The sequence below is a fragment of the Cryobacterium sp. Sr3 genome (genome assembly GCF_004402835.1).
GTDB classification, from domain to species: domain Bacteria; phylum Actinomycetota; class Actinomycetes; order Actinomycetales; family Microbacteriaceae; genus Cryobacterium; species Cryobacterium sandaracinum.
This window is the reverse complement of record NZ_SOFA01000036.1, coordinates 1-177,305: the sequence shown is the minus strand read 5'-3', so window position 1 is coordinate 177,305 and position 177,305 is coordinate 1. Positions and strand designations below refer to the sequence as shown.

Here is a 177,305-nt window from a genome sequence, read left to right as displayed (position 1 = left end):
AGCTGGATCAAGGATGTGCGCGAGTCGATGAAGCAGCTCCGCATGGACAAGTCCTTCGCCGAACGCAACGTGAACGAGGGCTTCTCCGGCGGTGAGAAGAAGCGCAACGAGATCCTGCAGCTCGAACTGCTGAAGCCCCGCTTCGCGGTGCTCGACGAGACCGACTCCGGCCTCGACGTCGACGCGCTCAAGATCGTGTCGGAGGGTGTGAACNCGTCGACGCGCTCAAGATCGTGTCGGAGGGTGTGAACCGGGCCAAGGAGCACACCGGCCTGGGTCTGCTGCTGATCACGCACTACACCCGCATCCTGCGCTACATCAAGCCGGACTTCGTGCACGTCTTCGTCGACGGCCGGATCGCCGAACAGGGCGGCCCCGAACTCGCCGACCGCCTCGAAGACGAGGGCTACGATCGCTTCCAGAGCGCCGACGTCGCCCGATGAGCCTCGGGACAACCGCACTGCAGTCGGCGGAATCGACCCTGGGCGCGGCGCGGTTCGATGCCGTCCAGGAGGCCCTCAAGGATGTGATCGACCCGGAACTCGGCATCAACATCGTCGACCTCGGCCTGATCTACGATCTGGGCTGGGACGATGAAAACGATGCCCTGATCATTCACATGACCCTGACCTCGGCCGGCTGCCCGTTGACCGAGGTGCTCGAGCAGGAGATCGGCGTCAACCTGGACGGCATCGTCGACCAGTTCCGCATCAACTGGGTCTGGATGCCGCCGTGGGGCATCGACAAGATCACCGACGACGGCCGGGAGATGATGAGCGCTCTTGGATTCAACATCTAGCCAGCCCGTTGCGCCGATTCGACTGAGTCTGACCGGGGCGTGCCGATGACCTATGTGATCGCCCTGCCCTGCGTCGACGTGAAGGACCGTGCCTGCGTCGACGAGTGCCCGGTCGACTGCATCTACGAGGGTGAGCGCTCGCTCTACATCCACCCCGACGAATGTATCGACTGCGGCGCCTGCGAGCCGGTCTGCCCGGTCGAGGCCATCTACTACGAGGACGACGTGCCCGAGAAGTGGGCCGAGTACTACAAGGCCAATGTCGAGTTCTTCGACGACATCGGCTCGCCCGGCGGGGCGGCGAAATCCGGCGTGTTCCAGAAGGACCACCCGATCATCGCCGCCCTGCCCCCGCAGATGCGGCCCTGATCCTGCCGCGATCCTGAGCGCACCGCCGTGCCGGCTACGAGCGGATGCGGCGGTGCACCGACTGCGGCTTGAGGTAGACGTGCAGACCCTCCAGGCCGAATTCGACGCCGAGCCCTGAGCCATGCCGCCCCGCGAACGGGGCGGCATGGCTTGCGGCGAAGAATTTTATCCCGATCGAGCCCGTGTCCACCCGCGAAGCCACCGCGAGGGCGGCATCCTCGTCTGCGGAGAAGACCGTTCCTCCGAGGCCGAAATCAGTGTTGTTGGCGATCCCGATGGCCTCCTCGAGGCGGTCGAGGCGCAAAATCGACAGCACCGGCCCGAAGACTTCCTCCCGGGCGATCCGCATGCCGGGCGTCACGTCGGCGAACACGGTCGGCGTGACGGAGAAGCCCCGGTCGAACCCGCTGGGCACGTCGCCGCCGGTCGTGGCGCGGGCACCCTCCGCCAGGCCCGACCGGATGTAACCAAGCACCGTGTCCCCCTGCGCGGCGGTCGCGCTCGGCCCGAACACGGTTGCCGGATCCATCGGGTCTCAGATCGCGACGGGGTCGATCACCGGGGTGGTTTGCGGGCGCGGGCGGCGGGCTGCAGCGCCGAGGGGGGAGTTGCGCGATTCCGGCCTGGCTGCGCTCGGCCGTGCCGAGCAGGATCGGCAGGTTGCGTTCGAGCTGGTGGGCGCGGCTGGTCGGCAGCACGATGCCGAGCCCGCCGACGACGCGGCCGTCAGCCTGGAAGTCCGGAACCGCCAGGGAGCCGGAGCCGAGGCGAACCTCCTCCGAGGCGAGCGCGAACCCCTGCACGCGGATCTTCTCGATCTCCCGGCGGAGCTGCTCGTGGTCGGTCTTCGTGAAGGCGGTGCGGGCGATCAGCGTGCCGCCGAGCACGGCGTCCTGCACCCAGTCCTCCTCGACTGCCAGGATGGCGCGCCCCATGGCGGTGGCGTGCATGGGCAGCCGGCAGCCGACCCGGGGGGCCTGCTGCACGCGCCGGGTGCCGTAGACGCGGTCGATGTAGAGCACGTCGGCCCCGTCGCGGATGGCCAGATGCGCGGTCTCCTGGGTGAGGCCGGAGAGGTCCTGCAGGTAGGGGGCGGGCCACGTCGCGCAGCTGCCGCCCCGCGTGCTGGCCGAGTTCCCAGAGGCGCAGGCCGATCTGGTTGCGGCCGCGGGCATCCCGCTGCACGGCGCCCCACTCTTCGAGCTCGCCGAGCAGGCGGCGCACAGTGCTCTGTGGCAGCCCGCCCTCGGCGCAGATCTCGGAGAGCGACCGCGGTGCGGCGGGGTGCGGCACCCCCGTTCTGTTACCCCCTGAAGTCCCCCCACGTGCGACAGATTGCGTTTCGGATAACGTGGAGGGTGTGACCCACACCGCCCGCGACCTCGGAATCTCCGCCACCCCAGCCGCCCGGCCCGGGCTGCACGCCTGGCGGAACGCCGTGTTCGCACTCTTCTTCATTGCCGGACTCGCACTGGCCACCTGGATGTCCCGCATCCCGGCCGTGCGAGACGGCCTCGAGCTCTCGACCGCGCAGGTGGGCATTGTCATCTTCGGCCTCTCGGCCGGGTCGGTGATCGGCCTGGTGGCGGCGGTCGGGCTGCTCGCCCGCCTCGGCGCCCGGCGCGCCGTGGTGCTCGGCGTCGCGATCTCCTCGGTCGGGCTCATCACGGCCGGGGTCGGCACGAGCCTGCTGGGGTCCACCGAGCTGGTCTTCGCCGGGCTGGCCCTGGTCGGTTTCGGGATGGGCTCGGTCGACGTCATGATGAACGTCGAGGGGGCGGCGGTTGAGCGGGCGATCGGCAAGACGCTGATGCCGCTGATGCACGCCTGCTTCAGCCTCGGCACCGTGGTCGGCGCACTGGCGGGCGCGGGGGCATCCTTCGTTTCGTTGCCGGTGTTCTGGCACCTGGCCGGGGTTGCGCTTCTCGTGCTCGCCACGGCCGTCGCCGGGGTGCGGTATATCCCGGTGCGAGCNCCGGGCCAAGGAGCACACCGGCCTGGGTCTGCTGCTGATCACGCACTACACCCGCATCCTGCGCTACATCAAGCCGGACTTCGTGCACGTCTTCGTCGACGGCCGGATCGCCGAACAGGGTGGCCCCGAACTCGCCGACCGCCTCGAAGACGAGGGCTACGATCGCTTTCTCACCGAATCGAACGTAGGTTAGGCGCATGGTTTCCACGCTGCCCCCGGCGCGCTTCGATGAAATCGAAGAGGCGCTCAAAGACGTCATGGACCCGGAACTCGGTATCAACGTGGTCGACCTCGGGCTCATCTACGACCTGGGCTGGGACGATGAGAACGAAGCCCTGATCATCCACATGACCCTGACCTCGGCCGGCTGCCCGCTGACCGATGTCCTCGAGGAGCAGACCGCCGAGGCGTTGGACGGCGTCGTCGACCAGTTCCGCATCAACTGGGTCTGGATGCCGCCGTGGGGTCCCGAGAAGATTACAGACGACGGCCGCGACATGATGCGGGCCCTCGGCTTTTCTATCTGAACTTCCCCTAACGCACGCGAAAACCCCGATCTCTTCCGGAAATCGGGGTTTTCGCGTGCGTTAGATGGACTGCCGATAGCCGAAGAACTCATGGTCGTTGTGGTACCCACCAAACCCCGCACCGATCTCAGAGAAGTCCTCAACGAACTCGATTCCCTTGATCCACTTCACCATCTTGAAACCCAGCTGCGTTTCGTTGCGCAACCGAAGCGGTGCTCCATGCCCGAAAGATAGGGTCTGCCCGTTGAGGTCATAGGCGAGCATGGTCAGTTTGTAGCTCATCTGCTCGATGGGTTGGGCGTCGTAGTACGTGCCACCGTCCGGACCCGCCGCGAAGGAATAGAAAATGACCCATTTCGCCTCGGGTTTCGGCTGCACCAAATCCAGGATCGTCTGCATTGAGATTCCGCCCCACTTCGCGACCCCTGACCACCCCTGAATACAGAAGTGCTGGGTGATCTGATCGTGATGGGGGAGAACCTGCAACTGTGCGAGGTTCAAATCGACGGGGTTCTCGACGAGCCCGTTGACCCGCAGTGTGTAGTCCGCGAAGTTGCCCGCTCGAAGCGCCTGGTATTCCTCGGAGTCCGGGTATTTGCCGTTATGCCAGAAGTACGGTGAAATGTCCTTCTCCGTGTACTGGCCGGGGTTCGCGTCGATGTGTTCAAATAGGCGCTGCGCGCGACCGATCAGCGCGAAACCGACCTTCTGCACCACACGAGGATGCCGATAGGTGAAAGGCGTGGCTGCGAGCCATCCTCCGATGACGACGACCATCGAAGCCGCGAAGATCCCGATGCCGACCCACGATTCACTGTCCTGAGACGCATACATGTGGTTGAGGTTGCGCAGGGCCCCTGTGGTCATCACCAGGGTGACGTGCACAACGATGAACATGACGAACCAGCAGAGCACGAAGAAGTGCAGCGAACGGGCCACCTGGATGCTGAACACCGAGCTGATTTTGCGGAAGCGGGTCGACAGTGCGGGGGACATGCCGAGGCCGGTGACCAGGGCGAGAGGTGCCGCAATGAAAATGGTGATGAAGTAGGCGATCAGCTGCAGACTGTTGTAGTTGGTCCACCCGCTCTCGGCCGGCCAGTTCAAAGACAGGTACTGAAGGGCGGCCGACGCGGCGTTGGGGACGACGTCCCAGCTCAGCGGGACCACGCGCATCCACTGCCCCGTCGCAAAGATAAGAACGCAGAAGATGATTCCGTTGAGCAGCCAGACCGTATCGACGCCGAGGTGCCACCACCGTGCGAGACCGATGGAGTGACGGCGCCCCGGCAGCCCGACACCATCGGGCAAGGTGATTGAGTCCTCCTTCGCCGTGTAGAGCGGATCGCTCGGCACCGGCTTCTGCATGCGAAACCAGTCCTTACCCGGTGTCGAGTGCCGGGTCCAGTACAGCCGCGGATGGTCCGCCATGATGCTGACACCGGACCGGATGATGAAGATCATCATGAAGAGGTTCAGGAAGTGTTGCCAACCGACCCACGCCGGGAACCCGACCGGGGCGTTGTCGGGCAGTGCAGTCGCTCCCGGATACTGGCTCATGAAGTCCTGCACCGCGGGCATCTCCCGCAGCCCCTTGGCAATGGCGATCCCCACGATCAGCAGGACCAGTCCAATGGGTATCAACCACAGCAGATTGAACCACTTGTCCGTGCCGATCCGCACCCGCGGGGCAACGCCGTACTGGGCAGGGACCCGGCCGGCCCAGTGGTCATCCACCACGTGGTACCGCTTCGTGTCCAGTTCCTCCCGAAAACTTTTCCGCGTCCCCCCTGCTCCAATGTCTGTTGCAGGAATATTTCGATCAATCGAGTTTGTATCCATACCGTCCCCATTTGAGAAGCAGGACGCCTCCCCAACCGTGTCGGGAGTGCGATCTACAGCACCGTTATGCCCATCTCCTGCTTGCTGCCTGCAAGTATCCTCTTATTAAACGGAATATATTCCGCATTAATCCGGTTAAGCCCCCGAAGGAGTCGATCCGTGCCCTCGGCTTCTTCATTTGATCCACTCCTGATCCACTCCTGATCCACTCCTGATCCACTCCTGATCCAGTCACGTCGAAGGGGCACCGGCCATCTGGCCGGCGCCCCTTCGACGTGTCCTGGGCGGTGATCCGATCCTGGTCACTCGTCCGATGTGTTCTCCTCCGTGCCCATTTCCCGAGCGCCCGTCTCAGCGGACGACGCCAACTCAGACGGCTCCCAATTCTCCAAATCGATTAGGGACGGGTGCGGCCAGACGTCGGTCTCACCCTCCTCGAACATGTCGCCCGCAGGGCTGATGGTTTCCTGTTCCTCATCTGAGCCGGACGGGGGAGGCCCGTCCGGGTTCGGTTGGGGGTGATGCGGCTGATTCGTGGTCCATCGTCGACCTCCTCACATTCGTGCAGCGACCGCTGCGGCTGCAGCTGCAGCCGACGGTAGGCCTCCGCCCTGTTCGCCGCGAGACGAGTGGGTGACTGCTTCACGGCGCACGTCGTGGAAGCCGGCGGATGGCCTATCGTGCGTCAGCTTCCACACGGTGCGCCGCGGGACGCGACAGGCCTGACCACCGGTCGGCATCGGATGCGGCTACGCCTTCGTGACGATGACGGACGCGGGAGAGGGGTTCGCGAACAGGTCGAGAACCGGGCAGTGCGCGTCGACGGTTGCCCGCAGCTCCTGGTAGCGCTCATCGGATTCGGGACCGGTGATGGTGATGTGGAGGCGGATCGCTGAGAAGCCGGCCCGCACGTCCTCGCTTATGCCGAACAGTCTCCGCACGTCGAGGTCGCCCTCCGCGGCAATCTCGATCTCGTCGACCTGGATGCCCAGCCCCTGGGCATTGAGGCGGTAGACGACCACCTGGCATGAGAGCAGGGCGCCGAGCGCAATCTCGACGGGGCTGGCCGCCACAGCGTCTCCGGCCAGTGTTCCGGGCTCGTCGGCGGGGAAGACATGCTTGCCGGCCGTGATGCGGGTGGCGACCGAGCCCTCGCCGGCGGCCGTGACCCGGTAGGTCAGTTTCTATTTCGACGCGTCAGCGCTGATGCGCTCACTCCAAGCGGTTCCGGCGGCGCTGAGGCGGCCAGCACGATCTTCGGCACGGGGGGAGAGTGCGGCGGGCGTCTGCACGAGTGTCATGCCTAACCATAGGAGGCCAGTCTGGCCAAAGCACCCCGCCCGGTCACACAACGTTATGGCCGAGCGCTTCCGCATGGTTCCCGGGCCGAAATGCACCCCTTTAGAATTTCATTCCAGTGTTTAGAATGATCTTCTAAGAAGAAGGGTGAAGTCCTGATGAGCATCAAATCGCGCCGGGAGGCTCAGTCGCGCGAGACCCGCACCTTGATCGTGCGGGCCGCGCTCAAGCTGATGCTTGAGCGAGGGTACATTTCCACCACTCTCGGCTCGATCGCCGCCGAGGCAGGCGTCGCGGTGCAGACCATCTACAACTCGGTCGGTGGCAAAGCCGCCGTTCTCTCCGCCGTGCTCGACCGCGTGGCCGCACGTGCACACGAACAGGAAGCCGGCCCCCCACCGCTGCGCAGTCAGATCGCCGAAGCGCGCACGGCCGCCGAGATCGTCCGAATCCTGACCGGCTGGATCGCCGACCTGAACGCCCAGACGTCCGGGGTGCACCGCGTGATCGCCCAGGCGGCCGGAGTCGATGCAGACATCGCGGAGCTGGAGATGCGGCGTTCCGCCCAGCGACTTCTCCAGTACGGCGAGGTCGCGACCGCGCTGCGCTCACGGCACAGCCTGCGCGGGGGAGTGAGCGACCACGAGGCGGCGGCGACGGTGTGGGCGCTCGGGCATCCACAGGCCTACCGGTCTCTGGTCCTCGACCTCGGCTGGTCGGATGCCGCTTACCGGGACTGGCTGGCGAAGGCGCTCCAGGGGGCACTTTCGCTTCCGGGCGCACACCGAGGCGCAACCGATCAAATATAGTGGAGAGTTGGCCCGCTTCGGCCAGAAAATTCTACGACTCCCCTGAACGGACTGTTGCTGTGCTGAGTGTGCAAAATCTCGAAATCCGAGTTGGGGCGCGCGTGCTCATGGAAGACGTCAGTTTCCGCGTTTCCGCCGGTGACAAGATCGGCCTGGTCGGCCGCAACGGGGCTGGTAAGACGACACTGACGAAGACTCTGGCGGGTGAGACAGTTCCGACCAACGGCTCGATCGACCGCACCGGTGAAATCGGCTATCTGCCCCAGGACCCCCGCTCGGGCGACCCGGACATGCTCGCTCGGACCCGAATCCTGGATGCCCGCGGCCTCGGCACGATCTCCCTGGGTCTTGCCCAGGCCGGTATCGACATGGGCAGCGACGACCCCAAGACCAGCGCCAAGGCCATGCGCACCTACGGCAACCTCACGGATGAGTTCAACGCGCTCGGCGGCTACGCGGCCGAGGCGGAAGCCGCGTCGATCGCCAGCAACCTGAACCTTCCCGACCGCATCCTCGACCAGCAGTTGCGAACCCTGTCCGGCGGACAGCGCCGCCGCATCGAACTCGCCCGTATCCTGTTCTCGGCCGCGGAAACGATGATCCTCGACGAGCCCACCAACCACCTCGACGCCGACTCCGTGGTCTGGCTGCGGGAGTTCGTCAAGAACTATCGCGGCGGATGCATCATCATCAGCCACGACATCGAGCTGGTCGGCGACACGGTGAACCGGGTGTTCTACCTCGACGCCAACCGCATGGTCATCGACATCTACAACATGAACTGGAGGAACTACCAGCGGCAGCGCGTGGCCGACGCGGACCGTCGTAAGAAAGAACGCGCCAACGCCGAGAAGAAGGCGTCGACCCTCCAGCTGCAGGCCGCGAAGTTCGGCGCCAAGGCGAGCAAGGCTGCCGCCGCCCACCAGATGGTGGCGCGCGCCGAGAAGCTCCTGTCCGGACTGGACGCCGTGCGGGCAGTCGACCGCGTCGCCAAACTGCGCTTCCCCGAGCCCGCCCCGTGTGGGCGCACCCCGCTGATGGCCACCGACCTTTCCAAGAGCTACGGCTCGCTGGAGATCTTCGCGGCCGTGGATCTGGCCATCGACCGCGGCTCGAAAGTGGTCATCCTCGGCCTCAATGGTGCGGGCAAGACCACACTGCTGCGCATGCTCGCGGGCGTGGATAAGCCGGACACCGGAGAGATCGTGCCCGGCCACGGCCTTCGGATCGGCTACTACGCGCAAGAGCACGAGACGATCGACGTCAAGCGCAGCGTGCTGGAGAATATGGTGTCCTCCTCGCCCAACATCACTGAGATGGAGGCGCGCCGGGTTCTGGGCTCGTTCCTCTTCACCGGCGACGACTCGCACAAGCCCGCCGGGGTTCTGTCCGGTGGCGAGAAGACCCGGCTGGCCCTGGCCATGATCGTGGTGTCGGGCGCCAACGTTTTGCTGCTCGATGAACCGACTAACAACCTCGACCCGGCAAGCCGCGAGGAAATCCTCGACGCCCTGGCGCACTATGCCGGGGCTGTCGTCCTCGTGAGCCACGACGAGGGCGCTGTCGAGGCGCTGAACCCCGAGCGCGTGTTGATCATGCCCGATGGCACTGAGGATCACTGGAACAAGGACTACCTTGATCTGATCATGCTCGCCTGATCACCCTTCCTGAGCAAAGCACTGCCCGGGCCGACTGGCCCGGACGTTCGTGTCTCCGTGTCCTTCTGACCTGCCGATCATCTGCCGTCGATGAGCTCGTCCTCGATCTCCGAGTCGCTGCGCGGTTTGGCAGCCTGACGGCGGGCACGCTCGGCGGCGCGAACGCGCTCGTCCGGGTCGTCGAAGTTCACGGCTCGGTACTCCTGCCGGATAGCCCAGCCCAGACCGACGAAGCCCATCAGGGCGAACACGAACCATTGGAATGCGTAGGACAGGTGAGGCCCCTCGTCTTTGACCGGGCGGGTGACCGCCACGGGACGTTCGTCCGGCGTTGGTTGCTCGGAAGCCATCAGCCCGTACGCGCCGGTGTACGTCGGAAGGTCCAGCCGGGTGGACACCTCGTCGAGGTTGATCGTCGCGATCTGGTCGCCCGTGGCCGATCTCCCGGCCAACGAAGGCTCACCGGCCTTGAGCCGGGCGGTGACGGTGACAACCCCCGAGGGGGCGGTTGGCACGGATGCCGGGGCGTCGGGGGTCTGCCCGGTCGGCAACCAGCCCCGGTTCACGATGAAGACCGAGCCGTCGGCGAGTAGCAGGGGAGTGAGAACCTCGAAACCCGGGTTGATATTGAGCGGGCGGTTACGCACGATCAGCTCGTCGTCCGTCAAATATGTGCCGGTCATGACAACGGGCAGCCACTTCTGAGACGCGGAGAACGCGTCCAGACCAGGCAGAGCCTCGGCCAAGGGAACCGGGTCCGCCGCATAGTTGGTCTCCACTTTGCTCATTTCGGAGAGTGCGTCGGAGCGGCGCGCGAGCTGCCAGAGACCGAGCCCGGAGCAGACGGCCGCAAAGAGGATGGTCAGCGCAAGGTATCCGGCCCAGCGCCGGGTGAACGCAAATTTCCAGCCGATCACGCCGGCCCGGCTTCCGGCTCTACAGCCTCAAGGGAGACCGGAAGAGGCGAGACGGCTAATGGGAAGTCTCGGCTGGCCAGGAAATCGCGGAGGTAATCGACGTGAAGGTCGCAGGCCAGCCAGGTCTTCACGCGGTCTTGAGCGTGAATACGGGGATTGCGCCAGTCCAACCGCCAGTCGGCGTTCTCACGACAGCCGGCGCGCGAGCAGTTCGTCGTTTCGAGATCGGCGCCGAGGCCGATCACGTTCCGCTCTCGTCATTGTCCGGTCCACGAGGCGGCGCCCGGAACACCTGTACGGCTCCCGGTCGGACGACCGTGGACGCCACGGCGCCGCCCTGAACGTTCGCAAAGACGACCGCGAAGTAGGGAAGGGCGATCGCGCCGATGGCGCAGACGAGCAGCCACCAGCCCTGGACGAAGAGCATCAGCACGATGCAGACCATCCGGATGCCCATGGCGATCGAGTATTTGATCATCCGGGCACGACGCAGCTCCTCGGGTGATGGGGGGAGCGAGGTGATCGACTGCTGCTTCATGGATGCCATCGATTCGGTCAGTCGGGGGAGTTTTCCCTGTAAATTCTACGTCTCGTCGGTCTTAAACGTAGACGCCCTAAACTGGAAAATACGTGCGTACGGCTGTTCGTTCGCTGAGAAAAAGAGATTGGACCCAGCATGACGACTGGCAGAACTGTCCTTGTCACCGGTGGAAACCGCGGCATCGGATTCTCTATCGCGGAGGAGTTCATCAGGCAGGGACACCGCGTCGCGGTCACCGCCCGTTCCGGGGACGGCCCCAGCGGCAGCCTGACGGTGCGCGCGGATGTGACGGACGCCGCATCCATCGACGCCGCGTTCACCGAGATCGAGGCGGCGCTCGGCCCCGTTGAGGTGGTTGTCGCCAACGCGGGCATCACCAGGGACATGCTGCTGATGCGCATGAGCGAAGACGACTTTACCTCGGTCATCGACACCAACCTCAGCGGCGCCTTCCGAGTCGTGAAGCGTGCGTCCAAGGGGATGCTCAAGGCCCGGTTCGGCCGCATCGTGCTGATTTCCAGCGTGGTCGGCCTGTACGGCTCCGCGGGACAGGTCAACTACTCCGCCTCGAAGAGCGGTCTGATCGGCCTCGCCCGTTCGGTGACCCGTGAGCTGGGCGGGAGGGGCATCACGGCCAACGTCGTCGCACCGGGTTTCATCGAAACCGATATGACCGCAAAACTCTCCGAGTCGCAGCAGGCCGACTACAAGCGCAGCATCCCGGCGGGACGATTCGCAACTCCGGTCGAGGTGGCTCGGGTTGTCACCTGGCTTGCCGGGGACGACGCCGGGTACATCTCCGGCGCGGTCATCCCCGTCGACGGCGGACTGGGGATGGGGCACTAACCGCGCAGACCGAGTATCGGCAGGACCTGGCTCAGGTCGCGGGTATCCAGGGCCAGGTCCGCCTGCGCCCTCACGATCGGTTGCGCGTTGAAAGCGATGCCCAGACCGGCTGCCCGCATCATCGTGAGGTCGTTTGCTCCGTCGCCGACGGCGACGGTCTGGGGCAGGGCTACGCCCTCGAGGGCGGCCCACTCCCGCAGGGCCGCGGCCTTGGCGGCGGCGTCGATGACGGGTCCGACCAGGCCGCCGGTGAGGCGACCGTCGGCCACCTCCAGCCGGTTCGCCCGCCAGTGATCGAGGCCGAAGGCGGCAGCGAGCGGGTCGAGCACCTCGTGGAATCCGCCCGATACCACCCCGATTCTGCTGCCTCGGGCGTGCAGGCCGTCGATGAGTGCCTGCACCCCGGGAGTCGGGCGGACGAGCCGCCCGACCTCCGCGAAAACATCCGTGGACAGTCCGGCCAGAGTCTTGACCCGGAGCCGTAGACTCTGCGCGAAATCGATCTCGCCGCGCATGGCCTGCTCGGTCACCTCGGCGACGAGGGCCAGCGAGCCGGCCGCATCCGCGAGCAGCTCAATGACCTCGTCTTCGATCAGGGTGGAATCGGCGTCCAGGACGACGAGGAAACGAACGAACTCGGTCACGGGTGGACGTGGACTCCCTTGCCGACGACGGTGATGCCGGACTCGGTGACGCTGAAGCCCCGTGCGCGGTCCCGCTCACGATCAATGCCGACTTCCGCTCCGGCGGCGACCACCACGTCCTTGTCCAGAATCGCCCGACGCACGGTCGCACCCGGTTTGATCTGCACCCGGTCGAAAACGATCGAGTCCACCACCTGGGCGCCGGAATCGATGGCGGCCCAGGGGCCGAGAACGCTGCGTTCGATGTGCGCTCCCGAAATGACGCAGCCGAGGGAAACGATCGAGTCGATCATGGTGCCGAGGAAGCCGCGTCCGTCCCGGACGAACTTCGCCGGCGGAGAGTTGAGCTGCTGGCTGAAGATGGGCCACTTCTGGTTGTAGAGGTTGAAAACGGGCAGTGCGCTGATCAGGTCCTGGTGTGCCTCGAAGAAGGAGTCGATGGTACCCACGTCGCGCCAGTAGTCGCAGTCGCGGTCGGTGGATCCGGGGACGTCATTGAGCTTGAGGTCGTAGACGCCGGCCTCACCGCGGGACACGAAGTCGGGAATGATGTCGCCACCCATGTCGTGGCTCGAGTCGGCGCGTTCGCCGTCGCGCAGGACGGCCTCGATCAGCGCCTCCGTGTTGAAAACGTAGTTGCCCATGGACGCGAAGACCTCGTGCGGGGCATCGGCGAGGCCGACGGCATCCTTCGGCTTCTCGCGGAAATCACGGATGCGGTCCGGCGTCGCCGCGTCGACCTCGATGACGCCGAACTGGTCGGCCAGACCGATCGGCTGACGGATGGCCGCGACGGTTGCGGCGGCTCCGGAGGCGATGTGAGCCTCGATCATCTGGCTGAAGTCCATCCGGTAGACGTGGTCGGCTCCGACGACGACGACGATGTCGGGCTTCTCGTCATGGATCAGGTTGAGGCTCTGCAGGATCGCGTCCGCGGATCCGCTGAACCAGCGCTTGCCGAGGCGCTGCTGCGCCGGCACCGATGCGATATAAGAGTTGAACAGGCCACCAGAAACGTGCCAGGTCTGGGAGACGTGACGGTCAAGGCTGTGGGACTTGTACTGGGTGAGAACCACGATCTGGGTGAGGCCCGAATTGATCAAATTCGACAGCGCGAAGTCGATCAGCCGGTAATGACCCCCGAAAGGAACGGCCGGTTTCGCACGGTCCTCCGTCAACGGCATGAGCCGTTTTCCTTCTCCGCCGGCGAGCACGATTCCAAAGATCTTCTTTGACTGCATGTCTTTACAGTAGGGCCATTCGTCACGTCGATCCAGCACGAGTGGGTGTGCCTCCGGCCAGCCTGCGCTAGCTTTGCCTCATGCGAGTGGATCTGTTGACCAAGGAATACCCCCCGGAGATTTATGGCGGAGCAGGCGTGCATGTGGCGGAGCTTGTGAAGGCCCTTCGCACCGACATCGACGTCTCCGTGCGATGTTTCGGCGCGCTCCGCGACGCCGTCGACACCCACGCGTATGAGGTGCCGGCGGAACTGGCCGGCGCGAATGCGACGCTGGCCACGCTCGGCGTCGACCTCCAGATGGCGCAGGACGTGCAGGGCGCCGACATCGTGCACTCCCACACCTGGTACGCCAACGGCGCCGGTCACCTCGCGAAGCTCCTGCAGGGGATCCCGCACGTTGTGACCGCGCACAGCCTCGAGCCGCTCCGCCCGTGGAAGGCCGAGCAGCTCGGCGGAGGCTACCGGGTCTCCAGCTGGATCGAACGCACCGCCTTCGAAGCCGCGGATGCCGTCATCGCCGTCAGCGGTGGGATGCGCCGCGACATCCTGCGCAGCTATCCAGCACTTGACGCTGCTCGGGTGCACGTCGTCTACAACGGCATCGACCTCGAACGGTGGAAGCCCACGGACGACCGGGACACCGTGCGGGCACTGGGCATCGACCCGGACCGACCGGCCGTGGTCTTCGTGGGCCGCATCACCCGGCAGAAGGGGCTTCCCTACCTGCTCCGCGCGGCAGCCCCGCTGCCACCGGAGGTGCAGCTGGTGCTCTGCGCCGGCGCCCCCGACACCCCGGGCATCCTGGCCGAGGTCACGGCCGGGGTCGAGGCCCTCCAGCGCGAACGCTCCGGCGTGGTCTGGATCGATCGCCTCCTGTCGCAGCACGACCTGGCCGCCGTGCTCACTGCCGGCACCGTCTTCGTTTGTCCGTCGGTCTACGAACCGCTCGGCATCGTCAATCTGGAGGCTATGGCCTGCGGGCTGCCGGTCGTCGGGACGGCCACCGGGGGCATCCCCGAGGTGGTCGCCGACGGCGTGACCGGCCGGCTCGTGCCCATCGATCAGGCCACCGACGGAACCGGAACTCCCATCGATGCCGACCTTTTCGTCTCAGACCTGTCGCGCACCCTGATCGAGGTCCTCGCCGACCCGGCCAACGCCGCCGCGATGGGCCGAGCCGGCCGGGTCAGGGCCGAGCAGATGTTCAGCTGGACCCAAATCGCCACCCGCACCCGGGAGATCTACGCCTCACTACTCTGAGTCGGGCTCCGACTAACCGCCCAAACGGGTGCTGCAGGAATGCCCGGCACCCGTCTCGCGTGTCTGGGCATCGGCGGCGGCAGATAACATGGCTTTATGGTCAACGTTCTCCACTTCACCGACGTCTCCGTCGTCCGGGATGGCACACCCATCCTCGACTCAGTGAACTGGAGTGTTGATGACGACCAGCGCTGGGTGATCCTGGGCCCGAACGGCGCCGGCAAGACCACGCTGCTGCAGATCGCCGCCGCCCTCATCCACCCGTCGAGCGGAAGTGCCGTGGTTCTTGACGAACCGATCGGACGCACCGACCTCTTCGAGCTGCGGCCGCGGATCGGGTTCGCCTCGACGGCGATGGCCCGCCGGGTCCCCGCGAACGAGAAGGTCCTCGATGTGGTGATGACGGCCGCGTACTCCGTCACCGGGCGCTGGACCGAAGAGTACGAAGCCATCGATGAGCGCCGCGCCCAGCGGGTGCTGGGCGAGTGGAAGCTCGATACTCTGTCCGACCGTAAGTTCGGCACGCTGAGCGACGGCGAGCAGAAGCGGGTGCAGATCGCGCGGTCCATCATGACCGACCCCGAGGTTCTGCTTCTGGATGAGCCGGCCGCCAGCCTCGACCTCGGCGCGCGCGAGGAACTGCTGCAGCTCCTCGGCGGCTACGCGAGCGAGTCGGGGTCGCCGGCGATCATCATGGTCACCCACCACGTCGAGGAAATCCCCCTCGGCTTCACGCACGTCCTGCTCCTGTCCAACGGCCGCATCGTCAGCGCCGGGCCCATCGCCGACGCGCTGACCGCTGAGTCACTGACCGAGGCGTTCGGTCTGTCCATCGAGTTGCACGAGACCGACGGACGTTTCAGCGCCCGCGCGATCTGACTGCCACCGGATGGCGGTCACAGCCAGTGGATTCTGCTAAACTCGACAGTCGGTCCTCGGGCCGCACGGTTTTTTCTGCCGCACCTGGCGAGTCTGTACTCGCTAATCGAAGCGCAACTCACCAATCGAACAGCAATAAGGAAGTCTTCATGAAGTCTGACATTCACCCCACGTACGCTCCCGTGGTTTTCCGCGACCTCGCGTCGGGTGCGACGTTCCTTACCCGTTCGACGGTCTCCAGCTCCAAGACCATCGAGTGGACCGACGGAACCACGTACCCGGTCATCGACGTTGAGATCTCGTCGGAGTCGCACCCGTTCTACACCGGCAAGCAGCGGATCATGGACTCCGCCGGCCGCGTCGAGAAGTTCAACTCGCGTTACAAGGGCTTCGGCAAGTAGAACCGCGCCATACCGCGGCATCCTGCACATCGAAAGGGCGACCAGCTTCGGCTGGCCGCCCTTTCGATGTTGCTGCTCTGGGTCTGGTGTCGCTGTCGCTCGGGTGCTGCCGGGTCAGCGTTCGGGCCAGCCGCCCGCCGCGACGAACGCGGGGTCGCGTTCGCGGCGCATGTAGGCCTGGAAGCTTTCCGCCTGCTGCACGGACCACTGTGCCTGGAGCAGGTGCAGCTCGCCGACTGTGACCGGCAGGGTCTTCAGATGCGCCCGGGCGATGGCCTGGGCTACTCGGCCGGCCGCGATCGCATCCGCCCCGGAGTCGTGCGCGTCATCGAGGGGCACACCGTAGAACGCACTGGTCACTGCAAGGGTGCGCTTGCCCTTGCGGTACCGGTCGAGGGCCTTGTCGATGACGAGCGGGTCGACCACCGGCGACGGTGAGACCAGCGGGGCAACCCCGTAGCGAATCGACTCGCGGTTGAGCAGGGTGAGGTCGTAGGGCGCGTTGTACGCCACCAGAGGAAGACCCCGGGCGAGGTGCTCCCGGATCGTCGCGACGATCTCGGCCACCCCGTCGGCGGCGACCCGGCCGTTCGCGGCGGCATGCTCGGTCGTGATGCCGTGCACGGTGGTGGCCTGGGCCGGGATCTCGATTCCGGGATCCAGGAGCCAGTCCACGCGTTCGAGCACCTCCCCGGTCACATCGATGATCGCGACGGTGGCCGACACAATGCGGCTCGTCTCCACGTCGATGCCGGTCGTCTCAAGGTCGAAAACGGCGAGGGTGTCACTCCAGTTGCTCATGGGGAAAGCCTAGGGCCGACCACCGTCATCCCCGGGCGCCTCGGGCGTCGGCCCGCTGGCAGGCCGGCCAGCACCGAGTCTTCGATCCGAAAGGCGATCGGGTTGTGGGAAAAGCAGTTGAGGTCCGGCTGGTTCAAGAAGAAGCGGTGGTCGTGGAACCGGCGCCGCACGGAGTCGAGGGCCCAGTTCGAGTTCTCCGTGTCTCTGTGGAGATGCGTCCGGCGTAGTCACCGGTCCCGTCGCCGTTGCGGTCTCCGAAGGAGCGCACCATCAGCTCGGAGGACACGGCGCGGCGGTACCAGCGCGGGTCCCGGGTGACGCTTGATCGGGGCGGTGAAGCTCATTGCGTTCCCTCCCGCCCGAGGGCGTCCGGCGACAGCCGTCGGCCGCCCTAAACTTGGGATGATGAATGTTCCTTCGCCCTACGATTCGCAGCTCGTCCGGATCCCTGTCAGGGTCCGGGACGTCCCGGTGCTGGGCAGCGAAACGCGGTATTGGGAGTACGGCGATCCAACCGCGCACACCACCATCGTGATGGTGCACGGCTTCCGCGGCGACCACCACGGCTTGGAGCCCGTGGTCGCCCAGCTTCCTGGATTCCGCATGATCTCACCGGACCTTCCCGGTTTCGGCGAGTCCGGCGTGCTCCAGGGGTGCCGACACGACATCGCGGGCTACGGCCGGTGGCTGGCCGAGTTCGTGGCAGCTCTGGGTCTGACCGGGCGCAGGGTGGTGCTCGGGCACTCGTTCGGGTCGATCATCGTCGCGGCATCCGTCGCAGGGGGACTGCACGCCGACGACGTGGTTCTGGTGAACCCCATCGCCGCACCTGCCCTGGCCGGGCCGCGCGGCATCCTCACCCGCTTGGCGGTGTTCTACTACCGGGTGGCCGCGCGTCTGCCCGAACGGCTCGGCTTTGCCCTGCTGCGCAACCGCGTCATCGTCCGCGTGATGAGCGTGACCATGGCGAAGACGGGGGACCCCGAGCTGCGCCGTTGGATCCACAACCAGCACGACCGCTACTTCTCCGCCTTCGCGGATCGCCGGGTTGTGCTGGAAGCCTTCACCGCATCGGTCGGCTCCGACGTCAGCGAGTTCGCCGGTCGCATCCCGCAGCGCACGCTGCTGATCGCGGCGGAGAAAGACGACATCACGCCGGTCGCAGCGCAATACCGGCTGCAGAAGCTGTTTCCCGATGCCACCCTGCAGGTGATCCCCGACGTCGGCCACCTGATCCACTACGAGGTGCCGGCGCAGGCGGCGGACGCCCTGCGCCGCTTCCTCGGCGCAAGGGAGACGAAGTGAGAATCGTCTTCGATTGCCGTTACACCCGATTCGACCGGCACGACGGCATCAGCCGGTACACGGCCGGGCTGGTCACGGAATTGGGCAAGCTCCACCCGGTCACCATGCTGATCAATGACCACCGGCAGCTCGACCTGCTTCCGGATCTGCCCTGGCAGCTCGTGAGTGCCCCGACCAGCATCCGGGAGCCGTTCATCGCCCTCCAGATCAACCAGCTGAAGCCCGACGTCGTGTTCTCTCCGATGCAGACGATGGGATCCTGGGGCCGGAAGTACCGGCTGCTCCTCACCGTGCACGACCTGATCTACTACCGCAATCGCACCCCGCCGCGGGACCTGCCCGGTTTGCTGCGCCTGATTTGGCGGCTGTATCACCTATCGTGGTGGCCGCAGCGGATGCTCCTGAACCGGGCCGACGGCGTCGTCACCGTCTCCGAGACTACCCGGGACCTGATCCGGGACAACCGTCTGACGCGGCGGCCGGTCACGGTCATCCACAACGCCGCCGACACGCGGTCGACGCCGCCCGCCGGACGTGCCGCTGCGGAAACGGGTCGCCTGGTCTACATGGGCTCGTTCATGCCGTACAAGAACGTGGACACTCTGGTGCGCGCAGCCGCGGAACTACCGGGCCATGAGCTCCACCTGATGAGCCAGGTGAGCGACCAGGAACGGGAACGCCTGACCGCCCTGGCGCCGCAGGCGACGCTGGTGTTCCACAACGGCGTCACCGACGAGGAGTACCTGCGGGTGCTGGGCTCCGCGACCGCGCTGGTCACGGCGTCTCTGGACGAGGGCTTCGGCATCCCGCTCGTCGAGGCGATGAGCCTCGGCATCCCCGTCGTGGTGAGCGACATCCCGATCTTTCGCGAGATCGGCGGCGACGCTGCGCTCTACTTCGACCCGGCCAGCACCGACGCGCTCGCCCTGGCCGTGCGGCGGCTGGGCGCGGGGGAGTGGGCGGCCCGCTCCACAGCCTCCGTCATCGAGGCGGAACGCTTCACCTGGCGCGATTCGGCCCGGCGGCTCCTGGAACTGCTCACCGGCACCGATACCGCGGATGACTCCGGTACGCGGACCGAGACGGCTACGGGCCCCGGCATCGACGCGGAGCAGCCGGTTCAGCCTGTGTAGTGCGTGTTCTCGGCTCGGCCGCGCAGGGTGGCGTCGAAATGCGTCAGCCCCAGCCGACCGTCCCGCCAGACGAAGTCGTGCACCGAGCCGTTGGCGATGATCTCGTTCTGGCGCGGCCGTTCCCCGGCCGTGCTATGGCGCAGCAGGGTTCCGATCACCCCGCCGTGACAGACGACCAGCACAGACTGTCCGGGGCGCGCGGCGGCCAGCAGCCCGAAGGCCGGCAGCACCCGGTCGAGCACCTCCTGGCGCGTCTCGAGGCCGGGAACGGGCACGTCGTCGGGAAAGCGACGCTGTCGTTCGGCGAACGTGAGTCCCTCGATCTGGCCGTGATGGCGCTCGGTGAGCTCCGGGATGACCTCCGGGCTCGGCAAGCCGAGCTCGCCGGCGATGATCCGGGCCGTCTCGTGGGCACGGTCCAGAGGGCTCGTCACGATGGTGTCCCAGCGCCGGGATCTCAACCTCAGGCCTGCCTCGGCGGCCTGCGCCCGGCCGGTCGAGTTGAGGGGGATGTCTGTGCTGCCCTGGATCCGCGTGTGCAGGTTCCACTCGGTCTGTCCGTGCCGCACGATCGAAAGTCTGGTCATCCTGCCGTTTCCGTTGTCGCGGGGGTGGGGGTGGTGGTGGACCGGGCCTGTTTCACGCCGGTGCGCCGGCGAGGCGGTCGGCCAGCCCCGCCAGCGACTCCGACGTGCCTGCCTCCAGCTTGAGCAGTGCCCGGCCGTCGCCCTTGGTCTCGCCGCGGTTGATCACGACGATCGGCAGCTTGCGGCGCCGGGCCTGTTCCAGCAGACGGATGCCCGAGTTCACAAACAGGGACGAGCCGGCGATGACCAGGGCCTCCGCACCGGTGACGAGCGCCGTTGCCTCGGTGAACTTCACCGTCGGCACCAGCTCGCCGAAGAAGACGACGTTGGGCTTGAGCATACCGCCGCAGACCGTGCAGTCGGGAATGGTGAAACCGTCGATGTCGGACACCTCCGCATCGCCGTCGGGGGCTGTGCGCACGTCGCCCGGTGTCATCAGTGTCGGGTTGGCCGCTTCGAGGCGCGCGGCCACACTGTCGCGGCCGAATGCCTGACCGCAGTCCAGGCAGACGACGAGGTCCAACGACCCGTGCAGGTCCACGACGTGCCGCGACCCGGCGCGGGTGTGCAGGCCGTCCACGTTCTGCGTGATGACCCCGCTGATCAGTCCGCTCTGCTCCAGCCGGGCGAGGGACCGGTGCCCGAGGTTGGGCTCCGCAGAGCGGAACCGGTGCCAGCCGAGGTGGCTGCCGGCCCAATAACGCTTGCGCGCCCGCTCGTCGCCGACGAAGGTCTGAAAGTTCATCGGGGTGCGCACGGGGGCACCCTTCCCACGGTAATCGGGAATGCCGGAATCGGTGCTCAGACCGGCTCCGGTCAGCACCGCGATGTGGCGACCGCGGAGCACCTCGGCCACGGCATCCAGAGCGGCGGCAGCGGCGCCGATGGCGACCGGAAGCGTTTCGGTGGTCATGGAGCTCCATCCTGTGTACACCGAGTCTAAACTCGCCGGTTTTCGACTGGGGGAGGGAACTGGCAGGCTGGACGGATCATCCCCGTGAAAGGCGTCCCGCTGTGCAGATCGTCCCCATCGAAAACCTTGACCTGCCCGGTCTCGCCGACTACTCGCGCTTGACAGATGTCGCGCTCCGCCGTGTCTCCGAACCGGCCGGCGGGCTGTACATCGCCGAGTCCAGCAAAGTCATCACCCGAGCCCTCGCGGCCGGCCACCGCCCGCGGTCCGTGCTACTGCAGCAGCAGTGGCTGCCCGACGTGCTGCCGCTGCTCGCGGACTGGCCGGACGTGCCCGTGTACGTCGGCGCGGCATCCGTTCTCGAACGGCTCACCGGCTACAACCTGCACCGCGGTGCGCTGGCGGCGATGCACCGCCCGGATCTGGCGCCGGTGCACGAGGTGATCCGGGACGCGCGGCGCATTGTGATCCTCGAGGACATCGTGGACCATACCAACGTGGGCGCCATTTTCCGCTCGGTCGCCGGTCTCGGCGCGGACGCCGTCCTGATCACGCCGCGCTGCGCAGACCCGCTCTACCGGCGCAGTGTGCGGGTGAGCATGGGCACGGTGCTTCAGGTGCCGTGGACCCGACTGCCGGAATGGAGCGAGGCCGCCCCGATGCTGCACGGGGCCGGTTTTCACCTCGCGGCCCTGGCACTGTCCGACGACGCTGTCAGCCTCCCGCAGTTCGCCGGGAACGCGCCGGAACGGCTGGCCCTGATTCTCGGCGCCGAGGGCGATGGGCTCAGCACCCAGGCTCTCTCGGCCGCCGACACCGTCGTGACGATCCCCATGCTCCACGGCGTCGACTCGCTCAATGTGGCCTCGGCCAGCGCCGTCGCGCTGTACGCTCTGCGCGTCTGAACGCGGGCGCTTGGTAGAGTCGTCGGATGCCACTGACCCGACGCCAAACGTTCCTTCGCCGTCGGGTTGCCTTCGCGGCGGCACTGGTTCTCACCCTGGGCGGGGTCGGCTACCTGGCCGGCACGGGGCTGGCCCAGGTGCCGGCCGCGGCCGTCGAACTGATCGAACCGGCCGCGCTCACCCAGCCGGCCGCCGAGCTGATCTGGCCGGATGCCGGTGCGGGCGCCATCGGTGCGGTCGGCTACCCGGGGCTGCTCGGTTCCACCGGCGACCAGGAATCGATGCCGATCGCGAGCATCACGAAGATGGTCACCGCACTCGTGCTGCTCGAGGAGAAACCCCTGAGCCTGAACGAGCCCGGCCCGGACATCCGGTTCACCGACGACGACGTCGACATCTACTACGACGTGCTGGCCGAGGACGGCTCGGTCGCGCCCGTGTCCGCCGGCATGGTGCTCAGCCAGCGTGAGGCCTTCGAGGCCATGCTCCTGCCCTCCGCGAACAACTACAGCATTTCACTGGCGATCTGGGCATTCGGTTCCGTGGATGCCTACCTGGCGGAGGCCGAAACCTGGCTGGCCGCGAACGGTCTGACCGACACCGCGGTGGCCGACACCAGTGGGCTGTCGCCGGCCAGCGTGAGCAGTCCGGGCGACCTGGTCAAGATTGGCAAGCTTGTTTTGGCCGACTCCGTCCTGGCCGAGATCGTGTCCATGGAGACGTCCGACCTGCCGACCGTCGGCACGGTAACCAACACCAACAAGCTCCTCGGCTCCAACGGTGTCACCGGGATGAAGACCGGAACCACGGACGAGGCAGGCGCCTGCCTCCTGTATTCGGCCGACTTCACGGTCGGCGGCGAGACCATCACCCTGGTCGGCGTCATGCTCGGCGGCGACACTCATCCCGAGCTGAATGCGTCGATCGTGGACCTGCTCGACAGCCTCGAACCCGGTTTCCGCGCGGTAAGCCTGGCCGACAAGGGTGCCGCCTACGCGACTTACGCCACCCAGTGGGGGCAGAAGAGTCGGGCGGTCGCCGCGGAGGCGGCCTTCGCCGTGGTCTGGTCGGACACGCCCATCACGGCCGTCCCTGCGGCGCGCCCGGTCACCCTCGGGGAGGTCGGCGACTCGGCCGGTGCGATCGACTTCCAGGTGGGGGAGACCACGGTGAGCGTGCCGCTGGTGCTCGAGCGCGAGCTGACCGACCCGGGTGCCGCCTGGCGCTTCACCCACCCGGCCGAGCTGGCCGCGGGCTAGTCGCACGTGAGGCCGGGCCGAGCCCGCGGGTGTGGCCAACTCAGGACATCCGTCGCCCGCACTCACCGGCCACTGCGGACCAGTGCCGAACCGGTGACGATGCCCGCCCCAGCCGGTCGGATCTCCTGAGTTAGCCACATTCCGGCCGGATCCGAAGCAGCGCCTGTCGGGTTCGGGCCCACCTCTCGCGCTCCGCCCCGTAGCCCCGTTGCCCGAACGAATTCGACGGAGTTTTTTCTCAAACTCGGCCGTAATCAATCGGAAACCCGGATTTTCCCCAGAATCTCCGTCGAATTGGTTCGACACCGGACGCTGGTGACCGGACACCGTCGGCCGGACGCCGGGCGGCGCGGGCTCGCCGCCGCTGAGCCGGTCTAGTGCCTGGGCTGGCTGAACGGCCGGGCATCTGGGCGCTTGGGCAGCACGTGGTCGCCGGAGGACTGGTGCCGGATACGGCGCAGAACCCACGGCAACAGGTACTCCCGCGCCCACTGCATGTCCTCCGTGCGGGCCTCCCGGAAGGTGCGCCCTGGCATTGGCTCGGGCTTCCGGGGTTCGAGGGCATTGGGCACGTTGAGATCGGAAAGAACCATCCGGGCGACGGTATGGTGGCCGAGGGCGTTCAGGTGCAGCCGGTCCGCAGACCACATGCCGGCATCTTGAATCTCGGTCAGCGACCAGAGGTCGGCGACGACACAGTCATACTTCGTCGCGACCGCGCGCAGGTTCTCGTTATAGATCGCGATCTTGCCCCGAATACCACGGAAAACGGGGGAGAAGCCCACATCGGCGCCCGTGAACAGCACGATGGTGGCGTTATCGCGACTCAGCCGGAGCACCTGCTCCTCGACCCGGGCGGCGATGAGGTCGGGGTCGGATCCCGGCCGGAGTACGTCGTTGCCGCCCCCGGAGAAGGTGATCAGATCCGGATGCAGCGCAAGCGCCGTCTCCACCTGTTCCACGCTGATCTGGCGGATCAGCTTGCCCCGCACGGCGAGGTTCGCGTAGGCGAAGTCCGGTGTGCCCTGGCTGAGCACCTCGGCGACCCGGTCCGACCAGCCCCGGTTCCCACCCGGACTCGTCGGCTCGGGATCACCCACCCCCTCGGTGAAGGAGTCCCCGAGGGCGACATAGCGGGACCACGGATGCATCGGCGTCGTCATTGCTCCATTCTCCCCCCGCATCACGGCAGTCCGTTCACCGGGTAAGTTCGTATGACGTGAATACTCCACCCCCTTTCGGTCCTGCCCAGGGGACGAGTGCAGCCGAGCATCTCTCGCCTTCGTTCCCGGAGCGTGCCGCGTGGGGCACGGCCGGCAAATTGCGGGCCTGGCAGGCGGAAGCGCTGGAAGCGTATTTCGTGCACCAGCCGCGTGATTTCCTCGCCGCGGCGACGCCGGGCGCCGGCAAGACCACCTTCGCCCTGCGGCTCGCCGCCGAGCTGAAGGCCCGCCGACTGATCGACAGCATCACGGTGGTCGCGCCCACCGAGCACCTCAAGCGCCAGTGGGCGGATGCCGCGGCGCGGGCGGGCATCCGGCTCGACCCCAACTTCAAGAACGCCAACGGTCGCTACGGCAACCACTACCACGGCGTTGCCGTCACCTACGCCCAGGTGGCCAGCCGAGCGGCGCTGCACCGGCAGCTGACCCAGTCCAACCGCACCCTTGTAATCCTGGACGAGGTGCACCACGGCGGGGACGCGTTGAGCTGGGGTGACGCAATCCGGGAGGCGTTCGAGCCGGCCACCCGCCGCCTCTCGCTCACCGGCACCCCGTTCCGATCGGACACCTCGCCGATCCCGTTCGTGAGTTACCTGCCCGACGAGCACGGCATCCGTCTGTCCCAGAGTGACTACAACTACGGGTATGGCCGTGCCCTCGAAGATGGCGTCGTGCGCCCGGTCATGTTCATGGTCTACGCCGGGCATATGAAGTGGCGCACCCGCGCCGGCGACGAGATGGAAGCCAAACTCGGCGAGGGTAACACCAAGGACATCACCTCCCAGGCCTGGCGCACCGCCCTGGAACCCACCGGGCAGTGGATCCCCGCAGTGCTGCGCGCCGCCGATTTGCGCCTCACCCAGGTGCGCCACGGCATCCCGGATGCTGGTGGCCTCGTCATCGCCACCGACCAGACCATGGCGCGCGCGTACGCGGCCATCCTGCAGGAGATCTCGGGGGAGTCGGTGACCGTCGTACTCTCCGATGAGAAGGAGTCGAGCGACCGGATCGACGAGTTCGCGCACAACACCTCGCGCTGGATGGTGGCCGTGCGGATGGTGTCGGAGGGGGTCGACGTGCCGCGCCTAGCCGTGGGCGTCTACGCGACCAGCGCCTCCACACCGCTTTTCTTCGCGCAGGCCATCGGCCGGTTCGTGCGGGCCCGGCGCCGCGGTGAGACGGCGTCCATCTTCCTGCCCAATGTGCCCAGCCTGCTCAGCCTGGCCAACGCGCTCGAGCTGGAGCGCGACCACGCCCTCGACCGCAGCAACCGCGACGACGGCGACGACGGCATGTACAACCCCGAAGACGCCATGGTCGCCGACGCCAACAAGTCGGAGAAGGCCTCCGACGACCTCGGCGAGGAATTCACCTGGCAGGCCATCGATTCCCAGGCCACCTTCGACATGGTGATGTTCAACGGCGACGAGTTCGGCGAGCTGGCGGAACCGGGCACCGACGAGGAGTTCGACTTCATTGGCATCCCCGGTCTGCTCGAGCCTGAGCAGGTCTCCGAGCTGCTGCGTCAGCGCCAGCACCGGCAAGCCAAGCGCTCCACCGACCGACGCAAGGATCCCGTCACCGGCGAGGTCGCCCCGGTGGACCCGCCACCGCTCTATCGCACGCTCAAGGAGCAGCGCACGCTGCTGGCGAGTCTGGTGGGCATGTGGTCGAAGCTCGCCGGCGAACCCCACGGCATGGTGCACGCCGAACTCCGGCGCGAGTGCGGCGGGCCCGCCGTCGCACAGGCCAGCGTCACCCAGTTGCAAAAACGGATCGACCTGCTCCGCCGCCGCCTCGGCCGCAGCTGACCCGCGGCGGAACCGCATTTGAGCGTCGCGGGTGCCCGTTCCGGGCGGGAGTGACCCGCTGAACGGCTACTCTCGACCGAATCGGCCTCTCAGGCGACGGCGTCCTGGGGTTCGGCGGCCGCGGTGTTCGGCACCACGACCTTCGCCCCGTCGGGAGTGACGTCCATCACTACGTCCAAGGCGGCGAGGATGTCGGCGAGCAGGTCGTCGACGTGCTCGAGGCCGATCGAAAGGCGCACGATCCCGGCACCGGGCCGGGCGCCGGCCTCGACCGGGCGGTGGGTCAGGGAGGCCGGATGCTGCACGAGCGAGTCCACGCCGCCGAGGGAGACCGCGTGCGTGATCAGCGTGCAAGCCTCGGTGAAGCGCACGGCCGCATCGAAACCGCCCGCGAGGTCGAGGGCGATGATAGACCCGGCCCCGTTCGCCTGACGGCCCAAAAGCCCCAGCGGGTCCTGCCCGGGCAGCCCTGGGTACAGTACCCGGGCCAGTGCGGGGTGACCCGCGAGGCGCTCCGCGACGGCGCCGGCGGTTGCTTGTTGGGCGCGCACACGCACCGGCAGCGTGCGCAGCCCCCGGTGCAGCAGATACGCGGCGAACGGATGCAGCACACCGCCGGTCAGGGCCCGCACCTGGCGCAGGCGCACCATCCAGTGCTCGGGGCCGGAGACCGTGCCGCCCATCACGTCTCCGTGGCCGCCCAGGAATTTGGTCGCACTGTGCAGCACCAGCGTGGCGCCCGAATCGACCGGGCGCTGAAGCACCGGGGTGGCGAACGTGTTGTCGACCAGCACCGGCACGCTGCCGGCCGCCGCGACCACGGCACGGATGTCGGTCAGCGCCAGCGTCGGGTTCGCTGGGGACTCCAGAATGACCAGCCCGGTGTCCGGCCGGATTGCCTGGGCAACCCCGTCGGGATCGACCCACGACACAGTCGTACCGAGCAGCCCGGTGGCGAGCACATGGTCGGTACCGCCGTAGATCGGCCGGAGGGCCACCACGTGGGGCGTGCCGCCGGCCACGGATGCGATCAGCACGGCCGCCAGCGCGGCCATTCCGCTCGCGAAGGCGACGGTGCCCTCGCTGCCCTCCAGGGCCGACAGCGCCGTTTCGAACCGGGCGACTCCGGGCTGCCAGAGTCGCTGGTACACCGCGGAATCGCCCTCGCGGATCGTACCTCCGGTGGCGAGGTTCTCGTAGGAGTCCCCGCCGCACTCGACTCCCGCCAGCGGATTGGTCGTGGAGAGGTCGATCACGGGCACATGCGAACCGGCCGCTGTCAGCCCGGCCATCCCGCCGTGCACGGCAACCGTGTCTGGGTGCGGGGCCGATGGCCGCAGGGCAGGTCCGCGGGAAGGCAGGGGCGGCAGCGGAAGCGTTGGCGTCATGCACAGACACAAACAGATTCTGCCGCACGGCGCAATCATCCTTGCAGACCCTTGCGAATCAGCGAAAGCTTTCGCATAAACTGCTCACGGAAGAAAGAGTAGGCCGATGGAACCGAAGAAAGCCGAAATCGACCGGGTCGACCGGGCGCTCCTGCGTGCGCTGTCCGTCAACGCCCGTGCCTCCGGTGCGGCGCTGGCCGCGGAGATCGGCGTCGCCGAGTCGACCGTGTCGCTACGCCTGCGCCGGCTGCAGCAGCTGGGGCACATCCGAGGCTATCGCGCGAATATCGACCTGGCCGCGCTGGGCGCGTCCCTGCAGGCGTTGATCTCGGTTCGTCTGGTCAAGCACGCCCGCGTGCAGATCGACGCGTTCCGGGCGGCGGCGCCGCACTGGCCCGGGGTGATCGGCCTGTTCCACACCGCCGGCGCCGACGACTATCTGCTGCACGTGGCCGCGGCGGACGCGTCGGACCTGCGTGACTTCGTCCTGCAGCATCTGGCGGAGCATCCGGCGGTTGCGCACACCGAGACTAACCTTATCTTCGAGTACGTCGACGGTGACGGCTGGCAGGACCTCGTCAAATAGTTCGCTTAACGCAGACAACGCCCCTGCCGAAGCAGGGGCGTTGTCGAAGCTCGTGAGCTATGCGACTCGGAAAGCCGCCTCGCTAGTTGAGCAGTTGCGAACTTTAGAGGGCGCGGATGTTCTCGGCCTGAGGACCCTTCGGGCCCTGGGTTACCTCGAACTCGACCTTCTGGTTCTCGTCGAGCGACTTGTAGCCGTTCGATGCGATCGCGGAGTAGTGCGCGAACACGTCGGCGCTTCCGTCGTCGGGAGCGATGAAGCCGAAGCCCTTTTCAGCGTTGAACCATTTCACGGTACCTGTTGCCATTATGAAACTCCTCCAGGAGTGTTAGAAAGGCCCCGACTTTCGAGGCCGTTCGTCGCGGTATTCGTCGTCCGCTTCCGAAAGGAATACGCCGCGGCGACCGAGGTCACCGCGTTATAAGACGTGCAAGCACTACAACTACTGAGACAACCCTAGCCCACATCGCCGCGGTGCATCCAGATTCCGTGCCAATTCGGTTCCAAAGCGTTACGTTGATTGCAGGTTATGACCCGATCAGGGCGCACCCTGCACTACTCGGTGGTGACGAAGTCGATCAGCTGCTCCACCCGGCCCAGCAGTTGCGGCTCCAGATCGGCGAATGTGCGCACCCGACCCAGGATCCGCTGCCAGGCCCGGGCGATATCGGCCTGGTCCTCGTGGGGCCAGCCGAGGGCCTCGCAGATCCCGTGCTTCCATTCGATGCTGCGCGGAATCGCGGGCCACGTCGTGATTCCCAGGCGGTTCGGCTTCACGGACTGCCATACGTCGATATATGGATGCCCGACCACGAGCACATTCCGGCCGTGCGGTCCGCGCGCCACGGCGTCGGCGATCCGGCTTTCCTTCGATCCGGGCACCAGGTGGTCGACCAGCACCCCGACCCGCCGGGTGGGTCCCGGGCGGAACTCCTGCAGGAGCTCCTCGAGGTTGTCGACGCCCTCAATGTACTCGACGACGACCCCCTCGATCCGTAGATCGGCTCCCCAGACCTTCTCCACAAGCTCGGCGTCGTGCCGGCCCTCGACGAAGATGCGGCTGGCTCGGGCCACCCGCGCCGGGGCATCCCGCACGGCCATCGATCCCGAGGCGGTGCGGGCGCGGCCCTGCGGCGCCGCCTTGACCGGGACGACGAGCACCACCGGCTCGCCGTCAATCAAGAATCCGCCGCCGAGCGGAAACAGGCGCAGTTGACCGTGGCGGTCCTCCAGGGTGACGATCTTCTTCTCGATCCGCACCACAGCACCGCAAAAACCGGTCGCGACCTCTTCGACGACCAGGTCGGGCATGGCTTCCTGCGTCGGAATGACCTTCCGGCCAGCGTCCCGCCAGCCGGGGGAAAGTACATCCGCACTGTACCGATCCTGCATGTTCCGCTCGTCCATTGACGGTCTTCCTCGCTCCTGCGCCTCGCCGACACCGGAATCGACGCTAGCGGATGGTCGGCACGGTCTGCGCTCTCAGGCCGGGGTGTCGGCGTCCGGTAGTAACCTGTCTCCATGTGCGGTCGATTCATCATCACGGACACGGCGTCCGATCTCGCCGCGATGTTCGACGTCGAGCACGAGGGCGAGAACCTGCCGGAACCGTCGTGGAACATCAAACCCACCGAAAAGATCCCGATCGTGCTCGAGTCAGCCAAGGCCGGGCCGGTTGTGCGCCGGCTCGAGGGCGCGCGCTGGTCCCTGGTCCCCTCATTCGCGACCGAGCTGCAGTCGTCCTTCGCCACCTTCAACGCCCGTGCCGAAACGGCGGCGGAGAAGCCCACCTTCAAGAGTTCGGTCGCCTCCCGGCGCGCGCTGGTCCCGGCCACGGGCTACTACGAGTGGCACACGGACGGCACCGTGAAGACTCCGTACTTCATCCACTCAGACGACGGTCTTCCACTGGCCTTCGCCGGCCTCTATTCCTGGTGGCGCAATCCGGCCCTGGCCGACGACGACCCGGCCCGGTGGGTACTGTCCGCGACGATTCTCACCCAGGACGCCGAGGGTCCCCTGGCCGCCCTCCACGACCGGATGCCCGTGATCCTGGCGGAAGAATGGTGGGACCAGTGGCTCGACCCCCATACTCCGGGTGACCAGGCCCTGGTCGACGCCGCGGTGGCCGCCGCCCGGGAGACCGTCGGGAGCCTGAGCTATCACGAGGTCGCCCCGGTGCGCGGTGACGGTCCGGAACTCATCGAGCCTGTCGGGGCGCCGTCGACGGTCTGACGCTCGACCGGGTACGCTCGTTTCATCGGCCCGGCGTGCAGTGCGGGCATCGCTCGAAAGGATCGCACCATGAACGCCGTCGCCTTCACCGTCGCAATGGCCATCTTCGTCTTCGGTCTCTGGCTGTTCGGGTTCGCGTTCGAGGTGACGGCCTGGCAGTTGCCGATCTTCCTCAGCGGCATCCTCTGCGTTTCCCTGGCCGTGGCCATCCCGGTGCAGATCCTCCGCGACTAGGTCGCAGCCCCCGGTACCATGTCGGCTTGATCGCGGCGGCCCTCCGGCCCCGAAGTGTCGGCGGAGCCGTTCTCGCGCTCGAACGAGGGTTCGCGCTCGAAGACGCCGCGGGAACGGTCACCAAGCTGGACGTGCTCTCGAATGTTCCCGGCCTGGGGATGAACGAGGGCGGTTGCGACTCGGATGGCCGGTTCCCTGGCCTATTTCCCTGTGCCGGCTTTCCGGCCGCGGCCGGCTACCCCGACGGGCTGACCGTGGACGGCGACGCTGGCGTGTGGGTGGTCGTCTTCGGCGGGAGCGCTGTGCGCTCGGTCCGGGAGTTTGCCGACTGACGGGCCTCGTCAGCGCAACAGGCCGGCCACCAGGTTGATCAGGGTAGCCAAGATGAACGAGCCGAACAGATACGAGAGCAGACTGTGGCGCAACGCCGTCATCCGAATTGCGTGCGTTTGCAGACTGGTGTCTGACACTTGGAAAGTCATCCCGATTGTGAAGGCCAGGTAGGCGAAATCCCCGTAACTCGGTGGCACCGCCTGGTTGAAATCCACCCCGCCGTCGGGCCCGGAGTAGTAGAGCGAGGCATAGCGGAGCGTGAACAGGGTGTGCACCAGAATCCAGGAGAGTCCGACGCTGAGCACCGCCGCCGCCGCCAGGATTCCCCGTGCGGTGACCGAGCTGGTGTCGGTCCCCACCAGCAGGAACACCAGAGCGCCGAGGCTGCCGAGGCTGCTGAGAAGAATCAGGATGTCGGCGGCACCTCGGGACGAATCCTCCCGGGAGGCATGGCTGGCCGTGTTCTGGTTGTCCATGGGGCCGATGGTGATCCACACCCAGGTGACATACGTCACGCAAGCGGCCGCCCAGCCCGCGATCGGAGCCAGGGTCCAGCTCCCGCACACCCCGGCCAGAACAGCGACGACGACACCCACCGCGAACATGCCGATAAGTCGGGTACTCGAGCGGTGGAGGCGTTGGCCGTGCGTCGTCATATGCTGATCGTGCCATGAAATCGGGTCTCTGCGGGCCGAGGCCCGGGGCGCATCCGGTGTTATGCCAGCCAGGGTCGGTAGTGTGAGGGAACGATTGGCTGGCTGTTCCATTGCCGGCCGCACTAACGCTGAAAGAGAACGCTGGATGTCAGATAGCCCGACCGCGGCGTCGCCCTACGAGGTACTCGGCGTCAGCCCGTCGGCAAGTGACGACGAACTTCGTCGTGCCTACCGTCGCCTGCTGCGCCACACGCATCCGGACGTCGGCGGAGACGCCGCCGCCTTCCACCTCGTTCAGATCGCGTGGGAGCGGGTGGGAACCCCGGAGGGGCGCGCCGACTATGACCGCCGCCGGTACCCGGACGCGCTCTCCGAGCCGGAGCGCCCCGCCTACGCCTCCGGAGCCGGCCGCGGGCAGGCCACGCAGGCTGGGCCGCGCGCGCGCATGTACGGCCATCCGGGTGGGGAGGCGCGCCAGCGTTACCTCGAACTGCTTCGGGAATGGGCCGGGCGCGGAACCTCTATCGATGACCCGTATGCCCCGACGCTGATCCGTTCGGCGCCGCGGGAGATCCGGCATTGGCTGGCGAAGGCTCTGGCCGAGGAATCAACGGCGCAACTCGTCTCCGCCCTCGGGATCGGCTTCACGGCCTGGCATGATGTGGCTGCCGGCATGCAGGGCGGCAAGGTCGATCACGTCGTGCTCGGCCCGGCGGGACTGTTCGCGGTCCTGTCCGAGGACTGGGGCGGGCCGGTGCAGCTTCGGCGCGGGGAGCTCGTCGGTGACGCCCTCGGCCCCGATGTTCGTCCGATCGAAGACGTCGAGGGTGTCGTGCGGGCTCTGGCGAAGTCGCTGCGGGTGAGGTTCACCGCTGTGCTGGTCGTGCTGCCCGACGAGGCCCTGACTGACCCTTTGACGGTCCCCGGACGTGGCCGGCGCCCGACCGTGATCACGCTGCCGAGGTCACGGCTGATCGGGGTGCTGCGCAGCGGGCTGCCCGGAATGGACCGCGGCAGCTTCGAGAAGGTGTTCGAGTTGCGGAGCCGCCTGCAGGACGGCATCCGCTTCAGTTCGGAGTAGCCGCTTCGCGCAGGCCCAGCTTGTCGGCCCAGTACCGGAGGAATTCTGCGCCGGCCGCGTCGTGGATCAGGGACCCCTCTACGATCACGGGGTAGGGGCGCTCGAGGATACCGTCGGACGGCCGCACATCCACATGCGAGACGTCATAGCCGGCGGCATGCAGGTGGTCGGCCATCAGGTAGTCGCTGCGCGAGTCGCCGACCGAGCGCCAGACCCGGGGGAGTGTTCCCGATTCGGAGAAAAAGGCCAGCGCCCGCTCCGCGCCGCGGTCCTTGTCCAGGGTGACCGACTCGATGTCGGTCGAGATGATCGTCGGGTCGATCCGGAATCCCACGGTGCCGGCCTGGTCCGGAACGACTCGATCACCGAAACGGATGCCCAGCCCGAGTTCAACCATCACCCCGAATGCGGCCTCGTTGAACTCCACCGCGGCGGCCTGGTACCGGCCGTGGTCGGCATCCGTGCGCTGCTCGACCGAGACCATGGCCTGCTTGGTCTCGTCGAAGAACATCGTGTCGCTGAACCCGTCGACGACGAGGTTGCGCAGCATATCCACGGCGGCGGTCGGCAGGGCCACGCTGTCATCGACGACGATCTCGCCCATCCCCGCGGCAGTGATCGGGAACCAGACGGCTCCCTTCTCGCAGACCCCGTACATGCGCATCGACTCGGGCAGTCCGGCTGCGCGGAGGGGCGCGACAACCTTCTCGCGGATGAATGTCGACGACCGCCCGGTGATGAATGCGATCGGAACGTTGGCTCCGGCCAGGCTGATCAGATCCGTGATGATGCTCGGTATGGCGATGGTCCGGGACACCGGACTGGCGATCGGCCCGTCCACGTCGAGCAGCAGGCCGAGGGGGGAGACGGTTTCGCGCATACCCCAGTGTTTCATGGGCGGCCCCTTCGACCGGTCAGCGGGCTTCGGCCGTCACCTTCCCGTTGGCGGTCGCCGCAGTGATGGAGCGGCGGGAAGAGGAGTCGCTCGGGACCGACCCGCTGTCACTCTCGCCGTTGGTCGCGCGGGCGTCCACCCGGTAGGTCACCCCGTCCGCCGGCAGCCCCACCGTGATCGCACCGTTGGTGCTCCGGGCCTCGGCCGACGTCGACGGGTCGAGAAAGTCGAGTTTGACGCAGGGAGTGCCGTAGCCGACGAGGCTACCCGGCCCGGGAACGCCTATCCTTGGTCAAGATGATTACCCGACGAATCGCCGCCCTGCGCCTGGATATCCCGATCGAAATGGCGCAGCGCCACGAACTGCCCTCCCGGATGTCGGAGGCTGAACTGGCCGAGATCGAGCGCAACCCGCCGGCGTGGCTCGTGCAGTCTCGGGCCAACCGCACCGGCAAGAAGCCGGTCTGGGTGGAACTACGTTGTGATGTCTGCGGGTTCTCCGAAGCCGCGCGTCCCAAGAAGTGGTGGCCCGCCTTCACCTATCTGACCTGTGACTACCACGGATCCGAGGAACTCCCAGATGCCGCCGCCGGCCTCAGTCGCACCGAGGTCGACGGCATCGGCAACGCATTCATCGGCATCGTCGACGAGGCACCCTAGGTGAGTGTGAGTCCTGGTCGTCTCCGGTCTCGAACCAATTCGACGGAGATTTTAGGTCAAACTCCCGTTTTTTAGCCCACGGGCGCTGTTTAGAGCAGAATCTCCGTCGAATTCGTTCGGGATGAAGTTGTCGCAGAGCCCCGGACTCGACCGACAAGGATCTTGCGGCGCACGTTCGTCCCAAGTGGCAGCGATCAGGCCAACCCGGACTATACCCCCATGGGTATACGGGGCATAACTCCGAGCGTACACCTCCCGCGGTGTGTCCCGGCACCCGACAGGTGTCGGTCCGTCGGCGCCGGGTGGAGTAATTTGGCGGTAGCCGCCTGAGACCGGAGGACTTCTGCCATGCTGCGCACACTGGGCATTTTGATCGCCCGTCACCGGTTCACCTCTCTGCTGCTCTGGGCGCTCACGATCGCCGCGTGCGTGGCGACGGCACTGATCGGGGTGACGGGGGAGAACCTTTTCCAGCGGCTCTCCAGCGCCGGACCCACCGTTGAAGGCGAGGCCAGCCACGCAGCCAATCTGCTGCAGGGCACCGAGGGCGCAGACACGGAATCTCTCTCTCTGCTGATCCACGACGTCGACCTGTCCGCCCCGGACCTGGGCCTGATCCTCACCGCGGCCACGACCGACCTGTTGGAAGTCGACGGGGTATCAGAGGTCATCAACCCGCTCGCCATCCCACCGCTCCCTGACGGCTCGCCGAACCCGGCTGCGGTGCCTCTCCTGGTGCCCGACGGCACCGGACTGTTGCTGAACGCCCAGATGGTGGCACCAGACGGTGACCTCAGTGATGACCTGCTGGGCGAGGTGGAAGAACGGCTCGGCGTGGCGGCCGACGAGGTCCGGCAGCTTGAGCCGGACGCCACCGTGGAAGTCGGCGGAACCCCGCTCCTGGTGGAATCCCTGGTGGCGGTCGCCGAGGCCGACCTGCAGAAGGGCGAGCTGATCGCGTTGCCGATCGCCCTCCTTGTGATGCTGGTCATCTTCGGCGGATTCCTGGCGGCCGGCATCCCGCTGATCGGGGCGTTGGCGTCGATCGCCGGCGCTCTCGGGGCCCTCTTCGGCTTCAGCTACCTGATGGAAATCGACACCACGGTGCTCAACGTCATCACCGTGATCGGGCTGGGGCTCTCCATCGACTACGGGCTCCTGATCGTCAGCCGGTTCCGCGAGGAGTTCCGGGCACTCGTGGAGCGGGCCGGCGACAGCGAAACGCGTACGGAACGTCACGAGCTGATGCTGCAGGCGGTGGGCATCACGGCGGACACGGCCGGCCGCACGGTGCTCTACTCCGGTCTGACCTTCGCCATCGCCACGGTGGGCCTGCTGGTCTTCGAACCGACGATCATCCGTGCCATCGCCATCGGCGCGGTCTCCGTGGTGCTGATCGCCATCCTGACGGCGCTCGTTCTTGTGCCGGCTCTGCTCGGGTACTTCGGCGAACGGCTGCTGAAGCCGGGCCTGCTGACCCGCATCCCCGGCCTCGGTCCCCTCCTGACCCGTTTCGGCGACGTCGCCCCCCGGGAGGGCGTCTTCTCCCGGCTGACTCGCCGCGTGCAACGGGCGCCCGTGCTCGTGGCGCTCGGGGGCATCGCCGTGCTCCTCCTGCTCGGCAGCCCCGCGCTAAACATCAACGTGTCCAGCGGCGGCGCCGACGCCATCCCGAAGGCCTCGACCCAGTACGGGTTCGTCACGGCGCTGAACGACCACTTCCCCCTCGCCACGGCCCCGCTGGTGCAGCTCGTCTCGGACACCGATGAGGCGTCCGCCGCGGCCTGGGCCGAGGAGGTGGCGACGCTGCCGAAGGTCACCGGCACGACACCACCGGCCCTGGTGAACGGGCATTGGGTGTCGCGCGTCGGCGTCGACCAGAACGCGGGCCCGGCCGTTGTGCGGGAGATCCGGGACTACCGGCCCGACTTCGACCACTGGGTCGGCGGCACGGATGCCGCGTCGGTCGACTATGTCGACTCATTGGTCGCCGGCGCGCCCTGGGCTGCCCTGATCATCGCCGGGGCCACGTTCCTGCTGCTCTTCCTGATGACCGGTTCCGTGGTCATCCCGCTCACCGCCCTCGTGATCAGCGTCATCTCGCTCGGCGCCTCCGTGGGCATCCTGGTCTGGGGTTTCCAGGAGGGAAATCTCGCAGGCCTGCTCGATTTCGATGCCGATACGATCGCCGGGGTGGACCCTCTGGTTCTGACCCTCGTGCTCACCTTCGGCTTCGGCCTGGCCATGGACTACGAGATGTTCCTGCTCGCCCGGATCAAGGAGCACTACGAGGCGGGTGAGGCCACGCGGCTCGCTATCGAGACGGGTCTGCAGAGCTCGGGCCGGATCATCTCCTCCGCGGCCCTGATCATCGTGATCGTGTTCGCCGGGTTCGCGACCGGCAATCTGCTGCAGATGAAACAGATCGGCGTCGCCCTCGCCGTGGCCGTGCTGCTGGACGCGACCCTCGTGCGCACCATCGTGGTTCCCGCTGTGATGACCTCGCTCGAGAAGGGCCTCTGGTGGGCGCCGAGGTGGTTGCATCCGATCTACGCCCGCTTCGGGATGCGGGAGTAGGGCGGCGGCTACACCGAGGTCGGCTCGTCCAGGTCGTCGTGGTGGATCCGGTCGGCCAGGCTGCCCAACGGCTCTCCGGTGCCGCCCCACTGCTCGGCGATGATCTCCGCGGCGATGGACACGGCCGTCTCTTCCGGGGTTCGGGAGCCGAGATCCAGCCCGATGGGGCTGTGCAACCTTGCCAGCTCCGCCTCGACCACACCTGCCTCGCGGAGCCGGGTCAGTCGGTCCTCGTGAGTGCGCCGAGACCCCATCGCACCGATGTAGGCGAACGGGCCGCGGGTCAGGGCCACCTTGAGGAGCGGCACGTCGAATTTCGGGTCGTGGGTGAGCACGCAGACCACGGTGCGCTCATCCACGAGCCCGGCCGCGACCTGCTCGGCCAGGTAGCGGTGCGGCCAGCCGACGATGACCTCGTCGGCCTCCGGGAACCGGGCCGGCGTGGCGAAGACCTCGCGGGCATCGCAGACGGTGACACGGTAGCCGAGGAAGGAAGCCAGCCGGGCCAGGGCGGCCGCGAAATCGATGGCGCCGAACACCAGCATCCGTGGGCGCGGGGTGTAGCTGTTGACGAAGACCCGCATGCCCTCACCGCGTCGTTCACCGTCGGGACCGTAGGTGAGGGTGCGGTTGCGTCCGGCGGCCAGCAGCCCGCGAGCATCGTCGCCGATGGCCCGGTTCGCCCGTTCGGAGCCCAGATCGCCGTCGAAGCCGTGCGGCCGGATGATCAGGTGTCGGCCTAGACGGCTGGGATCGGGGTGCGCGATCACGGTCGCGACCCCTACCGGGGCCGATCCGGTGATGTCCTGCTCCACAGCGGCCAGCTCCGGGAAGCTCACCTGGCTGACTGGCTCGACGAAGACGTCGAGGATGCCGCCGCAAGTCAGACCAACGGAGAAGGCGTCGTCGTCGCTGATGCCGTAGCGCACCAGCACCGGCCGCCCATCCTCGATCACCTGGGTCGCGAGGTCGTAGACGGCACTTTCGACACAGCCGCCGGAGACCGAGCCGACCACCTCCCCGTCGGCGGTGACCAGCATCGACGCGCCGGCCGGCCGGGGGGCGGACTGGAAGGTGCGCACGACGGTGGCCAGGCCGGCAATGCCGCCGGCCTGCCATCCCGTCAGCAGCGGGTTCAGAACCTCACGCACAGGTGGTGACCCTTCCGGTTTCGCTCATCCGGGTCTACCGACCGCCGGCGCGGCGGCCGATCCAATAGGCGACAAACGCCACCGCTGCGATCACGCCGAGTAGCCTGGGCAGGCTGCTGAGCTGATCCATCACGATGCCCTTGGCCAGATCGAGGGCGTTCAGGCTGGTCTCGGCGGGCGGCTGCGGCGCCCGGGAGGTAGGCGCCGTCGTGAGGGGCCGGGCCGGCGGTGCGGCGGGCGGAGCCGTCGCGGTTCCCGTCCCACTGACCGTCTCGGCGGTCTTCCCGGTCGTGGCCCCGGCAGCAGGCACCGCCGGTTCCGGAGCCGGACCCGTGACCATGGCCTGCAGGTTCTCCGCGAAGAGGGCCATCATCTGGTCCGTGACGCTGCCGATGATGCTGCGCCCCACCGCGGCCACCTTGCCGGAAAGCGCCACCTCGGCACTGACCGTGCCCTGGGTCTCGCCCTCCGCCTCGACGAGGGTGAGGGTGGCCGTAGCCTGCGCCGTGCCCTGACCGCGGGTCTCCTGAGCGCGCCCCTCGAACACGGCGCGGTGCGCGGTCGCATCGCGTTCGAGAACGGTCATCTGACCTCTGTACTGAATGGTCACCGGACCCAGTTTCACTTTCATTCCGACCTGATAGGCGTCATCCGAAAGCTTGTTCAGCACCTGTGCCCCCGGAACGTAGCCGGCGACACGTTCGAAGTCCATCAGAGTCTTCCACACCTCGTCGATCGGTGCGACGACGGAGAACGTGCTGTTGATGTCCATCAACGGGTCCTCGTATTCTCGTGTGGGTACGAACGGTCGGTGCGAATCGCCGCCGCCACTTCTGCCAGGGCCGCATAGCTGTGCCCGCTGACGAACGCGTCGACAAAGGGCAACGCGGCCGCCATGCCGCCCACCACCGGCTGGTAGTGCAAAGCGATCTTCCTGGGGTTGACCCAGATGATGCGGTAGGCCAGGCGCCGCAGGCGGGCCATCTGGGTGTGCACCGATTCCGGGTCGTCCAGCGCCCACCCATCCGAGGTGATCACGACGACGGCCCCGCGGGCGAGGCCACGTCGACCCCAGGCATCCGTGAAATGGCGGATGCTTTCTGCCAGCCTGGTGCCGCCTGCCCAGTCCTGGGTGCTGGCGGCAGCCCGTGCCAGAGCCTGGTCCGGGTCGCGCGCCGCGAGCTGACAGGTCAGCCGGGTTAATCCGGTCGAGAAGATGAAGGCCTCGGCCCCCGCGACCGCGCCCTGCAGGAGCGACAGGAAAACCCGCGTGTACGGCTCCATCGACCCGGACACATCGCACAGCAGGATCAAACGGCGCAGTCGCGTGCGCCGGCGCCGGTGGACCAGGCGCACCGGTTCCCCGCCGCTGTGCTGCGCCGCCCTGACCGTGCGGCGCAGGTCCAGCCTCGGGGCGCTCCGGGAGCTCTTCCGGGTGCGGCTGCTGACGCATTCCGGCGTGGCGAGGGCGATCCGGCGCACCAGGCGACGCATCTGGGCGACCTCGTCCGGAGCCAGGACCGACGGCTGGGGCAGCGGCGCCTGGTCCGCCGCGATCGCGCAGCACAAAGTCCAGTTCGAAGAGCTTGTTGATGACGATCAGCCACTCGGGTCTGGCCAGACGGAGCTCCATCATCGGCTGACGACTGTGCCCGCCCGCGATGACCCGGGACTCCGGACCATGGCGCTCGAGTCAGGTGATCGCATCGTCGACCGTGCTGGCGCGCACATAGTCGAAGGAAGCTGGAATCTGCACAGTGGCCTCCACTTCGAAAAGGTGCCCGGCGGCAGCGATAGGCACGGAACTGTGTCACATAGCGCTCCGGGGCCGCCGGGTTGTCAACGCGAATCGGGACGGCTCCGGGCCGCCGGGGAGTCGGCCGCCGGGAGCGACCGTCCCGCAGCGGAGAACGTCGAGGGTTCAGTGGCGGTCCCGCAACGGGAAAGGCCCCGGCGACGAATCGCCGGGGCCTCATGCACTGTCTCAACCAGCGCTCGTCCGTTCACAGCAGAACCATGACCGGAAGTATGCGCCTAGCATACAGGCACGGTGATCGGTGCCGGGGGATGGTCAGGTTCGGGTCGGCGGCCGGAGTCGTCCCCGGGCCCGAGGGCCCCGGAGCGCAGCCCCAGCTCGTGTTCGGCGACGGTGCGCACGAGACCGCGCAGCCGCCGTGCATGGCCGTAGCGCACGATGGCGTGCGCGTTCAGCCCGTCGATGATCGCCAAAAGCTGCCAGGCGACGGCGTCCGGGTCGATCGCCCGGAATTCGCCGCGCGCGCAGCCGGTGTTCAACAGGACGGCCAGGAACGCCTGCCAGGCGTCCATCTGAACGCCCACCTCCACGGCGAGCGCGGGGTGGCGTCGGCCGAGGCTCCAAGCGTCGAGCCAGACCGCGGTCACGGTGCTGCGTTCGGGTCCGAGCAGAGTGTCGATCAGCGTCCGCAGGGCCGCCACGGCTGTCTCGCAGGGCGCCAGCTCCTCCGCCACCTCGCCGATCTCGGCGGCCACGATCGCCCCGAAAGTGGAAGCCACCAGGGAGTCCATGCTCGGCTGGTAGTGACTGACCAGGGCCGGGGTCACCCCGATCCGGGAGGCGACCGCACGCAGTGTGAGGGCCGACAAGCCCTCGTCAAGGGCGATCTCCCGGGCGGCGCGGGCGATTTCCGCCGCCCGCTCGATCGGTGCTTTGCGCCGCGATGCGCTCGGATCGGTTGACATGAAACCTGAGTCTATATATCTTTAGCCAACGGTTATTGATCAAGTGATCAATTATTCCGCAGGGAGGTCTCGTCATGCTCGTGATCAACGCGCCCGGCATCGCCGAACCGCTGACCCGCACGTCGAGCGAGGCCCGGCCGCCGCTCCGGGTCGGGCTCGTGCAGCACCGCTGGCACGTCGACGAAAACACGCTGCGCGCGGAGCTGGCCGAGGGCATCCGTCTGGCCTCCGATCAGGGTGCCCGCGTCGCCTTCCTGCCCGAGCTGACGCTGCGCAAATACCCCGGCAACTCACGGGCACAGGGTGTGCCGAAGCTGACGGCCGAGGACCTGCTGACCGGACCGACCTTCGCCTTCGCGGCTGAGCAGGCCAAATTGCACGGCGTCGTCGTGCACGCCTCCCTCTACGAGAGACCGGACGCAGAGGATGCACCGGAGGACCCGCGTGGTTACAACACGGCCATCCTGGTCTCGCCGACCGGTCGGCTGCTCGGTCGCACGCGCAAACTGCACATCCCGGTCACCGAGGGCTACTACGAGGACACCTGGTTCCGACCGGGCCCAGCCGAGGACGCGTATCCCGTCTATGCGCCGGAGGAACTGGGCGGTGCCCGGATCGGGCTGCCCACCTGCTGGGACGAATGGTTCCCCGAGGTGTCGCGGCTGTACGGCCTCGGTGGCGCCCAGCTGCTGGTCTACCCCACAGCGATCGGCTCGGAGCCCGGCTTCCCCGCGTTCGACACCCAACCGCTCTGGCGGCAGGTGATCGTGGCCAACGGGATCACCAGCGGCCTCTTCATGGTGGTGCCCAATCGTCACGGCGACGAGGGCGACCTGACCTTTTACGGCTCCTCTTTCATCTCTGACCCCTACGGTCGTGTGCTCGTGCAGGCTCCCCGTGACGAGTCCGCGGTGCTGGTTGCCGACCTCGACCTGGCACAACGGGAGGAGTGGCTCACGCTGTTTCCCTTCCTGGCCACCCGACGGCCGGACAGCTATGCGGGGCTGACCACGCCGGTCGACCCGGCTCATCCGTTCGGTGCGATGGTGACGTCGGGGGAGTCGTGACCTGGCTGATGCCGGCGGAGACCGCGCCGCAGGACCGGGTCTGGATGGCATTCCCGGTGGACGGCTACACGCTCGGCACGGATGCGTATTCCGCCGACGAGGCGCGCGGCACCTGGACCGCGGTTGCCCACGCGGTCCTCGAATTCGAACCCGTCACCATGGTCGTCGACCCGGCCGAGGTGGCGACCGCTCGGCGGTACCTCTCCGCGGAAATCGAAATCATCGAGGCACCACTTGACGACGCCTGGATGCGCGACATCGGCCCGTCCTTCGTGCTGGGTGATGACGGGCAGCTGGGGGCGGTGGACTGGGCATTCAACGGTTGGGGTGCCCAGGATTGGGCGCGCTGGGGCAAAGACATGGAGGTAGGCAGGCTCGTCACCGCCGCCTCTGGCGCGAGTGCGATCTCCTCGGTGCTCGTGAACGAGGGCGGCGGCATTCACGTCGACGGCGCGGGAACGGTGCTGGCCACGCAGACCGTTCAACTGGATCCGGGCCGGAACCCCTACGTCGACCGGGCGAGGATCGAGGCCGAGTTCGCCCGTACCCTCGGCGCCACCCGCCTGGTCTGGCTGCCGCGCGGCCTGAGCCGGGACCAGCAGCGCTACGGAACCCGCGGCCACGTCGATATGGTGGCCGCCCTCCCGTCGCCCGGAACGGTGTTGATACACGCGCAGAACGACCCGGCCCACCCGGACTATGCCGTGACCAGGCAGCTCCGCGCCGTTCTCGCCGAGGAGACGGATGCGGCGGGCCGGCCGTTCACCATCGTCGACCTGCCGGCACCGGCCGCACTCACGGACGAGGACGGCTTCGTGGACTACAACTACGTCAACCACCTCGTCGTCAACGGCGGCGTGATCGCCTGCGGCTTCGGCGAGGAACGGGCCGACCAGGTCGCCCGGGAGATCCTGGCCGCGGCGTATCCGGGCCGAACGGTCGTGTCGGTCGAGGCGCGGCCGTTGTTCGCGCGCGGCGGCGGCATCCACTGCATCACCCAGCAGCAGCCATCGGCCGGGTAGTACGCCGCGCCACGCTTGCTGCCGCAAGGTGAACGTTCAGGGGACTGTGGCACGATTGACAGGTTGGCCGCCGGGAATTCGGCTAGTCGGCGCCACCGGGACGCCGCATGCAGCACGATCTGAATCGAGTCAGTTTGAAGTTCATCGTTGGGGAAACCCTCGTCTATCCGCACCACGGTGCGGTCACCCTTACCGAGCTCTCCACCATAACGCTGAAGGGCGTCGCCCAGCCGGCGATGACGCTGCGCGTGCATTCGTCGCAGCTCACAATCCAACTTCCCATCGCGAATGCGGGGCTTGTTGGAGTGCGTGACGTCATCGATGCCGCTGGGCTGGAAGAGGTCTACAAGGTCCTACGCGAGCCGTTCACGGAGGAAGCAACGAACTGGAGCCGCCGGTTCAAAGCGAATCAAGAGAAGATGGCGAGTGACAGCGTGACGCGCGTCGCCGAAGTCGTCCGGGACCTGTGGCGCCGCGAACAGGACGGCGGCGTGTCCGCCGGTGAGAAGCGGATGCTCGCCAAATCCCGTCAACTCCTCGAGTCTGAGCTGGCGCTGGCGCTCGGCACATCACCGGAAGACACCGTCCTGGCTTTGGACGAGGTTCTCTCCGGAGCCCTCACCGAAGCGGTCTAGCCCCGCGCGGCGGTTCGACGCCCAAGCGATCCACCGACACGACGACGTGTCGGATGCCTTCCACGAGTGGGTGCTCGGGCCGTCGATGATCTACCTCCGCCCGTGCTTTCCGCGACCCGGTACATCCCTGACGAGGTGCAGGAGAACTAATACCGGCTCCTGGCCGAGAAATTGCGGCCGAAGCCCGTCGACCGTCTCCTCGAAGTCGGATGCGGCTGCGGCTCTTGGCCTGCCTGAGGGGAACAAGCGGTTCGCGCGGTCATGGATGGCTCTCCGAATGTGTCTTACGCCCGTTGCCCAGATAGCCACCGAGGAGTATCTTCCGCAAAGGTGGGGCGGGACGCTGGCTCACCCGATGCCAGGCGGGTCGTCCCTTGTTGAGAGGATTACTCATGAAACGCATGGTACTGGGGTGCGTTGTCGCACTCGGACTTGTTTTCGTCGGCGCCACTTCGGCTCAGGCTGGCGAGACCAGTGGCAATGGCAGTCCGGTCCCGGGCGCAACGAACGCGAATTCGGCGTGCGCCTATTCGGGCCGGGACCTCCCCGATGCTGAGGAAAACCAGCCGCCCCAATTCAACGACGACTTCGTCACGGACGGGCGCGTGCAGAGCTACGGGCGGTTCGTCAGCCACGGCTTCAAGGATCTGGTGCCCAGCCCGGGCGAAGCCTGCCGCGGCAACGTGACATTTGAGGAATAGGCTGCCAAGCCGCGACCTCGGGCAACTGCGAGCACAGCCCCTACGATCTTCCCTTGGTCGCTGACCTCTGGCCGCGACGCGGCCGGTCAGAGGGCCATCATGATCGTGAGGGCTTCGCGGTTGCCCCGTCACGGTTGGCGACGGGGATGCGTCGGAGTTCACCGTGCGGTCGAAGACCCTCCGGGATCGACGGTCCCGTCGAGGATCGCCGGCATGAGGTGTGCGATCCAGGCGCGCACGGGAGAGGAGCCGATGATCGGTTGACAGTAGGTGGCACCAACCAGTTCTTCAGTGGCGATCGCCTGCGGGGAAAGCGGGCGGCGCCGAGCATGTCGGCGGTGAGGCTGCCGCCGGCGGACCTCCGATACGGGGTGATGGCGAGGAGACTGCGTTCCGGCCGGAAACACGTTCGACCATAAAAAAATAGGCCGCGCAACCGGTATCGATTGTCGCGACCTATTTCCACATGACGAGTCGGAATGATCCGAATCTAATTTATGTGCCCGAGGGGGGACTTGAACCCCCACGCCCATAAGGGCACTAGCACCTCAAGCTAGCGCGTCTGCCATTCCGCCACCCGGGCCGAGTGTTCCAGCGGCCGTTCCCGGCCGCCGAATATGTAATCTAGCACGGATTTCGAGGCCCTCCAGCCGCGCCCACCGTCGCCCGCCGGCGGCGGGGCCCGGTAGCGTGACACGCATGCTTTCCTTTGCTGACAACACGCCGGCCGACGCTGCACTGGACCTCACGGCCACGATCGCTCGCGACCTCATCCGTTTCGACACGACCAACTATGGCGAGGGCCGTTCGAACGGCGAAACGGATGCCGCCGAGTACGTCGAGGCGAACCTGCGGTCCCTCGGCCTCGCCCCGCAGCTGTTCGATTCAGAACCGGGCCGCACGAGTGTCGTCGTGCGCGTTCCGGGTCGTGACAGCAGCCGCGGGGCGCTGGTAGTCCACGGCCACCTCGACGTCGTTCCCGCTGACCCGGAGGCCTGGTCGGTGGACCCGTTCGCCGGCGTGATCAAGGACGGCCTCCTGTGGGGCCGCGGAGCCGTTGACATGAAGAACATGGACGCCATGATGCTCGCGTCGCTCCAAAACATCCTCGGCTCCGGCCAGGAACCGGCCCGTGAACTGATCGTGGCGTTCTTCGCCGACGAGGAGGCCGGGGGAGTGCTCGGCTCGCACTACCTCGTCGACACCCGTCCGGAGCTCTTCCACGGCGCCACCGAGGCCATCAGCGAGGTCGGGGGCTACTCGATCACGCTCGGCGGTCAGCGTGCCTACCTGCTCCAGACGGGCGAGAAGGCGCTGATCTGGATCAAGCTTGTGGCGCGGGGCGAGGCGGCCCACGGGTCCCGGCTGATCCGTAGGAACGCCGTGACCCGGCTCGCCGAGGCTGTCGCCAAGGTCGGCCGACGCGAGTGGCCGATCCGTCTGACCGAGACCACCACCCAGCTGTTGGCGGAGCTGGCACGGGTGCTCGACGTCGACCCCCAACGTGTTGGTCCCGACGAGCTGGCCCTCGCCACTGGCACGGCATCGGGCTTCATCCAAGCGAGCCTGCGCACCACGACCAATCCCACCGTTCTGCACGCCGGTTACAAGCACAACGTCATCCCGGACCGGGGCGAGGCGCTCATCGACATCCGCACCCTGCCCGGCGACGAGGATTCCGTACTCGCCGAAGTGGCCGCGCTGGTCGGCCCCGACATCGAGATCGTGATCATGCACCGCGACATCGGTCTCGAAACAGAATTCGGCGGGCCCCTCGTCGACGCGGTCGTCGAGACCCTTGGCCGACACGATCCGGGCGCTCCGGTGCTGCCCTACCTGCTCTCCGCCGGCACGGACAACAAGGCCCTCAGCACCCTCGGGATCAAGGGTTACGGTTTTGCCCCGCTCAAGCTCCCCGCCGACCTCGATTTCCCGGCGATGTTCCACGGGGTCGACGAACGGGTGCCTCTCGACGCGTTAGTGTTTGGCAGGCAGGTCCTGACCGACCTGCTCTCGAACTACTGAACAGCAAAAGGGCATTTCGTGAACTTCATCGACGCACTCATCCTGGGACTCGTGCAGGGACTTACCGAATTCCTCCCGGTCTCCTCCAGCGCCCACATCCGTATCGTCGGGGAATTCCTAGGAACCGGAGGTGACCCGGGAGCCCGCTTCACCGCGATCATCCAGATCGGTACCGAGGCTGCCGTGGTGATCTACTTCTGGCGCGATATCGTGCGCATCATCGGGCAGTGGTCCAAGTCCCTCGTCGGCAAGGTTCCGCGCGCCGACCCGGACGCGCGGATGGGCTGGCTGATCATCCTCGGATCGCTGCCCATCGTGGCGCTCGGCCTGCTCTTCCAGGACCAGATCGAGTCCTCGCTCCGCAACCTGTGGATTACCGCCAGCGTGCTGATCGGCTTCGGCCTCCTGCTCGGCATCGCCGACTACGTCGGGGCCAAGCGCCGCCGGCTGGGCGACCTCACCGTGCCCCATGGCATCGTCTATGGCTTCGCCCAAGCCCTCGCGTTGATCCCCGGCGTATCCCGCTCGGGAGGCACGATCACCGCCGGCCTGTTCATGGGGTACGAGCGCGCCGCCGCCGCCCGCTACGCTTTCCTGCTCGCCATCCCGGCCGTTCTCGGCAGCGGGCTGTTCCAGGTGTACAAATCGATCGTCAAGCCGTGCCTGGAGGGTGCGACAAACTGCACCCCGGAGATTTTCGGCCCGTGGGACACCCTGGCGGCCACGGTCATCGGCTTCGTCGTCGCCCTGTTCGTGATCAAGTTCTTCATGAGCTACATCTCCAGACGTAGCTTCCTGCCGTTCGTGTTCTACCGCATCGTGCTCGGCCTCGTGCTGATCGGCCTGCTGGTGACGAACACCATCTCCGCCTAGTTAGGCTGAGAAGATGCGTGCCTGGCGACGACCCGAAATTCCGCAACTCCCCGGTCAGTCCGGCGCACCCTGGCTGCACGATACCGCCACCGCGGCCCTGATCGAGGCCAAACCCACTGACGTCGCCCGGCTGTACGTGTGTGGGATCACCCCCTACGACGCCACGCACCTCGGCCATGCGGCCACCTACCTGGCCTTCGACACTCTGCAGCGGGTCTGGCTGGACGGCGGCTATCGGGTGCACTACGCCCAGAACGTGACGGATGTCGACGACCCGCTCCTCGAGCGAGCCGCCGCCACCGGCGTCGACTGGGAGGTTCTCGCCGAGTCGCAGGTGAACCTCTTCCGCACCGACATGGAGGCACTGGGGATCATCCCGCCGAACGACTATGTCGCCGTCACCGAGGTCATCGACGAGATTGCGGATGCCGTGGCCCAGCTCTGGGATGCCGGCCTCGCGTACCCGGTCCCCGTGGACGCGGCCGCCGTAGGCGCGCCCGAGCCGACGGCGGCCGCCGGTTCCGACATCTACTTCGACATTGAGGCCGCGCAGCGCGCGACCTCGTGGACGCTCGGCGACGAGAGCAATCTCGACGCCGAGGCCATGCTCACCCTGTTCTCCGAACGCGGGGGAGACCCGGCCCGTCCCGGCAAGCGGGACGTCCTCGACCCGCTGCTCTGGCGCTCGGCCCGCCCCGGGGAACCGTCCTGGGCGTCGCGCGTCGGCGCCGGCCGTCCGGGCTGGCACATTGAGTGTTCGGTCATCGCACTGAAGGAACTCGGCACGGACTTCACGGTGCAGGGCGGCGGCAGCGATCTGATCTTCCCGCACCACGACATGAGTGCGGGGCACGCGGCAGCCCTATCCGGGCATCCGCTGGCCGGCGTCTACAGCCACACCGGCATGGTGGCCTATCAGGGCGAGAAGATGAGCAAGTCGCTCGGAAATCTGGTGCTCGTGTCCAAACTGCGCACCGCGGGAACCGACCCGCGAGCAATCCGCCTGGCCCTGCTCGACCAGCACTACCGCGCCGATTGGGAGTGGACGAACGCGCACCTTCGGGCGGCGGTGGCCCGCCTCGCGACCTGGACCGCCGCCTTCGGGACAGCGGGCACGGCCGGAACCCTCGACACGCACGCGGTCATCGAACGGCTGCGGGCCGCCCTCGCCGCCGACCTCGACACCCCGAGCGCGCTGGCGGTCGTGGATGCCGCCGCAGCCGACTCCGACAGAGTCGACGATCCGGCACTGCTGGCCCGCGCGGTCGACGCGCTGCTCGGCGTGGCTCTTTAGGGCTGGCGGGGCGAGTCGGTCGGCGGGCGCCCCTCGCCGGGGCCGTCCCGGCCATCGCCGCGCTTGCGCAGGTATTTCTCGAATTCTTGGGCGATCGCTTCGCCGCTGGCCTCCGGGGAATCGACCGTGTCGCGAGCCTGTTCGAGCTGCCCGATATAGGCCGCCATCTCGTCGTCCTCGGCCGCCAGCGTGTCGATGCCGCTTTGCCATTCATCGGCCTCGCTCACCAGGTCGCCGCGCGGGATGACGACATCGATGACTTCCTCAAGCTTGTCGATCAGTGCCAGCATCGCCTTCGGCGACGGCGCATTGTGCACGTAGTGGGGGACGGACGCCCAGATCGACAGGGTCGGAATGCCGACCTCCTCCGCGGCGATCGCGAGCACGCTCAGGATGCCGACGGGGCCTTCGTAGGTGCTGCGCTCAACCTGAAGTTCGGCTCGTACCTGCGGGTTGTCGCTGGAGACGAAGATGGAGATAGGCCGGGTGTGAGGAACGTCGGCCAGCATCGCCCCGAGGAAGACGATGCCGCCGACATCCGCGGCGAGGGCGGCGTCGAGAATCTCTGCGGCGAATCCCTTCCAGCTGCGGGACGGTTCCGTTCCAAGGAGCAGATAGATGTTTCCGGCGTTCGTGCCGCTGACGCGCAGCTGGGCGTCGTCGGCCAGGGAAGCCCCGGCCTTGGCGGGGGTCGTCGGTCCGTAGAGTACCGCACCCGGCCACTCCAGTTTGCGCCGGCCGTCTTCGCCGCCGGCCGAAATGGTGGGCCGGTTGAACTGATAGTCGAAGTAGATCTCTGGGTCGATCTCCGCGACCGGGGATACATCCAGCAGATCCTTCAGGGTGCCCACGGCGCCGGTCGCCGCCTCGCCGGCGTCGTTCCAACCCTCGAACGCCACCACCAGGAGGCGACCGTTGAGGAACCCATTAGCCTCTGTCACTGTCCGAAACCTCTTTCGACGGGGTGCCCCGCACGGCGCACCATCCATCAAGGATAGGCGGTGCCCCCTACACTTGAACTCCGTGAACGCGATCCGAATCAATTCCCCCCTGCCTGCGGCCGTGCTCTGGGACATGGACGGCACCATCGTGGACTCCGAGCCGTACTGGATGCGGGCCGAGACGGAACTGGTCGAGTCCTTCGGCGGCGTCTGGTCCCACAGCGACGCCATGCTGCTGGTCGGCTCCGGCCTCGAGGGTTCCGCGGTCATCCTGCAGGATCGGGGCGTCGATCTGGCCGGCGACGCCATCGTGCACCGGCTCACCAGCCGTGTCCAGGAACTCCTGAGAACCTGCGGTGCCCCATGGCGGCCCGGCGCGCTCGAGCTGCTCGCCGAGCTCAAGACCGCCGGCGTCCCCATGGCGCTGGTCACCATGTCACAGCAGCGGATGGCACGACAGATCGCCGAACTTGTCGGATTCACCGCCTTCGACACCATTATCGCCGGCGATATGGTCACGAACAGCAAGCCGCATCCAGAGGCGTACCTGACGGCTGCCGGGCTGCTCGGCGTCGACCCCGAGCACTGCATCGCGGTCGAGGACTCCATTCCGGGCATCGCGGCCGCCGTGGCATCCGGGGCCGTCGTCGTCGGCGTCCCGCACATGGTCTCCCTGCCCGAGAGTGCGCACTACGAGCTCTGGCCGACCCTCGCCGGTCGCACTCTGCACGGTTTCACCTCGCTGTACACCGCCCGTCGCGGATCCCTCGGCCGCAAGCCGGCCCCGACCGACCCACACTGACCCGAGAGCAAGGACGTAACGCACGCATGAGCGACAATCAGGTCATCCAAAACAGTGGACCCTTCCGGATCGGCGACCGGGTACAGCTGACCGGACCCAAGAACAAACTGAACACGATCACCCTGGAACCAGGCAAGGTCTTACACACCCACCGGGGAATCCTGGCGCACGATGACGTCATCGGTGTCCCGGACGGCTCGGTCGTCACGAACAACGTCGGCGTGGAGCACCTCGCCTTGCGGCCGTTGCTGAACGACTTCGTGATGTCGATGCCGCGAGGCGCTGCCATCATCTATCCCAAGGACGCCGCCCAGATCATCGCGCAGGCCGATATCTTCCCGGGGGCGACTGTGGTGGAGGCCGGCGTCGGTTCCGGCGCCCTGTCGCTCTGGCTGCTGCGCGCCATCGGCCCCGCCGGGAGGCTGGCCTCATTCGAACGCCGCAGCGAGTTCGCGGATGTCGCCCGTGACAATATCGCGACCTTTCTCGGGTCTGATCCCGCCAACTGGAGCATCACGCTCGGCGACCTCGCCGATACCCTCCCCGACACGATGCCGGCCCAGAGCGTGGACCGGGTCGTGCTCGACATGCTCGCGCCCTGGGAGTGCCTGCGCTCTGTTTCGGACGCGCTCAAGCCAGGCGGAGTGCTGCTCTGCTACGTGGCCACGGTGACCCAACTCTCGCGGGTGGCCGAGGCCATTCGTGCGACCGCTTTCTACACGAACCCGGACTCGAACGAGACCATGGTTCGCGGGTGGCACGTCGAGGGTCTCGCCGTGCGGCCCGATCACCGGATGATCGGGCACACGGGTTTCCTGATCACGGCCCGCCGTCTCGCCCCGGACACGATTCTTCCCGAATTGAAGCGCCGTCCGTCGAAGACCGACTTCTCCGATGCCGATGTGGAGGCCTGGACGCCGGGCGCCCTCGGCGAACGCAGTGTCAGCTCGAAGGTCATGCGCAAGCGCGTGCGGATGGCCGAAACAGGCGCGGCCATCTCGAAGGCTCGCGGGCTCGACGCGGGCGAACCCGACGACCTCGCACCCAACGCCCGTTAGGATTGTTTCGGCCTGTCATCCGGCCCCGAATTTGCCCCTGTCCCGCATAATCACCTGCCCCACACTGAAATGAGATCCCGTGCGTAGAGCTCCTGCACTCATCGCTTCCGCTGGCCTGCTGGTCGCGGTCCTCACCGGCTGCAGCACCCCCGTGGACGCCGCAGACTGCCAGGCGCCGGTCACGAAGGGGGCAGCGTCGAAGCTCGTGTCGGTGTCGGGCGAATTCGGCTCCGCGCCGACGGTGGACTTCCCGACCCCGTTGAAGACGGACTCCACCCAGGCCAGTGAGATCATCGCCGGCACGGGTGCCGGTCTCGTCCCGGATCAGCTGGTCAAGCTCGACCTCAGCCTCTACAACGGTACGACGGGTGCGTTGATCAGCGCGGGCGAGTACGACGGGGTTAACCAGGCCAGCATCGTCCTGGACGACGAACAGTCGCTCCCGGGCCTGGCGATGGGCCTGGAGTGCGCCCAGGTCGGATCCCGGCTGGCTCTCATCGTCTCCCCGGACGACGGGCTCGGTCCGGCCGGCGGAGACCCCAACAGTGGCATCGGCGCCGACGACTCGCTGGTCTTCGTGATCGACGTCGTGCGAGCCAACCTGCTCCGGGCCAACGGCGCCAACCAGTCGGTCGCGAGCGGGCTTCCGTCCGTTGTCCTTGCGACTGATGGAACCCCCGGCCTCACCATTCCGTCGAGTGAGCCGCCGACCGAGCTGCAGATCGGCGTCCTCAAGAAGGGCGATGGCGAGCAGGTCGCGGAAGGCGATACTGCGACCCTGCACTACACGGGCGTGCTCTGGAACGAGAACACGGTCTTCGATTCCAGCTGGCAGACCGGGAAACCGGCCGAGTTCCTGATCGTGGACGGTTCGAAGACCGAGGGCGGGCTGATCCCCGGGTTCGCCCAGGCCATCATCGGGCAGACTGTCGGTTCGCAGGTCATCGCCGTCATCCCGGCCGATCAGGCTTATGGTGATGAGGCCTCGCAGAAGATCCCCGCAGGCTCAACGCTCGTGTTCGTCGTCGATATCCTCGGCGTGAACTAAGTCTCGGCCTGCAAGCGGCGGATAGACTCGCAGCGTGCCGTCCACCATTGAAAAGAACAGCCGTGTTTCGGTAGAAGAACGCCTGTTCAGCCTGGTACTTGCGCTTATCGCAACGGAAGTCGGGTTGACCAAGGCCGATATTCTGTCCACCGTGCAGGGGTACCGCCAGCGCTATCTCCCCGGCGGAGACAACGCGAGCCTGGAGCGGCAGTTCGAACGAGACAAAGACGACATCCGCGAACTGGGCATTCCGCTCGAGGTGGTTGAGCCGCCGGACGATCCCGGGAGCAACCACCATTTGCGCTACCGCATCCCCAAGGGACTCTACGAGCTTCCGGTGGACGTGACTTTCAGTCCGGACGAGCTCATGTTGCTGAAGCTTGCCGCGACGGTCTGGCGGGAGGGCTCCCTGTCTGCGGAGTCCAGGCGTGCGATGACTAAACTGCATGCGCTGGGCATCGACTCGAGCGATCCCGTGCTCGGTTACTCGCCGTCCCTGCGCGTGCGGGAGGCGTCCTTCGAACCGCTCAGCAAGGCAATGGATCGCGGTCAGGTTGTGGCATTCCTCTATCTGAAGCCCGGCGAGGCGGCGGCGCACCGCCGTCAGGTCGAGCCCCGCGCCATGGTGTTGCACGACGGACGATGGCACCTGTTCGGCACCGACCAGGATGCTGCGGCAACCCGCACGTACCTGCTCTCCCGGATCGTGGGCCCGGTGGTGACGGTCCCCGGAGCCTCGTTCGTGGCGCACGGTGACGGTCAGGGGCAGGAAGCGCTCAGCGAGCTCGAGGCGCTGTGGACCGCCAACATCGCCGTGATCGCCGCCCGGCCGGGCAGCGATGCCGCGGTGAGACTGTCGAAACGAGTCGCCCCGGGAGAGATTCGAACGAACGCGGACGCATCCGCTCTCCACCTGAACTTCACCGATCTCAACGTGTTCGCCGACGAGCTCGCCGGCTACGGCCCGGAGGTTCTGGTGCACTCGCCCGCGGCCCTGCGCACGGCGGTCCGGTCCCGCCTGATCACCGTGCGGGATGCCCACACCGATTTCGATCTGAATGCGCACCCGGATACCACGACGGCGGCCGACGAATGAACGGCGGTCCGGCACTCGGAGCATCCGACAAGCTGACCTTCCTCCTGGCGCTGGTTCCCTTCCTGATGGACCATGACCGCATCAGCGTGACCGACGTCGCCGCGCACTTCGGGGTGTCGCCTGACCGGGTGCGCGACGCGGTCAATCTCATCGCGGTTTCCGGCATCCCCGGGGAAACCCGCCAGTACCTGCACGGCGACCTGTTCGATATCCATTGGGACGAGTTCGAAACGAACGACCTCATCGTGCTCACCCACCTCGTGGCCATCGACGACTCGCCGCGCTTCTCCGCCCGAGAAGCCGCCGCGCTGATCGCCGGCCTTCAATACCTGTCGTCGCTACCGGAGAATGCCGACGTCGACGCGATCGCGTCGCTGATGGCGAAACTCACCCGCAGCGCCTCAGCGGCTCCCAGCCAAGTTACCGTCTCCGGCACGGATGCCCGCAGCAGCATTGCGGTCGTGCAAGCCGCGGTCCGCGGCGGAGTACAGATCGAGTTCGACTACCTGAATGCCCGCGGCGAGAATGAACTGCGCCGGGTTGACCCGTGGCGCATCCAGTCTGTGGACCGGGACTGGTACCTGCGCGGCTGGTGCCACCTCCGCGAAGCGGCCCGCACCTTTCGCCTCGACCGAATGAGCGATCTGCACGTGACCGACGTGCCGACCAACCCCCGGTCCGCCGATGCTGTGCCGACCGAGACCCTCTTCGAGGGCTCCGCGTCCGACCAGGATGTGACGGTTGAACTCCCGACGTCTGCCGTTCCGCTGCTCGCAGACTACGCACCATACGGCGCCCCCGGCGCACACGGGGACCGCGTGCGGAGGACACTCAAAGTGGCTCACTATCACGGCCTCAAACGCCTCGTCACCGGCCTCGCCGGAGTCGTGGAAGTGGTTGACCCGGCCGAGGCGCGCGCGGTCGTGCGCGAGTGGGCGGCCGCCGGCGTGGCCCGCTACGACGAGTCCGAACCGACAGACGCGGGGGAGTAGATGATGCCGTGGTGGTCGTGGGCACTGATCTGGATCGGCCTGGTGCTCGGCCTGCTCGCGATGCTGGCCTGGTTCGGATTCGCCCTGTTCAAGAAGGTCATGGCCACACTGGAGGCCCTTCAAGAACTCGGCGATCTTGTCGCTGACGTCACCCGGGGGCAGGAGATGCCGCCGTCGGACCGGTTCCAACCGGCCGTCTTCACAAAGCCCGCCGACCTCTACCGCGCTCTCGAACTGGTTCAGCGTGACCGGGCGCAACGTCGACAGCGGCGGCGGGATTCCTCGATCGCCAGAGGTAAACTGTTTATAACTCGCCCATTGACCCAGAGGACAGATACTGATGCTTAACAACCTGACCGGATGGCACTTCCTGATCATCCTCGTCATCGTTCTGCTTCTGTTCGGTGCGCCCAAGCTTCCCGGCCTCGCCCGCAGCCTCGGGCAGTCCATGAAGATTTTCAAGAACGAGATCAAGAGCGATAAAGAAGACGCCGAAACCACCGGCAGCGCTGACGACTCTTCGAAGGCCGCCGGCACAGCCGACCCGACGACGAAATCGTAAGTCCCGTGGCGGGGCGAATCCCTCGGCGCACGGCCACTGATGGAAAAATGTCGCTGGGCCAACATCTGCTAGAGCTGCGCAAGCGTCTCTTCCTCGCTGCGGCAGGAATACTGGTTGGTGCGATCGTCGGCTGGTTCCTGTCCGATTTCGTGTGGGACGCCCTGCGCGAGCCGATCTACGCCATCATCGAGGCGCAGGACCGCACGGCTCAGCTGAACTACCCAGACATCACTAGTGCCTTTGACCTGAAGTTGAAGATCGCCTTCTACGTGGGGCTCGTCGTGTCCAGCCCGGTCTGGCTCTTCCAGATCTTCGCGTTCCTGGTTCCCGGCCTCACCCGCATCGAAAAGCAGTACACCTTCGGCTTCCTCTTCACCGCCATTCCGCTGTTCCTGGCGGGCTGCGCCGCGGGATGGTTCGTTCTGCCGAACATCGTCGGACTGATGACGAGTTTCGCACCCAAGGAAGACGCCGCTCTCATCGTCGCGCAAAGTTACCTCGATTTCGTGTTGAAGCTCATGATCGCGATCGGTGTGGCATTCGTGCTCCCCGTCTTCATCGTTCTGCTCAACCTGGCCGGAGTGATCAGTGCTCAGTCGATCATCAAATCCTGGCGGATCGCCGTGCTGTTGATCACGCTGTTTACCGCGATCGCCACCCCCGCTGCCGACGTGATCTCGATGTTCCTTCTTGCCATCCCTATGGTCCTGCTTTACTTCGCCGCCTATGGAATCGCGTTCCTCCACGATCGACGTGCCGCCCGCCGCGCCCGTTCCCTCGAACAGGAGTTGGCGCTCTGAGCGCATCCGATGACCAACCTTGAATCGCCCGCGGAACGCTATGCCGCCTCCCGAGCCCGCGCCGGCCGGCCCCGCCTGGAGTCATTCCGCACCGGGCTCCGCTTCGGACTGGATCCCTTCCAGCTGGCCGCTTGCGCGTCTCTCGAGGACGGTAACAGCGTGCTCGTGGCCGCGCCCACGGGTGCCGGCAAAACCCTGATCGCCGAGTTCGCGATCTATCTGGCAATGCAGAGCTCACGGAAGAAGGTCTTCTACACCGCCCCGATGAAGGCGCTGAGCAATCAAAAGTTTCAGGAACTCGTCGCAGAATACGGGGCGGATGCCGTGGGCCTGCTCACCGGCGACACGAACGTGAACCCGCAGGCCCGCATCGTGGTCATGACGACCGAAGTGCTGCGCAACATGCTCTACGCCGATTCGGACCTCCTCACAAACCTTGCCTTCGTCGTGTTGGACGAGGTCCACTTCCTGGCCGACCGGTTCCGCGGTGCCGTCTGGGAAGAGGTCATCATCCATCTGCCCCAGGACGTACGTCTGGTCTCGCTCAGCGCCACGGTCTCAAACGCCGAAGAATTCGGCGACTGGCTGCAGGCCGTCCGCGGCGAAACGGATGTCATCGTCTCCGAAGAGAGGCCGGTTCCGCTCGAACAACATGTGCTGGTCAAGAGCAAAATGATCGACCTCTTTGACGCAGCCGGCCTGGCCGGGACCCACCGGGTGAACCCGGAGCTGGTGCGGCTGGCCCAGTCGGGCGGGCGCGCACCCGGCGTCCGCTCGGCGAACGGACGCCGGGGCGGCGACCGCGACCGCGGCCGGGGGACCCAGCCGCGTGGCGGTTTCGAACCGGGGCGGATGGACCGCTCCGACATCGTGCGGCTGCTCGAGGGCAAACACCTGCTCCCGGCGATCTTCTTCATCTTCAGCCGAGTCGGCTGCGACCAGGCGGTCCGCCAGGTACTGCGGGCCGGCGTGCGCTTGACCGACGCTCAGGAGCGCGAGGAGATCCGGCAGATCGTCGACGAGCGCTGCCGTACGCTGCTCGACGAAGACCTCGGCGTGCTCGGCTACTTCGAGTGGCTCGACGGCCTCGAGCGGGGTGTCGCCGCCCACCACGCCGGGCTGCTTCCGGCGTTCAAGGAGGTCGTCGAGGAGCTGTTCCAGAAGAAGCTCCTTAAGGCCGTCTTCGCCACGGAAACCCTGGCGCTCGGCATCAACATGCCGGCCCGTACGGTGGTGCTCGACAAGCTCGAGAAGTTCAACGGCGAGGCGAGAGTGCCGGTCACCCCGGGGGAGTACACCCAGCTGACCGGTCGGGCCGGGCGGCGCGGCATTGACATTGAGGGCCACTCGGTGATCCAGTGGGCTTCCGGACTCGACCCTCAGACGGTGGCGTCACTCGCGTCTCGACGCACCTACCCGCTCAATTCCAGCTTTAAGCCGACCTACAACATGGCCGTCAACCTGATCGACCAGTTCGGTCGGGAACGCACGCGTGAGGTCCTCGAGTCCTCGTTTGCCCAGTTCCAGGCCGATCGGGCGGTCGTCGACCTGGCACGCAGAGTGCGCCAACAGGAAGAGTCACTGACCGGGTTCGCGCAGTCCATGGTCTGCCACCTGGGCGACTTCACCGAATACTCCGCCATCCGTCGCAATCTCACCGACGTCGAGCGCCAAAATGCGGCGGGGGAGACCGGCGCCCGTGCGGCGCGCGAGCGCCGCCAGCGCGAACTCGGCAACCTGCGTAAGCGCATGCGCGAGCATCCGTGCCATAGCTGCCCTGAGCGCGAGCAGCACGCACGGTGGGCACAGCGCTGGTGGACGCTGAGGCGAGACACGGATACCCTCACCCAGCAGATTACGACACGCACCGGCGCCGTCGCACGCGTCTTCGACCGGGTGACCGAAGTTCTCGTGGGCTACGGCTATCTCCTCGAGAACCCCGACGGCACGGTCACGCTCAGCCCGAGCGGCCTGATCCTGCGGCGCATCTACGCGGACCGTGACCTCCTGGTAGCGGAATCGCTGCGCCGGGGCCTGTGGAACGACCTCGACCCAGCGGGTCTCGCTGCCATGGCCTGCGCTCTCGTTTTCGAACCCCGCCGCGAAGAGGGTTTGATCGACGAACGCTACCTGCCCAAGGGCGCCTTCCGCGAGGCCCTGCACGAGACCCAGGAGTTGTGGAGCCGCCTCGATGATCTCGAACGCGATCACAAGCTTCCCGGCAGCAACCCCCTCGCGGTGGGACTCAGCCTGGCGATATGGAAGTGGGCGCGAGCCGGTTCGCTCATCGACGTCCTGGATGAGGCCGAGATGGCGGCGGGCGACTTCGTGCGCTGGACGAAGCAGACCATCGACCTTCTGGATCAGCTCTCGGTCGTGGCCGACGACCCCGTCGGCCGCACCGCTCGCAAGGCCATGGATGCGATCCGCCGTGGGATCGTGGCCTACTCGTCAGTCGCCTAGGCTGATGACGTGATCTCGGGGACCCTTCGGCCATTGGCCCTCCCGTTGCCGGCCGCTATGCTGCTCGCCGCGGCGGCCGGCGCGATCTTGGACGCCGGGTTTCCCGATCGGTCGTGGTGGATTCTGGCCCTGGTCGGAGTCTTCCTGATGCTCTTCGCCTTACTGGGGCGTGGTTTCTGGTCCGGCCTGCTCATCGGGTTGGTGGCCGGATCAGCGTTCTGGTTGATTCACATCAGCTGGCTGACGCTCTATCTCGGACCTGTGCCCTGGCTGGCACTGGCCGGCTTGCAAACCATATTCTTCTGTATCAGCCTGGCGCTGATCGGTGTCGTGCTCGAAACGGGGCCGCGGGTGTGGCCGACCAGCCTGGGCCGCCTCGGCGTGGTGCCGGTGGTCGTGGCTGGGCTGTGGACGGCGCGGGAAGCACTCGCCTCGGTATGGCCGTATGGCGGATTCGCTTGGGGCAGGGTGGCCATCTCCCAGTCCGAGAGCCCGTTCAATTCACTGGTGGCCTGGGTCGGCATGTCGGGGCTCAGCTTCGTCCTGGTCTGGCTTTGCGCCCTGGCTCTGCAGTTGCTCCGCGAAACCCCGGTGCGACTCACCGTGCGCTCAGGCATTGCCGCAGGGGCGATCGCGGTCGTATTGGTCGTACCGGCCTGGCCGACGGTACAGACGGGGGAGGTGCGTCTGGCTGCCATCCAGGGTGCATCGGATGCCGGTCTGTTCGCGCGCTACTCACCGGGGCAGATCCTGGCGGACCACACTTCGGCGACCTTGGCCGTCATCGACGAGGAGGTCGACTTCGTCGTGTGGCCGGAGAACGCCAGCGACATCGACCCCCTTCGTTCAGCGGATGCCGCCAAGAACCTGGACTTCCTCAGCCACCGGATGGGCGTCCCGATCATCGCGGGAGCGATAACGCAGCGGAACAACAAGATCTACAACAGTTCTCTGCTGTGGCAGGAGGGAGAGGGCGCCGTCGACATCTACGACAAGGTGCATCCGGTGCCCTTCGCGGAGTACATGCCGGACCGTGCGTTCTGGCGGCCATTTGCTCCCGAGCTGATCGACCTGGTCGCGCGCGACTACTCCATCGGCACCCGGGACAACGTTTTCGACATCAACGGGATCGTGGCGGGACTCGCCATCTGCTTCGATATCGCCGACGACCAGCTCGTTCAGGAAATGGTCGACGACAAAGCCGAGATCATCCTTGCCCAGACGAACAACGCCGACTTCGGCCGCACCGACGAGAGCGTGCAGCAGTTGGCCATCGCACGACTCCGAGCCATCGAAGCCGGGCGCACGGTCGTGAATATCTCCACCGTGGGCACCAGCGCCATCATCACGCCGGATGGTGCCACGCTCGACAGTCTGCCGACCTGGCTGCCCGGAGCGATGGTGCAGTCAGTTCCCCTGAGCGACACGGTCACCCCGGCGATGGCTGCGGGACGGGTAATCGAGTGGCTGGTGTGCGGCCTCGGCCTTGCCGGGTTTGTACTGTGCTCTCGTAACACGCTACGCGCCCGTTGGAATCGGGCGCGTAGCGTGCGATCCTGATCAGTTCAGGCAGCGCGAAAAAGGGCCGATCAGGCGTCGATCTTCTGCTGGCCGCGACGCTCCCGCAGGAACGTCAGCCGTTCCTCAAGGAGTTCCTCGAGCTCGGCGCGGGTGCGTCGCTCCAGGAGCATGTCCCAATGCGTACGCGGTACTTTCTCGTCGGAATGGTCCACTATCACCGGTTTGGAGTCAACCAACCGGGTTGCTGTCTGTGAACAGAAGCGACATTCCCATTCGTCAGGAGCTTCCGCCTCTGCCGAGAAGATCATGACCGTCTCCCGTGCGCACGTCGCACACAGATACGTGTGACTAACTCGTGGTGAAAAGGTTACGCCCTCTTCGCTCTGAAGGCTTTGTGCGCCTAACCTCATGCCACGCAAACTGCGATCCGCCATCGTATGGTCTCCTCTCGCGATACAACTTCTAGGTATAAACCATCAAGCTGGACGTTATCTTTCCGTTATGTGACTTCTCGGAGCGAACTCTCAGGCTCGCGCCGCGATGATCGCCACGGCCAGGTCGCACCGGTCGGTGACGATCCCGTCGACACCGAGGTCCAGGAGCCGGATCATGGACTCCGCATCGTTGATGGTCCAGACATGCACCTCCACCTCGGCCGCGTGTATGCCGCGAATGAAGCGGGGAGTGAGGATGCGAAGGAAACGAACCGACTCCGGCACCTGCACGGCGGCAAAGTTCCTCAGGGAGTGCCGAACCGGAGCGGCAAGGCCCAGTTCGGCGGCCAAAACGGCGCGCATCAAGACCGACGCGGATGCCGATGTGGCCACCCCGGGGAGCAGCGCAGCCGTGCGGCGACGGCGGTTCTCGGAGAAAGAGGTGATCAGCACCCGGTCGATGGCGCCGGCGTCCCGGACCGCCGCGGCCGTGGCCTCGACGGCGGCCAATGATTTGACGTCGATGTTGAACCGGGCCTCCGGGAAGACGTCAAGTCCCTCGCGAAGGGACGCGAAGGATTGCCCCTGACCGAGTCCGACCCGGCGCAGCTCGCCCATGGTGAGCTGATCGAGGCGGATGCGGGTTCCGGCCACATCGTGTTCAGCGTCGTGGCTGAGCACGGCGATTCCGTCGTCCGTGGCGTGGACATCCGTCTCGATGTGGGTCGCGCCGACCGCGAGCGCGTGCCGGAACGCCAGCAGGGTGTTCTCCGGTGCATCAAGGGAGAGGCCGCGATGGGCGAAAACGCGCGGCCCGACCCCCTCGAGGTACATCGCCGCCTACGCCTCCGGGACGGCGGGGGACCGGCCGGCCGGCCCGGCCTGCCCGGTCTGCGCGGTCTGCGCGGGGGCGGCCGAGCCGCCGACGGCATGGCCGAACGCCGCCCCGATGCCGTTCATCGCGGCGGTGAGTTCGCTGGGCACGATCCACAACTTGTTCGCACTGCCCTCCGCGAGCTTGGGGAGGGTCAGAAGGTACTGATAGGCCAGGAGCTTCGGATCCGGGTCACCGTCGTGGATCGCCCTGAATACCGTGGTGATGGCCTCCGCCTCACCCTGGGCGCGCAGAACGGCTGCCTTCGCGTCACCCTCCGCCGACAGGATGGCGGCCTGCCGAGCTCCCTCGGCCGTCAGAATCGCCGACTGCTTCGTGCCCTCGGCGGTCAGGATGACCGCGCGGCGGTCACGCTCGGCGCGCATCTGCTTCTCCATCGAATCCTGGATGGACAGGGGCGGGTCGATCGCCTTCAGCTCCACCCGTCCGACTCGGATACCCCACTTGCCGGTCGCCTCGTCCAGCACGATCCGTAGTTGCCCGTTGATATTGTCGCGGCTGGTCAGCGCCTCTTCAAGGTTGAGGCCACCGACCACATTGCGCAGGGTCGTCGTCGTGAGCTGCTCGACCGCGCCCAGGTAATTCGCGATTTCGTAGGTGGCGGCACGTGCATCCGTGACCTGAAAATAGACCACGGTGTCAATGGACACCACGAGATTGTCCTCCGTGATCACCGGCTGCGGGGGGAAGGAAACGACCTGTTCGCGCATGTCCAACAAGGGTCGCACCCGGTCGATGAAGGGAACCAGGATGTTCAGGCCCGGCTCGAGCGTCTTGTGATACTTGCCCAGACGCTCGACGACGCCGGCGTTGGCCTGCGGGATGATCTTGATGGCCCGGACTAGAACGACGACGACGAACACCCCGAGTACCAAGAGGAGGGCGGCAATGAAGATTTGCCCAATGAATTCACCGGTGGAGAGCACTATGTGATGTTCCTTTCCGAGGGATGAACGACGGCGGTGGAGCCTTCGATCGCGGTCACGCGAACAATCTCACCGGGTTCGGCGGATTGCGTGTCGGTGTCGGGGGAGAGGCGGGCTGTCCAGGTTTCGCCGTTGGCCAGTTTGACCATTCCACCCGAGGGGCGAACGGTGGACAGTACTTGTGCGGTCATGCCGAGCAGTGCGGCGACATTGCTCGGTGTGTGATCGGCACCCTTCCTCATCAGCCGCAGGAGAACCGGGCGTATGAGCAGGATGAGGAGCACGGATACCACGGCGGCCGTGACGATCTGGAGCCACCACACGGCTCCCAGCAGGTTCGCCCCCAGGCCGGCCAGGCTTCCGACAGCAATCATCAGAAAGGTGAACTCGAGCGACAGCAGCTCGATGATCACGCAGACGAGGATGAAGACGAGCCACACGATCCACAAGTAGTCGGTCAGGTCAGCCATCAATTTTGGAGCCTCTCACGTGACGTTTCCCTATCGAAGCTATCACCTGCTCGTTGGCCGGAGTCGAGACTGGCCGAGGCTGAGTCCCGCCGCTCATGTTGGTAGGGTTGGGCGTTGTGACTACTGCACCCAAAAATCCCCTCGACGCCGGCTCTCTCATCGGCAAACGCGCCCTGGTCACGGGGTCGTCCCGTGGTGTCGGAGCGGCCACCGTCGGCCTCCTCGCCGAGGCGGGCGCCAGCGTCGCGATCAACTTCCGTAACAAGGAGGCACGGGCGATCAAGGTCGCCGATGCGATCCGCGCCGCAGGTGGCACGGCAATCACGGTCGGCGCAGATCTGACGGATGCTGCATCCGTCGAGTCCATGTTCGAAACCATCCGTGCGGAGTTCGGCGGCCTCGACATCCTCGTCATGAACGCCTCCGGTGGCATGGAAAGCGGCATGGCCGAGGATTACGCCATGCAGCTGAACCGGGACGCCCAGGTCAACCTGCTGCACGCGGCACGGCCCTTGCTCGCTCCGGGTGCCCGCGTGGTGTTCGTCACCAGCCACCAGGCCCACTTTGTCGAGACCACGACCACCATGGCCGAATACGAGCCGGTCGCCCGGAGCAAGCGCGCCGGCGAGGACGCACTGCGCGCCCTCATCCCCGAGTTTGCCGAGGCCGGCATCGGTTTCGTCGTTGTCTCCGGCGACATCATTGAGGGCACGGTCACCGCCGTCCTGCTCGAGCGAGCCAGCCCGGGCACCATGACCGCGCGTAAGGATGCCGCCGGCCGGCTGTACAACGTCAGCGAATTCGGCGCCGAGGTTGCGTTGGCGGCCGTCGAGGCCGTGCCGGAGAACAACACCAGGTACGTCGGGGACATCGCGGACTACGTCGGCGAAGCCGCCAGTCTAAACTGACGTCGCGGGCAGCACGTGCAGTGCGGCCTGGCGAATGCCGTGCGGCCGCGCCGAGCGGCTACGCCGTATCGAGTGTCGCCGACCGACCTTGGCCGAACATAAAGGCCTGCGCCAGTTGGATGATCCCGGACAGAACGAGGAACACTCCGCCGATCGTGACCAGAATGGTGACCGACTCGACGGGGGAGAAGAGCACCACGACGCCGGTCACGACGGCGATGGCGCCGAAGACCGCACCGAACCACCTGCTGGAGTCCGGGGCCGTCTCGACCAATCCGGCCACACCTTCCACGATCCAACAGCTCCCGATAAGCATCCCGAGCACTGTCAGGGTGTCCAAAGGGATTCTGATTGCCACGATACCGCCCACGATCAGCAGCACGCCGAGCAGGATGTTCACAACCCGGCTACCGCCGGACGCACCCTGTGTGAATAATCCTCGGCCTACGTGAACGATGCCGCTGATCAAAAAGTACAGGCCGAACAGGATCTTGAGGGAGGCGACGGTGGCGTCCGTCCAGGACAGGATCAGGACGCCGACGACCAGGGCCAACAGGCCGGTGCCAGCAATGGCCAGGCGCACACCGTTGATTTCTGACGTGCTGAGCGCTCTCTAATCCAACGACAGATCGAAGGCCGTAACGGTAGTGGGCATTTCAGCTGCCTCTTGGATTCTGGGAACGTGCCGTGCCGCACAAAGTAGTCGAGTCCGGCCAACACGTCCAGACCTCTTCACTGGTTGACCGATAATGCACATTATGTCAGCGCGTAATGGACCTATTGCAGGAATTGCAGAATAGGACTCCCCTGGTATTTGTCCGCCGGAGCGCTGGTCGCGTCAGGGACTTCTGCTGTTTCTCTGAGATGTGGGGCGCTATATCTGCACTGGTCAAGGTCTGAGCGCTCTGATTCAACGTGGGGAATTTCGCGGCACATATCCTCTCGGGATCCCCGTATTTCCGCGGTTTAACGTCGCGTGCTTTGCATGTTTTGCTTTTAAAGAGCATAATTTGCAGACAGGTTGAGTGGGCTTATGAGCGTTGCATTGGGCCGAGTAACCCATCTGCCTCTGCGCCCCGAGGCGACCAGCCCGGATGCAGTTTTCACCGAGATGGTCGACAGCTGGCGCCGCCAACAGCTCTCCCGCAATTTCCGGCACGAGACCATTTCTGGCCGCGAACGAACGATCCGTCGGTTCGCGGACTTCACCGGGCACTTCCCGTGGGAATGGACGTTCGCGGACGTCGAGGACTACTTCGCTTACACGCGCTCGGTATCAAACCTGTCCCAGGCCACCGTCCGGGCGTATCGAACCAACCTCAAACTGTTTTGCGACTTCCTCACCGATCCGGCCTACGACTGGAGCGAAGTCCGCGGACGTACCTTTGGCCGGCCCGTCACTCAGATCATCACCGACTTCAACCGGGCCACCCACACGCAACAGAATGAACAGCGGGCAACGAAACGCCCGTTTTCGCGTCGTGAGCTGCAGGACTTCTTCGATCTCGCCGACATCGAGGTCGAGCGTGTCATCAACTCGGGACGCAAGAGCGCCATCGCCGCCTACCGCGATGCCATCGCGTTCAAGACCGCCTACGCTGGGGGACTTCGCGCCAACGAGGTGACCCACCTGCAGCTGGTCGATTTCTCCCGCAACCCGCACTCGCCCCAGTTCGGCGACTTCGGTGTCCTCCACGTCCGTTACGGGAAGGCCCAGAAAGGGTATGCGCCCGAGCGCCGCTCCGTTCTCACCGTGTTCGAGTGGTCGCCTGAGGCCGTTCACCGGTGGATCCGCACCGGACTGCCTCACCTTGCCGCTCAACCGACCGACCTGTTCCCCACCAGCCAGGGCCTCGTCGTGCCGAAGTCGAATCTACGGCGACGCTTCCGCGCCTACGTCAACGAGCTGGGCTTCCCGGCCGGCCTGGACATGCATTCCCTTCGCCGGTCCTACGTCACCCACCTGTTCGAGTTCTATGGCTTCGAGCACACGTTCGTCCAACAACAAGTTGGCCACCTCCATGCGTCGACCACATCCATTTACACGGCAGTCTCCAGCGACTACCAAACCCGGGCGTTGAACCGCGTCCTCGAGCGCACGATCAACGCGACCACCAACAGCACCCCGTGGGAGGAAAAATCATGAAACGAGAAATCGAGTACCGCTGGCGCGCACGCGAGCTCATGGCGCGCCACGGCATGAAGAACAGCCGAGAACTCGTCGCCCCGCTCCGAGAACGCGGCATCACGCTCTCGGAGTCGCAGATCTATCGACTCGTCGCCCAGGATCCCGAGCGGATCTCCTTCAAAGTCCTGACCGCTCTCTGCGACATCTTCAACGTTGAGGCGAACGAGCTCGTCACCTTCACCGCAGCGAACGCCAAGAGCCAACGCCAAGAACGAACAATCGCCTCCGGCGAGAACATCGTCAACTTCGCCGACGCATACAAACCCGTCCGCGCCCGCATCCTCGACGATGACGACTGAGCACCGCACCCGCGGACGCCCCTGAACCCCAGGCACCCTGCACTGCGACCGCTGCGGTGGTCTGGTCGCGAAGATTCGAGTGCACTGGCCCGACGGCGCCATTTGCGGGATCTGCTTCACCACAGCCACACACACCCGCGGCCCTTGCGCTACCTGCGGCGACACACGCCTGCTCCCTGGCAAAGACGCGGACGGCGCGAACACCTGCCGTGACTGCGCCGGCATCGCCACACTCCTGCACTGCGACACCTGCGGCGATGAAGCCGAACGATTTCGTAACGGCAACTGCATCCGCTGCGTCCTCCGCGCCGACCTCACCGCAACCCTCCAACCCAACACTCCCCCGGACCTCCGGCTCAAACGCCTCGTCGCTGTCTTCGCCAATGCCGAGCGACCCGAGAGCATCTATACCTGGAAACGCGGCATCGGTGCCAGTGCCCTCCTCACCCGACTGGGCACCAGGGAACTGGCCATCAGCCACGAGGCCTTCGACGCCCTACCCGCATCCAACGCCGTCGAACACCTTCGCGAAACACTCACCCATCACGGCATGCTGCCGCCCCGGGACCGCCAACTGGCGGCGTTCGAACGCTGGCTCGAGAAGAGAATCGTGTCTCTTGCTGACCATCGCGAGATCCAAGGACCGATCGAACGCTTCGGCCGGTGGCATCACTTGAAACGACTCCGGGCGAAGTCGTTGCCCGGCACGAACATGAACTTCGCCGTCCGGTCAGCGAAGCAGGAAATCACCGAGTCAGGACGATTCCTCGCCTGGCTCCTATCCGAGCACGACACCACCTACACCGATATCCGTCAATCGCACCTCGACGACTACCTCGCCTCCGGACCATCCACTCGCCATGCCATCAACACCTTCATCGCCTCGCTCGTCACATCACACGAGATCGCGAAAGTCCGGGTCCCCCGTCGTGAAGCACAATCGACCCCGATCCTGACGCAGGCAGCCAGAATCGACCACATCCGCGCCTGCCTCACCACCGGAGAAATGCCCGCTGCAGACCGCGTCGCCGCACTTATCCTGCTGCTTTACGCACACCCGGTCGGAAAGATCGCAGCCCTGAAAACCAGCGCCCTCGAAGCGCGACCCGATGGCCTATACCTGCGTCTGGGATCGGTGCCAGCCCTACTGCCCGCACAAGTCGCGGCAACCTTCTGGGACTACGTCCACAACCGCCCCAACCAGCAAACTGTCAACACCGACAGCCCTTGGCTCTTTCCCGGCTACCTGCCTGGCCAACACACCCATCCAGAAAACATGCTGAACCGACTTCGCAGCTGGGGAATCGACCTCAACGGCGTCAGAAACACCGCCCTGCGCGACCTCGCCAGAGAGCTCAATCCCACCGCCTTGGCCATTTCCCTGGGATATAGCAGCGAGATAATCCACCAGCACGCCGCCGCCGCCGGAGCACCACACGCCGACTACATCAACCTCAAATCATCACAGCTCCGGCCCTCGCCCAGGCTCAGTTCCGTGAAGGATTAGGACCCTTTCGGATAAGTCCAGTTCCCGCTTTGGCCGAAACCCGCCATGCGCAACACGTTCGTTCTGCTCGTGGGCACCATCCGCGAGCGCCTACTGCAGTGCAGTTATCCACCCGATGAAACGGGCTGGGCTCGCGTAGTGGATGACGCCGTCGCGGTAGCGGTACGCGGAGTCGAACTCCGGTATCGGCCGGCTAACCGACCGCGGGCCGGTCTCGATATACCCATCAGCCAGAAGCTGAGCTCTCAGAACATCCCAAGCCGGCATATCCCGGGTCCAGTTCGCGTACCGAACGGTCAGGTCCGTCTGCGGTTTCGTCCACTTACATCGCAGACCGTCAGCTCCGACCAATGAGTCCAGTTCTTCGCGGGGGCCGTCAGCACGGAAAGTGAGTCCGTCCGTCGCCATTTTCGAATTCAGGTCAGCGGTGAAAGCGTTGTCGCATGTATCGGTTTCAGGGATCGGCGTCGGGGTTGGAGTTATGGTTACGGTCATCGTCGGCGCAGAAATTGGTCCACCAGCTTCCGGTACCGACCCAGAACAGCCGATCATCGCCACCGCCAAACAACCCGCCGCCAGAACCGCACTCGCCCCTCGAAACCCCCTGATACGCATAGCTACAACCTACTGGTTCTGGCCCGCCGCGATTTCCATAAGCCGTCGTTCCGTAACTGGCGCCACGACTCCCCTGTCAGTCAGCACGCCGCCGCCGCCGCTGGAGCACACCACGCCGACTACATCAACCTCAAATCACCACAGCGCAGACCCCCCCCAGGCTCAGCAACGGGAACCATTAGGACCCTTTCAGATAAGTCCAGTTCCCACTTAGACGATGCTTTCGCCTGATCAGGTGAGGCATAGGATCACTTCCGAAGCGTCCCGCATCGTGCCGGAATGTGTCCAGCGGTGGATTAGGACCCTTGTGCAGACATTTGGCGACGGTTAGCCGAACCGCCGCCGCCGGACTCATTCTGGGCGGTCGATTTCCTTGTCGGTGTTCTCCGGTTCGTGCGGGCGCAGGACCATCCCGAATTCGTTCACGGGCAGGAACGCGTCCCGGTCCCACGCGCCCGGATGCGGCACGGGGCACGTAAGGATAGTGTCATGGGCGCCGCGCTCGATCAAATGTGCACGCATGGTCTGCCCACAGACCGGGCATTCCTTCAGATCGGTCGGCACGTCCGTATCCGCGAATCGCGGATCCACTCGGTCGGAGTGGCGAGTAGGACTGCTCACCGGCAGTTCCCTGTCTTTGTCCATGTGCTCAGACTACGCCGAGTTTCAAAATCGACCAGATGCGTGTGCTTTGCGTCTATTCTTCTCCGAAGCCCGATTCCAGAAGGTCTCCCAGAGCGGCTACGGCTGCCGCTCCGGCCTCATCCGAGGAGGAGATCTTCGCGGTCATGCCGCGGATGAGTCCGAGTGACATCACGGCGAGCAGACTGGATGCATCCCTGCCGTTCACGGTGACTCGTGCCTCGAACGTATTGGCGAGCTTCACGAAGTCAGCAGCCGGTCGGGCATGCAGACCATCCTTGTTCACCAGGGTAACGGTTCGCGTGACCACCGGCGGCAGCGCTGGTTCCGCCCCAGCTGCGGAGACGGCCCCGGCTGCGGATTGCGCGGCCCGCACGACAGACTCGATGTCTCCCCCAATCTCGGCGGCGACGGCCGCAGCCACACCCCCCTCGACCAGAGGCGCATCCACGATTCGTACTCGGGCACGCGCCGCGTCTCCGAGGAAATCCAACGCGGTTTCGGCCGTCAGGATCGCGGAGCCCAGGTCGCAGAGGAGCACGACGCCGGCGCCGGCGTCAGCCTGTGCAATGCCGCTGACCACCTTCGTGAAGCTCGTGCCGATACCCCCGTCGTCTGTCCCACCGGCCGGGACCATCCTCGTTTGGGGTGCCATCTGGGTTGCCAGATCGAGGAGACCGTCGGCGATCTTCGAGCTGTGGGAGATGAAAACGAGGCCGACAAGCCCCTCTGTGGCGGTCATTTCAGGCGGTCGCTGCGGTGTCGGCAGCTGCTCGCAACAGCAGGGCCGAAGACTGCGCTCCCGGGTCGCGGTGACCGATGGCCCGTTCGCCGAGGTAGCTAGCCCGTCCCTTGCGCGCAACCCAGGGTTCCGTCGCCTCTGCCCCTGCCTCGGCGGCAGCTGCCGCCGCCATCAAAATCGCCAGGTCGTTCGCACCGTCGGCACGGGCTGCTTCGGCGGCGTCGACCGCCGGAGTCCAGGCATCGACCATGGTCTTGTCTCCGGGTTCCGCCTTGCCGCGCAGGACGATGCCGTCTCGCGCGGCCGCCAGGAATGCGACTAGAGCGGCCCCGTCAAGATCAGCCGAGCCGGTGATGGCCACGGCCGCCTTAAGGAACGCTGTTCCATACAGTGGACCCGCCGCACCGCCCACGGTTGAGATCAACGTGGTTGCGACGAGTTTGAAGACGTCCCCGGGGTTCGCCTCGGACGAAAGGTCATCGAGTTTCAACAGCACCGCCTGGAAACCGCGGTCCATGTTTTCGCCATGATCACCATCGCCGATTTCACGGTCCAGATCAATCAATTCCACACGGTGCTCATTCATTACCGCCGCGCTGGTCCTGATCCAGGCTTTCGCCCACGTGCCGTCTAGCTTCATTGGATCTCCTTCTACCGGCCTATCGTCCCCACCGTAGCGCTGCCGTCTGGACCGGCGCATCCCACAGGGCAGTCAGTTCGTCATCGAGTTTCAGCACGGTGATGGATGTTCCCTGCATCTCGAGAGACGTCGTAAAGTTCCCGACGAGTGTTCTGGATACTTCGATCCCCTGTTCGGCCAACACCTCGGCGGCCCGTCGAAACACGATGTACAGCTCGATTTGCGGTGTGCCGCCCATTCCGTTGACGAAGAGCAGCACCTCGTCCCCGGCTACGAACGGGATGTCCTCAAGGATAGGGCCGAGGAGCCGGTCGACGATGGCGTCGGCCGGCTCCAGCTTGATCCGCGCGCGCCCCGGCTCGCCGTGGATGCCGATCCCGATCTCGATCTCATCGTCGGCGAGCGTGAAGCTGCCTTCCCCGGCGTGGGGAACAACGCACGGCGTCAGCGCCACACCCATCGAACGCACACCGGAGATGACCCTCTCTGCGATCGCGGCGACGGTCTCCAGGGCGTCTCCGCGCTCAGCCGACGCTCCAGCGATCTTCTCGACCAAGACCGTTCCGGCCACGCCACGTCGCCCGGCCGTGTACAGCGAGTCCTTCACGGCGACGTCGTCGTTGACGATTACCGAGCGGACCTCGATTCCGTCCGCGGCGGCGAGGTCGGCGGCGGTCTCGAAATTCAAGACGTCCCCGGTGTAGTTCTTGACGATGTGGAGCACCCCCGCTCCCCCATCGACCGCCTTCGTCGCGGCGAGGATCGGGTCGGGTGTCGGTGAGGTGAAAACGGCCCCGGGTACGGCTGCGTCCAGCATCCCGAACCCGACGAACCCACCGTGAAGTGGCTCGTGTCCGCTTCCTCCTCCGCTGACCAGACCCACTTTCCCGGCAACGGGAGCTTCCGTGCGCACGATGTAGGTCGGTTCCGTCGAAATCCGGACGATATCGGCGTGGGCCGCGCCGAACCCGGCCACGGCCTCAGCGACGACGTTCTTGGGATCATTGACGAGTTTCTTCATGTCTCTTCCTTCGATCGAGGTGGTTGGACGGCCCGTCGACGGGCTGTTGTGGAGCGCTATGCACTTTAGGCTCAACCTACGCGCTGCCCTCGCTGCCGGTAAGGGGCGGTGAATTACGCGTCCACCGGCCCATTCCGCTGCGTTAATCGCCGCGCTATGGTAACGCCGATCGCTCACCGCTCTGGGTCGCTCCGGCATCTTCAGCCTCACCAAGAAAGGTCAACGTGGACAATATTGGAGTCGTATTCTTATCGGAAGTGCTGGGCACGGGGATACTCGTCCTCCTCGGAACCGGTGTGGTCGCCAACGTCGCGCTGGCCAAGAACAAGGGCCTCGGCGGCGGATTCCTCATGGTCACCATCGGGTGGGGTTTCGCGGTCTTCGCCGGTGTCATCGTCGCCTACAACTCTGGTGCACACCTTAACCCGGCAGTCACCCTCGGCCTGGTGACATCGGGTGCGACGGAGTTCGGTTCGGGCGTTCCCGTGAACTTCCTGTCTGTCCTCACCTACATCGCGGGTCAGCTCCTCGGCGCCTTCATCGGAGCCGTCTTTTGCTGGCTGGCCTACAAACAGCACTTCGACGCTGAGCCCAACTCCGCCAACAAACTCGGCGTCTTCTCGACCGGTCCGGCCATCCGCTCCTACGGATGGAACCTGACAACCGAGATCATCGGCACATTCGTGCTTGTCTTCGTCGTTCTGGCGTTCGGTGGCGGGCGCCAGGGCGAGAGTGGCGGACTGGCCGCGCTCGGCGCACTGCCCGTCGCGCTGCTAGTTATCGTCATCGGCACCTCGCTCGGTGGGCCGACCGGATACGCCATCAACCCGGCTCGTGACCTGGGGCCCCGCATCGCGCACTTCGTCCTGCCGATCAAGGGCAAGGGAACATCTGATTGGGCCTATTCCTGGGTTCCTGTCGTGGGTCCGGTCATTGGCGGCATGCTCGCCGGATGGGCTTCCCTGTTCCTATTGCCCGTCCTCACGTAATCCTTCCCGCGGGCCGGTTCAGTCATTGAATCGGCCCGCGCTGTGTGGCTTCACGCAGCGGCGTGCGCCGCGTCGAGCACTGATTCTCGCAATCCAAGGAGGTATTCCAAGGCTGAGTACGTAATCGCAATCGACCAGGGAACCACGAGTTCCCGAGCGATCATCTTCGACAACGCAGGCTCGGTGATCGCGATCGGTCAGCTCGAGCACGAGCACGAGCACGAGCAGATCTTCCCTCGGGCCGGCTGGGTCGAGCACGACCCGATGGAAATTTGGGACAACACCCGTGAAGTGATCGGCCAGGCTTTGTCCAAGTTGAACCTGACTCGGCATGACATCGAGGCCGTGGGAATCACCAACCAGCATGAGACCGCAGTGGTCTCGGACCGCCGCACCGGGCTGCCCGTCCACAACGCGATTGTCTGGTGAGATACCCGCACCCAGCCCATCGTGGACCGTCTCGTCGCCGACGGCGGAGTCGAACGGTTCAAGGCCCAGGTGGGGCTCCCCCTGGCGACGTACTTCTCCGGAACGAAGATCGTCTGGATTCTCGAGGACGTGAATGACGCGCGCGCAAGGCCGAAGCCGGCGATCTGATGTTCGGCACGACGGACTCCTGGGTGCTGTGGAACCTGACCGGCGGTCTCGAAGGCGGCGTGCACGCGACGGACGTGACCAACGCCAGCCGCACCATGTTCATGGATCTCGAGATTCTGCAATGGGACGACGACATCCTCGCCGCCTTCGGGGAACCCAAGTCGATGCTGCCCGAGATTCGTTCGTCGTCCGAGGTCTACGGCATCGCGAGCGGCCACTGCCGGCCTTCGACCAAGGTGAGGCGAAGAATACCAACGGCACCGGTGCCTTCCTGATCTTCAACACAGGCACCGATATCATCCACTCCAAGAACGGTTTGCTCACCACGCTCGGCTACAAGCTCGGCGACGCCGAACCCCACTATGCGCTGGAGGGCTCCATCGCGGTCACCGGCTCCCTCGTGCAGTGGCTGCGAGACAATCTGGGAATGATCAGTACCCCCGAGGAAATCGAGACGCTTGCCAAAACGGTCGATGACAGTGGCGGCGCCTACTTCGTGCCCGCCTTCTCCGGACTCTTCGCGCCGAACTGGCGCTCGGACGCCCGTGGTGCCCTTGTCGGCCTGGCCCGATTCGTGGACAAGGGCCACATCGACCGCGCCGCCCTCGAGGCGACCGCGTTTCAGACCCGGAAGGTCCTGGACGCGGTTAACGCCGACTCGGGTGTTCCATTGACCGAGCTGAAGGTTGACGGGGGCATGATCGGCAACAACACGCTGATGCAGTTCCAGGCCGACATCATCGGCGTGCCAGCGGTGCGACCGGTCGTGGCCGAAACCACGGCTCTCGGCGCCGCGTACGCCGCCAGACTGGCGGTCGGGTTCTGGGGTGACCTTGACGAACTGCGGGCCAACTGGCGGGAGGATAGCCGGTGGACCTCGCAAAAGGGCGAAGAAGAGCCGAACCGACAGATGCGCAACTGGAAAAAGGCCGTTACCAAGACGTTCGGCTGGGCTGACAAAGACGTCGTCTAGCTCGTCTCGTTTTGTCTGGGCCAGCCGGGTCACACCCGACTGGCCGCGACCCACTCAGCGAGCTTGGCCGTGGCCGCACCGGAGTCGACTGCCTCCGCGGCCACAGCCATTTTAGTGCGAAAGCGCTCGATAATATTGACTTGAGACTGCGCGGGATCGTTTGCAAGGTCAAACGCGACCAGGCCGGCGGCCGCGTTCAGCAGGACGATGTCACGCACCGCACCGACCTCACCGGCCAGCACTGAATGAACGACGGCCGCATTGTGCTCAGCGTCCCCGCCAACGAGCTCATTGATCGAGGCCCGTCGGATTCCTAGGTCACGCGGATCGATGTCGTGCTCCGTCACCAGGCCCCGCGACACCTCCCAGACATGGCTGTGGCCCGTCGTGGTCAGCTCATCGAGACCGTCGTCACCGCGGAAGACCAGGGCCGTCGCCCCGCGTGTCTGGAATACACCCACGATGAGCGGAACTCGGTCCAGGTTTGCGACTCCCACTGCTGACGCCTCGGGACGGGCCGGATTGCACAACGGGCCGAGGTAGTTGAACACCGTGGGGATGCCGAGCTCCTTGCGCGCAAGCGCTGCGTGGCGGAACCCCGGGTGAAAAGCGGCAGCGAAGGCGAAGGTGATCCCGGCCGTGTCCAGAATGGCAGCAACCTTGTCGGCAGACAGTGACAGGTCAATGCCGAGGGCAGCAAGCACGTCCGACGAACCGGACGCCGAGCTTGAGGCCCGGTTGCCGTGTTTGATCACGGGAACGCCGACCCCGGCGCAGACGATGGAGGCCATCGTCGAGATGTTGACGGTGCCGAACCGATCCCCACCAGTGCCGACGATGTCCAGGGCCATCGGGTTCACCGCCAGCGGTACGGCATGGTCGAGGATCGCATCCCGAAACCCGACGATTTCGTCCACGGTTTCGCCCTTGGCGCGCAGGGCTACGAGGAAGCCGGCCAGCTGCGCCGGAGTTGCCTCCCCCAGCATGACCTGCTCCATGCTCCACGCGGCATCGGAGACGCTGAGGTCCTTCCCCGAAAGCAGAGCACTGAGGACGTTTGGCCAGGACTGAATTTCAAGCATGGATCGATTTTAGCGAGATCGACGATCCGTCCCGAATTCGCTTCCCGGGGCGCGTTTGTTCCAATCAGGTAGTCATTCCGGTAATTGAGCGACAGGTCCGCCCCGATGACAATAACCGATACGCAAATCGGCCATAATAGAAGAGTGACGAGTCCATCAATTACTTACGCGGTCAATGCGCCCGTTGTTAACCGGCCCAACAGCGTGGCTGTTGGCACTATCGTCTGGTTGGGCAGCGAAGTCATGTTCTTCGCCGGGCTCTTCGCCATCTACTTCACGCTGCGGTCGACCTCGCCTGAATTGTGGTTATTCGAGACGGAGAAGCACGGCTTCGGATTCGCCCTTGTGAACACACTGATCCTCGTGTCCTCTTCGGTGACCTGCCAGTTCGGAGTGTTTGCGGCAGAACGCCTGCAATCACGTTCGACCGGATGGAAACCGAGCCAGTGGGGCATGGTCGAGTGGTTCTTCCTCACCTACGCCCTCGGCGCCATATTCGTGTCCGGTCAGGTCTTCGAGTACGCGACTCTCGTTTCCGAGGGCGTCTCGCTTACCAGCAACGCGTACGGATCCGCGTTCTACCTCACCACCGGTTTCCACGGTATTCACGTGACTGCCGGCCTGATCGCGTTCCTGCTCGTCATCGGGCGCGCCTTCGCGGTCAAGAACTTCGGTCACAAGGAAGCAACGAGCGCCATCGTCGTGTCGTACTACTGGCACTTCGTCGACGTTGTCTGGATCGGGCTGTTCCTCGTCATTTACGTTCTTAAATAGAAAGTCGGAGTGGACACCACGTATGACCACGTTTAGCACACCGAAGCAGTCCGACGGTCGCAAAGCCGGCCGTCGCAGCCCGCTTGCCAGCGTCGCCCTCATCGCGATCGGACTCCTCTTCACCGGAGGCGCATACGCGGCTTTCAGCACGAGCACGGCCAGTGCGGAGACGAACGCTGCGTCGCAGCAAACCGTCGGCGAAGGGCAGAAACTCTTTGCGGCCAACTGCGCCACCTGTCACGGATTGGAAGCAGCGGGCACCAATGCTGGCCCCAGCCTGATCGGCGTCGGCGCTGCATCGGTCGACTTCCAGGTGGGCACCGGACGCATGCCGATGCAGTTGAACGGACCGCAGGCTGAGAAGAAGGCGGTCCAGTTCACAGACGAGCAGATCGTGTCGCTCGCCGCTTACGTGGCGTCCCTTGCGCCGGGTCCGGCACTCCCGGATCCGTCTCTCCTCGACGCCGAGGGCGATGCCGCCAAGGGCGCCGAGTTGTTCCGCATCAACTGCGCAATGTGCCACAACGTCGCCGGCGCCGGTGGTGCCCTCACTCAGGGCAAGTATGCGCCTGCCCTGGCCGGGGTTACGGAGAAGCACATCTACGAGGCCATGGTCACCGGCCCGCAGAACATGCCCGTGTTCAACGACATGAACATTTCCCCGGAGAGCAAGCGGGACATCATTACGTACCTCAAGTACCTGGACAACAACCCGTCCCCCGGTGGATTCGCTCTGGGCGCCCTCGGACCGGTCTCGGAAGGTCTTTTCCTCTGGATCTTCGGTCTTGGATCGATCGTTGCCCTGACGGTGTGGATCACCGCCAAGTCGAACTGATCACCGACCAGGTCTGACACAAACTGTTTTATGAGAATTCCGATGAAGGAGAACAATGGCCAAGGACGATAACAGCGGGAAGGACTTGACCGCTGCTGACTCGTCGAGCGTCGGGCATGAGGGGGCTCCCGCAGGCACCGCCGTCGTCGTACGGGATGCCGTGGCCAATCCGGGTCTCCCCCCACACCGACCGCGCGTCACCGACCTCAACCCCAGCGCGGAGCGTCGCGCCGAGCGAACCGTCTACACGCTCTTTTACCTGTCGATCGTGGGCAGTGTGTTCGCGATCGTGGCGTATATGGTCTTCCCGATCATCCCTGAGGAACCGGATTCGGTTCGTCTGAACAACCTCTTCATTGGTCTCGGCCTCACTCTCGCCCTGCTGGCAATCGGCATCGGCGCCGTGCACTGGGGCAAGGCGCTCATGTTCGACCACGAAGGCGTCGACGAGCGCCACCCGGTGCGGGGGTCGGACGAGACCCGCGAACGCGCGGTCGAGATCTTTCACGAGGCCAATGTTGAATCGGGCATCGGTCGCCGTACGCTCATCCGAAACAGCCTCATCGGTGCCTTGATCGCCTTTCCGCTGCCGGCCGTCGTGCTGTTCCGCGGCTTGGGCCCGCAGGACACCAATCCGGCTGCAGCTCTCGAACACACCATGTGGAAGAAGGGCACCAGGCTCGCGATCGACCCCACGGGCACACCTATCAAGGCCTCCGACGTCACCCTCGGCTCGGCCTTCCACGTTATTCCCGAAGGACTGCAGGACCTCGGCCACGGCAAACTCGAAGAGAAGGCCAAGGCCGCAGTTCTTCTGATGAGGCTGAAGCCGGAAGACATCAATGAGCCCGCCGACAAGAAGGACTGGTCGTACGACGGCATTGTCGCCTACTCAAAGATCTGCACGCACGTCGGATGCCCGGTCGCGCTCTATGAACAGCAGACCCACACGCTCCTGTGCCCCTGTCACCAGTCGCAGTTCGATGTGACGAACCAGTGCGAAGTCATCTTCGGACCGGCCAAGCGCCCGTTGCCGCAGCTGCCCATCACGGTAGACTCCGAGGGATATCTCATTGCACAAAGCGATTTCACTGAACCCGTCGGACCGAGCTTCTGGGAGCGGAATTGAGCACTACAACTACGACTACTGACTTGGTCGAAACAAAGAAGTCCGGTGGCCTCACCGGGGCCGCCGCGAACTACATCGACGAGCGCACCAGCATTTCGACCGCGGTTAAGGAACTGGGTCGCAAGATCTTCCCCGACCACTGGTCTTTCCTGCTCGGTGAGGTTGCCCTCTACAGCTTCGTCATCATCCTGTTGTCCGGTTCGTTCCTCACGTTCTTCTTCAGCGCTTCGATGACGCCGGTGGAGTACGACGGTTCGTACATGCCACTCAAGGGTGTGGAGATGTCTGCCGCGATGGCATCCTCCCTGGACATCTCTTTTGATATTCGTGGCGGGCTCCTCATGCGCCAGGTCCACCACTGGGCAGCACTGCTCTTCGTGGCTGCAATCGGCTTGCACATGCTCCGCATCTACTTCACTGGTGCGTTCCGCAAGCCGCGCGAGCTCAACTGGGTCATCGGGTTTGTTCTGTTCATCCTGGCCATGGCCGAAGGATTCACCGGGTACTCCCTCCCCGACGACCTGCTCTCCGGAAACGGCTTGCGTATCATTGACGGAATGGTCAAGGGCATCCCGCTGGTCGGAACCTGGATTTCGTTCCTCCTCTTTGGCGGAGAGTTCCCGGGCGAGGCGATCGTTGGACGCTTGTACTCCCTCCACATTCTGCTGCTGCCGGCCATTATCGTGGCTTTGATCGCGATGCACCTGCTCTTCGTCGTCGTACACAAGCACACGCAGTACCCCGGTGCCGGACGCACCAACCAGAATGTAGTCGGCTACCCGGTTCTTCCCGTGTACGCGGCCAAGGCCGGTGGCTTCTTCTTCATCGTCTTCGGCATCGTGATGCTGATGGCGTCGCTGTTTACGATCAACCCCATCTGGAACTACGGTCCCTACGATCCCTCCCCCGTTTCGGCCGGAACTCAGCCGGACTGGTACATCGGTTTCGCTGACGGCGCCCTGCGCCTGATCCCGCCGGGACTCGAGATGGTCTGGCTGGATCGCACCTGGTCCTTCAACATCCTGATCCCGTTGGTTTCGCTGGGCCTGTTCATCCTGGTCGTGCTTATCTACCCGTTCATCGAGGGGTGGGTCACCGGAGACAAGCGTGAGCACCACATCCTCGACCGTCCCCGGAACGCCCCGACACGCACCGCGATCGGTGCCGCCGGGGTCACGTTCTACGCGGCGCTGTGGGCCACGGCCTCCTCGGACATCATCGCAACGCACTTCAAGGTGACGATGGAAGGCGTAATTCACACCATGCAGTTCCTGGTGATTGTGGGGCCCTTCATCGCCTTCTTCGTGACGAAACGTATCTGCCTGGCTTTGCAGAAAAAGGACCGTGAGATCGTTCTGCACGGTTACGAGTCCGGGCGTATCGTGCGTCTACCCGGTGGCGAGTACATCGAGGTTCACCAGCCCGTTGATGAATACGAGCGCTGGAAGCTGGTCAGCTACAACGACTACAAGCCGCTCATGATCCGCCCGAACGCCAAGGGCAAAATCACGGTGGGCCAAAAGGCTCGTGCCGGACTGTCCCGCTGGTTCTTCGAGGACCGGATCGAACCGGTATCGACCACTGAACTCGTACGGACGCACGACCACCACCACTAGGCTCCGGCCGCGAACACAGAACGGGCATCGATGTCCCTCCAGACCCTGTCGGAGTGGCTTCGGTGCCCGAACTGTTTTCTTCCGCTGTCCCCCGCCGAGCCGCTGACGCTGCGCTGCGGGGCCGGTCACTCCTTCGACGTGAACAAGCGCGGATACGTGTCACTGGCAGGCGGTTCGCGCCGGCTGATCGGCGATAGCGTCGCGATGGTCGACGCGAGAGCACTTTTCCTCGAGACCGGCTGGTACGAGCCGCTGCGCAGCCGCCTTGCTGAGCGGGTGGCGGCTGAGAACCCCTCCCGGGTCATGGACATCGGCTGTGGAACCGGATACTACTTGCAGGGGGTTTTCGCGCTCTGTCCAGATGCGCGCGCCCTGGGAATAGACCTTTCCCCCGTGGCGGTCGGGCGCACAGTGAGCGGCCGGGACAACATCGACGGGCTCGTGGCGGATGTCTGGTCCCCGCTGCCAGTGCGGGACGCATCAGCAGATGTACTCCTTAACGTATTCGCTCCCCGGAACCCGTCTGAATTTCACCGGGTCCTGCGCGAAGACGGTCTGCTCGTCGTCGTCGTGCCGCACGCGTCCCACCTGCAGGAGTTCAGGGCGTCCGGTCTGGCGTTGGACGTGCCCGCGAACAAAGGCGAGCACCTGTCCGAGGCGCTGTCCCCCGCCTTCGAACTGGAAACACGGGACGAGTTGTCGTCTTCGCTGCGCCTCAACCCGGCCCAGGCATCCGCTCTGATCGGGATGGGTCCGTCAGCTCACCACACGGATTTCGACGCGCTAACGGTCCATCTCAGCGGCGTGCAGACCGTCACGGCGTCCTTCGAGTTACTCGGCTACCGTCGCATCACGATCTGAAGCCCGGCAGCCACGCGTAGCGTCCCACGACCTGAGCGAATTCGACGGAGATTCTGGCAGAATCGCACCCCGACGGGCCGGAAAGACGCGTATACCGGAGAATCTCCGTGGCATTCGTTCGAGGCCGTGCGGGCGGGAACTGTGGATCAGGCTGCGTGGACCTGGGAAATTGCCCGAACGTGTCACTCCGAAGCGATGTGCCGGGCATGAACACAGGCGGCGCCCAGAACCTGGGTTCTGGACGCCGCCGCTTGTGCCTGAAGCACGTATTCGGTTCGGATCAGCGAGCGAAATTGCCCCGATAGTACTCGTATACCCAGCCGACGAGGCAGATGACCCCGATGCCCAACGCGATGATCGAGATCCACACGCCGACAGCCAGCCCCATGAAGAGCAGAGCAGCACTGGCAGCCAAGAGGATGGGCCACCAGCTCCACGGGCTGTAAAAACCAACCTCAGGGTCGCCGTCGTCGATATTCGCGTCAAGACGATCTTCAGGAAGCTCGCCACCCTGAGCACTGTGCACCCGGCTCAGGTAGAACGCGACGAAGCTGAAGAAGATCGCGCACAGGCCGAGTGTGAACGTCCCCGCCCACTCGATCTTGTTCTGGTTAGGGTCAAGAAGACCCCAGACCACATAGGCCGTCGTGACCACCACGAAGAACCCGCTCAGAACCCAAAGGAGATTGACGTTGGCTCTCATTTACTTCGTCCTTTTCGACGCTACGTCGTACGTGGGGGCATCCGGGGCGTCCTTCGCCGGCCCGATTCCGACTGTCATGGGCGCCTCCGGGTGGTTCAGGTCAAACGCGGGGCGCTCGGACCGGATGCGCGGGATGGAGGTGAAGTTGTGGCGCGGCGGCGGGCATGAGGTAGCCCACTCGAGCGAGCCGCCGTGGCCCCACGGGTCGTTCACGGTGACCTGCGGTGCCTTACGGGCGGTGATATAGACGTTCAGGAAGAACGGGATCATCGAGATCGCGAGAATGACCGAACCGACCGTGGACAACTGGTTCATCCAGGTGAAGCCGTCTTCGGGCAGGTACGACGCGTACCGACGCGGCATGCCGACGACGCCCAGCCAGTGCTGCACCAGGAAGGTGGTGTGGAAACCGATGAAGAGGAACCAGAAGTGCCACTTGCCGAGGCTCTCATTGAGCATCTTGCCGGTCCACTTCGGCCACCAGAAGTAGAACCCGCTGAACATCGCGAATACCACGGTTCCAAAGATGACGTAGTGGAAGTGCGCGACGACGAAATAGGTGTCCGAGACGTGGAAGTCGAGCGGCGGTGAGGCAAGGATGACGCCGGTGAGGCCACCGAAGGTGAAGGTGACCAGGAAGCCGAGGGCCCACAACATGGGCGTTTCGAAGGTCAGCGAGCCACGCCACATGGTGCCGATCCAGTTGAAGATCTTCACCCCGGTCGGAACGGCGATCAGCATGGTCATCAGGGAGAAGAACGGCAGCAGGACAGAGCCGGTGACGTACATGTGGTGCGCCCAGACCGCCACGGACAGCGCCGCGATGGAGATGGTCGCGTAGATGAGGGTCTTGTATCCAAAGATCGGCTTGCGGCTGAAGACCGGGAAGACTTCCGAAACGATGCCGAAGAACGGCAGCGCGATGATGTACACCTCAGGGTGACCGAAGAACCAGAACAGGTGCTGCCACAGGATGGCTCCACCGTTGGCCGGATCGTAGATGTGCGAGAGGAAAATGCGGTCGGACGCGGCGGCCAGAAGGGCTGCGGCGAGAACGGGGAAGGCCATCAGGATGAGGATCGACGTGACCATGGTGTTCCACGTGAAGATCGGCATCCGGAACATGGTCATTCCGGGGGCGCGCATCGTGATTACCGTGGTGATGAAGTTCACGGCGCCGAGAATGGTGCCGAAGCCGCTCAGCCCAAGCCCGACCATCCACAGGTTGCCACCGACGCCTGGGGAGAACGTCGTACTGGCCAGAGGCTGATAGGCGAACCAGCCGAAGGATGCGGCACCCTGCGGAGTGAGGAATCCACCGACGGCGACGAGACTGCCGAAGAAGAAGGCCCAGAAGGAAAAGGCGTTCAACCGGGGGAAGGCCACGTCGGGGGCGCCGATCTGCAGCGGCATGAGGGAGTTGGCGAACCCGAAGAACAGAGGCGTAGCGAACATCAGCAGCATGATCGTGCCGTGCATTGTGAAGAGCTGGTTGTACTGCTCCTTCGTCTGGACGACCTCGAGGCCGGGGGCGAAAAGCTGTGCGCGGATCACCAGTGCCATGACACCGGCAAGACAGAAGTAGACGAACGACGTGATCAGGTACATGTACCCGATGACTTTGTGGTCAGTGGAGGTGATCCACCGGACGATGACGTTGCCCTTGCGCTCGACACCGGTGGGCCGACGCGGGGCAGTGGGGGCTGCCGGCGCGGAAGGTGCCGTAGTGGTAGTAGTAGTCATGGACTAGTTGCCCTCCTGCTCGGTTGGTGCTGTCGTTCCTGGCAGATTTTGGTTGCGTGCGTAATCGAGGCCGAGCTGGCCGTCGTTGCCTGCAGCACGCAGGGAGTCGATGTACGACTCGTAGTCTGCCTCGGACACGACCTCGACCGTGAAGAGCATCAGCGAGTGATTCTCGCCGCACAGTTCGGCACACTTTCCGTCATAGGTGCCGATGCGCTCCGGGATGATCGACATGTAGTTGGTCTTGCCGGGGATCATGTCTTTTTTGTACAGGAAGTCAACGACCCAGAATGAGTGGATGACGTCGCGGGCGTCGAGCGCCAGTTCAACCTTCTGGCCGACCGGTAGGACGAGCGTGGGGATCTCGGACTGAACCAGCGAACCGGCGGGGCCGTCGACGTCGGGCTGGCCTTGAATGCCGGCACTGTAGACGTCTTCGTTGACGTAGTTGAAGTCCCAAGCCCACTGCTTGCCGATGACCTGGATTTTGACCTCCGGCTCATCGAAACGAGCCTCGATCTCTGCCTGGTCCCGCGCGGTGAAGGCGAAGAAGCCGACCACGAGAATAAGGGGAACGACCGTGTAGAAAATCTCGATCGGCATGTTGTAACGAAGCTGCACCGGAAGGCCGGTCTGACCCTTGCGGCGGCGGTAGACAACGACGGCCCAGATGATGAGCCCCCAGGTGATGAGCCCCACAATCATCAGAACGATCCACGACGTGGTCCACAGCCCGGAGATGCGCTCCGTCTGGTTGGTTACCGCCGGCTCACCCTCGATGAAGCCGGGGAGGTAGCCATGAAGCTGGGCTTGCGAGCAACCTGCGAGAACGAGGGCCAACGACGCTGCGATCGGAATTGCAGCCCATCGGAGACGATGGTTTTTGCGCACCAGTAACCTTTCGGTGAGACTCGACGACACTTAACTGGAAGTGCTTCTATAGACTTCCAGCCTACTGCGGGTGGCACGTTCCGTTGTGCAAGAACCGGCCTCCGAGATAACGAATTCGCCGCCAGTCATAGTATTTGCGGAGATACGAGCCCGTCGCGCTTTGTCTGGCGCCGGTGGGTCAGCTGAAGGAATCTCCACATGCGCAGCTTCCGCCGGCGTTCGGATTGTCGATCGTGAACCCCTGCTTTTGGATGGTGTCCTCGAAGTCGATGGATGCCCCGTCCAGGTAGGGGACACTCATTTTGTCAACGACGATCTCTACCCCATCGAAGTCGACGAGAGCGTCACCGTCGAGTAGCCTCTCGTCGAAGTAGAGCTGGTAGATGAGGCCGGAGCAGCCGCCGGGTTGAACGGCAACGCGCAGGCGAAGGTCCTCGCGGCCTTCCTGGGCGAGCAGGGTGCGTACCTTGTCAGCGGCGGTGGCGCTCAGGCCAACGCCATGGGCGGCTGTGCTGGCGACGACTGTGTCGGTCATGGTGCTCCTCAGTGTTCGAGTCGTTTTCACACGGTTTTTCACGGCGGCTGGATGTCCGGTGGTGGCCACGAAGATTGTACCGACCACAACCGGGAATACACCCTCTGCATTCCCGGATTTCTGCACTCTCGGTCGGGTCAGCTCCCGGTGCGCTGATTCAGACGGCCGAGTAGGAAGGCCTCACTGAGGATGGCCCGCTTGAACACTCCGAGATGCAGAGATTCGTTGGGGCTGTGCGCCCTGGAATCCGGGTCCTCGACCCCGGTGACCAAGATCTGAGCATCCGGAAACACCCGCACCAGGTCGGCGATGAAGGGGATGGACCCGCCGACGCCGATGTCCACCGGGCTTTCGCCCCAGGCTTCGGCCATGGCGCTCCGCGTCTCAGCGACGGCCCAGCCGCCCGTGTCGACCAGGAAGGCCTCCCCCGTGTCGACGTCATCGATGTCGATTCGGGCGCCGAATGGAGCCTTGGCGTGCAGATGCGCCTCGAGCGCACGGAACGCTTCGTCCGCCGACTGACCGGGAGCGATCCGGGTGCTTAGGCGAACGGTGACGGCCGGGGTGAGCGTGTTCGACGCGTTGGCCACGGACGGCGCGTCGATCCCGGTGATTGTGATGGCCGGCTGGGACCAGATCCGGCTGAGCACCGAGCCGTGACCGATCGGGCCGACGCCGTCGGTGAGCCCGGTTTCCAGGCGGAGCTGCTCCACCGAGTAGTCCGGAGTCGGAACATCGATGCTCGTCAGCCCGCGGACCGCGACGGCGCCGTCGTCGGCGTACAGGCTGTCGAGCAGACGAACGACGGCCATCATTGCGTCGGGAACCGCTCCCCCGAACATGCCCGAGTGCGACGCGTGGTCAAGGGTGCGTACCGTCAGTCGGAACGTGACATTGCCGCGCAGCGCCGTGGTCAGTGCGGGGGTGTTGATGTCCCAGTTGTTCGAATCTGCGACGACGATGGCATCCGCGCGCAGGGACTCCCGGTTCTCCTCCAGGAAGGTGGTGAAGGACCGGCTGCCGAACTCTTCCTCGCCTTCGATGAAGAGCGCCAGGCCGAGGTCGAAATCGGGTCCTTCTGCTTCCACGAGAGCTCGGATCGACGCGATGTGGGCCATGACTCCCGCCTTGTCGTCCGCCGCACCGCGTCCGTAGAGGCGGTCGCCACGCACGGTCGGTTCGAACGGGTTGGAGTCCCAGTCCGCATCCTGGCCGGGGGGTTGCACATCGTGGTGCGCATAGAGCAGAACCGTCGGGCGCCCGTTGCGTGCCGCGCGCGTGGCCAAAACGGCCGGATGGCCGAGTTCGGCACCGCCCGGGATCCCGGCTCGCTTGATCTCGACCGATTCGAACACCCCGAGGTCGCGGACCAGGACCGCGACGGCATCCGCGCTGGTGGCCACCTGAAGTGCGTCGAAGGCATCCCAGGAGACGGAGGGAATCCGCACCAGGGAGCACAGGTCGGCAATGGTCGTGGGAAGGCCGCGTTCGACTGCCGCACGAAGAGCCGGGGCGGCCGGTGAGATTGCCGGGGGCGCTGTTTCTTGAATATCGGTCATCAGGTAATCTTAAGGCAACCAATTGCAAGGAACTGATGTGGCTAAGCCTGTGAACCCAGACGCACAACCATCCATGGAGACCCCGGACGAGACCAGGTCTCGCCTCGCGGCCACCCACCCTGTCGGCAAAGGGCAGGCGACGCCCAGCCGCAAGCAGCAAGAGGCTCTGAATCGGCGCCCGCTTGTTCCAGATGACCGCAAGCTCGCGGCCAAGCAGGCCAGAGGCAAGGCCGCCGAGGCTCGCGAGCGCGCCCGGGTGGGTATGGCTGCCGGAGATGAGAAGTTCCTCCCCGTGCGCGACCGCGGTGTGCAGAAGCGCTTCGTGCGCGACTTTGTCGACGCCCGCTTCAACGTGGGCGAATTCATGATTCCGGTGATGTTTCTGGTCATCCTGCTCAGCGTATTCCCCGACGCGGCCGTGCAGACGTACGGAATCCTGGGCCTGTGGGCCTTCGTCATCGTCGCCGTTGTCGACTCCGTCATCCTGGGCTTTATCGTCACGCGCAAGCTCAATGCCAAGTTCGGCGCTGAGAAAGCCGAGCGTGTGCGCTGGTACGCAGCGATGCGTGCACTGCAACTGCGTGTGCTTCGCCTGCCGAAACCACAGGTCAAGCGCGGCCGCTACCCCGCCTGACGCCGGAACTTCTCACGCGCTCAGGCGGAGAAGGTCCCCGACCTGATCAAGGGCACGCGGAGTTCCTCGTCCGTCAGCGATCCGTGCTGACCGACCATCGAACGTGCGGACTGATTCGGCTCGCGGGAGTCGTAGTAGGCGATGAGCTTGCGCGCGGCCACGATCACGTCGCCGATGCGAGGCAAAACCTCGGGTGCAACATCGCCGAACAGCCCGGACTCGACTGCTTCCGCGCGGCTGAAGACCCAGGCGCGGTGGCCTTCAATACCGCGCCACGTATCGGCGAGGGCCGCGCCTGAGTCGGAACCGAGTTCGGGTTCGAGGTAGAGGTGCAGGCACCGGGGATCCCCGCCGATGTGGCGGACGCCGCCGATGAGTTCGGGGACCGTGTCGAAGAGCACGTGTCTGGTCATCGGGACGTCGATGATTCCGTGGTCGGCCGTGACCAGGAGACCCTCATCGGCTTTCAGTGCGGCTGCGAAGCGGGCGGCCGCGCCGTCGAGGTTCTCCAGCGCGGCCAACCACCGTTCGGACTCCCAGCCGTGCGCGTGGGCGGCCACATCCAGCTCGGGGACGTAGACGTAGACGAGGGCACGCGGCTCGGTGTCCAGAAGGTGTCGCGCGGCGGCAAACCTGTCGGACACGCTCTCCGCGGGTACGTAGTGCGCGCCGCGAAGCGCCGCCTGGGTGAAGCCGGATGTGGTGTACCGGCGGGGTCCGATGGCGAAACCGCGGATGCCGGCATCCGCGGCCCGTTCGAAGACGGTGCGCGCACGCTGCCAGGTCTCCGGTCGCATGTCGTCGTCCCAGCCGGTCAGCTGGTTCACCACACGGTCCCGGTCGGCGTCTCGGACCCGGTAGCCGACGAGTCCGTGCTGCCCGGGTGCGACACCCGTGGTAAGGGTCGTGATGCCTGCAGCCGTGGTGGATGGGAAGACGCCGTCGACCACGCTGGACTTGGTCAGTAGCGAGTTCAGGAATCGGGCGTGCCCAGGACGGGCTCGGAGGGAACTGACGCCGAGGCCGTCCGCCAGAAGGACGACCGCCTTGTTCGTCTGGCCGAGGTCCAGAATGTTGGAAAGGCCCTCGATCGATGACAGGGAACTTGTGAGAACGTCGGCAAGGCGCAGGGTGCCGAATTGGCGGGCCGGTAGCATGGGGGGCATCGTGCCAAGTCTGACATAGACAGGGCCGGATCGATCCAGCGCCTACCCGACAGCGCGCGTCCCTCAACGCACGCCTCACCAGAATTCACGAATGAGCCGTTCAGACAGCACCACGCCCGCCACGTTCACCGAGCGCATCGAAGACGTCGATGTCTCCACCGAGATGCAGGGCTCGTTCCTCGAATACGCCTACTCGGTCATCTACTCCCGGGCGCTCCCGGACGCCCGGGACGGGCTCAAGCCAGTGCAACGGCGCATCCTGTATCAGATGAGCGAGATGGGGCTCCGCCCCGATCGCGGCCACGTCAAGTCGGCGCGGGTCGTCGGCGAGGTCATGGGAAAGCTGCATCCGCATGGCGACACCGCGATCTATGACGCTCTCGTGCGCATGGCGCAGGCGTTCACGCTCCGGGTCCCTTTGATCGACGGCCACGGCAACTTTGGCTCGCTCGATGACGGGCCGGCCGCCCCGCGGTACACCGAGGCCAGGCTGGCCGCGCCGGCCCTGGCCATGACGGAAAACCTCGACGAAGACGTCGTCGACTTCGTACCCAACTACGACAACCAGCTCACCCAGCCGGACGTTCTCCCGGCCGCCTACCCCAACCTGCTCGTCAACGGCGCGAGCGGTATCGCCGTCGGCATGGCCACCAACATGGCTCCGCACAACCTGATCGAGGTCGTCGGCGCGGCGCGGCATCTGCTCGCCCACCCAGACGCGACCCTCGAGGACCTGATGGAGTTCGTCCCGGGGCCTGACCTGCCCACCGGCGGCACGATCGTCGGGCTGACGGGAATCATGGATGCCTACGCCACCGGGCGCGGCAGTTTCAAGACCCGGGCGCGGGTATCCGTCGAAGCCATCACCGCCCGCAAGGCCGGTCTCGTGGTCACCGAACTTCCCTATCTGGTCGGGCCCGAGCGGGTCATCGAGAAGATCAAGGACGGGGTCAATTCCAAGAAGCTCAGTGGCATCTCCGATGTCACCGATCTGACGGACCGCACCAAGGGACTCCGTCTCGTCATCGGGATCAAGACCGGTTTCAGCCCGGAGGCCGTGCTCGAGCAGTTGTACCGGGTGACCCCGCTCGAGGACTCCTTCAACATCAACGCGGTGGCCCTCGTCGACGGCGGCCCGCAGACACTGGGTCTGCGGGAACTCCTGCTCGTCTACATCGGACACCGAATCGAGGTCGTGACCCGGCGCTCGGCCTACCGACTGGCCCGACGAACGGAGCGTCTGCATCTCGTCGAAGGCCTACTGGTGGCAATCCTGGACATCGACGAGGTGATCCAGGTCATCCGCGCCAGCGACGACAGCGAGCAGGCGCGCGCCAAGCTGATCGACGTTTTCGACCTGAGCCAGATTCAAGCCGAGTACATTCTCGAGCTCCGCCTGCGGCGCCTGACCCGCTTCTCACGCATCGAACTCGAAACCGAGCGGGATCAGCTGCTGGCGGAGATCGCGGCGCTGAAGAAGCTTCTCGGCAGCAGGGCCTCCATCCGCACCCTGGTGTCCGACGAACTGGCCTCGGTGGCCGAGCGTTTCGGCACGCCGCGGCGAACCCTGTTGACCGAGGCCAAGGCGAATGTCGCCGGCGCCAACAGCGCCGCCGCCAAGCGGAAGGCCGCCATCCTCGAGGTGACGGACACCCCGACCCGGGTCTACCTCAGCGTGACGGGCAAGATCGCCCGGGTGGAGATTCCGGCCGGCACCACTGTCCAGCCGGAGCGGATCACGCCGGCTCAGAGGCGCAGCAAGCATGATGCCGTCCTGTCCGTTCTGGACACGACCAGTCGCACGGAGATCGGAGCGGTCACCAACCTGGGACGGCTCATCCGCTTCTCCCCCGTCGACCTCCCCTTGCTGCCGCCGACCTCGGTCCAGCTCGGGGCCGGCGTACGCGTGCGCGACTACCTGGCCCTGCCCAACACGGCGGAGAAGATCGTCGCGCTCGTCGCGCTCGATTCCAAGCATTCGATCGTTCTCGGGACCAGACAGGGCATCGTGAAGCGCGTCACCCCCGGCGACTGGGCAAACAAACCCGATTTCGAGATCATCGCGCTGAAGCTCAATGACATGGTGGTCGGCGCGGCGCAGGGTGCGGAAGACGACGAACTCGTCTTCATCGCCTCCGACTCACAGCTGTTGCGTTTTCCTGCCGGGTCGGTGCGCCCGCAGGGGCGCACCGCCGGCGGTATGGCGGGCATCAAACTGGCCGCGGACGCGCACGTGGTGTATTTCACCAGCGTGGAAACGCACGGCGCTGCGGCGCTCGTGGTTGCGACCGTCGCGACCGGCAGCCACACCCTGCCCGGAACAGACCCGGGCAGCGCCAAAGTGTCCGACTTCTCCGAGTACCCGGCGAAAGGCCGGGGAACGGGTGGGGTGCGCTCCCAGCGGTTCCTGAAAGGCGAGGACACCGTCTCCGTCGCGTGGGTGGGGCCTCTGCCGGCCCGGGCGGTCGCGTCGGACGGCACACCCCGCATGCTTCCTGAATCAGGGTCGCGACGTGATGCGTCCGGGGCCATGCTCGACTCCGTGATCGGCGCCATCGGCGCCCGGATCGGCTGACGCCCGAGCGCGATCTCCAGCCATGTGCGGAGGGTGGTGCGTTATGGTGGCCAGATGACACACCTCGACGATTCCGCCATTCTCGTCCTCGGCGCCCCGGGGGGTCTGGGAAGTGAAATTGCCCGACTTCTGGCTGCCGGCGGCGCCCGACTCGTCCTGAGCGGGCGCAACCAGGCGAAACTTGAGGCGCTCTCGATTCCCGGAACCCCGCTCGCCGCCGACCTCACCGATCCGGACGCAATCACGACTCTCGTCGCCGACGCGATCAGCGTGAACGGACGGCTCGACGGCATCGTCAACGCGTCGGGGGTCGTTGCCTTCGGACCGGCGATCGAGGTGAGCGATGAGACGCTCGCCGAGCTGTTCGCCGTGAACACGCTGGCACCGATCCGCCTGCTCCGTGCGGCTCGGGCCGCGCTGAGCGAATCCGCAGAGCAGGGGCGAGAGCCCTTTATCGTCACCCTCAGCGGCGTCGTCAGCGAGAGCCCCACTGCCAACCTCGCCGCATACTCGGCGTCCAAGGCCGCCCTCGCTGCCTTCGGCCAGGCCGCCGGCCGGGAACTGAGGCGTAGCGGCATCCGCATTCTGGACGCGCGGCCCGGTCACACCGAGACCGAACTCTCCACTCACCCGATCTCCGGAATCGCCCCCCGCCTGCCGGCCGGCTACCCTCCGGTCGTCGTCGCCCAACGCGTCGTCGACGCCATCATCAACGGCGAACGCGACTTGGCGAGCACATCGTTCCACTCGTAGCCCCCCCCGGTCGGGGCGTCACACGTCGATACGGTCGCGACTCAGTTTGTCCGAGCTCTCGATGATGAATTCCTTGCGCGGCGCGACGTCGTTGCCCATCAGAAGCTCGAAGACGTTTCCGGCCATCTCCGCGTCGGCGACCCGCACGCGGCGCAGCGTGCGATGCGCCCGCTCCATCGTCGTCGTCGCGAGCTGGTCGGCATCCATTTCGCCGAGGCCCTTGTAGCGCTGGATCGGATCCTGGTAGCGCTTGCCGCTTTTCTTGAGTCCGGCGAGCACGGCCTGAAGCTCCACCTCCGAATATGTGTAGATGGTCTCGTTCGGCTTCGTGCCCGGGTTCATCACCACGACCCGGTGGAGCGGCGGTACGGCCGCGAAAACGCGTCCCTCCGTGATCATCGGGCGCATGTAGCGGAAGAACAGAGTGAGCAGCAGCGTGCGGATGTGCGCGCCGTCGACATCCGCGTCGCTCATGATGATGACCTTGCCGTAGCGCGCGGCTGACAGGTCGAAACTTCGTCCGGACCCGGCGCCGATCACCTGGATGATCGACGCGCACTCGACGTTCGACAGCATGTCGGCAACGGATGCCTTTTGCACGTTCAGGATCTTGCCGCGAATGGGGAGGAGTGCCTGGTGCTCGCTGTCCCGGGCGAGCTTGGCCGTGCCCAGGGCGGAATCTCCTTCGACGATGAAGAGCTCGCTCGTCGAGACATCATTGCTGCGGCAGTCGACCAGTTTCGCGGGCAGGGACGAGCTCTCCAGCGCGTTCTTCCGGCGCTGGGTTTCCTTGTGGGCGCGAGCCGAGATTCGCGATTTCATCTCGGCCACGATCTTGTCCAGCACCACCGCGGCCTGCGTTTTGTCGTCGCGCTTCGTGGACACGAAACGCTCGTTCATGGCTTGGGCGACTACGTTGGCCACGATGGCGCGAACCGCGGGGGTGCCGAGCACCTCCTTGGTCTGCCCCTCGAATTGAGGCTCGGGAAGCCGCACGGTGAGCACTGCTGTGAGGCCGGCCATCACGTCGTCCTTCTCCAGCTTGTCCGACCCCATTTTGAGCCGTCGAGCGTTCAGCTCGACCTGCGCACGCAAGAACTTGAGCAGGCCCGCGTCGAACCCGGCCTGGTGCGTTCCGCCCTTCGGGGTGGCGATGATGTTCACGAAGCTGCGGACGACCGTATCGTAACCTGTCCCCCAACGGAGGGCGATATCCACGGCACAGTCCCGGACCAGCTCGGTAGGCACCATGGCACCCGTCGGGGTCAGCACCGGGACAGTCTCCCGGAAGGTCCCGTTTCCGGTCAGTCGCCAAGTGTCGGTGATCGGGCTGTCGGTGGCGAGGTGATCGACGAACTCCGAGATCCCGCCCTCGAACATGAAGGACTCGAGCACGTGCACGTCTGTGCGCTCGTCTACGATCTCGATCCCCAGGCCCGGGACGAGAAAGGCCGTCTGACGCGCTCGCTCGAGCAATTCCTCGGTCTGAAACGACGCACCCTTCGTGAAGATCTGACGGTCGGCCCAGTAGCGCACCCGCGTCCCGGTCACACCGCGCTTGACCTTGCCGATGACGCGTAGTTCGCTCTGCTTCTCAAAGGGCGTGAACGGCGCGTCGGGGCTCTTCTTCCCCGAGTCCGCGAAAATCCCGGGTTCGCCGCGGTGGAACGACATGGCCCAGGTCTTGCCGTCACGGTCGACCTCGACATCGAGGCGCTCGGACAGGGCATTGACGACGGATGCGCCCACGCCGTGGAGGCCACCGGACGCGGCATACGATCCGCTGCCGAATTTGCCGCCGGCATGCAGTTTGGTGAAGACGACCTCGACGCCGGTCAGTCCCGTCTTCGGCTCGATGTCAACCGGAACGCCCCGAGCCGTGTCGCGCACCTCCACGCTCTCGTCAGCATGGAGCACGATGTCGATGCTGGTGCCGAAGCCGCCCAGTGCCTCGTCGACCGAATTGTCGATGATCTCCCAGAGACAGTGCATGAGGCCGCGCGAGTCGGTGGACCCGATGTACATGCCCGGGCGTTTGCGAACCGCTTCCAGTCCTTCGAGGACTGACAGGTGGCGGGCAGAATAATCAGAAGAACTCACAACGATCTAGAATACCGAACCAACGCCCTCCCCCCGGTCATCAACACCCGATTGAAGTGCGCTACGCGGTGAGCGAAATAACGGGCAACCGACTCGATAACCTTGCCAGACCGTGTTTCCATTAGGTACAGGTTAAATTGGTATCAGTTGGTATCAGTCTGGAGGAGGAAACCATGTCCCAGATCGCAGCCGCAAATGGTGCCGTCAACAACGAGAAGGCTCCCCACCAGCTCACCGCGGCAGACCGCTGTGATGCATGTGGAGCCCAGGCCTACATTCGTGTGGTGGTGAACAACAGCGAACTGCTGTTCTGCGCGCACCACGGCCGTAAGCACCAGGAGAAGCTCGCCGCCATCGCGGAGAGCTGGCACGACGAGTCGAGCCGCCTCCTCGAGGACCAGCGCTCCTAGCGGTATCGGTCGGCCTCAGGCAGCTCTAGCGGTCCTGCGACCGGCCGATGGGCTTCTATTCCATGGGGAGTCCGAGCCGCACCGCAATCTGATTGCGTGCGGCTCGTGCCATGTCGTCGGCAGCCAGTGAATCGTCACCGGGCAAATACTCGTGACCGATACGAGCGAAGGCCGCACGCAGCAGGTGGTCGGCCAGTCCGGGGTTTTTGGCGAGAACGGGACCGTGAAGATGGGTCCCGACGACGCTACCCATGACCAGTCCCTCCGCACCCGCGCCATTGCCCGATCCGGAGAGCACCTGGCCGAGCGGCGCCGCCTCGCCACCGTCATAGCTGCGCCGATGATTTTCGAAACCGATCAGACGTCCGAACCGGGAGGCGACCACGATGTCATCCGTGGCCCGTGCCGACATCGGGACGGCGCGACCGGCCACGATGCCCAGCCCCTCGACAACGGATCCGTCGGCGAGTTCGATTCCCCAGCTCAGAAGTTCCCAGCCGGTTCCGACCAGGAGGATGGGGACACCCGCGGTGGCCCAGGTGCGTAGCTCCGTGGTCATCGTCCCGAGGATGTCCCTGGCGCGCACCATGTCGGAGTCGGAGCCCGATCCGACGACGACGGCATCGACTTGGTCCGGCAGATCGGCCGCGGAGCGCACCTCCACGACCGTGGCGTCGGCACCGGCCCATCGGGCCCGCTGGGCGAGAACGCGGGCGTTGGCGGCATCGCCGTTGGTGCCCAGGAGTTCGGGAAGCAGCGACACGATCGAGAGCGGACGGGTCATTCCTGCTCCTCCTTGTTGGTGACGAGCCCCAGATGCGTCCTGGTGCGTCGCATGGAGTCTGCGGAGAAGATGATCGTCTTCAAACCCGCCAGCGGTTCGGGCAGGGCCAGGAAATCGTCCAGGGCCAGGCCCAGGTTCGGCTCGATGCGGTCGACGATGACGTCGTCGTATACCAGCTGAAGGGCAATATCGTGCGCCTTCGAACCGGATGCAATACGGACCCGGCCCAGACCCGAGGTGTTGACGGGCCAAAAGTAGGACGGGTCGCGCACGTCTGACCCGATTGCGATGAGGATCTGCTCGGTCTTCGGCTCGAGGCTGTCGACGTTCAGCTGAAAACTGGCCGGGTTCTGCACCAGTACGAATTCCACCTGCTGGCCTCGAACCGTGACGATCTCACCACGGCCGAAGACCGGTGGGATGGCCGAGATGGCGTTGATGGCCAGCACCGGATCGAAGCGGTCGCCGAGCGCGGCCTGCGCCGTGCACAGCGCGGTCAGGGCGTCGACGGCATAGTGCGTTCCGCGGGCGGGCAACCCGAGCGGGTAATCCACACCCGCAATGCTTACGGTGGCGCGGCGGCCCTGCACCGAGGTGAGGAGCATCCCCTCCCCCGCGTCCAGCCTGGTGGCGGTGGTCGCACTGTAGCCTAAGCCCCGCGGATTGTCGGCGAGAACGTCGGCGGACACGCCGTAGCGCGCGACTGCCGAGGAAACGGGCAGGCGTGCGGCGAGGTCGGTCAAATACTGGTCGTCCGCGTTGACCACGACGGTTCCGGTGGCTCTGGCGGCGATCTTGGCGAGCATGGCCGCGACCATGTTCGAGTCATGAAATCGGTCGATCTGGTCGACCATGACGTTCGTCAGCGCAACGACGCGCGGCGTCAACGTACCAGAGATCAGGGCTCCGTGGCCCTCATCCATCTCCAACACGGCGATGTCGCCCGCGATATGACCGCTCAGGCTGGCCTGCTCGAGCAGCGCGGAGGTAAGACCCTGGCTGATGTTGGCCGTGGACTGGTTGGTGAAGACAACGGTACCGTGAGCGCGGAGCGCTGCGACCAGCATCTTGGTCGTCGTTGATTTGCCGCTGGACCCGGTGACGATGACCAGGCCGCCCGGAAAGCTGTTCAGGCTGCGCGGAAGGAATCCGGGTGCGATCCTGTTGACCACGAGACCCGGGATCGCGGATCCGCCGCCCGGCTTCCGCCACCGGGCCAATTTCCGTACGATGCGTCCCAGAAGAATCGCCGGTGCATAGCGCAAAACGAGCTCTACTCGAGGTAATCGCGTAGGGACTGCGACCGTGAGGGGTGACGCAGTTTGGCCATGGTCTTCGACTCGATCTGACGGATGCGCTCACGCGTCACGCCGAACGTGTCGCCGATCTGGTCGAGGGTCTTCGGCATGCCGTCCCCGAGGCCGAAGCGCATGCGGATGACGCCGGCTTCTCGTTCGGAGAGCGAGTCGAGCAGGCTTTCCAGCTGCTTCTGCAACATCGTGAACCCGACGGCGTCCGCAGGCACAACGGCTTCCGTGTCCTCGATCAGGTCGCCGAACTCGCTGTCGCCGTCCTCACCGAGCGGAGTGTGCAGGGAGATGGGTTCGCGGCCGTACTTCTGGACTTCGACGACCTTCTCCGGGGTCATATCCAGTTCGCGGCTCAGCTCTTCCGGGGTGGGCTCCCGGCCGAGGTCCTGAAGCATCTGGCGCTGGACGCGGGCGAGTTTGTTGATGACCTCGACCATGTGCACTGGAATACGGATCGTGCGGGCCTGGTCGGCCATCGCACGCGTGATCGCCTGACGGATCCACCAGGTCGCGTAGGTGGAGAACTTGAAGCCCTTGGTGTAGTCGAATTTTTCGACGGCACGGATGAGGCCCAGGTTGCCCTCCTGGATCAGGTCGAGGAATTGCATGCCGCGGCCCGTGTAGCGCTTGGCGAGCGAGACGACCAGGCGAAGGTTTGCCCCCAGGAGGTGGCTTTTGGCGCGGGCGCCGTCTTTGGCGACCCACATGAGCTCGCGTCCGAGGGCGCTCTTCTTCTCGGCGTCGCTCATCTGGGACATCTTGTCTTCGGCGAAGAGCCCGGCTTCGATTCGCATCGCGAGCTCGACCTCTTCGGCGGCGTTCAGCAGGGCGACCTTGCCGATCTGCTTCAGGTAGTCCTTGACAGGGTCGGCCGTCGCGCCCGTGATTGCACTGGAGTAAACCGGCACCTCGTCGTCGTCGTCGACCAGTGACAGTACCAGGGCGCCGCTCGGGAGCGCCTCGGTGGATGCTGCGCGCTTCTTTTTGGCCTCGTCGGAGTCGTCGTCGGCATCCGCGTCATCTCCGCGGGCGGCCTCATCGTGTTCGTCAGATGCCGGCTTGGCCTTCGCCTTCGTGCTGGCGGCGCGCTTGCGCGGCGCGGGCTTCTCTTCACCGCTTACTGCGGCCGCTGCCGCAGTAGCGGCCTTGGCCAGAGCGGCCTTGGTCGGCTTCTTCGCGGCGGCCTTGGCTGCCGGCGCAACTGCGTCTGAAACCTCAGTGGTGCTCACGGTGAGTTCTTCGGTCTGCTCGATTTTTTTGCGGGTTGCCATTCGAACACCTCTCATGCCGTGGCGCGGGGGCCTGCGGCGCTGCCAAGCGGGTCCCGACCGGGTGGGTCTAGCGGGAGAGGAGCCTGGGCAGTTTGGATTTTGGGCAGTACTAGGACCCATGTCAAGTCCCGGGCTATTCACACCGACACTGCTGTCGTTGCTCCCAGGACCAGAACGGGCCCTATTGACAATTATTGCATGCTTTGTGTAGGAGACAAGCCAGGCGCGCAGCTATTCAGGCTGCTGCCTCCGGCGCCATGCCCGCGCCACGGCGACCCAGAGCGGCGCGACTTCCACTCCCTCGTCGCGGGACAGCTGGCTGCGGGTGCGGGCCCGGGCGTGCAGCAGGAAAATCACGCCGAGTCCCACAACCAGGAACTGCACAGAAAACGCAACCCGAAAGGAGTCGAGCGAATACAGATCGCTCACCTCCCCCCTGGCGGTGCGCCAGCCGTCCTGCAGGTCAAGCAGTAGCCCGATGAGGTAGACCATCACGAAACTGGCGGTGAAGCCGCCCACGTTCACGACGCCGTTCGCCGAGCCGTGGCTGCGCTGGGGGTTGAAGGTGCGCGCGAAATCGAAGCCGATCAGTGAGCCGGGTCCCCCGATGCCAAGTGCGACGAGCAGCACCAGCATCAACCAGAACGGCGGCTGCTCCGGCCACAGCAGCACCGCGGCCCAGGCCGCGCCCATCAGCGCGACGACGCCGAGCACGATGGTGCTGCGGCGCAGCGGAAAGCGCGCCGTCAGGATCCCCAGGATCGGCCCGCACACCATGCCGGCACCCACCAGGACCATCAGCATCGCCGCGGCGAGGGACGGGTCGTAGCCAAGTCCGTACACCATGAAAGGGAATCCCCAGAGCAGGGTGAAGACGGTTCCGGAGGACTGTGTGACGTAGTGCGACCAGAAGCCGAGCTGGGTTCCAGGCCGCTTGAAACTGTGTGTGAGCTGCAGTAGCGCGCCACGCCAGCTGGTGGTCCGGTTCTGCATGGATGCGCGCTCCGGCTGGTCCGTCACCACGACGATGACCACGATCAGGGCCAACACGGCAACCGAGGCGGCGGAGAGGAACGTCGGCGTCCACCCCCAGGTGTGCAGCACCCACGCCAGCGGTAGGGCGGACAGCACCTGGCCGAGCTGACCGATGTTGCCCAGCCACTGCGAGAGCTGAGGAACGATGCGTCCGGAGAACCACGAGGCGATGAGACGAATCATCGAGATGAAGATGGCGGCGTCGCCGGCACCGACGAGGATGCGCCCGAGCACGGCAATCGGGATGTCGGGGGCGAAGGCGAGCGTGGTCTGGCCGACCACCATCAGCCCTGTCCCGGAGGCCACCAGCACGCGAGGCCCGTACCGATCGATCAGGACGCCCACCGGAATCTGTGCCGCCGCATAGACGGCGAGTTGCACGACGGCGAGGCTCGACAGCAGCGCGGCAGACCCGCCGAACCGTTCGGTGGCGGCGACACCGGCGATCCCGAGGGAAGAGCGCTGCAGGACGGCGGAGAGGTACGCGAACGATCCGACGTAAAAGATCAACCAGGATCGGCGCGAGTTCATTGCCCCAAACTTACCCGCGCCGAAGCATCCGGATTCACGGCGACGCGCGGCGGATCAGGCCGGCGAACCGTCGTCTCTGCTGCGCCGGGTGGCGAGGAAGTTCTCCAGTTCGGCGGCGATCTCATCGGCGCTGGGCAATTCGCCGGCCTCGTCGGTCAGTGGGGAGCGCAGCGTGCTGCCCTCCATATAGGCGTCGTAGCGCTCTTCGAGCGTGCCGACGAGCTTGCCCAGCTCGGGGTTGTCCCGCACTTGCTCGTCGATGCGGGCGACGAACTCGCGGTTCTTCTCTCGCACCCGATCGGTGGGGAAGATCAGCCCGGTGGAGGCACTCGTGCTGTCCAGGGCTGCGAGGGCGGCGAGGGGGAATTCCGTGTCGGCCAGATAGTGCGGGATCAGCAGTACGAACCCGACGACGGAGGCGCCAGCCTCCTGCAGCCGGTATTCCACCAGGTGCAGCGCGTTCGCCGGAACCTGGGTGTTCGGACGCCAGACCGACATGCTCTCGACCAGATCGGACCGGTTTCCGCTGACGGTCACGCCGATCGGACGGGTGTGCGGGACCGGCATCGGAATCGCGTGCACCCAGGTTGTGGAGGCCACCTTGAAGCGGCGCTCAAGCTGCAGCACCGCGGCGGTGAACTGTTCCCAGCGGAAATCCGGCTCGAAGCCGGTCAGAAGCAGGAACGGCTGGCCGATCTCGTCCCGGGCCTGGTACACCCCCAGGGCGGGAGGCTGATAGTCGGTGAGGTGGTCCTGGTCGAACTGGATGATCGGCCGCCGCGCCCGGTAGTCGAGCAGCACGTCGGCGTCGAAGGTCGCGACGACGGTGTGGTCAAGGGTTTCCAGAAGGTATTCCGTGAATTGCGAGACGGCGCCACCGGCATCCGCGAAGCCCGTCAGACCCGCCACAAGGTGGAGCCCCTCCGGGACGTTTTGCGCGTCCGCAGTCAGCTCGTAAATGTCGCCAGAATCCCGCATGACATTAACTGTAAGCGCCAAATTCCGGGCGGTGCGGGAATCGACGACCCCGCCGTGATGCCGAGAGCGAACACACCCGGAGCGTACGATCGGGGGATGAACGCACCCCGTCTGACCATATCCGCAGCACCCGCCCTCGAATCGGAGGTGGACGTTCTCATTGTCGGGGCGCTCCAGTCCGGCGACTCCGCCGCCCTGTTCGCTGACGCCGCCTTCGCCGGCCTCGCGGACCAACTCGCCCCCCTGGGTATCACGGGTGGTCGCGATCAGGTGGTGCGACTGCCTGCGTCGATCGGCAACGCCCGCAGCATCGCCGTTGTCGGAATCGGCAAGGAGGTCACGGTCGATGCGCTGCGCCATGCTGCCGGGTCGGCCGTTCGCCAGCTGACCGGCGTGACCTCGGTTGCCTTCGCCTTCCCCATGACCACGGATGCCCAAGCGGAGGCCGTCCTTGAGGGTGCCGCGCTCGGTGCGTACTATTACACCGCGTACCGGCAGAACTCGCTCGCCGCGACCAAGATCCCGGCGCAGGAGATCACGGTGCACACCGCCGCGGAGGCGGCCGGAGCCTCCACCCGCGTCGGAGTCATCGCCGAGGCCGTCAACCTGGTCAAGGACCTGGTCAACATGCCGCCCTCCGACCTCTACCCGGAGGCACTCGCGCGCCTGTCCATGGACGCCGCCGCGGGCCTTCCCGTCGCCGTGCGCGTCTGGGACGAGGCGGAGCTGGCCGCGGATGGTTTCGGCGGGATCGCGGGCGTCGGCCAAGGTTCCAGTCGGCCGCCGCGCCTGGTCAAGGTCAGCTACACGCCGGAGGGCGCGACGCAGCACATTGCCCTGGTCGGCAAGGGCATCACCTTCGACACCGGCGGACTCTCACTGAAGCCGCCGGCATCCATGGTCGGTATGAAATACGACATGACCGGCGCGGCGACCGTGCTGGCCGTGACCCTGGCGGCCGCCCGCCTGGGGCTCAACGTGCGTATCACCGCCTGGCTCTGCATCGCGGAGAACATGCCGTCCGGCTCGGCCATCCGACCCAACGACGTGTTGCGGATCCGCGGAGGCCGCACGGTCGAGGTGCTGAACACGGATGCGGAGGGTCGCCTGGTTCTTGCGGACGGTCTCGTCGCGGCCGGCGAGGAGTGCCCGGATGCGATCGTGGACGTGGCGACGCTGACCGGCGCCGCCCTCGTCGCACTCGGCACCCGCTACTACGCCGCCATGGGTGAGGATGCCCTGGTCGCCCGGGTGCTCACCGCCGGCAAATCGGTGGGTGAGCTGGTGTGGCCGATGCCGCTTCCCGAGGAACTGCGCCCTCTACTCAACTCGGATGTCGCCGACATCGCCAACGCGAAGATCGGCAGCACCCACGGCGGCATGCTGCTCGCCGGAGTATTCCTGCAGGAGTTCATCGGAACCCGCGGCAACGGGGACGGCACCGAGACGATCCCGTGGGCCCACCTGGACATCGCCGGGCCGGCCCACAACACCGGCAGCGGGTGGGGATTCACGAATGCCGGGCCGACCGGAATCTCGGTTCGGACTCTGCTCCGACTGGCCGAGGACTTTTCGCGCCCGTAGTACAGTCGAGTGGGCGAGAAATCTCGCCCACTCTCGCCTGCCCGGATGCGTATCCTCGCTGCGGGCAGACCGGGTTGTGATGTATGAGGGAGTATCTGGGTGTCGGAACAGAATTTTGACCTTGTCGTTCTCGGCGGCGGAAGCGGTGGCTACGCGGCCGCATTGCGTGCCGTTCAGCTGGGGCTCACCGTTGGCCTGATCGAAAAAGGCAAACTCGGCGGAACCTGTCTGCACCTCGGTTGCATCCCGACCAAGGCACTTCTGCACTCGGCCGAGGTGGCCGATTTCAGCCGCGACGCCGCGAAGTATGGTGTCAAAACGCAGTTCGAGGGCATCGACATGCCCGCCGTGAACGCGTTCCGCAAGAGTATTGTGGCGTCGAAGTTCAAGGGGCTGCAGGGTCTGATCAAGTCGCGCGGCATCACAGTGATCGAAGGTGAAGGTCGACTGATTTCGCCGAACACCGTGCAGGTCGGTGCCGACACCATCGTGGGTAAGAACATCGTCCTCGCGACAGGCTCCTACTCCCGCTCCCTGCCGGGGCTCGCCATCGGCGGTCGAGTCATGACCAGCGAGCACGCCCTCGAGCTCGAGTTCGTCCCGAAGAAGGTCGCCGTGCTCGGCGGCGGCGTCATCGGCGCCGAATTCGCGAGCGTCTGGAAGTCCTTCGGTGCCGACGTCACCATCATCGAGGCACTTCCCCACCTGGTTCCCAACGAGGAAGAGTCCATCTCCAAGCAGCTGGAGCGCGCCTTCCGAAAGCGTGGCATCGAATACTCGCTCGGCATCCGGTTCCAGAGCGTCACTCAGCACGAGAACGGCGTCGTCATCACCCTGGAGGACGGCACCGTCATCGAGGCGGAGATTCTGCTCGTCGCCGTCGGGCGTGGCCCGTCGACCGCCGGACTCGGCTTCGAGGAGGTCGGCGTCACCATGGACCGCGGCTTCGTCCTGACCGACGAGCGCCTCGCGACCAACATCCCCGGCGTCTTCGCCGTGGGCGACATCGTCCCCGGCCTGCAGCTCGCGCACCGCGGATTCCAGCAAGGCATCTTCGTCGCCGAGGAGATCGCCGGTCTCAACCCGATCGTCGTCGACGACCTCAACATCCCCAAGGTCACCTATAGCGACCCGGAGATCGCCTCCGTTGGCTACTCGGAGGCCAAGGCTGCCGAAAAGTTCGGCGCCGACCAGATCTCCACCGTCGAGTACAACCTGGGTGGAAACGGCAAGAGCTCCATCCTCGGCACGAGTGGCTCCATCAAGCTCGTCCGGGTCAAAGACGGCCCCATCCTCGGTGTCCACATGATCGGCGCCCGCGTCGGCGAGCTGATCGGTGAGGGACAGTTGGTGGTGAACTGGGAGGCCTACCCGGAAGACATCGCCCCGTTCCTGCACGCGCACCCCACCCAGAACGAGGCACTCGGCGAGGCCTTCCTGGCGCTGGCCGGCAAGCCGCTTCACGCGTAGCCGTCGAACCTCTGCATTCAGACACTCAGTACTCTAATTACAGACAATTCGTTTTGAAGGAGACAATCGCATGAGCGAATCCGTTAACCTCCCGGCACTCGGTGAGAGTGTCACAGAGGGTACGGTCACCCGCTGGCTGAAGAACGTGGGAGACCGCGTCGAAGTCGACGAGCCGCTGCTGGAAGTATCGACCGACAAGGTGGACACGGAAATCCCGTCCCCCATTGCCGGCGTGATCGAGGCCATCCTGGTTCAGGAAGATGAGACCGTCGAGGTCGGAACTCCGCTGGTCACGATCGGTGACGGTTCCGGTGCCTCCGCTCCCGTCGCGGAAGCGCCTGCGCCGGTGGACGCTCCCGAGCCCGTCGCGGAAGCGCCGGCACCGGTGGCCGCCCCCGCACCCGTGGCGGCACCCGCACCCGTTGCAGCACCCGAACCGGTCGCGGCACCCGCACCGGTCGCCGCTCCCGAACCGGTCGCGGCACCCGAACCGGTCGCGGCACCCGCACCGGTCGCGGCACCCGCACCGGTCGCTGCACCCGCACCGGTGTTCGCGCCCACACCGGTCGCGGCACCCGTTGCTGCTGCGGCTCCTGTCGCTGCCCCCGTCGCCGCCCCAGCACCTGCCGCTGCCCCCGTGGTCGCGCCGGAGCCGGCCGTCTCCCGCGGATCGCACGCGGGAACATCCGGCTACGTCACCCCCATCGTCCGCAAACTCGCGAACGAGGCCGGTGTCGATCTGTCTCGCGTGGTCGGAACCGGTGTCGGTGGACGCATCCGCAAGGAAGACATCGCGCTCGCCCAGGTCAGCGCTCCCGTCGGGACGACTGCAGCAACAGCTCCGGCCGTGGAGGTTTCCGCCCTGCGCGGGACCACCCAGCCCATGTCGCGTCTGCGCAAGGTCGTCGCCGAACGCGCCGTCATCTCGATGCAGTCATCGGCTCAGCTGACCACGGTGGTCGAGGTCGACGTGACCCGGGTCGCGATTCTTCGCGACCAGGTGAAGGCCGATTTTCACGCCAAGACGGGTAACAAGCTGTCCTTTCTGCCGTTCTTCGCTCTCGCTGCAGCCGAGGCACTTCAGGCCAACCCAATCATCAACGCCACCATTAACGGCGACACGATCGTGTACCCGAGCCAGGAGAACATCAGCATTGCGGTCGATACCGAACGCGGCCTGCTGACCCCGGTCGTGCGCAACGCGGGCGAACTCGATCTGGCCGGATTCGCCGCTCAGATCGCCGATCTCGCTCAGCGCACCCGCGACAACAAGCTCAAGCCCGACGAACTGTCTGGTGGAACGTTCACGCTGACCAACACCGGTTCGCGCGGTGCGCTCTTCGACACCCCGGTCGTCTTCCTGCCGCAGAGCGCCATCCTCGGCACCGGGGTTGTCTACAAGAAGCCCATCGTCGTCAGCCAGGGTGGCCTCGACGCGATCGCGATCCGCTCGACCGTGTTCCTGGCTCTGTCCTATGATCACCGCATCATTGACGGCGCGGATGCTTCACGCTTCCTCGTCACCATGAAGCAGCGTCTCGAGGCAGGTGCCTTCGAAGCAAACCTCGGCATCTAGTCGATGTCGTCCGTGAGACCGGACCTTGACTAGTAGTCGAAAATATCCCTGATTCGCCAGCCGGCCTCGCCCTTGATCACAAGGACCGAGGCCGGCTGTCGTTCTGCATCCGGGGCCTGAAGCGACACGAGCGCGACATCCCCCATTCGCTCCACCAGAACCGCCGCCCACGACGACCAATCCTCGAATTCGGCGACCTCGCCGCCCTGTTGCATCATGCGCAGGGTGTAGCTGTCGGCCGCCAGAGCCGCCGATTGCGCCTGGTGCACGGCATCGAGGCAGACCACCGAAACCTCCGCAAGGCACCGGCTGCGGACCCGCAGCAGGGCCGGAAGCGCGACCACCGGGTCGTCACCGGTCACCACGGCTTCCTCTCGGGGAGACCCGTCGCCGCCTACTTCGTCGCCGTCAGCGGTGGTCGACCCGGCCAGCTTTGAGGAGCCCTCCGGCCGCGCTCCGTCGGTGTGTGCGGATCCACCCGCGGCCAGCGCCATCACCGCCAGTCCCGTACTCAACAGGGCCACGAGGGCCACGAGGAGCAGCGGCCCACGGCGGAGGCGGAACCGCCGGCCCAGCAGCGACTTCAGCCCACCGGCCGGGTGACCTTCCCACAGCCGGCCAACCGCCGTGCGAGCACGCGAGACCCGGCTGCCGAGCATCCGTTTGGCCCGGGGATCCTCTGCGGCAAAGCGGACCTTCTCCGTGGGAGCACATCCGACGAAATCGTCACTCAGAGGTCTCCGGAGCCAGTCGACGGCCGGTTGCGGCCCGCTGACGGCCTCGGGGCTCCGACCCAGCCTCACCGGCCTGGCCTCGGCCCAGGCGAACAGGAGATGCTCGACCTCGCCCCAGGTGCGGGCCGCCGAGCCAGCGGCCGGCACCGCACACCACCGTTCCAGGTCGCGGAGGACCGTCGGGACCGGCACGACGGGATCGACGTGGTCGAGCACCGTCCGGATGACCTGCGCGAGCCGGCCGTGCACCAGGGCGAGCGCCTCGGACCGCCCGCGACCGGCCTCGGGCAGCGCCCGGAGCTCTCCCAGCCCGGTCAGGACCGGGCGCCCGCTGGAGTCGAAGAGAATGCTCGCGAGGCTGACGGCCGGATGGATCAGGCCGATGGCCTGCAGCTCCGCCAATGCGGCCGCGATCGGCGCCAGGATCGTGACCGCCTCCCCGGGAAGCAAGTGGCTGCGGCCCTCCAGAAAGCCGCTCAGCGACCCGCCCGTGAGCTGTTCCAGTACGAGGCAGGTGCGGCCATCGGCCAGGGTGCCGACATCGACGAGCGTGGTCAGCCGTCCGACCGTCAGGGTGGTCAGGGCTTGGACCTCCCGTTCGATCGAGAGGTCATCCGTTCCCGGATGGAAGACCTTGAGCACGACGGACGTCGTGGAGCCACCCTGCTCCCACCCCCGCGCCTCATCCCCGGTCGAGGTCGACGGGGACGGCGCCACGCCCACATACAGGTCGGCCCGGTCGGTTGACGCCAAGCGCCGCAGAGCGCGGTAGCCTGCGACCAATGTGGGGCCGCCGCCGGGTACCGAGCCGGTCGAGTGCGGCGGGGACGCGGGCCCCGGATTGCGGACGCGTCGACCACGAGTTCTCATACCGGACATGCTGGCCTCGCCGCTCCCCTCCCGGCCGACCCGGACTCGGTTCGGGGACAACCGGGCCGCCAACCCCGTGGGGAGGAGCGCCGGGGTTTAGGATGAGGGCATGCTCGACTTTGTCGTCGCGGGGCTAAGCGCCAACTCCGTGCCGTATGTTGAGGGCCTTGAGCTCCAACGCGCAGTCCATCGTTCCGTCGTCTCCGGGGAGAGGTCGGACACCGTCATCTTTCTCGAACATCCGAGTGTGTATACCGCCGGGAAGCGCACAGCTCCTGAGGAGCGTCCCCGAAACGGAACCCCCGTCATCGACGCGGACCGCGGTGGGAAGATCACCTGGCACGGCCCCGGGCAGCTGGTCGGGTATCCGGTTATTCGCCTCCGGGAGCCCGTCGACGTCGTCGGCTACGTGCGCCTCCTCGAGGGGATCCTCATCGACGCCCTCCTGGGCTTCGACATCGTCGGCTGCCGAATCTCGGGCCGTTCAGGAGTCTGGGTCGGCCCGGAGGGCCGGGAAGACAAAATCGCCGCCATCGGAATCCGCGTCGCGGAAGGAGTGACCATGCACGGCTTCGCCCTCAACTGCAACAACTCGCTCGAACCCTACGACCACATCATCGCCTGCGGGATCAAGGACGCCGGCGTCACCACCATCTCGAGAATGGTCGGCCACGACGTGAAACCGGCCGACCTCATCGCCCCCATCACGGCCCAGTTCGAGACCGTCTGGGCGGTGTCCGCATGAGCGCGGCGCCCGAGGGACGCAAGATGCTCCGCCTTGAGATCCGCAATATGGAAACGCCGATCGAACGTAAGCCCGCCTGGATCAAGACGGTGGCGAAGATGGGACCGGAGTACCGCAAGCTCCAAAACCTGGTGAAGGGCGAAAACCTGCACACCGTGTGCCAGGAGGCCGGCTGCCCTAACATCTTCGAATGCTGGGAAGACCGCGAGGCGACCTTCCTGATCGGCGGGTCACAGTGCACGAGGCGGTGCGACTTCTGCCAGATCGATACCGGCAAACCTGCCGAGTACGACACTGATGAGCCGCGCCGTGTCGCGGAATCCGTCGTCAAGATGAATCTGCGCTACGCCACGGTGACGGGCGTCGCCCGCGACGACCTGCCAGACGAGGGCTCCTGGCTCTACGCGGAGACCATCCGGCAGATCCATCAGCAGAGTCCCGGAACCGGCGTCGAGATTCTGGTCCCGGACTTCTCCGGCAACCCGGACCACCTCGGCGAGGTTTTCTCCGCCCAGCCCGAGGTCTTCGGCCACAATGTGGAGACCGTCCCGAGAATCTTCAAGCGAATCCGGCCGGCATTCCGCTACGAACGGTCCCTGGACGTCCTCACCCAGGGCCGCGATGCGGGACTTATCACGAAATCGAATCTGATCCTGGGCATGGGCGAGGAGCGCGCGGAGGTCAGCCAGGCCCTCCAGGACCTGCACGACGCCGGGACCGACATCATCACGATCACCCAGTATCTGCGGCCGAGCGCGCGTCATCTGCCCGTGGCCCGCTGGGTGAAGCCGGAGGAGTTCGTCGAACTCAAGGAGGAAGCCGAGGCCATCGGTTTCCTTGGTGTGCTCTCCGGCCCGCTTGTGCGCTCGTCCTATCGGGCCGGCCGGCTCTGGGCCCAGTCCATGCTGGCGACCGGTCGCGAAGTTCCGCCGCAACTGCGCCACCTGGCGGACGCATCCCTCGGGTTCGCGCAGGCGGTCTCCTGATCAAAAATCGGTCACGAGACATTCGGGTGACTGGGTAGTCTTGGAACCATGGCACGCAGCAAGGACAAGACTCCCCGCCCCCCCAAGAAGCCCGGCCGCATGAAGCAAATGTGGCAGGTGTTCCAGATGACACGCCGCTACGACAAGAAGATCGTGTTGTTCATGGTTCTCGGCTTCGTGGTGCCCGTCGCGGTCGCGCTGGGACTTGCCCTTATTCTGTCCCCCGGAAGCATCCTCAACATCGTCTTGTGGACGATTTCGGGTGTGCTCACCGGAATCCTCGCCATGCTCATCATCCTGGGCCAGCGGGCCGAGAAAGCCGCATACACGCAGATCGAGGGCCAGCCCGGCGCCGTCGGCGCGGTGCTGCGCGGTTCGCTGAAGCGCGGTTGGGTGGGAAGTGAGATGCCCGTCGCCGTCAACGGCAAGACTCAGGATGCCGTGTACCGGGCTGTCGGCCGCGGCGGCGTGGTGCTGATCAGTGAAGGGCCGCGCACCCGAACGGCCCGCATGCTCGAGGAAGAGCGCCGGATGGTGACCAGGCTCGGCGGCAGCATCGCTGTCACCATCATCAGCGTCGGCCCCGACGCCGATGCCGTGCCGCTGCACAAACTGGCCCGGCGCCTCACCCGGATCAAGCCCACCCTGACCAAGGCCGAGGTGCTCGCCGTGAACAACCGGTTGAATTCCATGACCAAGAAACTGCCGATCCCCAAGGGCGTCGACCCGATGAAGGCGCGTCCGCAGCGCGGAAACTAGGCTCTTCCCCTCGCGGCTCAGGCTAGGAGCGGATGAGCACCGTTCCCGCGACCTTGTCGTGGAAACCGCGCTGGTCCGAGTCCCAGACCAGAGCGGGGACCGCCAGCCCGAGCAGCAGGGACCGCACGACGGGGCGCCACAACCCCACCCAACCCGGCTGGAGCGGAACGACCCGGAGCCCGACCAGACGGTGGCCGATGCTGCCGCCAATGGTCGGGATGAACACGATCTGGAGCCCCACGAAAATGGCGGTCACAGCGAAGCCGTTGACCACGCCGCTCGTGCTGAAGAACAGTGCCGCCGCCCCGTAGGCCAGGGCCCAGTCCAACGCGAGGGCGCCGATCCTGCGGCCGACGCGCCCCACGGAACGGGTTCCCTCGTTCGGCAGGCCGAGGCGCTCCCCCGGCCAACGGCTCGGTGGAAGTTGTCCAAAAGTGGTCGAATTCGAGGCTGCGGCAGACACGGGCTGAGTCTACCGATCGGGCCCCGCTGTAACATGTGTGAAACATAAGCGTCACTGCCGGGTAATGGCATCCCAGTAGCCTCGAAGAAGCCGCAGCGCGCGACTTACACGTTCTATGCCCACGTCATTTGGAGAAAAAACCGCATGTTCCGCGATTCGTCAGAAGTGCTCAAGTTCATCAAAGACACGGACGTCAAGTTCCTTGACATCCGTTTCACCGATTTGCCGGGTGTTCAGCAGCACTTCAACATCCCCGCGTCGACCGTCGATGAGGAGTTCTTCACGGTCGGGCAGATGTTCGACGGTTCGTCGATCCGCGGTTTCGCGTCGATCCACGAATCCGACATGCAGCTGATCCCGGACGTGACCACGGCCTACATCGACGCGTTCCGCACCGAGCGCACCCTCATCATGCTTTTCGACATCTACAACCCGCGCAACGGCGAGATCTATTCGAAGGACCCGCGTCAGGTTGCCAAGAAGGCCGAGAAGTACCTGGCTTCGACCGGGATCGCGGACACCGCATTCTTCGCTCCGGAGGCCGAGTTCTACATCTTCGACGATGTTCGCTACGAAGTGAACCAGCACTCCAGCTTCTACTCCGTGGACTCCAGCGAGGGTGCCTGGAACTCGGGCAAGGAAGAGGTCGGCGGGAACCTCGCCAACAAGACGCCTTTTAAAGGCGGCTACTTCCCCGTCAGCCCGGTCGACCAGCACGCCGACCTGCGCGACGACATCTGCCTCAAGCTGATTGACGCCGGACTCATCCTGGAACGCAGCCACCACGAGGTCGGCACCGGCGGCCAGGGCGAGATCAACTACCGCTTCGACACCATGGTGCACGCAGCCGACGATCTGCTCAAGTTCAAGTACATCGTCAAGAACACCTCGGCCGAGTGGGGAAAGACGGCCACCTTCATGCCGAAGCCTCTGTTCGGCGACAACGGCTCCGGCATGCACACGCACCAGTCACTGTGGGCCGACGGCAAGCCCCTTTTCTACGACGAGTCCGGCTACGGCGGACTGTCCGACGTCGCCCGCTGGTACATCGGCGGTCTGCTCAAGCACGCACCGGCCGTACTCGCCTTCACAAACCCGAGCGTCAACTCCTACCACCGTCTGGTGCCGGGGTTCGAAGCTCCCGTCAACCTCGTCTACTCGGCGGGTAACCGCTCGGCGTCCATCCGGATCCCGATCACGGGCACCAACCCGAAGGCGAAGCGCATCGAGTTCCGCGCTCCCGATGCCTCGGGCAACCCGTACCTCGCCTTCGCCGCCCAGCTGATGGCCGGACTGGACGGCATCAAGAACCGGATCGAACCGCACGAGCCGGTCGACAAGGACCTCTACGAGCTGCCGCCCGAAGAGGCCAAGAACATCCCGCAGGTTCCCGCATCGCTCGGCGAGGCCCTCGTAGCCCTCGAGAACGACCACGACTTCCTGCTTGCCGGTAACGTCTTCACGCCCGAACTGATCGAAACCTGGATCGACTACAAGCGTGAGATGGAAATCAAGCCGCTCGCGCAGCGTCCGCACCCGTTCGAGTTCGAGCTCTACTACGGCGTCTAGACCGCAGCCCCGGCAACCGGCTGGGTATAGGCAGGAGGACCTCATCCCCTCGGGGATGCGGTCCTCCTGCCTGTACCGGACCTACCCGCCGAAGGGGCCGGCGCGCTCCACCGGCCCGTAGAACAGGCGCTCGAACACCGCGCGGGCGCGGCGGGTCACCGAGAGGTATTCCTCCTCGAGCTGGTTGGCAGAGCCCGGCGGGTATTCCATCACCCGGGCGACGCCGTCGAGCTGCACGCGGTCGGTCGGGAGGACATCCGCGGTCTTGTTGGTCCAGAGGGTGATCGCGGACCGGCAGCGGGACGCGAAGAGCCACGCGGTGGTGAGAGTTTCGGCATCCGTCTCGTTGACCAGGCCCGCGGCGACGGCCGCGCGGAGGGCGCCGAGCGTCGACGAGGTACGCAGCTCGGCGATGTCGGCCGCATGCTGCAGCTGAAGCAGCTGCACGAACCACTCCACGTCGCTCAACGACCCTCGGCCGAGCTTGAGGTGCCGGTTGGGATCGGCGCCCTGCGGCAGCCGTTCGTTTTCGACTCTGGCCTTGATCCGCTTGACCTCACGGATCGCCTGTTCGCTGATCGATGACGGATACCGCACCTCGTCGGCGACGGCCTCGAAGTCGGCCAGGAGCCGGGCGTCGCCGGCGACTCCTCTCCCCCGCAACAGCGCCTGTGCCTCCCAGGTGAGCGACCAACGCCGATAGTAGGCCTCGTAGGACTCGAGGGACCTGGCAACGGAACCGTTCTTCCCCTCAGGGCGCAGCCCGATGTCCAGGTCCAGAGGCAGGCGGTTGTCATCGGTGAGCCGCGACAATTCCTTGACGATGAACTTCGCCCGGTCGTGGGCTGCCTCGCCGGTGAGGGTGCCCGGGCGAAAGACGTACATCACGTCGGCATCCGAGCCGAACCCCAGTTCCGAGCCGCCGAACCGGCCCATTCCGATCACGGCGAATTCGATCCCGTCGGCGTCCTGACCGTCTTCGGCCCCGTCGAGCGTGGTGCCACGGATGGCGGCGAGCACCCCCTCGATGATGGTGGCGGTGACGTCGGTGAGCCCCGTCGCCAGCTCGTCGATGCTGACCTGGCCCAGGATCGCCGAGAACGCCAGCCGCAGCATTTCGCGGCGCCGGGCCGTGCGCAGGATCGAGGCGGCCGCATCCGGGCTCTCGTGCCGTGCCAGCACGGCGCGGGCCTCCTCACGGAGGGTGGCCGCGCTGCGGGGCCGCAGGTCGTCCTCGTCTTCCAGCCAGGCCACGGATTCGGGAATCGTCTCCAGGAGCTCGCCGACGAAACGGGATGAGGACAGCACCCGGGTGAGTCGCTCGGCGGCCCCGGATGAGTCGCGGAGCATGCGCAGGAACCAGTAGGTCGTACCGAGACTGTCGCTCAGGCGCCGGAACGCGAGCAGCCCGTAGTCGGGGTCGGCTCCCTCGGAGAACCATTGCAGCAGCACAGGCAGTAGATTGCGCTGAATCGTCGCCCGTCGGGACACCCCGCCGGTGAGGGCCGCGATGTGACCGAGGGCGCCCTTGGTATTGCGGAATCCGATGGCGGCCAGCCGGGCCTCGGCCTGGGCGCTGGTGAGGCCCAGCCCGTCCGCGGGAAGCGCGGCCACCGCCGACAGGAGAGGGCGGTAGAACAGGCGCTCATGCAGGCCGCGCACCCGGTGCTTGGTGTTCAGCCACCGGACGCTCAGCTGGGCGGCGTTCGGGGCGAGCCCGGTCGCCCGGGCGAGGACGCGCAGGCTCGACTCGTCGCGCGGGACAAGGTGGGTGCGCCGGAGCTTCTCCAGCTGCAGGCGGTGCTCCATCAGCCTCAGGATGCGGTACTCCTGAGCGAACTCGGCCGCTTCAGCGCGCCCGACATATCCGCTCTCGGCCAGCGCGGTCAGCGCTGGCAGGGTGCCGGCCTGCCGAACCGCCGGATCCGCCTGACCGTGCACGAGCTGCAGAAGCTGCACAGTGAACTCGATGTCGCGGAGGCCGCCGGGGCCGAGCTTCAGCTGCACGGCGACTTCGTCCTCCGGAATGTTCTTGGTGACGCGCTCGCGCATCCGCTGCACGGACTCGACGAAATTCTCCCGGCTGGCACTGGTCCACACCTTCGGGGACACCGCCGCCACATACCGGCCCCCGAGCTCGAGGTCGCCCGCCAGCGGTCTGGCCTTCAGCAGCGCCTGGAACTCCCAGCTCTTCGCCCAACGGTCGTAGTAGGCCAGGTGAGACTCGAGGGATCGCACCAGGGCGCCGGACTTGCCCTCGGGACGGAGGTTCGGGTCCACTTCCCAGAGCTCGGGTTCGACGGCGGGCTGATTCAGGCCCCGCATCAGCAGGATCGCGAGCCGGGTGGCGATATCGACCGCGCGCGGCGCTTCCAGGCCGGCGGCCGGGTCACCCTCGGCGACGAAGATCACGTCGACATCACTGACGTAGTTCAGTTCGCCGGCGCCGGCCTTGCCCATGCCGATCACCGCGAGCCGGGTGGCGCGCACCTCTTCCTCCGGGAATACGCCTCGCCCCGCGACCAAACCGGTGGACATGCTACGCGCGACGGCCAAGGAGGCCTCCAGCGCGGCGGCCGCCAGGTCGGCGAGCGTGCGGGCGACGGCGTCCAGGCCCGCGACCGGGTCGGCCTGCTCGAGGTCGTAGGCGGCCAGCTGCGCCAGGCGGCGCCGGTAGCGCACCCGCAGGGCGACCCAGCCCTCATCGTCGACGAGGCTGGCGAACCCGTCCCGGGTACCGACCGCATCCAGCAGGTCCTCGATCAGTTCCGGCAGGTCGGGAAGGGTCGTGAGCGGCTGGGCGAGAACCGTCAATTCCTCCGGATGACGCAGGAAGAACTCGGTCAGTCCGCTCGACGCGCCGACGACCCGCAGCAGCCGCTGGGTCTGCTCCGGGTGCAGCAACAACGCCCGCACCTCGTGCGGTGCCTGGCGCAGCAGCGAAACGAGGGCCGCGAGGGCGGCATCCGGGTTGGCAGTCTTGCCGAGCAGCGGCAGCAGTGCGGCCGATTCGGGTCCGCCCAGGTCACCGACCTCGTCCAGCCGAAAACGCACCTCTCGTAGCTCGACGAAGCCTACCCGGGCGAGCTCGGTCAGGGTCAGCTGTTCCCGTGCCATCGGGTCTCGTCTCCCGCTGTTAGAGCATCTCGAGGTTCTTGTCGAGCTCGAAGGGAGTGACCTGCGAGCGGTACTCCTTCCACTCCTGGCGCTTGTTGAGCAGCACATAGTTGAACACGTGCTCGCCCAGCGTCTCGGCGACCAACTCGGACTCCTCCATGTACTGGATCGCGTGGTCCAGGCTCGCTGGAAGCTGCCGGTAGCCCAGGGCGCGCCGCTCGGTGTCGCTCAGGCCCCACACATTGTCCTCGGCCTCGGGGGGAAGCTCGTAGCCCTCTTCGATTCCCTTGAGCCCGGCGGCCAGCATGAGGGAGTACGCGAGGTACGGATTCGCTGCCGAGTCGATGGCCCGGTACTCGACGCGGGCGCTCTGCCCCTTATTAGGCTTGTAGAGTGGCACCCGGATCAGGGCGGACCGGTTGTTGTGACCCCAGCACACAAAGCTGGGGGCTTCGTCTCCACCCCACAGGCGCTTGTAGGAGTTCACGAACTGGTTCGTGACGGCGGTGATCTCCGGGGCATGCTTGAGCAGCCCGGCGATGAACTGGCGGCCGGTCTTGGAGAGCTGGTATTGCGCGCCCGCCTCGAAGAACGCGTTGGTGTCGCCCTCGAACAAGGACAGGTGCGTGTGCATTCCTGACCCGGGGTGCTCCGACATCGGCTTCGGCATGAACGTCGCGTAGACGCCCTGCTCGATGGCCACCTCCTTGATGACCGTGCGGAAGGTCATGATGTTATCCGCCGTGGTCAGCGCATCCGCGTAGCGCAGGTCGATCTCGTTCTGACCGGGACCTGCCTCGTGGTGGCTGAATTCCACAGAAATGCCAAGGTCTTCGAGCATCCGCACCGACCGGCGGCGGAAGTCGTGGGCTGTGCCGCCGGGAACGTTGTCGAAGTAGCCGGCGTGGTCCACCGGCACGGGGCCGTTCTTGCCATACTTGGACGACTTGAGCAGGTAGAACTCAATTTCGGGGTGGGTGTAGAACGTGAAACCGCGGTCGGCTGCCTTGGCCAGCGTGCGCTTAAGCACATTTCGCGGATCGGCGACGGCCGGCTGACCGTCCGGCGTCATGATGTCGCAGAACATGCGGGCGGTCGGGTCGATCTCACCGCGCCAGGGCAGGATCTGGAACGTGGTCGGGTCCGGGTGCGCGAGCACATCCGCCTCGAACGACCGGGTGAGACCCTCGATCGCCGAACCGTCGAAACCGAGACCCTCGGCGAATGCGCCCTCAACCTCTGCGGGTGCGATGGCCACCGATTTGAGGGTGCCGACGACATCCGTGAACCAGAGTCGGATGAACTTGATTCCCCGCTCCTCGATGGTCCGAAGAACGAAGTCGCGCTGCTTGTCCATTCACGCCCTTTCTTGTCGCTCCCTAGGCTACTGTCTGGCGCCGGCTCTCGGGCGAAACCGGCCGCCGATCGGCCTGAACGCGCCCTGACTACACTTGAGGCATGCCAGAGTCGACCGTTCCGGATGAACCCCAGCCCGTCAGCGAGCTGAATCCCTTCGTTTCCGTGCAGTCCGGACCCAAACGGGTGCGCACGCGCCATTTTCACAACGCCAAGCAGCAGGGCATCCCGATAACGGGGCTCACCAGCTACGACATGCTCACGGCCCAGATCTTCGACCAGGCCGGCATCGACTTCCTGCTCGTGGGCGATTCGGCCGGTAACAACGTGTTCGGCTACGAGACCACCCTTCCGGTGACGGTCGACGAACTCATCCCGCTCACCCGGGCCGTCGCGCGCGCCGTGACCCGCGCACTCGTCGTCGCGGACATGCCCTTCGGTTCGTACGAGACCGGCCAGAGCGAGGCCCTGCACACCGCCGTGCGTTTCATGAAGGAAGCGCAGGCCCACGCGGTCAAGCTTGAGGGCGGGGTTCGCAGCCACAAGCAGATCAAGCGCATCGTGTCATCGGGGATCCCCGTGATGGGGCATGTCGGCTTCACCCCTCAGAGCGAGCACGGGCTGGGCGGACACATGATCCAGGGCCGCGGCGAGGCCGCGGATGAGCTGATCGAAGACGCCCTCGCGGTGCAGGACGCCGGCGCCTTCGCGGTCGTGCTCGAGATGGTCCCGGCGACGGTCGCGGCACTGGTCACCGCACGGCTCGACATCCCCACGATCGGGGTGGGTGCTGGGCCCGACGTAGACGGCCAGCTGTTGGTATGGACGGATTTCGCCGGCATGACCGAGGGGCGGGTGCCCCGATTCGTTCGGCAGTACGCCAACCTGCGCGGCGTGCTGACGGATGCTGTGCACCGGTTCAAGGACGACGTCGACTCCGGCGCGTACCCCGGGCCGGAACACAGCTACGAGTAAAACTCGCCGCTCGCGGGACTAGCGGTCGTTCTCGGCCTCTTCCGCGGCCCATTTGGCGCTGTTCGCGCGCAGCTTCTCCAGCGCGTGGACGGCCTCCTCCCGGGTGGCGAATGGCCCGACGCGGTCCGCGGAGGGGGACTGCATCCCCTGTTCGACCGCGCCCGTGCGCATGTTGTACCAGAACTGATGATCGGTGCCTTCGGACATAAGCTTGATCCTATGCCTAAGGATTCTGTTGGTCACCTCCTCCCGGGCGCGGTTTCTCCGCTCCGCTCCGTTCCCCGCCACATCGTGCGCCCGGAGTACGTCGGCAAGGGGATGCCCTCGCCCTACACAGGATCGGATCTGTACTCCTCCGAGCGCATCGAGCTGATCCGGGAATCAGGCCGGATTGCGGCCGGGGCCATCGAAGCGGTCGCACAGGCCATCCGCCCCGGCGTGACGACAGAGGAACTCGACCGGATCGGCCACGAGTTCATGATCGAGCGTGACGCCTACCCGTCGACGCTCGGCTATCGGGGGTTCCCCAAATCACTGTGTAGTTCCGTGAACGAGGTCATCTGCCACGGCATCCCGGACGACACCGTTCTTGAGAACGGCGACATCGTCAACATAGACGTCACCGCCTACAAAAACGGTGTGCACGGCGACACGAACGCCACCTTCATCGTCGGCGAGGCACGGGACGAGGTCAGGCTTCTCGTCGAACGCACCCGGGAGGCTCTCGCCCGCGGTATCAGGGCCGTCGCTCCCGGACGCCAGGTGAACGTGATCGGCCGCACCATCGAGTCCTTCGCCAAGAGGTTCGGCTACGGGGTCGTTCGGGACTTCACCGGACACGGCGTCGGCGAGGCCTTCCACTCCGGCCTGATCATCCCGCACTACGACTCCGCTCCCGTCTACGACACCGTGATGGAGGTCGGCATGGTCTTCACGATCGAACCGATGCTCACCCTGGGCGGGACCGACTGGGACATGTGGGCGGATGACTGGACCGTGACGACCCGGGACAAGAGCATCACCGCCCAGTTTGAGCACACCCTCGTGGTGACCGACCGCGGCGCCGAGATCCTCACCCTCTCCTGACAACCGGTAGGTTTTGACTATGAGTTCAACCATGGCCATCGGCATTGACATTGGCGGCACCGGGATCAAGGGAGCAGTGGTCGATCTGTCCACCGGCAAGCTCCTGTCCGATCGCATGAAGCTTCCCACGCCTAAAGGCGGCCGACCAGCCGACATCATCGAAACGACCAGGACCCTCCTGACAACCGTTTCCGCCGAGGAGGGTGCCGGCGCGCTGCCGGTGGGCATCTGCTTCCCCGCCGTCGTAAAGAACGGCCACACCATGTCGGCCGCCAACGTCTCGGACAAGTGGATCGGCCTCTCCGCCGAGAATCTCTTCCAGAAGGGTCTCGGCCAGCCCATTCATTTCGTGAACGACGCGGATGCCGCCGGCTACGCGGAGGCGCAGTTCGGCGCGGCGAAGGGGGTGAAGGGAGTGGTCATCATGACGACCCTCGGCACCGGAATCGGAACCGCACTGCTCAACGACGGTTTGCTGGTGCCGAACACCGAACTCGGCCATCTGCAGATCGAGGGCGTCGACTACGAAACCAAGGCCGCGTACTCCGCCAAGGAGCGGGAGAACATGAGCTGGGAAAAATGGGCCGGTCGGCTGCAGAAGTACTACTCGACCTTGGAAGCACTGTTCTCGCCGGACCTCTTCATCGTCGGCGGCGGCGTGTCCAAGCACCACCAGGACTTCCTGCCCCTTCTGCGACTGAAGACAGCCATCATCCCGGCCGTGCATCGCAACAACGCGGGAATCCTCGGGGCCGCCGCACTCGCCGTCAAGCATCAGGACTGACCTGCCCGGGGCGGCAGAGCACCCCGGCGCAGAACCTGGCGGCCGGAAGGTGGAATGGGCCGGCTGTTACGCCGGGTTCTGTCCCGATGCCGAAGCACCCTGGACGGCCATCTATCTCGGGACTACGTTGCCGCAGCCCTCTAGCGGTCTACCCGGAAACTCGGCGAGCCGCCTTGGCGTTTCCTGTCTGACCTTGCTCCGGACGAGGTTTACCTAGCCGACCAGGTCACCCTGGCCTCTGGTGGTCTCTTACACCACCGTTTCACCCTTACCACCGGCCGAAACCGGAGGCGGTCTACTTTCTGTGGCACTGTCTCGCGGGTTACCCCGGGTGGGCGTTACCCACCATCCTGCTCTGCGGAGCCCGGACGTTCCTCGGCATCCGCTGACCCGAAGGTAGCGGATGACGCGACCGTCTTGCCGACCCATTCCACAGTCCAGAATACAGGCCGCCGGCGGGGCCCGGCTCCACCTAGATCCCGGACTCCTCCGTGCGAACCAGGATCGCCCCGCAGTCCGGGCAGAACAGGACCTCGTCGGCCGGCGAGGAACGCACGGCATCGAGGTCGCTGCCGGTGAGCGTCATCGTGCAGCCGCTGCAGGTGCGCGCCCGCAACAGGGCGGCAGCGTTGCCCCGCCCCGTCACGAAGCGCTTCTCGTACAGCGTGGCGAGGTCCTCGGCGACGCTGCCGGCGACGGCGGCCCGGTCCCGGCGGAGTTCGCCGAGCTGCCGGTTCAGATCGGCGAGGCTTTCGTTGCGCGCCTGCTCGGCGTCGTGGATCCGGAGCGCGATCGCGTCCCGCTCCGCCTCCACCGCGGAGACGGTCGCATCGCTCTCCTCGAGCCGTTCCATCACCGCGATCTCGATCTCCTCGAGCGCCAGGAGGCGCTTGCGCAGCGCCGCAAGCTCCGTCTCCAAAGCCTGCACGTCTTTCACCGAGGAAGTGTGCTGAACCCGGTCGGTGTCCCGCGCGATGCGCTTCTCGACCACTTCGACGTCGGATTCGATCCGCGCCAGCTCGGTGCGCACGTCATCACGTTCGCCGACGCGGGTGCCGAAGGCCATCCGAGTGGTGTCGAACAACGTGGTGAGTTCCCGGATCTCGGCGTGCTGGGGCAGGGCCTTCGTCTGATGCTCGACCTGCTGCAGCCGGATGTCGAGGGCCTGAAGCCGGAGAAGCTCTTTCTGTTCTACTGGGGATGCCTTCACGATGTCCTGACCTTTGCGAATAGAAATATGAACGAGCGTTGGGGGTGGATCCGAACTTCATCGGCAGGCTACTGCACGATCGCGAAGTCCCAGGGATCCGTGCGCAGGGAACTGCTGGTGATGCGCACACCGGGCAGAAGAGCCCGCAGCTGTTCGGCGGCCGGCTCGATCCAGAGCCATTCACTGGCCCAGTGCGACACGTCGATCAGGGCAGGGGTGCCCCCCGACAGCCCGGACTGCTCACGGGCCTCCGACGCCGGGTGGTGACGGAGGTCGGAGGTGATATAGACGTCGGACGCCTGCACGGCGGGATGAGGGAGAAGGGAATCGCCTGCACCACCGCAGAGCGAGACGGTTTTGACGACACTGCCGTACTCCCCCGAGACCCGGACGCCGGTGGCGGTCGCCGGCAGGAGCTGGGCGAGCCGGTGGGCCAGTTGGCCCAGGGTGGTCGGGTGCGCGAGCCGGCCGACCCGGCCGATTCCCGTTCCCGCCGCGGCGCCCGCCGTGATGGGGGTTGCGTCAATGAGGCCGAGTCGGGTGGCGAGGATGTCCGAGACGCCGTCTACGACGACATCCGCGTTGGTGTGGGCCGCAAGGAGAGCGCAATTCGCTCGGATCAGACGACCGATCAGGGCGCCCTTGTAACGGTCTTCGGCGACCGACGTGACGCCGCGCAGCAGGAGCGGATGGTGCACCAGGAGCAGGTCTGCGTCATGTCCGACCGCCTCGTCCACGGTCGCGGAGACGGCGTCCACGGCCAGGTGGATCGATTCGACGGGCTGGCCGGGGTTGCCGCAGACCAGACCCGGGGCGTCCCAGACTTCGGCACCGGACAACGGCCACAGTTCATAGATGATCCGACTGACATCGGCGAGTGAGACGGGCACCTCGTCAGCCTACCGGTGACGAGGCGGTGCGCCCTCCTGACGACGGTTGACCGGAATTCCGAGGAACTGCAAGCGCGGTCACCGCCACCAGAACCAGCCCGAGCCCGGCCCAGCCGGACGGTGGCAACCGCTCGCCGACGATCAGGACCGCCAGCAGCGTAGCCACGAGAGGTTCGACCAGGGTGAGGCTGGTCGCCGTGCTGCCGCAGACCGTGCGCGGGCCGCGGCCGAAGAGCAGATAGGCGGCGAACATGGGCCCGATCGCGCGAGCAGCCCGAGCAGAACGCCCAGAGGAGCGGACCCGGCGGCCTGGTCCGACTGCCGGCCGGTGATCAGCAGAATCGTGCCGAGCAGAGCCACCAGTGTGCACAGTGTCCAGAGCCGTGTGACTGCCCTTGGTCGCCAGCGGGCTGGCGCTGACGGGCAGGAAGTGCGCGGCCGTGCCCGTCGTTCCCCAGAGCAGCGCAGCCAGAAGGATGGGGGCCACGCTGAGCCGGCTCGTGACGGTTCGCGGCGGCGTCACCATCCGAGAGTGCCGGGAGCCCCCTTGAACGGTCCGACGACCCGGGAGGTGATCCAGCCGCCGTAGAAGTCGCCCGGCTGAGGCAGCACCGCTTCCCCGTTCACGGTAACGAGGTCCATCCGTCCGGGGTACAGCGCGACGCGGTTCGCCAGATCCTCGAAGCCCCGCGTCGGCGACGGGTAGTACCACCCGGCCGCCTCCTCCACACGCCCCGGGGTGACCACGCTCAGGTACGACGCCTCGCCCTTGTACTCGCAGTACGATCGGCCGGTCACCGGTTCGAGGCTCCCCGCCCGGAACGCGGAGCGCGGCAGGTAGTAGACCGGCGGATGGCTGGTCTCGAGCACCCGGACGGCATCGTCGGTGTCGACCAGGACCAGGCCACCGAGGGTGACGACGACCCGGTCGGCACTCGTCTCCACGCGAGGCGGTCGCGGGTAATCCCAGACCGATTCCTGGCCGGGTCCGGGCACAACCCGGTTAGTGCGAAACGGCTTCATCCGGCCAGCGTACCGGGAGCGGCCGGGTGAATTCGAACATTGGACGAACCCTCCTGGCGCTGCAACTCCACCCCGAAGACGGCGGCCTGGGTGCGGCGCTCCATGCCGAGTTTGCTGAGCACCCCCGACACATAGTTCTTCACCGTCTTCTCCGCCAGGTCAAGGTGCTCGCCGATCTGGCGGTTGGTGAGGCCCCGGGAGATCAGATCGAGGACTTGCCGTTCCCGCGTCGTCAGCGCGCGGGCGGCAGGGTCGCCTCGGTCCAGCCCCAACGAGGTTGCCACCCGTCCGGCCAGCAGCGGGGTGAGCAGCGACTCCCCCCCTGCCACACGCCGGATTCCCTGCACCAGGCGATCACCGCGGATGTCCTTCAAGACATAGCCGGACGCCCCAGCCAGGACGGCGGCGCGGCTGGCCATGTCGTCGTCGAACGCCGTGAGCATCAGGCACCGGATGCCGGGATCCCTCCGCCGGATGTCCCGGCAGGCGTCGATGCCGCTTCCGTCGGGCAGCCTCACGTCAAGGACCACGACGTCCGGCCGGGTGGCGGCGACCCTCGCCACGGCCTGCCGCCTCGTTGCCGCCTCCCCCACCACTTCCAGGTCAGCTTCGGCGTTGATCAGGGCAGCCAGGCCGATACGGACGACGTCGTGGTCGTCGACCACGAACACGCGCGTCATCGGGAAGTCTCTGCGGAAGCGTCGCTCACGCGCGCCGTCCAACGCAGTTCGGCACCGCGCGGCGCCCGGTCGCGCAGCGACACCATCCCCTGCCAGCGTTCGGCTCTGACCGCCAGATTAGCGACGCCGCTGCGCCGACTTGCGCCGGTCAGACCGACGCCGGTGTCGCCGATCTCGACCGTGAGGATGTGCGCTGCGACCGAGACGCGCACTTCAGCCTCCCGGGTTCCGGAGTGCCGGACCACGTTGGTCAGCCCCTCGCGCACGACCGCCACGACATCATCAGCCAGCGAGGTGGAAACGAGCAGATCGATCGCCCCGGAGAACACCACCCGCGGCGGGTGCGCAAAGAGAGGTCCGACCTCGTCGAGCAGGTCGACGATGCTGCGGCGAAGCCCGTGCCGGTCGGGGTCCGCCTGCGTCGACAGCCCGAAGATCGCGGTGCGGAGGTCGGCGATGACCGCGTCGAGCGCTCCCACCTGGTCGGCCAGCCGCCGCCCGAACACCGGGTCGGCGGTCATCCCGCCGAGGGCGCGCACGGCGAGCCCGACAGCGAAGACCCGCTGAATGACCCGGTCGTGCAGCTCACGTGCGATCCGGTCGCGATCGGTGAGCACCGCCAGACGCGCCCGGTCCGTGCTGCTCCGCTCGAGGTGGCGGCCCGCATATGCCAGTCGGGCGAAATCGACGGCCGAATCGAGGTCCACGGCAGTGAACGGGGGCGCCCCGCTGGGCCGGGAGGCCGTGAGCACCACTGCGGGCGGGCCGGTTTCCCCGGCTTTGCCCAGCGGGACCACCAGGGTCGACCCGAGTATCAGGAGCGACTCGGGGCCCGCAGCCTCGCGCTCTTCCCGGCCGACGAGGACCGGCCGGCCGGTGGCCATCGCCCGGCCGCACAGGCTCCCCGCTACGGGGAAGGCCAGGCCGTCCAACGGTCGAATGGCGCTGCCATGAGCCGCGTGGACGACAAAACCGTCCCCCACGCCCGAATCAACACCAGGCGGCCCGATGACGCAGACTAGGTCCGCATCCGCAGCCGACGCGAAGATGTCTGCCAGCAACATCAGTGGGTCACCCGTTCGCTCGCCCCGCAAACCCTCGATGAAATCGGCGGATGCGGCCACCCACCGCGACCGGCGCGGGAGGGGCAGGTGCGCCGGCAGGTCGATCACTGTCTCCGAGCGAGCCTCGGGACGTTCGTTCAGGGTGACCGGGATAGTTTCGTGGGGCATGACCGAGGACCGCCTCTCGTCTGGTAGCGGGGATACTACCCGCACGGGACCTTCGGCCCTGTCCCGGTCCGGCAGGCACTGCGATCATAACGTGGGGCGGACTGTCCGGTGCGATTCCACCCCAGAGCAGGAGTCACACCCATGGTTGAAAAAGTGATCGTCGCCATTGACGGTGGGGCCGCGAGCAAGGCGGCCCTGGAGTGGGCCCTCGACCGGGTCGTGACGCTCGAACGGATGCAGGGCACGCCCGTGCAACTCGAACTCACCACAGTGGTGGAGCTGGGCTGGTACCCCGCTGAGGGATCGGACTATTCCAGTCAGCCTGCCTACGAGCGCCCGCTCGCGGAAGCCCTTCGACGGGTCGAACAGGTGGCACCCTCCTGCCGGAAGACGAGCTACATCCGCCATGGCGTCCCGGTCGATGAGCTGGCGCGGGCATCGGCGACCGCCGACCTTCTGGTCATCGGCACGAACAAGACCGGTGTTCTCGCCGGGACGGTCTTCGGCACCCTTCCCCTTCGCCTCGCGGCCCACGCCCGTTGCCCTGTCGTCGTCGTCCCCGTCAACTGGCAGGCACGTGGCGGCCACATCGTCGTGGGCATGGAGAACGACGTCACGGCCCTGGTCGCCGTTGACTTCGCGGCCCGCGAAGCCGAGCGTTACAAACTCCCTCTCGATATCGTCCACGCCTGGACCATTCCCGCGACCGTGGCCGTCGAATACGGTGCCGTCCTGCCCTACGAGGAGATACGGGACGCCCACGCGCGCATCCAGTCGGGGGCAACGAGGAGGGTTCGCGACGCGCATCCGGCGCTGCATATCGCCGAGGTTCTGAAACAGGGCACCGCGGCATCCGTGCTCGTGAATGCCTCCCAAACGGCGTCCCTCGTCGTCGTCGGCACACACGGCCGGGGTGCCGTCGGCAGCCTCTTTCTCGGTTCGGTCAGCCACGACGTGCTGATGAACCTGCCGTGCCCGGTCGCTGTGGTCCCCCGCCCGGCCGGTGAACGCGCCGAGTCCCGACCGGACTCCACGGAAGGTGTGAAGAAGCGGTGAACACCTCCTACATCGGATTCGACGGGTCGCCCGTGGTCCTGGTGCACGTCGTCGACGATGAGTGGGGGCTGCTGGGTCCCGACTACGCGCGGGAGGCCGAGCGCCGGGCGAGCAGTCTGCTCACGCAGGAGATCACCGCGGCGAAGACGCATCCCGGGCTGGACATCGGCGCGCTCGTCCTGCACGGGTCTCCCGCCTGGACGCTCGCCGCGGTGCCGACATCCGACGATGTTTTGGTCGTCGGAACCCACAAGACCGGTTCCCTGAGCGGACGCGTGCTCGGCTCGCGCAGCGTTCAGATCGCCGCGGCGGCCGGCTGCACCGTCGCCGCGGTGCCGGAATCGACCACAGACAGCCGAAGCGGAGTCGTCGTGGATGTCGACCGTTTCGAGGGATCCACCTCGGCCGTCATTCTCGGCGCCCAGGAGGCGCGCCGCCTTGGCCACGAACTCATCCTCGTGCATGCGCCCTCGACTTTGCGTGCGGAGCCCGGAGCTCGCGACTGCCGCGACCCCCGGCGCGTTCGTGAATCCCCGGCTGGTGCACCGGCCGCCGGCCGAGGCTCTGCTCGATGTCGGCAGCGAGGCTGCCATACCGTGCTCAGAGTTTCACATCCGAGGCCCGTGACCCAGTCGGTGATCGATTCAGTCACCCACGACGTCCTGATGAACATCAACGTGCCTGTGCTGATCGCCCGGTCCGACTGACACCCTCCGATTCGCACGCTCCGATGCGAGCGCTGTGGATAACTTAGACGGGTTCGCTAACCGGTCCGGTCTCGGTGCCGGCGACCCTGATCACGGCGACTGGGCAGGGCATGGTCAAAACGATCACATGACTGACCGAACCCAGCCAGAAGCGAGCGAACCCGTGGCGACCGTGGCTGCCCACAACGAGAAGCCGCGCACCGGTCGCCGCCGACACAAGTGCGTCCACCGGCAACCCGAGGTCGAGCCGCAGGTCGAGCACCAGGTCCGGATAGCGTTCGGCCAGTCCCACCACCGCTTCGGAGAGGACCAGGCGGTCCGCCTCATCGGGCACCATCGGCCAGTCGATCATGGCGCGCTCTTCGGTCCAAGGGGCCGGCGCACTCCAGCAGTACAGCGCCGTCAACCGCTCGCCCGGGCGGTCCGCCTGATCCGCGGCGAATGTCACAGCGGCGAGGGATGCCTCGGAACCGTCCACCCCGACGACGACGCCGGTGCCGCGCTGTTCCTCCCGCTCGGGCACGACGACGACGGAACCGGCGGCGTAAGCCGCGATCTGCGCGGCTTGGGTGCTGAAGACATAGTCCCGAAACCGGCCCAGGGCGTGCGAGCCCACGACGAGGAGTTGCGCGCCGACGGCCCAGTCGGTGAGGGCCCCGGTGGGCGAGCCCTCGAGGACCGTCGTGCGAAAAGTCAGGTCAGGAGCGACACTGCGGGCCTCCTCACCCTCACGGGCGAGCAGCAGTTCGGCCTGCTCGCGGGCCGAGTGCAGAAACCCGGCTGGGGTCGTGCCGAAGGTCGCGTCGACGACGTGCACCAACTCGATCTCCAGGCTCCGGGGACGCGCATAGTCGAGCGCCCACTGGAGCGCAGCCCGAGCCGGCGGCCGACCGCTGACGCCCACTACAACACGGTTGTCCACGACGACCTCCTCCGCTCCCCGTCACAGCGGGCAGAACGGGGTCTACGATGTCGCGCGCCGATCCGACAGAACAGGGCCGAAAGTCCCGGCGTCGGTCAGGACGTCAGTAGTCGAACTCGTCGAACTGTGGCGAATCCAGCCCGTCGCCCGTCCACGAGGCTCGGCCCGAGGCCGTGCCGACCAGGGCCTTATGGCGGAGAGTGTCCACCGTCTCCGGCTCCAACAGCTCTGACCGTGCGGAACCGGCAGTAACGCAGACCAATCGGCCGGATCCGCCGATCAGGATCTGGATGCGACCCAGCAGGCCAGTCTCTTTGACGATCGGGATGTCGACGACATCGACCTGGGGACGGAGACTCAACGCCTCGGCATAGTGCATGACGGCATCCGCAAGGTCATCGCCCGTGATGACCGATCCGCCGGGGTGAAATAGACGCTTCATGGTAGACCCCTGATTGTTCACGAAATGGACATGTGCAGCCAAGGTCTGGGGCATATTCCGATTCTAGACCGTGCGGGGTTTACAGGTCGAGAGTTCGGTTCACAACCTGTTCGGCAACCTCGACCAGCCACTGGCCGTTGTCGCGGGCATATTGACGCAGGGTCGCGAAGGCCTCTTCCATGTCGACGGTGTGGGTGAAAGCGACGACGCCCTTGGCCTGCTCGATCAGAACGCGGCTACTGAGCGCGCGTTGCAGCTACGCCCGAGCCACGCCGCTCTCCCTGATGGCGCGTTCCTGAAGAATGCCGATGGTGGCGGTGTCGGCCAGCGCCTGGACCGTGCGCAGGTCCCCCGCTCCCAGACCGCCGAGGCGATCCCAGAAGACATTGAGCGATCCGATGGTCGTCGCTCGCAGCCGCAGGGGGACCGAATGCATCGACTTGAAGCCAAGTTCGAGCGCTCCCGCCCGGAACCGTGGCCACGCCGGGGCGAGGACATCGAGGTCGGGAATGGCCACGGGTAGCCGGTCGTGTAGCACTCGACGCACGGCCCATTGCCGGCCCGCAGCTGCGATATTTCAATCAGGCGACTTCGTTCGTCGGTTGAGGCCACGACCTCGAGATCGTTGTCGTTGTAGGCGGAGAGGATGATCCCGACCGCGGACGCCCCGAAGAGTGTGGCGCAGGTCTCTACGAGTGTGTGCAGCAGGTCGACGACGTCGTACCCGACGACAAGCGGGTCGGCCAGCGTGACGAAGGTCTCAACCAACTGACCTTCACGTGTTCTGGTCACCATAATTCCATCTCAATACCCGTCTAATTCTGAAGTAAACATCAACCCTTCGCGCCACAACATCGTCCGCTACCTCGCGGACCGTGCGCGCGTGGGAGTGCGGGGGCGGCGGGAGTACAGGTCAACCGCTCCGATGTCCAACGTTCCGACGTTCCGACGTTCCGACGTTCCGACGACCATCGGGAACGCGAACACGCCTTCGACGTCGCTCGCGCCGAACGGTGCGCCGAGGGTGGAGATCGCCACGCCGGTGACGGGCAGCACCCGCAGGAACGGCGAACACAGGTGCGTGCTGTTCAGGTGTGCGTTGCGCAACTCCTCGACGGCGAGGCCGAACGATTGACGGTCAGACCGGGACATGACGACGTTCACCCCCCAGGGCATCCGTTACTCGGATCGAAATTACTCGCATCGAAGTCGCTCGCGCGTGAGTGTGAACGGTGCCTTCACGACCACTCGGCTCCGCGGGAAAGCAACGATTATTCCGCGGCGGGCAGCGACTTTCTCAGTCACGCCGTTTCCAGCGTATCGCGCGGAACCCGGCTCCGTAGAGCTATTGAAGAACCTGCGTCCGACCTTTGCACGCACCGAGGATCGGTCACGGCCGGATGGGGCGTAGGCCGAGTCAGTCGGCGAACCTGCGCAGCATCTCCAGCACGACCGCGGCCGAGCGGTCGGCCGCGTCGTCGATGTGGGTGAGGTGATCGTCAACCGGTCCGCACAGGTCGGAGATGCCGCGGACCGCCACGAACGGTACGCCATGAGCGAAGCAGGTTTGAGCAGCGCCCACGGATTCCATGTCGGTGGCGAGAACCCCGGGGAACAGCACGCGGAGGCTCTCTGCGCGCTCCACGCTCACGAAGGCGTCGTTGGAGACCAGCAGCCCGCGGCGCACGACCAGCGCCGATCCGTCGGGCATCCGGGCAGCCGACTCGGCGCCCCGCAGCGCCTCAGTCGCGCCCTCGTAGCGAGCCGGCATGCCGGGCACCTGGCCGAGCGCGTACCCGAAGACGCGTGCGTCAGCGTCGCTGTTGAGGTATTCGCTCCCGATGACCACCTCGCCCACCCGCACCTGGGCGCCCACCCCGCCGGCCGAACCCGCGCTGATCACCAGCGGCGACGCCTCGGGGTCCTCGGCGCGCACAAAGAGGAGTGCGGATGTCGTCCCACCGGCCGCGTTGACCAGCCCGATGCCGCTCTGCACGAGCAGCACTTCACGCCCGGCCAAGGTGAGGCGGTGCCGGCGGGCCCTGCCGATGGCGACCGGCGGCGCGGAAGCGGTGGCCGCCGCCAGGAACGGAGCGGCCTCCTCCTCCATCGCGACCAGAATGATCGCGTCGACGGTCGTCATGCGGTGACGGTGGCCCAGGCGCCGCGGGCGGCCAGGAAGACCTTCACGGCGTCCTGGGCGGCTGCCAACGAGTGGTTGGCTCCCCAACCGCACTGAACCTCGTTGGCGGCGGGCACCTCGGTGGCGCCGAGGATGTCGGTCATGGTGGCCTCGATCAACTCGAGGACCTCGGCGTACTCCGGCTGCCCCTGCAGAATGAGGTAGAAACCGGTTTGACAGCCCATCGGCGAGAAGTCGATGACTCGGGTGGAATGGTTGCGGGAGTGCTCGGCGAAGAGGTGCTCGATCGAGTGCACTGCCGGCATCTCCAGGTGAATGACGTTGGGCTGGGTGAAGCGCACGTCGTACTTCACGATGGTGTCCCCCTGCGGCAGCATCTTGGTATCGGCCAGGCGCACGTAGGGTGCGACAACCGTGCGGTGATCGAGGTTGAACGATTCGACGTTCATTCGTGGCTGATTCACGTGTTCTCCCTGGAAGCTGTCGTGGCACTCGGCTGGGGCTCGTTCGCAACGGACGTGATCAGGGGTTTATGTGTGGGCCCTACCGGGCTCGAACCGATGACATCCACGGTGTAAACGTGGCGCTCTACCAACTGAGCTAAAGGCCCCTGACGCAACGGCCGGTGAAGGCCGTGGTCCATCATACAGATTCTGCGCGCCGGGTGGACCGCGGCCGGGTTCAAGCCGGCTGGAGTTCGCCGATCGCAGCCCGGTAGGCCTCCAGCGACCGGGGCTCGCCCGGCGCGGTGATGAAGCTGGCCCGGATGATCCCCTCAGGGTCGATCAAGAACGTGGCCCGGTTCGCAAAGCCCTTTTGCTCGAGGAACACCCCGTATTCCTTAGCGACCGCACCGTGCGGCCAGAAGTCGGCCAGGAGGTCGAAGGTGTACCGTTCCTGTTCCCCCCAGGCACGCAGGGCGTGACGGGAATCGACCGAGATGCCGAGCAGTTCCACCTCGTTGGCGACGAACAACGACAGATTGTCCCGCAGCTCGCACAACTCGCCACTGCAGATTCCGGAGAACGCGAGGGGGAAGAAGACCAGGGCGACCGACTTCTTCCCGCGGAACTCGCTGAGCTGCACCCGCTCGCCGAACTGGTTGAAGAGCTCGAAATCAGGAGCCTGGGTGTCATTTTCCAACGCCATGGAGCGCTTCCTTTCGCGCGCCCACGGGAACGATGCAAGGCGACGCCACAGCCTAGCCCCGCCTTCTGCCGGAACCAAGAGGAGCGTCCCGAGGGACCCTCGATTCCCGGCCCGAACGGCGCTCACCGACCGCGCACAAACCGAAGGCAAAATCTGTAGGCTTGCGTGGTGCCATCGGTCGTGATCCAACCGTCATCCGGCACCGCTAACTTGGCAGGTTCGCTTCGATGGTCTGCCCAACAGAGAGAGGTCGAGTGTGACTGTCAACGACCAGGACCCGTATTCGGTTAACAGCACGGATGCGGACCCGGAGGAAACCGCCGAATGGTCGGAATCGCTGGACGCGCTCGTATCGGCCCACGGTCACCAGCGTGGTCGGGAGATCATGCTGACGCTCCTGAAACGCTCCAAGGAACTGCACCTCGGCGTGCCCATGGTGCCGACCACGGACTACATCAATACCATCGCGGCCGGCAATGAACCCGACTTCCCCGGCGACGAAGACATCGAGCGCCGCTACCGCGCCTGGATACGCTGGAACGCCGCCGTTCTCGTGCACCGTGCTCAGCGCCCCGGAATCTCCGTCGGCGGCCACATCTCGACCTATGCATCCTCCGCTGCCCTCTACGAGGTCGGCTTCAACCACTTCTTCCGCGGCCAGGACCACCCGGGCGGCGGAGACCAGATTTTCATCCAGGGCCATGCCTCCCCCGGAACCTACGCGCGGGCCTTCCTCGAGGGCCGCCTGAGCACCGACCAACTCGACGGATTCCGCCAGGAGAAGTCCCACGGCCCCAACGGGCTGTCCTCCTACCCGCACCCGCGACTGATGCCGGAATTTTGGCAGTTCCCGACGGTCTCCATGGGACTCGGCCCGATCAACGCCATCTACCAGGCGCAAACCAACCGGTACCTCACCAACCGCGGGATCAAGGACGCCAGCGACCAGCAGGTCTGGGCGTTTCTCGGCGACGGCGAGATGGACGAGGTCGAGAGCCGCGGGCAGCTGCAGGTTGCCGCCAACGAGGGTCTCGACAACCTCAATTTCATCGTCAACTGCAACCTCCAGCGCCTCGACGGCCCGGTACGCGGCAACGGCAAGATCATCCAGGAACTGGAAAGCTTCTTCCGCGGCGCCGGCTGGAACGTCATCAAGGTCGTCTGGGGTCGCGAGTGGGACGAGCTGCTCTCCCGCGACACCGATGGCGCCCTGCGCGACCTGATGAACGCCACCCCCGACGGCGACTACCAGACGTACAAGGCCGAGAGCGGTGCGTACGTGCGTGAGCACTTCTTCGGCCGCGACCCCCGCGCGCTCAAGCTCGTCGAGGGTTACACCGACGACGACATCTGGAACCTCAAGCGCGGTGGCCACGACTACCGCAAGGTCTACGCGGCATTCAAGGCCGCATCCGAGCACAAGGGCCAGCCGACCGTTATCCTGGCCAAGACGGTCAAGGGTTACGCCCTCGGCCCGAGCTTCGAGGGCCGCAACGCGACCCACCAGATGAAGAAGTTCACCCTCGACAACCTCAAGACGTTCCGCGACAGCACCCACATGCCGATCACGGATGCCCAGCTCGAGGAGAACCCCTACCTCCCGCCGTACTTCAAGCCGGACGAGGACGATGAGGCGATCCAGTACCTGCATGAGCGCCGCCGCGCGCTCGGCGGGTACGTGCCGGAGCGTCGCAGCAAGTACACGCAGATCACCCTGCCGGGCGACGCGACCTACGCCCCCACCAAGAAGGGTTCCGGCACGCAGGAGATCGCGACCACGATGGCCTTCGTACGGCTGCTCAAGGAACTGCTGCGCGCCAAGGACTTCGGACACCGCATCGTGCCGATCATCCCGGACGAGGCTCGCACCTTCGGCATCGACGCGTTCTTCCCGAACGCCAAGATCTACAACCCCAGCGGCCAGCAGTACACCTCGGTCGACCACGCGCAGCTTTTGGCGTATAAGGAGAGCCCGCAGGGCCAGATCCTGCACGTGGGGATCAACGAAGCCGGCGCGATGGCTGCTTTCACCAACGTGGGCACGTCGTACGCAACGCAGGGTGAGCCGCTCATCCCGATCTACGTCTTCTACTCGATGTTCGGCTTCCAGCGCACGGGCGACGCCATGTGGGCCGCGGGCGATCAGATGACCCGCGGGTTCATGATCGGCGCAACCGCCGGACGCACCACCCTCACCGGTGAAGGCCTGCAGCACGCCGACGGCCACTCGCCGTTGCTGGCCTCGACGAACCCCGCCGTGGTCTCGTACGACCCGGCCTACGGCTACGAGATCGGGCACATCGTGCGGTCGGGACTCGAGCGGATGTACGGAGGAACGCACGCCGACCCCAACGTCATGTACTACATCACGGTCTACAACGAGCCGCAGGTGCAGCCGCGCGAGCCCGACGACGTGGACGTGGACGGCATCGTGCGCGGCATCCACCGCGTCAGCGTGTCCGATGTGTCCGGTCCGAAGGCGCAGCTGTTGGCCTCCGGCGTCTCCGTGCCCTGGGCGCTCGAGGCCCAGGCCCTTTTGGCCGAGGACTGGGGAGTGTCCGCCGACGTCTGGTCGGTCACCTCCTGGGCCGAACTGCGTCGCGATGGCATCGCGGTCGAGGAACACAACTTCCTCTACCCGGACGACGCGCCGCAGATCCCCTATGTGACGGAGAAGCTGGCCGGCACCGCCGGACCGTTCATCGCCGTCACCGACTTCATGCATGCGGTGCCCGATCAGATCCGGCAGTTCGTGCCCGGCGACTTCGCGACCCTCGGCGCCGACGGGTTCGGTTTCTCCGACACCCGCCCGGCGGCCCGCCGCTACTTCAAGATCGACGGACCGTCGATGGTGGTGCGCGCACTCGAACTTCTCGCTCGCCGAGGCGAGGTCGACCGCAGCGTCGTCGGCCAGGCGATCGCGAAGTACCGGTTGCACGACGTAACGGCGGGAACTACCGGTTCCGCCGGGGGCGAGAGCTAACAGCCCCCGTGGCACCCACACCGAAGACGAAGGAACAGACGCTCAGCTGGCTGCGAACGATATCCGGGGAGCTTTCCACGGCGACGCTGAAGCGTCTCGAGGACACGCTGCCCTGGTACGGCGATATGCCGCCCGGGCGGCGTTCCGCCGTGGGCCTGGTCGCCCAGGCCGGGATCACGTCGTTCATCTCGTGGTTTGACGACCCGCGGTCCACTCCCTGGATCGCGGCCGACGTTTTCGGTGCCGCTCCGCGAGAACTGCTGCGCTCAATCAGCCTGCAGCAGACCCTGCAGCTCATCCGCGTCACCGTCGAGGTGGTGGAGGAGCGGGTCAAAGACGGCGGGGAAATCCTGCGGGAGGCCATCCTGCTGTACTCCCGCGAGATCGCCTTCGGCGCGGCGGATGTCTATGCCCGGGCAGCCGAGGCACGCGGCCTCTGGGATGTCCGCCTCGAGGCCCTGGTCGTCGACTCGATCCTGAGCGGCGAGTACGACGACGAACTGCCCAGCCGGATCGCGGCCCTCGGCTGGCACGGGCACGGCGAGGTCTGCGTGCTCGTGGGCACGACACCCAAGATGCTCGACGTCGACCAGCTGCGTCGCTCGGCCCGCCACATGGCCGCCGACGTTCTGATCGGGGTGCAGGGCAACCGGCTCGTCCTGGTCATCGGCCGGGCACACCCGTCGCCGACCGAGACGGATGACGCGATCGGCACGGCCTCCGCCCTCAGCTTCATGGAGATCGCGGTGCAGCTCGAGCCGAGCTTCGGCGCCGGCCACCTGGTGCTCGGCCACGAGGTGCCGAATCTGGTCGACGCGTCCAAGAGCGCTAAGGCCGCCTTGGCCGGCTTCGCCGTGGCGCGCTCCTGGCGCAACGCCCCACGCCCTGTACAGGCGGACGATCTGCTCCCCGAGCGGGCGCTGGCCGGCGATCCGCTTGCCCGCGCCACGCTGATCCACCGGATCTACCGCCCGCTGCAGGCGCATTCGACCGAGCTGCTCACCACACTCTGGTGCTACCTGGACAACGGTCGCTCCCTGGAAGCCACCGCCCGGGAACTGTTCGTACACCCGAACACCGTGCGCTACCGCCTGAAGCGGGTGTCAGAGGTCATCGGCTACGACGCCACGGGCGCCCGTGAGGCCCTCATCCTGCAGGCCGCCCTGATCATCGGGTCGATCAGCGACCACGACGGCTCAACACGCCGGCGTTAATCGCGGCGTCAGAGGTGCCGAACTAACGAGATTCGACAAACACTCCGCGAATAGTTGGTGGATCTCCGACATGCCCGCAACAAACGAGGTTGGGAGACTGGATTAATGATTGTTGTCGTCTGCCCCGGTCAGGGCTCACAAACCCCCGGCTTCCTCGAGCCCTGGCTTCGGAACCCCACTTTCGCCGCCGGCCTGGACGAGATCTCCGCGGCCTGCGGAATTGATCTGATGCGCCACGGCACCGTGAGCGACGCCGACACCATTCGGGACACCCGAATCGCCCAGCCACTGATCGTGGCCGCCGGACTCCTCACGTTGAACGCACTCCTCGCCGACGGCCGGCGGGAGCGCATCACCGGTATCGCCGGTCACTCGGTGGGCGAGATCACCGCCGCAGCCGGCGCCGGCATCCTCAGCGCGGTGGACGCCGTGCGTTTCGTGCGCGAGCGCGGCACCGCCATGGCCGAGGCCGCGGCGCTGGAGCCCTCCGGCATGAGCGCCGTGCTGGGCGGCGATGAGACCGAACTCCTGGCCCGCCTCGACGAACTCGACCTCGCCCCGGCCAACTTCAACGGTGGCGGACAGATCGTCGTCGCCGGCTCACTCGCGGCTCTGGCCGCTCTCGGCAAGAACCCCAATCCGCGCACCCGGGTGATTCCGCTGCAGGTGGCTGGTGCATTCCACACGCGGTATATGCACCCGGCGGTGAAGCACCTCACCCGTGTCTCCGCGCTGCTCGCGCCCGCCGATCCCACGCTTTCGATCTGGACGAACCGGGACGGCAGCGCGGTGTCCAACGGTGTCCGGTTCGTGGAGTTGCTGGTTGATCAGGTGTCCTCGCCGGTACGGTGGGATATGTGCATGCGTTCGTTCGCGGATGCCGGCGTGACCGGAATCATTGAGGTCGCACCGGCCGGGGCTCTTGTCGGCCTCGCCAAACGTGCCCTCAAGGGCGTGCCCAGCGTAGCGATCAGGACGCCGGACGACCTGCCCGCTGCGTTCGACCTGATCGACCAGCAGAACCTAGTCTGACCGAAAGAGAATATGTCCAAGCCAACACTCCAGCAATCGCACGGTCCCCGGTACACCCGGATTCTCTCGATCGGCGCCGCCCGCGGGGACCTGGTCGTGCCCAACGACGACCTGGTCGGTCCGATCGATTCGTCTGATGAATGGATCCAACAGCGCACCGGCATCATCACCCGCACAAGAGCGAGCCAGGACATCCAGGCCGTCGACCTCGCGACGGATGCCGCCCGCGAAGCCATAGAGAGGTCCGGCATCCAGCCACACCTGATCGACGCCGTCATCGTGGCCACGATCAGCAACGGCCGGCAGACACCGTCCATTGCCGCCGTGGTCGCCGATCGGGTCGGCGCCAACCCCGCCGCCGCCTACGACGTCAACGCCGCCTGCGCCGGATACACCTACGCCGTGGCGCAAGCCGATTCCCTGATCCGCACGGGCACCGCCCACTACGCGCTCGTCATCGGCGCCGAGAAGCTATCCGACCTCGTCGACCCCACGGACCGCAGCATCTCGTTCCTCCTCGGCGACGGCGCCGGCGCCGTCGTCATCGGCCCGAGCGACTTCCCGGGGATCGCACCCACCGTGTGGGGATCCGACGGGTCCAAGGCCGATGCCATCACCATGAATCACACCCTGCAGGAATACCGACGCGGAGAATCCGAATGGCCCACCCTGCGCCAGGAAGGCCAAACGGTTTTCCGCTGGGCCGTCTGGAACATGGCGAAGGTGGCTAAGGAGGCTCTCCAGGTCGCGGGAATCGAGAGCGACCAGCTCGCCGCTTTCATCCCGCACCAGGCCAATATGCGCATCATCGACGAGTTCGCCAAGCAACTGAAGCTTCCCAACTCGGTCGTCATCGCCCGCGATGTCGCCACCACCGGGAACACCTCGTCGGCGTCGATCCCGCTGGCCACCCACCGTCTCCTGGAAGAGCACCCCGAGCTCAGCGGTGGCCTCGCCCTCCAGATCGGCTTTGGAGCAGGACTGGTGTTCGGCGCGCAGGTCGTCGTGCTTCCCTAGATTTCACTCAACTCCCCTCTAAACTGAATCTCGGTCATACGAGACACCCCCAAGGAGAAATAACATGGCATTGTCCACCGAAGAAGTTCTTGCCGGCCTGGCCGAACTCATCAACGACGAGACTGGCATCGCGACCGACACAGTTGAGATGGGGAAGTCATTCACCGATGATCTGGACATCGATTCCATCTCGATGATGACCATCGTCGTCAACGCGGAAGAAAAGTTCGACGTCAAGATCCCCGACGAAGAGGTCAAGAACCTCAAGACCGTCGGCAACGCTGTCGACTTCATCGTCAAGGCTCAGGTCTAGTCCACAAATGAACAGGCCGGTCGGCATCTGCCGACCGGCCTGATCTGTGGGTGATGCCCACGTTTGCACGCCTCACGGAGAGTTAACGTTATGACCAAAAAAATCGTTATCACCGGCATCGGTGCGACTTCCCCTCTCGGCGGCACGGCCGCCGACAGCTGGTCGGCCCTGCTCGCCGGTGAATCGGGGACGAGCACGCTAGACCACGAATGGGTGGCCCGGACTCAGCTCCCCGTGACCTTCGCCGCCCAGGCCAGGGTTCCATCCGTCGACGTTCTGGCCCGCCACGAGACGAAGCGCCTCGACCCCTCCAGCCAGTTCGCGTTGATTGCCGGGCGTGAAGCCTGGGCGGATGCCGGCTCCCCCGAAGCAGACCCCGAACGGCTGGCCGTCGACTGGGCGACCGGAATCGGTGGAGTCTGGACCCTCCTCGACGCGTGGGACACCCTCCGCGAACGCGGTCCGCGCCGCGTGCTGCCGATGACCGTGCCCATGCTCATGCCGAACGGCCCGGGAGCGGCCATCGGAATGGACCTTCACGCCCGGGCCGGAATCACCACAGTTGTGTCCGCGTGCGCCTCGAGCACCGAGTCTCTCGTGAACGCCTACAACCGCCTACAGGCCGGGCTCGCCGACATCGTCATCGCCGGTGGCTCCGAGGCCGCAATTCACCCGCTTCCGATCGCATCCTTCGCTGCCATGCAGGCCTTGTCCAAGCGCAACGACGACCCGGCCACGGCGTCGCGCCCCTACGACATCACCCGGGACGGCTTCGTTCTCGGTGAGGGGGCCGCGGCGCTCGTCGTCGAGACGGAAGAACACGCCAAGGCCCGCGGCGCGCGCATCTACGCCGAGCTCCTTGGTGGTGCCGTGACCAGTGACGCGTACCACATCACCGCTCCAGACCCCGATGGCACGGCTGCGGCCCGCGCGATGATCACCGCGATCAGGAATGCCGACGCGAGCCTGGCGGATGTCTCGCACATCAACGCACACGCGACCAGCACTCCGGTCGGGGACATCGCCGAGTACAACGCACTGCGCCGCGTGTTCGGCGACCTGCTCGACGGAATCCCGGTGTCGGCGACCAAGGCTTCCACCGGTCACCTCCTCGGTGGTGCCGGGGCGATTGAGGCCCTGTTCACGGTTCTCGCTCTGGCCAAGCGCATGGCCCCGCCGACCATCAACCTGCTGAATCAGGATCCAAGCATCCCGCTCGACGTGGTGACCATGCCGCGCACGTTGCCTTCCGGCGATCTGCTGGCCATCAGCAACTCGTTCGGTTTCGGCGGTCACAACGCCGTCGTGGCGTTCCGGTCGGTCTAGCTCCACCCGGCGGAAAACCTGCCTGCACCGAGATGGCCCCGACCGGCACCGGTCGGGGCCATCCCGTGTTCGGGAGCGACCTTGCGCTGCACGTCAGCCCACCTGGTGCAACCACACGACCGAGTTGAAATCGCCGGCGTGCCGGAACGGTTCGAGCTCGTCGTCCCAGGCCTGCCCGAGCGTAATGCGGAGCTGCCGGTGGAGCTCCAGCGCGTTTGCCCCGGCCTGGTCCATGGCGTGGCGCAGCCGGTCCTCCGGGATAACGACGTTACCGGCCGTGTCGGTCTGGGCGAAGAAGATGCCCAGGTCGGGGGTGTGAAGCCAGCGCGCCCCATCGGCGCCGAAACCGGCGTCCTCGGTGACCTCAAAGCGAAGGTGGTCCCACCCGCGGAGCGCCGAGGCGAGCCGCGCCCCCGTACCGCAGGCGCCCTCCCACTGGTACTCGGCCCGCTGCGCTCCGCGGAGCACGGGCTGCTCAGACCAGTCGAAACTGACGGGCACGCCCAGAGCGCGACCCACCGCCCACTCCACATGGGGACTCAGAGCGCGAGGCGAAGAATGCACGTAAATGTAGCCGCGCGCAGTCGCTTCCTGCCGAGCGTGTGTAGCCACCATCGTTTCTCCCGTTCTGTGAGATGCGTCTTCCCCAACGACCTCTGAACGAAACAATGCGGCGTGCTGTGAACTTATCGAAAACTTGAACCTATGACCAACGGTCGACGCACCGCGCAGGCGCTGCATCCATGAATTATGCCTCAGCGACCCCCGCGATCACAAGACTCGAGCCGGGACCGGATCTCCGTTCGCTATACTCAGTATGGTCGTACCTTGGCCACCGGAGGTCCCATGTCTGTTCGCAGCTGCCTGCTGGCGATCCTCACGATCGGTCCGGCCTATGGCTTCCAGCTTCATGGCGAGCTGGAGTCTCGAACGGCCGGTCGGCGGGCGGTCAACGTCGGGCAGATCTACGGCACTCTTGAGCGGCTGGTTAAACAGGCGGCCGTTGAATCGGCCGGCAGCACCGCAGACGGCCTACCGCTGTACCGAATCACCGCGCTCGGCCAGGCCGAGGCGCTCCACTGGCTGGCCGATACCGAGAGCGCTCCCGGCAACGAGTGGAGCGACCTGGTCGACCGGGTCCTGATCGCCATCTCCCTCCCTGATCCTCAGGTGCTGGGCATCGATGCGCGCGGCATCGTTGCCCGGTACCGCCGGCGGTGGCAGTCAACTACCGAGACTGCGACCATGGACGCCGCGGCCACGGGCGCGGAGCGCTTGGCGGGCGCCGCCCGGGCCGCGCTGTCCTCCGCTGCGCTGGACTGGCTTCGGGACGTCGACGCGCTGCTCGAGGACGGCCACGCCGCGAGTTTTCGGCACGGTCTGAACGACGTGCGGCCGAAGCGCGGACGACGACCGGCATCCGTCGCCTGACCTGGGCGACACGCACCGTCGGAGCTGCCGTCGCCTCTGCGGTGGTTGCACCTACTTCGCCTGCGCGTAGCTGTCGACCGTCGCAACAGTGAGCAGGAAATCGACCGGGAAATCGCCGAACAAGTGCCGGCCGGCGGTATCCGCCGCGCGCCGGATGATCTCCTCGACGGTATCTGCCAGCGCGGCGGGCGTGTGCACCATGACCTCGTCGTGCAGGAAGAAAACCAGGTGCGGGGCCCGGTCGAATTCCGACCCGGAGGCACCCTGGGCCCACTGGGAACCCTGGGCACCCTGGGCACCCTGGGCACCCTGGGGCAGCATTCGCAGTTCCCGGCGCACCTCCGCCATCCAGCACAGCGCCCATTCCGCGGCGCTGCCCTGAACGATGAAATTGCGGGTGAAGCGGCCCCAGTCTCGCGCCTGACTACGGGCCCGGCGCTCGTCGGCATCCGTCGCCCCGGGGTCGTAGGCCTTGGCCTGGGTGGCCAGCCAGCGTTCCCCGGGCCGCGGGGAGGAACGCCCAAGCCGTGTCGTCACGCTCTCGCCGCGTTCCCCGGCGCGTGCGGCCGTTTCGGTGAGGGCCAGTGCCCTCGGAAAGGCCTTCGCGAGCCGGGGCAGGAGGCGCCCGCTCTCCCCGCTGGTGGCGCCGTACATGGCCCCGAGCATGGCCACCTTGGCGTGGTCGCGGGTCTCCACGACGCCCCCGGCGACGATCCCGGCGTACAGGTCCGTTCCTCGGCCGGCCTGGGCCATGGCCGTGTCGGCCGATAGGGCGGCGAGGATACGCGGCTCGAGCTGCGCGGCGTCCGCGACCACGAGCTTCCAGCCCGCATCGGCGACGACTGCGCCGCGCACCTGTTTGGGCAGCTGCAGGGCTCCCCCGCCCCGAGTGGCCCAGCGGCCCGTCACCACCCCGCCGGGGATGTACTCGGGATGGAACCGGCCGTCGACGATCCAGGTGTCCATCCAATACCAGCCGTTCGCGCTGAGCAGCCGGGCCAGCTTCTTGTATTCGAGCAGCGGATCGATCACAGGGTGGGTGAGCTCCTTGAGCTCCCAGGCGCGGGTGGACGTCACCTTCAGGCCGACCTTCTGCAGTGCCCGCATCAGATCGGGCTGGGAGTCGGGGTTGAGACCGGGTTCGCCAACAGCGTCACGGATGCGCCGAGCGAGGTTTTCGAGGCGTTCGGGCCGGATGCCCGGGGCGACGCGGGGGCCGAGTTCGCGGGTCAGCAGAGCGTCGTGCACGTCGGTGCGCCACGGCAGGCCGGCGAACTGCATCTCGGCGGCGATCAGCGCCCCGGCCGATTCCGCGGCGAGCAGCAGGCGGAGGCGGCCGGGCTCCGCAGAGGCGCGGACCGCGTCGAGCTGGCGCCGGTATTCCGCCTGCGTACCGAACCCGGCGGCCGCGCTGCCGGCGTCGCGGCCGGTCACGCCGTCGGCGGCGGTCTCGGTGTCGCTGCCGGCGGCGCTGTCACCGTCGCTGTCGAACAGGTCGAAGAGTGTCACCCCGGATGCGGACGCGGCCGGTTCGAAGGCCACCGCCCGATCCCAGCGGCTCGGCTCCGCCCGGGCCAGCGCGCTTGCCTGGGTCAGCGACGACTGGCGCAGGATCGCGTGGCACAGGCGCAAGTCGTGGGCGCGGTGCACCCTGATTCCGGCCGCCAGGAGCAGCGGGTAGATGCGGGCCGTGTCCTCCCACACCCAACGGGGCCGGTCTCGCTCCTGACCGAGCACATAGCCGGGGAATTCGTGTGAAGGCAAACGGAGTGCTGGCCCCGCGACGTTGCCCTCGGCGTCGAGCGACAGCACGAGGATCTCCCCGTTTCCCGTTCGACTCGCCAGAAGGTGCACCTGCCCATTCTGCCGGTTCGGGACCGTGCCGGCGGGAAAAGCATCCGTCATATGACCGTCAGTTCGTCCGGCCGTCTGTCGGTGGAGTGGCGTCGGCCTCAGCCCACGCCTCCTGCAGCAGGGCGACGGTCTCGTTGTCTGAGAGTTGGTGGAAGTCGGTGTAGAAGGGCCCGATTGCCCACAACTCCTGCGGGGCGTGCAGCACGACGATGACATCCGCATACTGCCGCATCTCCCCGAGCAGCTCGGCGGGTGCGACCGGGACCGCGAGCACCGTGAGTGCGGCGCCCTGCCCTTTCAGGGCCGCGAGGGCTGCCTTGGCCGTGGCTCCCGTCGCGAGGCCGTCGTCCACGACGACGGCGACACGGCCCCGCGGACTGATCTGCGGGCGGTCATTGAGGTAGAGGGTGCGACGTCGTGCGATTTCGGCCAGCTCGCGACGGCGGGCCCGGGCCAAACCCATCGAGTCGCCCCCGGTGGCGGCGAACACGTCCTCATTGACGATCGCCTGCGGACTAGCACCGTCGACGACCGCCCCCATCGCGACCTCCGGATAGCCCGGGGCCCCGATCTTGCGCACCAGGATGAGGTCCAGCGGGGCATGCAGGCGCCGAGCGACCTCGATCGCCACAGGCACACCGCCCCGCGGGAGGGCGTAGACCACCGGGTCGTGCGCCTCAAGCTCAGTCAGTCGTTCGATCAGTGGTTCGGCCAGCAGTCGGCCGGCCTCGCTCCGATTCGTGAACATGAGGCTCCCACCCGGCGAATACCTCCTGCGGGTCCGCCTCGTCCGATTCTGCCGCCGACCCTCGGCTTTGTCGAGGGCCGCCCGGGGCTCAGGCGCGGCGACCCGATTCGAGCTGACGGGCACACATGCCACTTCGGTGGTCCCGGGCACTGGACGCGTCCGGGGACCGAGGGCAGACTCGGTTCAACCAGAACAATCACGGCACCATCGAACGGAACCTGGATCAGCTGTGTATCGACGACTCACCACCCTGATTGCCGCGACCGGGCTCACGGCCGGGATCGCTCTCCTGCTGACGCTCGGCACCGTGATGCCGAGTGCGACGCGCGTCTCCGCCGACGAGTGCCCGGGCGAAACCGTGCCGATCGTCGATGTCGACGGGGAGTCACAGTGTGTGGCCCTGACCGAGGGTGAAACCACCCCCGGACCGACACCGACACCGCCGCCCCCTCCCACTCTCACTCCGACCAAGTTCCCCTCGCCAGCACCTGAGGAACCCGCCACCACTCCCCCGGCAGAGCCGGCCCCCTCGGCCGGGCCACAGTCCACGCCGGCTGTCGTTCCACCGTCGGCGACGGCGGCGGCACCGTCGGAAGCCCCACCTGCCAAGAACGTGGATCCAGCCCCGACCTCTGCTCCCGTTCCAGGCGAGCGCGCAGGAACGACCAACGAGCCGGAGAACACCAGCACGCCGACTCCGGCGATGATGCCCACGGAGCCGCCCGCGAACGCCGACATCACCGGCGTGATCGTGCCCGGCAACGGGCCCCGGCTGCTCTGGGGCGTCGCCGTCGGGGCATCCGCATCGGGGTTGCTGGCCGCGCTCGTCGCCTTCTACCTGGTGTCGGTGCGACCGTTCTTCATCGCACGCAGACGGCCGGGAGCAGTCGGCTGACTCGCACAGGTTTCTTTGGCGCCGACCGGGTCAGCCTGATGTCGATGACGAACGCCTACCGCGGCCGGGGCACCGTGCGGTACGCCGGCCTGGCCCTGAGCCTGTTGGGCGAGATGATCGACGCGATCGCCAAACAGCCATGGCGCATCGTCGCGCGCGCCTTCCGCCGCGCCGTCGACGGGAGGCCGAGCTGGCCGCCGACGTGCGGCGGTCGGATCAGTGTGACCTGCTGGTCGACCTGACCGCCAAACTCGACCGGCTCCCCCGGTATTTCTCCGTGCACCCCGGCAGGGTCATCCTCGCCGATGCGTCACTGCTGGATGGCACCCCGGTGCAGGGGTCCGGCATGGGGAGGTGATGCCCGACTGTCTCCGTCACCCGGGAGAATCTGTGGGACCTGCGTGAGGTCGCTCGCCAGAGTCAGCGGAGTGCGGGGGCCCCGGCTCGCGCACCGCGCACGACGATCGATGCAGGGGCCCGCCTCAACGCACACTGAGCCTTCCACTCGTTCGACTGTGGAGCAGCCAGGAGCATGACCCTCCACCTCGACCTGCGGCTCACCCCCAAATCCGTTGCCCCGGTCGGGTCAGGTCAGGTCAGGTGCGGTCAATACCAGTTGTTGGTCACGGAATGCGCCCAGGCTCCGCACGGGGTGCCGTACCCGGCCTTGATGTAGCCGAGACCCCAGGAGATCTGCGTCGTCGCGTTCGTGGCCCAGTCGGATCCCGCCGTGGCCATCTTGCTCCCGGGCAGGGCCTGAGGGATTCCGGTGGCGCCGCTGGGGTTGTTGGCCGTGTACGACCAGCCGGATTCCTTGTTCCAGAGCTGTACGAGGCAGGAGAACTCGGACTCGCCCCAGCCGTACTTGGAGGCTGCCATCGCCCGGGCCGTCGCCTTCGCCTCGGCGGGCGTGTTGCCGCCGGCGTCGGGCTGGGACTCAGCAGCTGGAGCGGAATCGCGCGACGCATCCGCGGCCGCGGCCCGGGCGTCCGCCTGAGCCTGAGCCTGAACGGCAGCCTCGGCCTGGGCGCGAGCGGCCTCGGCGGCGGCCGCTGCTGCGGCCTCGGCGGCGGCTCGGTCTACCTCGGCCACAGCCGAACGGGCCGTGTCGGCCGCCTCCTGAGTCTGTTCGGTGAGCTCGATGACGGTGTCCGTCTCCAACGACTTGTAGTCCCCGAGCGCGGCGACGGATGACGCCAGTGGGGTCGGATCCACCTTGTTCGCCATGGCCGTGATCACCGTTCCGGCGTCACTGAGGGTGCTCTCCGCCCGGTCATGGGCGGTTTTTGTGGCTATGGCGGAGTAGACACTGAGCTGCTCGTGATGCAAACCGGTGCTTTCGGAGAGCTCCGTCGTCGCGGCGATGCCGGCAGAACTTACCGCGGATGCCTGTGACACCGCACCGATTCCCATGATCAGGCCGAGGAGACCGAGAGCTGCTCCGGTGCCGACAGCGACGGATCTGGTGCGCGAACGTTTACGTTTGGCGTTCATTTCTCGCCGGGCGGTCAGAGGTGAACGGGGTGAAGCAGAGCGCATGACTTCCAAATGCGATGCGGCCGGGCTACACGATCCTCGGCGCACCTTGATCGGTGGACTCACGGCCAGATGAAGCCGCATGGACGAAACCTCCAGCTCGCACTCACTTTCTGGACAGATGCTCAGTTATAGCTGGCAAAGTCATCCGTACTTGGCCGCCACCGATGCCGGTGCACGTCGACAGGCTCGAGTCAGGACAACTCGTTGTCCGCGTAACGGGGTGATACAGGTGAACTTCGGCAGATTTGTTTTGAGGGAACTTTAGGTGTGGAGTTCGCAGCCCTAAGCTCTCAGCCTGCCGTCAGGCGCCCCTCGGCTTCGCGACTTCACAGCCTCGCTCAGGTTTTGGGTGCCTCTCGCCGTGGTCGTCGGTACTTCGCTGACCCGTCGTGATGCGCTGCCAGACCTGTCGCGGCATGTCCAGGCCAGAGATTGTGACGGATGCCACGCTCGAGGCGAAATACGGGGTGCACCCGATGCAATAAGTTGCCCGGCTTCGACGCCCATATGCGGGTGGGCACTCGCGGACAGCCGGTGCGTTGATCACGACTTACTGTTGGCCACCGTTGGTGATCAGGTCTCTGACAGCGAGCATGTCCGGTCGGGACCGGTCGGGCCGCCGCGGACGGGCCGAGCGCGGCATCCGCTTCGAGGCACTCCAAAAGGGCGACAGGGGGCAAGCTCGGTGGAGATCAGCAGCGATCGAGAACTCTTGTCGGAGGGGTTCAACAGGGAGGGACATCCAGATCGATCCTCACGAGGACCTTGTCGCTCTCCACGATCGAGCGTTGTGGGCCGCTCATTGCCCGAGTTCGTATCCGATGAGCCAGTGCAGTCCATGACGGTCGATGACTTGGCCATCCGAAGCACCCCAAGGCTTTGGGGCAAGGTAGTCAACGATCTGGCCGCCCATCGCGAGTTTGTCAAACCACTCGTGGAGAATTTCCGGTTCGGCGGCGCCCAGCAATGAGAGCTTGACGCCATCAAGCCGAACACTTTTTTCACATGCGGCTGCATCGGATCCCATCAATACAACTACGCCCTCGAGCACTCCGTGAGCTATGTTGTGGGGCGGGCCGTCGCTGCGACCGAAATCCTCGTAGGTATGCAGGGTGAGCTCTCCACTGAAAACATCCGCGTAGAAGCGGAGCGCTTCGCGCGCTGTACCGGGGAAAGTGACATAGATCTGCGGCGCCATCATATGCAAAGCATACAGATCGACCTACCACCGATCGCTAGAACGCTGTGAGGGTTCGTTGTCTGATCGAGCTGGTGATCGTCGATTCGCTGAAGTAGGACATCCCTTGGCCGCGGTCGCGCCCTGGCATTGGTGCACGTCATCAAGATCGGCGACGGTGTACCGTCCTCTACGATTATGGTATCGGCTATTCACTGGCAACGGTCGCGCCATGATGCGATGGTACTGTCAGCTCGCCCGAGCGACACAGCCGCAACGATGGTGACAGTCGGAAAACGAGAGAGGCACACCACTCACGGCGCATGTACGCCGGCGGGCGCCCGAACCGGTGGGCGCGTTTCCTGAACCGAATAAGCGCGATGGTGTTCTCGCTCGGTATCGTTGGCCACGGCGCGGTAAGCCTCGAGGCCGTCAATCCGAAGTCGCACACCCTGCTCACCCTGCCGCTCGTGGTGGCCCGCTACGAAGGTTGTGAGTACGTGGTTTCGATGCTGGGCCAGGGCTCGCGGTGGGTGCGCAATGTGCGGGCCGCGAATGGGAGCGCCGTCATCCACGCGGGGCGCAGGCGACCGGTGCTACTTGAAGAGATTCGCGCGGATGCCCGCGCACCGATTACCAAGTCATACCTGGCGCAAGCACCCGGCGCCCGACCGCACATTCCGGTCGATCAGTCGGAGCCAGTCTAGGCATTCGAAACCATAGGAGCCGACTTCCCGGTGTTCATGATCCGGGATGTCCAGTAAGGCGCAACGGGCACCACTGGTGGTCGCGCACTATCCCGCTGAACCGTGGCTCACTGTTTGCGTAAGCGTTCCTTGACCCCGTGTTCGACGAGAACGGGAACAAAGTCACGTATCGGGCGGCCGGAGAAGTTCTGATGCTCCTCGCGGACAGCTCTTTCAACGCTCGACCGTGGCACATTTGGGAATCGTTTCGTGAGTCGATCCACCACTTTTTCGACGGCCTGCAATTCATCGTTGAGGTTCACAGTCTCCAGTGTGGCACCGTCGGGAGCTGCCTATCAAGGCGTTGCTGTCACCGAAAGTTGCGCACTCTGCCCATCGCTTTCGTCAGCGACCAGCACGAAACGGGAATTACGCATCTCCCGGTCGAGGGTGCACGATGAAATCATGGGATCTTCACAAGATGCGCCTTGAGTTCGGGCCTTGCGTCCATCGCGATCAAGCCGGGACGAGCGAATACCGGGCCGAGACTTGATGGGGTCCGACGGTTGCCGCTGCCGCGCCGGCCTTCATTGGCAGCGTGGTTGGGCGCGCAATTGACGGGATAGACGACAGCCTGATCTCGCCAACCCGATCGCCACGGCCTTCCTAGTTTTTCTTCTCCTGACGTGCCCGCCGATTCTGATCACACTCTTCATGCAAGATCATCGCCGTGCTCGCACTCCTCGGCATCATCCCAGCAATGGTCAACATCTCGGGTACTCGGCGTCGTTCGAGTTATTCCCGGGCAGGAGCTATGACGAGACGGACCTGAAGACGTCGATGCGCCACAAGCCGATCGCGCGGGTCACCCTGGCGAAGCACGCATCCGTGGCCACCGAGGACTACTCATCCCTGTTCCGGTCCGACACGAACCGCGCTCCCTACACCCAGGCACCCCTCAGCACGTCGCAAACGAACGCTCTGATAACCCTCGACCGACAGCTCCGCGTGGGTCCTGGCCGCATCCTTGCTCAAGCGGTTGTCGATCTCCTCGTGCCGATGCCACTCTCGTGGGGGCTCCTTGCGACCCTCGATACGCACCGCCTCATCAAGCGGGCGGTCTTCGAGCCATTCCCAGACCCTCAGCAGTCAATGATCCTCGACGGTTCCCGATCCCTGTCACCGCTGCGAAACAAGGTGAGAGGTTGCGATCGGCTCCCTGGCTGTCCCCGTGGCCTCGACCCCGGATGACAGCACGGGTCCGCCGCACACCGCGGTATGCGGCGGACCCCCGACTTGCCGGTGCTGTCCCGCAGGTGGTTCTACTGTACGTCCGTCGGTTCTGGTTGCCCCGGTACTTCATCCGAAGTCGAGTGCCGTCCGGGTTGCGACGGATCGCTCGTGGTCGCGCCGCGCGCATCCGGTCTTCGTCCCATTCGGCGTCGGACGGGTCCACGGTCAGATTCTCGTGCGCGACGCCTCCGGAGCCGGGTTCGTCATTCCGGTCAGGTTCAGGCGGCGGCAGCACAGGAGCTCTCGATCACCGATCCCCAGTACGGCACGAACATGGTGTTCGCGACGTTGTTGTAGCCGAGACTGTTGACCGAGTTCTGATAGCCGGCCGAACCACTGCCGATGAACCGCGGGCCGCCGGATGTTCCACCGGTCATGTCGCAGGGGATGCCCTGCGATTCGGACTGGGCGTATGGGGAGTCCGTGGCGGTGCCGGAGCAGGACTGCAGGGTGTTGCCGGTGAACGGTGCCGCTGCCGGGTAGCCGAAGGCCGAGTAGGTGAACCCTCTGCCGTCATTGAAGGCCACGCCCGATGCGCCGCGACAAAATCGACACCAGGCAGGTGGGCACCGGCACCGTCCACAACGACGCATCGATACGCTCTGGCTCGACGGGGAGACGAACGGCCCTGCGTGAGTCACGATTTCCCGACCGTGCAGATTTCTCTGAACCGTCGCTGTACGGGGCGCCGTCAGCCGCCGCCGACGTGGATTCCGGGTCGGCGGGCCGGATCAGCTTCGCTCTGGCGAAGGATTTCGCGCACGACGGGTGCGGTATCTCCTTGGCCGAGGAGGAGGTAGCGCAGGAGGTGCCCTAGGGGGTTGCCCTCTGACCATTCAAAGTAAGCGTGAGGTCGCACTCCGGATGCGTCCTGCAATGCCAAGAGGATGGCGGCGATGGCGTTCGGAGCCGCGGGGCTCTGGGCTCGAAGCACCCGAAGCCCGTTGACTTCTTCACCGCGAACATGGAGCGTCTCGCTGAAACTAGACGGATCCACCACCTCGATCTCCAGGAACAGCACGTCAGCGCGACCCGGCACGGGATTCATCCCCCGCTGCGCCGTCTCCTTTCCGGCATAATCGGTCTGTTTGCCCGGCTTCGGCTTGTTCGCAATCAGGTTCAACGCGCCATCGAAGGCGAGCGAGTCGGTGATGAAGCGCCGCGCCTGTTCGTCCAGTTCGACCGTTTCCACCCGCAGTTCGGTGGTGCGTGAAACTCGGGATACGAGTGAAACGACGATGATTCCCAGAATGAAGAACGCAGAAATGGCTATGCCGTCTGGCTTCTCCAAGATGTTCTCGCCCAGGGCGTACAGGAGGATCAAGGTCAGAATGGTGAATGCGACACTGGCTCGGCGCTGGTGGCGTCGGATCGCCGAGATCGTGACGGCGACGGCTCCGGACACCATCATCGCCAGAATGCCGGTGGCGTAGGCGCCCGCCTGCGCGTTGACGTCGGCGTTGAAGCCAATCGTGATCAGGATACTGATGCCGGTGTAGACGAGAACCACGGGGCGCACGGCGCGGCTCCACTCGGGGGCCATGCCGTATGACGGCAGGTAGCGCGGGACAATGTTGATCAGGCCGGCCATCGCGGACGCCCCCGCAAACCACAGGATGAGGATGCTGCTCACGTCGTAGACGGTGCCGAAGGTGTTTCCGACGAGTTCGTGGGCCAGGTAGGCCAGTGCGCGGCCGCTGGCTTCGCCACCGTCTTCGAAAGCTTCCTCGGGGATGAGGAGGGTGGTGACGAAGGTGCTCGAGAGGAGGTAGGCGCTCATGATGAGGGCCGCCGCGGTCAGGAGCTTGCGGGTGTTGCGGATGCGTGAAGCCAGGCGCTCCTCGGTGGTTTTCCCTGCCGAGGCAACCAGGGGCATCATGCTCACCCCGGTCTCGAATCCGGACAGACCCAACACGAGCAGCGGGAAAGCGATGATGGCGGGACCGAGAAGATCACCGAACCCCCCGCCGCGGGAGGTGAGGGCGTCTGTCCATCCGGCGAGAGCGGCTGGTTCCGTGAGGACGTCGTAGAGGCCGACGCCGATGACGACGGCGTTTAGGGTGAGATACACCGCCACCAGCGGGATGGCAACCGCCACGGCTTCGCTGAAACCGAGAAGGAAGACGCCGCCGAGGGTGAGGAGCAGGACGATCGTGATCGTCACGGCATGCCCCTCGAGGAAGCTGGGCGCATATGGGTTCTCAAGAAGGTGGACCGTGGCATCCGCCGACGACAGGGTGATCGTGATGATCCAGGACGTTGCGACGAAGCCCAGAAGTACCAGCACGAAGAACTTGCCCTTCCAGAACGGGAGGAGCCGCTCGAGCATCGCCACCGAACCCTGGCCGTGCGGGCTCTCCTTCGCCACCCGCCGGTACATCGGCAACATCCCCAGCAGGGTCAGTGCAACGATCAGCAGGGTCGCCAACGGCGCCAGTGCTCCGGCAGCCAGCACGGCGATGCTCGGCAGGTACGACAACGTCGAGAAGTAGTCGACGCCCGTCAGACACATGACCATCCACCAGGGACGCTTCGTCACCGTGTCTTCGTGGCTCTCCGGTCCGACGGGCTGCACACGGTTCCGAAGCAGCCACCGCACAAGGCTGCCCGCTGGCGCTCCCGAACGGACGGGGCTGGCAACGCTCGCCGGGATGACCGGAACGTCCAATGAATCCACTGTGATCTTCCATCCCGCCCGCGCCGGTCACTAGAGGGTGCGAGCAGATCTATCGAATGCGAACAACACCTCTATTGTGAGCCACACACGAGCGAGCGCCGCACGCTCAGGGCAAAGATCTGAGCTCGAAGTGCTGTCGGCCTCGAGCGCGGGTCACAGCCACTTTTTTTCTCGAAGACCACGTACCGGGCAACGCCAAGGAAGACCATCTCTCCGAGTGCGATCGGGTATCCGAAAGTCCAGTGCAGTTCGGGCATGAAGTCGAAGTTCATGCCGTCGGCCGTGCCGACGAGGGCTGGGGCGAAGAGGATGGCCGCCCAGGAGGAAATCTTCTTGACCTGTTCGTTCTGAGCGAGGCTCGTCTCAGACATGTGGCGCATTTCGTCATTCTGCCGTTGATTCACCAGGGTGGAGTGCACGGTCAGTGCGTTTTGTAGGATGGCGCGGAATGAGTCCGCTCGATCGACGACGCGGATGGCGTGGTCCAAGACGTCGCGGAAGGAACGTTGGAGCTCCAGTTCGACCTGGTATTTTTCCGAGCCGCGGAGGAGCGCTTGGAGCATCCCGATCAGGAGGGGTGCACCGCGCGCTGGAACTCGATAACTTCCCGGGAGAGGTCATAGATGCGTCGGGAGACGCTGGGGTCGCCGTCAAAGAGTTGGTTTCCGATTTCGTCGATATCGTTCTCGAGTCCGGCGATGACGGGTGCATACTCATCGACTACCTCGTCAAGGATGGAGTACAGCACGGCTTGTGGACCCTTCGCGATAAGCGGGAGATTCGCCTCGAGGCTGTGCCTGACCCGGCTGAGGGTCGTCGATTCGGCGTGGCGAACGGTGACAACAAAGTCCTCGCCGATGAAGAGGTGAAGCTCACCGAATTCCACCTCTTCCTTCTCGTCGATGTATCGTGCGGGGCGCAAGACGAGGAACAACGTGGATCCGTACCGCTCGAGCATGGCTCGTTGATGGCCGGTCAGGGCATCTTCGACGGCCAGCGGGTGGAGATCGAATTCGCTGGCAACCGACCGTATCTCGGTGGCGTCCGGTCTGTAGAGTCCGATCCACGCCATGCCAGCGTTCTCGCGGAGGGCCTGGTACGTTTCCTCACGGCTGCGGAGGCTCTCCGCGCGGTGTCCGGCTAAGTAGATGCCGTTGTCAATCAATGCCATGGTCGTGACCCACCGTTCAGTCGTGCGAGAAAGTGTGTGAGCAGAGCCCAAAGACGGCGTGCAATCAGGGCGTCGATCAGGATGGGGCGGGAGAGCACCGCACGTGAGTGCGGGTCAGGATCCTAGATTCAGTCGTTGCGTTTGAGAAAACACCAGCGTGGAGAACCTCACGATAAACGCTACCGAACTGAAGAAGCCTCCGATCTCGCTAAACCCGAGGTAGGGCACGTTTTGGCCGTAGAAGCCGGTGACGGCCGTCGATATGGCGATGATGGCAGTCCCGTCACCTTCTTGGTGATCACGTTGAGCCGGTTTCCCTGGAGGGCCAGATTCGCTTCGAGGATACTCGTGGCGAAGTCGCGCAGGCTCTCCGTCCATTTCATAGCGCGCAGTACATGGTCGTAGACATCCTGACAGTAAGGACCCATCTCGTCGGCCACAAGGTGAAGGTCGCGACGGAGGAGCGTGTTCACCACTTCGCGCATCGGTAGGATCACCCGCCGAAGCGTTACCAGGCTCTTCCGGAGCGCGAAAGAACTCCGTTGCAGGGCTTCCTGGTCGGCCGAGGGCACGAATAGCTGGTTCTGGAGCTCTTCGATCTCCTCGTCGAGGGCGTCTACCGCATCGAAGTACCCGTCGACAAGTTAGTCCAACAGTCCGTGCAACAGGAAGGCGACACCATGCTTCGCCAAGTCCGGGAAAGAGTCCTATCTGGCAACCACATTGTCCAAATCGATGCTCTCCTCCTTGTGCACGGTAACCAGTGCACGGGCCGTGATGAAGGCGGCAATCTCGTCGGTGGTAACCGCTTTTGAGGCCGGATCGAAGCCGACAGCGCAAGCAGACAAGAACGAGTGATCGGGATAGTGATCGAGCTTCGGCCGCTGACGCAGTTTCGTGGCGTCTTCGACGGCCAACTCGTGCAAACCCAGCTCCTCGGTGAGTAATGCGAGGTCGGCACCATCCGGGGTACAGAAGTCCACCAAACCATGGAGTTGGGAAACTCAAGATGTTCGGACACATCGGCCAGCGCAAAGTTCTCGTCGATGAGGACATCATCACGGTAACAGCGGGTACGAGGAGTGGGAACAGCATAGTCAACCATGTACACCCGTGATCTTCTGGGACCCCGTTTCGCGATTCACGAAGGTGCATTGGGCGACTATCCCTCTCCAAACGGCATGGTCTTCGCACTGTTACGCCTCTGGCATGCGCAAGAACCCAGTCCCTGATGGCCAGACAGATCCCCACCAACCCCCGGCTGGATTTTAGGACGCGAGTCCCGCTATAGGCGGCCCGGGCTTGGCTAATTCGACGCGCGGCCGGACTAGTGTTCGGTCCAGCAGCCCAGGATGGCAGTAGCTACTTGATAGGAAAACGCGGTGCGGGTGACGCCATGCGGCCCGATCCTATCCGTCAACTTTCTGGCGTCAACTTGTAACGTCATGTTGTCTTTGAGGAAGACGACCACGCCGCCTGTGGTTTCGTAAGCAGGCAATCCGAGATTCGCGAGTCCTTCAATGGGTTGGACTGGGGCAAGGTTTCCTTGCATTGTGTCGAAGTAGCTGCGGGCAGACGCTGCGTCCGAGGATTCCTGCACCGAGATCACGAATTCTCCATCAGTCAGATGGTATGTGCAGGTGTATTGGCGATTGATCCAGCTGTCGACGGAGTGTGGCGGGGCGGCGAGAGTTAGCGCACGTGTGATGTTGTCGCGTGTTTCGGTGCCACAAATCATCTGTGATGCTGCGGACGGTCCTGCCTCCGCGCTGCCTGCCGAGCTCGACTGCGGAGTCGGGGAGGCCGACGTGCCTGGCATGGACATTCCGGGGGCCATTGTGTTCACGGCGCCGGAGGAGGTGGTGGCGCATCCAACCAGCAAAGCCGTGGAAGCCACCGCGATCGCAAGCAGCCAGTCGGGCCTGTTGATACGCGTCTTTGTCCTGCTACGCCGCATGGCTGGACACCAGGCTGGCGTAGACAACAACATTATCTGGGTACGTACGAGTGGTTTCGTTGAACTCTCCACCGCAGGTGATCAGCCGTAATCCCGCATGATCGGTGTTGCCGTAGACGGCGAACTGCGGAAAATCATCTTTCGGGTATTCCTCCACTCCGTCGACCACGAATACCGCCACTGTCGCATCGGCTCGGGTAACCAAAATCTCGTCGCCGGGACGCATCTCGCCAAGTCGGTAAAACACCGCGCGCCCCTGCACCCTGGAGTCGACGTGACCCAGGATGACGGAAGGTCCGATCGCGCCAGGGGTGGGCGAACCGGTGTACCAGCCGGCCGGAGAGGCCTCGTCCAACGACGGCGTCTGCACCGTGCCATCAGGATTCTGTCCCAATTGCATCAGGACAGAGTCCACTTCAATCGCGGGGACATTGATCTGAGTGGGCTCGGAGTCGGTCAAGGTCGGGCCGACAACCTGGTCAACCCGCGGAGTCGGCGGATCTGAGATGGGCTCCGGTGAGGGTGTAACGGAGACGGACTCCTGCGATGGGGCTGATACGGCAGCCGAGGCAGGCGGCCGTGGAGGAGGAGGGTTGCCCCACAGGGCGAAGCCGATCGCCGCACAGCCGACGGTGAAGAGCAGAACCGCCGCCGCGGTAGCCAGACGGCTACCGCGACGACGCTTTTCAGCCGGGATAATCACCGGGGATCAAACCGATCTCAGCCTCGTGCGGCAAGACGCCGACGAATCATCACCGCGCCACCTGCAGCGGTCAGGGCCCCGGCACCGAGGGCGAGAAGGCCCATGTCAGCACCGCTCGAAGTGCTGCCACCACCGGTTTCCACGCCACCGTCAGGCATGTTCGCCTGCGACGCGCTCAGGGCGCCACACAGAGCCGGCGACGTTGCTGCCAAGGGCAGACTCGGAACCAAGTCACTCTTTGCGTCCTGTGCTGCTTTCGTCAACGTGGCCGGGTCTAGCCCGTGGACCACCACAACCGCCGTGCCTGCCTCCAGCGAGGCCGCGGTGGCGGCATCCAGAGTGAAGGTTCGGTTGTAGTCGTAGTTTGCACCCATCCCGGCAAGCGTTAGATCAGTTCCGGCCGCCGGACTCGTGTCGCCGCTCGTGGACAACGTTGTGCCAATCTCTCCGTAGGACGGCTGACCTTCGGTCGTGCTGATCACACCATCTCCATCGGTGTCAGCTGCCGTGGTGGGACATTCCCCCTTCGCACCGATGTGGATGTGCTGTACGTGCGGGTACGGCTTACCGTCGAAGGTCTCGGCCAGACCCTTGACGGTCTGGGTGACTGTGGCCTGATCACCGGAAACCTCAACGGAGATGGTGCCGCTGCCGTTGCTGCCGTTGATCGCATCCAGCGTCCCCTGGTAGGACGCGTCACCAGTGGCTGCAAAGGCTGGACCACTCGTCAATACGGCGACGCCTAAAGCAAACGCGGGCACAAAAAACACTGCTGTTTTCTTATTCATCAAAGTCCCTTACTAGGAGGTAGTTTCGAAAACATATCGGAGCGAAAACATAAAAGAGTATTCTTCAGTTGAGTTTGTGCGTACAGGCCTTATATGTCAAGAGTGGCCCTGGCCCTGGTGGCCGACAACTCACAGGACACACTGTTTACTCTGGAAAGAACACGTCGAGAGTTCACTTTTGAGTAAGCAGACGAGGCCGTGAAGCTGATCATCACCACCGGCAAAACGGTCGCGACCGTCACCCGAGAGCGGAGTCGACGAGGCAACCCTGGGCCGCATGGTGACCGCGTTCAAGGCGCTCAACGAAACCCGACGGGCCGAAGTGATGGAGTCTGAAGGGGCCGAGCTGCAGCGGCTACGGCAAAAAGACGCGGATCTGAAGATGGACAGGGCGTGCTTGAAAAAAGCGTCGACCTTCTTCCACCAGGAAGCATCGAATACGAGGTCCAGGCGTATGAATCGATTGGCGTAATAGAGATCAATTTCACCATCACCCGCATGGTCCGCCTCGTCGACATCGGCCGTCCGCCATCGCCGGCGTCGATTGGGGGTGGAAATCATTTCCTGAAGAACTGTCGCCACGACCAGGAAACGCCTAACGATGGCGAGATCTGTCCGAAGAAATAGAAGACCTCCACCACCGCCACCACCCTTGGCCGAGACTTCTGTCGCGGCACCGCCGCCGGCGCCACTCCTCGATCGGGCCTGTCACACCAGTGGACTTCGAGTTGCCAGAGCTAATCGGACCTTCAAAGGTCGACCCGGGCGCTCGCTGGCAGAGCGTCATGAAGCCAGTCTCTAAGCGCCAATTACGTCGCTGCATCACAACATCGCTCGCGGACCGGATGCCCTACTTAGCTCATATCCTTCGTCATCGGTGAGGCACACCTGCTCGCCAACACCCACCTCAAAATGCTCCGCATGCTCACAAACGTCGACATGGACACCGGATCGCACATCGCGATACGCCTTATCGGGCAGCACACACTTCGGCGTCGGTGAGCTCAAACTCGCGGTGCTCCCAGCGCCAGACCGAAACATCTCCACCCGGGACAATGATCGGGATGAACGCAGCCGATACGACCGATTACATCCGCAGCACCTTGAAGCTGCCGGCCAGTCCAACCCACACTTCGCCAACGACACCATCCACGCCGTCACGCCATCTACCTCGCACCGGAAACTTCCGACAAGGCTTTAACAAACCCGGTCGACGTCACCGACGGTGACCCCGCCACCGTCAAACAACGCGACGGGCGACACCAACGAGCGGGCGTAGGTCTTTGGAAATGTCACTGAGTCGTGGTGGCAGACGGTCGGTTTTTCACAAAAAGGATCGTGAAAATCAGAGCGGCCAGAGCGGTACCAGCGAGGAGAATTAGTCCGATCGCATAGCTGTTTTCCGCAGCGTTGTAGGTGGCCCCCATCACCAGTGGCGGGAAGTATCCGCCTAACCCACCGGCAGCGCTGACGATGCCACTCACCGCCCCCACTCTGGCGGGCGGTGCGCTCCTCCCGATCCAGGCGAACACTCCCCCAGCACCGAGACCGAGTGCAGACGCCATCGCGACAAAGGTGAGGCCGGCGGGGATCTCGCCATCGGGACGGAGGTTCACCACCCAAGCGAGAACGGCCACCGCCGCCAGCGACCCGATTACCACTGGCTTCGGACCGATGCGGTCGGCAAGAATTCCGCCGATGGGGCGGAGAATAACGGCGGCAACCGCAAACCCAGCCGTTCGTGTCCCCGCGGCAGTGAGGTCGAAATCGTATATCTGGCGGAGATACGTGGGCAGGTAGGTGGAAAAAGCGACGAATCCGCCGAAGACCAGCGCATAGAGAAAACTCATCTGCCACGTCACGCTGAGCCGCGCCGCCGCGGTGAGCTTGGGAAGGAATGGATCAGTGCTGGCCGTGAATCCGGGGGCCTCTGCCATAAGTGTCCATACGCATATTGCGGTGACGAGGAGGAGCGTCGCGATGATGAGGTGAGTTGGAACGTATCCGAGCCATTCCACCAAACGTGGAGTGAAGAAGGCCGACACTGCGGTGCCGCCCATCCCTGCCCCGAAGACGCCGGTTGCAAAGCCTCGGCGGGATGGTTGGTACCACTGGCTCACGAATGGAATTCCCACGGCGAACACGGTTCCGGCTACGCCGAGCAACAGCGCTGCCACGACCAGGAAGGCAAATGCGTTGAGGGTTCCGGCAAGCGCGACGAGCAAGAGGGCGGGGACGGATGCAAGCAGTACCAGTGTGAATAGGAGGCGTCCGCCGAATCGGTCGGTGAGCACGCCCACTGGAATGCGGCCGATCGATCCGACGAGTATGGGCATCGCCACGAGTACAGACGTCTGGGCCGACGAGAGATTCATCGACTCGGTATAGCGGATGCCGAGCGGCGAGACACTCGTCCACGCCCAGAAGCACACGACGGAGGTGAGAGTCGCGAGGGTGAGGTTCACACCCTTGCTGTGGTGTGCCTTCTGCCGTGCAGTCATTTTCGAGCCCATCGGTGTGCCCATTACCCGCACCTCCGATCAGCGTTTGTCCCGGGTGCGATCCTGGGTTCCGATGGGCGCCCACCCGCGGCGCACCGGCCGAATCTGCCCGGGCTCTTGATCTCTGGACCGGTAGACGATGTAGGGCCGGAACAGGTAGTGCAGAGGTGCGGTGAAGGCGTGCACCAGCCGGGTGAAGGGCCACACGGCGAACAAAATCATGCCCACGAGGGTGTGAATGTGGAAGGAGAACGGAGCTGCGGCCATGGCCGCGATATCTGGTTGCAGAATGAAAAGCGAACGAAACCAGGGCGACACGGTTTCACGGTAGTTGTGGCCATGCTCGCCGCTGAAAACGCTAGCGAGGGTGGTCCAGAGCCCCAGGACGATCGCGGCGGTCAACACGATGTACATCATCTTGTCGTTGGTGGTCGTGGCCATGAAGACCGGCCCGGTTTTGCGGCGCCGATAGATCAGGATCACAATGCCACCGAGAGTGCAGACCCCCGCAACGCCGCCGACCAGCAGAGCGTTGAGGTGATAGAAGTCCTGGCTCATCCCGAAAAAGAGTGTCCAGGACATCGGGATCACCAGGCCGAAGAAATGCCCGGCGATGACGGCGAGGAACCCGAAATGAAATATTGGCGATCCAATGCGCAGGAGCCGGGATTCGTAGAGCTGGGACGAGCGGGTGGTCCAACCGAATTGGTCGTAACGGTAGCGCCAGATAGTTCCACTGATCAGGATCGCCACCATCACATAGGGGAGAATTCCCCAGAGCAGCACGTCCCACATCACGAGCTCGCGTTCAAAGGAAGCAGGCGCGGGTCGTACGGTTCAAGTCCGACACTTTCGGCGGGGGGGCCGACGCCGGCCATGGCTTGCACGGCCTGCCGGTCGGCGGGCGAGGGGCCTGGAAGTGTGGCGCAAATGCCGTCCATCACGGTGGCGTACGGCGACCCGTGCTCCGTGAGTGAAAGCCGGAGCATTTCGACGCTGGGCCGGTACTGGATGAGCAGGTCCCGGCCTGCTACTGGGCTGGCCACAGCCGCGAACTCGAGCACCAGCGGCAAGAAGTCGGGCAACTCACCGTGCGTATTGGTCAGATAGTCGCTCCCCCGGTACACCTGCTTGAACGCAGCCAGCACGTCGCCCCTGCGCCGGGTGTCGCCATCCGTCCAATAGGACAGGTAGAGCGGATGATGCTTACTGAGGTCGAACGTCTCAACGTAGGAGCGCTGGAGGGTGCCGATCGCGGTGTTCTCAAGGTACGCGATGACCGCGGTGAGATCAGGTGCTGCCGGGCCCTGTTCGGCCAGTGCGGACCGCATCAACTCGCACCTTCCCACGAGTTGAGCGTCCGGATACGACAGGCACCACGAGGCAGCCTGGTAGAAGACCCGCTGCGCCAGGCTATGAGCTGCAGCCCGGTCACGCCTCACAGCGCACCGCCATCCGTCGGTGGGCGCAAATCAGCCGGTGACGGCGGTGCAGCGCGCGGCTGGTCGCGTTTCTCGGAGAAAGAACCCACGGGGCTTCCGTTGCCGTCCCAGTTGAGGAGGTTTACGCGGCCCCGGAGCGACTGCTCGCCGGCGGGAGTGTCGGAAGTCTGCCGATCTTTGAGCGCGTAGAAGTTCTCCACGGCGACGGGCGTCGGTCGACCACTCGCCTCCCCGAACGGCGAGTCTTCGTACATGCCCGGCCCGCCCTCGAAATCGACCGAGCAGCCCATCTCCTCCAGGTCATGCGCCTGCTCGACGTGCGCCTTGGGGATAACGTAGCGCTCGTCGTACTTTGCGATCGCCATCAGCCTGTACATTTCATACATGTTGCCTGGCGTCATCCCCACAGCCGCGGGGATCGACGGGTCAGGTTTTTGTCCCATCGTGATGCCGCGCATGTAGGCGCGCATCGCCGCGAGTTTGCGCAAAACCTCGGTGATCTTGTCGGTGTCGCCAGCGGTAAAAAGTTCGGCGAGGTACTCGACGGGAATGCGCAGCGCGTCGATGGCGCCAAAGAGGTTGCCGTTGTCTTCGGCATCGTGGCCCTGTTCGCTCAGGAGATCGACAATGGGAGACAGCGGGGGCACGTACCAGACCATGGGCATCGTGCGATACTCCGGGTGCAGCGGTAACGCCACCTTGTACACCTTCGCGAGAGCGTACACGGGCGATTTCCGTGCGGCGTCCAGCCAATCGCTGGGAATGCCTTGGTCGAGGGCGGCAGCGGCCACTTCGGGGTCGTTCGGGTCGAGGAGCACGTCCATCTGCGATTCGTACAGGTCGGTGACATCCGTCACCGCTGCGGCGTCGGTGACGCGGTCGGCGTCATAGAGGAACAAGCCGAGATAGCGGAGGCGCCCGACACACGTTTCGGAGCAGACTGTGGGGAGGCCAATTTCCACCCGCGGATAACAGAAGGTGCACTTCTCGGCTTTGCCGGTTTTGTGGTTGAAGTAGATCTTCTTGTACGGGCAGCCGGTGATGCACTGGCGCCAGCCGCGGCACTTGTCCTGATCGACGAGCACAATGCCGTCTTCCACGCGCTTGTAGATGGCACCGGATGGACACGATGCCATGCAGGAAGGGTTGAGGCAGTGCTCACAGATCCGCGGAAGGTAGAACATAAAAGTTTGTTCAAAGGCGAACTTAATCTTGTCTTCCGACTCCCTCCGCACCTTCTCCACGATGGGGTCAAGGTGACCCATCTCAGGGGCGCCGCCGAGGTCGTCGTCCCAGTTCGCCGACCAACTGATTTTGGTGTCCTCGCCCGTGATCAAGGATTTCGGGCGGGCCACTGGGAAGTCGTCTCCCAGCGGTGCGTCGATCAGTGTTTTATAGTCATAGGTCCAGGGCTCGTAATAATCCTTCAACTCGGGCTGCACGGGGCTTGCGAAGATTCCGAAAAGCTTCTTCAGGCGTCCGCCCCCCTTCAGCACAAGTCGGCCCTTCTTGTTTAGCTGCCAACCGCCCTTCCACTGTTCCTGGTCCTCGTAGCGACGCGGGTACCCCTGCCCCGGCCGGGTTTCCACGTTGTTGAACCAGACATATTCGGTTCCGGCGCGATTCGTCCACGCCTGTTTGCAGGTCACCGAGCAGGTGTGGCACCCGATGCATTTGTCGAGGTTCATCACCATGCCCATTTGAGCCATCACGCGCATCAGTACCGCACCTCCTGGGAACGCTTTCGGATTGTGGTGACCATGTCACGCTGGTTGCCGGTAGGGCCCAGATAGTTGAAGGCGTACGACAGCTGCGCATACCCGCCAATGAGGTGGGTGGGTTTGACGAGCAGGCGGGTGGGCGAGTTGTGAATTCCGCCCCGGCGGCCCGTCGCCTCCGACTTGGGTACATCGATTGTGCGCTCTTGCGCGTGGTAGACGTAAACGACTCCCGCGGGCATCCGATGGCTGACCACGGCGCGGCACACGTACACGCCGTTGAAGTTGACACACTCGATCCAGTCATTGTCAGAGACCGAGATGGCCGCCGCATCCATGGGGCTAATCCAAGCCGTCGGTCCTCCCCTCGATAGAGACAGCATAAAAAGGTTGTCCTGATATTCTGAGTGGATCGACCACTTCGAGTGCGGAGTCAGATAGCGCACTGTGATCTCGGTGGTTCCGTTCGGGCCAAACCGAGGTTCGCCAAACAGGCGCTGCATATCCAGCGGTGGTCGGTAAATCGGGAGGGCCTCCCCGAGGTCGCGCATCCAGTCGTGGTCGAGGAAGAAGTGCATCCGGCCGGTGAGGGTGTGCCAGGGTTTCAGCCGCTCGACGTTGATCGTGAACGGGGAATACCGACGCCCACCAGTCTCCGACCCGGACCACTCAGGCGAAGTGATGACAGGGACGGGCCCCGCTTGTGTCTGCGCAAAGGTCACCCGCTTCTCTTCGGATCCCTCGGCAAGGTCGACGAGCTTCATGCCGGTCTGCTCTTCCAGTTCGCGAAACCCCTGCACGGCCAGTTCGCCATTGGTGGTGCCGGAAAAGCTCAGGATGGCCTGGGCGAACTTTGCATCGGTATCGATGGCCGGGCGGCCGTTCCCCGCGCCACCGAGCATCACCCCGTTGCTTCGGGCGAGCCGCTCGATCTCGTGCCCCATCCGATAGGTGATGTTCTTCACGGTGAAACCGCGTTCCTCCGCGAGGGGTCCAACCGTGGCTAGCTTCTCCGCGATAGCGGTGTAGTCCCGTTCGACGATCGAGAAGACAGGCATATTCTGACCGGGGACCGCCGGTATATCGGTGTTCCGCCAGTCGCGCACCACTCCACCCGGCTGCGCTATCTCCCCCGGCGTATCGTGTTGCAGCGGCACACTGACCAGGTCCCGTCGTGTGCCGAGGTGCGTCACCGCCTGCCGGGAAAACTCCTCGGCGAGCAGTCGAAACGTGTCAAAGTCGGTTTTCGCCTCCCACGGTGGGTCGATTGCGGGGCTGAAGGCGTGCACGAAGGGGTGCATGTCGGTAGAGGAAAGGTCGTGTTTTTCGTACCAAGTTGCAGCCGGAAAGACGATGTCCGACAACAGTGTGGTTGACGTCATCCGGAAATCAGCTGAGACGAGCAGGTCCAGTTTTCCTTCCGGAGCCTCGTCGTGCCATTTCACATCACGCGGTCGGGCAGCGTTCATGTGGTCGGCACCCATCACGTTGTTGTGAGTGCCGAGAAGGTTGCGCAAAAAGTACTCATTGCCCTTGGCAGATGAGCCGAAAAGGTTGGAGCGCCAGAGCACCAGGGTGCGCGGCCAATTTTCGGGAGCGTCGATATCGTCGATGGCGGGGGTCAGCCGCCTGCTTTTGAGGGCATCGGCGATCCAGGTGGGGGCGTCGGGCGCCTCCCCCGCATCCACCGCCGCTTGCGCCTCATCGGCGAGGTCAAGCGGGTTGCGGTCGAACTGAGGGTAGAACGGCATCCAACCGAGCCTGTTCGACTGCGCGATCGTGTCCGCGGTGTGCATACCGTCGAAGTGCCCATCAGCGAGAGGGGACTTGAGCGAGTCGGCCGAGTACCCATCTGAGCGCCATTGGTCGGTGTGCATGTACCAATACCCGGTACCGATCATGGTGCGCGGCGGTCGACTCCAGTCCAGAGCGTTAGCGAGAGAAATCCATCCCGTGATCGGACGGGTTTTCTCTTGGCCGACGTAATGCGCCCATCCGCCGCCGTTTCGCCCCATGCATCCGGTGAGCATCACGAGCGAGAGAACCGCACGGTAGGTGGCGTCACCGTGGAACCACTGGCAGATACCGGCCCCCATAATGATCATGGACCGCCCCTTCGATTCCTCAGCGTTGCGGGCAAATTCTCGCGCCACCCGGATGCACGCGGCGGCCGGCACGCTCGTGATCTCCTCCTGCCAGGCCGGCGTGTACGGCGTCGACGCGTCGTCGTAGTCGGTCGCCCAGTCGCCCGGCAGTCCTGGACGCCCAACCCCGTATTGAGCGAGCATCAGGTCGAACACCGTGGTTACCAGGTGCCCGGCCACTCGCCGGACGGGAACGCCGCGAGTCACGATCGACCCCTCCCCGGAGGGTGCCTCGAAGCAGGGCATCCGGATCTCAGCGGTCTCCGGGGGCTGGCCTGAGACGGACTCGTCGAGAAGGCTCAACGCCGGGTCGACACCCTCGAGGTCGAGGTTCCACTTGCCCTTACCCGCTTCACCGTACCGGTAGCCGATGGAACCATTGGGCACCACGGGAGCGCCAGTGGCTGAGTCAAGCAAGACCGTTTTAAACGCAGCATCCGGAATATGCGCCTTGTCGGGCAAGTCAGCCGCCATCAAAAATTTCGTGGGCACCAGCCCACCGCCAGCGTGCTCCTCGAGCCGGACAAGGAAGGGCAGATCTGTGTAGCGGCGCACATAGCCGCTGAAATAGGGCACCTGCCGGTCGACGAAGAATTCCTTGAGCATCACGTGCCCCATCGCCATCGCAAGCGCCGCGTCAGTGCCGGCCTGGGCGGGCAGCCACTCGTCGGCGAACTTCGTATTGTCGGCATAGTCGGGGCTGATCGCGACCACCTTTGTGCCGCGATACCGCACCTCCGCCATAAAGTGCGCGTCAGGCGTGCGCGTCACGGGAACGTTTGATCCCCACATCATCAGATAGGTGGAATCCCACCAGTCACCTGATTCAGGCACGTCTGTCTGGTCGCCGAACACCTGCGGAGAGGCCACGGGAAGGTCGGCATACCAGTCGTAAAAAGACGTCATCACCCCGCCGATGAGCTGGATGAACCGGTTACCCGCCGCGTGCGACACCATAGACATGGCCGGGATCGGGGAGAACCCGGAACACCGATCCGGACCGTACTTCTTGATCGTGTGGACGTGGGCGGCGGCGGCGATTTCGATCGCCTCCTGCCACGGAATCCGGACGAGCCCGCCCTTCCCTCGCGCTTGCTGGTAGCAACGACGTCGTTCAGGGTCGTCCACAACGTCGGCCCAAGCGAGCACGGGGTCCTGGAGACGAACCTTCGCCTCACGGTACATTTCGACGAGAACTCCACGGGCGTACGGATACCGCACCCGCGTGGGTGAGTAGGTGTACCAACTGAACGCCGCACCACGGGGGCACCCCCGCGGCTCGTACTCCGGACTGTCGGGGCCCACCGACGGGTAATCCGTCTGCTGCGACTCCCAAGTGATAATGCCGTCCCGAACGTAAACCTTCCACGAACACGACCCCGTGCAGTTCACCCCGTGGGTGGAACGCACCACCTTGTCATGGCTCCACCGGTCGCGGTAGAACACATCGCCCTTGCGCCCGCCTTCACGGAACACTGCGCGCCCATCATCTGTTTGGTCCCACCGAGTGAAAAAACGGCCTAGCGCCAACATGGTGTCCGACGCTTTTCCGTCCAAACCGGCAGGCACTGGAGCAGCTGCCATGGGGAGATCCTATATATCGCCCTTGCAGTCCGCTAGTGGTGCCCGTGAACGCGGATGGTCAACACCTAACACGAGACTGTCATCCTGGGAAACAGGGTTGAACCGGGTTTCCCAAAAACACCTCACTTCTTAATCCAGGACGCCATGGATAGTAGAGCTAAGTGTTCGCACTGACGTCGGTTGAGAAGACGTACTTCAGCAGCGTCCGCAAGGAAGTGCGCCGTGCGTGGAGGGCTGCGGCTCGCCAGGCAATTCGTTTCGGCGTCCGACGGTTTTAAGCTGCCCCTTCCGCGGAGCGGTGATGGTGACACGGTTTGCCTCTGTGCTCATCAGCTCAGCGTTCTCCCAGCGAACCCCTATTGTCTCTATTGCACATTTCGATTGCCTCCAACGAACCGCCCCGAGTAAGAGGAGAGACCATGCCCTTCATCACCGCCCCGGATCACAACGGTCCCGACGTCGAACTGCACTACGAAGACGTCGGAGCCGGTAAGCCCGTCGTACTGATCCACGGTTGGCCCCTGAGTAGTAGGTCCTGGGAGGGGCAGGTACCCGCAATGGTCGAGGCCGGCTACCGGGTCATCACTTTTGACCGTCGCGGGTTCGGCCAGTCGTCACAGCCTTGGGATGGGTACGACTACAACACGTTCGCCGCCGACCTGAAGGCCGTGATCGATACCCTCGATCTGCGGGAGGTCACCCTCGTCGGATTCTCGATGGGCGGTGGAGAGCTCGCTCGATACGTCAGTACCTATGGCACCGCCCGCATCGCCAAGCTCGTCTTCGCCAGCGCCGTGCCGCCTTACCTCTGGAAATCGGATGACAACCCTGACGGGGGCGTCGACGCCGATTTGGCTCAATGGTTCCACGACGGCTTGACCGGAGACCGGCCGGCGTTCCTGCACGAATTTTTGCAGATGTTCTTCACCGCCGGCAAGCCGTCCCCGGTCAACACTCCAAAGGTTAGCTCCGAGCAGATTGCCTATAATCTCGACATCGCTCAACTGGCATCGCCGAAGGGGACGCTCGACTGCGTAACCGCATTCTCCACTACCGACTTCCGCGACGACCTTACGAAAATCACGGTGCCGACTCTGGTCATCCACGGTGACTCCGACACCATCGTGCCATTCGAGGTGAGTGGCAAACGTACTCACGGGGCCATTGCCGGCAGCAAACTCGTCGTTATCGCAGACGCCCCGCACGGGGTCACCGTTTCGCACAAGGACGAATGGAACCAGCACGTACTCGCATTCCTCGCGAAATAGCCAACCGCGTAAGGACTCGCCGACGGGGTTACGTACCCTCTAAGCAGGATTATTTCGCCTTGTGATAGGTCGTAGCCATGCATGAATAGCCCGACACTAAAGTCTTGTCCCGGGCTTTCTTATCCGCGTCCTTCCGAGCCAGAGCGGCCGCGTCGGCCTCCAATGCAGCGCGCGCCTCGGCAAGTTTCACCAGGCGGGACTCCCGCCGCGCGAGCTCCGGCGGCAACTCATCGCCGCGTTTGTCTTTCCCGAACCGCGCATTCTCGGCATCGCCGATCGCGTCCGCGTCAGCCAGCAGCGCGGAGACTTCAGCGGCGAGGACCTTCTGCTTCTCTGTCAACCGACCGTGACTCATCGCCTTGCGCAGGGACGCGTTCGCGCACACCTTCGTGCCGTCCAACGCGACCTGCCCGAGCGACACCATCCCGGCAGTGCGGCCGAGTTCCAACGCCTGCAAAAACACGTTCCCCAAGCTGGAGAGGTGGCGTTTCCGGAACTGGGCAATGGAACGAAAATCTGGGGCCTGCTGCGCGGCCAACCAGCGAAACGCGACCATATCCACGCGGACCCGTGCCAGCTCCCGCGATGACCGGATCCCGACGCAATACCCGTAGAGCAGGACACGCACCATCAGCCGGGGGTAATACGGCGGCTGTCCCTTCGACTTTGCATACGACGCGTAAACCTTCGTCAGGTCGAGCTGGGTTTCGACGATATCCGCGATGAAGGGAGAGAGGTGATTCTGCGGCAACCACTCAACCAGCGATGTGGCACCAACATCACCGCCGCCGGCTCGAACACTCAAAACCGTATATTTACATTAGCGCCAGCCTCAACACCGTCATCCACGACCAGGTCAACATGCTCAAGCTTCGTCGCGGGAAACAGACCATCCGAATCGCTCACAAGTAGTTTTCCAGACCCCATACCAAAGCCCGGGAACGCGACCGGCGTTTTAAACACTGCTACGACTGGCCCACGCTCCTAAGGCTTGTCGCTGACCCCGTTGCCGAGTCCGGGGACTCCCCCGCGTCACCCCGACTGCTCGCCGAACTGAAGGTTTCCGTGTTGCCTTCCAAGGATGCCCAGACCGGGTCCGCGCGGACAAGGCGTACCCGTGCCGGGTCATCTGCACCCAACTATGCAACCGCAGCATCCCTCGCGGTCACCAAGCCCGCCGACCAGATTGGACACGCGTTGTGCCGAGGATCCCGCGGCAGGCGCCCGCCACGATTGGACAGCGATTATTGCGCCACCCCTGTGGCGCTGCGCGCGCTTCCCGTATAGGTCACCGCGGTGGCGTTGGTCGTCTCTACGCTTCGGTCAGACGGTGTCGGCGCAGAACCGCCCATGTTCCGCGTCGCTGGCCGCGCTGAGCCCGCAGTCAGAGCCATTGCCGTTATACCCGCGCAGAGGTTGTGCGGCCAGCACCCAGCTGGCCGCACAACTCCTCGGTTCAGTGGATGGTGATGTTGCCGCCCCTGAGGGCCACCGGCGTCGAACCCGTGGTGAAGACCACGGTACCGGAGGGGTTCTTGATCACGACCTTGATCGTGTCGCCCTTCTTCCCCCCTGAGGCCCCGTTGTCCACGACCGACACCTGGAAGGTGTAGCCCGCGGTGCCGTTCCACTTCCCGCCGCCGGTCCACGTCGCCGTGTTCCCTGAGACGACCATGCTGATCGCGGTGTTGCCGTGGAACTTGGCCTTGTCGGCCTTGGCGCGCAACTGGAACTGTCCCTTGAAGCCGGTGGCTTCGGGGATCACGTTGAACCCGAATGACGTACGGCCCATCGAGATGGATGTCCAACCGCCACCGGTCACCTTGGCCCCGGTGGTCTGGACGGTGACCAGCGTGTCGGCAGCAGTCGCAGATCCCAGGTAGTAGTCGTTGCCAGCGAACTCGGCCTTGACCGCGTACACGCCCGAGGCGACCGGCACGGTGATGCTGGCCACTCCACTGGCGTTGGTCGTCGCGGAGAACGTCTGCGTCACCATGTTCGAATCGGGCACGGTAAAGACGACCGTCTTGTTCGACAGGTCACCGAGATGCGAATCGTCATGACACCGAGGCTGCTCCGCCTACGACGCCTAGTGATCGGAGAGGTCAGCCGCTTCCCCGAACTAGCCCGGGCCCTATTCGAAAACGGTCCCCAACGATCGATCCAATCGATGGCCATCGTCATCTCCAAGCTCGTACAGCGCGGACTCCTGAGCGCACCGAGCCCAGCAGTAGCAGCCACGACCTTGAATTGGCTGGTACTCGCCGCGCTGGTCAACAAAGCCATGCTTTTGGGCGACGAGGCCCTCCCGACGACCACCGCAATGAGGGCCCATGCAGCGGAGGCCACGCGCGTATTTCTCACCGCCTACGCCAGCGATTCCGGTCTCGACGATCTGCGCTGAGACTGACGAGGAAGACTGGGAACACGCACGACCGGCCACAATGCGCCAACGCGATACCGCCGCTTAGCTTTGCGACTCACACACTTGTTCGGGGGTCTGTCGGACTGGTCTCCCGGCTGCTAGACAAAACCCGTATGGATGGGCGCCTGGGCGAATTGACGTGGGGCAACATGGGGCATGGTCTAGAGACTGGAACCCGCCGGGATATTGGGACGCACCGAGGGCCGCCACATCGTCGATGAGCAGCTCGTCGAGGATGTCAGCGCGGGTGTGGGTGGCGCCCTTCCGTGGGTTCGCGCCGACGCTCCCGATCATGGCTTGGATGACGTCGCCGCCCTCTTCATTGACCTTCGCGATCCGCCCAGCGTCCGGCGGTATAGGCCGCGCCGACACCTGCAAATACCTCTCCCGCGGGCGGAAGGGCGAACGAACCGATGCTCGTGATCGTTCCCGCGACACCATCGGCGAGAGCCCACCTGTCGTCTGAGCTGACGTCGCCGTCCAACATCCCGTTGACGCCGGTAGCCATGTTGAGAACGCCCACACCGACCCCGAGAACCGAGAACACCGAAGCCCTTGCCGATCCGCGCTATCCCGGCGAGATGCTGAACAGATACTGCAGCTCGTGCACCCAGAAACCGATGTCATCCACATTCGGGGACGCCGGCGTCGCGGGTAACGAAGACGTGGGGGTCATCGTTTCTGTATCGGTCATGTTCATCCTCTCCCGTGGAAAGTCGTACGGTCACGCATTCATTGCGATGTGGACATATGGCGGACGCCGCGAAGTATCGACGAGATGACGTCCCTCGTCGCTGGCGGGTACCAGTCCCCGGCGATGATCGACAGCAGACCCGTCTCTCCACGGTACGTGCCGTTGTTACGCAGCAGGTCGATGACCGCCCCGATTCGGGGATCCGACACCGTTGCTGGCAGGGTCCGCGCCCGCGCCAGAACGGACTTGCGCTCGAGGAACACAGACTCGTCAGCGATCTCGAGTCGATCACGTCCGGTCGGATAGCCGCCGGTTTCGCGTACGACCCCGCGCTCGACGAGTGCCACATAGAGGTGGGGCACCACGGCGACAGTCACCGGCTGAAGCACCTTGTAGGCGAATGGGGGTCATCGCCGAGCAGATACCGCTGCAAGGGCGTCATCCAACATGGCGGACCCGGTCGGCGAGTCGTCGACGACCACGAGGCGGGCGTTGTCAGCGGGCTCGGTTAGAAATCCGGCCTTCGGGTCTGTCAGGATGCGTCCTTCGAGCGCGAGTTCGATCAAAGCGCCGGCGCCCGGCATGATCTGGTCGGGTTCGAGCTGTCCCGGCCTCTGCTGGAGCATCAGCTGGACGTCTTCGGCGATGCTCGGCATCGACGTGGTGGCGTCTGTCATGGTCCTATTCTTTCAGGCCGACGGGGCAAGGTCACCATGGCCACGCATCCTCGACGAAGTCGCCTACTGCTTCGGCGCCATCAGAGACGGCATTTCCGACGTCCGATGCGACATCGGATACGACCCCCGCCGTCGCCTGTCCGAAGTCGCCGATCTTGTCGATCTCCCGATTTGCCGAATCGGGGAGGAGTCCCCAGCGGGAATGTCGCTGCTCAAGGTCGATGAGCTGCTGACTCTTTCTCCGACGGACGGCCGAGGCTCATGGTTTGGCCCGGCGCCGGTAGATCGTGGGGCCCGTGTCTCCGAACTCCTGGAGGGAGTTCGATAGATCGAGGAGGTTCTCCAGCGACAGGCTGAGCCGGTCGAGTTTTTGTCACGACGAGCGGATCGCCGGTCCGGTTCGCTGAGCGAGCGCCTTGTGGCCTTGCCCACGGTTAGTGGATACGGGGTTACGCAGCTTTAGCGAAGACCGCGTTCTGGTTTGAGTATTGCAGTTCGAAGTCGACGGGGCTGATCTGGCCGAGGGATGTGTGCCGGCGGCGCCGGTTGTAGCGGTCTTCGATCCAGGCGCCGACTTCCCGGGATACCTTGTTGTTGCTGGGCTAGACGCGTCGGTGGTAGAACTCGGTCTGGAGCGTGGCGAAGAAACTTTCCGCCATCGCGTTATCCCAGCAGACCCCGGTGTAGCCCATCGACCGGGTGATGCGGTGCGCTTTAGCGAACGCGGTGATCTGCGCTGACGCGTATTTGGTGCCGCAATCGGAAAGAAAGATCACCTGCTCGGGCCGCTCACCGCAGAGCGCCATGGCCATGACCAGGGCGTCCTGGATGAGGTCGGTTCGCATGTGGTCGGCGATGGCCCAGCCGATCACGCGGCGCGAGTGCGCGTCGATCACGGTGGCTAAATACAGCCACCCTTCCCAGGTCCTCAGGTGGGTGATATCGCCCACCAGACCTGGTTCAGAGCCCCGGTATCCCACTGCCGTTTGACGGCGTCGACCGGATAGGCGTCCTCGGTTTGGCTGACCGTGGTGGTGCGCCAGCGTTTGGGGCTGATGCTCACCAACCCAGGCGGCGCATGGTGCTGGCCACGGTCGCGCGCTGAGTTGCCCCTAACGTGGCGACAGCTTGCGAAGGGCACCGGCCTTATGCGCGGCTTCGGCATCCGTTTTCTCAGATTTCACGATAAATGCAGGGTCATCTTTCGAGGCGTGGAACGTTTTGCCCGCGAAGTCAAAATCGCTCGTCTTCTTCTCGATTACCTCCCCCTGAGTTCGCCCCTGAGACGTCGCCCAACTGACCCGGTCGCCTGTGCTGAAGTCTGTCATCCTTGAAGCATACGGACGGAGACGGACCTGGGCTAGAGGGGTGGGCTGAGTGTCATGTTCCTGTCTGTTCTAAGGAATGATCGTGCCCGCGTAATTCGTTTTCCACGCTTGATTTGCCACGCGCTCGTGACGGCCCTGGGTTACGTCCCCGTGAGTGGTGTGGTTTCCCGCTCTTGAGTGTTGCTTCGTCAACGTGAAGAGCCACCGTGGGATGGTCAGTGAGTACCGATCAAAGAACTCACAAAGGACACCACACGATGGCTCTAGACCAGTCTGCCCTGCTCGACCTGCTGGGAGAACTCAAACTCACCGATGTCACCGACCGAATCCGCGTCGCGACCGAAACTCTCTACCAAGAACTGATCGATGCGGAGGCGACCGCGTTCATCCGTGCCGCCCCGTTCGAGCGCTCGGGCGACCGCATCACCTACCGCAACGGCACCCGGCCGCGGACGTTGACGACGACGGCCGGGGGCCTCGATCTGAAGATCCCGAAGCTGCGCGCCGGCTCCTTCTTCCCCGCGCTGCTGGAGCGCCGCCGTCGGGTCGACCAGGCGTTGTTCGCTGTCGTGATGGAGGCTTATGTCCACGGTGTATCGACCCGGAAGGTCGACGACCTGGTCAAGGCCCTCGGAGCTGACACCGGGATCTCGAAGTCGGAAGTGTCCCGGATCTGCGCGGGCCTGGACGCTGAGGTGGCCGAGTTTCGCGACCGCACCCTCTCCGCGCAGGACTTCCCGTACGTGTTCCTCGACGCGACCTACTGCAAGGCCCGCGTCGGGCACCGGATCGTGTCCCAGGCCATTGTCGTCGCGGTCGGCGTGGCTGCCGACGGGCGCCGGGAAGTCCTCGGCTTCGACGTTGGTGACAGCGAGAACGAGGGCTTTTGGACCAGCTTCCTTCGGTCGTTGAAGACCCGCGGCCTCGACGGGGTCAAGCTGGTTATGTCTGACGCTCACACCGGCCTGAAGAAGGCCATCGGGACCGTGTTCCAGGGCGCCGGCTGGCAGCGCTGCCGGGTTCACTTTATGCGCAACGTCCTCGCCGTGATCCCGAAAGGATCCCAGGACATGGTCGCCTCGATCATCCGCACCATCTTCGCCCAGCCCGACCGTGAGCACATCGAGAAACAGTTGCGCGAGGTGACCACGATGCTCTCCCGCTCGCACCCGAAGGTCGCCGCGATGCTCGTCGACGCGCAACCCGACCTCCTCGCCTTCGCCGGCTTCCCGAGGCGGCACTGGCGCCAGATCTGGTCCACGAACCCGCTCGAACGGGTCAACAAGGAGATCAAACGCCGCACCGACGTCGTCGGCGTGTTCCCCAACGCGGCAGCCCTGCTGCGCCTGGCCGGGTCGGTGTTGATCGAGCAGCACGACGAGTGGGAAGCCGGCGAACGCCGCTACTTCTCCGAGGCCTCGATGCTCGAGCTGGCCGTCATGAACAACCCCATTGAGGTCCTCGACGAGGCGGTGATCCTCCCCGAACTCGCCGCCGCCTAAACTAGAACCACTGACCTGCATGGTGTTGAGAAATTCCACCACTCAGCGGGACGTGACCGAGCAGGATGCCTTGGCGCCCCTGCCAACGATCCAAGACGATGCCGACCCCCGAGAGCTGTGGGTTGAGTTGACTGGACTATCAGTGGGCCGCCTGTTACCGGAACAGATCCACTGCCGCACCTCTCGTCACCGTTTTGACACGAAGCGTGCTGGAGCAGGCACTCCAAATAGAGGACTGAAGCTTGCGTCTGAAACACGCACAGCGCAGAACGCACAGCTGTGCAGGCGTTCGTCGTTCCGATGTCTGCGCCTCTCTCTACGCTTGAGATTGCCGAACCTCGCGGCGAAACGAAGGCAAAGGAGCCTGATATGCGCGTACTTTGATACCACTCCACGAATGCAACCGATCCCGACGTGCACCACACTCACGACAACTGCCCCAGCGGACAGCAGATCCCCGCCTATAACAAGCGGCCCGGCACCAACAACTGGCCACTATGTGAGCACTGCGCCGGCATGTGATCGAAAGGGGAGGTATCTCAACTACCTCCCCCCGAGATCCCTGCAGGGATCTCGGCGCCGAGCCGCCAGCACTTCGCCTCCCGCCTGTCCGCTCGCTGGGCCCGACCTTGCGCGACGCTCCGCAGTACCGAGGCCAGACGTGTGCCACGGGAAGTCTCAGAAAAGTACAGTTTTCCAAGACACCAAGCGAGCCTGGATCTTGCTCGTCACTTCCCGTTAAATCTCGGGGTGCCTGAACGTCTCAGAAAGTCATCTCATCACAATTCATATCTCACCGTTCTGGTTGGGGTTTTTCGAGGCAGAGTGGGGCGTATGAGATTGCTCCGCTACACCCGCATCAACACTTCGAGCCAGGACGCTCAACTCCAGCTGGATGCGCTTATCGCCGCCGGGGTGCAGAAGCGAGATGTGTTCGCCGATGTCACGTCTGGGAGTAAGACCGCGATTGAGCGGCCGGGGATGAAGAAGCTGCTCGAGCCCAACACCCTCACATAACTACACGATCAAGGGATACGAAGAAAGTAACGGGGCGAACGGAGGAACCTGCACTCCTACCGGGGGTTGGTCAGGGGCGCGGCGAAGAATTCTCGCTCGTGCGCGGCCGAGGCGCGGAACGCCTGAGCCATGCGGCGCCGGGCCGGTTCAGCCGCTGCTGCGGCGGCGGCGGTAACAAACTTGATCGCACGTGCGGTGGAAGCGGCGAACTCCTCATCCGCGTAGGTGTCCAGCCAGCTGCGGTACGGATGCGCGTCGTGCGAGAGCGGATACAGCCGCGTGCCGACATCCTGGTACATCCAGAAGCACGGCAGCAGCGCCGCGGCGAGGACGCCGTAGTCGCCGCTCGCGCCAGCGGTCGACAGGTGGTTGAGGTAGGCCGTTGTCGTATCGCTGGGCTGCACGCCGGTCAGGGTCTCCTCGGCGATCCAGCTGGAGTGCAGGTCGAGTTCGGCGGCAATCGCGCCGTGCGCGCTGGCCGCCCAGAACGCCTGCTCGGTGGCGGTCGGGGCGAGCCGGCTCGCGACGGCCAGCATCCGGGCGTAGTCGCGCAGGTACAGGGCATCCTGGGCGAGGTACCAGATGAAGGCGTCCCGGTTCAGGGATCCGTCCCCGAGCGCTCGGATAAACGGCAGCTCGTCGGTGTCGGTGCGGATGTCACGGATGTCGTGCCACCATTCCTCGGCGACCTGGGCCGGGCTGGGGCTGGTGTGCAGGCCGCCGCGCTGCCACAGGCCGGCAAAATGCTGGATCGGTCCGTGGCCAGAGCCAACCTGCAGGTCGCCAGAGTGGGCGATGCTCTCGCTCAACCATAGTTTCGCCTCGGCTACCGCGTCCCCCCAATCTGCCAGGCTCGGCCCTACCGTGCCGGCCCGAGCCGCTACCCGGGTCGCGACAGCGGAGGAGAAAGAACACCCGGTTCCGTGGGTGTTCGGGGTGTCGATCCGCAGCCCGGGAAACTCCCGCACGGTGTGGGCGCCGACGAGGGCGTCTGGTACGAGGTCACCGGCGAGGTGTCCGCCCTTGGCCAGCACGAGGACCCCGTACGTCTCGGCGACGTGCTGCGCCTGGCGCAGCACCGCCGACCAGCTCGTCGCCACGGGAGAACCGACAAGGATGGCCAGCTCCGGGATGTTGGGCGTCACCAGGTGCACGACGCTCAGCAGGTCGCGCAGAGCCTCCTCAGCATCCTCGGTTAGCAGGCGGTCGCCGCTAGTGGCGATCATCACCGGGTCGAGCACTACGAGCCCAGGCTTCACTTGGCCGAGCCACCCGCTCACGGTGCGGGTGACGTTCACGTCGGCCAGCATCCCGATCTTGACGGCATCGATGTCGACGTCGTCGCTCACGGCGTGCAGCTGCTCGCGCAGGAAGGAGACCGGCGGCACGTGCACCGAGCGCACACCGTGGGTGTTCTGCGCGACCAGTGCGGTCACCACGGCCATACCGTAGCCCCCGTTCGCCGCAATGCTTTTGAGGTCGGCCTGAATGCCCGCTCCGCCGGTCGGGTCGGTACCAGCAATGCTCAGCACGCGGGCAATGCGGGGGGATGCGCCGGTCATGCCGTCACGCCCCACGCGGCTCGCAACTCGCGGGCCGCCTGCTCCGGATGCGGTGCCGCACAAATCGCCGACACCACGGCGACGCCCGCCGCTCCGCACTCACGGAGGGCGGCCAGGTCGCGCAGGCCGACCCCGCCGATGGCCACGCTCGGCAGCGTGCTGACCCCGACCAGGCGTGCGAACTCGGCCAGCCCCAGGGCAGGGGGCGCGTCACTCTTGGTGCGTGTGGCGTGCAGTGCGCCAATGCCGACGTAGTCGATCAGGGCAGGATCCTCGGCCGCGCGGCGCAGCTGGGCATCCGTCGATGCGCTGAGCCCGATCACCGCGTCACCCCCGATGAGGTCGCGCACCGCGCCGACGGGCAGGTCGGATTGCCCGACGTGCACCCCGATCAGCCGGCGCCCGGCGGCACGGGCGGCCAGGAACACGTCGACCCTGTCGTTCACGATCAGCGCCACGGTGTCGGGCAGCACATCCGCGATGCGCAGCACGGTGTCGAGGAACTCCCGCCCGGCGGTCTCCTTCTCACGCACCTGCACGGCGCTCACGCCTCCGGCAACGGCGTGCCGCACCACGTCCACGATGCTGCGCCCGGCCGCCGCGGCCTGCCCCGAGTCTGTCACCAGGTACAGCGACAGGTCGAGGATCATCGGAGCACCGCCCGGCGTGCGATGTCCTGCGCGTTGACGGTGGCTAGGGCGTCCACAAAGGCGACAGCGAAGCTGCCCGGACCGGCGGCGGACTCTGCCGCGAGCTCGGCCGCGACGGTGTACACCGTGGCCGCGGCCACCGTGGTGAAGAACCTGTCGGCGTCGACCGTGGCGAACGCGGCCATGACCGCGCCGAGGGCGCAGCCCCCGCCGGTGACGCGGGTGAGCAACGGATGCCCGTTGTCGATGTGCACCAACTCACGGCCATCCGTGATGATGTCGACCGGCCCGGAGACGGCGATCACCCCACCGGTCATCCCGGCCAGCGCGTGCGCCGCGGCCAGGGCGGCATCCACCTCGTCGGATGAATCCACCCCGCGGCCGCCAGATCCGGCGCCCGCCAACGCGATTATCTCCGACGCGTTTCCGCGCACCACCGTGGGTCGCAGGTCGCGAAGGGCGAAGGCCAGCGGCGTGCGCACCGGCAGGAAACCGACGGCAACGGGGTCGAGCACCCACGGTGTTCCAGCATCGTTCGCGGCTGTGACGGCCTCGACCATCGCGTCGCGTTGTTCGGCGGTGGGCGTGCCGAGATTGACGAGCAGCCCAGATGCGATCCGCGCGAACGCGCCCGCCTCGCCCGGAATGTCGACCATCGCGGGCGCCGCACCGAGCGACAGCAGCACGTTAGCGGTGAAGTTCACCACGACGCTATTGGTGAGGCACTGCACGAGGGGCGGGCGGGACCGCACCTCGTCAAGCGCTGAACAGGTGAATGAAATAAGTTCTTCTGGCGTGCGCATTTGCGCGACATCCCTTCGCTAGTACTAACTAGATCAGGTTCAACGGGTGTTATCTCAGCTCCAGATGGAGCACCCCGTGTCACTTGGCTTATGGCCCAGCGTATCGCAGCGTCTTCGTTCTAATTCATGGTTGGACGCGGCCAGTATCTTGGCGACTGGCCGACGGAACGAGGTCATTGCGCGAGCGCTCCAAGAGCTGGCCGAGCGTCTCGTATTCCATGGGCGGCGGATTCATCGTTAGTTGCGAGACACCGAGAATTAGATGGCTGATGCTGACCGGGGACGCGCCAGGACGGCGCACCTTGGTCTCAGAAGCTTCCCTACGGTCGGCCAGCCAGGATCGTGGCTACCTCGCTGTTGGCCTTGAAGTGAGCAAGCGCATCAGCAGAGAGCAACCGGATGATGTGGATAATTCGGCGGCGTTCGCTTTCAGAACCGTTGAGGATGTTCTCGTGGTGAGCCACTCTGTTTCGGAAATCTCGCAGCGCGGCCAATGCGTCATTGAGCGGGTTTCTGTCGGTACTTGGTGGGAAGGCTTTGTGGAGATGAGGAACCCAGATGGTTTTCTCGTGAGCGTCCACGAAGAGGTAGGTCCAGAAGCCAAACATGAGTTCGGCGACGACCTTGCCGGGTATTGGCGGCGTGTGTGGTGACGTCGCTGCGTTGATCCGCGCCCGCTCGACGTTGCCTCGGGCGATCTTGTTTGTGACTTTAGCGCGCTGTGGCGGCGTTCTGTGATCGCTATTTGGCGCATTTAGCTATATGCCCGCGTCGCTTCGGAGCAGGTGTCAGTGTCTTGTATCCCATAGGTTTCGACGCGCGGAGATCGCAAGAGAGAAACAGCTAAGTGCATCCGCTGTGGTGACGTTCACGTTGAACATGTGGGACAGTCACTCGGCTGCCAGGGCAATCTGGCAGCATCCGATGAAGGTGACGGGTTCGGTGCTTCTTCCCGTCAGTGGGCAGAGCCTCAGCCAGGAAGAAATATTCACCGAGATCGCGAAAGCAGAGGAGGCACAAGGTTTCGTCCGAAGCGATCGAGCATTAGGCACCGACATTTACACCGGCGATAGTCTGCAACTACACATCCGCGGCACCAGCGAGGGCGTCTCCATCAGCGCAACGTCGGCCTGCAGCGGGCTACCCCAGCTGCCAGACATACAGCCACGACGCGGTTTCAGGTGCGTCGAGGAATAGGCTCCACGTTATGGCGTCGCAAATTGGAGTCACCCTCATGGTTCTTCGCGACCTAGGCGCGTCGTCGTATGGGCACCGCACGCGACCACGATTGCCCGGCTTGAGGCCATCCTTTCTCATGACGGCAACTCCCCGCCTCGTTGGCCTCATGGCGGTCAGCGCGCTAACCCTAACCGGATGCTCACAGCCGACATCGTTGACGACCGGGTCAGCCTCCACGGACGACGCCACCCCGGAGGTCGTCGCGCAAGTGCGGGCGGCCGACCTCGCGCGCGATATCGGCGGGGAGAGACCCGACGACATCGACGGCTGGGCGCGCGCTGCAGTCGCTCAAGCCATTAGCGACAGCGCGGACATCGAGCTGGTCGGCGTCGACACCCGGCAGTCGACCGACCTAAGCGAACCGTTCGGCAGCCTCGACTTCCGGGTTTTCGTGCCAGGGCTCAAGAACGCGTCCACGGGCGCACCTGGCCCCTTTTGCTTCCGAATCGAGTTCGACTACTACGGCAAGGTCGGCACATGGGAATCGTCTGACGGCATCGACCCGATCGGTTGCCCACCGGATGCCGCCATCGTGACGCCTCGCGTCGACGACAGCATCGTCCCTGTCGTGTCGGACACCGCGCGCGAGGTGGCATCGGCGGTGCTTCTCGCGCGAGTGCAGACTGGTTCGCCGGCGACGGTAGACGCGATCATCGGCGCGATTTCCGCGCAACTCACCACTCCGACCGGCGAGTTCGAGGTCGTCGCTCCGCCGCGGGTCGTCGTCCAGGTGAGCAGCGCCGGAGATCGGGTCGGCGTCGCGTTCGGTTCCGCCGAAGATTGCGTCCTGATCAAGAGCGAGAACGGGACGGTCGACGACGTCTACCCACCCCCGGTGACGCTGCAGCCAGGTGAATTAGGCTGCACGCCCGAGACGGCACTCACTGACCCTGACCAATTGGGATCGCCGCACTGACGTGAGAGTCAGCCACGCCGAGACCATAAGCTCTTCCCCGTAAGACGGTCCTCTTGCGGAACTCCGCACGGATCCGTGGATTGCCCGGCCGCATGCACCGATCGCAGGTGACTCCGCACTAGGTGCTGGTCAGCGGTTTCTGATGATGCGTGCAAGCTCTTTCTCGAGGATGACGGTTGCCCAGGTGCTGTCGTTTCCGGGTGGTTCCATGAGTAGGTGAATGGCAAGGCCATCGAGAACGGCGTGCAAATGGCGCGCTCGTTCTACCAGTTCAGGGCCGCTGGGCCTGCAGGCCAACTTTTCGGCCAGTCGGAGGCAGCCGTTCCCCAGTTCTTCGTAAGCGCGATTTCTGATGGAAACAAGTTGCGGCAACGCAGGGCTTTCCGCAATCAGCGCGATATTAACCTCGAGTTCCGCGCGACTATCAGCGGTAAGAGGCAAGAAGTTTTTCAGGACCTCCAGCGCGTACTCCGCTGGGTTCGAGCCTTCACGAATAGCGAGAACGCGGTCGGTGGCGCGCTGCACCATGAGCTCGGCGGAGAACTGCAGGAGTTCAGCGCGGGTGGGGAAAACATGACGCAGGGAGCCGACCACCACGCCAGCCTGCTCGGCAACTGTGCGCACCGATACCGCGCTGATTCCTTGGTCGAGGATGATCTGCCACACCGCTTGAGCGAGCTGTACCTTGCGTGCGTCCCGGTCGATCGTTCTCGCCATAAATTGATATTAGCACGGGCGTGCTAGTTTGTTTTCAGGGCCTAGACGCATCGACTGGGGGATTTATGATCATTGCCATCATCGTCGCCTCCGAAATTGGCTTCTGGGTTTTGATCGCATTGGGTCTCGTCGCCCGATATATGCTGCGTCTGAAAAGGACCGGACTGACCTTGCTGGCGATGACTGTTAACGCCAACTGAAAACAGGGCCAGAAACGCCGGGCGAGTTCTAGGTCTCGTCGCAACACTCCACCAAGATTTGGAGTGTGAAGATGGCCAGACGTGGGCGCAAGAGAAACCTCA

At 65.4% G+C, this 177,305-nt stretch carries 172 protein-coding genes, 2 tRNA genes, 1 other RNA gene, 8 pseudogenes and 1 riboswitch; of the genes and pseudogenes, 85 read left to right on the top strand and 98 right to left on the bottom strand.

All coding sequences use genetic code 11. The annotated features are described in order from the left end of the window. The 3 genes and pseudogenes from sufC (E3N94_RS11280) to fdxA all read left to right on the top strand — a co-directional run. Positions 1 to 443, top strand: a pseudogene (sufC, locus tag E3N94_RS11280) (Fe-S cluster assembly ATPase SufC); the annotation flags it as partial. Then, positions 440 to 799: a metal-sulfur cluster assembly factor gene (locus E3N94_RS11275; RefSeq protein ID WP_104193717.1), complete on the top strand. Its 360-nt coding sequence runs from the start codon at positions 440 to 442 to the stop codon at positions 797 to 799. The pseudogene sufC (E3N94_RS11280) and the gene E3N94_RS11275, both read left to right, overlap by 4 nt. A gap of 45 nt (positions 800 to 844) precedes the next feature. Continuing rightward, on the top strand, positions 845 to 1,168 hold the full coding sequence (gene fdxA, locus E3N94_RS11270; protein ID WP_134400783.1) for a ferredoxin: 324 nt from the start codon (positions 845 to 847) through the stop codon (positions 1,166 to 1,168). A 34-nt stretch (positions 1,169 to 1,202) separates the two neighbouring features. Here the strand turns inward: fdxA and E3N94_RS11265 are convergent, their stop codons facing one another. After that, entirely contained in the window at positions 1,203 to 1,697 is a 495-nt protein-coding gene (locus tag E3N94_RS11265; RefSeq protein WP_134400782.1) for an aldehyde dehydrogenase family protein, read from the bottom strand. A 1,447-nt stretch (positions 1,698 to 3,144) separates the two neighbouring features. Here E3N94_RS11265 and sufC (E3N94_RS11250) point away from each other — a divergent pair. Further along, positions 3,145 to 3,336 (top strand): annotated as a pseudogene (sufC, locus tag E3N94_RS11250) (Fe-S cluster assembly ATPase SufC); the annotation flags it as partial. Between the two features lie 4 nt (positions 3,337 to 3,340). Continuing rightward, positions 3,341 to 3,670, top strand: a complete 330-nt coding sequence (locus tag E3N94_RS11245) for a metal-sulfur cluster assembly factor (RefSeq protein WP_134570246.1) — start codon at positions 3,341 to 3,343, stop codon at positions 3,668 to 3,670. 60 nt (positions 3,671 to 3,730) lie between these two features. Here E3N94_RS11245 and E3N94_RS11240 read toward each other — a convergent pair whose 3' ends face one another. Both E3N94_RS11240 and E3N94_RS17250 read right to left on the bottom strand, forming a co-directional pair. Then, positions 3,731 to 5,410 (bottom strand): molybdopterin-dependent oxidoreductase, encoded by a 1,680-nt coding sequence (locus tag E3N94_RS11240; RefSeq protein WP_241987115.1) that lies wholly within the window; start codon positions 5,408 to 5,410, stop codon positions 3,731 to 3,733. An 851-nt stretch (positions 5,411 to 6,261) separates the two neighbouring features. Next, complete coding sequence (locus E3N94_RS17250) at positions 6,262 to 6,585, bottom strand: OsmC family protein (protein WP_241972940.1); 324 nt, start codon at positions 6,583 to 6,585, stop codon at positions 6,262 to 6,264. 384 nt (positions 6,586 to 6,969) lie between these two features. Between E3N94_RS17250 and E3N94_RS11230 the strand changes: the two genes are divergently transcribed. Both E3N94_RS11230 and E3N94_RS11225 read left to right on the top strand, forming a co-directional pair. Beyond that, positions 6,970 to 7,620: a TetR/AcrR family transcriptional regulator gene (locus E3N94_RS11230; RefSeq protein ID WP_134401623.1), complete on the top strand. Its 651-nt coding sequence runs from the start codon at positions 6,970 to 6,972 to the stop codon at positions 7,618 to 7,620. A 59-nt stretch (positions 7,621 to 7,679) separates the two neighbouring features. Then, positions 7,680 to 9,278: an ABC-F family ATP-binding cassette domain-containing protein gene (locus E3N94_RS11225; RefSeq protein ID WP_104102190.1), complete on the top strand. Its 1,599-nt coding sequence runs from the start codon at positions 7,680 to 7,682 to the stop codon at positions 9,276 to 9,278. A 77-nt stretch (positions 9,279 to 9,355) separates the two neighbouring features. Here the strand turns inward: E3N94_RS11225 and E3N94_RS11220 are convergent, their stop codons facing one another. Genes E3N94_RS11220 through E3N94_RS11210 form a run of 3 tightly spaced genes read right to left on the bottom strand, consistent with a single transcriptional unit; the run spans position 9,356 to position 10,733 of the window. Beyond that, positions 9,356 to 10,195, bottom strand: coding sequence for an SURF1 family protein (locus tag E3N94_RS11220; protein WP_134414981.1), 840 nt, complete (start codon positions 10,193 to 10,195; stop codon positions 9,356 to 9,358). Then, the gene (locus E3N94_RS11215; protein ID WP_104102184.1) at positions 10,192 to 10,440 is read right to left on the bottom strand and encodes a hypothetical protein; all 249 of its coding nucleotides are present in this window, start codon (positions 10,438 to 10,440) and stop codon (positions 10,192 to 10,194) included. The genes E3N94_RS11220 and E3N94_RS11215 overlap by 4 nt, the downstream gene beginning before the upstream one ends. Continuing rightward, positions 10,437 to 10,733, bottom strand: a complete 297-nt coding sequence (locus E3N94_RS11210; RefSeq protein ID WP_104102234.1) for a DUF3099 domain-containing protein — start codon at positions 10,731 to 10,733, stop codon at positions 10,437 to 10,439. The genes E3N94_RS11215 and E3N94_RS11210 overlap by 4 nt, the downstream gene beginning before the upstream one ends. A gap of 138 nt (positions 10,734 to 10,871) precedes the next feature. Between E3N94_RS11210 and fabG the strand changes: the two genes are divergently transcribed. After that, on the top strand, positions 10,872 to 11,582 hold the full coding sequence (gene fabG, locus E3N94_RS11205; protein ID WP_104102181.1) for a 3-oxoacyl-ACP reductase FabG: 711 nt from the start codon (positions 10,872 to 10,874) through the stop codon (positions 11,580 to 11,582). On the opposite strand, the gene serB is transcribed toward fabG, so the two are convergent. After that, positions 11,579 to 12,226 (bottom strand): phosphoserine phosphatase SerB, encoded by a 648-nt coding sequence (gene serB, locus E3N94_RS11200; RefSeq protein ID WP_134342863.1) that lies wholly within the window; start codon positions 12,224 to 12,226, stop codon positions 11,579 to 11,581. The genes fabG and serB overlap by 4 nt on opposite strands. Next, positions 12,223 to 13,467, bottom strand: coding sequence for a glucose-1-phosphate adenylyltransferase (gene glgC / locus E3N94_RS11195; protein ID WP_104102176.1), 1,245 nt, complete (start codon positions 13,465 to 13,467; stop codon positions 12,223 to 12,225). Before glgC ends, serB begins: the two co-directional genes overlap by 4 nt. 80 nt (positions 13,468 to 13,547) lie before the next feature. Between glgC and glgA the strand changes: the two genes are divergently transcribed. The 3 genes from glgA (at position 13,548) to E3N94_RS11180 (ending at position 16,009) form a co-directional block, all read left to right on the top strand. Next, positions 13,548 to 14,729: a glycogen synthase gene (gene glgA, locus E3N94_RS11190; RefSeq protein ID WP_134570244.1), complete on the top strand. Its 1,182-nt coding sequence runs from the start codon at positions 13,548 to 13,550 to the stop codon at positions 14,727 to 14,729. 96 nt (positions 14,730 to 14,825) lie between these two features. Beyond that, positions 14,826 to 15,608 carry an ABC transporter ATP-binding protein gene (locus tag E3N94_RS11185; RefSeq protein ID WP_104102172.1) on the top strand — a complete coding sequence of 261 codons (783 nt, stop codon included), beginning with the start codon at positions 14,826 to 14,828 and terminating at the stop codon, positions 15,606 to 15,608. 149 nt (positions 15,609 to 15,757) lie between these two features. Then, positions 15,758 to 16,009, top strand: coding sequence for a type B 50S ribosomal protein L31 (locus tag E3N94_RS11180; protein ID WP_104102169.1), 252 nt, complete (start codon positions 15,758 to 15,760; stop codon positions 16,007 to 16,009). A gap of 114 nt (positions 16,010 to 16,123) precedes the next feature. On the opposite strand, the gene E3N94_RS11175 is transcribed toward E3N94_RS11180, so the two are convergent. Beyond that, positions 16,124 to 16,810, bottom strand: a complete 687-nt coding sequence (locus tag E3N94_RS11175; protein ID WP_104102165.1) for a 3'-5' exonuclease — start codon at positions 16,808 to 16,810, stop codon at positions 16,124 to 16,126. Between the two features lie 116 nt (positions 16,811 to 16,926). After that, positions 16,927 to 17,154, bottom strand: a pseudogene (locus E3N94_RS17600) (hypothetical protein); the annotation flags it as partial. A gap of 61 nt (positions 17,155 to 17,215) precedes the next feature. Here E3N94_RS17600 and E3N94_RS11170 point away from each other — a divergent pair. Next, the gene (locus tag E3N94_RS11170) at positions 17,216 to 18,115 is read left to right on the top strand and encodes an alpha/beta hydrolase (protein ID WP_134414983.1); all 900 of its coding nucleotides are present in this window, start codon (positions 17,216 to 17,218) and stop codon (positions 18,113 to 18,115) included. Further along, positions 18,112 to 19,248, top strand: a complete 1,137-nt coding sequence (locus tag E3N94_RS11165) for a glycosyltransferase family 1 protein (protein ID WP_104102160.1) — start codon at positions 18,112 to 18,114, stop codon at positions 19,246 to 19,248. Before E3N94_RS11170 ends, E3N94_RS11165 begins: the two co-directional genes overlap by 4 nt. Here the strand turns inward: E3N94_RS11165 and E3N94_RS11160 are convergent. Next, positions 19,236 to 19,835, bottom strand: a complete 600-nt coding sequence (locus E3N94_RS11160) for a histidine phosphatase family protein (RefSeq protein WP_134342867.1) — start codon at positions 19,833 to 19,835, stop codon at positions 19,236 to 19,238. The two genes, E3N94_RS11165 and E3N94_RS11160, sit on opposite strands and share 13 nt — an antisense overlap. A gap of 52 nt (positions 19,836 to 19,887) precedes the next feature. Beyond that, positions 19,888 to 20,748: a Sir2 family NAD-dependent protein deacetylase gene (locus E3N94_RS11155; RefSeq protein WP_104102155.1), complete on the bottom strand. Its 861-nt coding sequence runs from the start codon at positions 20,746 to 20,748 to the stop codon at positions 19,888 to 19,890. 101 nt (positions 20,749 to 20,849) lie between these two features. On the opposite strand from E3N94_RS11155, the gene E3N94_RS11150 reads away from it, so the two are divergent. Next, positions 20,850 to 21,653 carry an RNA methyltransferase gene (locus E3N94_RS11150; RefSeq protein ID WP_104102152.1) on the top strand — a complete coding sequence of 268 codons (804 nt, stop codon included), beginning with the start codon at positions 20,850 to 20,852 and terminating at the stop codon, positions 21,651 to 21,653. A 26-nt stretch (positions 21,654 to 21,679) separates the two neighbouring features. Next, positions 21,680 to 22,912, top strand: coding sequence for a D-alanyl-D-alanine carboxypeptidase (locus tag E3N94_RS11145; RefSeq protein ID WP_134570243.1), 1,233 nt, complete (start codon positions 21,680 to 21,682; stop codon positions 22,910 to 22,912). A gap of 374 nt (positions 22,913 to 23,286) precedes the next feature. Here E3N94_RS11145 and E3N94_RS11140 read toward each other — a convergent pair whose 3' ends face one another. Next, positions 23,287 to 24,075, bottom strand: a complete 789-nt coding sequence (locus tag E3N94_RS11140) for an SGNH/GDSL hydrolase family protein (RefSeq protein WP_104102147.1) — start codon at positions 24,073 to 24,075, stop codon at positions 23,287 to 23,289. A 56-nt stretch (positions 24,076 to 24,131) separates the two neighbouring features. Between E3N94_RS11140 and E3N94_RS11135 the strand changes: the two genes are divergently transcribed. Next, on the top strand, positions 24,132 to 25,946 hold the full coding sequence (locus E3N94_RS11135; RefSeq protein WP_104102145.1) for a DEAD/DEAH box helicase: 1,815 nt from the start codon (positions 24,132 to 24,134) through the stop codon (positions 25,944 to 25,946). An 89-nt stretch (positions 25,947 to 26,035) separates the two neighbouring features. Here E3N94_RS11135 and E3N94_RS11130 read toward each other — a convergent pair whose 3' ends face one another. Next, on the bottom strand, positions 26,036 to 27,334 hold the full coding sequence (locus E3N94_RS11130) for an aminotransferase class I/II-fold pyridoxal phosphate-dependent enzyme (RefSeq protein ID WP_134414985.1): 1,299 nt from the start codon (positions 27,332 to 27,334) through the stop codon (positions 26,036 to 26,038). Between the two features lie 106 nt (positions 27,335 to 27,440). Here E3N94_RS11130 and E3N94_RS11125 point away from each other — a divergent pair, with 106 nt between their 5' ends. After that, positions 27,441 to 27,920 carry an Lrp/AsnC family transcriptional regulator gene (locus E3N94_RS11125; protein WP_104102139.1) on the top strand — a complete coding sequence of 160 codons (480 nt, stop codon included), beginning with the start codon at positions 27,441 to 27,443 and terminating at the stop codon, positions 27,918 to 27,920. A gap of 103 nt (positions 27,921 to 28,023) precedes the next feature. On the opposite strand, the gene E3N94_RS11120 is transcribed toward E3N94_RS11125, so the two are convergent. Continuing rightward, entirely contained in the window at positions 28,024 to 28,227 is a 204-nt protein-coding gene (locus E3N94_RS11120; RefSeq protein ID WP_035840308.1) for a cold-shock protein, read from the bottom strand. A gap of 248 nt (positions 28,228 to 28,475) precedes the next feature. After that, positions 28,476 to 29,312, bottom strand: coding sequence for a DUF3097 domain-containing protein (locus E3N94_RS11115; protein WP_134570252.1), 837 nt, complete (start codon positions 29,310 to 29,312; stop codon positions 28,476 to 28,478). Positions 29,313 to 29,441: 129 nt separating this feature from the next. On the opposite strand from E3N94_RS11115, the gene E3N94_RS11110 reads away from it, so the two are divergent. The 3 genes from E3N94_RS11110 (at position 29,442) to E3N94_RS11105 (ending at position 30,721) form a co-directional block, all read left to right on the top strand. Next, positions 29,442 to 30,155, top strand: a complete 714-nt coding sequence (locus E3N94_RS11110) for an SOS response-associated peptidase (RefSeq protein ID WP_104102136.1) — start codon at positions 29,442 to 29,444, stop codon at positions 30,153 to 30,155. A gap of 69 nt (positions 30,156 to 30,224) precedes the next feature. Then, the gene (locus E3N94_RS16590) at positions 30,225 to 30,389 is read left to right on the top strand and encodes a hypothetical protein (RefSeq protein WP_158250294.1); all 165 of its coding nucleotides are present in this window, start codon (positions 30,225 to 30,227) and stop codon (positions 30,387 to 30,389) included. Between the two features lie 26 nt (positions 30,390 to 30,415). Beyond that, the gene (locus E3N94_RS11105) at positions 30,416 to 30,721 is read left to right on the top strand and encodes a hypothetical protein (protein WP_134570242.1); all 306 of its coding nucleotides are present in this window, start codon (positions 30,416 to 30,418) and stop codon (positions 30,719 to 30,721) included. A 9-nt stretch (positions 30,722 to 30,730) separates the two neighbouring features. On the opposite strand, the gene E3N94_RS11100 is transcribed toward E3N94_RS11105, so the two are convergent. Continuing rightward, positions 30,731 to 31,378 carry a DUF1345 domain-containing protein gene (locus E3N94_RS11100; protein ID WP_241987114.1) on the bottom strand — a complete coding sequence of 216 codons (648 nt, stop codon included), beginning with the start codon at positions 31,376 to 31,378 and terminating at the stop codon, positions 30,731 to 30,733. Positions 31,379 to 31,523: 145 nt separating this feature from the next. On the opposite strand from E3N94_RS11100, the gene E3N94_RS11095 reads away from it, so the two are divergent. After that, positions 31,524 to 32,459 (top strand): DnaJ domain-containing protein, encoded by a 936-nt coding sequence (locus tag E3N94_RS11095; protein WP_134570241.1) that lies wholly within the window; start codon positions 31,524 to 31,526, stop codon positions 32,457 to 32,459. On the opposite strand, the gene E3N94_RS11090 is transcribed toward E3N94_RS11095, so the two are convergent. Beyond that, a complete protein-coding gene (locus tag E3N94_RS11090) occupies positions 32,446 to 33,354 on the bottom strand; it encodes a hypothetical protein (RefSeq protein ID WP_241987113.1) in 909 nt (302 codons plus the stop codon). The genes E3N94_RS11095 and E3N94_RS11090 overlap by 14 nt on opposite strands. 19 nt (positions 33,355 to 33,373) lie before the next feature. Further along, positions 33,374 to 33,526 (bottom strand): hypothetical protein, encoded by a 153-nt coding sequence (locus E3N94_RS16585; RefSeq protein ID WP_166790097.1) that lies wholly within the window; start codon positions 33,524 to 33,526, stop codon positions 33,374 to 33,376. A 125-nt stretch (positions 33,527 to 33,651) separates the two neighbouring features. On the opposite strand from E3N94_RS16585, the gene E3N94_RS11085 reads away from it, so the two are divergent. Both E3N94_RS11085 and E3N94_RS11080 read left to right on the top strand, forming a co-directional pair. Beyond that, positions 33,652 to 34,014 carry a hypothetical protein gene (locus E3N94_RS11085; RefSeq protein WP_104169945.1) on the top strand — a complete coding sequence of 121 codons (363 nt, stop codon included), beginning with the start codon at positions 33,652 to 33,654 and terminating at the stop codon, positions 34,012 to 34,014. Between the two features lie 348 nt (positions 34,015 to 34,362). After that, positions 34,363 to 36,591, top strand: a complete 2,229-nt coding sequence (locus E3N94_RS11080; protein ID WP_134570240.1) for an MMPL family transporter — start codon at positions 34,363 to 34,365, stop codon at positions 36,589 to 36,591. 8 nt (positions 36,592 to 36,599) lie between these two features. Here the strand turns inward: E3N94_RS11080 and E3N94_RS11075 are convergent, their stop codons facing one another. The 4 genes from E3N94_RS11075 to E3N94_RS11060 form a co-directional block, all read right to left on the bottom strand. Then, complete coding sequence (locus tag E3N94_RS11075; RefSeq protein WP_134570239.1) at positions 36,600 to 37,742, bottom strand: XdhC/CoxI family protein; 1,143 nt, start codon at positions 37,740 to 37,742, stop codon at positions 36,600 to 36,602. A 34-nt stretch (positions 37,743 to 37,776) separates the two neighbouring features. Next, positions 37,777 to 38,514 carry an SRPBCC family protein gene (locus tag E3N94_RS11070; RefSeq protein WP_134570238.1) on the bottom strand — a complete coding sequence of 246 codons (738 nt, stop codon included), beginning with the start codon at positions 38,512 to 38,514 and terminating at the stop codon, positions 37,777 to 37,779. Continuing rightward, positions 38,514 to 39,311 (bottom strand): VWA domain-containing protein, encoded by a 798-nt coding sequence (locus E3N94_RS11065; protein WP_241987112.1) that lies wholly within the window; start codon positions 39,309 to 39,311, stop codon positions 38,514 to 38,516. Before E3N94_RS11065 ends, E3N94_RS11070 begins: the two co-directional genes overlap by 1 nt. 465 nt (positions 39,312 to 39,776) lie before the next feature. Next, positions 39,777 to 40,463, bottom strand: a complete 687-nt coding sequence (locus tag E3N94_RS11060) for a TetR/AcrR family transcriptional regulator (RefSeq protein WP_134570237.1) — start codon at positions 40,461 to 40,463, stop codon at positions 39,777 to 39,779. Positions 40,464 to 40,537: 74 nt separating this feature from the next. Between E3N94_RS11060 and E3N94_RS11055 the strand changes: the two genes are divergently transcribed. From E3N94_RS11055 to E3N94_RS11040, 4 genes are all read left to right on the top strand, one after another. Further along, a complete protein-coding gene (locus E3N94_RS11055; protein ID WP_134570236.1) occupies positions 40,538 to 41,530 on the top strand; it encodes a nitrilase-related carbon-nitrogen hydrolase in 993 nt (330 codons plus the stop codon). Further along, entirely contained in the window at positions 41,527 to 42,552 is a 1,026-nt protein-coding gene (locus E3N94_RS11050; protein WP_104102107.1) for an agmatine deiminase family protein, read from the top strand. Before E3N94_RS11055 ends, E3N94_RS11050 begins: the two co-directional genes overlap by 4 nt. A 134-nt stretch (positions 42,553 to 42,686) precedes the next feature. Then, entirely contained in the window at positions 42,687 to 43,187 is a 501-nt protein-coding gene (locus tag E3N94_RS11045; protein WP_104102105.1) for a CarD family transcriptional regulator, read from the top strand. Between the two features lie 392 nt (positions 43,188 to 43,579). After that, positions 43,580 to 43,888, top strand: a complete 309-nt coding sequence (locus E3N94_RS11040) for a hypothetical protein (RefSeq protein WP_134570235.1) — start codon at positions 43,580 to 43,582, stop codon at positions 43,886 to 43,888. Between the two features lie 500 nt (positions 43,889 to 44,388). On the opposite strand, the gene E3N94_RS11035 is transcribed toward E3N94_RS11040, so the two are convergent. Beyond that, positions 44,389 to 44,471: transfer RNA gene (locus tag E3N94_RS11035), tRNA-Leu, on the bottom strand. Between the two features lie 116 nt (positions 44,472 to 44,587). Here E3N94_RS11035 and E3N94_RS11030 point away from each other — a divergent pair. The 3 genes from E3N94_RS11030 to mshC are packed head-to-tail and all read left to right on the top strand — an operon-like array spanning position 44,588 to position 48,080. Then, the gene (locus E3N94_RS11030) at positions 44,588 to 45,913 is read left to right on the top strand and encodes a M20/M25/M40 family metallo-hydrolase (RefSeq protein WP_134570234.1); all 1,326 of its coding nucleotides are present in this window, start codon (positions 44,588 to 44,590) and stop codon (positions 45,911 to 45,913) included. 18 nt (positions 45,914 to 45,931) lie between these two features. Then, positions 45,932 to 46,786: an undecaprenyl-diphosphate phosphatase gene (locus E3N94_RS11025; protein ID WP_134570233.1), complete on the top strand. Its 855-nt coding sequence runs from the start codon at positions 45,932 to 45,934 to the stop codon at positions 46,784 to 46,786. 13 nt (positions 46,787 to 46,799) lie between these two features. Next, a complete protein-coding gene (gene mshC, locus E3N94_RS11020; protein WP_134570232.1) occupies positions 46,800 to 48,080 on the top strand; it encodes a cysteine--1-D-myo-inosityl 2-amino-2-deoxy-alpha-D-glucopyranoside ligase in 1,281 nt (426 codons plus the stop codon). Here the strand turns inward: mshC and E3N94_RS11015 are convergent. After that, the gene (locus tag E3N94_RS11015; RefSeq protein WP_241987111.1) at positions 48,077 to 49,021 is read right to left on the bottom strand and encodes a PAC2 family protein; all 945 of its coding nucleotides are present in this window, start codon (positions 49,019 to 49,021) and stop codon (positions 48,077 to 48,079) included. The genes mshC and E3N94_RS11015 overlap by 4 nt on opposite strands. A 91-nt stretch (positions 49,022 to 49,112) precedes the next feature. Here E3N94_RS11015 and E3N94_RS11010 point away from each other — a divergent pair, with 91 nt between their 5' ends. The 10 genes from E3N94_RS11010 (at position 49,113) to lnt (ending at position 59,402) form a co-directional block, all read left to right on the top strand. After that, complete coding sequence (locus E3N94_RS11010; RefSeq protein WP_255453077.1) at positions 49,113 to 49,823, top strand: HAD family phosphatase; 711 nt, start codon at positions 49,113 to 49,115, stop codon at positions 49,821 to 49,823. A gap of 26 nt (positions 49,824 to 49,849) precedes the next feature. Continuing rightward, positions 49,850 to 50,881 (top strand): tRNA (adenine-N1)-methyltransferase, encoded by a 1,032-nt coding sequence (locus tag E3N94_RS11005; RefSeq protein ID WP_134570230.1) that lies wholly within the window; start codon positions 49,850 to 49,852, stop codon positions 50,879 to 50,881. Between the two features lie 79 nt (positions 50,882 to 50,960). Continuing rightward, positions 50,961 to 51,929: an FKBP-type peptidyl-prolyl cis-trans isomerase gene (locus tag E3N94_RS11000; protein WP_104102087.1), complete on the top strand. Its 969-nt coding sequence runs from the start codon at positions 50,961 to 50,963 to the stop codon at positions 51,927 to 51,929. Positions 51,930 to 51,963: 34 nt separating this feature from the next. Next, positions 51,964 to 53,025, top strand: coding sequence for a WYL domain-containing protein (locus tag E3N94_RS10995; RefSeq protein ID WP_241986079.1), 1,062 nt, complete (start codon positions 51,964 to 51,966; stop codon positions 53,023 to 53,025). Then, complete coding sequence (locus E3N94_RS10990; RefSeq protein ID WP_134570229.1) at positions 53,022 to 54,017, top strand: WYL domain-containing protein; 996 nt, start codon at positions 53,022 to 53,024, stop codon at positions 54,015 to 54,017. Before E3N94_RS10995 ends, E3N94_RS10990 begins: the two co-directional genes overlap by 4 nt. Before the next feature lie 3 nt (positions 54,018 to 54,020). Further along, positions 54,021 to 54,365, top strand: a complete 345-nt coding sequence (locus E3N94_RS10985) for a hypothetical protein (protein WP_134401650.1) — start codon at positions 54,021 to 54,023, stop codon at positions 54,363 to 54,365. Further along, entirely contained in the window at positions 54,358 to 54,579 is a 222-nt protein-coding gene (tatA, locus tag E3N94_RS17500; protein ID WP_104102079.1) for a twin-arginine translocase TatA/TatE family subunit, read from the top strand. Before E3N94_RS10985 ends, tatA begins: the two co-directional genes overlap by 8 nt. Positions 54,580 to 54,626: 47 nt before the next feature. Next, the gene (gene tatC, locus E3N94_RS10975; protein WP_104102077.1) at positions 54,627 to 55,379 is read left to right on the top strand and encodes a twin-arginine translocase subunit TatC; all 753 of its coding nucleotides are present in this window, start codon (positions 54,627 to 54,629) and stop codon (positions 55,377 to 55,379) included. Between the two features lie 9 nt (positions 55,380 to 55,388). Continuing rightward, complete coding sequence (locus E3N94_RS10970) at positions 55,389 to 57,842, top strand: DEAD/DEAH box helicase (RefSeq protein WP_134570227.1); 2,454 nt, start codon at positions 55,389 to 55,391, stop codon at positions 57,840 to 57,842. A gap of 9 nt (positions 57,843 to 57,851) precedes the next feature. After that, positions 57,852 to 59,402, top strand: coding sequence for an apolipoprotein N-acyltransferase (gene lnt, locus E3N94_RS10965; RefSeq protein ID WP_241986077.1), 1,551 nt, complete (start codon positions 57,852 to 57,854; stop codon positions 59,400 to 59,402). Positions 59,403 to 59,431: 29 nt separating this feature from the next. Here lnt and E3N94_RS10960 read toward each other — a convergent pair whose 3' ends face one another. The 4 genes from E3N94_RS10960 to E3N94_RS10945 all read right to left on the bottom strand — a co-directional run bounded on the left by E3N94_RS10960 (position 59,432) and on the right by E3N94_RS10945 (position 62,088). Then, positions 59,432 to 59,797: an RNA polymerase-binding protein RbpA gene (locus E3N94_RS10960; protein WP_134570226.1), complete on the bottom strand. Its 366-nt coding sequence runs from the start codon at positions 59,795 to 59,797 to the stop codon at positions 59,432 to 59,434. A gap of 90 nt (positions 59,798 to 59,887) precedes the next feature. Then, complete coding sequence (locus E3N94_RS10955; protein ID WP_134419523.1) at positions 59,888 to 60,631, bottom strand: glycerophosphodiester phosphodiesterase family protein; 744 nt, start codon at positions 60,629 to 60,631, stop codon at positions 59,888 to 59,890. Between the two features lie 6 nt (positions 60,632 to 60,637). Beyond that, positions 60,638 to 61,618 (bottom strand): SPFH domain-containing protein, encoded by a 981-nt coding sequence (locus tag E3N94_RS10950; protein WP_134419522.1) that lies wholly within the window; start codon positions 61,616 to 61,618, stop codon positions 60,638 to 60,640. Further along, positions 61,618 to 62,088: an NfeD family protein gene (locus E3N94_RS10945; protein WP_174720217.1), complete on the bottom strand. Its 471-nt coding sequence runs from the start codon at positions 62,086 to 62,088 to the stop codon at positions 61,618 to 61,620. Before E3N94_RS10945 ends, E3N94_RS10950 begins: the two co-directional genes overlap by 1 nt. A gap of 116 nt (positions 62,089 to 62,204) precedes the next feature. On the opposite strand from E3N94_RS10945, the gene E3N94_RS10940 reads away from it, so the two are divergent. After that, the gene (locus tag E3N94_RS10940; protein ID WP_241987110.1) at positions 62,205 to 62,996 is read left to right on the top strand and encodes an SDR family oxidoreductase; all 792 of its coding nucleotides are present in this window, start codon (positions 62,205 to 62,207) and stop codon (positions 62,994 to 62,996) included. Positions 62,997 to 63,054: 58 nt separating this feature from the next. On the opposite strand, the gene E3N94_RS10935 is transcribed toward E3N94_RS10940, so the two are convergent. Beyond that, positions 63,055 to 63,579, bottom strand: coding sequence for a DUF308 domain-containing protein (locus E3N94_RS10935; protein ID WP_166790096.1), 525 nt, complete (start codon positions 63,577 to 63,579; stop codon positions 63,055 to 63,057). Positions 63,580 to 64,029: 450 nt separating this feature from the next. Between E3N94_RS10935 and E3N94_RS10930 the strand changes: the two genes are divergently transcribed. The 3 genes from E3N94_RS10930 to E3N94_RS10920 all read left to right on the top strand — a co-directional run bounded on the left by E3N94_RS10930 (position 64,030) and on the right by E3N94_RS10920 (position 66,990). Beyond that, complete coding sequence (locus E3N94_RS10930; protein ID WP_134570223.1) at positions 64,030 to 65,142, top strand: tyrosine-type recombinase/integrase; 1,113 nt, start codon at positions 64,030 to 64,032, stop codon at positions 65,140 to 65,142. Further along, positions 65,139 to 65,483 carry a helix-turn-helix transcriptional regulator gene (locus tag E3N94_RS10925; RefSeq protein WP_134401657.1) on the top strand — a complete coding sequence of 115 codons (345 nt, stop codon included), beginning with the start codon at positions 65,139 to 65,141 and terminating at the stop codon, positions 65,481 to 65,483. The genes E3N94_RS10930 and E3N94_RS10925 overlap by 4 nt, the downstream gene beginning before the upstream one ends. Positions 65,484 to 65,562: 79 nt before the next feature. Continuing rightward, on the top strand, positions 65,563 to 66,990 hold the full coding sequence (locus tag E3N94_RS10920) for a site-specific recombinase (protein WP_241986073.1): 1,428 nt from the start codon (positions 65,563 to 65,565) through the stop codon (positions 66,988 to 66,990). Positions 66,991 to 67,956: 966 nt separating this feature from the next. On the opposite strand, the gene E3N94_RS10915 is transcribed toward E3N94_RS10920, so the two are convergent. From E3N94_RS10915 to dhaK, 4 genes are read right to left on the bottom strand one after another with little or no spacing between them, the layout of a single operon-like run. Continuing rightward, entirely contained in the window at positions 67,957 to 68,250 is a 294-nt protein-coding gene (locus E3N94_RS10915; protein WP_134570222.1) for a hypothetical protein, read from the bottom strand. A 52-nt stretch (positions 68,251 to 68,302) separates the two neighbouring features. After that, entirely contained in the window at positions 68,303 to 68,989 is a 687-nt protein-coding gene (dhaM, locus tag E3N94_RS10910; protein WP_134342891.1) for a dihydroxyacetone kinase phosphoryl donor subunit DhaM, read from the bottom strand. 1 nt (position 68,990) lies between these two features. Then, positions 68,991 to 69,629, bottom strand: coding sequence for a dihydroxyacetone kinase subunit DhaL (gene dhaL / locus E3N94_RS10905; protein WP_104102053.1), 639 nt, complete (start codon positions 69,627 to 69,629; stop codon positions 68,991 to 68,993). Between the two features lie 19 nt (positions 69,630 to 69,648). Continuing rightward, entirely contained in the window at positions 69,649 to 70,650 is a 1,002-nt protein-coding gene (dhaK, locus tag E3N94_RS10900) for a dihydroxyacetone kinase subunit DhaK (RefSeq protein ID WP_104102051.1), read from the bottom strand. Positions 70,651 to 70,874: 224 nt separating this feature from the next. Here dhaK and E3N94_RS10895 point away from each other — a divergent pair, with 224 nt between their 5' ends. Both E3N94_RS10895 and E3N94_RS17495 read left to right on the top strand, forming a co-directional pair. Further along, positions 70,875 to 71,639, top strand: a complete 765-nt coding sequence (locus E3N94_RS10895) for an MIP/aquaporin family protein (RefSeq protein WP_104102049.1) — start codon at positions 70,875 to 70,877, stop codon at positions 71,637 to 71,639. Positions 71,640 to 71,762: 123 nt separating this feature from the next. Continuing rightward, a pseudogene (locus tag E3N94_RS17495) lies at positions 71,763 to 73,209 on the top strand (FGGY family carbohydrate kinase). Positions 73,210 to 73,238: 29 nt separating this feature from the next. Here E3N94_RS17495 and trpD read toward each other — a convergent pair. Continuing rightward, positions 73,239 to 74,291: an anthranilate phosphoribosyltransferase gene (gene trpD, locus E3N94_RS10885; RefSeq protein WP_134570221.1), complete on the bottom strand. Its 1,053-nt coding sequence runs from the start codon at positions 74,289 to 74,291 to the stop codon at positions 73,239 to 73,241. 204 nt (positions 74,292 to 74,495) lie between these two features. On the opposite strand from trpD, the gene E3N94_RS10880 reads away from it, so the two are divergent. From E3N94_RS10880 to E3N94_RS10860, 5 genes are read left to right on the top strand one after another with little or no spacing between them, the layout of a single operon-like run. Continuing rightward, a complete protein-coding gene (locus tag E3N94_RS10880; RefSeq protein ID WP_241977815.1) occupies positions 74,496 to 75,065 on the top strand; it encodes a heme-copper oxidase subunit III in 570 nt (189 codons plus the stop codon). 22 nt (positions 75,066 to 75,087) lie between these two features. Next, entirely contained in the window at positions 75,088 to 75,900 is an 813-nt protein-coding gene (locus tag E3N94_RS10875; protein WP_134342895.1) for a cytochrome c, read from the top strand. A 55-nt stretch (positions 75,901 to 75,955) separates the two neighbouring features. Then, the gene (locus E3N94_RS10870) at positions 75,956 to 77,029 is read left to right on the top strand and encodes a Rieske 2Fe-2S domain-containing protein (RefSeq protein WP_104102037.1); all 1,074 of its coding nucleotides are present in this window, start codon (positions 75,956 to 75,958) and stop codon (positions 77,027 to 77,029) included. A 23-nt stretch (positions 77,030 to 77,052) separates the two neighbouring features. Beyond that, positions 77,053 to 78,645 (top strand): ubiquinol-cytochrome c reductase cytochrome b subunit, encoded by a 1,593-nt coding sequence (locus E3N94_RS10865; protein ID WP_104102034.1) that lies wholly within the window; start codon positions 77,053 to 77,055, stop codon positions 78,643 to 78,645. Positions 78,646 to 78,675: 30 nt separating this feature from the next. Beyond that, on the top strand, positions 78,676 to 79,506 hold the full coding sequence (locus E3N94_RS10860; RefSeq protein WP_134401661.1) for a methyltransferase domain-containing protein: 831 nt from the start codon (positions 78,676 to 78,678) through the stop codon (positions 79,504 to 79,506). 280 nt (positions 79,507 to 79,786) lie between these two features. On the opposite strand, the gene E3N94_RS10855 is transcribed toward E3N94_RS10860, so the two are convergent. From E3N94_RS10855 to E3N94_RS10835, 5 genes are all read right to left on the bottom strand, one after another. After that, on the bottom strand, positions 79,787 to 80,209 hold the full coding sequence (locus tag E3N94_RS10855; RefSeq protein WP_104102028.1) for a cytochrome c oxidase subunit 4: 423 nt from the start codon (positions 80,207 to 80,209) through the stop codon (positions 79,787 to 79,789). After that, positions 80,210 to 81,952, bottom strand: a complete 1,743-nt coding sequence (ctaD, locus tag E3N94_RS10850; RefSeq protein ID WP_104102025.1) for a cytochrome c oxidase subunit I — start codon at positions 81,950 to 81,952, stop codon at positions 80,210 to 80,212. A gap of 3 nt (positions 81,953 to 81,955) precedes the next feature. Continuing rightward, complete coding sequence (coxB, locus tag E3N94_RS10845; protein WP_104171124.1) at positions 81,956 to 82,843, bottom strand: cytochrome c oxidase subunit II; 888 nt, start codon at positions 82,841 to 82,843, stop codon at positions 81,956 to 81,958. A gap of 178 nt (positions 82,844 to 83,021) precedes the next feature. Further along, positions 83,022 to 83,378 carry an iron-sulfur cluster assembly accessory protein gene (locus E3N94_RS10840; RefSeq protein WP_104102019.1) on the bottom strand — a complete coding sequence of 119 codons (357 nt, stop codon included), beginning with the start codon at positions 83,376 to 83,378 and terminating at the stop codon, positions 83,022 to 83,024. Between the two features lie 137 nt (positions 83,379 to 83,515). Next, positions 83,516 to 84,937, bottom strand: coding sequence for a dipeptidase (locus E3N94_RS10835; protein ID WP_134419340.1), 1,422 nt, complete (start codon positions 84,935 to 84,937; stop codon positions 83,516 to 83,518). Positions 84,938 to 85,010: 73 nt separating this feature from the next. Here E3N94_RS10835 and E3N94_RS10830 point away from each other — a divergent pair, with 73 nt between their 5' ends. Next, positions 85,011 to 85,571 carry a DUF3043 domain-containing protein gene (locus E3N94_RS10830; protein WP_104102013.1) on the top strand — a complete coding sequence of 187 codons (561 nt, stop codon included), beginning with the start codon at positions 85,011 to 85,013 and terminating at the stop codon, positions 85,569 to 85,571. Between the two features lie 20 nt (positions 85,572 to 85,591). Here the strand turns inward: E3N94_RS10830 and E3N94_RS10825 are convergent, their stop codons facing one another. Then, on the bottom strand, positions 85,592 to 86,737 hold the full coding sequence (locus tag E3N94_RS10825; protein WP_198416282.1) for an alkaline phosphatase family protein: 1,146 nt from the start codon (positions 86,735 to 86,737) through the stop codon (positions 85,592 to 85,594). A 91-nt stretch (positions 86,738 to 86,828) separates the two neighbouring features. On the opposite strand from E3N94_RS10825, the gene E3N94_RS10820 reads away from it, so the two are divergent. Further along, the gene (locus tag E3N94_RS10820; protein ID WP_104102007.1) at positions 86,829 to 89,312 is read left to right on the top strand and encodes a DNA topoisomerase (ATP-hydrolyzing); all 2,484 of its coding nucleotides are present in this window, start codon (positions 86,829 to 86,831) and stop codon (positions 89,310 to 89,312) included. Positions 89,313 to 89,366: 54 nt separating this feature from the next. After that, positions 89,367 to 90,065 (top strand): SDR family NAD(P)-dependent oxidoreductase, encoded by a 699-nt coding sequence (locus tag E3N94_RS10815; protein WP_134570220.1) that lies wholly within the window; start codon positions 89,367 to 89,369, stop codon positions 90,063 to 90,065. Positions 90,066 to 90,083: 18 nt separating this feature from the next. On the opposite strand, the gene E3N94_RS10810 is transcribed toward E3N94_RS10815, so the two are convergent. Then, on the bottom strand, positions 90,084 to 92,165 hold the full coding sequence (locus tag E3N94_RS10810) for a DNA topoisomerase IV subunit B (protein WP_134373798.1): 2,082 nt from the start codon (positions 92,163 to 92,165) through the stop codon (positions 90,084 to 90,086). Positions 92,166 to 92,338: 173 nt separating this feature from the next. Here E3N94_RS10810 and E3N94_RS10805 point away from each other — a divergent pair, with 173 nt between their 5' ends. After that, positions 92,339 to 92,575 (top strand): hypothetical protein, encoded by a 237-nt coding sequence (locus tag E3N94_RS10805; protein WP_104101999.1) that lies wholly within the window; start codon positions 92,339 to 92,341, stop codon positions 92,573 to 92,575. Between the two features lie 55 nt (positions 92,576 to 92,630). On the opposite strand, the gene E3N94_RS10800 is transcribed toward E3N94_RS10805, so the two are convergent. The 5 genes from E3N94_RS10800 to E3N94_RS10780 form a co-directional block, all read right to left on the bottom strand. Next, positions 92,631 to 93,359, bottom strand: coding sequence for a cobyric acid synthase (locus E3N94_RS10800; RefSeq protein WP_134419338.1), 729 nt, complete (start codon positions 93,357 to 93,359; stop codon positions 92,631 to 92,633). Beyond that, positions 93,356 to 94,579 carry a MurT ligase domain-containing protein gene (locus E3N94_RS10795; protein WP_134570219.1) on the bottom strand — a complete coding sequence of 408 codons (1,224 nt, stop codon included), beginning with the start codon at positions 94,577 to 94,579 and terminating at the stop codon, positions 93,356 to 93,358. Before E3N94_RS10795 ends, E3N94_RS10800 begins: the two co-directional genes overlap by 4 nt. 53 nt (positions 94,580 to 94,632) lie before the next feature. Next, a complete protein-coding gene (locus tag E3N94_RS10790; protein ID WP_134570218.1) occupies positions 94,633 to 95,940 on the bottom strand; it encodes an RNA polymerase sigma factor in 1,308 nt (435 codons plus the stop codon). Positions 95,941 to 96,171: 231 nt separating this feature from the next. Then, positions 96,172 to 97,506 carry an MFS transporter gene (locus tag E3N94_RS10785; RefSeq protein WP_104101987.1) on the bottom strand — a complete coding sequence of 445 codons (1,335 nt, stop codon included), beginning with the start codon at positions 97,504 to 97,506 and terminating at the stop codon, positions 96,172 to 96,174. Positions 97,507 to 97,560: 54 nt separating this feature from the next. Then, the gene (locus E3N94_RS10780; RefSeq protein WP_134570217.1) at positions 97,561 to 98,484 is read right to left on the bottom strand and encodes a PAC2 family protein; all 924 of its coding nucleotides are present in this window, start codon (positions 98,482 to 98,484) and stop codon (positions 97,561 to 97,563) included. Between the two features lie 96 nt (positions 98,485 to 98,580). On the opposite strand from E3N94_RS10780, the gene E3N94_RS10775 reads away from it, so the two are divergent. The 3 genes from E3N94_RS10775 (at position 98,581) to E3N94_RS10765 (ending at position 103,114) form a co-directional block, all read left to right on the top strand. Continuing rightward, positions 98,581 to 100,068 carry a leucyl aminopeptidase gene (locus tag E3N94_RS10775; protein ID WP_134419335.1) on the top strand — a complete coding sequence of 496 codons (1,488 nt, stop codon included), beginning with the start codon at positions 98,581 to 98,583 and terminating at the stop codon, positions 100,066 to 100,068. A 99-nt stretch (positions 100,069 to 100,167) separates the two neighbouring features. Further along, a complete protein-coding gene (gene lpdA, locus E3N94_RS10770; RefSeq protein ID WP_104101978.1) occupies positions 100,168 to 101,538 on the top strand; it encodes a dihydrolipoyl dehydrogenase in 1,371 nt (456 codons plus the stop codon). Positions 101,539 to 101,608: 70 nt separating this feature from the next. Next, on the top strand, positions 101,609 to 103,114 hold the full coding sequence (locus tag E3N94_RS10765) for a 2-oxo acid dehydrogenase subunit E2 (protein ID WP_134570216.1): 1,506 nt from the start codon (positions 101,609 to 101,611) through the stop codon (positions 103,112 to 103,114). Between the two features lie 29 nt (positions 103,115 to 103,143). Here the strand turns inward: E3N94_RS10765 and E3N94_RS10760 are convergent, their stop codons facing one another. After that, positions 103,144 to 104,718, bottom strand: coding sequence for a protein kinase (locus E3N94_RS10760; protein ID WP_166785297.1), 1,575 nt, complete (start codon positions 104,716 to 104,718; stop codon positions 103,144 to 103,146). A 109-nt stretch (positions 104,719 to 104,827) separates the two neighbouring features. Here E3N94_RS10760 and lipB point away from each other — a divergent pair, with 109 nt between their 5' ends. The 3 genes from lipB to E3N94_RS10745 are packed head-to-tail and all read left to right on the top strand — an operon-like array spanning position 104,828 to position 107,208. Continuing rightward, entirely contained in the window at positions 104,828 to 105,463 is a 636-nt protein-coding gene (gene lipB, locus E3N94_RS10755) for a lipoyl(octanoyl) transferase LipB (protein ID WP_104101969.1), read from the top strand. Next, complete coding sequence (gene lipA / locus E3N94_RS10750) at positions 105,460 to 106,449, top strand: lipoyl synthase (RefSeq protein ID WP_104101966.1); 990 nt, start codon at positions 105,460 to 105,462, stop codon at positions 106,447 to 106,449. The genes lipB and lipA overlap by 4 nt, the downstream gene beginning before the upstream one ends. 48 nt (positions 106,450 to 106,497) lie before the next feature. After that, positions 106,498 to 107,208 (top strand): DUF4191 domain-containing protein, encoded by a 711-nt coding sequence (locus E3N94_RS10745; RefSeq protein WP_104101963.1) that lies wholly within the window; start codon positions 106,498 to 106,500, stop codon positions 107,206 to 107,208. Between the two features lie 22 nt (positions 107,209 to 107,230). Here E3N94_RS10745 and E3N94_RS10740 read toward each other — a convergent pair whose 3' ends face one another. Beyond that, positions 107,231 to 107,671 (bottom strand): RDD family protein, encoded by a 441-nt coding sequence (locus E3N94_RS10740; protein WP_104101960.1) that lies wholly within the window; start codon positions 107,669 to 107,671, stop codon positions 107,231 to 107,233. Positions 107,672 to 107,815: 144 nt separating this feature from the next. Here E3N94_RS10740 and glnA point away from each other — a divergent pair, with 144 nt between their 5' ends. Continuing rightward, positions 107,816 to 109,240, top strand: coding sequence for a type I glutamate--ammonia ligase (glnA, locus tag E3N94_RS10735; RefSeq protein WP_104101957.1), 1,425 nt, complete (start codon positions 107,816 to 107,818; stop codon positions 109,238 to 109,240). 81 nt (positions 109,241 to 109,321) lie between these two features. On the opposite strand, the gene E3N94_RS10730 is transcribed toward glnA, so the two are convergent. Both E3N94_RS10730 and E3N94_RS10725 read right to left on the bottom strand, forming a co-directional pair. Beyond that, positions 109,322 to 112,357 (bottom strand): bifunctional [glutamine synthetase] adenylyltransferase/[glutamine synthetase]-adenylyl-L-tyrosine phosphorylase, encoded by a 3,036-nt coding sequence (locus E3N94_RS10730; RefSeq protein ID WP_134570215.1) that lies wholly within the window; start codon positions 112,355 to 112,357, stop codon positions 109,322 to 109,324. Between the two features lie 19 nt (positions 112,358 to 112,376). Continuing rightward, on the bottom strand, positions 112,377 to 113,714 hold the full coding sequence (locus E3N94_RS10725; RefSeq protein WP_104101951.1) for a glutamine synthetase family protein: 1,338 nt from the start codon (positions 113,712 to 113,714) through the stop codon (positions 112,377 to 112,379). A gap of 101 nt (positions 113,715 to 113,815) precedes the next feature. Here E3N94_RS10725 and panB point away from each other — a divergent pair, with 101 nt between their 5' ends. Further along, positions 113,816 to 114,688, top strand: coding sequence for a 3-methyl-2-oxobutanoate hydroxymethyltransferase (gene panB / locus E3N94_RS10720; protein ID WP_104101948.1), 873 nt, complete (start codon positions 113,816 to 113,818; stop codon positions 114,686 to 114,688). A gap of 18 nt (positions 114,689 to 114,706) precedes the next feature. Here panB and E3N94_RS10715 read toward each other — a convergent pair whose 3' ends face one another. Continuing rightward, positions 114,707 to 114,895 carry an SPOR domain-containing protein gene (locus E3N94_RS10715; RefSeq protein WP_104101945.1) on the bottom strand — a complete coding sequence of 63 codons (189 nt, stop codon included), beginning with the start codon at positions 114,893 to 114,895 and terminating at the stop codon, positions 114,707 to 114,709. 12 nt (positions 114,896 to 114,907) lie between these two features. On the opposite strand from E3N94_RS10715, the gene map reads away from it, so the two are divergent. Further along, the gene (gene map, locus E3N94_RS10710) at positions 114,908 to 115,774 is read left to right on the top strand and encodes a type I methionyl aminopeptidase (RefSeq protein WP_134401671.1); all 867 of its coding nucleotides are present in this window, start codon (positions 114,908 to 114,910) and stop codon (positions 115,772 to 115,774) included. Positions 115,775 to 115,793: 19 nt separating this feature from the next. Continuing rightward, positions 115,794 to 116,558, top strand: coding sequence for a polyphosphate--glucose phosphotransferase (ppgK, locus tag E3N94_RS10705; RefSeq protein WP_104101940.1), 765 nt, complete (start codon positions 115,794 to 115,796; stop codon positions 116,556 to 116,558). 51 nt (positions 116,559 to 116,609) lie between these two features. Here the strand turns inward: ppgK and rnpB are convergent. The 7 genes from rnpB to E3N94_RS10670 all read right to left on the bottom strand — a co-directional run bounded on the left by rnpB (position 116,610) and on the right by E3N94_RS10670 (position 121,593). Next, positions 116,610 to 116,986, bottom strand: an RNA gene (rnpB, locus tag E3N94_RS10700) — RNase P RNA component class A. Between the two features lie 44 nt (positions 116,987 to 117,030). Next, on the bottom strand, positions 117,031 to 117,768 hold the full coding sequence (locus tag E3N94_RS10695; protein ID WP_104101937.1) for a C4-type zinc ribbon domain-containing protein: 738 nt from the start codon (positions 117,766 to 117,768) through the stop codon (positions 117,031 to 117,033). 68 nt (positions 117,769 to 117,836) lie between these two features. Continuing rightward, a complete protein-coding gene (locus E3N94_RS10690) occupies positions 117,837 to 118,658 on the bottom strand; it encodes a Nif3-like dinuclear metal center hexameric protein (RefSeq protein ID WP_134419327.1) in 822 nt (273 codons plus the stop codon). Positions 118,659 to 118,662: 4 nt separating this feature from the next. Beyond that, on the bottom strand, positions 118,663 to 119,181 hold the full coding sequence (locus E3N94_RS10685) for a DMT family transporter (RefSeq protein ID WP_241987109.1): 519 nt from the start codon (positions 119,179 to 119,181) through the stop codon (positions 118,663 to 118,665). Beyond that, the gene (locus tag E3N94_RS10680; RefSeq protein WP_104101929.1) at positions 119,178 to 119,681 is read right to left on the bottom strand and encodes a DUF427 domain-containing protein; all 504 of its coding nucleotides are present in this window, start codon (positions 119,679 to 119,681) and stop codon (positions 119,178 to 119,180) included. Before E3N94_RS10680 ends, E3N94_RS10685 begins: the two co-directional genes overlap by 4 nt. Beyond that, a complete protein-coding gene (locus E3N94_RS10675; RefSeq protein WP_134570213.1) occupies positions 119,678 to 120,361 on the bottom strand; it encodes a response regulator transcription factor in 684 nt (227 codons plus the stop codon). Before E3N94_RS10675 ends, E3N94_RS10680 begins: the two co-directional genes overlap by 4 nt. After that, positions 120,358 to 121,593, bottom strand: coding sequence for a histidine kinase (locus tag E3N94_RS10670; RefSeq protein ID WP_134570212.1), 1,236 nt, complete (start codon positions 121,591 to 121,593; stop codon positions 120,358 to 120,360). Before E3N94_RS10670 ends, E3N94_RS10675 begins: the two co-directional genes overlap by 4 nt. Before the next feature lie 141 nt (positions 121,594 to 121,734). Here E3N94_RS10670 and E3N94_RS10665 point away from each other — a divergent pair, with 141 nt between their 5' ends. Together E3N94_RS10665 and E3N94_RS10660 are read left to right on the top strand one after the other, a co-directional pair. Then, a complete protein-coding gene (locus E3N94_RS10665) occupies positions 121,735 to 122,649 on the top strand; it encodes a universal stress protein (RefSeq protein ID WP_104101921.1) in 915 nt (304 codons plus the stop codon). Continuing rightward, complete coding sequence (locus E3N94_RS10660) at positions 122,646 to 123,356, top strand: universal stress protein (RefSeq protein ID WP_134570211.1); 711 nt, start codon at positions 122,646 to 122,648, stop codon at positions 123,354 to 123,356. Before E3N94_RS10665 ends, E3N94_RS10660 begins: the two co-directional genes overlap by 4 nt. Positions 123,357 to 123,399: 43 nt before the next feature. Here the strand turns inward: E3N94_RS10660 and E3N94_RS10655 are convergent, their stop codons facing one another. The 9 genes from E3N94_RS10655 to E3N94_RS10620 all read right to left on the bottom strand — a co-directional run bounded on the left by E3N94_RS10655 (position 123,400) and on the right by E3N94_RS10620 (position 128,012). After that, the gene (locus E3N94_RS10655) at positions 123,400 to 124,278 is read right to left on the bottom strand and encodes a universal stress protein (RefSeq protein ID WP_134342914.1); all 879 of its coding nucleotides are present in this window, start codon (positions 124,276 to 124,278) and stop codon (positions 123,400 to 123,402) included. A gap of 103 nt (positions 124,279 to 124,381) precedes the next feature. Continuing rightward, positions 124,382 to 124,720, bottom strand: coding sequence for a hypothetical protein (locus E3N94_RS10650; RefSeq protein WP_134342915.1), 339 nt, complete (start codon positions 124,718 to 124,720; stop codon positions 124,382 to 124,384). Between the two features lie 79 nt (positions 124,721 to 124,799). Continuing rightward, positions 124,800 to 124,946 carry an ANTAR domain-containing protein gene (locus E3N94_RS17230; RefSeq protein WP_233191471.1) on the bottom strand — a complete coding sequence of 49 codons (147 nt, stop codon included), beginning with the start codon at positions 124,944 to 124,946 and terminating at the stop codon, positions 124,800 to 124,802. A gap of 30 nt (positions 124,947 to 124,976) precedes the next feature. Then, positions 124,977 to 125,237: a GAF domain-containing protein gene (locus E3N94_RS17225; RefSeq protein ID WP_241986036.1), complete on the bottom strand. Its 261-nt coding sequence runs from the start codon at positions 125,235 to 125,237 to the stop codon at positions 124,977 to 124,979. Between the two features lie 344 nt (positions 125,238 to 125,581). Further along, complete coding sequence (locus E3N94_RS10640; protein WP_134570210.1) at positions 125,582 to 125,884, bottom strand: hypothetical protein; 303 nt, start codon at positions 125,882 to 125,884, stop codon at positions 125,582 to 125,584. A 253-nt stretch (positions 125,885 to 126,137) separates the two neighbouring features. Next, the gene (gene mtnN, locus E3N94_RS10635; protein ID WP_104101904.1) at positions 126,138 to 126,863 is read right to left on the bottom strand and encodes a 5'-methylthioadenosine/S-adenosylhomocysteine nucleosidase; all 726 of its coding nucleotides are present in this window, start codon (positions 126,861 to 126,863) and stop codon (positions 126,138 to 126,140) included. Further along, positions 126,860 to 127,312 carry an S-ribosylhomocysteine lyase gene (locus E3N94_RS10630; protein WP_134415022.1) on the bottom strand — a complete coding sequence of 151 codons (453 nt, stop codon included), beginning with the start codon at positions 127,310 to 127,312 and terminating at the stop codon, positions 126,860 to 126,862. Before E3N94_RS10630 ends, mtnN begins: the two co-directional genes overlap by 4 nt. An 88-nt stretch (positions 127,313 to 127,400) precedes the next feature. Beyond that, positions 127,401 to 127,473, bottom strand: a tRNA-Val gene (locus E3N94_RS10625). Between the two features lie 71 nt (positions 127,474 to 127,544). Then, positions 127,545 to 128,012: a peroxiredoxin gene (locus E3N94_RS10620; protein WP_104101900.1), complete on the bottom strand. Its 468-nt coding sequence runs from the start codon at positions 128,010 to 128,012 to the stop codon at positions 127,545 to 127,547. Between the two features lie 256 nt (positions 128,013 to 128,268). On the opposite strand from E3N94_RS10620, the gene aceE reads away from it, so the two are divergent. The 6 genes from aceE (at position 128,269) to E3N94_RS10590 (ending at position 135,897) form a co-directional block, all read left to right on the top strand. After that, complete coding sequence (gene aceE, locus E3N94_RS10615) at positions 128,269 to 130,995, top strand: pyruvate dehydrogenase (acetyl-transferring), homodimeric type (RefSeq protein ID WP_104101897.1); 2,727 nt, start codon at positions 128,269 to 128,271, stop codon at positions 130,993 to 130,995. Positions 130,996 to 131,003: 8 nt separating this feature from the next. Then, positions 131,004 to 132,209, top strand: coding sequence for a helix-turn-helix domain-containing protein (locus E3N94_RS10610; protein ID WP_104101895.1), 1,206 nt, complete (start codon positions 131,004 to 131,006; stop codon positions 132,207 to 132,209). A 105-nt stretch (positions 132,210 to 132,314) separates the two neighbouring features. Further along, complete coding sequence (locus E3N94_RS10605; protein ID WP_104101893.1) at positions 132,315 to 133,241, top strand: ACP S-malonyltransferase; 927 nt, start codon at positions 132,315 to 132,317, stop codon at positions 133,239 to 133,241. 12 nt (positions 133,242 to 133,253) lie between these two features. Beyond that, positions 133,254 to 134,258, top strand: a complete 1,005-nt coding sequence (locus tag E3N94_RS10600; RefSeq protein WP_134570209.1) for a beta-ketoacyl-ACP synthase III — start codon at positions 133,254 to 133,256, stop codon at positions 134,256 to 134,258. A 64-nt stretch (positions 134,259 to 134,322) separates the two neighbouring features. Continuing rightward, entirely contained in the window at positions 134,323 to 134,571 is a 249-nt protein-coding gene (locus E3N94_RS10595) for an acyl carrier protein (RefSeq protein ID WP_104101888.1), read from the top strand. Between the two features lie 90 nt (positions 134,572 to 134,661). Further along, positions 134,662 to 135,897, top strand: coding sequence for a beta-ketoacyl-[acyl-carrier-protein] synthase family protein (locus E3N94_RS10590; RefSeq protein WP_104101886.1), 1,236 nt, complete (start codon positions 134,662 to 134,664; stop codon positions 135,895 to 135,897). A 93-nt stretch (positions 135,898 to 135,990) separates the two neighbouring features. On the opposite strand, the gene E3N94_RS10585 is transcribed toward E3N94_RS10590, so the two are convergent. Continuing rightward, positions 135,991 to 136,512, bottom strand: a complete 522-nt coding sequence (locus tag E3N94_RS10585; protein WP_134570208.1) for a DUF3145 domain-containing protein — start codon at positions 136,510 to 136,512, stop codon at positions 135,991 to 135,993. A 231-nt stretch (positions 136,513 to 136,743) separates the two neighbouring features. Between E3N94_RS10585 and E3N94_RS10580 the strand changes: the two genes are divergently transcribed. Further along, the gene (locus tag E3N94_RS10580; protein ID WP_134570207.1) at positions 136,744 to 137,328 is read left to right on the top strand and encodes a PadR family transcriptional regulator; all 585 of its coding nucleotides are present in this window, start codon (positions 136,744 to 136,746) and stop codon (positions 137,326 to 137,328) included. Between the two features lie 51 nt (positions 137,329 to 137,379). On the opposite strand, the gene E3N94_RS10575 is transcribed toward E3N94_RS10580, so the two are convergent. Continuing rightward, entirely contained in the window at positions 137,380 to 139,182 is a 1,803-nt protein-coding gene (locus tag E3N94_RS10575; protein WP_241987108.1) for a bifunctional 3'-5' exonuclease/DNA polymerase, read from the bottom strand. A 58-nt stretch (positions 139,183 to 139,240) separates the two neighbouring features. Beyond that, positions 139,241 to 139,930: a phosphoribosyltransferase family protein gene (locus E3N94_RS10570; RefSeq protein ID WP_104101874.1), complete on the bottom strand. Its 690-nt coding sequence runs from the start codon at positions 139,928 to 139,930 to the stop codon at positions 139,241 to 139,243. Positions 139,931 to 140,159: 229 nt separating this feature from the next. Here E3N94_RS10570 and E3N94_RS10565 point away from each other — a divergent pair, with 229 nt between their 5' ends. Beyond that, positions 140,160 to 140,825, top strand: a complete 666-nt coding sequence (locus E3N94_RS10565; RefSeq protein ID WP_134342922.1) for a hypothetical protein — start codon at positions 140,160 to 140,162, stop codon at positions 140,823 to 140,825. Between the two features lie 44 nt (positions 140,826 to 140,869). Beyond that, positions 140,870 to 141,067 (top strand): hypothetical protein, encoded by a 198-nt coding sequence (locus tag E3N94_RS10560; RefSeq protein WP_134401682.1) that lies wholly within the window; start codon positions 140,870 to 140,872, stop codon positions 141,065 to 141,067. Between the two features lie 364 nt (positions 141,068 to 141,431). Here E3N94_RS10560 and E3N94_RS10555 read toward each other — a convergent pair whose 3' ends face one another. Both E3N94_RS10555 and E3N94_RS10550 read right to left on the bottom strand, forming a co-directional pair. After that, the gene (locus tag E3N94_RS10555) at positions 141,432 to 142,319 is read right to left on the bottom strand and encodes a hypothetical protein (RefSeq protein ID WP_134401683.1); all 888 of its coding nucleotides are present in this window, start codon (positions 142,317 to 142,319) and stop codon (positions 141,432 to 141,434) included. An 844-nt stretch (positions 142,320 to 143,163) separates the two neighbouring features. Beyond that, on the bottom strand, positions 143,164 to 143,565 hold the full coding sequence (locus tag E3N94_RS10550) for a VOC family protein (protein WP_134570205.1): 402 nt from the start codon (positions 143,563 to 143,565) through the stop codon (positions 143,164 to 143,166). A 356-nt stretch (positions 143,566 to 143,921) separates the two neighbouring features. Here E3N94_RS10550 and E3N94_RS10545 point away from each other — a divergent pair, with 356 nt between their 5' ends. After that, positions 143,922 to 144,248, top strand: coding sequence for a hypothetical protein (locus E3N94_RS10545; RefSeq protein WP_198416281.1), 327 nt, complete (start codon positions 143,922 to 143,924; stop codon positions 144,246 to 144,248). A gap of 107 nt (positions 144,249 to 144,355) precedes the next feature. On the opposite strand, the gene E3N94_RS10540 is transcribed toward E3N94_RS10545, so the two are convergent. The 8 genes and pseudogenes from E3N94_RS10540 to E3N94_RS10505 form a co-directional block, all read right to left on the bottom strand. After that, positions 144,356 to 144,550, bottom strand: coding sequence for a hypothetical protein (locus E3N94_RS10540; protein WP_134343049.1), 195 nt, complete (start codon positions 144,548 to 144,550; stop codon positions 144,356 to 144,358). A gap of 1,188 nt (positions 144,551 to 145,738) precedes the next feature. Further along, positions 145,739 to 146,059 (bottom strand): annotated as a pseudogene (locus tag E3N94_RS10535) (hypothetical protein); the annotation flags it as partial. A 152-nt stretch (positions 146,060 to 146,211) separates the two neighbouring features. Then, positions 146,212 to 148,059: an amino acid transporter gene (locus E3N94_RS10530; RefSeq protein ID WP_233191457.1), complete on the bottom strand. Its 1,848-nt coding sequence runs from the start codon at positions 148,057 to 148,059 to the stop codon at positions 146,212 to 146,214. Positions 148,060 to 148,361: 302 nt separating this feature from the next. Then, positions 148,362 to 149,368 (bottom strand): annotated as a pseudogene (locus E3N94_RS10525) (magnesium and cobalt transport protein CorA); the annotation flags it as partial. Positions 149,369 to 149,547: 179 nt separating this feature from the next. Further along, positions 149,548 to 150,351, bottom strand: a pseudogene (locus E3N94_RS17220) (magnesium transporter CorA family protein). Between the two features lie 344 nt (positions 150,352 to 150,695). Further along, positions 150,696 to 150,977 (bottom strand): hypothetical protein, encoded by a 282-nt coding sequence (locus tag E3N94_RS17215; RefSeq protein ID WP_241977402.1) that lies wholly within the window; start codon positions 150,975 to 150,977, stop codon positions 150,696 to 150,698. A 337-nt stretch (positions 150,978 to 151,314) separates the two neighbouring features. After that, positions 151,315 to 151,785, bottom strand: coding sequence for a class F sortase (locus E3N94_RS10510; protein ID WP_166785893.1), 471 nt, complete (start codon positions 151,783 to 151,785; stop codon positions 151,315 to 151,317). Between the two features lie 260 nt (positions 151,786 to 152,045). Further along, positions 152,046 to 152,816, bottom strand: a complete 771-nt coding sequence (locus E3N94_RS10505) for a hypothetical protein (RefSeq protein ID WP_104101847.1) — start codon at positions 152,814 to 152,816, stop codon at positions 152,046 to 152,048. A 393-nt stretch (positions 152,817 to 153,209) separates the two neighbouring features. Between E3N94_RS10505 and E3N94_RS10500 the strand changes: the two genes are divergently transcribed. Continuing rightward, positions 153,210 to 153,443: a hypothetical protein gene (locus E3N94_RS10500; protein WP_134570204.1), complete on the top strand. Its 234-nt coding sequence runs from the start codon at positions 153,210 to 153,212 to the stop codon at positions 153,441 to 153,443. 665 nt (positions 153,444 to 154,108) lie between these two features. Here E3N94_RS10500 and E3N94_RS10495 read toward each other — a convergent pair. The 5 genes from E3N94_RS10495 to E3N94_RS10475 are packed head-to-tail and all read right to left on the bottom strand — an operon-like array spanning position 154,109 to position 162,205. Continuing rightward, positions 154,109 to 155,329, bottom strand: a complete 1,221-nt coding sequence (locus tag E3N94_RS10495; protein ID WP_104102218.1) for an MFS transporter — start codon at positions 155,327 to 155,329, stop codon at positions 154,109 to 154,111. A 27-nt stretch (positions 155,330 to 155,356) separates the two neighbouring features. Then, positions 155,357 to 156,112 (bottom strand): respiratory nitrate reductase subunit gamma, encoded by a 756-nt coding sequence (gene narI, locus E3N94_RS10490; RefSeq protein WP_134570247.1) that lies wholly within the window; start codon positions 156,110 to 156,112, stop codon positions 155,357 to 155,359. Then, positions 156,112 to 156,759, bottom strand: coding sequence for a nitrate reductase molybdenum cofactor assembly chaperone (narJ, locus tag E3N94_RS10485; RefSeq protein ID WP_104171073.1), 648 nt, complete (start codon positions 156,757 to 156,759; stop codon positions 156,112 to 156,114). The genes narI and narJ overlap by 1 nt, the downstream gene beginning before the upstream one ends. Beyond that, complete coding sequence (gene narH / locus E3N94_RS10480) at positions 156,756 to 158,477, bottom strand: nitrate reductase subunit beta (protein ID WP_104101839.1); 1,722 nt, start codon at positions 158,475 to 158,477, stop codon at positions 156,756 to 156,758. The genes narJ and narH overlap by 4 nt, the downstream gene beginning before the upstream one ends. Further along, the gene (locus tag E3N94_RS10475; RefSeq protein WP_104101837.1) at positions 158,477 to 162,205 is read right to left on the bottom strand and encodes a nitrate reductase subunit alpha; all 3,729 of its coding nucleotides are present in this window, start codon (positions 162,203 to 162,205) and stop codon (positions 158,477 to 158,479) included. The genes narH and E3N94_RS10475 overlap by 1 nt, the downstream gene beginning before the upstream one ends. Positions 162,206 to 162,624: 419 nt before the next feature. Here E3N94_RS10475 and E3N94_RS10470 point away from each other — a divergent pair, with 419 nt between their 5' ends. After that, positions 162,625 to 163,473, top strand: a complete 849-nt coding sequence (locus tag E3N94_RS10470; RefSeq protein WP_134570203.1) for an alpha/beta hydrolase — start codon at positions 162,625 to 162,627, stop codon at positions 163,471 to 163,473. Between the two features lie 49 nt (positions 163,474 to 163,522). Here E3N94_RS10470 and E3N94_RS10465 read toward each other — a convergent pair whose 3' ends face one another. Both E3N94_RS10465 and E3N94_RS10460 read right to left on the bottom strand, forming a co-directional pair. After that, a complete protein-coding gene (locus E3N94_RS10465; RefSeq protein WP_134570202.1) occupies positions 163,523 to 164,278 on the bottom strand; it encodes a transposase in 756 nt (251 codons plus the stop codon). Positions 164,279 to 164,929: 651 nt separating this feature from the next. Beyond that, positions 164,930 to 165,484 (bottom strand): post-COAP-1 domain-containing protein, encoded by a 555-nt coding sequence (locus E3N94_RS10460; protein ID WP_134570201.1) that lies wholly within the window; start codon positions 165,482 to 165,484, stop codon positions 164,930 to 164,932. Positions 165,485 to 165,520: 36 nt separating this feature from the next. Here E3N94_RS10460 and E3N94_RS10455 point away from each other — a divergent pair, with 36 nt between their 5' ends. Continuing rightward, a complete protein-coding gene (locus E3N94_RS10455) occupies positions 165,521 to 165,877 on the top strand; it encodes a TetR/AcrR family transcriptional regulator C-terminal domain-containing protein (protein ID WP_134570200.1) in 357 nt (118 codons plus the stop codon). A gap of 589 nt (positions 165,878 to 166,466) precedes the next feature. On the opposite strand, the gene E3N94_RS17490 is transcribed toward E3N94_RS10455, so the two are convergent. The 6 genes from E3N94_RS17490 to E3N94_RS10435 all read right to left on the bottom strand — a co-directional run bounded on the left by E3N94_RS17490 (position 166,467) and on the right by E3N94_RS10435 (position 168,597). Next, positions 166,467 to 166,592 (bottom strand): hypothetical protein, encoded by a 126-nt coding sequence (locus E3N94_RS17490; RefSeq protein WP_255570936.1) that lies wholly within the window; start codon positions 166,590 to 166,592, stop codon positions 166,467 to 166,469. 38 nt (positions 166,593 to 166,630) lie between these two features. Further along, positions 166,631 to 166,969, bottom strand: coding sequence for a hypothetical protein (locus E3N94_RS10450; protein WP_134570199.1), 339 nt, complete (start codon positions 166,967 to 166,969; stop codon positions 166,631 to 166,633). 30 nt (positions 166,970 to 166,999) lie between these two features. Continuing rightward, positions 167,000 to 167,269 (bottom strand): GPP34 family phosphoprotein, encoded by a 270-nt coding sequence (locus E3N94_RS10445; protein ID WP_134570198.1) that lies wholly within the window; start codon positions 167,267 to 167,269, stop codon positions 167,000 to 167,002. A gap of 602 nt (positions 167,270 to 167,871) precedes the next feature. Then, positions 167,872 to 168,219 carry a DDE-type integrase/transposase/recombinase gene (locus tag E3N94_RS10440; RefSeq protein ID WP_166785303.1) on the bottom strand — a complete coding sequence of 116 codons (348 nt, stop codon included), beginning with the start codon at positions 168,217 to 168,219 and terminating at the stop codon, positions 167,872 to 167,874. Next, positions 168,198 to 168,332: a hypothetical protein gene (locus tag E3N94_RS17485; RefSeq protein WP_255570364.1), complete on the bottom strand. Its 135-nt coding sequence runs from the start codon at positions 168,330 to 168,332 to the stop codon at positions 168,198 to 168,200. Before E3N94_RS17485 ends, E3N94_RS10440 begins: the two co-directional genes overlap by 22 nt. A gap of 49 nt (positions 168,333 to 168,381) precedes the next feature. Beyond that, positions 168,382 to 168,597: a DUF2945 domain-containing protein gene (locus tag E3N94_RS10435; RefSeq protein WP_104101798.1), complete on the bottom strand. Its 216-nt coding sequence runs from the start codon at positions 168,595 to 168,597 to the stop codon at positions 168,382 to 168,384. Positions 168,598 to 168,854: 257 nt separating this feature from the next. Between E3N94_RS10435 and E3N94_RS10425 the strand changes: the two genes are divergently transcribed. Next, the gene (locus tag E3N94_RS10425; RefSeq protein WP_134570197.1) at positions 168,855 to 170,099 is read left to right on the top strand and encodes an IS256 family transposase; all 1,245 of its coding nucleotides are present in this window, start codon (positions 168,855 to 168,857) and stop codon (positions 170,097 to 170,099) included. A gap of 834 nt (positions 170,100 to 170,933) precedes the next feature. After that, positions 170,934 to 171,098 (top strand): annotated as a pseudogene (locus tag E3N94_RS10420) (recombinase family protein); the annotation flags it as partial. Positions 171,099 to 171,172: 74 nt separating this feature from the next. Here E3N94_RS10420 and E3N94_RS10415 read toward each other — a convergent pair. From E3N94_RS10415 to thiM, 3 genes are all read right to left on the bottom strand, one after another. Continuing rightward, positions 171,173 to 172,678 (bottom strand): bifunctional hydroxymethylpyrimidine kinase/phosphomethylpyrimidine kinase, encoded by a 1,506-nt coding sequence (locus tag E3N94_RS10415; RefSeq protein ID WP_134343060.1) that lies wholly within the window; start codon positions 172,676 to 172,678, stop codon positions 171,173 to 171,175. Further along, a complete protein-coding gene (gene thiE / locus E3N94_RS10410) occupies positions 172,675 to 173,328 on the bottom strand; it encodes a thiamine phosphate synthase (RefSeq protein ID WP_166785359.1) in 654 nt (217 codons plus the stop codon). The genes E3N94_RS10415 and thiE overlap by 4 nt, the downstream gene beginning before the upstream one ends. Then, on the bottom strand, positions 173,325 to 174,131 hold the full coding sequence (gene thiM, locus E3N94_RS10405; protein ID WP_134343061.1) for a hydroxyethylthiazole kinase: 807 nt from the start codon (positions 174,129 to 174,131) through the stop codon (positions 173,325 to 173,327). The genes thiE and thiM overlap by 4 nt, the downstream gene beginning before the upstream one ends. Then, positions 174,125 to 174,218, bottom strand: a riboswitch (TPP riboswitch). (Overlaps the previous gene by 7 nt.) Before the next feature lie 281 nt (positions 174,219 to 174,499). Between thiM and E3N94_RS10400 the strand changes: the two genes are divergently transcribed. Beyond that, complete coding sequence (locus E3N94_RS10400; protein WP_134343062.1) at positions 174,500 to 174,784, top strand: hypothetical protein; 285 nt, start codon at positions 174,500 to 174,502, stop codon at positions 174,782 to 174,784. A gap of 740 nt (positions 174,785 to 175,524) precedes the next feature. After that, positions 175,525 to 176,286: a hypothetical protein gene (locus tag E3N94_RS10395; protein ID WP_134343063.1), complete on the top strand. Its 762-nt coding sequence runs from the start codon at positions 175,525 to 175,527 to the stop codon at positions 176,284 to 176,286. 129 nt (positions 176,287 to 176,415) lie between these two features. Here E3N94_RS10395 and E3N94_RS10390 read toward each other — a convergent pair whose 3' ends face one another. Beyond that, positions 176,416 to 177,003: a TetR/AcrR family transcriptional regulator gene (locus E3N94_RS10390; RefSeq protein ID WP_134343064.1), complete on the bottom strand. Its 588-nt coding sequence runs from the start codon at positions 177,001 to 177,003 to the stop codon at positions 176,416 to 176,418. Positions 177,004 to 177,068: 65 nt separating this feature from the next. Between E3N94_RS10390 and E3N94_RS17480 the strand changes: the two genes are divergently transcribed. Next, a complete protein-coding gene (locus E3N94_RS17480; protein ID WP_277870680.1) occupies positions 177,069 to 177,203 on the top strand; it encodes a hypothetical protein in 135 nt (44 codons plus the stop codon). Positions 177,204 to 177,305 lie beyond the last annotated feature (102 nt).

Coding starts and splice junctions, on each gene's coding strand:
- E3N94_RS10780 (WP_134570217.1), bottom strand. CDS start 98,484: ATGCGGGATTCTGGCGACATTTACGAGCTGACTGCGGACGCGCAAAAC.
- E3N94_RS11170 (WP_134414983.1), top strand. CDS start 17,216: ATGAATGTTCCTTCGCCCTACGATTCGCAGCTCGTCCGGATCCCTGTC.
- thiE (WP_166785359.1), bottom strand. CDS start 173,328: ATGATCCTCGACCTGTCGCTGTACCTGGTGACAGACTCGGGGCAGGCC.
- E3N94_RS10875 (WP_134342895.1), top strand. CDS start 75,088: ATGACCACGTTTAGCACACCGAAGCAGTCCGACGGTCGCAAAGCCGGC.
- dhaK (WP_104102051.1), bottom strand. CDS start 70,650: ATGAAGAAACTCGTCAATGATCCCAAGAACGTCGTCGCTGAGGCCGTG.
- E3N94_RS10390 (WP_134343064.1), bottom strand. CDS start 177,003: ATGGCGAGAACGATCGACCGGGACGCACGCAAGGTACAGCTCGCTCAA.
- E3N94_RS10585 (WP_134570208.1), bottom strand. CDS start 136,512: ATGGTGGCTACACACGCTCGGCAGGAAGCGACTGCGCGCGGCTACATT.
- fabG (WP_104102181.1), top strand. CDS start 10,872: ATGACGACTGGCAGAACTGTCCTTGTCACCGGTGGAAACCGCGGCATC.
- E3N94_RS10970 (WP_134570227.1), top strand. CDS start 55,389: ATGACCAACCTTGAATCGCCCGCGGAACGCTATGCCGCCTCCCGAGCC.
- E3N94_RS11145 (WP_134570243.1), top strand. CDS start 21,680: ATGCCACTGACCCGACGCCAAACGTTCCTTCGCCGTCGGGTTGCCTTC.
- E3N94_RS11030 (WP_134570234.1), top strand. CDS start 44,588: ATGCTTTCCTTTGCTGACAACACGCCGGCCGACGCTGCACTGGACCTC.
- glgA (WP_134570244.1), top strand. CDS start 13,548: ATGCGAGTGGATCTGTTGACCAAGGAATACCCCCCGGAGATTTATGGC.
- E3N94_RS10600 (WP_134570209.1), top strand. CDS start 133,254: ATGTCCAAGCCAACACTCCAGCAATCGCACGGTCCCCGGTACACCCGG.
- E3N94_RS11185 (WP_104102172.1), top strand. CDS start 14,826: ATGGTCAACGTTCTCCACTTCACCGACGTCTCCGTCGTCCGGGATGGC.
- E3N94_RS10805 (WP_104101999.1), top strand. CDS start 92,339: ATGTCCCAGATCGCAGCCGCAAATGGTGCCGTCAACAACGAGAAGGCT.
- E3N94_RS11100 (WP_241987114.1), bottom strand. CDS start 31,378: ATGACGACGCACGGCCAACGCCTCCACCGCTCGAGTACCCGACTTATC.
- E3N94_RS11115 (WP_134570252.1), bottom strand. CDS start 29,312: ATGCAGGATCGGTACAGTGCGGATGTACTTTCCCCCGGCTGGCGGGAC.
- dhaL (WP_104102053.1), bottom strand. CDS start 69,629: ATGAAGCTAGACGGCACGTGGGCGAAAGCCTGGATCAGGACCAGCGCG.
- E3N94_RS10475 (WP_104101837.1), bottom strand. CDS start 162,205: ATGGCAGCTGCTCCAGTGCCTGCCGGTTTGGACGGAAAAGCGTCGGAC.
- E3N94_RS10790 (WP_134570218.1), bottom strand. CDS start 95,940: ATGGCAACCCGCAAAAAAATCGAGCAGACCGAAGAACTCACCGTGAGC.
- E3N94_RS11055 (WP_134570236.1), top strand. CDS start 40,538: ATGCTCGTGATCAACGCGCCCGGCATCGCCGAACCGCTGACCCGCACG.
- E3N94_RS10650 (WP_134342915.1), bottom strand. CDS start 124,720: ATGAAGCGTCTATTTCACCCCGGCGGATCGGTCATCACGGGCGATGAC.
- E3N94_RS10505 (WP_104101847.1), bottom strand. CDS start 152,816: ATGAATAAGAAAACAGCAGTGTTTTTTGTGCCCGCGTTTGCTTTAGGC.
- E3N94_RS10830 (WP_104102013.1), top strand. CDS start 85,011: ATGGAGACCCCGGACGAGACCAGGTCTCGCCTCGCGGCCACCCACCCT.
- E3N94_RS11040 (WP_134570235.1), top strand. CDS start 43,580: ATGAAACGCATGGTACTGGGGTGCGTTGTCGCACTCGGACTTGTTTTC.
- E3N94_RS10815 (WP_134570220.1), top strand. CDS start 89,367: ATGACACACCTCGACGATTCCGCCATTCTCGTCCTCGGCGCCCCGGGG.
- glnA (WP_104101957.1), top strand. CDS start 107,816: ATGTTCCGCGATTCGTCAGAAGTGCTCAAGTTCATCAAAGACACGGAC.
- lipB (WP_104101969.1), top strand. CDS start 104,828: ATGCTCGACTTTGTCGTCGCGGGGCTAAGCGCCAACTCCGTGCCGTAT.
- E3N94_RS11230 (WP_134401623.1), top strand. CDS start 6,970: ATGAGCATCAAATCGCGCCGGGAGGCTCAGTCGCGCGAGACCCGCACC.
- narH (WP_104101839.1), bottom strand. CDS start 158,477: ATGCGCGTGATGGCTCAAATGGGCATGGTGATGAACCTCGACAAATGC.
- E3N94_RS10760 (WP_166785297.1), bottom strand. CDS start 104,718: ATGAGAACTCGTGGTCGACGCGTCCGCAATCCGGGGCCCGCGTCCCCG.
- E3N94_RS11140 (WP_104102147.1), bottom strand. CDS start 24,075: ATGACGACGCCGATGCATCCGTGGTCCCGCTATGTCGCCCTCGGGGAC.
- E3N94_RS10925 (WP_134401657.1), top strand. CDS start 65,139: ATGAAACGAGAAATCGAGTACCGCTGGCGCGCACGCGAGCTCATGGCG.
- E3N94_RS10930 (WP_134570223.1), top strand. CDS start 64,030: ATGAGCGTTGCATTGGGCCGAGTAACCCATCTGCCTCTGCGCCCCGAG.
- E3N94_RS10990 (WP_134570229.1), top strand. CDS start 53,022: ATGAACGGCGGTCCGGCACTCGGAGCATCCGACAAGCTGACCTTCCTC.
- E3N94_RS10715 (WP_104101945.1), bottom strand. CDS start 114,895: ATGTCCGAAGGCACCGATCATCAGTTCTGGTACAACATGCGCACGGGC.
- E3N94_RS10595 (WP_104101888.1), top strand. CDS start 134,323: ATGGCATTGTCCACCGAAGAAGTTCTTGCCGGCCTGGCCGAACTCATC.
- E3N94_RS10570 (WP_104101874.1), bottom strand. CDS start 139,930: ATGTTCACGAATCGGAGCGAGGCCGGCCGACTGCTGGCCGAACCACTG.
- E3N94_RS10560 (WP_134401682.1), top strand. CDS start 140,870: ATGACGAACGCCTACCGCGGCCGGGGCACCGTGCGGTACGCCGGCCTG.
- E3N94_RS17480 (WP_277870680.1), top strand. CDS start 177,069: ATGATCATTGCCATCATCGTCGCCTCCGAAATTGGCTTCTGGGTTTTG.
- E3N94_RS11070 (WP_134570238.1), bottom strand. CDS start 38,514: ATGGACATCAACAGCACGTTCTCCGTCGTCGCACCGATCGACGAGGTG.
- thiM (WP_134343061.1), bottom strand. CDS start 174,131: ATGCGCACGCCAGAAGAACTTATTTCATTCACCTGTTCAGCGCTTGAC.
- E3N94_RS10840 (WP_104102019.1), bottom strand. CDS start 83,378: ATGACCGACACAGTCGTCGCCAGCACAGCCGCCCATGGCGTTGGCCTG.
- fdxA (WP_134400783.1), top strand. CDS start 845: ATGACCTATGTGATCGCCCTGCCCTGCGTCGACGTGAAGGACCGTGCC.
- E3N94_RS11160 (WP_134342867.1), bottom strand. CDS start 19,835: ATGACCAGACTTTCGATCGTGCGGCACGGACAGACCGAGTGGAACCTG.
- E3N94_RS10870 (WP_104102037.1), top strand. CDS start 75,956: ATGGCCAAGGACGATAACAGCGGGAAGGACTTGACCGCTGCTGACTCG.
- E3N94_RS10470 (WP_134570203.1), top strand. CDS start 162,625: ATGCCCTTCATCACCGCCCCGGATCACAACGGTCCCGACGTCGAACTG.
- E3N94_RS10425 (WP_134570197.1), top strand. CDS start 168,855: ATGGCTCTAGACCAGTCTGCCCTGCTCGACCTGCTGGGAGAACTCAAA.
- E3N94_RS17490 (WP_255570936.1), bottom strand. CDS start 166,592: ATGACCGATACAGAAACGATGACCCCCACGTCTTCGTTACCCGCGACG.
- E3N94_RS10765 (WP_134570216.1), top strand. CDS start 101,609: ATGAGCGAATCCGTTAACCTCCCGGCACTCGGTGAGAGTGTCACAGAG.
- E3N94_RS11275 (WP_104193717.1), top strand. CDS start 440: ATGAGCCTCGGGACAACCGCACTGCAGTCGGCGGAATCGACCCTGGGC.
- E3N94_RS10860 (WP_134401661.1), top strand. CDS start 78,676: ATGTCCCTCCAGACCCTGTCGGAGTGGCTTCGGTGCCCGAACTGTTTT.
- E3N94_RS10855 (WP_104102028.1), bottom strand. CDS start 80,209: ATGAGAGCCAACGTCAATCTCCTTTGGGTTCTGAGCGGGTTCTTCGTG.
- E3N94_RS10455 (WP_134570200.1), top strand. CDS start 165,521: ATGCGAATCGTCATGACACCGAGGCTGCTCCGCCTACGACGCCTAGTG.
- E3N94_RS10435 (WP_104101798.1), bottom strand. CDS start 168,597: ATGACAGACTTCAGCACAGGCGACCGGGTCAGTTGGGCGACGTCTCAG.
- E3N94_RS11085 (WP_104169945.1), top strand. CDS start 33,652: ATGATTACCCGACGAATCGCCGCCCTGCGCCTGGATATCCCGATCGAA.
- E3N94_RS10680 (WP_104101929.1), bottom strand. CDS start 119,681: ATGAAGCCGTTTCGCACTAACCGGGTTGTGCCCGGACCCGGCCAGGAA.
- E3N94_RS11125 (WP_104102139.1), top strand. CDS start 27,441: ATGGAACCGAAGAAAGCCGAAATCGACCGGGTCGACCGGGCGCTCCTG.
- E3N94_RS11265 (WP_134400782.1), bottom strand. CDS start 1,697: ATGGATCCGGCAACCGTGTTCGGGCCGAGCGCGACCGCCGCGCAGGGG.
- E3N94_RS11090 (WP_241987113.1), bottom strand. CDS start 33,354: ATGAAACACTGGGGTATGCGCGAAACCGTCTCCCCCCTCGGCCTGCTG.
- E3N94_RS11180 (WP_104102169.1), top strand. CDS start 15,758: ATGAAGTCTGACATTCACCCCACGTACGCTCCCGTGGTTTTCCGCGAC.
- E3N94_RS10915 (WP_134570222.1), bottom strand. CDS start 68,250: ATGGACAAAGACAGGGAACTGCCGGTGAGCAGTCCTACTCGCCACTCC.
- lipA (WP_104101966.1), top strand. CDS start 105,460: ATGAGCGCGGCGCCCGAGGGACGCAAGATGCTCCGCCTTGAGATCCGC.
- trpD (WP_134570221.1), bottom strand. CDS start 74,291: ATGCTTGAAATTCAGTCCTGGCCAAACGTCCTCAGTGCTCTGCTTTCG.
- E3N94_RS10745 (WP_104101963.1), top strand. CDS start 106,498: ATGGCACGCAGCAAGGACAAGACTCCCCGCCCCCCCAAGAAGCCCGGC.
- E3N94_RS10445 (WP_134570198.1), bottom strand. CDS start 167,269: ATGACAGACGCCACCACGTCGATGCCGAGCATCGCCGAAGACGTCCAG.
- E3N94_RS10960 (WP_134570226.1), bottom strand. CDS start 59,797: ATGGCGGATCGCAGTTTGCGTGGCATGAGGTTAGGCGCACAAAGCCTT.
- E3N94_RS10545 (WP_198416281.1), top strand. CDS start 143,922: ATGGTGTTCTCGCTCGGTATCGTTGGCCACGGCGCGGTAAGCCTCGAG.
- E3N94_RS11005 (WP_134570230.1), top strand. CDS start 49,850: ATGAGCGACAATCAGGTCATCCAAAACAGTGGACCCTTCCGGATCGGC.
- E3N94_RS10800 (WP_134419338.1), bottom strand. CDS start 93,359: ATGACCCGTCCGCTCTCGATCGTGTCGCTGCTTCCCGAACTCCTGGGC.
- E3N94_RS11245 (WP_134570246.1), top strand. CDS start 3,341: ATGGTTTCCACGCTGCCCCCGGCGCGCTTCGATGAAATCGAAGAGGCG.
- mtnN (WP_104101904.1), bottom strand. CDS start 126,863: ATGACGACCGTCGACGCGATCATTCTGGTCGCGATGGAGGAGGAGGCC.
- E3N94_RS10555 (WP_134401683.1), bottom strand. CDS start 142,319: ATGAACGCCAAACGTAAACGTTCGCGCACCAGATCCGTCGCTGTCGGC.
- E3N94_RS10415 (WP_134343060.1), bottom strand. CDS start 172,678: ATGACCGGCGCATCCCCCCGCATTGCCCGCGTGCTGAGCATTGCTGGT.
- E3N94_RS10775 (WP_134419335.1), top strand. CDS start 98,581: ATGAACGCACCCCGTCTGACCATATCCGCAGCACCCGCCCTCGAATCG.
- E3N94_RS10605 (WP_104101893.1), top strand. CDS start 132,315: ATGATTGTTGTCGTCTGCCCCGGTCAGGGCTCACAAACCCCCGGCTTC.
- E3N94_RS10620 (WP_104101900.1), bottom strand. CDS start 128,012: ATGGCGTTGGAAAATGACACCCAGGCTCCTGATTTCGAGCTCTTCAAC.
- mshC (WP_134570232.1), top strand. CDS start 46,800: ATGCGTGCCTGGCGACGACCCGAAATTCCGCAACTCCCCGGTCAGTCC.
- E3N94_RS10820 (WP_104102007.1), top strand. CDS start 86,829: ATGAGCCGTTCAGACAGCACCACGCCCGCCACGTTCACCGAGCGCATC.
- E3N94_RS10730 (WP_134570215.1), bottom strand. CDS start 112,357: ATGGCACGGGAACAGCTGACCCTGACCGAGCTCGCCCGGGTAGGCTTC.
- E3N94_RS11060 (WP_134570237.1), bottom strand. CDS start 40,463: ATGTCAACCGATCCGAGCGCATCGCGGCGCAAAGCACCGATCGAGCGG.
- E3N94_RS16590 (WP_158250294.1), top strand. CDS start 30,225: ATGAACGCCGTCGCCTTCACCGTCGCAATGGCCATCTTCGTCTTCGGT.
- E3N94_RS11155 (WP_104102155.1), bottom strand. CDS start 20,748: ATGACCACCGAAACGCTTCCGGTCGCCATCGGCGCCGCTGCCGCCGCT.
- tatC (WP_104102077.1), top strand. CDS start 54,627: ATGTCGCTGGGCCAACATCTGCTAGAGCTGCGCAAGCGTCTCTTCCTC.
- E3N94_RS11120 (WP_035840308.1), bottom strand. CDS start 28,227: ATGGCAACAGGTACCGTGAAATGGTTCAACGCTGAAAAGGGCTTCGGC.
- E3N94_RS10835 (WP_134419340.1), bottom strand. CDS start 84,937: ATGACCGATATTCAAGAAACAGCGCCCCCGGCAATCTCACCGGCCGCC.
- tatA (WP_104102079.1), top strand. CDS start 54,358: ATGCTTAACAACCTGACCGGATGGCACTTCCTGATCATCCTCGTCATC.
- narI (WP_134570247.1), bottom strand. CDS start 156,112: ATGTGGGACGTGCTGCTCTGGGGAATTCTCCCCTATGTGATGGTGGCG.
- E3N94_RS11080 (WP_134570240.1), top strand. CDS start 34,363: ATGCTGCGCACACTGGGCATTTTGATCGCCCGTCACCGGTTCACCTCT.
- E3N94_RS10825 (WP_198416282.1), bottom strand. CDS start 86,737: ATGCCCCCCATGCTACCGGCCCGCCAATTCGGCACCCTGCGCCTTGCC.
- E3N94_RS10675 (WP_134570213.1), bottom strand. CDS start 120,361: ATGACGCGCGTGTTCGTGGTCGACGACCACGACGTCGTCCGTATCGGC.
- E3N94_RS10985 (WP_134401650.1), top strand. CDS start 54,021: ATGCCGTGGTGGTCGTGGGCACTGATCTGGATCGGCCTGGTGCTCGGC.
- E3N94_RS10495 (WP_104102218.1), bottom strand. CDS start 155,329: ATGGGCTCGAAAATGACTGCACGGCAGAAGGCACACCACAGCAAGGGT.
- E3N94_RS11110 (WP_104102136.1), top strand. CDS start 29,442: ATGTGCGGTCGATTCATCATCACGGACACGGCGTCCGATCTCGCCGCG.
- E3N94_RS10785 (WP_104101987.1), bottom strand. CDS start 97,506: ATGAACTCGCGCCGATCCTGGTTGATCTTTTACGTCGGATCGTTCGCG.
- map (WP_134401671.1), top strand. CDS start 114,908: ATGCCTAAGGATTCTGTTGGTCACCTCCTCCCGGGCGCGGTTTCTCCG.
- E3N94_RS10945 (WP_174720217.1), bottom strand. CDS start 62,088: ATGGCTGACCTGACCGACTACTTGTGGATCGTGTGGCTCGTCTTCATC.
- E3N94_RS10670 (WP_134570212.1), bottom strand. CDS start 121,593: ATGCCCCACGAAACTATCCCGGTCACCCTGAACGAACGTCCCGAGGCT.
- E3N94_RS11210 (WP_104102234.1), bottom strand. CDS start 10,733: ATGAAGCAGCAGTCGATCACCTCGCTCCCCCCATCACCCGAGGAGCTG.
- E3N94_RS10630 (WP_134415022.1), bottom strand. CDS start 127,312: ATGAACGTCGAATCGTTCAACCTCGATCACCGCACGGTTGTCGCACCC.
- E3N94_RS11130 (WP_134414985.1), bottom strand. CDS start 27,334: ATGACGCCAACGCTTCCGCTGCCGCCCCTGCCTTCCCGCGGACCTGCC.
- panB (WP_104101948.1), top strand. CDS start 113,816: ATGCCAGAGTCGACCGTTCCGGATGAACCCCAGCCCGTCAGCGAGCTG.
- E3N94_RS11095 (WP_134570241.1), top strand. CDS start 31,524: ATGTCAGATAGCCCGACCGCGGCGTCGCCCTACGAGGTACTCGGCGTC.
- glgC (WP_104102176.1), bottom strand. CDS start 13,467: ATGCAGTCAAAGAAGATCTTTGGAATCGTGCTCGCCGGCGGAGAAGGA.
- ctaD (WP_104102025.1), bottom strand. CDS start 81,952: ATGACTACTACTACCACTACGGCACCTTCCGCGCCGGCAGCCCCCACT.
- E3N94_RS10665 (WP_104101921.1), top strand. CDS start 121,735: ATGGTTGAAAAAGTGATCGTCGCCATTGACGGTGGGGCCGCGAGCAAG.
- E3N94_RS10590 (WP_104101886.1), top strand. CDS start 134,662: ATGACCAAAAAAATCGTTATCACCGGCATCGGTGCGACTTCCCCTCTC.
- ppgK (WP_104101940.1), top strand. CDS start 115,794: ATGAGTTCAACCATGGCCATCGGCATTGACATTGGCGGCACCGGGATC.
- E3N94_RS10955 (WP_134419523.1), bottom strand. CDS start 60,631: ATGTACCTCGAGGGGGTCGGGCCGCGCGTTTTCGCCCATCGCGGCCTC.
- E3N94_RS10550 (WP_134570205.1), bottom strand. CDS start 143,565: ATGATGGCGCCGCAGATCTATGTCACTTTCCCCGGTACAGCGCGCGAA.
- E3N94_RS10580 (WP_134570207.1), top strand. CDS start 136,744: ATGTCTGTTCGCAGCTGCCTGCTGGCGATCCTCACGATCGGTCCGGCC.
- E3N94_RS10725 (WP_104101951.1), bottom strand. CDS start 113,714: ATGGACAAGCAGCGCGACTTCGTTCTTCGGACCATCGAGGAGCGGGGA.
- E3N94_RS11175 (WP_104102165.1), bottom strand. CDS start 16,810: ATGAGCAACTGGAGTGACACCCTCGCCGTTTTCGACCTTGAGACGACC.
- dhaM (WP_134342891.1), bottom strand. CDS start 68,989: ATGACCGCCACAGAGGGGCTTGTCGGCCTCGTTTTCATCTCCCACAGC.